229 protein-coding genes, 1 tRNA gene and 1 pseudogene (1 of these 231 only partly in view) are annotated in these 221763 nt (G+C 60.0%); 106 read left to right on the forward strand and 125 right to left on the reverse strand.

Features of this window, described 5'->3' with window-relative positions; all coding sequences use genetic code 11:
• Both ACR0KX_RS08805 and ACR0KX_RS08810 read left to right on the forward strand, forming a co-directional pair.
• A protein-coding gene (locus ACR0KX_RS08805) for a cupin domain-containing protein (protein WP_170621935.1) crosses the window boundary here: on the forward strand, positions 1–150 show its 3' end. The gene continues 270 nt to the left of window position 1, outside the view; the window shows 150 of its 420 coding nt (coding positions 271–420); its start codon lies off the left edge, out of view; the stop codon is at positions 148–150.
• Positions 151–153: 3 nt separating this feature from the next.
• Positions 154–1044, forward strand: a complete 891-nt coding sequence (locus ACR0KX_RS08810) for a fatty acid desaturase (RefSeq protein ID WP_170621936.1) — start codon at positions 154–156, stop codon at positions 1042–1044.
• A gap of 68 nt (positions 1045–1112) precedes the next feature.
• Here ACR0KX_RS08810 and ACR0KX_RS08815 read toward each other — a convergent pair whose 3' ends face one another.
• From ACR0KX_RS08815 to ACR0KX_RS08825, 3 genes are all read right to left on the reverse strand, one after another.
• Positions 1113–1574: a hypothetical protein gene (locus ACR0KX_RS08815; protein ID WP_170621937.1), complete on the reverse strand. Its 462-nt coding sequence runs from the start codon at positions 1572–1574 to the stop codon at positions 1113–1115.
• Positions 1575–1584: 10 nt separating this feature from the next.
• The gene (locus ACR0KX_RS08820; protein ID WP_480708308.1) at positions 1585–1875 is read right to left on the reverse strand and encodes a hypothetical protein; all 291 of its coding nucleotides are present in this window, start codon (positions 1873–1875) and stop codon (positions 1585–1587) included.
• An 80-nt stretch (positions 1876–1955) separates the two neighbouring features.
• On the reverse strand, positions 1956–3029 hold the full coding sequence (locus tag ACR0KX_RS08825; protein WP_480708310.1) for an anhydro-N-acetylmuramic acid kinase: 1074 nt from the start codon (positions 3027–3029) through the stop codon (positions 1956–1958).
• 252 nt (positions 3030–3281) lie between these two features.
• On the opposite strand from ACR0KX_RS08825, the gene ACR0KX_RS08830 reads away from it, so the two are divergent.
• From ACR0KX_RS08830 to ACR0KX_RS08840, 3 genes are all read left to right on the forward strand, one after another.
• Positions 3282–4574, forward strand: a complete 1293-nt coding sequence (locus ACR0KX_RS08830) for an MFS transporter (protein ID WP_170621939.1) — start codon at positions 3282–3284, stop codon at positions 4572–4574.
• 87 nt (positions 4575–4661) lie between these two features.
• On the forward strand, positions 4662–5915 hold the full coding sequence (tyrS, locus tag ACR0KX_RS08835; RefSeq protein ID WP_170621940.1) for a tyrosine--tRNA ligase: 1254 nt from the start codon (positions 4662–4664) through the stop codon (positions 5913–5915).
• A 117-nt stretch (positions 5916–6032) separates the two neighbouring features.
• The gene (locus tag ACR0KX_RS08840; protein ID WP_170621941.1) at positions 6033–6797 is read left to right on the forward strand and encodes a DNA/RNA non-specific endonuclease; all 765 of its coding nucleotides are present in this window, start codon (positions 6033–6035) and stop codon (positions 6795–6797) included.
• 109 nt (positions 6798–6906) lie between these two features.
• On the opposite strand, the gene ACR0KX_RS08845 is transcribed toward ACR0KX_RS08840, so the two are convergent.
• Positions 6907–7644: a hypothetical protein gene (locus tag ACR0KX_RS08845; RefSeq protein ID WP_170621942.1), complete on the reverse strand. Its 738-nt coding sequence runs from the start codon at positions 7642–7644 to the stop codon at positions 6907–6909.
• 281 nt (positions 7645–7925) lie between these two features.
• Here ACR0KX_RS08845 and ACR0KX_RS08850 point away from each other — a divergent pair, with 281 nt between their 5' ends.
• Both ACR0KX_RS08850 and ACR0KX_RS08855 read left to right on the forward strand, forming a co-directional pair.
• A complete protein-coding gene (locus ACR0KX_RS08850) occupies positions 7926–8681 on the forward strand; it encodes an SDR family NAD(P)-dependent oxidoreductase (RefSeq protein WP_170450092.1) in 756 nt (251 codons plus the stop codon).
• Between the two features lie 9 nt (positions 8682–8690).
• The gene (locus tag ACR0KX_RS08855; protein ID WP_170450090.1) at positions 8691–9245 is read left to right on the forward strand and encodes a sugar O-acetyltransferase; all 555 of its coding nucleotides are present in this window, start codon (positions 8691–8693) and stop codon (positions 9243–9245) included.
• Here ACR0KX_RS08855 and ACR0KX_RS08860 read toward each other — a convergent pair.
• Complete coding sequence (locus tag ACR0KX_RS08860) at positions 9226–9564, reverse strand: winged helix-turn-helix transcriptional regulator (protein WP_170450088.1); 339 nt, start codon at positions 9562–9564, stop codon at positions 9226–9228. The two genes, ACR0KX_RS08855 and ACR0KX_RS08860, sit on opposite strands and share 20 nt — an antisense overlap.
• Positions 9565–9688: 124 nt before the next feature.
• On the opposite strand from ACR0KX_RS08860, the gene ACR0KX_RS08865 reads away from it, so the two are divergent.
• Positions 9689–9976, forward strand: a complete 288-nt coding sequence (locus ACR0KX_RS08865) for a putative quinol monooxygenase (RefSeq protein ID WP_170450086.1) — start codon at positions 9689–9691, stop codon at positions 9974–9976.
• Between the two features lie 90 nt (positions 9977–10066).
• Here the strand turns inward: ACR0KX_RS08865 and ACR0KX_RS08870 are convergent, their stop codons facing one another.
• The 3 genes from ACR0KX_RS08870 to ACR0KX_RS08880 all read right to left on the reverse strand — a co-directional run bounded on the left by ACR0KX_RS08870 (position 10067) and on the right by ACR0KX_RS08880 (position 13260).
• Positions 10067–11875, reverse strand: a complete 1809-nt coding sequence (locus tag ACR0KX_RS08870; RefSeq protein WP_480708313.1) for an ABC-F family ATP-binding cassette domain-containing protein — start codon at positions 11873–11875, stop codon at positions 10067–10069.
• A 67-nt stretch (positions 11876–11942) separates the two neighbouring features.
• Entirely contained in the window at positions 11943–12683 is a 741-nt protein-coding gene (locus tag ACR0KX_RS08875; RefSeq protein WP_170621943.1) for a GNAT family N-acyltransferase, read from the reverse strand.
• A 100-nt stretch (positions 12684–12783) separates the two neighbouring features.
• A complete protein-coding gene (locus ACR0KX_RS08880) occupies positions 12784–13260 on the reverse strand; it encodes an outer membrane protein assembly factor BamE domain-containing protein (RefSeq protein WP_170450082.1) in 477 nt (158 codons plus the stop codon).
• An 85-nt stretch (positions 13261–13345) separates the two neighbouring features.
• Between ACR0KX_RS08880 and ACR0KX_RS08885 the strand changes: the two genes are divergently transcribed.
• The 8 genes from ACR0KX_RS08885 (at position 13346) to ACR0KX_RS08920 (ending at position 18665) form a co-directional block, all read left to right on the forward strand.
• Positions 13346–13882 carry a DUF177 domain-containing protein gene (locus ACR0KX_RS08885; RefSeq protein ID WP_170621944.1) on the forward strand — a complete coding sequence of 179 codons (537 nt, stop codon included), beginning with the start codon at positions 13346–13348 and terminating at the stop codon, positions 13880–13882.
• 205 nt (positions 13883–14087) lie between these two features.
• Positions 14088–14294, forward strand: a complete 207-nt coding sequence (gene rpmF, locus ACR0KX_RS08890) for a 50S ribosomal protein L32 (RefSeq protein WP_008756996.1) — start codon at positions 14088–14090, stop codon at positions 14292–14294.
• 24 nt (positions 14295–14318) lie between these two features.
• Positions 14319–15407, forward strand: a complete 1089-nt coding sequence (gene plsX, locus ACR0KX_RS08895; protein ID WP_170621945.1) for a phosphate acyltransferase PlsX — start codon at positions 14319–14321, stop codon at positions 15405–15407.
• Positions 15408–15428: 21 nt separating this feature from the next.
• A complete protein-coding gene (locus tag ACR0KX_RS08900) occupies positions 15429–16400 on the forward strand; it encodes a beta-ketoacyl-ACP synthase III (RefSeq protein WP_170621946.1) in 972 nt (323 codons plus the stop codon).
• A 97-nt stretch (positions 16401–16497) separates the two neighbouring features.
• Complete coding sequence (gene ihfA / locus ACR0KX_RS08905; RefSeq protein ID WP_008755922.1) at positions 16498–16800, forward strand: integration host factor subunit alpha; 303 nt, start codon at positions 16498–16500, stop codon at positions 16798–16800.
• Positions 16801–16818: 18 nt separating this feature from the next.
• Complete coding sequence (locus ACR0KX_RS08910) at positions 16819–17385, forward strand: MerR family transcriptional regulator (protein ID WP_170621947.1); 567 nt, start codon at positions 16819–16821, stop codon at positions 17383–17385.
• 62 nt (positions 17386–17447) lie between these two features.
• A tRNA-Pro gene (locus tag ACR0KX_RS08915) sits at positions 17448–17524 on the forward strand.
• 61 nt (positions 17525–17585) lie between these two features.
• Positions 17586–18665, forward strand: coding sequence for a 2'-deoxycytidine 5'-triphosphate deaminase (locus tag ACR0KX_RS08920; protein WP_170621948.1), 1080 nt, complete (start codon positions 17586–17588; stop codon positions 18663–18665).
• A 3-nt stretch (positions 18666–18668) separates the two neighbouring features.
• Here the strand turns inward: ACR0KX_RS08920 and ACR0KX_RS08925 are convergent, their stop codons facing one another.
• From ACR0KX_RS08925 to argS, 6 genes are all read right to left on the reverse strand, one after another.
• Entirely contained in the window at positions 18669–18887 is a 219-nt protein-coding gene (locus tag ACR0KX_RS08925) for a hypothetical protein (protein ID WP_170450070.1), read from the reverse strand.
• A gap of 64 nt (positions 18888–18951) precedes the next feature.
• Positions 18952–19602: an SMC-Scp complex subunit ScpB gene (gene scpB, locus ACR0KX_RS08930; protein WP_170519178.1), complete on the reverse strand. Its 651-nt coding sequence runs from the start codon at positions 19600–19602 to the stop codon at positions 18952–18954.
• Complete coding sequence (locus ACR0KX_RS08935) at positions 19595–20389, reverse strand: segregation and condensation protein A (RefSeq protein ID WP_170450066.1); 795 nt, start codon at positions 20387–20389, stop codon at positions 19595–19597. The genes scpB and ACR0KX_RS08935 overlap by 8 nt, the downstream gene beginning before the upstream one ends.
• The gene (gene nagZ / locus ACR0KX_RS08940; protein ID WP_170621949.1) at positions 20379–21386 is read right to left on the reverse strand and encodes a beta-N-acetylhexosaminidase; all 1008 of its coding nucleotides are present in this window, start codon (positions 21384–21386) and stop codon (positions 20379–20381) included. Before nagZ ends, ACR0KX_RS08935 begins: the two co-directional genes overlap by 11 nt.
• Complete coding sequence (locus ACR0KX_RS08945) at positions 21383–22414, reverse strand: SPOR domain-containing protein (protein WP_170621950.1); 1032 nt, start codon at positions 22412–22414, stop codon at positions 21383–21385. The genes nagZ and ACR0KX_RS08945 overlap by 4 nt, the downstream gene beginning before the upstream one ends.
• 87 nt (positions 22415–22501) lie before the next feature.
• Entirely contained in the window at positions 22502–24247 is a 1746-nt protein-coding gene (argS, locus tag ACR0KX_RS08950) for an arginine--tRNA ligase (RefSeq protein WP_170621951.1), read from the reverse strand.
• 133 nt (positions 24248–24380) lie between these two features.
• Here argS and ACR0KX_RS08955 point away from each other — a divergent pair, with 133 nt between their 5' ends.
• Positions 24381–24932 (forward strand): molybdopterin-binding protein, encoded by a 552-nt coding sequence (locus ACR0KX_RS08955; RefSeq protein WP_170450060.1) that lies wholly within the window; start codon positions 24381–24383, stop codon positions 24930–24932.
• Here the strand turns inward: ACR0KX_RS08955 and ACR0KX_RS08960 are convergent, their stop codons facing one another.
• Complete coding sequence (locus ACR0KX_RS08960) at positions 24933–26075, reverse strand: deoxyguanosinetriphosphate triphosphohydrolase (RefSeq protein ID WP_170621952.1); 1143 nt, start codon at positions 26073–26075, stop codon at positions 24933–24935. It abuts the gene before it with no gap.
• Between the two features lie 76 nt (positions 26076–26151).
• Here ACR0KX_RS08960 and ACR0KX_RS08965 point away from each other — a divergent pair, with 76 nt between their 5' ends.
• A complete protein-coding gene (locus tag ACR0KX_RS08965) occupies positions 26152–26475 on the forward strand; it encodes a HesB/IscA family protein (protein WP_170450056.1) in 324 nt (107 codons plus the stop codon).
• Positions 26476–26657: 182 nt separating this feature from the next.
• Positions 26658–27437 (forward strand): exodeoxyribonuclease III, encoded by a 780-nt coding sequence (xth, locus tag ACR0KX_RS08970; RefSeq protein WP_170450054.1) that lies wholly within the window; start codon positions 26658–26660, stop codon positions 27435–27437.
• A gap of 4 nt (positions 27438–27441) precedes the next feature.
• Here the strand turns inward: xth and ACR0KX_RS08975 are convergent, their stop codons facing one another.
• Together ACR0KX_RS08975 and dksA are read right to left on the reverse strand one after the other, a co-directional pair.
• Positions 27442–28593 carry an FAD-dependent oxidoreductase gene (locus tag ACR0KX_RS08975; protein ID WP_170621953.1) on the reverse strand — a complete coding sequence of 384 codons (1152 nt, stop codon included), beginning with the start codon at positions 28591–28593 and terminating at the stop codon, positions 27442–27444.
• A gap of 71 nt (positions 28594–28664) precedes the next feature.
• On the reverse strand, positions 28665–29087 hold the full coding sequence (gene dksA / locus ACR0KX_RS08980; RefSeq protein WP_170450050.1) for an RNA polymerase-binding protein DksA: 423 nt from the start codon (positions 29085–29087) through the stop codon (positions 28665–28667).
• A 379-nt stretch (positions 29088–29466) separates the two neighbouring features.
• On the opposite strand from dksA, the gene ACR0KX_RS08985 reads away from it, so the two are divergent.
• From ACR0KX_RS08985 to ACR0KX_RS09005, 5 genes and pseudogenes are all read left to right on the forward strand, one after another.
• Positions 29467–30312 carry an AAA family ATPase gene (locus tag ACR0KX_RS08985; protein ID WP_170450048.1) on the forward strand — a complete coding sequence of 282 codons (846 nt, stop codon included), beginning with the start codon at positions 29467–29469 and terminating at the stop codon, positions 30310–30312.
• An 88-nt stretch (positions 30313–30400) separates the two neighbouring features.
• Positions 30401–30859: pseudogene (locus ACR0KX_RS08990) on the forward strand (N-acetyltransferase family protein); the annotation flags it as partial.
• Positions 30856–32223 carry a DUF2927 domain-containing protein gene (locus ACR0KX_RS08995; RefSeq protein WP_170621955.1) on the forward strand — a complete coding sequence of 456 codons (1368 nt, stop codon included), beginning with the start codon at positions 30856–30858 and terminating at the stop codon, positions 32221–32223. The pseudogene ACR0KX_RS08990 and the gene ACR0KX_RS08995, both read left to right, overlap by 4 nt.
• A gap of 7 nt (positions 32224–32230) precedes the next feature.
• Positions 32231–32401, forward strand: coding sequence for a hypothetical protein (locus ACR0KX_RS09000; protein WP_170519210.1), 171 nt, complete (start codon positions 32231–32233; stop codon positions 32399–32401).
• A 3-nt stretch (positions 32402–32404) separates the two neighbouring features.
• Positions 32405–33589 carry a vWA domain-containing protein gene (locus tag ACR0KX_RS09005; protein ID WP_170621956.1) on the forward strand — a complete coding sequence of 395 codons (1185 nt, stop codon included), beginning with the start codon at positions 32405–32407 and terminating at the stop codon, positions 33587–33589.
• A 69-nt stretch (positions 33590–33658) separates the two neighbouring features.
• Here ACR0KX_RS09005 and ACR0KX_RS09010 read toward each other — a convergent pair whose 3' ends face one another.
• Both ACR0KX_RS09010 and ACR0KX_RS09015 read right to left on the reverse strand, forming a co-directional pair.
• Positions 33659–34102 carry a YqfO family protein gene (locus tag ACR0KX_RS09010; RefSeq protein WP_170450038.1) on the reverse strand — a complete coding sequence of 148 codons (444 nt, stop codon included), beginning with the start codon at positions 34100–34102 and terminating at the stop codon, positions 33659–33661.
• 82 nt (positions 34103–34184) lie between these two features.
• Positions 34185–34901 (reverse strand): ArsR/SmtB family transcription factor, encoded by a 717-nt coding sequence (locus ACR0KX_RS09015; RefSeq protein ID WP_480626127.1) that lies wholly within the window; start codon positions 34899–34901, stop codon positions 34185–34187.
• 181 nt (positions 34902–35082) lie between these two features.
• On the opposite strand from ACR0KX_RS09015, the gene ACR0KX_RS09020 reads away from it, so the two are divergent.
• The gene (locus tag ACR0KX_RS09020) at positions 35083–35769 is read left to right on the forward strand and encodes a M48 family metallopeptidase (protein WP_170621957.1); all 687 of its coding nucleotides are present in this window, start codon (positions 35083–35085) and stop codon (positions 35767–35769) included.
• A gap of 106 nt (positions 35770–35875) precedes the next feature.
• Here the strand turns inward: ACR0KX_RS09020 and ACR0KX_RS09025 are convergent, their stop codons facing one another.
• Genes ACR0KX_RS09025 through ACR0KX_RS09045 form a run of 5 tightly spaced genes read right to left on the reverse strand, consistent with a single transcriptional unit; the run spans position 35876 to position 41144 of the window.
• Positions 35876–36418 carry an RSP_2648 family PIN domain-containing protein gene (locus ACR0KX_RS09025; RefSeq protein ID WP_170450033.1) on the reverse strand — a complete coding sequence of 181 codons (543 nt, stop codon included), beginning with the start codon at positions 36416–36418 and terminating at the stop codon, positions 35876–35878.
• Positions 36415–37617, reverse strand: coding sequence for an RSP_2647 family RNA methyltransferase (locus ACR0KX_RS09030; protein WP_170450030.1), 1203 nt, complete (start codon positions 37615–37617; stop codon positions 36415–36417). The genes ACR0KX_RS09025 and ACR0KX_RS09030 overlap by 4 nt, the downstream gene beginning before the upstream one ends.
• 39 nt (positions 37618–37656) lie before the next feature.
• A complete protein-coding gene (locus ACR0KX_RS09035; protein WP_170450028.1) occupies positions 37657–37929 on the reverse strand; it encodes a hypothetical protein in 273 nt (90 codons plus the stop codon).
• A complete protein-coding gene (locus tag ACR0KX_RS09040; protein WP_170621958.1) occupies positions 37913–40708 on the reverse strand; it encodes a [protein-PII] uridylyltransferase family protein in 2796 nt (931 codons plus the stop codon). The genes ACR0KX_RS09035 and ACR0KX_RS09040 overlap by 17 nt, the downstream gene beginning before the upstream one ends.
• Positions 40709–40757: 49 nt before the next feature.
• A complete protein-coding gene (locus tag ACR0KX_RS09045) occupies positions 40758–41144 on the reverse strand; it encodes a nuclear transport factor 2 family protein (RefSeq protein ID WP_170621959.1) in 387 nt (128 codons plus the stop codon).
• A gap of 143 nt (positions 41145–41287) precedes the next feature.
• On the opposite strand from ACR0KX_RS09045, the gene ACR0KX_RS09050 reads away from it, so the two are divergent.
• The 4 genes from ACR0KX_RS09050 to ACR0KX_RS09065 all read left to right on the forward strand — a co-directional run bounded on the left by ACR0KX_RS09050 (position 41288) and on the right by ACR0KX_RS09065 (position 43504).
• On the forward strand, positions 41288–41710 hold the full coding sequence (locus ACR0KX_RS09050; protein WP_170450023.1) for a DUF2852 domain-containing protein: 423 nt from the start codon (positions 41288–41290) through the stop codon (positions 41708–41710).
• A gap of 66 nt (positions 41711–41776) precedes the next feature.
• Positions 41777–42208 carry an RDD family protein gene (locus tag ACR0KX_RS09055; RefSeq protein WP_170450020.1) on the forward strand — a complete coding sequence of 144 codons (432 nt, stop codon included), beginning with the start codon at positions 41777–41779 and terminating at the stop codon, positions 42206–42208.
• A 75-nt stretch (positions 42209–42283) separates the two neighbouring features.
• Positions 42284–43108: an arginyltransferase gene (locus tag ACR0KX_RS09060; protein ID WP_170621960.1), complete on the forward strand. Its 825-nt coding sequence runs from the start codon at positions 42284–42286 to the stop codon at positions 43106–43108.
• Positions 43109–43114: 6 nt separating this feature from the next.
• The gene (locus ACR0KX_RS09065) at positions 43115–43504 is read left to right on the forward strand and encodes a VOC family protein (protein WP_170450016.1); all 390 of its coding nucleotides are present in this window, start codon (positions 43115–43117) and stop codon (positions 43502–43504) included.
• A gap of 136 nt (positions 43505–43640) precedes the next feature.
• Here the strand turns inward: ACR0KX_RS09065 and ACR0KX_RS09070 are convergent, their stop codons facing one another.
• From ACR0KX_RS09070 to ACR0KX_RS09080, 3 genes are all read right to left on the reverse strand, one after another.
• Positions 43641–45995, reverse strand: a complete 2355-nt coding sequence (locus tag ACR0KX_RS09070; protein ID WP_480708320.1) for a TRAP transporter large permease — start codon at positions 45993–45995, stop codon at positions 43641–43643.
• A gap of 17 nt (positions 45996–46012) precedes the next feature.
• A complete protein-coding gene (locus tag ACR0KX_RS09075; RefSeq protein WP_170450012.1) occupies positions 46013–46939 on the reverse strand; it encodes a TRAP transporter small permease subunit in 927 nt (308 codons plus the stop codon).
• A gap of 120 nt (positions 46940–47059) precedes the next feature.
• Positions 47060–48142, reverse strand: a complete 1083-nt coding sequence (locus ACR0KX_RS09080) for a TRAP transporter substrate-binding protein DctP (RefSeq protein WP_170450010.1) — start codon at positions 48140–48142, stop codon at positions 47060–47062.
• Between the two features lie 247 nt (positions 48143–48389).
• On the opposite strand from ACR0KX_RS09080, the gene ACR0KX_RS09085 reads away from it, so the two are divergent.
• Together ACR0KX_RS09085 and ACR0KX_RS09090 are read left to right on the forward strand one after the other, a co-directional pair.
• Complete coding sequence (locus ACR0KX_RS09085) at positions 48390–49823, forward strand: cache domain-containing protein (protein ID WP_170450008.1); 1434 nt, start codon at positions 48390–48392, stop codon at positions 49821–49823.
• Positions 49820–50458, forward strand: coding sequence for a response regulator transcription factor (locus ACR0KX_RS09090; protein ID WP_170450005.1), 639 nt, complete (start codon positions 49820–49822; stop codon positions 50456–50458). The genes ACR0KX_RS09085 and ACR0KX_RS09090 overlap by 4 nt, the downstream gene beginning before the upstream one ends.
• Before the next feature lie 79 nt (positions 50459–50537).
• Here ACR0KX_RS09090 and ACR0KX_RS09095 read toward each other — a convergent pair whose 3' ends face one another.
• Complete coding sequence (locus ACR0KX_RS09095; protein WP_170621961.1) at positions 50538–50921, reverse strand: bleomycin resistance protein; 384 nt, start codon at positions 50919–50921, stop codon at positions 50538–50540.
• 45 nt (positions 50922–50966) lie between these two features.
• The gene (locus ACR0KX_RS09100; RefSeq protein WP_480708398.1) at positions 50967–51812 is read right to left on the reverse strand and encodes a HalD/BesD family halogenase; all 846 of its coding nucleotides are present in this window, start codon (positions 51810–51812) and stop codon (positions 50967–50969) included.
• A gap of 422 nt (positions 51813–52234) precedes the next feature.
• Between ACR0KX_RS09100 and ACR0KX_RS09105 the strand changes: the two genes are divergently transcribed.
• The 5 genes from ACR0KX_RS09105 (at position 52235) to ACR0KX_RS09125 (ending at position 57355) form a co-directional block, all read left to right on the forward strand.
• Positions 52235–53986, forward strand: coding sequence for an acetolactate synthase 3 large subunit (locus ACR0KX_RS09105; RefSeq protein ID WP_170519251.1), 1752 nt, complete (start codon positions 52235–52237; stop codon positions 53984–53986).
• A 4-nt stretch (positions 53987–53990) separates the two neighbouring features.
• On the forward strand, positions 53991–55136 hold the full coding sequence (locus tag ACR0KX_RS09110) for an AAA family ATPase (protein ID WP_170621964.1): 1146 nt from the start codon (positions 53991–53993) through the stop codon (positions 55134–55136).
• Positions 55133–55744 (forward strand): hypothetical protein, encoded by a 612-nt coding sequence (locus ACR0KX_RS09115; protein ID WP_170621965.1) that lies wholly within the window; start codon positions 55133–55135, stop codon positions 55742–55744. The genes ACR0KX_RS09110 and ACR0KX_RS09115 overlap by 4 nt, the downstream gene beginning before the upstream one ends.
• 4 nt (positions 55745–55748) lie before the next feature.
• Complete coding sequence (gene ilvN, locus ACR0KX_RS09120; protein ID WP_170449999.1) at positions 55749–56309, forward strand: acetolactate synthase small subunit; 561 nt, start codon at positions 55749–55751, stop codon at positions 56307–56309.
• A 317-nt stretch (positions 56310–56626) separates the two neighbouring features.
• Entirely contained in the window at positions 56627–57355 is a 729-nt protein-coding gene (locus tag ACR0KX_RS09125; protein WP_480580769.1) for a helix-turn-helix domain-containing protein, read from the forward strand.
• On the opposite strand, the gene ACR0KX_RS09130 is transcribed toward ACR0KX_RS09125, so the two are convergent.
• The 3 genes from ACR0KX_RS09130 to prfB all read right to left on the reverse strand — a co-directional run bounded on the left by ACR0KX_RS09130 (position 57348) and on the right by prfB (position 60870).
• Positions 57348–58133 (reverse strand): DUF2189 domain-containing protein, encoded by a 786-nt coding sequence (locus ACR0KX_RS09130; RefSeq protein WP_170449997.1) that lies wholly within the window; start codon positions 58131–58133, stop codon positions 57348–57350. The genes ACR0KX_RS09125 and ACR0KX_RS09130 overlap by 8 nt on opposite strands.
• 26 nt (positions 58134–58159) lie before the next feature.
• Entirely contained in the window at positions 58160–59560 is a 1401-nt protein-coding gene (locus tag ACR0KX_RS09135; RefSeq protein ID WP_170621966.1) for an amidase, read from the reverse strand.
• A gap of 185 nt (positions 59561–59745) precedes the next feature.
• Positions 59746–60870, reverse strand: coding sequence for a peptide chain release factor 2 (gene prfB, locus ACR0KX_RS09140; protein WP_170449992.1), 1125 nt, complete (start codon positions 60868–60870; stop codon positions 59746–59748).
• Positions 60871–60947: 77 nt separating this feature from the next.
• On the opposite strand from prfB, the gene ACR0KX_RS09145 reads away from it, so the two are divergent.
• A complete protein-coding gene (locus ACR0KX_RS09145; protein WP_170621967.1) occupies positions 60948–61781 on the forward strand; it encodes an aminoglycoside phosphotransferase family protein in 834 nt (277 codons plus the stop codon).
• Here the strand turns inward: ACR0KX_RS09145 and ACR0KX_RS09150 are convergent.
• The 3 genes from ACR0KX_RS09150 to ACR0KX_RS09160 form a co-directional block, all read right to left on the reverse strand.
• Positions 61775–64264 carry a PBP1A family penicillin-binding protein gene (locus tag ACR0KX_RS09150; protein ID WP_170449988.1) on the reverse strand — a complete coding sequence of 830 codons (2490 nt, stop codon included), beginning with the start codon at positions 64262–64264 and terminating at the stop codon, positions 61775–61777. The genes ACR0KX_RS09145 and ACR0KX_RS09150 overlap by 7 nt on opposite strands.
• 94 nt (positions 64265–64358) lie before the next feature.
• Positions 64359–65579 carry an N-acetylmuramoyl-L-alanine amidase gene (locus ACR0KX_RS09155; protein WP_170449986.1) on the reverse strand — a complete coding sequence of 407 codons (1221 nt, stop codon included), beginning with the start codon at positions 65577–65579 and terminating at the stop codon, positions 64359–64361.
• Between the two features lie 66 nt (positions 65580–65645).
• Positions 65646–66809: an aminotransferase class I/II-fold pyridoxal phosphate-dependent enzyme gene (locus tag ACR0KX_RS09160; protein WP_170621968.1), complete on the reverse strand. Its 1164-nt coding sequence runs from the start codon at positions 66807–66809 to the stop codon at positions 65646–65648.
• Here ACR0KX_RS09160 and ACR0KX_RS09165 point away from each other — a divergent pair.
• Together ACR0KX_RS09165 and ACR0KX_RS09170 are read left to right on the forward strand one after the other, a co-directional pair.
• The gene (locus ACR0KX_RS09165) at positions 66808–68190 is read left to right on the forward strand and encodes a M48 family metalloprotease (protein ID WP_170621969.1); all 1383 of its coding nucleotides are present in this window, start codon (positions 66808–66810) and stop codon (positions 68188–68190) included. The two genes, ACR0KX_RS09160 and ACR0KX_RS09165, sit on opposite strands and share 2 nt — an antisense overlap.
• Entirely contained in the window at positions 68187–68945 is a 759-nt protein-coding gene (locus ACR0KX_RS09170; RefSeq protein WP_170449980.1) for a DsbA family protein, read from the forward strand. Before ACR0KX_RS09165 ends, ACR0KX_RS09170 begins: the two co-directional genes overlap by 4 nt.
• A 57-nt stretch (positions 68946–69002) precedes the next feature.
• Here ACR0KX_RS09170 and ACR0KX_RS09175 read toward each other — a convergent pair whose 3' ends face one another.
• From ACR0KX_RS09175 to hemA, 5 genes are all read right to left on the reverse strand, one after another.
• Positions 69003–69569, reverse strand: coding sequence for a hypothetical protein (locus ACR0KX_RS09175; RefSeq protein ID WP_480708325.1), 567 nt, complete (start codon positions 69567–69569; stop codon positions 69003–69005).
• 159 nt (positions 69570–69728) lie between these two features.
• Positions 69729–70580, reverse strand: coding sequence for an SDR family NAD(P)-dependent oxidoreductase (locus tag ACR0KX_RS09180; protein ID WP_480708327.1), 852 nt, complete (start codon positions 70578–70580; stop codon positions 69729–69731).
• A gap of 28 nt (positions 70581–70608) precedes the next feature.
• Entirely contained in the window at positions 70609–71730 is a 1122-nt protein-coding gene (gene ispG / locus ACR0KX_RS09185) for a flavodoxin-dependent (E)-4-hydroxy-3-methylbut-2-enyl-diphosphate synthase (protein ID WP_170449976.1), read from the reverse strand.
• A gap of 71 nt (positions 71731–71801) precedes the next feature.
• Positions 71802–73010 (reverse strand): helix-turn-helix domain-containing protein, encoded by a 1209-nt coding sequence (locus ACR0KX_RS09190; protein WP_170449974.1) that lies wholly within the window; start codon positions 73008–73010, stop codon positions 71802–71804.
• Between the two features lie 128 nt (positions 73011–73138).
• Complete coding sequence (gene hemA, locus ACR0KX_RS09195) at positions 73139–74362, reverse strand: 5-aminolevulinate synthase (RefSeq protein WP_170449972.1); 1224 nt, start codon at positions 74360–74362, stop codon at positions 73139–73141.
• 333 nt (positions 74363–74695) lie between these two features.
• Between hemA and ACR0KX_RS09200 the strand changes: the two genes are divergently transcribed.
• The gene (locus tag ACR0KX_RS09200; RefSeq protein ID WP_170621973.1) at positions 74696–76081 is read left to right on the forward strand and encodes a dipeptidase; all 1386 of its coding nucleotides are present in this window, start codon (positions 74696–74698) and stop codon (positions 76079–76081) included.
• Between the two features lie 134 nt (positions 76082–76215).
• Here the strand turns inward: ACR0KX_RS09200 and lpdA are convergent, their stop codons facing one another.
• A complete protein-coding gene (gene lpdA, locus ACR0KX_RS09205; protein ID WP_170621974.1) occupies positions 76216–77610 on the reverse strand; it encodes a dihydrolipoyl dehydrogenase in 1395 nt (464 codons plus the stop codon).
• A gap of 216 nt (positions 77611–77826) precedes the next feature.
• Between lpdA and ACR0KX_RS09210 the strand changes: the two genes are divergently transcribed.
• Positions 77827–78261: a hypothetical protein gene (locus ACR0KX_RS09210; RefSeq protein WP_480708329.1), complete on the forward strand. Its 435-nt coding sequence runs from the start codon at positions 77827–77829 to the stop codon at positions 78259–78261.
• Here ACR0KX_RS09210 and ACR0KX_RS09215 read toward each other — a convergent pair.
• The 4 genes from ACR0KX_RS09215 to ACR0KX_RS09230 form a co-directional block, all read right to left on the reverse strand.
• Positions 78258–78833, reverse strand: a complete 576-nt coding sequence (locus tag ACR0KX_RS09215; RefSeq protein ID WP_170449964.1) for a DUF924 family protein — start codon at positions 78831–78833, stop codon at positions 78258–78260. The genes ACR0KX_RS09210 and ACR0KX_RS09215 overlap by 4 nt on opposite strands.
• A 109-nt stretch (positions 78834–78942) precedes the next feature.
• Positions 78943–80214, reverse strand: coding sequence for an MFS transporter (locus tag ACR0KX_RS09220; protein WP_480708331.1), 1272 nt, complete (start codon positions 80212–80214; stop codon positions 78943–78945).
• A gap of 113 nt (positions 80215–80327) precedes the next feature.
• Entirely contained in the window at positions 80328–81374 is a 1047-nt protein-coding gene (gene queA, locus ACR0KX_RS09225) for a tRNA preQ1(34) S-adenosylmethionine ribosyltransferase-isomerase QueA (RefSeq protein ID WP_480708333.1), read from the reverse strand.
• A 45-nt stretch (positions 81375–81419) separates the two neighbouring features.
• A complete protein-coding gene (locus ACR0KX_RS09230) occupies positions 81420–84803 on the reverse strand; it encodes a YhdP family protein (RefSeq protein ID WP_480708335.1) in 3384 nt (1127 codons plus the stop codon).
• Between the two features lie 68 nt (positions 84804–84871).
• Here ACR0KX_RS09230 and ACR0KX_RS09235 point away from each other — a divergent pair, with 68 nt between their 5' ends.
• From ACR0KX_RS09235 to ACR0KX_RS09265, 7 genes are all read left to right on the forward strand, one after another.
• Positions 84872–85333, forward strand: coding sequence for a peroxiredoxin (locus ACR0KX_RS09235; RefSeq protein WP_170519309.1), 462 nt, complete (start codon positions 84872–84874; stop codon positions 85331–85333).
• An 87-nt stretch (positions 85334–85420) separates the two neighbouring features.
• Positions 85421–86239, forward strand: a complete 819-nt coding sequence (locus tag ACR0KX_RS09240) for a ferritin-like domain-containing protein (RefSeq protein ID WP_170622295.1) — start codon at positions 85421–85423, stop codon at positions 86237–86239.
• Positions 86240–86414: 175 nt separating this feature from the next.
• A complete protein-coding gene (locus ACR0KX_RS09245) occupies positions 86415–87746 on the forward strand; it encodes a DUF5930 domain-containing protein (RefSeq protein ID WP_170449955.1) in 1332 nt (443 codons plus the stop codon).
• A complete protein-coding gene (locus tag ACR0KX_RS09250) occupies positions 87736–88236 on the forward strand; it encodes a polymer-forming cytoskeletal protein (RefSeq protein WP_170519312.1) in 501 nt (166 codons plus the stop codon). The genes ACR0KX_RS09245 and ACR0KX_RS09250 overlap by 11 nt, the downstream gene beginning before the upstream one ends.
• A gap of 119 nt (positions 88237–88355) precedes the next feature.
• Positions 88356–89165: a M90 family metallopeptidase gene (locus tag ACR0KX_RS09255; RefSeq protein ID WP_480708338.1), complete on the forward strand. Its 810-nt coding sequence runs from the start codon at positions 88356–88358 to the stop codon at positions 89163–89165.
• A gap of 113 nt (positions 89166–89278) precedes the next feature.
• Positions 89279–89968, forward strand: a complete 690-nt coding sequence (gene aqpZ / locus ACR0KX_RS09260; RefSeq protein WP_170621979.1) for an aquaporin Z — start codon at positions 89279–89281, stop codon at positions 89966–89968.
• Between the two features lie 147 nt (positions 89969–90115).
• Positions 90116–91405 carry a hypothetical protein gene (locus ACR0KX_RS09265; protein ID WP_480708340.1) on the forward strand — a complete coding sequence of 430 codons (1290 nt, stop codon included), beginning with the start codon at positions 90116–90118 and terminating at the stop codon, positions 91403–91405.
• 46 nt (positions 91406–91451) lie between these two features.
• On the opposite strand, the gene ACR0KX_RS09270 is transcribed toward ACR0KX_RS09265, so the two are convergent.
• Entirely contained in the window at positions 91452–92009 is a 558-nt protein-coding gene (locus ACR0KX_RS09270; RefSeq protein WP_170519324.1) for a peptidylprolyl isomerase, read from the reverse strand.
• Positions 92002–92508 carry a peptidylprolyl isomerase gene (locus ACR0KX_RS09275; protein WP_170449943.1) on the reverse strand — a complete coding sequence of 169 codons (507 nt, stop codon included), beginning with the start codon at positions 92506–92508 and terminating at the stop codon, positions 92002–92004. Before ACR0KX_RS09275 ends, ACR0KX_RS09270 begins: the two co-directional genes overlap by 8 nt.
• Before the next feature lie 136 nt (positions 92509–92644).
• Between ACR0KX_RS09275 and ACR0KX_RS09280 the strand changes: the two genes are divergently transcribed.
• The 7 genes from ACR0KX_RS09280 to ACR0KX_RS09310 all read left to right on the forward strand — a co-directional run bounded on the left by ACR0KX_RS09280 (position 92645) and on the right by ACR0KX_RS09310 (position 99005).
• Positions 92645–93835: a phosphoglycerate kinase gene (locus tag ACR0KX_RS09280; RefSeq protein ID WP_170621981.1), complete on the forward strand. Its 1191-nt coding sequence runs from the start codon at positions 92645–92647 to the stop codon at positions 93833–93835.
• Between the two features lie 148 nt (positions 93836–93983).
• The gene (locus ACR0KX_RS09285) at positions 93984–94283 is read left to right on the forward strand and encodes a septum formation initiator family protein (RefSeq protein ID WP_170449939.1); all 300 of its coding nucleotides are present in this window, start codon (positions 93984–93986) and stop codon (positions 94281–94283) included.
• A gap of 169 nt (positions 94284–94452) precedes the next feature.
• Positions 94453–95442, forward strand: coding sequence for a pyruvate dehydrogenase (acetyl-transferring) E1 component subunit alpha (gene pdhA / locus ACR0KX_RS09290; RefSeq protein ID WP_170449937.1), 990 nt, complete (start codon positions 94453–94455; stop codon positions 95440–95442).
• 15 nt (positions 95443–95457) lie between these two features.
• Entirely contained in the window at positions 95458–96813 is a 1356-nt protein-coding gene (locus tag ACR0KX_RS09295; protein WP_170621982.1) for a pyruvate dehydrogenase complex E1 component subunit beta, read from the forward strand.
• Between the two features lie 3 nt (positions 96814–96816).
• Positions 96817–97302: a hypothetical protein gene (locus ACR0KX_RS09300; protein ID WP_170449933.1), complete on the forward strand. Its 486-nt coding sequence runs from the start codon at positions 96817–96819 to the stop codon at positions 97300–97302.
• 14 nt (positions 97303–97316) lie between these two features.
• Positions 97317–98615 (forward strand): pyruvate dehydrogenase complex dihydrolipoamide acetyltransferase, encoded by a 1299-nt coding sequence (locus tag ACR0KX_RS09305; protein WP_480708343.1) that lies wholly within the window; start codon positions 97317–97319, stop codon positions 98613–98615.
• Positions 98616–98762: 147 nt separating this feature from the next.
• On the forward strand, positions 98763–99005 hold the full coding sequence (locus ACR0KX_RS09310) for a hypothetical protein (RefSeq protein WP_480708345.1): 243 nt from the start codon (positions 98763–98765) through the stop codon (positions 99003–99005).
• A 3-nt stretch (positions 99006–99008) separates the two neighbouring features.
• Here ACR0KX_RS09310 and cysE read toward each other — a convergent pair whose 3' ends face one another.
• Complete coding sequence (gene cysE / locus ACR0KX_RS09315; RefSeq protein ID WP_170519339.1) at positions 99009–99818, reverse strand: serine O-acetyltransferase; 810 nt, start codon at positions 99816–99818, stop codon at positions 99009–99011.
• Between the two features lie 84 nt (positions 99819–99902).
• Between cysE and ACR0KX_RS09320 the strand changes: the two genes are divergently transcribed.
• On the forward strand, positions 99903–100241 hold the full coding sequence (locus ACR0KX_RS09320) for a TraR/DksA C4-type zinc finger protein (protein WP_170519810.1): 339 nt from the start codon (positions 99903–99905) through the stop codon (positions 100239–100241).
• Here ACR0KX_RS09320 and ACR0KX_RS09325 read toward each other — a convergent pair.
• The 16 genes from ACR0KX_RS09325 to ACR0KX_RS09400 all read right to left on the reverse strand — a co-directional run bounded on the left by ACR0KX_RS09325 (position 100222) and on the right by ACR0KX_RS09400 (position 112731).
• Complete coding sequence (locus tag ACR0KX_RS09325; RefSeq protein WP_170519343.1) at positions 100222–100518, reverse strand: DUF7742 family protein; 297 nt, start codon at positions 100516–100518, stop codon at positions 100222–100224. The genes ACR0KX_RS09320 and ACR0KX_RS09325 overlap by 20 nt on opposite strands.
• A gap of 9 nt (positions 100519–100527) precedes the next feature.
• The gene (locus tag ACR0KX_RS09330; RefSeq protein WP_480708347.1) at positions 100528–104475 is read right to left on the reverse strand and encodes a baseplate multidomain protein megatron; all 3948 of its coding nucleotides are present in this window, start codon (positions 104473–104475) and stop codon (positions 100528–100530) included.
• Entirely contained in the window at positions 104475–104921 is a 447-nt protein-coding gene (locus tag ACR0KX_RS09335) for an NlpC/P60 family protein (RefSeq protein ID WP_170449919.1), read from the reverse strand. The genes ACR0KX_RS09330 and ACR0KX_RS09335 overlap by 1 nt, the downstream gene beginning before the upstream one ends.
• Positions 104918–105805 carry a baseplate hub domain-containing protein gene (locus ACR0KX_RS09340; RefSeq protein WP_170449917.1) on the reverse strand — a complete coding sequence of 296 codons (888 nt, stop codon included), beginning with the start codon at positions 105803–105805 and terminating at the stop codon, positions 104918–104920. Before ACR0KX_RS09340 ends, ACR0KX_RS09335 begins: the two co-directional genes overlap by 4 nt.
• Positions 105805–106437, reverse strand: coding sequence for a DUF2460 domain-containing protein (locus ACR0KX_RS09345; protein ID WP_170449915.1), 633 nt, complete (start codon positions 106435–106437; stop codon positions 105805–105807). The genes ACR0KX_RS09340 and ACR0KX_RS09345 overlap by 1 nt, the downstream gene beginning before the upstream one ends.
• 15 nt (positions 106438–106452) lie before the next feature.
• On the reverse strand, positions 106453–107115 hold the full coding sequence (locus tag ACR0KX_RS09350) for a phage tail tape measure protein (protein WP_170449913.1): 663 nt from the start codon (positions 107113–107115) through the stop codon (positions 106453–106455).
• Positions 107102–107311, reverse strand: coding sequence for a rcc01693 family protein (locus ACR0KX_RS09355; RefSeq protein WP_170449911.1), 210 nt, complete (start codon positions 107309–107311; stop codon positions 107102–107104). The genes ACR0KX_RS09350 and ACR0KX_RS09355 overlap by 14 nt, the downstream gene beginning before the upstream one ends.
• The gene (locus ACR0KX_RS09360) at positions 107308–107628 is read right to left on the reverse strand and encodes a gene transfer agent family protein (protein WP_170449909.1); all 321 of its coding nucleotides are present in this window, start codon (positions 107626–107628) and stop codon (positions 107308–107310) included. Before ACR0KX_RS09360 ends, ACR0KX_RS09355 begins: the two co-directional genes overlap by 4 nt.
• On the reverse strand, positions 107628–108041 hold the full coding sequence (locus ACR0KX_RS09365; protein ID WP_170449906.1) for a phage major tail protein, TP901-1 family: 414 nt from the start codon (positions 108039–108041) through the stop codon (positions 107628–107630). Before ACR0KX_RS09365 ends, ACR0KX_RS09360 begins: the two co-directional genes overlap by 1 nt.
• Positions 108042–108061: 20 nt before the next feature.
• A complete protein-coding gene (locus tag ACR0KX_RS09370) occupies positions 108062–108475 on the reverse strand; it encodes a DUF3168 domain-containing protein (RefSeq protein WP_170449904.1) in 414 nt (137 codons plus the stop codon).
• Entirely contained in the window at positions 108472–108810 is a 339-nt protein-coding gene (locus ACR0KX_RS09375) for a phage head closure protein (protein WP_170449902.1), read from the reverse strand. Before ACR0KX_RS09375 ends, ACR0KX_RS09370 begins: the two co-directional genes overlap by 4 nt.
• Positions 108807–109406, reverse strand: a complete 600-nt coding sequence (locus tag ACR0KX_RS09380; protein ID WP_170621986.1) for a head-tail connector protein — start codon at positions 109404–109406, stop codon at positions 108807–108809. The genes ACR0KX_RS09375 and ACR0KX_RS09380 overlap by 4 nt, the downstream gene beginning before the upstream one ends.
• Positions 109407–109579: 173 nt before the next feature.
• Entirely contained in the window at positions 109580–110758 is a 1179-nt protein-coding gene (locus tag ACR0KX_RS09385; protein ID WP_170621987.1) for a phage major capsid protein, read from the reverse strand.
• Between the two features lie 29 nt (positions 110759–110787).
• Complete coding sequence (locus ACR0KX_RS09390; RefSeq protein WP_480626156.1) at positions 110788–111333, reverse strand: HK97 family phage prohead protease; 546 nt, start codon at positions 111331–111333, stop codon at positions 110788–110790.
• Positions 111334–111359: 26 nt separating this feature from the next.
• On the reverse strand, positions 111360–111578 hold the full coding sequence (locus tag ACR0KX_RS09395; protein WP_170449893.1) for a GTA head formation protein, RCAP_rcc01685 family: 219 nt from the start codon (positions 111576–111578) through the stop codon (positions 111360–111362).
• Complete coding sequence (locus ACR0KX_RS09400; RefSeq protein ID WP_170621989.1) at positions 111571–112731, reverse strand: phage portal protein; 1161 nt, start codon at positions 112729–112731, stop codon at positions 111571–111573. The genes ACR0KX_RS09395 and ACR0KX_RS09400 overlap by 8 nt, the downstream gene beginning before the upstream one ends.
• 262 nt (positions 112732–112993) lie before the next feature.
• Here ACR0KX_RS09400 and ACR0KX_RS09405 point away from each other — a divergent pair, with 262 nt between their 5' ends.
• On the forward strand, positions 112994–113581 hold the full coding sequence (locus tag ACR0KX_RS09405; RefSeq protein WP_170449889.1) for a hypothetical protein: 588 nt from the start codon (positions 112994–112996) through the stop codon (positions 113579–113581).
• 132 nt (positions 113582–113713) lie between these two features.
• Here the strand turns inward: ACR0KX_RS09405 and ACR0KX_RS09410 are convergent, their stop codons facing one another.
• From ACR0KX_RS09410 to ACR0KX_RS09420, 3 genes are all read right to left on the reverse strand, one after another.
• Positions 113714–115084 (reverse strand): DNA-packaging protein, encoded by a 1371-nt coding sequence (locus ACR0KX_RS09410; protein WP_480708351.1) that lies wholly within the window; start codon positions 115082–115084, stop codon positions 113714–113716.
• Positions 114993–115337: an aldehyde dehydrogenase family protein gene (locus tag ACR0KX_RS09415; protein WP_170621991.1), complete on the reverse strand. Its 345-nt coding sequence runs from the start codon at positions 115335–115337 to the stop codon at positions 114993–114995. The genes ACR0KX_RS09410 and ACR0KX_RS09415 overlap by 92 nt, the downstream gene beginning before the upstream one ends.
• A 212-nt stretch (positions 115338–115549) precedes the next feature.
• On the reverse strand, positions 115550–116428 hold the full coding sequence (locus ACR0KX_RS09420) for a DMT family transporter (RefSeq protein ID WP_480708353.1): 879 nt from the start codon (positions 116426–116428) through the stop codon (positions 115550–115552).
• 421 nt (positions 116429–116849) lie between these two features.
• On the opposite strand from ACR0KX_RS09420, the gene ACR0KX_RS09425 reads away from it, so the two are divergent.
• Positions 116850–118112 (forward strand): DEAD/DEAH box helicase, encoded by a 1263-nt coding sequence (locus ACR0KX_RS09425; protein WP_170621993.1) that lies wholly within the window; start codon positions 116850–116852, stop codon positions 118110–118112.
• 56 nt (positions 118113–118168) lie between these two features.
• Here ACR0KX_RS09425 and mltG read toward each other — a convergent pair whose 3' ends face one another.
• The 7 genes from mltG to fabD all read right to left on the reverse strand — a co-directional run bounded on the left by mltG (position 118169) and on the right by fabD (position 124511).
• On the reverse strand, positions 118169–119326 hold the full coding sequence (gene mltG / locus ACR0KX_RS09430) for an endolytic transglycosylase MltG (RefSeq protein WP_170449881.1): 1158 nt from the start codon (positions 119324–119326) through the stop codon (positions 118169–118171).
• On the reverse strand, positions 119327–120592 hold the full coding sequence (gene fabF, locus ACR0KX_RS09435; RefSeq protein WP_170449879.1) for a beta-ketoacyl-ACP synthase II: 1266 nt from the start codon (positions 120590–120592) through the stop codon (positions 119327–119329).
• A gap of 211 nt (positions 120593–120803) precedes the next feature.
• Positions 120804–121547: a 1-(5-phosphoribosyl)-5-[(5-phosphoribosylamino)methylideneamino] imidazole-4-carboxamide isomerase gene (locus ACR0KX_RS09440; RefSeq protein ID WP_170449877.1), complete on the reverse strand. Its 744-nt coding sequence runs from the start codon at positions 121545–121547 to the stop codon at positions 120804–120806.
• A 122-nt stretch (positions 121548–121669) separates the two neighbouring features.
• The gene (locus tag ACR0KX_RS09445) at positions 121670–122209 is read right to left on the reverse strand and encodes a GNAT family N-acetyltransferase (RefSeq protein WP_170449876.1); all 540 of its coding nucleotides are present in this window, start codon (positions 122207–122209) and stop codon (positions 121670–121672) included.
• A 139-nt stretch (positions 122210–122348) separates the two neighbouring features.
• Entirely contained in the window at positions 122349–122582 is a 234-nt protein-coding gene (locus ACR0KX_RS09450; protein ID WP_008756330.1) for an acyl carrier protein, read from the reverse strand.
• 210 nt (positions 122583–122792) lie between these two features.
• Complete coding sequence (gene fabG / locus ACR0KX_RS09455; protein ID WP_170449874.1) at positions 122793–123530, reverse strand: 3-oxoacyl-[acyl-carrier-protein] reductase; 738 nt, start codon at positions 123528–123530, stop codon at positions 122793–122795.
• Between the two features lie 42 nt (positions 123531–123572).
• On the reverse strand, positions 123573–124511 hold the full coding sequence (gene fabD, locus ACR0KX_RS09460; protein ID WP_170621994.1) for an ACP S-malonyltransferase: 939 nt from the start codon (positions 124509–124511) through the stop codon (positions 123573–123575).
• A gap of 166 nt (positions 124512–124677) precedes the next feature.
• On the opposite strand from fabD, the gene ACR0KX_RS09465 reads away from it, so the two are divergent.
• Positions 124678–125907: a cytochrome b/b6 domain-containing protein gene (locus tag ACR0KX_RS09465; protein ID WP_170621995.1), complete on the forward strand. Its 1230-nt coding sequence runs from the start codon at positions 124678–124680 to the stop codon at positions 125905–125907.
• Positions 125908–125966: 59 nt separating this feature from the next.
• Here the strand turns inward: ACR0KX_RS09465 and ACR0KX_RS09470 are convergent, their stop codons facing one another.
• Together ACR0KX_RS09470 and ACR0KX_RS09475 are read right to left on the reverse strand one after the other, a co-directional pair.
• A complete protein-coding gene (locus tag ACR0KX_RS09470; protein WP_170449867.1) occupies positions 125967–126539 on the reverse strand; it encodes a YceI family protein in 573 nt (190 codons plus the stop codon).
• Between the two features lie 125 nt (positions 126540–126664).
• Entirely contained in the window at positions 126665–127183 is a 519-nt protein-coding gene (locus ACR0KX_RS09475; RefSeq protein ID WP_170449865.1) for a hypothetical protein, read from the reverse strand.
• Positions 127184–127468: 285 nt separating this feature from the next.
• On the opposite strand from ACR0KX_RS09475, the gene rpsF reads away from it, so the two are divergent.
• The 6 genes from rpsF (at position 127469) to ACR0KX_RS09505 (ending at position 131250) form a co-directional block, all read left to right on the forward strand.
• Positions 127469–127822 carry a 30S ribosomal protein S6 gene (rpsF, locus tag ACR0KX_RS09480; RefSeq protein WP_170449863.1) on the forward strand — a complete coding sequence of 118 codons (354 nt, stop codon included), beginning with the start codon at positions 127469–127471 and terminating at the stop codon, positions 127820–127822.
• A 28-nt stretch (positions 127823–127850) separates the two neighbouring features.
• Positions 127851–128078, forward strand: coding sequence for a 30S ribosomal protein S18 (rpsR, locus tag ACR0KX_RS09485; protein ID WP_005608650.1), 228 nt, complete (start codon positions 127851–127853; stop codon positions 128076–128078).
• A 12-nt stretch (positions 128079–128090) separates the two neighbouring features.
• On the forward strand, positions 128091–128711 hold the full coding sequence (rplI, locus tag ACR0KX_RS09490; RefSeq protein WP_170449861.1) for a 50S ribosomal protein L9: 621 nt from the start codon (positions 128091–128093) through the stop codon (positions 128709–128711).
• Between the two features lie 150 nt (positions 128712–128861).
• Complete coding sequence (locus ACR0KX_RS09495) at positions 128862–129347, forward strand: lytic transglycosylase domain-containing protein (RefSeq protein ID WP_170449859.1); 486 nt, start codon at positions 128862–128864, stop codon at positions 129345–129347.
• Positions 129348–129586: 239 nt separating this feature from the next.
• Positions 129587–130288: a LuxR family transcriptional regulator gene (locus tag ACR0KX_RS09500; RefSeq protein WP_170449857.1), complete on the forward strand. Its 702-nt coding sequence runs from the start codon at positions 129587–129589 to the stop codon at positions 130286–130288.
• A 107-nt stretch (positions 130289–130395) separates the two neighbouring features.
• Positions 130396–131250 (forward strand): acyl-homoserine-lactone synthase, encoded by an 855-nt coding sequence (locus ACR0KX_RS09505; RefSeq protein WP_170449855.1) that lies wholly within the window; start codon positions 130396–130398, stop codon positions 131248–131250.
• 94 nt (positions 131251–131344) lie between these two features.
• Here ACR0KX_RS09505 and tig read toward each other — a convergent pair whose 3' ends face one another.
• The 3 genes from tig to ACR0KX_RS09520 all read right to left on the reverse strand — a co-directional run bounded on the left by tig (position 131345) and on the right by ACR0KX_RS09520 (position 135890).
• Positions 131345–132676: a trigger factor gene (tig, locus tag ACR0KX_RS09510; RefSeq protein ID WP_170621996.1), complete on the reverse strand. Its 1332-nt coding sequence runs from the start codon at positions 132674–132676 to the stop codon at positions 131345–131347.
• Positions 132677–132861: 185 nt separating this feature from the next.
• Positions 132862–133986 carry a porin gene (locus ACR0KX_RS09515; protein WP_170449853.1) on the reverse strand — a complete coding sequence of 375 codons (1125 nt, stop codon included), beginning with the start codon at positions 133984–133986 and terminating at the stop codon, positions 132862–132864.
• A 308-nt stretch (positions 133987–134294) separates the two neighbouring features.
• A complete protein-coding gene (locus tag ACR0KX_RS09520; RefSeq protein ID WP_170621997.1) occupies positions 134295–135890 on the reverse strand; it encodes an NAD(P)H-hydrate dehydratase in 1596 nt (531 codons plus the stop codon).
• Positions 135891–136059: 169 nt separating this feature from the next.
• Here ACR0KX_RS09520 and ACR0KX_RS09525 point away from each other — a divergent pair, with 169 nt between their 5' ends.
• The 5 genes from ACR0KX_RS09525 (at position 136060) to ACR0KX_RS09545 (ending at position 140545) form a co-directional block, all read left to right on the forward strand.
• Positions 136060–136398, forward strand: a complete 339-nt coding sequence (locus ACR0KX_RS09525; protein ID WP_170325301.1) for a P-II family nitrogen regulator — start codon at positions 136060–136062, stop codon at positions 136396–136398.
• A gap of 36 nt (positions 136399–136434) precedes the next feature.
• Positions 136435–137841, forward strand: coding sequence for a type I glutamate--ammonia ligase (glnA, locus tag ACR0KX_RS09530; RefSeq protein WP_170449848.1), 1407 nt, complete (start codon positions 136435–136437; stop codon positions 137839–137841).
• A gap of 101 nt (positions 137842–137942) precedes the next feature.
• A complete protein-coding gene (locus ACR0KX_RS09535) occupies positions 137943–138587 on the forward strand; it encodes an MSMEG_1061 family FMN-dependent PPOX-type flavoprotein (protein WP_170449846.1) in 645 nt (214 codons plus the stop codon).
• A 63-nt stretch (positions 138588–138650) separates the two neighbouring features.
• The gene (locus ACR0KX_RS09540; RefSeq protein WP_170621998.1) at positions 138651–139442 is read left to right on the forward strand and encodes a lytic murein transglycosylase; all 792 of its coding nucleotides are present in this window, start codon (positions 138651–138653) and stop codon (positions 139440–139442) included.
• A gap of 200 nt (positions 139443–139642) precedes the next feature.
• Positions 139643–140545, forward strand: a complete 903-nt coding sequence (locus ACR0KX_RS09545; RefSeq protein ID WP_480708358.1) for a hypothetical protein — start codon at positions 139643–139645, stop codon at positions 140543–140545.
• Positions 140546–140580: 35 nt separating this feature from the next.
• Here the strand turns inward: ACR0KX_RS09545 and ACR0KX_RS09550 are convergent, their stop codons facing one another.
• Positions 140581–141324, reverse strand: a complete 744-nt coding sequence (locus ACR0KX_RS09550; protein ID WP_170519442.1) for a heme-dependent oxidative N-demethylase family protein — start codon at positions 141322–141324, stop codon at positions 140581–140583.
• A gap of 123 nt (positions 141325–141447) precedes the next feature.
• On the opposite strand from ACR0KX_RS09550, the gene dddP reads away from it, so the two are divergent.
• Complete coding sequence (gene dddP / locus ACR0KX_RS09555; RefSeq protein WP_170621999.1) at positions 141448–142791, forward strand: dimethylsulfonioproprionate lyase DddP; 1344 nt, start codon at positions 141448–141450, stop codon at positions 142789–142791.
• Positions 142792–142799: 8 nt separating this feature from the next.
• On the opposite strand, the gene ACR0KX_RS09560 is transcribed toward dddP, so the two are convergent.
• On the reverse strand, positions 142800–142994 hold the full coding sequence (locus ACR0KX_RS09560; RefSeq protein WP_170519447.1) for a hypothetical protein: 195 nt from the start codon (positions 142992–142994) through the stop codon (positions 142800–142802).
• A gap of 269 nt (positions 142995–143263) precedes the next feature.
• Here ACR0KX_RS09560 and ACR0KX_RS09565 point away from each other — a divergent pair, with 269 nt between their 5' ends.
• On the forward strand, positions 143264–144481 hold the full coding sequence (locus tag ACR0KX_RS09565; protein WP_170519452.1) for a bifunctional alpha/beta hydrolase/OsmC family protein: 1218 nt from the start codon (positions 143264–143266) through the stop codon (positions 144479–144481).
• A 50-nt stretch (positions 144482–144531) separates the two neighbouring features.
• Positions 144532–145341: a glycosyl transferase gene (locus tag ACR0KX_RS09570; protein WP_170622298.1), complete on the forward strand. Its 810-nt coding sequence runs from the start codon at positions 144532–144534 to the stop codon at positions 145339–145341.
• A gap of 41 nt (positions 145342–145382) precedes the next feature.
• Here the strand turns inward: ACR0KX_RS09570 and ACR0KX_RS09575 are convergent, their stop codons facing one another.
• The 3 genes from ACR0KX_RS09575 to ACR0KX_RS09585 form a co-directional block, all read right to left on the reverse strand.
• The gene (locus ACR0KX_RS09575) at positions 145383–145748 is read right to left on the reverse strand and encodes a UbiA prenyltransferase family protein (RefSeq protein ID WP_170449832.1); all 366 of its coding nucleotides are present in this window, start codon (positions 145746–145748) and stop codon (positions 145383–145385) included.
• Positions 145749–145759: 11 nt separating this feature from the next.
• A complete protein-coding gene (locus tag ACR0KX_RS09580) occupies positions 145760–146320 on the reverse strand; it encodes a hypothetical protein (RefSeq protein ID WP_170449830.1) in 561 nt (186 codons plus the stop codon).
• 107 nt (positions 146321–146427) lie between these two features.
• Positions 146428–146769: a hypothetical protein gene (locus tag ACR0KX_RS09585; RefSeq protein WP_170622001.1), complete on the reverse strand. Its 342-nt coding sequence runs from the start codon at positions 146767–146769 to the stop codon at positions 146428–146430.
• A gap of 89 nt (positions 146770–146858) precedes the next feature.
• On the opposite strand from ACR0KX_RS09585, the gene purB reads away from it, so the two are divergent.
• The 5 genes from purB (at position 146859) to ACR0KX_RS09610 (ending at position 151251) form a co-directional block, all read left to right on the forward strand.
• Positions 146859–148163: an adenylosuccinate lyase gene (gene purB / locus ACR0KX_RS09590; RefSeq protein ID WP_170449825.1), complete on the forward strand. Its 1305-nt coding sequence runs from the start codon at positions 146859–146861 to the stop codon at positions 148161–148163.
• Between the two features lie 113 nt (positions 148164–148276).
• Entirely contained in the window at positions 148277–148429 is a 153-nt protein-coding gene (locus ACR0KX_RS09595) for a hypothetical protein (protein WP_170449824.1), read from the forward strand.
• 104 nt (positions 148430–148533) lie between these two features.
• Positions 148534–149073, forward strand: a complete 540-nt coding sequence (locus ACR0KX_RS09600) for a tetratricopeptide repeat protein (protein ID WP_170449822.1) — start codon at positions 148534–148536, stop codon at positions 149071–149073.
• Between the two features lie 94 nt (positions 149074–149167).
• Positions 149168–150232, forward strand: a complete 1065-nt coding sequence (locus ACR0KX_RS09605; RefSeq protein ID WP_480708399.1) for a flagellar motor switch protein FliG — start codon at positions 149168–149170, stop codon at positions 150230–150232.
• Between the two features lie 95 nt (positions 150233–150327).
• On the forward strand, positions 150328–151251 hold the full coding sequence (locus ACR0KX_RS09610) for a lysophospholipid acyltransferase family protein (RefSeq protein ID WP_480708361.1): 924 nt from the start codon (positions 150328–150330) through the stop codon (positions 151249–151251).
• Here ACR0KX_RS09610 and ACR0KX_RS09615 read toward each other — a convergent pair whose 3' ends face one another.
• A complete protein-coding gene (locus tag ACR0KX_RS09615) occupies positions 151252–151953 on the reverse strand; it encodes a DUF1223 domain-containing protein (RefSeq protein WP_170449816.1) in 702 nt (233 codons plus the stop codon). It abuts the gene before it with no gap.
• Between the two features lie 247 nt (positions 151954–152200).
• On the opposite strand from ACR0KX_RS09615, the gene acnA reads away from it, so the two are divergent.
• Both acnA and ACR0KX_RS09625 read left to right on the forward strand, forming a co-directional pair.
• Positions 152201–154891, forward strand: a complete 2691-nt coding sequence (acnA, locus tag ACR0KX_RS09620; RefSeq protein WP_480708362.1) for an aconitate hydratase AcnA — start codon at positions 152201–152203, stop codon at positions 154889–154891.
• A gap of 145 nt (positions 154892–155036) precedes the next feature.
• On the forward strand, positions 155037–155738 hold the full coding sequence (locus tag ACR0KX_RS09625) for an SDR family oxidoreductase (protein WP_170449812.1): 702 nt from the start codon (positions 155037–155039) through the stop codon (positions 155736–155738).
• 9 nt (positions 155739–155747) lie between these two features.
• On the opposite strand, the gene ACR0KX_RS09630 is transcribed toward ACR0KX_RS09625, so the two are convergent.
• From ACR0KX_RS09630 to yajC, 10 genes are all read right to left on the reverse strand, one after another.
• Positions 155748–156287 carry a DsbE family thiol:disulfide interchange protein gene (locus ACR0KX_RS09630; protein ID WP_170622006.1) on the reverse strand — a complete coding sequence of 180 codons (540 nt, stop codon included), beginning with the start codon at positions 156285–156287 and terminating at the stop codon, positions 155748–155750.
• A complete protein-coding gene (gene ccmD / locus ACR0KX_RS09635) occupies positions 156280–156438 on the reverse strand; it encodes a heme exporter protein CcmD (RefSeq protein WP_170449808.1) in 159 nt (52 codons plus the stop codon). Before ccmD ends, ACR0KX_RS09630 begins: the two co-directional genes overlap by 8 nt.
• Positions 156435–157208, reverse strand: a complete 774-nt coding sequence (locus ACR0KX_RS09640; RefSeq protein ID WP_170449806.1) for a heme ABC transporter permease — start codon at positions 157206–157208, stop codon at positions 156435–156437. The genes ccmD and ACR0KX_RS09640 overlap by 4 nt, the downstream gene beginning before the upstream one ends.
• 61 nt (positions 157209–157269) lie before the next feature.
• Complete coding sequence (gene ccmB / locus ACR0KX_RS09645; RefSeq protein WP_170449804.1) at positions 157270–157926, reverse strand: heme exporter protein CcmB; 657 nt, start codon at positions 157924–157926, stop codon at positions 157270–157272.
• On the reverse strand, positions 157923–158537 hold the full coding sequence (gene ccmA, locus ACR0KX_RS09650) for a heme ABC exporter ATP-binding protein CcmA (RefSeq protein WP_170449802.1): 615 nt from the start codon (positions 158535–158537) through the stop codon (positions 157923–157925). Before ccmA ends, ccmB begins: the two co-directional genes overlap by 4 nt.
• 182 nt (positions 158538–158719) lie before the next feature.
• Positions 158720–159073 carry an Mth938-like domain-containing protein gene (locus tag ACR0KX_RS09655; RefSeq protein ID WP_480708363.1) on the reverse strand — a complete coding sequence of 118 codons (354 nt, stop codon included), beginning with the start codon at positions 159071–159073 and terminating at the stop codon, positions 158720–158722.
• A 9-nt stretch (positions 159074–159082) separates the two neighbouring features.
• Positions 159083–159829 (reverse strand): TSUP family transporter, encoded by a 747-nt coding sequence (locus tag ACR0KX_RS09660; RefSeq protein WP_480708364.1) that lies wholly within the window; start codon positions 159827–159829, stop codon positions 159083–159085.
• Positions 159822–160790, reverse strand: coding sequence for a protein translocase subunit SecF (gene secF, locus ACR0KX_RS09665; protein WP_170449797.1), 969 nt, complete (start codon positions 160788–160790; stop codon positions 159822–159824). Before secF ends, ACR0KX_RS09660 begins: the two co-directional genes overlap by 8 nt.
• A gap of 1 nt (position 160791) precedes the next feature.
• The gene (gene secD / locus ACR0KX_RS09670; RefSeq protein ID WP_170519499.1) at positions 160792–162453 is read right to left on the reverse strand and encodes a protein translocase subunit SecD; all 1662 of its coding nucleotides are present in this window, start codon (positions 162451–162453) and stop codon (positions 160792–160794) included.
• 33 nt (positions 162454–162486) lie between these two features.
• Positions 162487–162774, reverse strand: coding sequence for a preprotein translocase subunit YajC (gene yajC / locus ACR0KX_RS09675; protein WP_480626174.1), 288 nt, complete (start codon positions 162772–162774; stop codon positions 162487–162489).
• 201 nt (positions 162775–162975) lie between these two features.
• On the opposite strand from yajC, the gene ACR0KX_RS09680 reads away from it, so the two are divergent.
• Together ACR0KX_RS09680 and serS are read left to right on the forward strand one after the other, a co-directional pair.
• A complete protein-coding gene (locus ACR0KX_RS09680) occupies positions 162976–164634 on the forward strand; it encodes a mechanosensitive ion channel family protein (protein WP_480708365.1) in 1659 nt (552 codons plus the stop codon).
• Between the two features lie 86 nt (positions 164635–164720).
• On the forward strand, positions 164721–166013 hold the full coding sequence (gene serS, locus ACR0KX_RS09685; RefSeq protein ID WP_480708366.1) for a serine--tRNA ligase: 1293 nt from the start codon (positions 164721–164723) through the stop codon (positions 166011–166013).
• 51 nt (positions 166014–166064) lie between these two features.
• On the opposite strand, the gene ACR0KX_RS09690 is transcribed toward serS, so the two are convergent.
• Positions 166065–166649 (reverse strand): helix-hairpin-helix domain-containing protein, encoded by a 585-nt coding sequence (locus ACR0KX_RS09690; protein WP_480708367.1) that lies wholly within the window; start codon positions 166647–166649, stop codon positions 166065–166067.
• Between the two features lie 86 nt (positions 166650–166735).
• Entirely contained in the window at positions 166736–167722 is a 987-nt protein-coding gene (locus tag ACR0KX_RS09695; RefSeq protein ID WP_170622012.1) for a fatty acid desaturase, read from the reverse strand.
• Positions 167723–168189: 467 nt separating this feature from the next.
• Between ACR0KX_RS09695 and ACR0KX_RS09700 the strand changes: the two genes are divergently transcribed.
• The 3 genes from ACR0KX_RS09700 to ACR0KX_RS09710 are packed head-to-tail and all read left to right on the forward strand — an operon-like array spanning position 168190 to position 169533.
• Positions 168190–168582, forward strand: a complete 393-nt coding sequence (locus tag ACR0KX_RS09700; protein WP_170622013.1) for a hypothetical protein — start codon at positions 168190–168192, stop codon at positions 168580–168582.
• The gene (locus ACR0KX_RS09705; protein ID WP_480708368.1) at positions 168579–169088 is read left to right on the forward strand and encodes a hypothetical protein; all 510 of its coding nucleotides are present in this window, start codon (positions 168579–168581) and stop codon (positions 169086–169088) included. The genes ACR0KX_RS09700 and ACR0KX_RS09705 overlap by 4 nt, the downstream gene beginning before the upstream one ends.
• Positions 169081–169533 (forward strand): hypothetical protein, encoded by a 453-nt coding sequence (locus tag ACR0KX_RS09710; RefSeq protein ID WP_170622014.1) that lies wholly within the window; start codon positions 169081–169083, stop codon positions 169531–169533. Before ACR0KX_RS09705 ends, ACR0KX_RS09710 begins: the two co-directional genes overlap by 8 nt.
• Before the next feature lie 22 nt (positions 169534–169555).
• Here the strand turns inward: ACR0KX_RS09710 and der are convergent, their stop codons facing one another.
• Genes der through ACR0KX_RS09725 form a run of 3 tightly spaced genes read right to left on the reverse strand, consistent with a single transcriptional unit; the run spans position 169556 to position 173101 of the window.
• The gene (gene der / locus ACR0KX_RS09715) at positions 169556–171019 is read right to left on the reverse strand and encodes a ribosome biogenesis GTPase Der (protein ID WP_170622015.1); all 1464 of its coding nucleotides are present in this window, start codon (positions 171017–171019) and stop codon (positions 169556–169558) included.
• Between the two features lie 48 nt (positions 171020–171067).
• A complete protein-coding gene (locus ACR0KX_RS09720; RefSeq protein ID WP_170519510.1) occupies positions 171068–172390 on the reverse strand; it encodes a PQQ-binding-like beta-propeller repeat protein in 1323 nt (440 codons plus the stop codon).
• 39 nt (positions 172391–172429) lie between these two features.
• Complete coding sequence (locus ACR0KX_RS09725) at positions 172430–173101, reverse strand: hypothetical protein (protein ID WP_170519513.1); 672 nt, start codon at positions 173099–173101, stop codon at positions 172430–172432.
• Positions 173102–173325: 224 nt separating this feature from the next.
• Between ACR0KX_RS09725 and ACR0KX_RS09730 the strand changes: the two genes are divergently transcribed.
• Entirely contained in the window at positions 173326–174558 is a 1233-nt protein-coding gene (locus ACR0KX_RS09730) for an efflux RND transporter periplasmic adaptor subunit (protein ID WP_170519516.1), read from the forward strand.
• A complete protein-coding gene (locus ACR0KX_RS09735; protein WP_170449775.1) occupies positions 174555–178334 on the forward strand; it encodes an efflux RND transporter permease subunit in 3780 nt (1259 codons plus the stop codon). The genes ACR0KX_RS09730 and ACR0KX_RS09735 overlap by 4 nt, the downstream gene beginning before the upstream one ends.
• Before the next feature lie 58 nt (positions 178335–178392).
• Here ACR0KX_RS09735 and ACR0KX_RS09740 read toward each other — a convergent pair whose 3' ends face one another.
• From ACR0KX_RS09740 to ACR0KX_RS09750, 3 genes are all read right to left on the reverse strand, one after another.
• Positions 178393–178716 (reverse strand): hypothetical protein, encoded by a 324-nt coding sequence (locus tag ACR0KX_RS09740; protein ID WP_170519523.1) that lies wholly within the window; start codon positions 178714–178716, stop codon positions 178393–178395.
• 108 nt (positions 178717–178824) lie between these two features.
• Entirely contained in the window at positions 178825–180630 is a 1806-nt protein-coding gene (locus ACR0KX_RS09745) for an ABCB family ABC transporter ATP-binding protein/permease (RefSeq protein ID WP_170519526.1), read from the reverse strand.
• 76 nt (positions 180631–180706) lie between these two features.
• Positions 180707–182074 carry a LysM peptidoglycan-binding domain-containing protein gene (locus ACR0KX_RS09750; RefSeq protein ID WP_480708369.1) on the reverse strand — a complete coding sequence of 456 codons (1368 nt, stop codon included), beginning with the start codon at positions 182072–182074 and terminating at the stop codon, positions 180707–180709.
• A 127-nt stretch (positions 182075–182201) separates the two neighbouring features.
• Here ACR0KX_RS09750 and ACR0KX_RS09755 point away from each other — a divergent pair, with 127 nt between their 5' ends.
• Positions 182202–182753, forward strand: a complete 552-nt coding sequence (locus tag ACR0KX_RS09755; RefSeq protein ID WP_480626182.1) for an LOG family protein — start codon at positions 182202–182204, stop codon at positions 182751–182753.
• A gap of 30 nt (positions 182754–182783) precedes the next feature.
• Here the strand turns inward: ACR0KX_RS09755 and ACR0KX_RS09760 are convergent, their stop codons facing one another.
• The 3 genes from ACR0KX_RS09760 to ACR0KX_RS09770 all read right to left on the reverse strand — a co-directional run bounded on the left by ACR0KX_RS09760 (position 182784) and on the right by ACR0KX_RS09770 (position 184929).
• Positions 182784–183245 carry a host attachment family protein gene (locus tag ACR0KX_RS09760; protein WP_480626183.1) on the reverse strand — a complete coding sequence of 154 codons (462 nt, stop codon included), beginning with the start codon at positions 183243–183245 and terminating at the stop codon, positions 182784–182786.
• Between the two features lie 199 nt (positions 183246–183444).
• On the reverse strand, positions 183445–184326 hold the full coding sequence (locus ACR0KX_RS09765; RefSeq protein ID WP_480708370.1) for a metallophosphoesterase: 882 nt from the start codon (positions 184324–184326) through the stop codon (positions 183445–183447).
• A 3-nt stretch (positions 184327–184329) separates the two neighbouring features.
• Complete coding sequence (locus tag ACR0KX_RS09770) at positions 184330–184929, reverse strand: superoxide dismutase (RefSeq protein ID WP_113789565.1); 600 nt, start codon at positions 184927–184929, stop codon at positions 184330–184332.
• Positions 184930–185029: 100 nt separating this feature from the next.
• Between ACR0KX_RS09770 and ACR0KX_RS09775 the strand changes: the two genes are divergently transcribed.
• Complete coding sequence (locus ACR0KX_RS09775; RefSeq protein ID WP_170622019.1) at positions 185030–185797, forward strand: FkbM family methyltransferase; 768 nt, start codon at positions 185030–185032, stop codon at positions 185795–185797.
• 110 nt (positions 185798–185907) lie between these two features.
• On the opposite strand, the gene ACR0KX_RS09780 is transcribed toward ACR0KX_RS09775, so the two are convergent.
• From ACR0KX_RS09780 to ACR0KX_RS09795, 4 genes are all read right to left on the reverse strand, one after another.
• Positions 185908–186474, reverse strand: a complete 567-nt coding sequence (locus tag ACR0KX_RS09780) for a sarcosine oxidase subunit gamma family protein (RefSeq protein WP_170622020.1) — start codon at positions 186472–186474, stop codon at positions 185908–185910.
• On the reverse strand, positions 186467–189481 hold the full coding sequence (locus tag ACR0KX_RS09785; protein WP_170622021.1) for a sarcosine oxidase subunit alpha family protein: 3015 nt from the start codon (positions 189479–189481) through the stop codon (positions 186467–186469). Before ACR0KX_RS09785 ends, ACR0KX_RS09780 begins: the two co-directional genes overlap by 8 nt.
• A gap of 67 nt (positions 189482–189548) precedes the next feature.
• Positions 189549–189878: a sarcosine oxidase subunit delta gene (locus ACR0KX_RS09790; protein ID WP_170449744.1), complete on the reverse strand. Its 330-nt coding sequence runs from the start codon at positions 189876–189878 to the stop codon at positions 189549–189551.
• A 75-nt stretch (positions 189879–189953) separates the two neighbouring features.
• Entirely contained in the window at positions 189954–191198 is a 1245-nt protein-coding gene (locus ACR0KX_RS09795; RefSeq protein ID WP_170449741.1) for a sarcosine oxidase subunit beta family protein, read from the reverse strand.
• A 176-nt stretch (positions 191199–191374) separates the two neighbouring features.
• Here ACR0KX_RS09795 and ccmI point away from each other — a divergent pair, with 176 nt between their 5' ends.
• The 3 genes from ccmI to ACR0KX_RS09810 are packed head-to-tail and all read left to right on the forward strand — an operon-like array spanning position 191375 to position 193307.
• Positions 191375–192595 carry a c-type cytochrome biogenesis protein CcmI gene (gene ccmI / locus ACR0KX_RS09800; RefSeq protein WP_170622022.1) on the forward strand — a complete coding sequence of 407 codons (1221 nt, stop codon included), beginning with the start codon at positions 191375–191377 and terminating at the stop codon, positions 192593–192595.
• Positions 192592–193056 (forward strand): Holliday junction resolvase RuvX, encoded by a 465-nt coding sequence (ruvX, locus tag ACR0KX_RS09805; protein WP_170449736.1) that lies wholly within the window; start codon positions 192592–192594, stop codon positions 193054–193056. The genes ccmI and ruvX overlap by 4 nt, the downstream gene beginning before the upstream one ends.
• A gap of 17 nt (positions 193057–193073) precedes the next feature.
• Positions 193074–193307, forward strand: a complete 234-nt coding sequence (locus ACR0KX_RS09810) for a DUF1289 domain-containing protein (protein ID WP_170449733.1) — start codon at positions 193074–193076, stop codon at positions 193305–193307.
• A gap of 4 nt (positions 193308–193311) precedes the next feature.
• On the opposite strand, the gene ACR0KX_RS09815 is transcribed toward ACR0KX_RS09810, so the two are convergent.
• The 7 genes from ACR0KX_RS09815 to ACR0KX_RS09845 form a co-directional block, all read right to left on the reverse strand.
• On the reverse strand, positions 193312–193488 hold the full coding sequence (locus tag ACR0KX_RS09815; protein WP_170622023.1) for a hypothetical protein: 177 nt from the start codon (positions 193486–193488) through the stop codon (positions 193312–193314).
• Between the two features lie 349 nt (positions 193489–193837).
• Positions 193838–194566, reverse strand: a complete 729-nt coding sequence (locus tag ACR0KX_RS09820; protein ID WP_480708371.1) for a SpoIIAA family protein — start codon at positions 194564–194566, stop codon at positions 193838–193840.
• A gap of 36 nt (positions 194567–194602) precedes the next feature.
• A complete protein-coding gene (locus ACR0KX_RS09825; protein ID WP_480708372.1) occupies positions 194603–195388 on the reverse strand; it encodes a hypothetical protein in 786 nt (261 codons plus the stop codon).
• A complete protein-coding gene (locus ACR0KX_RS09830) occupies positions 195382–196206 on the reverse strand; it encodes a sulfite exporter TauE/SafE family protein (RefSeq protein ID WP_480708373.1) in 825 nt (274 codons plus the stop codon). Before ACR0KX_RS09830 ends, ACR0KX_RS09825 begins: the two co-directional genes overlap by 7 nt.
• Positions 196207–196245: 39 nt before the next feature.
• A complete protein-coding gene (gene dusA, locus ACR0KX_RS09835; RefSeq protein ID WP_170622299.1) occupies positions 196246–197277 on the reverse strand; it encodes a tRNA dihydrouridine(20/20a) synthase DusA in 1032 nt (343 codons plus the stop codon).
• Positions 197278–197437: 160 nt separating this feature from the next.
• The gene (locus ACR0KX_RS09840; RefSeq protein ID WP_170449715.1) at positions 197438–198277 is read right to left on the reverse strand and encodes a hypothetical protein; all 840 of its coding nucleotides are present in this window, start codon (positions 198275–198277) and stop codon (positions 197438–197440) included.
• 185 nt (positions 198278–198462) lie between these two features.
• A complete protein-coding gene (locus ACR0KX_RS09845; protein WP_170449712.1) occupies positions 198463–199071 on the reverse strand; it encodes a TetR/AcrR family transcriptional regulator in 609 nt (202 codons plus the stop codon).
• A gap of 137 nt (positions 199072–199208) precedes the next feature.
• Here ACR0KX_RS09845 and ACR0KX_RS09850 point away from each other — a divergent pair, with 137 nt between their 5' ends.
• The 7 genes from ACR0KX_RS09850 (at position 199209) to ACR0KX_RS09880 (ending at position 208096) form a co-directional block, all read left to right on the forward strand.
• Complete coding sequence (locus tag ACR0KX_RS09850; protein WP_170449709.1) at positions 199209–199673, forward strand: (2Fe-2S)-binding protein; 465 nt, start codon at positions 199209–199211, stop codon at positions 199671–199673.
• A gap of 2 nt (positions 199674–199675) precedes the next feature.
• A complete protein-coding gene (locus tag ACR0KX_RS09855) occupies positions 199676–201862 on the forward strand; it encodes a xanthine dehydrogenase family protein molybdopterin-binding subunit (RefSeq protein ID WP_480708374.1) in 2187 nt (728 codons plus the stop codon).
• A 137-nt stretch (positions 201863–201999) separates the two neighbouring features.
• The gene (locus tag ACR0KX_RS09860) at positions 202000–203319 is read left to right on the forward strand and encodes a glutamine synthetase family protein (RefSeq protein WP_170622028.1); all 1320 of its coding nucleotides are present in this window, start codon (positions 202000–202002) and stop codon (positions 203317–203319) included.
• Between the two features lie 58 nt (positions 203320–203377).
• A complete protein-coding gene (locus ACR0KX_RS09865) occupies positions 203378–204058 on the forward strand; it encodes a type 1 glutamine amidotransferase (protein ID WP_170622029.1) in 681 nt (226 codons plus the stop codon).
• On the forward strand, positions 204058–205416 hold the full coding sequence (locus ACR0KX_RS09870) for a glutamine synthetase family protein (RefSeq protein WP_170449702.1): 1359 nt from the start codon (positions 204058–204060) through the stop codon (positions 205414–205416). The genes ACR0KX_RS09865 and ACR0KX_RS09870 overlap by 1 nt, the downstream gene beginning before the upstream one ends.
• 45 nt (positions 205417–205461) lie before the next feature.
• Positions 205462–206766: an NAD(P)/FAD-dependent oxidoreductase gene (locus ACR0KX_RS09875; protein WP_170622030.1), complete on the forward strand. Its 1305-nt coding sequence runs from the start codon at positions 205462–205464 to the stop codon at positions 206764–206766.
• A gap of 115 nt (positions 206767–206881) precedes the next feature.
• On the forward strand, positions 206882–208096 hold the full coding sequence (locus ACR0KX_RS09880) for an aminotransferase class I/II-fold pyridoxal phosphate-dependent enzyme (protein ID WP_170622031.1): 1215 nt from the start codon (positions 206882–206884) through the stop codon (positions 208094–208096).
• A gap of 49 nt (positions 208097–208145) precedes the next feature.
• Here the strand turns inward: ACR0KX_RS09880 and phaR are convergent, their stop codons facing one another.
• From phaR to ACR0KX_RS09895, 3 genes are all read right to left on the reverse strand, one after another.
• Positions 208146–208697, reverse strand: coding sequence for a polyhydroxyalkanoate synthesis repressor PhaR (gene phaR, locus ACR0KX_RS09885; RefSeq protein ID WP_170449693.1), 552 nt, complete (start codon positions 208695–208697; stop codon positions 208146–208148).
• A gap of 134 nt (positions 208698–208831) precedes the next feature.
• Positions 208832–209278: a phasin family protein gene (locus tag ACR0KX_RS09890; protein WP_170622032.1), complete on the reverse strand. Its 447-nt coding sequence runs from the start codon at positions 209276–209278 to the stop codon at positions 208832–208834.
• A 129-nt stretch (positions 209279–209407) separates the two neighbouring features.
• Positions 209408–211210, reverse strand: coding sequence for a PHA/PHB synthase family protein (locus ACR0KX_RS09895; protein WP_480708375.1), 1803 nt, complete (start codon positions 211208–211210; stop codon positions 209408–209410).
• Positions 211211–211322: 112 nt separating this feature from the next.
• Here ACR0KX_RS09895 and phaZ point away from each other — a divergent pair, with 112 nt between their 5' ends.
• Positions 211323–212594: a polyhydroxyalkanoate depolymerase gene (phaZ, locus tag ACR0KX_RS09900; protein ID WP_170449685.1), complete on the forward strand. Its 1272-nt coding sequence runs from the start codon at positions 211323–211325 to the stop codon at positions 212592–212594.
• A gap of 5 nt (positions 212595–212599) precedes the next feature.
• Positions 212600–213184, forward strand: a complete 585-nt coding sequence (locus tag ACR0KX_RS09905; protein WP_170449683.1) for a DUF6151 family protein — start codon at positions 212600–212602, stop codon at positions 213182–213184.
• On the opposite strand, the gene ACR0KX_RS09910 is transcribed toward ACR0KX_RS09905, so the two are convergent.
• From ACR0KX_RS09910 to ACR0KX_RS09925, 4 genes are all read right to left on the reverse strand, one after another.
• Entirely contained in the window at positions 213175–213891 is a 717-nt protein-coding gene (locus ACR0KX_RS09910) for an alpha/beta fold hydrolase (protein ID WP_170449679.1), read from the reverse strand. The genes ACR0KX_RS09905 and ACR0KX_RS09910 overlap by 10 nt on opposite strands.
• Before the next feature lie 84 nt (positions 213892–213975).
• Entirely contained in the window at positions 213976–214590 is a 615-nt protein-coding gene (locus tag ACR0KX_RS09915; RefSeq protein ID WP_170452995.1) for a hypothetical protein, read from the reverse strand.
• A 49-nt stretch (positions 214591–214639) separates the two neighbouring features.
• Positions 214640–215632 carry an alpha/beta fold hydrolase gene (locus tag ACR0KX_RS09920; RefSeq protein WP_170622036.1) on the reverse strand — a complete coding sequence of 331 codons (993 nt, stop codon included), beginning with the start codon at positions 215630–215632 and terminating at the stop codon, positions 214640–214642.
• The gene (locus ACR0KX_RS09925; RefSeq protein WP_170449657.1) at positions 215632–216381 is read right to left on the reverse strand and encodes an alpha/beta fold hydrolase; all 750 of its coding nucleotides are present in this window, start codon (positions 216379–216381) and stop codon (positions 215632–215634) included. Before ACR0KX_RS09925 ends, ACR0KX_RS09920 begins: the two co-directional genes overlap by 1 nt.
• 218 nt (positions 216382–216599) lie before the next feature.
• Between ACR0KX_RS09925 and thrS the strand changes: the two genes are divergently transcribed.
• The 5 genes from thrS to ACR0KX_RS09950 all read left to right on the forward strand — a co-directional run bounded on the left by thrS (position 216600) and on the right by ACR0KX_RS09950 (position 221285).
• Positions 216600–218558, forward strand: coding sequence for a threonine--tRNA ligase (gene thrS, locus ACR0KX_RS09930; RefSeq protein ID WP_170449653.1), 1959 nt, complete (start codon positions 216600–216602; stop codon positions 218556–218558).
• 221 nt (positions 218559–218779) lie between these two features.
• Positions 218780–219082: a BufA1 family periplasmic bufferin-type metallophore gene (locus tag ACR0KX_RS09935; protein ID WP_170449650.1), complete on the forward strand. Its 303-nt coding sequence runs from the start codon at positions 218780–218782 to the stop codon at positions 219080–219082.
• A gap of 72 nt (positions 219083–219154) precedes the next feature.
• A complete protein-coding gene (gene bufB / locus ACR0KX_RS09940) occupies positions 219155–220012 on the forward strand; it encodes an MNIO family bufferin maturase (protein WP_170449647.1) in 858 nt (285 codons plus the stop codon).
• Entirely contained in the window at positions 220009–220770 is a 762-nt protein-coding gene (locus ACR0KX_RS09945) for an HvfC/BufC family peptide modification chaperone (RefSeq protein WP_170622037.1), read from the forward strand. The genes bufB and ACR0KX_RS09945 overlap by 4 nt, the downstream gene beginning before the upstream one ends.
• Positions 220767–221285: a DoxX family protein gene (locus ACR0KX_RS09950; RefSeq protein WP_170622038.1), complete on the forward strand. Its 519-nt coding sequence runs from the start codon at positions 220767–220769 to the stop codon at positions 221283–221285. Before ACR0KX_RS09945 ends, ACR0KX_RS09950 begins: the two co-directional genes overlap by 4 nt.
• A 101-nt stretch (positions 221286–221386) precedes the next feature.
• On the opposite strand, the gene ACR0KX_RS09955 is transcribed toward ACR0KX_RS09950, so the two are convergent.
• On the reverse strand, positions 221387–221755 hold the full coding sequence (locus tag ACR0KX_RS09955; RefSeq protein WP_170449639.1) for a hypothetical protein: 369 nt from the start codon (positions 221753–221755) through the stop codon (positions 221387–221389).
• Between the last annotated feature and the right edge of the window lie 8 nt (positions 221756–221763).

Consider the following 221763-nt stretch of genomic DNA (forward strand, 5'->3'; position numbering starts at 1 on the left):
GGCGCCCCGCAACTGATCGTGCCCGAAGGCCACTGGCAAGCGGCGCGCAGCACCGGCGATTACACGCTGGTCAGTTGCACCGTCTCGCCGGGGTTCGAGTTCGATGGCTTCGATCTGGCCCCACCCGGTTTTGACATTCCGAGGGCATAATCCATGGACCACCGCGCCCTCATCGCCTCAATTCCGGCCGAGACCAAGGACAAGCTGCAACGCCGGTCCGACGCGGCAGGATTGAAACATCTGGCGGTCTATTTCGCGCTTTTGGCCTTATGCAGCATTGCGATCATCGCGCAAATCCCGCTCTGGCCGGTCCTTATGGTCCCGCAAGGCGTCCTGCTGGTCTTTCTGTTCACGCTCAGCCACGAATGCACCCACAAGACACCGTTCAAAACCGGATGGGTCAACGATACGGTCGGCCACTTGGTCTCGGTACCGATCGCTCTGCCCTTCACATGGTTCCGGTATTTCCACCTGGCGCACCACAAATGGACAAACCACCCGGACAAAGACCCCGAACTTGGCGGAAAACCGCGCCCTGACAGCTGGCGCAGTCTTGCACTCTACCTCAGCGGCGTACCCTATTGGTCCAGCATGGGCAAAGTGCTTGCTCAAAACGCCTTCGGACAGATCGACGCCCCCTACCTGCCCACGCGCCAGCATCCTGCGATCCGAACCGAAGCCCGCATTTTGTTCGTGCTCTACGCACTGGCCCTGCTCAGCCTGCTTTTCTCCCCGCTCCTGCTCTGGCTTTGGATCATCCCCGTCCTGATTGCCCAACCCGCGCTGCGCCTGTACCTTCTGGCCGAGCACGGCCTCTGCCCACCGGTCGCCAATATGCTGGAAAACTCGCGCACCACCTTCACCAACCGGATCATACGGTTTCTGGCCTGGAACATGCCTTTCCACGCCGAACATCACGCCTTTCCAAACGTGCCCTTCCACCAGCTACCCGCATTCCATGACTGGACCCGGACCCACCTGAAATCCACATCCAACGGCTACACAGACTTCACCAAAGATTACGCCCGCACGCTCAACTCCTAGGATCCGTTCTTCATTTGGCCAAAAATACCTCGGGGGAGTCGCGCCTGCGCGACGGGGGCAGCGCCCCCCTATTTCTCAGCCCGACTTTTGATCAGCATATTGATCAATGGCACCAAAACCGCCGTCAGAGACCCCAGTGGATTCGCCCCAATGCCTTTGACCGCACGCACCACGTCGCGTGCCTCGGTCGCCATATCCTCAAGCTCGTCCTCGATATCCGCAATTGCCATATCACGCAGCTCAACGGCTGGTGCGACCTCATCTTCGGCATTGCTGCGCCGTGCAATCAGCACAAGCAGCCCGGCCAGTACAAGATTGCCAAAGGACAGCAGCGCGGCGGCGGCGGCGGGCGACATCGTGCTTCGAAGCGCAAAGAACAGCGCGACGTTCAACAGCACCAGCGCTGACATGGCAGCAATCCCCGCCAATACCATCAGAATGGTCTGCTGCTGCATAACGGCCAGACGACGGCGCGCGATCAGGCGTTCGGTTCGGTAGATCGTGACCAGATTTCTGCTCAGCCTGCTCATAACGTTGCTCCTACCCCTGTACCCGCCCAACCACGTAGCCCAGCGAAAACGCAATCAGCAGGGCGGTGATCGGATAGTCCTTCTGCAGGCGGCCGAATTCCTCGACCACATCTTCTCCCAAAGACTGCGCTTTGCTCAGATCAATCCCGTGCTCTTCCAGCAGCTTTCGAATCTCATCCGAGGTTTTGACGGGCTCGGTCTGATCCCCGGGGGTCGAAGCCGCCCCGCCCTTCGCCTCCAACTCGGCATTGCGGCTGCGTAGCGCTTCCAACTCGGATTCAAGCTCGGCTTTGGTTGCCATACTCTCTGGCCCTCATTGCATGGGTGTCGCGCAACCGTCGCACAATGAGTTGTTTTTTTGAACTGTTTTCCGGTTCCGCCTCACCCGGCCCGATTCATCGAGACCGAACTGACGACACCGCCCCCCACCAAAGCCTGAACACCGGTCGTGCCGGGGCACGAGGTCGGCAGCCCGCGCGCCACACGTACGGCGAGATAGGCGAAAGCCTGTGCTTCCAGCATGTCACCGTCCAGACCCACGGCCTCGACCGGTTCGACCGGGCAATCGAGCGAGACCCGCAGCATCTCCATCAACACCGGGTTGCGCCGCCCGCCACCAGTGACCAGAACGCGGGACGGAGGTTTCAGACAATACCCGATCCCCTGCGCAACCCCTGCCGCGCACATTCCCGTCAGGGTCGCCACCGCATCCGCGTCGCTGAGTTCCTGAACCAGCCCGATCATCTCGGCAAAATCGTTCCGGTCTAAAGACTTCGGTGGCATCTTGGTAAAGAACGGCTCGGCCAGAAACAGTTCCAGCGCGCCCATCTCAACGGTGCCCTCGCGCGCAACCGCGCCATCCCGGTCCATCGGTTGACCCAAACGCGCCTGCATCAAATCATCCACCGGCGCATTCGCCGGCCCGGTGTCAAACGCCAGCAGGGCGCCGGGTTGTTCGGGCCCGTCAAAGCTTGGGTCCACATAGGTCAGGTTCCCGACCCCCCCAAGATTGAGGAAACACAGGGGCGCATCAGCCCCAATCCATTTGGCGCAGGCAAAGTGAAAGAACGGGGCCAGCGGCGCGCCCTCCCCCCCCATGGCCACATCGTCGCTGCGGAAATCCCAGACCACAGGCACGCCCAGCGCCTGCGCCAGACCTTTGCCATCGCCAACCTGCAACGTGCCACGCCCGCGCGGCTCATGCGCAAGGGTCTGACCGTGCACGCCGATCAGGTCGATATTGTCGAACTCCGACAACGCTTCGGCATGGGCGATGGTCACCAGTTCAGCCGCCGCATCGACATCTGGCCCGTGCCAATGTCCTAGCGCCGCGCGCAGGATCTGACGCTCTTCTTCGGAATAGGCGCGGTATCCGCTTTCACCGAAGCCATAGATGCGGTGTCCATCGGTTTCCACCACCGCCGCGTCCACCCCATCCATCGAAGTGCCGGACATTGTGCCAAGGGCTCGGATCGGCTTGTTTGTCTTAATGGCCGGGCGCACCTGTCATTCTCCTGCTCGTTCTTTTTCTACCCTTGCGGGTTCGACACTGCCCGCCATTCCCGGGCCAAAGCAAGACGAATAGAAACAGAAGCCGCGTTTTTGGGCAGGCGCGACCGCAGGCCCACACTCGGCCCGACCGAACCCGTTGCGCAATTCCTGCTTCTGCGCCAGCATTGCAGGGCATCTTCGAATAACGGGGCGGGAATGACCGAGGCGCAAACGCCAAAAGACGCAAAAGCAGTTGAGAGCCGGAACTACCAGTTGATCTTCTGGTCCGGCGCGCTGGCTACGATTGGCGGGCAATTGGTGAACCCGCGTCTGGTGCTGCCGTTCCTGTACCTGGCCCTTGGGGCACCAACCTTTGTGGCGGGCCTGCTGCTGCCTTTCGTGACAGGGGCGCGGTTGATTGCGGAAATCTTCGTCTCGCCTTTCGTCAACCACGTGACGCGCGCAAAACTTGCCGTCTATGTGCCCAACATCCTGACGGGGGCCATTCTGGCAGTTGTCGCCCTGTTCGCCACTAACCTGACACAGGTGATGGTGGTTTTGCTGTTCCTGCTGACCGCCATCATCATGGGCCTGTGTCAGGGCATCAACAGCCTTGGCACCAGCCAGATATATGGCACCTCAGTCCCCGAGTCCAAACGCAACCGGATGGTGTTTGCGCAGGCGACCATATCCGGGGTGCTGGCCATCATCGTGGTTTGGGTGACCAAGGATCTGCTGGCTTCGGATCAGCCGATGCAGCGGCATATCGTGGTGATGTGGTGCGGCGTGGTCGCCATGTTTGCAGCCGGGATCAGCTTTGCCGGGGTGCGACTGTTCGAGGAAGAGATCAAGCGCCCGCCGAAACGCGTCGAGAAACCGAAACCCCTGGCCGAACTTGCAACAGGCTTCAGGACCGGAATGGCCTACCCATGGTACCGCAAGTTCCTGTTGGCCCGTGTTCTGTTCATCTCGGTCGAGCTAGCGATGCCGTTTTACACAATTCACGCGGCCACCTACCATATCGGCACCGAACACTCGCTCAGCTATTTTGTGATCGGTGCCAGTGCAGGGATCGTGATCGGATCCATTCTGTGGGGGTGGCTCAGCGGTCGGGTTTCGGTAAAGCATGTGATGTGGCTGGGCTGTCTGACCTCGGCGCTTTCGGCAATCATGGCGCTGGTGTTCACCATGACCGGCCATGCCGGCAATGTGTGGATCTATGCCGCAGTCATCCTGCTTCTGTCCCTTGGCGGCAACGGAGTGATCTATGGGCGCTACCTCTACGTGATCGAGATGACGCAGGAACAAGAGCGGTCCTATCTGGTCGCTTTGGGCGATGTGACAGCCGGTCTGGTCGGCATTGCCTTTGCCGCCGTTCTGGGGGCTGTTGCGCATCTGCACGACCCGGTGACGCCGATCATCGCGCTGGCAATTTTGAACGTGGTCGCGATGCTATATGCCTTTCGACTGCCTGCCACCGGAACCAGTGCTGAGACTGCCGCACACTAGGCCGCCAATTCTTGCAAAATGGTGCCTTTCCCTTACCCATCCTGCCGCCTATACAGTGCCCCGCAATAGTAACCCCGAGGGCACGATATGACCTACCACCCCAAATCGGATTTCATCGCCACGATGATCGAGCGCGGCTTTCTCGCCGACTGCACCGATTATCAGGGCCTTGATGAGGCGCTGATCAGTGGGTGCAAACCGGCTTATATCGGCTTTGATGCAACGGCCAAGTCGTTGCATGTGGGCAGCCTGATCCAGATCATGATGCTGCGCTGGTTCCAGAAGACCGGCCACCAGCCGATCACCCTGATGGGCGGCGGCACCACCAAGGTGGGCGATCCGTCGTTTCGTGCGGACGAACGCCCCCTGCTGGGGCCCGAGCAGATCAATGAGAACATCGCGGGCATCAAAAAGGTATTCTCCGCCTATATCGACTATGACAGCGATGCCGAGAACAAGGCGCTGATGCTGAACAATGCCGAGTGGCTGGATGGCCTGAACTACCTTGATTTCCTGCGCGATATCGGGCGGCATTTCTCGGTCAATCGGATGCTGAGCTTTGAATCGGTGAAATCGCGGCTGGATCGCGAGCAGTCGCTCAGCTTCCTCGAATTCAACTACATGATCCTGCAGGCCTATGACTTCCTTGAACTGAACCGCCGTTACGGCTGTGTTCTGCAAATGGGTGGCTCGGACCAGTGGGGCAACATCGTCAACGGGATCGACCTGACCCGCAGGGTGCTGGATCACGAGATTTACGGCCTGACCTCGCCCCTGCTGACCACCAGCGACGGCAAGAAAATGGGCAAATCCCAGGACGGTGCAGTCTGGCTGAACGCTGACATGCGCTCGCCTTATGAATTCTGGCAGTTCTGGCGCAACACCACCGACGCGGACGTGGGGCGGTTCCTGAAGCTCTACACCGAAATGCCGGTGGATGAGTGTGATCGGCTGGGCGCGCTGCAAGGGTCCGAGATCAATGAGGCCAAAATCCGCCTCGCCAACGAAGTGACCACGCTTGCCCACGGTGCACAGGCCGCGGCAACCGCCGAAGCAACTGCGCGGGAAGTGTTCGAAAAAGGCGGCGTGGGCGACGACCTGCCGACCCTGACCCTCAGCGCCGCTGAGCTGGGCGACGGCATGTCCATTGTGCAGTTGATCGTCAAATCCGGTCTGGCCAAATCCGGCAAAGAGGCCAAGCGCCTGATTGCCGAAAACGGGGCCAAATTGGACGACGCGCCGCTGACAGATGCGGGGCTGATGATCGATGCGGGTACCTTGTCCTCACCCATCAAACTAAGCGCGGGCAAGAAACGGCACGCGCTGGTGCAACTGGGCTAAACCGATTGACCCCGAGCGCAGAACGGTGCGCTCGGGCCTACTGTGAACTCGGTTTCTTTGCCGTGACGCATTCTGTGCTAACCTGTTCGGGGTATTGGTTTCGCAGATTGTTGTGTCATGGTTGTTCAGAATATTTTCAAATCCACCAAAAGAAGCGATGTTGTCTTCGAAGGCGAGAAATTCTCGACCGGAGCGGATGAAGTCACCTGTGTTTTGACGACAGACAGTTTGAAGCTGAAAGGCAGCCCGCCCGCTTCGGGTCACTGCAACATCGTCGAACGCTTTAACTCTCGCTGGGACGTCAAGGATTTGATTGACCTATCGGCGGTTCAAAAGGCGCTTGCGAACAAGACGACACTGCAGAAGCTGGCCAAAGCCAAATCGGTCGAAAAAATCCTAGAACTACTGGCGCTTAGCGAAATTCATATGTTGGCCGACTATTCCGAGCTGCAGGCCCAGACCTATGTCAAAGGTCATATCCTCAGCGAAAAACTGGGCGGCCCGGGAACCAACGTGAACCTGACGCCGATGTCGGCAAGTTCAAATTCAACTTACTACAGCAAGTTCGAATCCAAGCTGATCAAATTGCTTGAGGATGTGAAAAAGGAAGAAAAAGTCACCGGCTACCGCGTGCGGGTTCGGTTTCACGCAAAATGCAAGGGCGCGATGAAGCCGTGGTGGGGTAGCGGTGCGTCCAAAGAGACCGCGCGAATGCTAAGCAAGCTACCAAAGACCCTGCAGGCCAGCTGGCGGTTTGACAGTTTCTTCCGAGACGGCAAGCCGACCGAACGTATCCCCAGGACAAAACTCCCCCCTTCGGTTGTCAAGAAGATGCCAGTTGCAGCCGGGATAAGACCGTTCAGCATACCGTTGGATCTTTGATCGACTGGTCTTTTTTGTGAATTGACGATGACCGGGCGCTAGGGATGATTTGGCGCCAACAAAAACTCGGCCACCCGAAAGTGGCCGATGATTGTTCAAGCGTGCCGGGTCACTTTTTGCCTTTGCCGCCGCCTTTGCCGTCGCCGCCTTTGCCGTGTCCGGAACCGTTGCCCTGGCCATTATTGTTACCGTTATTGCCGGTACCTGGTCCGGAACCGTTGTTGTTTCCGCCGCCGTTACCGGGGTTGCCTGCATTCCCATTGCCGTTTCCGGGGCCGTCGCCGCCTTTGCCGCCGCCCTTGCCGCCACCTTTACCGTCGCCGCCCTTGCCGCCACCTTTGCCACCGCCTTTGCCGGGGCCTTCACCGCCACCGTTTCCAGGGTTGTCACCGCCGCCATTGCCGGGGTTGTCACCTCCACCATTGCCGGGGTTATCGCCGCCACCGTCGCCGGGACCGTCACCACCACCGTCGCCAGGGCCGTCGTTTCCACCGTTGCCGCCACCATTACCCGGGCCCTGACCTCCGCCGCCGGTATTGCCGCCATCGTTTCCACCACCCGTCGGGCCCTGAGCGACCCGATCCGAACTGCGGTCTTCGCCCCGTGTGCTGCCTGCGTCCGAAATCGACGCCGTCGGCAGATCCGTCAGCAATGCCGCCAAACCGGGGCACATCGCGCCGGTGTTCTGCAACGTGGTCTCGAAATCCGCGCGCCGCTGTAGCTGCTTCAGAAAGCTCGGCGTGACCTGCGTGCAGTCACACAGCGCAGCATAATCGCCGCTATTCGCCGCCGTCCGCGCGGTTCGCCAATCGCAAACCTCGGGCGCGGCCGCGGCGCTGCTGGCCATCAAAACTCCAACAAATGGTGCAATCGCAAACGCACCCAATTTGTGCTTCGTACTCGTTAACATGTCGGTACCTCCTGACATAGAAACACCTGACCATGTCAGGCTATTCGATCACGAGATGGAGACGTCTCGTGAGGTCCGGATGAACGCTGGCTGAAGATTTGTTAACCTCGCGTCACCCACGTCGGATGCAAATGACGCTTGGTCTTTGGCCAAACATCTGGACACACCCGACCCAAGCCGCTTATTGAACATACGTTCATAAATCTGGGAGGCATCCGATGAACCTGTCGAACACAGCCGCACTCGTCACCGGAGGCGCGTCGGGTCTTGGCGAGGCCACTGCCCGCCATTTCGCGCAACACGGTGCGCAAGTCACGATTCTGGACCGGGATGAAGACCGCGGCGCGCAGGTGGCCAATGAAATCGGCGGCCATTTTGCACAAACCGATGTCACCGACGAAGGCTCGGTCGCGGCTGCTGTTGCCACCGCAGCAAGCAAAATGGGTCGGATCACCGCCACGGTGAACTGTGCCGGGATCGCCTACGGGATCAAAACCGTGGGCCGCGATGGCCCGCACCCGCTGGACGCCTTTCAGCGCACCATCGACATCAATCTGGTCGGCACCTTCAACGTGTCGCGACTGGCAGCCGTTGAGATGGCCAAAAACGAACCAGAGCCGGATGGCGCGCGCGGCGTGATCATCAACACCGCTTCAATTGCCGCATTCGACGGCCAAAAGGGCCAGGCGGCCTATGCGGCGTCAAAAGGCGGCGTGGTGGGTATGACCTTACCCATGGCGCGCGATCTGGCCTCGACCGGTATCCGCGTGATGGCCATCGCTCCGGGCATTTTCATGACGCCGATGCTGGCGGGCCTGCCCGAAGAGGTGCAGCAGCAACTGGCTGCTGACGTTCCGAACCCCGCTCGCCTGGGGGATCCCAATGAATACGCCCGCCTTGCCGGTTTCATTGTCGAGATGGGCTATCTGAACGGCGAAGTCATCCGCATCGACGGAGCGCTGCGTATGCGCTAGGTCTGTCGAATGACCGAGCGTGAAAAGATGCAGGCCGGGCAGTGGTATTGCTGCCTGGACCCCGAGTTGGACGCGTTGCGGGCGCAAGCCCGCCGCGCAGTTCACGCGCACAACACTTGCCCGCCAGACGATCGCGGCGCGCTGGCTCCTGAATTGCAAACGCTGTTCGCGGACCTTGGGTCCGAGTGTTATCTCGAAGCACCGTTTCACTGCGCTTACGGGATGAACATCCACCTTGGACACCGGGTCTATTTCAACGCCGGATGCGTGATTCTGGACACCGCGCCGGTTCGGATCGGTGACGACACGATGTTCGGCCCCCATGTTCAGATCTATTGCGCCCAGCACGCCAAAGACCCAACCGAGCGCGCCCAGGGTCTGGAAATCGGCTTACCCGTGACCATTGGCCGGAATGTCTGGTTCGGCGGCGGTGCCATTCTGATGCCCGGCATTACCATTGGCGACAACGCAACCATCGGCGCGGGCAGCGTCGTCACCAAAGACGTGGCAGCCAGAGAAACCGTGGTCGGCAACCCCGCCCGGCCTATTCACCCCCTCCGATAACCCTGTTCTGACCCCAATCCGCCAAAGCCGCGATCACAGGGCGCAGCGCTTGCCCCTTTTCAGTCAGGCTGTACTCCACTCGGGGCGGCACCTCGGCAAATACCTTTCGATGCACGATTCCATCTGCCTCAAGCTCGCGCAATTGCTTGGTCAGGCTGCGCTGGGTCACCGTACCCAGCGCACGGGACAAGGCGTTAAAGCGCATGGTGCCGCCAAGAAGATGATAGATTACCAGCCCTTTCCATTTTCCCGATATCTGCTCCAACCCGGCCTCAACCGGGCAGCCTGCACTGCAGTCATATCTTTCAAATCGATCCACCGCCGCCTCCTGCCTTTGACAGTATACAAAAGGTACCTACCTGCATAAATAGTGCGTACTTGCGTGTTTTGTATACGTGTCACATATCCCGGGTCATCGCAACTGAACCCTGTAAGGAGACATCATGGCCCTGACCATTCTCGCTCAAATCACGGCCCATCCGGGTAAGGAAGACCTTGTCCGCGCCGAGCTTGAAAAGCTGATCCCAATCACCCGTGTCGAAGACGGATGCATTCAATACGACCTGCATGTGGACACAACCAATCCCGGTGTTTTCGCGTTTTATGAGAATTGGGAAAGCCGTGACCTGTGGCAAACGCATATGAACGCGCCCCATCTCGCGGCGTATATGGAGGCTACCGAAGGGGCCGTGGCCGAGTTTACGCTGAACGAAATGACACGGATCGGTTGATCCCATCCACGGCAAAGCCGGAGCAGTCGCCAGGCTCCGGTTTTGTGAAACTTTTTCAATGTGGCCTTTTGAGCGTCGAAGAGTCTGCGTTTACCCGGCCTCGGCCTTCTCTTCCAGAATCAGCCACTCTTCCTCAGCCGCCGACAGCTTTTCCTGCCGTTCAACCAGCGCCTCAGACGCCTTCTGGAACTTGACCGGCTCACGCGTGAACAGGTCGGGGTCAGACATCAACTCTTCCAGCTTACCGATCTCGGCCTCAAGGCGCGCGATCTCGGCGGGCAGTTTCTCCAACCGGTGTTTTTCCGAGAAGGACAGGCCCGATTTCGGCTTCGCCTCCTGCTTGACCTTCGGCTTGGAGGGCTTTGGTTTTTCTTCCTTTTTCCCAGCAACCTCTCCGCGCTGAGCGATATAGTCCGACCAGCCCCCGGCATAGACCGTGGCGCGCCCATTGCCTTCCATCGCGATGGTGGTTGTGGCAACCCGGTCCAGAAAATCCCGGTCGTGGCTGACCAGCAGGACGGTACCGTCATAGTCGTCCAGCAATTCCTGCAACAGGTCCAGCGTTTCCACATCCAGATCGTTGGTCGGTTCGTCCAGCACCAGCAGGTTTGACGATTTCGCCATCAGTTTGGCCAGCAGCAACCGCGCCTTTTCGCCACCCGACAGGGATTTGACGGCGGCCCGCGCCTGCGCGTCGTCGAACAGAAACTCCTTGAGATAACCCACCACATGCTTGGGCTGCCCACCCACCATGACCTGATCGGCCTTGCCCGACACCCGCATTTCGGGGTCGCCGGTCAGACTGTCCCACAGGGTCATCTCTGGGTCCAGCTGCGCGCGGGTCTGGTCGAACACCGCAATATCCAGATTGGTGCCCAAAGCGACCGCGCCGGCATCCGGCTCCACTTGCCCCAAGAGCATCTTCAACAACGTGGTCTTGCCCACCCCATTGGGTCCGACAAAGGCCACGCGATCCCCACGCTGCACCAGCAGGTCGAAATTCCGCACGATCTGCGTGTCGCCGAACCCCTTGGCCAGCCCTTTGGCTTCGATCACCTTGCGGCCCGATTTCGGCCCGGCCTCCAGCGTCATCGCGGCCGAGCCCTGACGTTTGATCTGCGCCGCCTTCTCGGCCCGCAGCGCCTGCAACGCCCGCACCCGGCCCTGATTGCGCTTGCGGCGGGCGCTGATGCCCTCGACGGCCCATTTCGCCTCGGACTTGATCAGGCGGTTAAGCTTGTGGCGTTGCTGATCTTCCTCTTCCCAAACCTTGTCGCGCCAGGCCTCGAACGCATCAAACCCCTGCTCTTGCCGCCGTACTGCACCGCGATCAATCCACAGCGTCGCCCGAGTCAACGCCCGCAAAAACGCGCGGTCGTGCGAGATCAGCACAAAAGCGGCCCGCGTCGCGCCCAACTCGCGCTCAAGCCACGCGATGGCTTCGATATCAAGGTGGTTGGTCGGCTCGTCCAGTAGCATCAGGTCCGGCGCTTCGGCCATCAGCTTGGCCAATGCCGCCCGCCGCCGCTCGCCGCCCGAGGCAGTCTCAACGGGGCGCGTGGGGTCGAATTTCAGCCCTTCACCCGCACGCTCGACCTTATACAGCTCTCCGGGTTCCAACCCGCTGGCGGCATAGTCGCCCAGCGTGGCGAACCCCTCCATTCCGGGGTCCTGTTCCATATACCCAACGGACTTTCCGGGTGGCACGACGATCTCGCCCTGATCTGCCTCGACCAGTCCCGCCATCACTTTCATCAGCGTGGATTTACCCGACCCGTTCCGCCCCACAAGCGCCACGCGGTCGCCCGGCTGAACCACCAGATCAAGCTCGGAAAATACCGGATCGCCCCCGAAGGTCAGGGAAATGCCGGACATCTGCAACAAAGGAATTCTCGCCATGCCCGCCAGCTAAACCGGCTGGGCTGGCGCGTCAACGCCCCTGCTTCTTCTCGTCAAAAATACGGATTCACCCGGCCACCGCTCGCAGCAAACGTTTCCGTGCCGGGGGAATCGCCCCAATCTCAAGCCCGGTGAACACGTGCAGAGTGTTCATATGCCGGTCCACCACCGCATGATCGCTGACCCAGCCGCCCATCAGCAGGTATGTCCGCAGCAACGGCGGCATCCGCAGCATTGCCTGTTTCGCATCCGGCATGCGCCGCAAACGCGCGGCAAAGCGAAAGACATCCGGGGCCTTTACGCGCGGCAACCAGCGTTTCGGGGCCAGATGGCGGTGTTTGAGCATGGCAAAGGAATCCAGATATTGCTCGGTCTCGATCCCGGCGAAGGACGAGCAGCCAAACAGCATCTCGATCCGGTTTTGATCGACAAACGCGGTCATCGCCCCCCAGGCCACGCGCAGGATGTCCGGGTCAGTCCAATCGGGGTGAATGCAGAAACGGCCCATCTCGACCATACGCCCGCCGAACCCTTCCAGACTGGACAGGTCATAGAACTGCGCCGAATAGCTATGCGCGATCTCGGACCCGCTCCCCATGGTCAACATCCGGAAACAGCACACAAGCTGCCCACCGGCCTGCATATCCTCGACCAGCACATGGGAACACACCGCATCAAACGCGTCCGCGTCGGTTTGTTCCGTCGCAAAGGCCAGCGTCCGCAGCGACTGCGCCGCCGCTACGTCCCGTTCAGACTGCGCCAACCGGGCCCGATAGCGCCCTTTGTTCAACAAAACGGCTGTTGCCATGGTCGCATCCTCCGAGGTTGCTGACCGGAGATCCAAGTTACCGCCCCGATATCATAAGACATGTGACCGTCCTGTGAACCTCGCAAGACGATCCCGTGACTTAGTTCGACGCGCCCGGAATGTTGGCCGGGTTGAAGTTGCCGATATTGCCCAGCAGCTGACGCAGGAAGCCGGTGTTCTCGACACTGGATTCGGTCACGCGGCGTTCCAGCGGGATGACGACCCCATCCTCCAGGCCAAAGCGTTCGACATTGCTGACCACCCCGCGCTGATCGAAGCTGATGGCAACCACCTCGCGCGAAACGACCTCGGGCCGTTTGGGGCCATAGTGGCGGATTCGGGACCGGACATAGTAATAGCCGGAATCGCGCACCACGCCCGAGGCACCGGGCGCGCCAACTGCCTCGGCCACACTTTCGCGTGTATCCGTGCCCACCTTGATCTCGGCCAGATCCTCGGCCGGAGGCACATAGCCGTGATTCCTGAAGATCGGAGTGCAGGCGGTGATCACAGCCAGACAGGCCACCAACGCAAGCGAACGCATCGCCGATTTCGACCTGTTTCCAATCATCAACATACGCACCCTCTTGCCTTGGCCTCTTGCGGCTTCTATCCGATTACAGAAACCGCTGCCACGGTTCAACACATAGAAAGGCTCACGAATGAGCGACGTTACTGCATTGCGGGTGGCCGACCTGCCACAAAACGCCCCCACCCGGTTCGAATTGCGCCCGGGAAAGGACGTGTTGGAGGCTATTGGCCGGGATCTGGGCCTGCTCGGCCTGCGCAAGCTCAGCTTTGTCGGAGATCTGCGCGCAGCAGGAAAACGCGACTGGGCGTTGTCCGGCAAGCTGGGGGCGACTGTGATTCAGCCCTGTGTGGTGACGCTTGAACCCGTGACCACCCGGATCGACATCCCAGTTTCGCGCCTATTTGTGGCCGACTGGACCGACCCTGACGAGCCCGAGTTCGAAATCCCCGAAGATGACGAGACCGAGCCATTGGGCGCTGAGATCGACCCCGCAGCCGTGATGGTCGAGGCGCTTTCGCTGGCCCTGCCCCAATACCCACGCAAGGACGGGGCCGAACTGGGTCAGGCCGACTATACCGAACCGGGCAAACAGGCGATGACGGATGAGGATGTCAAACCCTTCGCAGGGCTGGCGGAATTGCGCGATGCCCTGAAAAAAGACGAGTGACAGAGGTCTGATTTCCTGTCATAGCAGGCGGTCAGAAAAATCACTTGAACATGACGAGAATCGCAGTATTTTCGCGCGCTCATCGGATTTTGGGTTGGACATTTCGGGGCTGGTCCCCTAAACGCGCGTCAAACCACGATAAACGAAATATGAAACCACGGTCGGCGGCGAATCTGCTGACCCTCAGTAGACAAAGGTTGAGACCATGGCCGTCCAACAGAACAAAGTTTCCAAGTCGCGTCGCAACAACCGCCGCGCACACGACGCTCTGGTTGCTGCAAACCCGAACGAATGCCCGAACTGTGGCGAGCTGAAGCGCCCGCACCACGTTTGCGCATCCTGCGGCCACTATGACGATCGCGAAGTCGTCGCGCAGGCCGACGAAATCGACCTGGACGAAGACGCAGCCTAAGCCTGATTGAGCGCAGGCCAAGGCATGACTGAACAACCCACGCACGCCGAACGGATCACCATCTCGGTTGACGCTATGGGGGGGGACGAAGGTCCCGCAGTTGTTGTTGCAGGCCTCGCGGAATCGGCCAAAAAGAACCCCAATATCGGGTTTCTTCTGCACGGTCCGGAAGACATGCTGCGCAAGCTCGTGGCAAAACGGCGCGTCCTTGATGGGCGCGTCGCTTTTCGTGATTGCCCCGACGTGGTCACGATGGAAGACAAGCCCAGCCAGGTTGTGCGCAGCGGCAAGCAGACCTCGATGTGGTCCACGCTTGAGGCCGTCCGTCAGGGCGAGGCGCATGGCGCGGTGTCCTGCGGCAATACCGGCGCGCTGATGGCTTTGTCGATGATGCGCCTGCGCAAACTGCCCGGTGTGAACCGCCCGGCGATTGCGATTCTGTGGCCTTCGCGCAACCCGCAGGGGTTCAACGTGATGCTGGATGTCGGTGCGGATGTGCGCGCCGACGCCAAGGATCTGCTGCAATACGCCCTGATGGGCGCATCTTATGCCCGTAACGGCATGGCCCTGCACCGTCCCCGGATCGGGCTGCTGAATGTGGGCACCGAAGAACACAAGGGCCGCGCCGAGTTGAAAGAGGCGCATGCCATGATCGCCGATTTCGCCGAGCCTGCGAATTTCGATTTCGTGGGTTTTGTCGAAGGCAGCGACATTCCTGGCGACAAGGCAGATGTCATTGTAACCGATGGGTTTACCGGCAACGTCGCGATCAAGACCGGGGAAGGCACCGCCAGCCTGATTGGCGACCTGCTGCGGCAGGCGTTCAAATACACGCCACTGTCCCGGCTGGCCTCGATCCTTGCCATCACCTCGCTGAACCGTTTGAAAAAGCGGATCGACCCGCGACGTGTAAATGGCGGTGTGTTCCTTGGGCTGAACGGCACGGTGGTCAAATCCCATGGCAGCGCTGACCCGACCGGAGTGTCAGCGGCGGTCAAACTGGCCTTCACTTTGGCCGAGTCGGGTTTTGCCGAAAAATTGGCGGCACGGGTTGCATCGACGGCCCAGCTTGCACAAGATGCCGCGCAATCTGCGCCGCAGACGGAAAAATAACAAAAAAGGCAGTACCCCAGCATGGCAGGCCGCTCAGTTGTTGTAGGTGTCGGGCATTATTTGCCAGAACGCGTTGTTCCGAATTCCGAGTTCGAAAAGACACTCGACACCACCGATGAATGGATCCGGACCCGGTCCGGGATCGAACGTCGCCATTTTGCAGCCGAGGGCGAGACCACTTCGGATCTGGCCACCAACGCCGCCCAGGCGGCCCTTGCGGATGCCGGGCTTGAGGCGGACGATATCGACGCCATCGTCCTGGCCACCTCGACCGCTGACCTGACCTTCCCTTCCGCCGCGACGATGGTTCAGGCGCGGCTGGGCATGACCAAGGGGTTTGCCTTTGACGTACAAGCCGTTTGCGCCGGGTTTGTCTTTGCCCTCAGCAACGCCAACGCGCTGATTCTGTCGGGTCAGGCCAAACGCGTTCTGGTCATCGGGGCCGAGACGTTTTCGCGAATCATGGACTGGACCGACCGCTCGACCTGCGTGCTGTTTGGCGATGGCGCTGGGGCATTGGTGCTTGAGCATCAGGAAGGCCACGGCACCTCAGATGACCGGGGCATTCTGGCAACCGATCTGAATTCGGACGGGCGCTATCGGGAGTTGCTGTACGTGGATGGTGGCGTATCGACGCAATCCACCGGCTATCTGCGCATGCAAGGCAATCAGGTCTTCCGTCACGCTGTTGAAAAGCTGACCAAAACGGCCGAAACCGCCCTGTCGAGCGCTGGCCTGTCCAACGAGGATGTCGACTGGATCGTGCCGCATCAGGCCAATATCCGCATCATTCAAGGCACCGCCAAGAAAATGGGCCTGCCGATGGAAAACGTGGTCGTAACCGTGCAGGACCACGGAAACACCTCGGCCGCCTCGATCCCGCTGGCCCTGTCGGTGGGCAAACAGCGCGGGCAAATCAAGCCCGGCGATCTGTTGGTGACCGAAGCCATCGGCGGCGGCTTGGCCTGGGGCGCGGTTGTCCTGCGCTGGTAACAAGCGCATTCCAGCTTACACACCCGCCTGCAATTCATTGATATTGACAGCGAATTTGCGTGGACCCTATGCTTTGATATCAACAGGGGAAAAAGGTATGGGCGACAAAACACTGACCCGAATGGATCTGAGCGAGGCCGTCTTTCGTGAGGTGGGCCTTTCACGCAACGAAAGCGCACAGCTGGTCGAAAGCGTTCTGAACCACATGTCTGACGCTTTGGTGCGCGGCGAGCAGGTGAAAATCTCGTCTTTTGGTACGTTCAGCGTTCGCGACAAAACCGCCCGTATCGGTCGCAACCCCAAAACCGGCGAAGAGGTTCCGATTCAGCCGCGCCGCGTGCTGACCTTCCGCCCGTCGCATCTGATGAAAGATCGCGTCGCTGCCGGGAATCGCAAGTAACCCGAGGGCCGCACGGACATGAGCAAATCTCCCGACGCGTTTCGCACAATCTCTGAGGTTGCGGACTGGCTCGGTGTTCAGGCCCATGTTCTGCGGTTTTGGGAAAGCCGGTTTACCCAGGTCAAACCTGTCAAACGGGCCGGAGGACGGCGGTACTACCGCCCCAATGATATGCGCCTGCTGGGCGGTATCAAAAAGCTGCTGCATGAAGATGGCATAACGATCAAAGGCGTGCAGCGCATTCTGCGCGAACAGGGCATCGCGCATGTGGCGTCGCTGTCGCCAGAGCTGGACGATGTCGCAGCGTCTGAAAACGCCGGTGATGATACTGTCGTACCCTTCACCTCCGCCCCTGCCCCAGCGTCGGAACAGATTCATATGGATTTGGGCGAACCGCAGGCGGCGCGGCCAGACGTCGCACCCGCGCAGGAACCCGAACTGGACGCGGCCCCACTGATGGGGGGAATCGCCTCACTGGCCTGGAACCGGTCCGAGTTTGATGAGGAACTTCTGGGCCGAATCGCGCCGCTGGCGAAAGACCTGCGCAAATGGCTGGATCGGGTCGAAACCCAAGCGGCGGGATAGGACAAAAAGGCAGTGTTTTCCTCTTGCCCCTGCCGGGAAATTCTTTATGAACACCTCAACGTCGGGCTATGGCGCAGCCTGGTAGCGCGTCCGTCTGGGGGACGGAAGGTCGCAGGTTCGAGTCCTGCTAGCCCGACCAAATCACACCGACGTTTATGGCAGACAGGCCAGATCCCGCTCTGGCATCAGGGGGGATCGGAATGACAGGTGTATGTCCAAATCAACAGATCGAAGCGATGATCACGCGCGGCGAGGTCACCGCGAGCCCGGATGTGATCCCTGCACAGGTGCAACCGGCCAGTCTTGATCTGCGTTTGGGAACAGTGGCTTACCGGGTACGCGCGTCGTTTCTGGCCGGTGAAGGGCGCTCAGTCGCCGACCGGCTGGCCGAGTTCGAGATGCACCGCATCGACATCACCGACGGGGCCGTTCTGGAAAAAGGCTGCGTTTATCTGGTGCCGCTGATGGAATCGCTGGCCCTGCCCGACAGCATCACGGCCGTGGCCAACGCCAAAAGCTCGACCGGGCGTCTTGACCTGCTGACACGTACCATCACCGATGGCGGGACCGAGTTTGACCGGGTTCCTGCAGGCTATACCGGACCGCTATACGCCGAGATTTGCCCGCGATCATTCTCGGTGCTTGTCCGTCCGGGGATGCGCCTGAACCAGATCCGGTTCCGTCAGGGACAGGCCGTTTTGACCGACGCGGAACTGATGACGCTGCACGGGGAATCGCCTTTGGTCGATGGGCCTGCGGTGATTCAGGACGGGCTGGGGTTCTCGGTCGATCTGCAATTGCCCGACAGTGATCTGGTGGGATACCGCGCCAAGCCCCACACCGGGGTGATCGATCTGGACTGGATCGGCGAATATGACCCGCAGGAATACTGGGAAGAGGTGCGCACCACAGACGGTCGCATCATCCTCGACCCCGGCGCGTTCTACATTCTGGTCAGCCGCGAGGCGGTGCATATTCCGCCCATGTATGCCGCCGAAATGGCCCCCTATCTGGCCATGGTCGGAGAGTTTCGCGTGCATTACGCGGGCTTCTTCGACCCCGGATTTGGCCACGCTGCCGCAGGCGGTGCCGGGTCGCGCGGAGTGCTGGAGGTGCGCTGCCACGAGGCCCCGTTTGTGCTGGAACACGGGCAGGTTGTCGGGCGGCTGGTTTATGAGAAAATGGCCGAGATGCCGACGCAACTATACGGTGCGGGCATTGCGTCGAACTATCAGGGTCAGGGCCTGAAACTGTCCAAACATTTCAAGGCCGTAGGGTAGTTCTCAGAATTTCATGAACCGGCGCATCTGCCGCGTCATCCGCTGGGCCTGTCTCAGGTTCTTTGCGTGATTTGCCGTGTTGGGGCGTTTCTGCGGACCCGGTGCTGCATCGGGCTTTTGACCTTTGCGGGCGGCCATATCAAACCCTTTGTCCACGCCCTTGTTGACAAGACGGCGCATGACCTGTCGCACGATCATGTCGATGATCCGATTGGCATTCATTGCTCAACTCCGTTTCTCAAACCACAAGATAGGCATCCTGTGCGGCAACAAAAGGGCGGCGCGATCACTCTTCCTCGAACAGCTCGCTTTGATCCTCATTCTCAGCGTCGTCCTGCGCCTCCCCCAACGGGATTGTGCCCGGCGGCGGACGGTTTTCCAGCAACCCTGCGGCGCGCAGTTCTTTCAGCCCCGGCAGGTCGCGAGCGTTTTCCAGCCCGAAGTGATCCAGAAACTGCGGCGTCACCACGAACGTCACCGGGCGGCCCGGCGTCATCCGGCGGCGGCCCAGCCTGATCCACTCCATCTCAAGCAACTGGTCGATGGTCCCGCGAGAGACCGAGACTCCCCGGATTTCCTCGATCTCGGCGCGTGTGCAGGGCTGGTGATAGGCCACAATCGCCAACGTCTCGATAGCCGCGCGGCTTAGCTTGCGGGTCTCGACCGTTTCCTTCTGCATCAGAAAACCAAGATCGGCGGCGGTTCGGATCGCCCATGCGTCGCCGACGCGTACAACGCACACACCGCGCCCTTCATAGCGTTTCTGAAGTAATTCAACCGCTTGCCCCGCATTGCTGCCATGAGGCATCCGCGCTTCGAGGTCGGCAATGGTGACCGGCTCGGCGCTGGCAAACAGCACCGCTTCGACCATGCGTTCCTGCTCGGCCAACGGGGGCGCTTCGAACAGGGTACCGGTCTCTTCGGGGGTGTCAGTCACGTGTTTCGGTCCTCTTGCGCAATTGGATCGGGGCAAAGGTGTCGCTTTGCTTGATCTCCATATGTCCTTCTTTCACCAGCTCCAGCGAGGCCGCAAAGGTCGCCGCCGTGGCTGATCTGCGCCGCACCGGGTCGGCGTCCCAGCCTTGGGGCAGATAGGTCTCCATATCCGTCCACGTCCCCGCAAACCCGATCAGCGGACGCATCCGTTCCAATGCCTGCTCCATCGTGAAGACGGCGTCGCGGTCCATCACAAAGGGGCGGAATTCGTCGCGGGTGCGGATACGCGCATAGCCCTGCATCAGGTCCAGCAGCGTGGCGGAATAGGTCACGGTGCGGATGCGGGTCACATCCTCGCCCTGCCCGCGCTTGAAGAAATCGCGCCCCAACTGGTCGCGCGCCATCAGACGCGCGGCGGCGTCGCGCATGGCTTGCAGACGTTCCAACTGGAACGCCAGATGCGCCGCCAGTTCCTCGCCCGACGGCCCTTCGTCATCCGGGTCCGGCGGCAGCAGCAAGCGGGATTTCAGAAAGGCCAACCAAGCGGCCATCACCAGATAATCGGCGGCCAGTTCGATCCGCAGCGCCCGCGCCTTTTCAACAAAGGCCAGATATTGCTGCGCCAGCGCAAGAACCGAGATTTTTCGCAGATCGACCTTTTGCGTGCGCGACAAGGTCAGCAGCACATCCAGCGGGCCTTCGAACCCGTCAACGTCAACAATCAGCGCCTCGGCGGCCAGCCGATCGGCGACCGAGACCGGGTCTTCGCTGAAAAGGTTATCGTTCATATACCTGCCCGCCCATTAGGGCAGATAGTTCCGCCTCGGCGGCCTCAATGTCAAGTTCCGCAGGGGTTTTGCGCATGGTCAGGGCGCGCTCTGCGCGGGTCTGCGCCGCCTGCGTCATCTGGCCCGCAGCTTCCAGCACCTCGGCCCGTTCGGCAAAGCTGCCATTGCAGTGCAGAACAACGTCACAGCCCGCCTGTAGCGCCTGCCGCGACAGGTCCGCGACAGAACCGCTGAGCGCTTTCATCGAGATGTCGTCGGTCATGATCAGCCCTTCAAACCCGATAACCTCGCGGATCACGCGCATCATCGGGGCCGAGATCGTGGCCGGGGTCTGGTCAATCTGTTCGAACACCAGATGGGCCGTCATCCCCATAGGCAGATCGTTCAACGCGCGGAAGGGCGCAAAATCAGTTTCGGTGAGTTCATCCAGCGACAGATCAACGCGCGGCAGATCGAAATGGGTGTCCAGCGTCGCCCGACCATGGCCCGGCATGTGCTTGACCACGGGCAGAACCCCGCCATCCAGATGCGCCTGAGCCACGGCGCGCCCGATCTGACCAATCGTGCCCGCATCCTCGCCATAACAGCGATTGCGCAGAAAGGCATGGGTTTCCGCCCGTGCGGTATCCACCATTGGGGCGCAGTTGCTGTCGATCCCAAGCTCGAACAATTCATGCGCAATCAGGCGATAGCGCAGATACATGGCCCGTTCCGCCTGATCCCCTGCCCGTTCGGCGTGATCCAGTGGCGGCATCCATTCGCGCGCCAGTGGCGCGCGCAGGCGCTGCACGCGCCCGCCTTCCTGATCGATTGTGATAGGACAGTTGCGCCCGACGGATTCGCGGAAATCATCGCAGAGCGCGCGCACCTGATCGGCGCTTTCGATATTCCGGGCAAACAGAATGAACCCGAACGGGTTCATCTCGCGGAACAAGGCCCTTTCATCATCGGTCAGCCGCAAACCTTCGGCATCGGTGATTACGGCCCCGAAACTCACCTGACGGCCACCGGGATGCAGTCAGCCCCTTGCGCCACCAGCGCGGCGCAGAATTGACGCGAGTCGCTCAGGTCTTCAAATCCCAGCACGCGCAGGCGATAAAACGTGCGCCCACCGCTTGAGGTTCGCTGAATAACACGCTGTTTACCATTCATATATTCGCCAAATCGACCATCCAGACGAGACCATTCCGCCTTGGCCACATCAGCGCTTTCGAACGCCCCAAGCTGCGCCAAACGGGTGCCCTTGCTCAGCGTGTCGGGGTCAACATCCAAACCAGCCGCAGCCTTCACGGCGGCATTGATCGCATCCTCCGAGGCAGCAGCGGCCGAAACACGGCGCGCGGGCCGCGTGTTGGGGCGAAGCGAGCGGCGTACGCCCGGCAGTTCCGCAATCGCCGGATCAGGCAGAGATGCGGCCAGATCGGCGGGGTCAATGGCGGGTTCTTCTTCGGGCGTCGCCAGCGCGGCAACCTGCACACCGGGTTCCGCCTCTTGCTGGTTCCGCGCGGCCTCGCCCGCCAGTTCAGCGACCAGCGCGTCAACCGCGTTCTGCCGCAGTTCTGCCGCCTCCTGGTTCGAAATCGGCTCTTCCATCACATGCAGCGCCTGAGTTGGCATCAACTCTCCGGCGGGCAGGTCTTCGTCGGTCAGCGAGACCGGGCGTGGGGCAAGGATCAGGCGATCCGCAGGTGCCGCAGCCGAGCCTTCGGCAGCGACGGCATTGACGGCAAGCCCCTGATGGTCGGCAGGCTGGCCACCCGGATTTTCGGGTTGAATACGCATCGGCCCTTCGGCGGCGCGCACGACCGGGACGCCACTGACATCCCGCATGACCAACTTGTAGCTCCAGATACCGACACCGGCGACCAGCGCCAGAGAGGCCACCGCCCCCAGCACATTCACCGCTTTGCCCAGCCCGAAAGAGCCACGCGGCGCATCGTCAGCGTGCGCATCCTGTGCATGCGGTTGATTCGTGTAATGCATATGCTCGGGGCCTTGCTGCCCCGAGTAATCGTAACTCGCCATGTCCGCCTCACTGCCCGTTTGCGCCTTAAAAACACGGCGCGCGGGTCATTTCTTGCCTACCTCAGACCGGCGTTTCGGGCGATTTTGTTACCGCATCTCCTGCGCCGGAGTGACGCCAAGAATACCCAAGCCCGCTGAAATCACAACAGAAACAGCCCGCGCCAAGGCGATTTTCGACTGGCTTGTGGCAACATCGCCATCCTGGATGAAGCGCAATTGGGTTTCATCATTGCCTTTGTTCCACAATGCATGGAAATCCCCTGCGAGTTCATACAGATAGAAGGCAACCCTGTGCGGCTCATTGGTGCGCGCCGCGATTTCCACCAAGCGCGGCCATTCGGCCAGCTTCTTCGCCACAGTCAGTTCCGAGGCGTGATCGTTCTTGCTGAGGTCAGCACCTGTAAGCGTCGCATCATCGGCGGCAATCCCGGCCTCGGCGGCGCGACGCAGCACGCTCATGACCCGCGCATGGGCGTATTGCACGTAGAACACGGGGTTCTCGCGGCTTTGCTCCAGCACCTTGTCGAAATCGAAATCCAGAGGCGCGTCGTTCTTGCGCGTCAGCATCACGAAACGGGTCACATCCGGGCCAACCTGATCGACCACATCGCGCAGCGTGACAAAGTTCCCGGCCCGCTTGGACATCTTGAACGGCTCGCCATTCTTCCACAGCTTCACCAACTGCGTCAGCTTGATATCCAGCGGCACCTTGCCATCGGACAGCGCCGAAACAGCCGCCTTCATCCGTTTGACATAGCCACCATGGTCAGCACCAAACACGTCGATCAGCGCGTCAAAACCACGGCTCACCTTGTCATAGTGATAGGCGATATCGGGGGCGAAATAGGTCCAGCTGCCGTCCGATTTCTTGACCGGGCGGTCCACGTCATCACCATGCTCGGTGGATTTGAACAGGGTCTGCTCGCGCGGTTCCCAATCCTCGGGCTTCTTGCCTTTGGGCGGCTCCAACACGCCTTCATAGATCAAGCCCTTGTCGGTCAGCGACGCCAGCGCAGCCTCAATCCGGCCTGTGCCATAGAGGGATTTCTCCGAGAAGAACACGTCCATCTCAACGCCCAGCGCCTTCAGATCGGCGCGGATCAGGTCCATCATCGCGTCGGTCGAGAACTCGCGCAGGTCCTCCAGCCATTCGCTTTCCGGCTTGTCGATCAGACTGTCGCCATATTTCTCTTTCAGCGCCTCACCGATCGGGATCAGGTAGTCACCGGGATAAAGACCTTCGGCAATCTCGGGGCTGAGGCCATTGGCCTCGCGATACCGTTCATAGGCCGAGCGTGCCAGCACATCCACCTGCGCGCCGCCATCGTTGATGTAATACTCGCGGGTCACGTCATGACCCGAATAGGCCAAGAGGCTTGCCAAGGCATCGCCGAACACCGCGCCCCGCGTATGGCCCACATGCAACGGGCCGGTGGGGTTGGCCGAGACATACTCAACATTGACCTTCTGCCCCTGCCCCATGGTCGAGCGGCCATAGTCGGTGCCCTGCTCCAGCACCGCCGCCAGTACGCCCTGCCAGACGGTCGGCGCAAGCCGCAGGTTCAGAAAGCCCGGCCCGGCCACCTCGGCGCTGGTGATCCGCCCGTCCTCGGCCAGTTTCCCGGCCAGCACATCAGCAATGTCGCGCGGCTTCATCTTGGCCGGTTTCGCCAGCACCATCGCCGCGTTGGTCGCCATGTCGCCATGCGCCGCGTCGCGCGGAGGTTCGACCGCCACGTTGTCAAAGCTCAGCCCCTCGGGCAGCGCGCCTTCGGACTGCATCTGCGCCAGCGCGTCCAGTACCAGGGCACGGATCTCGGAAAACAGGTTCATTACGGATGTCCTTTTGCTTGCCGGGCGGTTTACCACGCACCACGCCAAGGTCAATGGACGCCTAAAGTTTGCGCTTGGTTTACCGTCAAAGCCCGCTAGTGTCGGCAGAAATCCACGAACCGGAGATCCGACAATGCGCCTTGCCCTGCCGTTGAGCCTGATGCTGACCACCGCCCTGCCGCTCTGGGCCGATATACCCGCGCCGCAGGGCCATGTGCTGCTGACACTGGGCGGAGCCGTGACCGAGACCAACCTGCCCGCCCGCGGCGAGAATGACGGCGGGTTGTTGGGTTATCTTGAGGTCCAGCACGACGGCGCGGCTGGTTTCGATGCTGTGATGCTGGACGGGCTCGAACAGGTCGAGATCACCATAGCCTACGGCCCCGAAGGCAATCAGCGCGACATCGCATTCTCCGGCCCGCGCCTGTCAGATGTGATGACCATGGCCGGGGCCGAGGGGAAGACGGCAAAGCCGATGGCGTTGGACGGTTATCAGGCCGAAATCCCGTGGGACAGCATCTCAGCACATCAACCGATTGTTGCCACGCACGCCGATAGCAACCCGATGGGCATCGGTGGCTATGGCCCGACCATGATCGTCTTCCCGCCCACCGACGACCCCGATCTGGCGCAGGAACAGGCCAGTCAGCAGGTCTGGGCACTGGCCTATATCGGGATCGAGTGATCAGCCTCCGGTCAGCCGCGCATGATCCTGCAGGGCGAACCGGTCCGTCATGCCCGCGATGTAATCCGATACTATCCGGGCCAAAGCCGTCTCATCACCGGCCGCTTCGATATCGTCATGCCAATGACCCGGCATCTGTTTCGGGTCATTCAGATAAATCGGGAACAGTTCCTCGACCACTTTGCTGACCTTGGCCCGCACTTCCATCACCGAAGGCGCGCGGTACATTCGCGTGAAAAGGAAGGCGCGAATTTCTTTCAGCTGAGCCCAGAGATCACCCGAGAACTGGATGACCGGATACCCGAGGTGCCGGATGTCTTCGACAGACCCCGCCCCCGAAGCCGCGATCAGATCGCCCGAGGTGTCAATGACGTCCGAGACCATGACGCCAAATACCCGCCGCAACGCTTCATGCCGACGGCGGTAAGGGTCGAGGCCTGGGTATTTGGCGTCCACCTCGGCAAAACACGCGCCGACAATCGGCAGGTTCTGAATGTCTGCATCCGTGAACAGGCCCGCCCGCAACCCGTCGAACAAATCATGATTGTTATACGCGATATCATCTGAAAGCGCCGCCACCTGCGCCTCGGCGCTGGCATGGGTGTGCAGTTCAAGGTCAAACCCCTGATTGCACTCGGCCAGTGCCCAGGGCAGTTCGCCGACCACCGGGCCATTATGCTTGGCGATCCCTTCCAGACATTCCCATGTCAGATTGCAGCCATCAAACTCGGCATAGTGACGTTCCAGCTTGGTCACGATCCGAATGGCCTGCGCATTGTGATCAAACCCGCCATAGGGCGCCATCAGCGCGTGCAAGGCGTCCTCGCCTGTATGCCCGAACGGCGTGTGTCCCAGATCATGAGCCAAAGCCACGGCCTCGGTCAGTTCGGGGTTCAGCCCCAACGCCCCGGCAATGGTACGCGCCACCTGAGCGACTTCGATGGAATGGGTCAGACGGGTGCGATAGCTGTCGCCTTCATGCTCGACAAACACCTGCGTCTTGTGTTTGAGCCGCCGAAACGCGCTGGCATGAATAATCCGGTCGCGATCACGCTGAAAGCATGACCGGAAACTGCTCTCCTCCTCCGGCACCAGCCGCCCCCGCGCGCGGGCTGGGTCCGAGGCAAAACCCGCTCTTTCCAAAGGTCTTGTCCTTGTCGCCTGTCCTGAGGTTTCATATATTGTACCCGGCTTAGGAAATAAACCTTTGGAGATTGGCATGAATCTGCCCCCAACAGTCACGGAACGCGCCTTTGATCGCCTCGCCGAGATCGGCGCAGCGGATCAGGGTCAAGCCCTGCGCGTCGCGGTGGAAGGCGGCGGATGTTCCGGTTTTCAATACGAAATCGCACTGGATAAACCTCAGGACGACGATCTGGTTCTTGAGGGCAAGGGCCAAAAGGTCATCGTGGATTCCGTTTCCCTGCCGTTTCTTGAAAATGCCGTCATCGACTTCACCCAGGAACTGATCGGCGCGCGGTTTGTGATCGAGAACCCCAACGCCACCTCCTCCTGCGGCTGCGGCACCTCTTTTTCCATGTAGCGCAGGTGGGGGCCAGCCCCCACACCCCCGGGATATTTGTAGCCAGATGAAGCAGGGATCCGTCTCTTCATCTGGCCATAAATATCCCGGAGCGCGAGGCAGAGCCTCGCAAACCCGCCATCCGCCTTGCCGTTGGGCCGGTTCTGCGCGATAGGTTGCCCTGAGGCATCGGAGGAGCGCGCATGAAAATCGCCACGTTCAATATCAACGGCATCAAGGCGCGGGCCGAGGCCCTGCCCCGGTGGCTGGATGATGCGCAGCCCGATGTCGTTCTGCTGCAAGAGATCAAATCGGTGGACGAGAACTTTCCACGCGAGTTGTTCGAAGAGCGTGGTTACAATGTCGAAACCCATGGCCAGAAGAGTTTCAACGGGGTTGCAATCCTGTCGAAACTGCCGCTTGAGGATGTTTCGCGCGGATTGCCCGGAGATGACGAAGATGAGCAGGCGCGCTGGATCGAGGCAACCGTTGTTGGAAAGCAGGCCTTACGGATTTGCGGGCTGTACCTGCCCAATGGCAACCCGGCTCCGGGCCCCAAATACGACTATAAGCTTGCCTGGATGGAACGCCTATATGCGCGCGCCAAGGACTTGATGGCCAGTGAAGAACCCGCGCTGATGGCCGGGGACTACAACATCATTCCGCAGCCCGACGACGCCAAACGCCCCGATGCGTGGCGCGAGGATGCTCTGTTTCGCCCCGAGAGCCGCGCGGCGTTTCGCAAGATCCTGAATCTTGGGTTTACCGAGGCGTTTCGCGCCCGCACCCAAGGCCCCGGGCACTACTCGTTTTGGGATTACCAAGCGGGGGCCTGGAACAGGAATGACGGCATCCGGATCGACCATTTTCTACTGACGCCGCAAGCCGCCGACCTGATGCGCGACTGCCGGATTGATGCCGAGGTCCGTGGGCATGAAAAGCCGTCGGATCACGTTCCGGTCTGGGTGGATCTGGAGATCTGACAGATCAGGCGGTCACGTCGTGGCTGTAAATCCATTCGTACCGGCGCGTCAGATGCGGCCCCAGGGCTGAAAGCGCCAGCTGCGCGGCAAACCGCATGGGGCCTTGCAGGTGAAAGTTGCGGGCGTTTGCGGCAGCTGTGGCGACGACACGCTGGGCGCGAGGGATGCGTGTTGCCTCATAGGCCGCAAGGGCGCGGGCCACGCCCGATTGGTCCGTGAAGGACCGCGCCAATACCCAGGCGTCTTCCAGTGCCAGACAGGCCCCCTGCGCCATGAAAGGCAAGGTTGGGTGCGCGCCGTCCCCAAGCAAGGCAACACGCCCGTTTTGCCATGTCTGGGCGACGGGCCGCAGGAACAGCGCCCAGACATGCGCTTCCTTCACCTCGGCCAAAATATCGCGCACGGGGCCACCGAAGTCAGCGAACCGGGCGCGCAGATCATCTGGATCGCCCTGCTTGCGCCAGCCTTCTTCCTGCCAGTCAGACCGCTCTTCTACTGCCACGATATTCATGAGTTTCTGGTCGCGCAGAGGGTAAGTCACCACATGGCGGCGTGGACCCATTGTAAGGGTTGCGCGCGGCTCTGCTTCGGCACCACTCCACGGGAGCGTCGCGCGCCAGGCGACCTGATGGGTGAAACTGGGCATCTCGGGCCCGTTCAAGTCGGGCCGGATGGCGCTTCGCCCGCCATCGGCGGCTATGGCACATTCGGCGCGGAGGCGTTCCCCGTTAGCCAACACAATCTCGGCTTCTGCGGGGTGCTTGTGCACCTGGGTCACGCGCGCATTTAATCGTATGTCCACGCCCGCCTTTTTGGCCGCGTCATGCAGCAGATCCAGAAGATCGGCGCGGTGGTAGTAATAGGTCGCCCCCGCCGTCGGGCCCGGAACGCGGCTGATCACACGCCCTTTGCGATAGTCGCACAACACCGTGCCGTAAGATCGCTGCCCCAGTTCGGGGATGTCCGAGACCACGTTCAGGGCGTGCAGAACGCGCATCCCGTTTGCGCTGATCTGCAGGCCCGCCCCGACCTCGGTCAAGGCGGGGGCCTGTTCCAGCACTGTCACTTGCGCCCCGCGTTGGCGCAAAGCCAGCGCTGCGGCCAGCCCGCCGATGCCGCCGCCGATGACACAGAATCTAAGTCCGTCGATATTCATGCCCTTGGCTTAACGCAAAAACGCCGAGGCGACAGGCCCCGGCGTTTGTGTTCTTGTGGATTCCGCAGCGATCAATCGTCGCGGTGAACCTTCTCGCGCCGCTCGTGGCGTTCCTGCGCCTCTAGCGTCATGGTTGCAATCGGACGCGCATCCAGACGTTTCAGCGAGATCGGATCGCCTGTCTTTTCGCAATACCCGTATTCGCCTTCGTCGATCCGGCGCAGGGCCGAGTCGATCTTGGCCACCAGCTTGCGCTGACGATCCCGGGTGCGCAGTTCCAGCGCACGGTCGGTTTCCTCGCTTGCGCGATCGGCGACATCGGGAATGTTTCGGGTGTTGTCTTGCAGCCCTTCGATCGTGTCGCGGCTGCCTGCGAGTAATTCTGTCTTCCAATCCAGCAGCTTGCGCCGAAAATACTCAAGCTGCCGATCATTCATGAAAGGTTCATCTTCGGCCGGGCGGTAATCGTCCGGCAGAAAAACTTCCTGCTTCATATTTGCTCCCTCGGTATGGCCTGAAACGTCGGTAGCGGTAGTATCACCTGACATTTGGCACCCCCTTCTGCGCAGCGTTTATCCGACGGGCACACGATTGTCACTACACAAACGTAGGACCAGCGCGCCGGGTCGCTAGGCTGTCTAAATATGAGACTTGAAACAACAAAACGTTGTTTTTCAGTGGTCATACGCAGGTTTTTTTGAGGCAAGTTTCAACCGGCGGCACAACGGGGGACCTGCGAATCACGTAAAAGGGTTTGGAGTCGTTGCGATTTTCCGCTGAATCGACGCAGCGACCCGGGTTGTCAAAAACCCCACCCCTCTGTAACCCGGAACCCAGATCGCCCGCATCCGCGCGCTACCACATGAGGGGCCCATGACCGCACGTTTCCAAGGCACAGCCGAATATGTTGCCACAGACGACCTGAATATCGCCGTGAACGCCGCCGTCACGCTGGAACGCCCCCTGTTGGTCAAGGGGGAACCCGGCACCGGCAAAACCGAGCTGGCCAAACAGGTGGCTGGTGCGTTGGGTCTGAAAATGATCGAGTGGAATGTGAAATCCACCACCCGTGCGCAGCAGGGCCTTTATGAATACGACGCCGTCAGCCGGTTGCGCGACAGTCAGCTGGGTGAAGAGCGCGTGCATGACGTCGCGAACTATATCCGCAAGGGTAAACTGTGGCAGGCGTTCGAGGCGGACGAAAAGGTCGTTCTGCTGATCGACGAAATCGACAAGGCCGATATCGAGTTTCCAAACGACCTGCTGCAGGAACTCGATAAGATGGAGTTCCATGTCTACGAGACCGGCGAGACCATCCGGGCCCAGAACCGCCCCATCGTCATCATCACTTCGAACAACGAAAAGGAACTGCCCGACGCCTTCCTGCGCCGCTGTTTCTTCCACTATATCCGCTTCCCGGACGAGGCCACAATGCGCCGCATTGTCGAGGTGCATCACCCCGGCATCAAGGATGCACTGCTGACCACCGCCCTGACGCAGTTCTACGAAATCCGCGAGACGCAGGGGCTGAAGAAAAAGCCCTCGACCTCGGAAGTGCTGGACTGGCTCAAGCTGCTCTTGGCCGAGGATCTGACCGCCGAGGATCTGAAACGCGATGGGGCCAATGCCCTGCCCAAGCTGCACGGGGCGCTGCTGAAGAACGAGCAGGACGTGCATCTGTTCGAGCGTCTGGCCTTTATGGCGCGCAGCAAGCGCTAAATTGCCTTTGAACAGGCTGTGAACGCGGCTTGCCTTGCGACGGGGTGGATGTCAGCATCGAAAGACCTAAGGTTATCTCAGGAACAGGACGCATCGCTTGGCCAACGCACCGAAAATTCGCCCCCTCACGGCTGAGGACAGGGATCAATGGGCCGAGATGTGGCACGCCTATCTGGCGTTCTATGAAACCTCCGTCCCGGATGAGGTCTACCACACCACGTTTGAGCGCCTGTTAGGCGATGATCCGCAGGATTTCTCGTGCTTTGTCGCTGAACAGGATGGCAGGCTTGTCGGCCTGACGCATTATCTGTTCCACCGCCACGCTTGGAAGGTTGAAAAGGTGTGCTATCTGCAGGACCTGTTTGCCTGGCCCGAAGCACGCGGTACCGGAGTCGGGCGCGCCCTGATCCAGGCGGTGTATGACGAGGCTGACCGACAAGGCGCGCCGTCGGTCTACTGGCTGACGCAGGATTTCAACCACACGGCACGAAAGCTATATGACCGGATCGGCACGCTGACGCCCTTTATCAGGTACAATCGCTCATGATGCGTTGGGGCGCGCTTGCTGCGGCACTGGTGCTTTCCGCCTGCGCATCCGTCGAACGGATCGAGCTGCCGGACAGCGTGAAAGTTGTCGAACGGTCACTGCCCCCGGCCAAGACGTTTTCAACGGCGCGCCCTACCCCTCCGGCGCGATCGAACACCAACATCGCTTCGGATTTTGTCGATCTGCATTTCGCACTGGAAGGCGGTACAAAACTGCCGGTGTTCACACGGTTCGAGACACCGGTCACGGTCCGTCTGACCGGCAGGCCCACGCCCAGTATGCAGCGTGATCTGACCAGCCTTCTGTCGCGGCTGCAACGCGAAGCCCGGATCGATATTCGCCAGATCACCGAGGGTCAGGCCAACATCACTATCGAGGCCGTCAGCCAGCGCGACATTCACCGCATCCTGCCAAACGCGGCCTGTTTCGTGGTGCCCAACTCCTCCAGCCTGGAAGAATACCGCCGCGACCGGCGCAAGATCAAAAGCAGCTGGACCGAGCTGCGCCAGCGCGAGCGATTGGGGATTTTTATCCCCTACGATGTCAGCCCTCAGGAAATGCGCGATTGCCTGCATGAAGAACTGGCACAGGCGCTGGGGCCGTTGAACGACCTGTATCACCTGCCGGATTCGGTGTTCAACGACGACAATATCCACACCGTTCTGACCGGGTTCGACATGCTGATCCTGCGGGCGGCCTATGCGCCCGAGCTGCGCACCGGCATGACCCGCGAACAGGTCGAGGCGGTGATCCCGGGTGTGCTGAGCCGTCTGAACCCGCGCGGCGATCGGCTGGCAGTGCAGCCATTGACCGAAACACCGCGCGAATGGATCGACGCAATCAACAAATCCCTCGGCCCCGGCCCCGGATCCCCCCGGCAAATGCGTGCCGCCCAACGGGCCGCCGAAATCGGTCGGCAACTGGGATGGACCGACCATCGCCGCGCCTATCCGCATTACCTGATGGGCCGCATGGTCCAGTTCCGCGATCCGGCAGCGGCGTTGCAACAATATCAGATCGCCATGCAGTTCCTGAACGCCACACCGGGAACCGAGGTGCACCGCGCCCACGTCACAACCCAGACCGCCGCCTTTGCCCTGGCACAGGATCGCGGGCCGGACGTGCTGCCGCAGCTGGACAGCGCCATTGATGTGATGACCCGTGCCGAAAATGCCTCACTCCTCGCGACGTTGCTACTGCTGAAATCCGAGGCGTTGAAGCAGGCCGGACAGATGCAGCAGGCACGCGCCGTCAGGGTGGACAGTCTGGGGTGGGCGCGATACGGGTTTGGCTCGGATCTGGTGGTGCAGTCGCTGGTGGAAAGCGGCGCGGCTGGACGTTTGGACAACAATACAAGCGGATGACAAACGAATGCTCGTAGTACTGGGAATGGCTGTTTTGGGTGCAATCCTGGGCGTTTTGAGCGCACGCAAGCGCAACGGCAACGCTGCGGATATGGCGCAATACGCGGCAGGCTATGGCATTGCCTTTGCCCTGGTGGGCCTGATCCTGTCGCTGATCCTTGTGCGGTTTGTGGGGTAGCCCATGTTCCTGCCCTTCTTCGAAAACCTTCGCAAAGCAGGCATCCCCGTATCCCTGCGCGAATATCTGACCTTTCTGGAAGGCATGAAGAAGGGTCTGGCCACCTATGATGTCGAGGCGTTCTACTACCTCGCCCGTGTCTCGATGGTGAAGGACGAGCGCAACATCGACAAGTTCGACCGCGCCTTTGCCGCCAGTTTCGAAGGGCTGGGCGAGATCAGCTTTGATCAGGTGCTGGATGCCGTCGACATCCCCGCCGACTGGCTGGCCAAAATGGCCGAGAAACATCTGAGCGATGAGGAAATGGCCGAGATCGAGGCGCTTGGCGGGTTCGACAAGCTGATGGAGACGCTGCGCGAGCGTTTGCAGGAACAGCAAGGCCGCCATCAGGGCGGCAACAAGTGGATCGGCACCGCCGGGGCCTCTCCGTTCGGGGCTTACGGCTATAACCCCGAAGGCGTGCGCATCGGCCAGAAGGAAAGCCGCCATCAGCGTGCCGTGAAAGTCTGGGACAAGCGTGAATTCAGAAACTTGGACGACACAGTTGAACTGGGCACCCGCAACATCAAGGTCGCCCTGAAACGCCTGCGCCGTTGGGCACGCGAGGGCGCGGTTGAAGAACTGGACCTGGACGGCACCATCCGCGCCACGGCTGAACACGGCTATCTGGACGTCAAAACCCGGCCCGAGCGCCATAATGCTGTCAAGGTGCTGCTGTTTCTGGACGTCGGCGGTTCAATGGACCCGCATATCAAGGTGGTTGAGGAATTGTTTTCAGCCGCGCGGACCGAATTCAAGCATCTGGAATACTACTACTTCCACAATTGCCTGTACGAAGGCGTCTGGCGCGACAACCGCCGCCGCTGGGATCAACAGACCCCAACCCATGAGGTTCTGCGCACCTACGGCCCCGACTACAAGTGCATCTTCGTCGGCGACGCCTCGATGAGTCCCTACGAAATCGCCTATCCCGGCGGTGCCAACGAACACTGGAACCAGGAGGCCGGTCAGGTCTGGCTGGAGCGCGCACGGGAACAGTGGAGTTCCAACCTGTGGATCAACCCGGTGCCCGAGAAGTACTGGGAATACACCCATTCCATCGGCATGGTCCGCGAGATTTTCGAGAACCGGATGGTACCCATGACGCTGGCCGGGCTGGAACAGGGCATGCGGGACCTGACGCGGTAGCTGCGCTGCCCGCTTTAAGCCCTGTTCGACCGACTTTACGCTTTGAAAGAACGGCGGCTTTTGCAACCGCTACCGGTGTTCTTCGGGCACCCAGTCTTCGGCATCGCTGTTCCAAAACCTGTTGGGATTGTCTTCGTCTACGCCGCGAATGTGAAGCGTCCGGAGATACTGGCCCACGTACACAACCGGTTCTTCGTAGGGGTGAGATGCATAAATGGCCTTCAGAACGTGCACGGATTTGGCTTCCTCACCGCCTAAGAAAAACGAGACTTCCACGCAGGGCACTTCGACTGCCTTCTCAGTAGCAGCATTGCGACCGCTCCCCAGTGACCTGAACTGCTGGGTTCCCAACGTGGTCTTGTATGTCACGGAATCATAATCTCCGTATTTCAGCCTGTCCTCGATCAGAACCGCATCCACGATCCTTTGTGCATGTGTATCGGGTACCTGAACAATAATCCGCAGCCCCTCTTCGGATACGAATCTATCATTGTCGAACGTGGGTAGTGCCATTGTTGCCTCCAACTGATGTGCAGTCGGAATAACCGGGATCGGTGTCACCGGCAGAAAAGACAGTTCGTTAACGACCGAAGTATCAGACTGGATTGAAGAGATCGATATCCGGTTGGGTTATACCGAACTGGCGCTTAAGCGCATTCCACCCTTCATCGGTGATGTTCAAAGCTCGACTGCCAGTGCGGCGCTCCAACCACCCTGCTTCCAGAAATCTATTCATGATCCCAGTTGCCAGCGGGCCCGAAATGTGATGCCGCCTCTCCGTCCAGTCGAGGCAGAGCTTCGCCGGAGGCTTGCCCGTACCACCGATTGGACTCTGGATGCCGATATCATCGAGGAAGCTTCGATAGCGCGGACCGGCTGAGAGAGTGTCATTGTGTACTTTCAGCACATTGAGCGCGATCAAGCGATCTGTCATCAAAACACCCATCCTGCCCGCGATGTGGTTGTAGCAACTGCGTGACAGAAGAGTGTCCGTGCCAAGCTGACCGGGACGCGACAAATGCTCGGTGGGAGAAAGCTGGGCCAGCCCTTCCAGAATTGCGGCGACTTCTGCATTGGCGATCCGGTGATAGATATGTCTTCCGCTACGTAGTGAAGCGGTCAGGCCTGCATGTTCGAGCTGCTTTAGATGACCACTTGCCGTCTGCGGGCTGACGCGTGCCGCACAGGCCAACTCCTTGTTGGTGAAAGCGCGGCCATCCATCAACTCGCAAAGAATTCGCGATCGGCTGGGATCGGCCAAAGCTGCGCCAATAATATCCAGTCTTGGTTCGACGGTCATACTGGCCAGCATATACGCACCCTTCAAACACAGCCAGAGCGAACGCTTCGATGGTGGCCGAAGTAAGAAGCTGTTTTGGCAGATCGGGTATTGGCGCAAAGGCAGCAAAATAACCGTTTATCCGCTTCGTTGCGCACAGCAGAATCTAAACTTTTTGTTTGCCCCCAAAGCCTCACGCTACCATATCTACCCCATGTTGCGTTTCACCCCGATCCTTCTCGCCATTGCTTATGGCCTTGTGATGTACCGGATTTCCGTCTGGCGCACCCATCGTGAGTTGGACCAGAAGTCGACCGAGCTGGCTGATCCGGCGTTGAAGCGGATGACCGATCGGCTGGCCGCCGCTTTGGATATCGCGCGGGTGCCGGTTTATATTTATGAGATTGATCCGGTGAACGGTCTGGCCGCGCCGGATGGGCGGATTTTCATCACGCGCGGGTTTTATCGCAAGTTCCGGAACGGTGAGGTCTCGGCCGAGGAAATGGCCAGCGTGATTGCGCATGAGCTGGGGCATGTGGCCTTGGGTCATGCGCGGCGTCGGATGATCGATTTCTCGGGACAGAACGCCTTGCGCACGGCGCTGATCCTGGTGCTGAACCGGTTCATTCCGTTTGTCGGCGCGATGATCGCCAATGCGCTGACCTCACTGCTGGCCTCGCGCCTGTCGCGGCAGGATGAGTATGAGGCTGACGAATACGCCGCTGCTTTGCTGACCAAGGCCGGGATCGGGATCAAGCCGCAGAAATCCCTGTTTCACAAGCTGGAAGATCTGACGCAGCAGAGGGCTGGAATGGTGCCTGCCTGGCTCATGAGCCATCCGAAGACGGGTGAGCGGATTGCGGCGTTGGAGGCGCTTGAGCAGCGTTGGGCGGGTGGCTGAAGGGGGCGTAGCGAGAGGCCAGCCTCGCCGCCATTGGCGCTCGAACCAATGGCGCACCAATGGCGGCTCTCCGAGATATTTTCAGCCAGATGAAGTGGGATCCCGCCTATTGAGTGAGTGCTTTGCCCAGACGCGGCAGGCGGGCTTTTTTCATCAGCGCGCGCAAGGTCCATTGGTCGCCGGACAGGCGGTTGGCTTCGGCCAGGATTTGGGTGGCGGTATTGGTCATGCCGTCGGGGTCGGTTTGCCAGAAGCTGTGAAGCAGAGTGTCGGGGTCGCGGCGGCCAAGCCCCTCTTCCGCAAGGATGTTTTTGGGAAAATCCTTGGCGTTGACCGTGGCGATAAGGTCGGCTGAGGCGTCAATGGCAGTTGCCAGAACGTGGATATCTGCCGGGTCAGGCAGCCACAGACGTTGTTCAAGCCCCGTTGCGGGCGCGCGTTCGGCCTGCGGCCATTGCGCCTGAGCCAGGGCGATTTCGGCGCGGGCCTGGGCCTCGCCCTCGGGGCCGAGTTTGCGGGCGGCGCGGGCCCATTCCTCTAGGATGCGGGCCGACCAGATCGGGGTGAAATGGCCGAGTTTGGCGGCACCCAGCAGCATCTCTCGCATCACCGTGGGGTAGATGACGCAGGTGTCCAGAACCGCCTTCACAGCCGGTAGAACACGGCTTTGAGGTAACCGCTTTCGGCCAGTTGCGGCAGTTGCGGGTGGTCGGGGCCTGCGAAACCTGTGTGGATCAGTTGCGCTTGGCGTCCGGCCCGGCCGATCCCGCGCGATGAGGCGTCGCGGAAGCGTCCAAGATCGGCGGCGTGTGAGCAGGAGCAGAGGCCCAGATAGCCACCGGGCTTGACCAGCGGCGCGGCCAGACGCGCGATGCGCTCATAGGCGCGCAGCCCCGCATCCAGTGCCTGTTTCGAAGGTGCGAAAGCGGGCGGGTCGCAGATGACAACGTCGAATTGCGCGCCCTCCTCGCCCAGTTGGGTCAGCACGTCGAAAGCGTCGCCCTGGCGGGTCCGGAAACGACCCGAGCAGCCGGTAGCCTCGGCCCCTTTGCTTGCCAACTCCAAAGCGGCGGCAGAGCCATCGACGCAGGTAGCCTGCGCGGCCCCTCCGGCCAGCATGGCGAGGCCAAAGCCGCCCACATGGCTGAACACATCCAGCACCTGTGCGCCGGGATGAACCAGTCGGGCAGCAAAGGCATGGTTCGGGCGCTGATCGTAGAACAGGCCGGTTTTCTGGCCGCCGGTCAGGTCGGCCATATAAGTTGCGCCATTCATCGGCACCGGCAGTGGCACTTGGGGTGCTGAGCCGCGCAGGGTTTGGTTCATGTCATCCAACCCCTCAAGCCCGCGGGTGCGGCCTGAGGCGTTTTTGAGGACGGTCGTCACTCCGGTCACCTTGACCAGCGCCTCGGTCAGTGTCTCCAGATGTGCCTCGGCCCAGGCGGCGTTGGGCTGGATCACACAGGCATCGCCGAAGCGGTCGATGATCACACCGGGAAAGCCGTCGGCCTCGGCATGGATCAGGCGGTAGTATGGCGCATCGAACAGACGCTCGCGCATGTCAAGCGCGCGGCGCAGGCGGGTTTCGAACCAATCCGCGTTCAACTCGGCGTCGAGGTCGCGGTCCAGCACACGGCACATGATTTTGGACTCGGGGTTGACGGCCACCAAGGCAATTGGCGCGCGTTTGTCATCTTCGAGCAGGGCCAGCGCCCCGGCGGGGATTTTTCGGGTGCGGCGGTCGGTGACGATGTCATTGGCGTAGACCCACGGGAACCCGTGGCGCAGACCGCGCGCGTTGGCTTTGGGTTTCAGGCGGATACGGGGGCGGTCGTCGGTTTGGGTCATGATCGCCTCATAGTCGCGAACAGAGCGAAGGAAAAGCCCTTAGCGCGGGCGCGAGCGCCAGCCGCCACGTCGTTTCGGGGCCTGAGCGGATTGCAACCCCTCGGCCAGCACCTGTGTCATCGGGTGATCTGCCTCCTGCGCGGCATAGGCGGCGTGCAAGGTGGCCAGCGCCTGTTTCTGATCCAACCCCTCCGGCAAGCTCAGCGCCCAGTCGAGGAAAATGCTGCGGCATTCCGGCAGGGCGATACCTTCGATGTTGTACGCCTCGCGGATCAGGCCCTTGGGGTCGTTGGGATCAGTGCTGCGCGCCATCTTCGCCCTCTTTGATTACGCTGCCGATGATCGCGGCGGCGGATGTGTAACTGTCTTGCAGCGCGGATTGCAGCGCATCGACCTGATCGAACCCTGTGGCCCGGCAGAGGAAAGCGGTTCCGCCCTCGCCAATGTCATCCGCTTCGATCACCTTGCCCGAAAGCAGCCGCGCCGCGCATTGCACCGACCAGCATAGATCGTAACTGTCCTTGAGCGTTTGTGCCTGCGCGACATCCAGCAAACCGGCAGCGACTGCACCGTCGAGGCCCGAGCGGACATCCCGCTCCGCGATGCCCGCCAGCAATGCGCCGGTCTCCGCCATCAACTCGATATCCATCATCCGACCGGGGCCGTTTTTGGCATCCCAAACGCCAGCAGGTGCTTTTGCGGCGGCCAGACGGGTGCGCATCTCGGCCACTTCATGCAGCACCCTGTCGGCCTCACGCTGGTGCGACAGGAATTCGGCCCGAAAGGTTTCAATATCATTTGCCAGACCGGCGTCGCCCGCGACCACATGGGCGCGCGTCAGGGCGAGGTGTTCCCAGACCCATGCCTCTTCCTGCTGATAATGGGTGAAGCTGGCCCAGCTGGTGGCGACCGGCCCCTGATTGCCCGAGGGGCGCAGGCGCATATCGACCTCGTAGAGGCGGCCCTGAGACATTGGGGCCGACAGTGCCGTGATCAGCGCCTGCGTGAAGCGGGCATAGTATGTGCGTGTCGCCAGCGGACGCGGGCCATCGGACATATCCTGATCCAGCGGATCGTAGATCACGATCATGTCCAGATCGGATTGTGAATTGATCCGCCCTGCCCCCAGCGACCCCATGCCCAGAACCGCCGCACCGCGGCCCGGTGCAGGCCCGTGTTTGCGGGCGAAATTGTCGGCCACATGAGGCAAGATCGCCGCGATGACCGCCTGCGCCAGATCGGCGTATTGGCGACCGGCTTGCGCGCCGTCGATCAACCCACGCAAGTGGTGCACACCGACACGGAAATGCCACTCCTTGCACCAGCGCCGCGCCAGATCAAGCTGGGTCTCGTAATCTGCCTCGTCCTCCAGCGCCTGCGCAAGTTCCGCCTGCAACGCCGCTTGCCCCGGCCAGTCGGCAAAGAAACTGCCACCGATCACGGCATCGAACACAGACGCATTGCGCGACAGGTGCGAGGCCAACGCATGAGACGTGCCCACAATGTCGATCAGCAGATCAATCAGTTGGGGGTTGGCCTCGAACAGGGAAAACAGCTGCACGCCAGCAGGCAGACCGGCCAGAAACCCGTCCAGCGCCAACAGCGCCTCCTCGGGCTTGGCCGTCTTGGCGAGGCGCGACAAAAGCTCAGGCCGGAGCCGGTCAAAGATCCGCCTGCCCCGTTGTGAGCGCAGCGCCGGATAGGTCGCCCATCGGGCCAGAATGCTCTTGTCAAACGTGACCTCTTGTTCCGGTGTCGGAGACGCCCCGGGTCCGGGGGCAAAGAACCCTTCGGTCAGCTCATGCACTTCGCTCAGGTGGCGGGTCAGGTCAGCGGTCAGGTCCGCGCTGGTGGTCCCCATCAGGCAGGCGACGCGTTCGATCCCGTCCGCGGATTTCGGCACCTTATGGGTCTGGGCGTCATGGATCATCTGGATGCGATGTTCGACCTCGCGATGGGCGCGATAGTGATCGGTCAGCTTTTCAGCAACGTCTTCCGGCACCCAGCCTTTTGCAGCCAAGGCTGCCAGTCCGGGCACTGTCCCCCGCACGCGAAGATCCGGATCGCGTCCCCCGGCGATCAACTGGCGGGTCTGGGTGAAGAACTCGATCTCGCGTATCCCGCCCTGCCCCAGTTTCATGTCGTGGCCCGGGATCGAGAGGCTGCCGCCCGTCCGCTTGTTCTCGCGAATGCGCAGGCGCATGTCGTGGGCGTCCTGAATGGCGGCGAAATCCAGATGCCGACGCCAGACAAAGGGGCGCAGCGTTTCCAGAAACCGCTGCCCGGCTGCAATGTCGCCCGCGCAGGCGCGCGCCTTGATATAGGCTGCACGCTCCCACGTGCGGCCCAAGCTTTCGTAGTACCGCTCGGCTGCTTCCATCGCCATGCAGACCGGAGTCACCGCCGGATCGGGCCGCAACCGCAAATCGGTACGGAACACATAACCATCGGCGGTCTTGTCGCTAAGCGTGGCACAGAAATTGCGGGTGGCCCGCACCATCCCCTGCCGGGCTTCGTAGAAGTCATCCGGATCAAACCGCGTCTCGTCAAACAACACGATCAGATCGATGTCCGAGCTGTAATTCAGTTCATGCGCACCCATCTTGCCCATCGCCAGAATGACCATACCGGCGGCGGTTTCGACGTCATCTTCGGTCATGCCGGGCAGTTTGTTGCGGCGGATCAGGGTGGCAATCTCGGCCTTGGCCGCCACATCCGCCGCCAAAGCTCCGAAATCGGTCAGCGCAGCGGTCACCTTTTCCAACGGCCATGCGCCCGCGATGTCGGCCAAAGCGGTCAGCACTGCCATGCGGCGCTTGGCAAGTCTCAGGCCCGGTTTAAGCTGGTCAGGCGCAAGCGCACGAGCCGTTGCCATAACCTCTTCCAGCGCCTCATCCGGATGGTGCAGCGCGTTTGGCAACCACTCTCTTTCTTGCTCGATCAGACCTTTCAGATAGGGGCTTGATCCAGCCGTCCCGGCGATCAGATCGCCTTGCTCAGCACTCAGATCCGGGATCAAAGCGCGCGTTTCATCCCCCAGCGAGGGATCAAACGCACGCGGCAGACGATTGATGGACAGGCTATTATTCATACCCGGACCCTGCGCATCGCCGCAGGGCAAGGTCAATGGGGCAAACGCATCACAGGTCCTGAACCGGAGTGTCCTGGCTAAAGCTGTTGACCCAAACCCCATGCCGACGCTCCCATAGGGAGGAAATCAGCATCGCGCCCCATTCGGTGGCGTCAGGGCGCAGGTAATCCGCCCTATAGGACAACAGCACAACGTCAGGCGTCAGAACCCGCAGCTTTTCCTGGCTCAGCTTGAACTCGGCCATTGTCGGTGCATCTGCGAACTGACCCACATGGTCGTCGCGATTGGCAAAGCCAGAGGGATAAACACCCAGAAAATCAGCGCTCAGCAGTGCCCGGTCGGCGCTGGCATCACCATTGACCAATGCGGCCCAGACCTGCGTTTCAAGCTTCAGAATATCAGCAAGCGAAGGGGCGGTTTCGATTTCTACAGTCATGCCTGCACCCTGCGCGCGAAGCCCTCTGCCGTCAACCGATCCACAAAATGTAAATCTTTTTCACATCGACCCCTTGCAACCGGTCAGAACCTCCCCATCTAGACAATGTGAAAGGAATTTACATCAAACCCTGGAGAGACCACATGACCGCATTGTCCGAACCCGCCGCCCCTGCAAACCCGGGATGGCTTCACCGCACCGAGGCCTGGATGGACGACAAAGGCAAAGGCGCCTGGATCGCCGCCATGGTCCTTGGTTTCATCTTCTTCTGGCCCTTGGGCCTGGCCCTTCTGGCCTATATGATCTGGAGCAAACGCATGTTCAGCAAGTCCTGCAGCCGCCGCAAATCCTGGCACAGCCATATGAGCGCCATGAAACCTTCCGGCAACAGCGCGTTCGACGCCTACAAGGCAGACACTCTGGCACGGCTGGAACGCGAACAGCAGGATTTCGAGGCCTTCCTGCATCGCCTGCGTGAAGCCAAGGACAAGGCCGAGTTCGACCAGTTCATGGATGAACGCGCCCGCGAGAACACCGAAGACGAAGGCAAAGGCGAACCTGCCTAAAGCCCCTTGCCCTGTCCCGAATTTTCGGGACAGGGTGACACGACCTTATCTCTGAGACAGTTATACATGACCCACCTGCCCGATCCTGATCGCCAGCCCGAATTTTACCGATCCGTCGCGACCAAACGCTTTGTCGCGTGGCTGTTCGACATCGCCTTTATCTCACTGCTGTGCATCGTGCCCGTCTTCCTGACATTTGGCGCGGGGCTGTTCTTCCTGCCGCTGATTTATGCAGTCATCAGCTTTGTCTACCGAGTGATCACCATTTCGAACGGCTCGGCCACTCTGGGCATGCGCTTCATGGGGATCGAGCTGCGCGATTCCTTCGGCGAGCGTATGGATATGGGCAAAGCCGTGGCCCATACCGCCGGATACTTCATCAGCATGGCGTTTTTCGTGGTCCAGATCATCTCGATCATCATGATGCTGACCAGCGCCCGTTGTCAGGGCCTTACCGATGCCTTCCTGGGCACAGTCATGATCAATCAGAGGGCCTGAACAGCCTTCGCGTGAATCACTTGGCGGCATCAAAAACCGTTGCTATCATCCGGTCCGAGGCTACATGGGACCTTCATGCGACACACGCTGCCAATTGCGCCACAATTCTATGTGACGGCCCCCCAGCCCTGCCCTTATCTTGAGGGCAGGATGGAACGTAAGCTTTTTACCGCCCTGCAAGGCGAAGGCGCAGACCAGCTGAACAATTCCCTGTCACAACAAGGATTTCGCCGGTCGCAGAACGTGCTCTATCGCCCGTCCTGCACAGATTGCGCGGCCTGCCTGTCGGCCCGGATCGACGTTGCCGCCTTTCACCCGACCAAAAGCCAGAAACGCGCGGCAAAACGCAACTCTTACCTGCAACGCCGCGCTACATCGCCCTGGGCCACGGACGAACAATACGAACTGTTCCGCCGCTACCTCGACACTCGCCACGCCGATGGGGGCATGGCCGATATGGACGTCTTCGAATTCGCCGCGATGATCGAGGAAACCCCGATCCGCAGCCGCGTTGTGGAATATGCCGACCCCGAAACCGGCAACCTGATTGCCGTCAGCCTGACCGATGTGCTCGATGACGGGCTGAGCATGGTCTATTCCTTCTATGATCCGCTGCAGCCTCAGAACTCTCTGGGCACCTACATGATACTCGACCATATCGAAATCGCGCGCGAGGCCGGCCTGCCCTATATCTACCTGGGTTACTGGGTGCCCGGCAGTCCGAAAATGGGGTACAAGGCCAAGTTCTCAGGGCTCGAAGCCTATGTGCAGGGGCAATGGCAGAAGATCCGGAACCCCGACACCTTTTCGGACGAGTCTCATCACCCTCTGTCCTCGGCACCCATTGCCGAACAGGTGGCGAATATCCAACTGCCAGACCGCCACCCCACCAAAGGCTGACCCAACATGAAACAAACCCTGCACGCCGTCACCCTTGTGGTGCCGGAGTATGATGCTGCAATCGAATTCTACACTGAAACGCTGGACTTCGCCCTGACACAGGATATCGACCTCGGCGGCGGTAAACGCTGGGTCCTTGTCACACCTCCCGGCTCTGACGGTGCCTCCCTGCTGCTGGCCAAAGCCGACGGCCCGGATCAAAGCGCCGCCATCGGCAACCAAACGGGCGGCCGGGTCGGTTTCTTCCTGCAAACCGATGACTTCGAACGCGACCACACGAACATGCAAGGCAAAGGCGTCACCTTCGAAGAAGAGCCGCGCCATGAACCCTATGGCTCGGTCGCCGTCTGGCGCGACCCGTTCGGCAATCGCTGGGACCTGATCCAGTTCACCTGATCCATTCTTCATCTGGCCAAAAATATCTCGGGGTTGAATTGGCCGCAGGCCAAGAAGGGGCTGGCCCCTTAACGCCAAACAAACAAGCAAAAGGGGGCCAGCAGGCCCCCTTTTTCAATTTGATCACCCAATCAGATCAATTCGGGATCAAATCCGGCACAATAGTCACAATCGCCGGGAAGGACCACAGGATCGCAATCCCCACCACCTGAATGATCACAAACGGCACCACGCCACGATAGATATGGCCCGTCGTCACCTCTTTCGGCGCAACCCCGCGCAGGTAGAATAGCGCGAACCCGAACGGCGGCGTCAGGAACGAGGTCTGCAGGTTCACCGCCACCATGATCGTCACCCATTTCGGATCAAACGACCCGCCATAGATCACCGGGCCCACGATGGGGATCACGATGTAGATGATCTCAAGGAAATCCAGCACAAAACCCAGAATGAACAGCACAAGCATCACGATCAGGAAGACCGTGAACTCGTTGTCAAAGCTCTTGAGGAATTGCTGGATATAGTGTTCGCCCCCGAAGGAAATCACCACAAGGTTCAGCAACTGCGAGCCGATCAGGATCGTGAACACCATCGAGGTTACTTTGGCCGTTTCCCGCACCACCGGGCTCAGAACCCCGCTCGAGAACAAGACCCAGCAGCCAAAGATCAGACCAAACAGAGCATAAAGGTATGCCGCATAAGCCAGAATAAACGCGATCCAGGTTTCGACCGGCACATTCCCCTGAGAGATGCGCAGATCGAAATTCACGCCCATCAGCAGGCAGATGATCACTGCAAAGGTTGACCAGATGATCACGCTGCCTGACCGCTCCTGATCCTGCAGCTTGCGATAGGCTGCCAGCATGATCGCACCACCCGCCCCCAGCGCCGCAGCGGGTGTGGGGTTTGTGATACCGCCCAGGATCGAACCCAGCACGGCGATGATCAGAACCAGCGGTGGGAACACCACCCGGATCAGATCGTTTGTCGCACAGCGTGCGGCGGCCTCTCTGCACCCGTAAATCGCGATGGCAAAGGGTATGGCAAGCAGAACAAAGGTCAGCCCGGATGAGGTCGTCGGTGCGATAAACATAATATCGACCAGCAACATCAACAGCAGGCCAATCGCCCCCACGATCAAAGGCTGCGGCGAACGCGACGGGGCGATGCCCCGACCCAGAACCAGGGTCAGCGCCAGCAGAACAACGACGATCGCGACACCCGTGCCGATAGGCGCGGCGCTGGCGATCTTGGCCTCGCGCGCGGTGGCCAGTTCCTCTTCGCTCAGGCGTTCGGCGTTGGCGATGCCACCGGCGGCGTCGATCTCTTCCTGCTCGGCCACCGCCTGATCCCAGGCCGCTTGACCGTGCAGGTCGATCATCGACGCTTTACACTCTTCGGACACGTTCGTGCGCAGTGATGCGCCCTGCCCCACATCCGAGAAGGCCGAGACCGAGATATTCTGGCTGCCGATCACCCCGGCGCTGCCCAACAGGATCGCACCAATAATAATCGCAGCGGGCGCACCCAGCAACCATGTCAGACCTTCGGACCGCGTGATCGCCTCGCCCGAGCCGCCGGTCAGTTCTACTGCGGGGGCCTTGTCGGGGTTCAGCAGCGCGTAGCCAAAAGCATAAAGCGCATAGAGCAAGGCCAGCATGATCCCGGGCAGCAGCGCCGCCTGGAACAGGGTTCCGACCGAGACCACCGCAGGCTCGCCCAGATAGGTCAGCGCATCGGTACACCCGGCCTCAACCGCGCGGGTTTCCTGCGCGGTCGAATAAAGATCACCCGCCAGAGTCCCCAGAAGAACGATCACAATCGAGGGCGGAATAATCTGCCCCAGCGTCCCCGAGGCCGCGATGACACCGGTTGCCAATTCGGGCGAGTAGTTATTCCGCAACATGGTCGGCAGGGCCAGCAAGCCCATGGTCACCACGGTCGCTCCGACAATACCGGTCGAGGCGGCCAGAAACGCACCCACAACCACGATAGACACCGCCAGACCACCCGGCAACGGGCCGAACACACGGGCCATTGTGGTCAGCAGATCGTTTGCGATCTTCGAGCGTTCCAGTGTGATGCCCATCAGAACGAACATCAGCACGGCCAGCAGCGTCTCAATCGACTGACCGGCCAGAACACGTTCGTTCATGCGGTTCACGATGAAGGACACGTTGCGATCCAGCGCGGTTTCCCAGCCTGCAGGGAAAACCGGTTCTCCTATCCTCGGCAAGTCAGGGTATCGGAACACCGAGACCGAATCCGGTTTCACCCCCGTTGCGACCAGATCGCGGTACATTTGCGAGCTGGTATCGATTGCCTGATGGATCAGCAGCCCGGCGCTGTCCAGCGCGGCGATGATACCGAATGAGATAACCCCGGCCCCGCCGATGGCAAAGGCCACCGGGAACCCGGACAGGATACCTCCGAAGAGGCAGAAGAATACGATAATGAGGCCGATCTCGACGCCATCAAGTCCGAATAGCATTGTCTTGGTCTCCGTCCTTAATGTGCGCCTTCATAGGCTTCTTCACCCTCGCCAAGGCTGTCCTTGTCGAGGTATTTTCCGGCGCTTTCCGGGCCTTCCACGTATTCAAGATACGACCGCCACAGGAACGCGACCGCGTGCAGGAACACCATGCCCGCAAATAGAACGAGCAGGATTTTGAACAGGAAGTAGCCGTTGAACCCGTTGGGACTGAACCCGATGGTTTCCACGTTCCAGCGCAGGGCGCGTGACTTGGCCACGAGGCGATCCAGCGTGTCACTGGCCGATGGTTTCGGCACGATCAGGTGCCGCCACATGAAGTACCAGCCATACATCCATGTCAGCACTGCCATCGGCATCATGAACAGCACCGCGCCACACATATCGACCACGCGCTTGGCCCGGTGGCTGATACCCGCATAGATCAGGTCAACCCGCACATGCCCGCCCTGAACGAATGTATAGGTGCAGCACAGGCAAACGACCATGGCGTTATAAAGTTTAAGTTCTTCCGCGAACCAACTGATATCCTGACTAAAAGGGATACCCAGACCAAAAGACATATCGGGCCGCGCAAACACCCGTTGCATGAAGACGATTACGATCTGCTGGATCACCATCAGCAAACCCGCCCAGGCAAAGAAGCGCCCGGTTGTGTTCGCAAACCCTTCGAGGCCGCGCACCATGCCCCACATGAAGTTTCGGTAGTAGAGGCCAATGGCCGTCAGCACCAGAAACAGGGTGAAGACCACAAAGAAGAACTCGACCGAGCCGCCGTAATAGACAAAGCGCATGATCGCTTCTTTGTCGGACCAGTTCAGCCACAGCTGCGGATGCGTGACCGCATATCCGAAATTATAGAAGGCTTCGGCAATGTTCTGAATGAACCAGATCAGTCCATTCCACAGGGCGCCGAAAAACGAGATACCGTTATCGTCCTGCATGTTGTCCCCGGGTCGCGTCAGTTGCATCGCTGATTATAGCGGCATGATGGGTCCGCGCATATGCAACAGGAAAGGTTTCCCCACGCAGGCGGGGAAACCGTTTAGTCTGATGACTGGCGTTTAGCCGCGAACGCGGTCGCGCTGCGAGGTATAGACACCCGACGACAGGTTGTTCCACGCCGACGATGCTGCCATCGACTCCATGGCGCTGTCGTGGATTCGCTTGAACAGCTCGTCGCCCATGTTTTCGTCCAGAACCTCTTGGCTGGCCTGACCGAAGGCGTCCCAAACGGCATCCGGGAATTCCATGACCTTAACGCCGCCCGACTGCAGACGCTGCAGGGCTGCACCGTTATTGGCCAGGAACTGCGCCAGGTTCCACTGGTGCGCTTCGGCGGCTGCGATCTCGATGATCTTCTGTTGCGCCGGTGTCAGTTCGTCGAACACGTCGCGGTTGGTAGCCAGCGACAGACCCGCGCCCGGCTCGTGGAAGCCTGCGGTGTAGTAGGTCTTGGTGATTTCCTGGAAACCGGCCTTTTCGTCGGCCCACGGACCGATCCACTCGGTCCCGTCAATCGCGCCCGAGGACAGCGCCTGATACACTTCCGAACCCGGAATGTTCTGAACCGATGCACCCAGCTTGCCCAGCGCCTGTCCACCCAGACCCGGCATACGGAATTTCAGACCCTGGAAGTCTTCGGGGCCGTTGATCTCTTTCGAGTACCAGCCACCTGCCTGCGCGCCGGTGTTGCCAGCCAGGAAGGATTTCAGGCCGAAGATCGAGCCCAGCTCGTCATGCAGCTCCATGCCGCCATCGTGATAGTACCAGTTCACCAGTTCCTGCGCGGTCATGCCGAACGGAACAGCGGTGAAGAAGGCATAACCCGGATGCTGGCCCACAAAGTAGTAGTCCGCCGCGTGGTACATATCGGCCTGACCCGACGAAACGGCGTCAAACACTTCAAACGCGCCAACCAGCTCGCCCGCAGCTTTGATTTCAACGTTCAGGCTGCCGTCCGACATCGCGTTGATGCTGTCGGCGCAGCGCTGTGCGCTGTCGAACACGCCCGCAAGGCCACGGCCCCACGAGGTTACCATGGTCAGGGTCCGCTGACCCTGCGCATAGGCCGGAGCCGCCAGTGCCGTTGCCGCAGCAGCCGATCCGCCCAGAGCGGATTTTTTCAGAAATGAACGACGATCCATATAAGTGTTCCTCCCCTTTATAGTCGTAACCCGGACAGTTCCGGGCCTGTCGCATTCAATAGGCCGGAGCGTAATGCCGAAGATGTGAAAGGGAATACCTACTACTGCGTAGAAAACCGGATTTCTGACCCTTTTTCGCGGGTTAATCCCTGTGAAACTCCAGCCCAATCGTGTCTTTTCAGCCCTTTTAAGCCCGAATTGTTCAATCTTTTTGCATTTTTGCCGCCGCTTGCGTATCGATTCGACCATGCAAAGACTTAGAAATCTGGTTTCGCTGACCTATGCGCAGAAACTGTCTTTGGTTGCGGCCATCCCTCTGGTCGTTGCCGTTGCCGCGATTGCCATACTGGTCGCCTATCAGGCCCGTGCCACCGCCGAGCGCGAGATCCAAGCGCTGGAGCGCAGCCTGATCCAGGCCAAGAAGGAAGAGTTGAAGAATTACGTCACCCAGGCACGCAACGGGTTTGCCTATATCTACGGTCGCGCCGAACCGGATGATGATGTCGCCAAAACCCTAGTCACTCAGATCCTGTCCGCCATGATCTACGGGCAGGACGGGTTCTTTTTCGTCTACGATTACGATGGCACCAATCTGGTCAGCCCGCGCCAGACCCAATTCATCAACCGCAATTGGGAAGGGCTGACCGACAGTGACGGCACCCCGATTGTCGACGAATTCATCACTCTGGCCCGTCAGGGGGCCGGTTGGCACAGCTTCATGTGGCAAAAGCCCTCGACCGGGGAAGAGGCGCAGATGATCGCCTACGTGGTGGGCTTGCAGGATTGGCGTTGGGCTGTGGGCACCGGCGTCTTCATCGACGATATCGTGGCCACCGTCGCCAATGCCCGCGCCGAGGTCGAGGCGCGGGTTCAGCGCACCTTCATGTATATCGGCGGCATCGTTCTGGCTGCTGTGCTGATCGTCTTTGCCTCGGGCATGCTTCTGAATATCCGCGAGCGGCGGTTGGCCGATGCCAAGCTGAAGGAACTGACTCAGCGCGTCTTTGATGCGCAGGAAGAAGAACGTGGCCGGGTGGCGCGTGAATTGCATGACGGTATCAGCCAGATCCTCGTCGGCGTGCGCTACGCTTTGGACAATGCCCGCCGCCGCCTGTCGCGCGGCGATGATGCGGGCGCTCAGGACCCGCTGGACAAGGGCATCGATCACCTCGGGACTGCCATTACCGAGGTCCGGCGCATCAGCCGCGACCTGCGCCCCGGCGTGCTGGACGATTTGGGCCTCGGCCCTGCATTGAAGGCCCTGACCGATGATTTCCGCGACCGCACCGGAATCGAGACCGAGTTCTCGACCGTCGTGTTCCGCAACCGGCTGGACCATGACAGCAAGATCGCCCTCTACCGTATTGCGCAAGAGGCGCTGACCAATATCGAACGCCACGCGGATGCAACCCGTGTTACAATCGATCTGCGTGGCCACAAGAAGGGCGCGACCATGCGCATCACCGATAACGGGCGCGGGTTGCGGACGGAACCGGGCCAGATCACCACCGGGATCGGGCTGCGCAATATGCAGGAACGCATCGAACAGCTTGACGGATCGCTGCGTATTCTGTCATCACGCGGCCCGCGCGGGGGCACGGCGATCGAGGCCAGCCTGCCGCTCAGCCGCCTGCTGCCGCCGCAGGAAGACGCAACCCCGAACCGAAAGGCCGGTACATGACAATCCGAGTTCTCATCGTCGACGATCACCCGATGGTGGCCGAAGGCATCCAGTCGATCCTGGAAAGCTATGATGAGATCGAGGTGGTCGGCACATTGGGCAGCGGTCAGGCGGCGGTGGATCAGGCGGTCGGGCTGGCCCCCGACGTGATCCTGATGGATCTGAACATGCCCGGCCTTGGCGGCCTGAGCGCGACCGAGATCATCCTCGAACGCCTGCCCGAAACGCGCATCCTGATCCTGTCGATGCATGACAGCCCCGAATATATCTCGACCGCACTCAGCCACGGGGCCAAGGGGTATATCCTCAAAGACGTCCCCACCGATGAGATCAAACAGGCCATCGACGCCGTGATGCAGGGTCAGCAATACCTGTGCACCGGCGCAAGCGGATCGCTGAAACCCAAGGGCGACAGCACGCGCGAGGCATTGACGGGCCGCGAACAGACCATTCTGCTGGAACTGGCGCAGGGCAAATCGAACAAAGAGGTCGCGCTGGCGCTGGATATCTCGGTCCGCACCGTTGAAACCCACCGCAAGAACATCAAACGCAAGCTGGGCATCTCGTCTACGGCAGGCCTGACCCGTTATGCTCTGGAACACGGTGTCTTGCAGGGCACCGGCGTCGGCTACTGACGCAGCCGCAGCGCGGCACGCGCTGCCTGGCCCAACCAGAGGAGATGCGCCGCAGGCGCTGCGACGATGGGCGGGAGGGTTACTCCCTTGGCCGAATATCCTCACCAAAGAAGATCAGCGTTCCGTCCTCATCGATGACGTGGAATTCCCGTTGCAAATACGGCTGGTCAAATGGTGGACGCACACGCCCCTCGGGCAGATCGCTTAGCCCGTCTTTCAGGCTTTCATACAGCGCGTCAATGTCCTGAACGTCGATATAATAAGACTGATTGTCCCCCAAGGGTTTGCCATCTTCGCGCGGCGGGCATTCCAACAGCCGAATGGCAATCGGGCCGTTCTTCAAAAAGGCGTAATTGTCCTGCCTGAAGTTGCATTCAAATCCCAGCCGCGTGCAGTAGAACGCGATCTGCGCGTCCAGTGACGCGCACAGAACAAATGGCGTGAGTTGCAGGATGTTGGACATTCCGGCCTCCGCAAGAAACAGCACCATCCTACACGCTGGGCCGTATCAATCCAGCAGTTGATCTTTGCGCGTCCCTTCCCGTTCGTAATGGTGCGGCAGAACGCGGCCGTATAGCTGTTGCGTCCGCTCGATCCCGCCGCACATCCCCTCGGCCTCGACAAAGGAAAAAATCCCGACATAGCGACGCCGCGCCCCGGAAACCGGCGCAACACGGTGCAGTGAATACCGCCCCTTGAATATCTGCAGGTCGCCCGGTTGAAGTTCCAGCTGACAGACACGGGACATATCGCCATCCAGAACCGAGGCCACCGCATTGAAATTCTCATCCTCTGCGGTGCGCAGGTTCGGCGCATACTCAAACGCCCCGCCCTGTTCCCCGTTCTGAATGGCAAGAGTGACGGTGAAATTGTTGGTGTCGAAATGCCAGGGAAAGCCCTGCCCCTCTTCCACCACATTGATAATCACATCCGCCAGCGGGTCGTCATAGCGAAAGAACCTGTCCTCGGGCTCATCCAATGCGGCGCGTATGAACGGCAGGAAGCCGTCAAACTCGTAAATCCGGCGCAGAGGGCTGGATTTCGGGAAGTTGTCAGCCGGGACAAACGCGTTTGACCGATCATAAAAGCGCCGGATCGGGTGGCCGATGCCAAACCGGGGGTCGTCTTTGGTGAAATAGGCGTTGGTGCGATTGAACGAGCGATGCGCCTGCGGCGCGACGGCGTCCGCCTCCTGCACCAGCAGATTTAGCCCGTCCTGATGCACGAACCCCGGCAAAACGGCGCATCCATCCTGCTCTAACTCGCGCTGAATGTCGCCGATCATCCGGTCATAGGCATGAGACCCCGGACAGTCTATCGGATAGCGCCCCAAATCCACCAGATCGTGCAGCATGATGAGCCTCGCAGTTGGTTCCGTCCCCCACAGCGTGGCGCAGACACAACCGCCAATCATGCCCGTTTCGGACATTCCGTTGACGCATTCCGACCAGTTCAAATTCCGTTCAACCGGCGGTTTTCCACCACAAATTGCCGGAAGTTCCCAGCATGCGGCAATCTGCGCAACAAAATGTCGCAAAATCAGGTCTTCAGGATAGAAAATTGGTGCAATTGCCTGTTGACGCCCCTGCGCGCCGACCATAATGTCCCTGCACGCAAAGAAGGAGCCTCTGGCGATGAGAACGCTAGTCGTAATCGTAGGAACCAAGCGCATGGGCCGGTAACGGTAAACCATAATCGAACCCATGCGCCTCCGAAAAAATCGGGGGCTTTTTTTATGCGAAACGCAAGACACATGTCGCGAACGGAGCAAAGCAGATGACACGTGAGATGACCGGCGCAAAGATGGTGGTTCAGGCCCTCAAGGATCAGGGCGTGGACACGGTATTCGGATACCCCGGCGGCGCCGTGCTACCGATCTATGATGAGATCTTTCTGCAAAACGACATTCGCCACATTCTGGTACGCCACGAACAGGGCGCGGTGCACGCCGCCGAAGGCTATGCGCGCTCGACCGGAAAGCCGGGCGTTGCGCTGGTGACATCCGGTCCCGGCGCGACCAACGCGGTGACCGGTCTGACCGACGCGCTGCTGGATTCGATCCCGATTGTGGTTCTGACCGGACAGGTTCCGACCTTCATGATCGGTTCGGACGCGTTTCAAGAGGCCGACACCGTCGGCATCACCCGCCCCTGCACCAAGCATAACTGGCTGGTGAAGGATACGGATTCCCTGTCCGCAACCATTCACGAAGCCTTTCACGTCGCCAAATCCGGCCGTCCCGGCCCGGTGTTGATCGACATCCCGAAGGACGTGCAGTTTGCAAGCGGTGAATACAACGCGCCGAAGCCGTCAACATCGCATTACCAGCCGGTTCTGAAAGGCGATCTGGAAGAGATCACCGAACTGGTTGCCGCAATGGAAACTGCCAAGAAGCCGGTTTTCTACACAGGCGGCGGCGTCATCAATTCCGGCCCCGCGGCCAGCCAATTGCTGCGCGAGCTGGTGGACGCGACCGGCTTCCCCATCACCTCGACCCTTATGGGTCTTGGGGCGTATCCGGCGTCGGGCGAAAACTGGCTGGGTATGCTGGGCATGCACGGGCTGTACGAAGCCAACATGGCGATGCATGACTGCGATCTGATGATCAATATCGGCGCGCGGTTCGATGACCGGATCACCGGGCGCATCGATGCGTTCTCGCCCAATTCGAAGAAAGCGCATGTCGATATCGATCCGTCCTCGATCAACAAGGTGATCCGCGTGGACATCCCGATTGTTGGCGACGTGGCCCATGTGTTGGAAGACATCCTGAAGGTCTGGAAGTCGCGCGGGCGCAAAACCGATGCGGCCTCGGTCAAGCAATGGCAGGCTCAGATCTCGGATTGGCGCAAGGTGAATTGCCTGGCTTTCACTGCCAGCGAAAAGACCATCAAACCGCAGCACGCGCTGCAGCGGCTGGAAGAGTTGACCAAGAAACACGACCGCTACATCACCACCGAAGTGGGCCAGCACCAGATGTGGGCCGCGCAGTACCTCGGGTTCGAAGATCCGAACCGCTGGATGACATCCGGTGGTCTGGGCACGATGGGCTATGGCTTCCCGGCCTCGATCGGTGTGCAGATGGCGCACCCAGATGCGTTGGTGATCAACGTGGCGGGTGAGGCGTCGTGGCTGATGAACATGCAGGAAATGGGCACCGCCGTTCAATACCGCCTGCCGGTCAAGCAGTTCATCCTGAACAATGAACGTCTGGGCATGGTCCGCCAGTGGCAGGAACTGCTGCATGGCGAACGCTATTCACATTCCTGGTCCGAGGCCCTGCCCGATTTCGTCAAACTCGCCGAGGCGTTTGGGGCGAAAGGCATCCTGTGTTCCGACCCTGCCGATCTGGACGATGCGATCATGGAGATGATCACCTATGACGGCCCGGTGATCTTCGACTGCCTGGTCGAAAAGCACGAAAACTGCTTCCCCATGATCCCGTCGGGCAAGGCCCATAACGAAATGCTGCTAGGCGAGGCCGAGACACAGGGCGTGATCGACTCCAAAGGCTCGGTTTTGGTATGAACTTATGAGAATTGACTCCTTTGAACTGAAGAACTGGAGAAACTTCAAATCCGCTTATTTGAAGCTTGAGACCGACACTGTTTATCTGGTCGGCTCAAACGCCGCTGGCAAATCCAATCTTCTTGACGCACTTAGGTTTATTCGGGACATATCAAAACCGATTGGCGGAGGGCTTCAGACAGCTCTGAGTGGTCGTGGCGGTTTTTCTAAAGTCCGCTGTCTTCATTCTCGAGGCACCAAGTCCGGAGGCGGAACTGATCTTGGCCTTAAACTCTCGCTCTCAGATGGCGACACAAGGTGGTCCTATGATCTAGCGATCAACTTTCCAAAAAGAGGAAGTCGCGAAGTACCCCTTATCGTTCATGAAATTGTCACCAAGAACGATATGAAAGTCTTGGAGAGGCCGCTGGATGCTGAGCGTGATGATCCAGAACAACTTGCGGTTACTTATCTGGAGCAAGCGGCCCAAAACGCACGTTTTCGGGAAATACCGAATTTCTTCTCCGAAATCACTTACGTTCACCTTGTGCCACAATTGGTGAAGTTTGGCGAACAAATCGCTGGACACTTGCTGCCAGATGACCCTTTTGGTCAGGCGTTTATGAAACGAATAGCTGACACCAACACTCGGACACGTGTTGCTCGGCTAAATCGCATATCGAACGCTCTCAAAGACATCGTCCCTGGCATTGACGGTCTTTCGTTTGAAAAAGACGGAGAAGGTCGCCCTCATTTGGAAATGCGTTACCAGACGTTTCGCCCACATGCTGCTAGGCAGCTGGAAGATCAGATGTCCGACGGCACCCTTCGCCTCATTGCTCTGCTATGGTTGTTGCAGGAAAAACGGACAGCGCCTTTACTTCTAGAGGAGCCCGAGCTCAGTCTAAACGAGGAAATCGTTAGGAAGCTACACACCATCTTTGCCAGAATAAGCAGCAAAACCAGCCAGATATTTGTCACAACACATAGTTATGCGTTGCTGTCCAACGAAGGCATACCCGGTGAAGGAATTCTGCGCGTTGAACCTAGCAATGAAGGCTCAAAGGTCTCTCCTCCGTCAAATGTTGAATTGGAAGCGATTCGCAATGGTGTGCCTGCAAGTGACGTAGTTCTCAATCGACCTTTGCGACAGCTATCTTTCGACATATGACGAAGCAGAAATACATCGCATTCAGCGGCGAAGATCAATTGAGCGAAGAATTGGCAAAAGCTTGCGTTAACCAATGCTTACCTGAGTACCAATTCATGAGTTGGCGACCAAGGCAGGGTGGCGCTTCGGGCGTGTTGAAGAACTTCGCCTCGTACGTAAGAACTGCCCAAGGGGTGCCAATATTTGTGTGTCTGGACCAAGATCAGAAGGAATGTCCCCCATCCTTTCGGCAGGAACTACTGAAAAAAAATAACTTATCGGATCTGCCTGACAAAATGATACTTAGCATCGCTACTCGAGAAGCCGAAGCATGGCTAATGGCAGACAGTATCAGATTGTCTCAGTTTCTCGATGTCAGCGTCAACAGCTTTCCGCAATACCCCGAGAATACTCTGGACCCTAAAGCCGAACTGCTGAAGATTGCAAAGAACAGTTCGAAGTACGCAGATGCGCTGTGCCCTATCGATGGCCTTGGTTCTAAAGTGGGACCAGAATACAACGAAGTGCTATGTGAGTTTGTCAAAAGATACTGGCGCCCTTCGATCGCTCAGAAAAACTGCCCCTCCTTGGCGAGAGCATTATCTCGCCTAGCCAATTTAAACAGGTGAAGACATGTCTGCCCTACATATCAAAAAAGGCTCCACCCGCCACTCGGCCTATAACCTACGGCCCACCTTCTCGGACGTTCAGGAACGCCACACAATCGCGGTTCTGGTCGAGAACGAACCCGGTGTTCTGGCCCGCGTGATCGGCTTGTTCTCGGGCCGTGGTTACAACATCGAAAGCCTGACCGTGGCCGAGGTGGATCACACCGGCCACCTGAGCCGGATCACCATTGTCACCGCCGGAACCCCGCAGGTGATCGAGCAGATCAAGGCACAGCTTGGCCGCATCGTGCCGGTCCATGACGTGCATGACCTGACGGTCGAGGGCCCCTCGGTCGAGCGTGAACTGGCCATCATCAAGGTGGTGGGCGAAGGCGACAAACGGGTCGAGGCGCTGCGGCTGGCTGATATCTTCCGCGCCAATGTGGTCGACAGCACGCTCAATTCGTTCATCTTCGAGATCACCGGTGCGCCGGACAAGATCGACGCCTTTGCCGATCTGATGCGTCCGCTGGGATTGATCGAGATTGCCCGCACTGGCGTCGCCGCCTTGCTGCGCGGCGACTAAAAAACCAACGCCCTGCCCCGGTTCACTGGTTGAAACCGGGGCAAGGACAGGCCTGACGTGCCAATATGCTGCCCCTGACAGCCTCTGATTGAGTTTATGTGCGTTAATTTTGTCATAACGCCGCCCTCTCTCGGATAAACATCAAACAAATTGGAATAAAGCCTATTGCCTTTGGCTTACGGCGCGTTAGCCTCGTGGCCGCAACGCGACGTGGGGATACGTTGCTTGGGGTCATCTTTACGATTGCTGATATGCGTACGGTTATCCGGACGCCGCTATCATGTTTTTGCAGGGAATTGGTAACGCCGGGGACAGACATGACCGACGACATTCGCAGCCCTGCTGAGCTTCGGGCCATGTTCGGTTCGAATCTCAGACAGCTTGCGCGACAGCATCCGTCTGTCTCGGCTCTGTGTCGGAAACTGGGAATCAACCGGACCCAGTTCAACCGCTATCTGGCAGGCGAAAGTTTTCCCCGCCCCGACGTTCTGGATCGCATCTGCCGGTTCTTCGACATTGATGCCCGAATTGTTCTGGAACCGCTGAACGACATCCCCAAGTCCGAGGGCCACCCGGCCAGTTCTGTCCTGACCCAGTTTCTTGGCTCTGGGTCCGAACCCAGCGCCGCGACCCCCTTTCCGTCTGGCTTTTACGCAGTTGTCGAAAGCCAGCCCCTTACGCCGCAAGTGTCGATGCTGTACGCAACCCGATTGCCGCAATGCACGTTGGTCCGCGGATACACACCGCGCGGCCTGATGCCCGGCGCACCGCCAAAAGCCCGCGAGATTCAGGGCATCGCCGCCAGTTCCGGGGATCACGTCTCGATCCTGACATCCCAACGCGGCGGGGCAAACAGCAAGATTTACGTCATCACCCCCGATGCAGATCACTGGCGCGGCACGGTGATCCGGCCGTCTACGGCGCAGGAGCCCAAACCGGTCATGTTGCAGCATCTTGGCCAGAACGCCGGTGCCGTGTTCCACACGGCCCGGCAATCCATGAAATCCAGCACGTTGTCCGCGCCGGGTGGGCTGGCTGTCAGCTAGCGATCTCGGCCTTGTCGGCTTGCGCGATTTCTCGATACAGGTGCCAGCTTGCGTGCCCCAACAGTGGCAGGACAATCAGCAGGCCCAGAAACCACGGAATCATGGCGACAAATGTCAGCACGGCAATGAACGCCCCCCATGCAAGCATCACGGCCTTATTTTCGGAAACATACGTAAAGCTGGCAATCATGGCGGTGACAAAATCCAGCTCGCGATCCAGCAGCATCGGAATCGACAGAACGGAAATCATGTAAAGAAGCGTCGCAAACACAGCGCCAACAACGGTGCCGACGGCCAGCATCGTCAATCCGTTCAGCGTCAGAAATACCTCGATCGACGTGGACACGTTCGTCATGGTCGACAGCCCCATGAACAGGGCAAAGATCATGTGACCCAGAAAGAACCAGAACAGAAACACCACCACAATAATGGCGCAGATCGAAGGCAGTTGACGGCGGCTTTGCTGTATCACCACCCCGAAAATCGCCTTCATATCAAGTGGTTCACCCCGTTCCAACCGGTGCGAGACCTCATACAGCCCAACCGCTGCAAAAGGTCCAAGCAACGGAAAACTGATGGCAGCCAGAACCAGCCAAAAGGTTGTGCCTGTTTGCACCGTCACCCAGGCCATCGCCCACCCGGCCAGAACATAGAACCCGGCAAATATCAGACCAAACACCGGCGCGCGGCGATAATCGGCCCAGGCCTGTCGCAAAGCGCTGCGCAACATCGCGGTGTTGACCGCTTGCATCTGTGGAACTCCAAAAGGCTTCTCCATCTCGTTTCCTCCCTCCCTGCCCGGCGCTATGGCATTGCCGGTCTTCTTTTTGGCCAATCGGTTGCGGCGTGATAAGCCGCGCCCAGCGACAACAACCGCGCGTCCGACCCGCGCGGCCCGAACAGTTGCAAGCCCATCGGCAACCCCTGCGCCCCAAACCCGGCCGGAACCGCCAGACAGGGCAAGCCAATCAGGCTGACCGGCACCGTCACGTGCATCCAGCGGTGATAAGTGTCCATTGCACGCCCGGCAATCTCGGTCGGATACGGTGTCTCAACCGCAAAGGGCCAGACCTGCGCGGCAGGCAGGATCAGCGCGTCATAGCTTTGAAATACCTCCGCCGCCGTCCGGAACCATTCGGACCGCACCACACTCGCCTGATGAACCTGCATGGCGGTCAGCGCCAGGCCCCGTTCCAACTCCCACAGCGCGCTGTCCTTCAAGGCCGAGCGTTGCCCGGACAAGGGCTCCAGACCCGTAGCAACCGACCAGGATCGCAGGGTGATCCAACTGTCCCACATCCGTTCGGCATCAAAGGGCGGCGGCACGGGCTCGACCTCAGCCCCCAGGTCTTCAAAGACCCGCGTGGCCACTTGGCAGAGGTCCAGAACCCCCTCCTCCATCGGAAACGCCCCGTCCCAATCGCCCAGCCACCCAATCCGAATACCGCTCAGATCGGCGGGTCTCACTGGTGAGACCGTTGCGCTTGAAGCAGCCAGAGGCAGGCGCGGATCAGGGCCTGAGATCACATCCAACAACAGGCCCAGATCCTCCGGGCTTCGCGCCATCGGACCCAAAGTCGACAACTGATGCAAAAACCCATCGCCAACCGGGTCCGACGGCACCCGCCCCCAGCTGGGCCGAAAGCCATACACATTGTTCCACGCTGCCGGGTTGCGCAAACTGCCCATCATGTCCGAACCATCTGCCAGCGCCACCATCCCCGTCGCCAAGGCCACCGCCGCCCCGCCCGAAGACCCGCCGCAGGTGCGCGCGGCGTCATATGGGTTCCGCGTCGCCCCATAGACCGGATTGAACGTATGCGAGCCCAACCCGAATTCCGGTGTATTGGTCTTGCCAATCAGGATCGCCCCCGCCGCCCGCATCCGCGCCGCGATCAGATCATCCGTGTCAGGCACAAACCCATCGAACAAAGGCGACCCCTGCGATGAGACAACACCCGCCACGTTGACCAAATCCTTCACTGCGATCGGCACCCCGTGCAACGGCCCGCAAATGGGCCCTTCATCCATCGCCTGCGCCTCGGCCAACAGCGCATCTTCGTCCCGCAAGGCGACAATGGCATTCACCACGCCATTCACCTGCCCGATCCGCTCCAGCGTCGCGCGCATCACCTCGACCGCTGTCACCCGCCTGTGCGACAGGTCAGAAATCAGCGTCCGCGCAGAATGGTCTGAGAGGTTCATATGGGCTCCGGCAGCAATGCAACTCACGTCACAATCAGCCTAGTCGGGCCGCAAGATCAATAAAACCCACTGTTTAAATACATCTTTCCCGGGTCAGCCTGCGCCGCCTGGATCCCCTTCATCTGGCTAAAAATATCTCGGGGGAGTCGCGGCTTGCCGCGGCGGGGGCAGAGCCCCCGACCCACTTAGTCGCCCTGCGCTTCGGACCGGCTTTTGCCTGCTACGTTCAATGCAAGTGTCGCCGCCATGAACCCGTCCAGATCCCCGTCCAACACACCTTTGGTGTCCGAGGTCTCATGGTTCGTCCGCAGGTCTTTCACCATCTGATACGGCTGCAAGACGTAAGACCGGATCTGGTTGCCCCAACCGGCATCGCCCTTCGCCTCATGCGCCGCATTGATGTCGGCATTCCGGCGGTCCAGCTCTTGTTGATACAGCCGCGATTTCAGCGCCTTCATGGCAATGTCGCGGTTCTGGTGCTGCGATTTCTCGGAACTCGTCACAACAATCCCGGTCGGAACGTGCGTGATCCGCACCGCCGAGTCGGTGGTGTTCACGTGCTGACCACCCGCACCCGAGGACCGATACGTATCAATCCGAATATCGGCTGGGTTCACCTCGATCTCGATATTGTCGTCCACCACCGGATAAACCCAGACCGAGCTGAACGAGGTATGCCGCTTTGCCGCCGAGTCATAAGGCGAAATCCGCACCAGCCGGTGCACGCCGCTTTCCGATTTCAGCCAGCCATAAGCATTGTGGCCGGAAATCTTGTAGGCAGCAGATTTGATCCCCGCCTCTTCGCCCGCCGTCTCGGACTGCAACTCGACCGTATAGCCCTTCTTCTCGGCCCAGCGCACATACATCCGCGCCAGCATCGACGCCCAGTCGCAGCTTTCCGTACCACCCGCGCCCGAGTTGATCTCGAGGAAGGTGTCGTTGCTGTCGGCCTCACCATCCAGCAGCGCCTCAAGTTCTTTCTTGGCCGCCTTGGCTCCAAGCGCCTTGATGGCCGCTTCGGCGTCCTGAACAACCTCTTCGTCCTCTTCCATCTCGCCCAGTTCGATCAGCTCGATATTGTCGTTCAGATCGGTTTTTATCGTCTCATAGGTCTCGATGGCATCGACCAGCATCTGACGCTCGCGCATCAGTTTCTGCGCGTTTTCAGGGCTGTCCCACAGGTTGGGATCCTCGACGCGCGCGTTGAATTCCTCAAGTCGGTGCGGTGCGGTTTCATAGTCCATGCGCTGCGCCAACAGCTCCAGCGACTTTTCGATTTCCGCCACGATATTCTGGGTTTCGGCGCGCATGGTCTTGTCCCAACTTGCTCAATCAGGCCTGCGTGATAGCAAGAGGTGAAGGCCACCACAAGACAGGCGAGAGGTGAATGCAGGCCCCACCGCAAGAGATTCTGGATCACTGGCGATTGACGATGGTCAGGCCCGTCGCCGAAACCGGTGCCGCGCGGGTGTGGAAGGTGCGCGATGCGAGCGGCGCGGATGTCGCGCTGAAACTCTATCTCCGCGCCGATCGGGGCAACGAAGCCTGTGGGGCCGATCTGTTGAGCGCGTGGCAAGACCGGGGTGCCGTTACAATCCTGCGAGAAACCGAAACGGCGATTTTGATGGAATGGCTCGAGGGCCCAACCCTCGGCGACATAGCCCGGCAAGGCGTGGTGATTGAGGCTCTGAACGCGCTGGCAGAAACTGCCACAAGGTTACACGCATCGCCACAACCAACACTGCAAGGGCTGCGCCCGCTTGCCGACGTCATGACACCCCTCTTTCAATACAGGTTCGCCCCGGGATGCCCAACGCCCCTGACGCAGGACATGACGCGCGCCATCGCTCTGGCCAAGCATCTGTTGGAAACCCAACCAACATCCCAGCCGCTGCATGGCGACCTGCACCCGGACAACGTCATCCTGACAGACAGCGGCCCACGTGTGTTTGATGCCAAAGGGTATCTGGGCGATCCCGCATTTGAACTGGCAAATGCAATCCGTCACCCGAAAGGAATGCCGGATTTGGTGCGCCAGTCAAAGCAGATCGAACGCTGCCTGACGCTCTATGCCGATGCTCTTGGTGTTTCGCGCGAACGGCTTGCCCAATGGGCGGCAGCCAAATGCGCCATGTCGATCTTCTGGAGGTCAAACGGCCTCGTCACAAGGGATGACGAGGCCGATCTTTTGCACTCATTTCTCAGGGCTGCGGATCAGTAAAGCCCGCCCGTCGTCACGTCGCCTTGCGTGGCCTTTGGCCCAACCGTGACCGTCTGACCGGTCGAGGTCTGCACCTGAACGCCTGCGCGCTGTACCTCTTCGAACAGCGGCAGGTCCGAGCCGATGGCAAAGCCACCGTCATAAATCCGGTCGATGAAGCCATCGACGCCATCCCGGAAATACTCGGCCACCACATAGTCGCCCGTTGCATCCGCAGGCAGGCGCGCACCGCTAAAGCGGTCGATCTTGATGAAATGACCACCTTCGGGCACTTCGAACGGGCCGCCACCATATTTCTCAACGGCCTTTTCCATGAAGCTCTGGAAGACCGGGCCGCACATGGTGCCGCCATAGGCCCCCCGGCCCATCGGGCGCGGACGGTCATAACCAATATAGCAACCGGCTACGATGTTCGAGGTGAAGCCAATGAACCAAGCGTCCTTCGACTCGTTGGTCGTTCCGGTTTTGCCCGCCGTTGGAACCGGCAGGTTCACATAGCGCGACGCAGTGCCACGATCCACAACGCCCTTCATCATCGAGGTCAGCTGATACGCGGTGATCGCATCCATGACCTGAGAGCGGTTGGTCTCGATGGTCGGCGACTCGTCTGGCTCCAGCCAGCTTGAGTTGCAATCCAGACATTGCCGGTCGTCATGGCGGTAGATCGTCTTGCCGAAGCGGTCCTGAATACGGTCGACCAGAGTGGGCTCGACCCGTTCACCGCCATTGGCGAACATCGCGTAGGCGGCGACCATTTTGTACAGCGTGGTTTCCTCGGACCCCAAGGAGTTGGCCAGAAACGCGCCCATCCGGTCATAGACCCCAAACCGTTCCGCATATCCGGCGACAACGGGCATCGTGACCTCTTGCGCCAGACGAATGGTCATCAGGTTCCGAGATTGCTCGATCCCCGTGCGCAGCGGCGTGGGACCATAGAATTTGTTCGACGAGTTCTTGGGCCGCCACAGGCCCTGCGGCGTGTTCACCTCGATCGGGGCATCCACAACGATGGTTGCCGGGCTGTAGCCACTGTCCAGCGCGGCAGCATAAACGAAGGGCTTAAAGGACGATCCCGGCTGACGCTGCGCCTGTGTGGCGCGGTTGAACACCGTATCCTGATACGAGAACCCGCCCTGCATCGCTAGAACACGGCCCGAGTTCACATCCATCGCGACAAAACCGCCCTGCACTTCGGGCACCTGACGGGCGGACCATTGGCCCTCTTCCCCGGCCATGACAAGGATCACGTCGCCGCGTTTGAAATTGTCGAAGAAGTTGCCCTGCATCCATTTGATGTCAGATCGCGGGATTGTGCCATCGGACGGGCCATCCTCGATCCCGACCGTCAACTGCTGTTCGGCCACGTCCATCACAACCGCCGGGTACCATTGGGTCGGCAGCACCACGTCGCGGGGGATTTCCATCAGCGCAAGCGCCTGACGCCACTGCGCCTCGTCCGCCAATTGTTCTTCTGGGATCACCTCGCCGGTTCCGCGCCATTTGCCGCGCGACAGGTCGTATTTCTGCAACGCTTCACGCAACGCGCGGGCGGCTTCGACCTGCATCTCTTCGTCAACCGAGGCGCGGACGGTGAAGCCGCCGGTAAAGAATTCACCCTCACCAAAATCCTCGCTTAGCTGACGGCGAATTTCATCGGTGAAATAATCACGCGGTGGCAAGGCGGTACGGAAGCTTTCGAAATCTCCGTTTTGAACCGAGCGCAGAGGCATTTCGACCTCGACCTCATAGGTCGCCTGATCGATATAGCCGTTCTGGTTCATCTCGCGCAGCACATAGTTGCGACGGGCCAGCAGGCGTTCCTTTTGGCGAACCGGATGGTAGTCAGACGGTGCCTTGGGCATGGCGGCCAGCATCGCGGCCTCATGCGGGGCCAGTTCCTGCAGGGTCTTGTTGAAATAAGTCTGCGCCGCAGCGGTCACGCCGTAGGAGTTCTGGCCCAGAAAGATCTCGTTCATGTAGAGTTCGAGGATCTGTTCCTTGTCCAACGTATCCTCGAGCCGGGTGGCGAGGATGATTTCCTTGATCTTGCGCTCGGCCCGACGGTCGCCAGACAGCAGGAAGTTCTTCATCACCTGCTGCGTGATGGTCGAGGCCCCGCGGACGGTCTCACCCTTGGTCCGAACCGCCTCAACCCCTGCCGCGATGATTCCGCGCGGGTCATAGCCCTGGTGGCTGTAAAAGTTCTTATCTTCCGCCGAAATAAAGGCCTGTTTCACCAGATCGGGAATTTCCTCGGACGGGGTGAACAAACGACGTTCCTGCGCGAACTCGTCGATCAACTGGCCTTCACCCGAGTAAATCCGGCTGATCGTCGGGGGCTTGTATTGGGCCAATGATTCATGGCTGGGCAGATCGCGGCCATACATCCAGAATACCGCGCCGATCACCAGCGCGGTCATGAAAATACCCAAAGTCACGAGGCTGAAGATCGCCCCGAAAATCGAAAGAATGAACCGGATCACGTTACTGCCTTTTTCTCGCGCTGCCGCCTATATAGGGACGCACCGCCCAAGGGTCAAAACCACGAGCGCATTCTAGCCGCTTTGCGCCCTCAGGTCACTGTCCAATCAGGGATCGTCTGATCACATCCTGCTGCCGCCAGTCTTCCAACCCCTGATAAATCCCCAGCGCCATCTGGGCGCGCCATTCGGGATTTTTGATGTTTTTCAGGTCTCTGGGGCTGGACAGAAATCCAAGCTCGACCAGAACCGAGGGGATGTCGGCTGCCTTGAGCACCGAGAAGGAGGCAGATCGCAAGGGTTTGCTGTTCATCGGCCCACCCTGCTGCGCCATGCCGTTCGCAACCGCCCGCGCCAGCGCATCCGTGCGCGGCTGGGTTTCCTGCCGCGCCAGATCTAGCAAAACGTCAGTGACTTGATCATCCGCCCCGCTCAGATCGACGCCGGACAGCAGATCCCCCCGATCATGCCGTTCGGCCAGTTTCAGACTGGCCATGTCCGAGGCCTCTTCCGACAGGGTATAGACCACCGCGCCATGGGCCTGCCCTTCGGACAGTGAATCCGCGTGCAGTGAGACAAACAGATCCACACCCGCCTGATGCGCCAGAGCGATGCGGCGTTCCAGCGACACGAAATGATCGCCGGTTCGCGTCAAATAAACCTCGTAACCGCCTGATCGCAAAAGCAGCTCGCGCAGTTCGCGGGCAAAGGTCAGCATCATGGTTTTCTCATCGATCCCGCCAACCTCGGCCCCCGGATCGATACCACCATGGCCCGGGTCCAGCATCACGCGCAGCGGTCGATCTGCATTTGGCGGGACCACTTTGGCGGTCACAGCCGGTTCCGGCAAATCCCAACCGGGATTGTGCGGCACGCCAGCCGAGGCATTGAAGGCGTCAAAATCGACCCCCTTCAGGTTCAGCGACAGCACCGCCGTCCCCGCATTTTGGTCGATTTTCATCTCGGCAGTGTCCACGGCCATCGGCGCACCCAGATCCAGCACCAAACGTGACCAACCGGGCACATAAGCCCCGAATTGCACGCCGCTGATCCGGTCCGATTGCAGGAAATCGTCACGGTTCAGGCCGCGCCAGTCGACTTCCTGAAAGTCCATGACCATGCGGTAGGGATCGCGCAGGGTAAAGATGCGGTACGGCACCCCCTGGCTAAGGCCCAGATCGACGCGGACACCCGTGCGCCCCGTATCCTCGATGCGGCTTTGATCTGGCTGAATACGCGCCAGCGCATTGAAATCCTGCGCAAACGCAGCACTGGCGAGCGCCCAGATCAGGGCGATGCAAAAGAAAATCCTGCTCATAGCCTCAAGTTTTCCCGAGATCGTTTGGCTGGCAGACTATACCACGCGGGGCCTTTTGTGAACGGGTCAGACCTGCTGGACCAGCGCGCCGCGTTCGGACATGAATCTGCGCAGCCGCGACAGGCCGTCTTCGATATCGGCAGTGGCCCGAGCATAGGAAAACCGCAGGGTCTTGTGACCGCGCGCGGGGTCGAAATCCAGCCCCGGGGTGACCGCGACGCCGGCCTTGTCCAGAATTTCCGCCGCCAAGGCGCGGCTGTCGTCGGTCAGGTCCGAGACGTCAGCATAGACATAAAACGCCCCGTCCGGCGGGGCGATATTGGTGAAACCGGCCTTGGGCAGCCCGTCCAGCATCAGCGCGCGGTTCTGGCGGTAGACGTCCAGATTGGCCTGCAACTCATCGTCACAATCCATTGCGGCCAGCGCGGCCACCTGACTGGCATGGGGCGCACAGATGAACATGTTCTGAGCGATCCGCTCGACCACCCTCACCTGATCTTCGGGAACCACCACCCAGCCGACCCGCCAGCCGGTCATCGAGAAATACTTGGAGAAGGAATTGATCACATAGCACTCATCCGTCAGTTCCAGCGCGGTGACGGCTTTGGCCTCATATTCCAGCCCGTGATAGATTTCGTCGCTGATGAATGAGGCGCCCTGTCCCTGCGCCGCGTCGATCAGCGCACCCATAGCCGCGTGATCCAGCATGGTGCCGGTTGGATTGGCCGGGGACGCGACCATGAGACCTTGCAGATCCAGCCCGGCAAAATCGCTGGGCACCGGTTGCAGCCGATTTTCGGGCGCAGTCGGCAGATCGACAGGGACCAAGCCAAGGGCCTTCAGGATCTGCCGATAAGACGGATAACCCGGCGCGCCAATGCCTACGCGGTCGCCACTGTCAAAGAGCGCGGTAAAAGCCAGCAGAAACCCGCCGGATGAGCCGGGCGTGATCACCACACGTTCGGGGTTCAGATCGACATTGTACCATTCGCCATACATCCGCGCGATCCGCTGCCGCAGCGCCGGCAGGCCCAAAGCCACCGTATAGCCCAGTGGCCCTTGCTGCATCGCCTCGGCCAAAGCTTCGGTCGCGCCTTTGGGGGCACCGGTTCCGGGCTGGCCGACCTCCATGTGGATGATGTGGCGTCCGGCCTCTTCCGCTTTGCGTGCGGCCTCCATCACATCCATCACAATAAACGGATCGACCCCGGACCGGGTTGAGTTTCTCATGCCCATCTCCCATGTTGCAGCCATGGCTTTTGAACGCGTATCCCGGCTGGCGTCAATCCCGGCCCTGATACTGGCGGCTGTCGTTTGGCTGACGGCCGCAGCGCAAAGCCATGCCCAAAGCCTGATCCGCGACCCCGATATCGAATACGGGCTGCGAGAGCTGGCCTTTCCGGTGCTGCGCGCCGCCGGTCTGAACACCAACCGGGTGCGAATTCTGGTGGTCAATGACAGTACCTTCAACGCCTTTGTCATCGACTACAACGCCATCTACCTGAATTACGGTCTGATTCTGGGTGTCGACAGCCCCGAAATGCTGCAGGCGGTGATCGCACACGAGGCCGCGCACATCGCCAACGGGCACCTCGCCCGTCGTGCCGAGAACCTGCGGGCGGCAAACCGCAATGCGGGCCTGGGCACCGCCTTGGCCCTGATCGCCGCCGTCGCTGGCGGTGGGGAAGCCGCAGCCGGGATTGCCGCTGGTGTACAGGGCTCGGCCTTGCGCAGTTTTCTGGGCCATACGCGGGCCGAAGAAGCCTCGGCCGACCGAAGCGCCGCCAGTTACCTGCGATGGGCCGGGATATCGCCCAGCGGCATGGTGACGCTGCATCGCAAATTCGCCGGCCAGGAATTGCTGAGCCTGACCAATCAGGACCCGTACATGCGGTCCCACCCCACCAGCCGCGAACGTCTGCGCGCAGCCGAAGCGTTTCTGGAAGAATTCGGTGACAAGGCCGAGCCCAACGCCAATGCCGACTACTGGTTTGCGCGGGTCAAGGGCAAGCTTTCGGCCTTTCTGCGCTCACCCACATGGACCTTGCGCCGCGCCAAAGAGGAAACCGACCGCGACATTCGCATGATGCGCGAGGCGTCGGCCCATCACCAAAACCGCAACCTCGCCCGCGCCCGCGCAGCCATTGACGAAGCGCTGGCCATTCGCCCGGACGATCCGTTCTACTACGAGCTCAAGGGGCAAATCCTGTTGGAAAACAGACAATTGTCCGAGGCTGTTCAAGCTTATGGGCAAGCGGTCGAGATGGCTCCGAATGATTCATTGATTCTAGCCGGATACGGGCGCGCATTGCTGGCGCAAGGCAAGACTAACGAGGCTTTGGGCGTGCTTGAAAAAGCGCGGGCGCGTGATTTTCGAAACGCCCGCCTGATGCGCGACCTGGGCCTCGCCTATTCGCAGGTTGGAAATAACGGGATGGCGGCGACCGTCACCGCGGAACGATATGCCCTGCAAGGCCGGTTGGCCGATGCGGGGATCCACGCAAGGCGCGCCGTCGGGCAATTGCCCGAGGGCTCTCCGGGTTGGCAAAGGGCACAGGATGTGTTGATTGCCTCGGAACGCGCAAAGAAATCAAAAAGGAACAGGAAATGATCCTCAGACATGCAGCACCCGCCCTTCTGGGGCTTTCCCTGATCACAGGCCCGGCGCAGGCGCTGGACTTGAACGCGATGACCGAGACCGAGCGCGCCGAATTTGGCGCCCAGGTCCGTGAGTACCTTCTGGAAAACCCCGAGGTCATTCTGGAAGCGATCAACATTCTGGAACAGCGCAACGCCGCCGCCGAAGCCGCCGCGGACAAGGAACTGGTCGCGGCCAACTCGGATGAGTTGTTCAATGACGGTTTCAGCTGGGTCGGCGGCAACCCGGACGGAGATATCACTCTGGTCGAGTTCATGGACTATCGCTGCGGCTATTGCCGTCGCGCGGTGCCCGAAGTGGCGCAGTTGCTGGAAGCCGATGGCAACATCCGGCTGGTGATCAAAGAGTTCCCGATCCTTGGCGACGCCTCGGTCCTGTCCTCGCGCTTTGCCGTGGCCACCAAACATGTGGCCGGCGCTGATGCGTATAAACAGGTCCACGACGCCCTGCTTGAATTCAGCGGCGAGCCGTCCGAAGTGACCCTGCGCCGTATCTCGGACGGTCTGGGGCTGGACAGCGACGCGATCATCGCCGCAATGAATAGCGATCAGGTCACCGAAGAAATCCAGCACACCCGCGCCCTGGCGCAGCGGATGCAAATCTCGGGCACGCCGTCCTTCGTTCTGGGCACCGAAATGCTTCGCGGCTTCCTGCCTGCCGATCAGATGCAACAGATCGCGGATGGTGTGCGCGCGGATCGGGGCTGAACGAACCGTCTGGAGGCGGGCATCCCGCCTCCTCCGGTACAAGTTCGTGGCACCCACTCAATAGGGAAATGGTGCGTCGCACGTCAGCCAGACCACCCACCGGTTCGTACCATCGGAACGGAACTGTGCAGCCGGCACAGCGGTGCCCTTCACGCTGGCGGGGATAACATCGCGCCCCTGCTTGCGGCTTTCGGCCAGCACAGCCTGGATGTCCTGAGGGTTCGAGATGCGCCGCACCCCATTGTTCGGAGCAATCGGACCGGATCGGCAGTAAGTTGAACGTGCAACCTGCTGCGCCACAGCCATTGCCGCTTTCGCGTCGCTGCCGTCTCGTAAGGATACCGCGACGCGCGCGGCCAAATTCGGATCAGCCAGAACCAGCGGTTTGTCTTTTGGCGGCTTTCCCTGCCCGCCCGGAGATAAGGTCACGATGATGCTTGAAACTGTGACACGGTCAGTACCGGGCGCAAGGTCCGCAGACAGGTAGCGCAATTGGGTTTGGGCAACCGTTGCTGGGATCGGAATATTCACATCCCGTGGATACCGGTCCAGCTCACCCGGACCGTTGCTACACGCGCCCAGAACGAGGCAGAGGACTGCAGTAACGCAGGAAATAAATTTCATGAAAAACGCCTTTGAACTGCTCGATTTCAGGACAGTCTTTAAAGGCAATTCAGGCGAAAAAATGTCGTCGTGGAAAAATACCTAGGACGACGTCAGGCACACCGCAGGAAAGATGTAAGGGCCACTCTTCGGCCTTTACTTTCGCGTCCAGTTCTGCGGTCAATTCTTTTTGCCGGTTTTTTCAAACTCGGCGAATTTCTCCGCATAATCCGGGTGCCAGCGTGACAAAGCCGGGCGGTTTTCGGTCAGGTCGACCGTATTCCACTCGATCCGGCGGTTGTCGCGGGTGCTGTCCACGTCATTGTCCGGGCAAAGAATGTAGAACTCACCTTCTGACATACGGCTTATGAAATGATCCACCGTCTGCTCGCTGGTCCAGGCGGCATCGGGTTTTTCCGGAAGGAACGCCGCGATCATGCCGGTATATGTGAAACCGGGAACGAACAGATGCACCGAGATCGGGGCCTCGGCCTGCCGCAATTCATGCGCCAATTGTTCGCTGAGAACGCGCACAGCCGCCTTACTGACATTGTAGCCCGGATTGCCGGGCGGCGTGGTAATACCCTGCTTCGAGCCGGTATTGATCACGACGGCGGGGCGGCCGGCCTCGATCATGCGCGGAACAAAGGCCTGTACCCCGCGCAGAACACCCAGAAAGTTAACCTCAAGCAGTTTCAGCCAGTTTTCCATCTCGGACCATGCTTTGGTCGGCAGGCTGATACCGGCATTGTTCATCAATACGGCGACCGGCCCCGTGGCAAAAGCTTTGTCGGCCAGCGCATCGATGTCTTCCTGCTTAGTGACATCAGTCGGAACAGCAAACACCTGGGCTCCGTCCGCAGCATGGCTACGAACCTCAGCCACGGCCTCATCCAGCGGCTCACCGGGCAGGTCGGCCAGAATGACGCTAAGGCCTGCCTGCGCGAACCGGATGGCCGATACGCGGCCCACACCGCTGGCCGCCCCTGTGACGACGGCCACACCGCCCTGTTCAATTGCCTTGAGATACATGCCAATCCTCCCTTTGTGGGACAGAAGGCTACTCCGCCGCCTCTGCCGCTGCATCCAGTTCGGCGGCTTTCTTCTCTACCTCTTCCACGATGTGATCGATCATCTGATCGTTCGACATCTTGTGGCTGGCCTTGCCCGCCAGATAGACCATGCCGGACCCTGCCCCGCCGCCGGTAAAGCCGACATCGGTCATCAGCGCCTCACCCGGACCATTTACGACGCAGCCGATGATCGACAAGGACATCGGTGTTTTAATGTGCTCCAGCCGGTGTTCCAACGCCTCGACCGTTTTGATCACGTCAAACCCCTGCCGTGCGCAGGAGGGGCATGAGATGATGTTGACGCCGCGATGGCGCAGGCCCAGAGATTTGAGGATTTCAAAGCCGACCTTGACCTCTTCCACCGGATCGGCGGACAGGCTGACGCGGATCGTGTCGCCGATGCCCATCCACAGAAGATTGCCCAGACCGATGGCGGATTTGATGGTGCCGCTGACCAGCCCACCGGCCTCGGTGATACCCAGATGGATCGGAGCATCCGTGGCCTCGGCAATGCCCTGATAGGCGGCTGCCGACAGGAACACGTCGCTGGCCTTCACGCTGATCTTGAACTCGTGGAAGTCGTTGTCTTGCAGGATACGGATATGCTCCAACCCGCTTTCGACCATCGCCTCGGGGCATGGTTCGCCGTATTTCTCAAGCAGATGCTTTTCCAAGGACCCCGCATTCACGCCAATGCGGATCGAGCAATTGTGGTCGCGGGCGGCTTTGATCACCTCTTTGACGCGCTTTTCATCCCCGATATTGCCCGGATTGATCCGCAGACAGGCGGCACCCGCCTCGGCGGCTTCGATGCCTCGGCGGTAGTGAAAATGAATGTCGGCCACAATCGGCACCGGGCTTTCGCGCACGATCTCTTTCAGCGCTTTCGCGGATGCCTCATCCGGGACCGACACGCGAACGATATCCGCACCAGCCTCGGCCGCCGCCTGCACCTGCGCAACCGTCGCAGCCACATCCGTGGTCAGGGTGTTGGTCATGGTCTGCACGGCGATGGGCGCATCACCACCAACCGGCACATTGCCGACCATGATCTGACGGGATTTGCGGCGATAAATGTCGCGCCAAGGGCGTACATGATTAAGAGACATGAGAACCTGTCCGCGTCTAGCTGGGTTGCGACATTAGATAGTCCGCGAACCGGGGTACCGCAATGGCTAGATCACTCGGACGGTTGTTCCGCGACTTCGGTCTGCAGCTCGGCCACGAATTGTTTCAGGGCGCTGTTCTGCTCGGCCTCAAGATCGGCTTCGGCATAAACCTCGGACACCGCATCCTTGGACAGGACAACGCCTTTCGCCACGGTGCCCGGTGCACCGGCGGGGCCGTAATGCTTGCCGTTCATCGAGAAATAGACCGAACCCGAAGCGCCTGCACGCAGCTGCGGCGGTTCTTCGGTCAGCGGCACTTCGAACACATTGCCCTGCTCGACCGTGCCCAGAGTACCTTCGAAGATCACGCTGCCATCGGCGGCCGTGACGCGCATCCAGGCCGGATCGACGGCCACGATCTTCAGCGTGGTGTCGATCTGTTCAACAACCTGCGGCAAGGCCGGGCGTTCCACGGTATGGATGTCGGCCACCACAACCTCGGGCAGTTCAGGCGGGCGGAACGTGCCCACATCACGCGGATCGAGCGTTGAGATCGGTGCATCGCGCGCCACCAGAACCGGCACATCCAAGGCCTGCGGGCGGTACAGACGATCCAGCGCCTCGACACTGGGTGCTTCTGCTGTTTCGACCTCAGGCGAGGCGCTGCGGGCGGCATCCAGCGGATCAAGATCAGACAGAACGACGGGGGCCTGTTCAACCGGGCTGACCTGCACCTGCTGGATCCGGTTCAGAACGGACCAGCCGCCATAGCCGATACCACCGATCAGCGCCAACAGCACCAGCGACGATCCGATGGCGCGCGGTTCTATCTGACTGACCAGAGATTCCTTGCCCGGAATGTAGGGTGTGTTGGGCGAAATGAAGGGGTCGCGCCCCATCGGTCCGCGCGCGGGCAAATCGCCCGAGGGTTTGCGCACAACAGACGCCTGAGCGGACATTCCATGCGCCACCTCGAACCCGCTTTCTGCGCAGAAGGTGGCGAAGGTTTCGTCGGGGTCCATACCCAGATAACGGGCATAGGAACGCACATATCCGGCGATGAAGCCGGGTGTGTCAAATGCGTCGGGGTCGGCGTTTTCAATGGCAGCGATGTAGTTGGCTTTGATCCGAAGCTCGCGCTGAACGTCCAGAAGCGATTTGCCCATGGTGGCACGCTCGCCGCGCATTCGATCACCAAGCCGAACCTCGTAATCGTCAAACCCTTTGGGTCTGACGTCTACACCTTCCTCGGCTTCGCGCTGTGATCTGCGCCCAATCATCCTGCTGCCCCATTCTGCCTGTCACGCGTTTCGCGCTAACGGCGAATCGCCCCCATAACGATTCGTCCGTCACTTTTGTTAGCGTAAGCTTAACACGTGGCAAATAAGTTGCACACTTTGGCGTGAGGTTATCCGGCAAGTTCGGCGCGATTTAGCGCACAATGTGACCAAAGTTCGTCCATGGCCTGCACCAGACGGTTCAATTCGCCCGGTCCATGCACCGGAGACGGGGTAAACCGCAAACGCTCGGTCCCGCGCGGGACGGTCGGGAAATTGATCGGTTGCACATAGATGCCATAATCCTCAAGCAACCGGTCGCTGAGGATTTTGGTGTGCACAGGGTCCCCGACGATGACCGGGACGATATGGCTGCCGTGGTCGATCAGCGGCAGGCCCAGCCCTTTCAGGCGCAGCTTCAGGATACTGGCCTGAGTTTGGTGCTGTTCGCGCAGCTCAGGGGCCGTTTTCAGATGCGCCACCGAGGCAGCCGCCCCTGCCGCAACCGCAGGCGGCAAAGACGTGGTAAAGATGAAGCCCGGCGCGTAAGAGCGCACGGCGTCACACATCTTCTCGCTGGCCGCAATATAGCCGCCCATGACACCATAGGCTTTGGCCAGCGTGCCATTGATAATGTCGATACGATGGGCCAGACGATCACGCTCGGTCACGCCACCGCCGCGCGGGCCGTACATGCCAACTGCGTGGACCTCGTCGATATAAGTCAGGGCGCCGAATTCATCGGCCAGGTCGCAGATCTCTTCAATCGGGCCGAAATCGCCATCCATGGAATAGACCGACTCAAAAGCGATCAGCTTGGGCGCATTGGGATCATCCGCTTCCAGCAGTTCGCGCAGATGGGCGACGTCATTGTGGCGGAAGATGCGCTTGGCCCCGCCATTGCGGCGCACGCCTTCGATCATCGAGGCATGGTTCAGCGCATCGGAATAGATAATCAAACCGGGGAACAGTTTGGGCAGAGTGGAAAGCGTCGCGTCGTTAGCGATGTATGCGCTGGTGAACAGCAGGGCCGATTCCTTGCCGTGCAGATCGGCAAGTTCGGCCTCAAGCCGTTTGTGATAGACCGTGGTTCCCGAGATATTGCGCGTCCCGCCCGAGCCTGCACCAGCCGCATCCACAGCCTCATGCATCGCCTCCAGAACAACCGGGTGCTGACCCATGCCCAGATAGTCATTGCCGCACCACACAGTGATGTTCTGCGTTGACCCATCAGGACGAGTGCGAACCGCATGCGGGAAATGCCCGTTCCGACGTTCGATATCGATAAAGGTCCGGTAACGTCCTTCGTCATGCAGCCTGGCAATCGCTGTATCGAGCTGAGCAGTATAGTCCACCGGACCCTCCTAATTCACCCAAGGTGATACACCCACCCTAAGCGCGTATTCCACCACCTGTCACAGCCTAAAGCGTTCCGGCGGTTTTTCGTTCCCTCGTGCTACCTGACTACAGGCGAACGGAAGAACCTAACTTTGACCTGCATCAAATATAAACTTCATTCGGGTCGAGCAAGTATAGTTACGCCCCCCAGACGCGAGGAAACGACGCAGGCCCCGTGTCTTAGCCCGCCCGGTTTCCAATGATAGCACAAATTCCACCTCAACGCCTCTGGACGGCAGCGGCTACGCTGGTAGGTTCGCCACAATCCAAAATCACGCAGGAGCCCTGTTATGTCGCTAGACGCCGTGCTGAGCCGGATCGATTCCGATCTGCAAACTTCGATCGACCGGTTGATGGAGCTGTTGCGCATCCCGTCCATCTCGACCGACCCCGCCTTCAAAGAGCAAGTGGATCAGGCCGCCGACTGGCTTGTGGCCGATCTGCAAAGCATCGGTATCAAGGCCGAAAAACGCGAAACCCCGGGGCATCCCATGGTTGTCGGACATGTGGGCGAGGATTTGGACGGTCCGCATGTGCTGTTCTACGGCCACTACGATGTGCAACCGGTTGATCCCCTGAACCTGTGGAACCGCGATCCTTTCGATCCGGCCATCGAAGACACCGAACACGGCCCGGTCATTCGGGGACGAGGGTCGTCGGATGACAAAGGTCAGTTGATGACCTTTGTCGAAGCCTGCCGCGCCTGGAAAGCCGTGCACGGCACCCTGCCCTGCCGCATCACCTTCTTTTTCGAAGGCGAGGAAGAATCGGGTTCGCCCTCGCTGGTGCCCTTTCTTGAGGCCAACAAAGAAGAATTGCAGGCCGATCTGGCATTGGTTTGTGACACCTCGATGGTGTCACGCGGCGTGCCCTCGATTTCATCGCAACTGCGCGGGATGCTGAAGGACGAATTCACCATCATCGGCCCACGCATCGACCTGCATTCCGGCCATTACGGCGGCCCGGGGCTGAACCCCCTGCGCGAATTGTCCAAGATCATCGCCTCGTTTTACGACGATGAAACCGGACGCGTCGCGGTCGAGGGGTTCTACGAAGGCGTGCACGAGGTTCCTGCCGAGCAGCTGCGCCAGTGGGAAAACTGCGGCTTTGACGAAGCCGACTATCTGAACTCGGTAGGCTACAGCCAGCCCCATGGGGAAAAAGGCTACTCGACCCTCGAACAGCAATGGGCGCGCCCGACGCTTGAGGTCAACGGCCTTTGGGGCGGGTACAACGGCGCAGGGTCCAAAACGGTGATCCCGTCCGAGGCGCATTGCAAGATCACCTGCCGCCTTGTTGGCGACATGGACCCGGACGCCCTGCGCAAGAAAATCCGCAAACATGTCGCAGACCGCCTGTCGCCGGACGCCAAAGTCACGTGGGAAAACGACCTTGAAGGCTCACCCGCTTCGGTCATGAACCTGGACCGCCCCGAATTCGAAGCCGCGCGCGGTGCGCTGTCGCATGAATGGGACCGCGAGGCCGTCTTTACCGGAATGGGCGGATCGATTCCGGTTGTCGGTTACTTCAATACTGTGCTCGGGCTGGATTCGATGCTGGTCGGCTATGCAAATGACGACGACGCCATTCACTCACCCAACGAGAAATACGACGTCAAAAGCTTCCACAAAGGTATCCGCTCCTGGGCCCGCATTCTGGACGCTTTGAATAAGTAAGAGTCTTTTGCGAGGCTCTGCCTCGCGCTCCGAGGTATTTGGGAACAGAAGAAGTACGGATCCCCTGCTACTTCTGTTTGAAAATACCTCGGGGGAGTCGCGGCTTGCCGCGGCGGGGGCAGAGCCCCCTTTCCTTACATATGGATCACACGCCCGTAGGCATCCAGCACGGCTTCGTGCATCATCTCGGACAGTGTTGGGTGTGGGAAGACAGTGTTCATCAGATCTTCTTCGGTTGTTTCCAACTGTCGACCAACCACGTAACCCTGGATCAGTTCGGTCACTTCCGCGCCGATCATGTGGGCACCCAGAAGCTCTCCGGTCTTGGCGTCAAAGACGGTTTTGATTAGGCCCTCGGGCTCTCCCAACGCGATGGCCTTGCCGTTTCCGATGAAGGGGAAGCGGCCGACTTTGATGTCATAGCCCAGTTCTTTGGCCTTGGCTTCGCTGTAGCCGACCGAAGCAACCTGCGGCTGGCAATAGGTGCAGCCCGCGATGCTTTCGGGTTTGACCGGATGTGCGTGTTTGCCCGCGATAAGGTCCGCGACCATGACGCCCTCGTGGCTTGCCTTATGCGCCAGCCAAGGCGCGCCGGCGATGTCGCCGATGGCATAGAGACCCTCGACCCCCGTGCGGCAATATTCGTCTGTGATCACATGGGTCCGGTCGATTTTGACGCCCAGAGCCTCTAGCCCCAGGTTCTCGACATTGCCCACGATACCAACGGCAGAGATCACGGTGTCGAAATCGTGTTTCTCGACCTTGCCCTTGACCTCGATATGCGCTGTGACCTTGCCCTTGGCGCGATCCAGCTGCTTGACCATCGCTTTTTCCATGATGGTCATGCCTTGCTTGGTGAAGGCTTTCTTGGCGAAGGCGCTGATTTCGGCGTCCTCGACAGGCAGAACCCGGTCCATCACCTCGACCACGGTCGTGTCTGCGCCAAGCGTATTGTAGAAGCTGGCGAATTCGATGCCGATGGCGCCGGACCCGATGACCAGCAGTTTCTTCGGCATCCGGGGCGGTTGCAGCGCGTGTTTGTAGGTCCAGACCAGATCGCCGTCAGCCTCGAGCCCCGGCAGTTCGCGCGCCCGTGCGCCGGTGGCCAGCACGATGTTCTTGGCCGTCAGTTCTTCGGTGCCTTTGTCCGTCTTGACGGTCACTTTGCCCTTGGCGGGGATCGTGGCCTCGCCCATGATCACGGACACTTTGTTTTTCTTCAGCAAGTGCCCGATGCCGCCGGAAAGCTGCCCTGCAACACCGCGCGACCGTTTGACAACCGCATCCAGATCGTAGCCGATCTTGTCCGCTTTCAAGCCGAAATCCTTGGCCCGCTCCATCAGATGGAACACTTCGGACGAGCGCAGCAGCGCCTTGGTCGGGATACAACCCCAGTTCAGGCAGATACCGCCCAGATGTTCACGCTCGACCACAACGGTTTTCAGCCCCAGCTGCGCCGCGCGGATGGCAGCAACATAGCCTCCGGGGCCTGCCCCGATTACGATCAGATCAAAAGATTGTGCTGCCATGTGTCCCTCTCGGCGCAGGTCAGATGAAATTTAGTTTACCATTAAACTATTTTTCAGAACGCATCAACACACCCGACCCGCGACAAAAGCGACGCAGGGTAAACAGTGGCAGAATTGCGCTGTTTTCAGCCTATACCCGCGCCATCCCAAAGGCTAGAAAAGAACAGCCGACAGTGGCGCCGCTTTCCTAATCACAAGTCATTCGAAAGGCTTACCATGGCCAAAACTCTGAAAGATCTATTTCTTGCCCTGCTCAACGCAACATTGATTCTGGTGGCGCTGTGCCTGTTTCTGGGATGGAAGCTGGCCTCGAGCGTCGAGAATGTCACAACCGATTTCGCCGAAACACTGCAGGTTGTGACGCCTCTGCGGGACGAAGCACAAGGTATCCGGGGGGAACTGGCGGCTTTGCGCAGCGAGCTTGCGGCCCTGCCGACCGATGGCAGCGTTATCGACACCGCCACGTCGCGCCGGATTAAGTCGGCGCTGAACCGGCTGAACGCGATCGAGGACAAGCTGCAAACAACTCAGGCCCGGTTCTCTGACCTGGCAGAGCAACCGGACGTGTTGATCGAAAAAGCCATTCAGACCTCGGGCGACGTTGTCGCCGACCGGGTCCTTGCCATCAGAGGATGCGTCCCCGAGACTTAACTCGCCGCCTGAAGCTCGCGCACTGTTGTGCCGTAGCCGCCCATGTTGACATATGCTGTCTCATGTTCGGTCGAGTGGCGCGACAGTGCCTCGTTCCGATAGGGGAACCGGCCGAATTTGCGGATCACCTCACGATGGGCCCGAGCATGTAACAGATTGCCCGGGTTGCTGCTGAGGTTCTGGCACATCAGGCGCACACAGCGTTCCTGATCGCACAGGTTTTCCGAATGCATCATGGGCAGATAAAAGAACTGCCGGGCCGGTTCATCGATCCTCATATCCCAACCCTTGTCCACCGCACATTTGGCGGCGGTAAGCGCCGCCTTGTCCGTTGCAAAGGCTTTTGCGCTGCCTCGGAACATGTTGCGTGGAAACTGGTCGGTCAGGATGATGTAGGCCAACACCCCGCTGGGATAGGTCAGCCAAAGAGAGAATGTCCCTTCGGTTGCGGCCTCCCATGTTGTCTGGAAACGGTCCCGGATTTCCGCGTCCAACGCGTCATCCTGTAGATACCAACCTTTGGGACCAACTTCATCTAACCAATAACTCAATACGTCTTCAGGCCCTACCATTGCCCTAAACTCCAACTTGTGCCCTCCCCAGGGACGTAACGTCATTTAAGGCTGTTTTACAGAATTGTAACAGTAAAATATTGCAACATTAGCGACATATTTACGTGTCTTAAGCGACTTCCTGCGTATCCTGTTCAGCTTCGGCGGCCTCGATGGCCACCTCTTGTGCCACTTCAAGCGCAACCGGCGACGCGGTGGGATAAAGCGGGGACATGGTGCCGGTTTCGTCGACAGGCACAGTCGGGCGCTGCGTCGTCCGGTAGAGCGCATAGACTGCGGTCATGAACAACAGGGCGGCGATAAACAGGAAGAAGCCCTGCGGCCCGAAAATGGCATCACCCATCAGCCAGCCGGTGATCAGCGGACCTGCAATTGCGCCCAGACCGTTGATGAAGATCAGCCCGCCCGAGGCCGCCGCCATGTCCTCATGCTCCAGAAAGTCGTTGGCGTGGGCAATCAGCAGCGAATAGAGCGGGTTGGACATGCCGCCGATCAGGAAGGCAGCGCCCAGCAGAACCGGGAATGCCAGACCAAAGATCATTCCAACCACAGCACCGATGCCGCCGCCAGCCGAAACAAGCATGATCAGAACGCGGCGATCCATCCGGTCCGAGAACCAGCCCAGCGGATATTGCAGAACCACTGCCCCAATATAGAACGCGGCCACGAAAGATGAGATTTCGACCAATGTCAGCCCGGCGCGTGCGCCATAGACTGGTGCCATGCCGAACTGGGCCGAGAATACACCGCCCAGCAGGAACATGCCGACGCAGCCCAGCGGCGATTTCCCCATCAACTCGCGCAGGGTCATCGGTTTTGTTCTATCGAAGGCCGGTGTGGGGGAAATCGACAACAGAATGGGCGCAAACGAGACCGAAACCAGGATCGAGGCGATGACGAATGTCTCATAGCCCGCCGGATCGCCCAGCAAAACAAGCCCTTGCGCGCTGATGATCCCGGTCATCTGGACGATCATATACAGCGACAGCGCCTGACCACGGTTTTCATTGCTGGCGGCGTTGTTCAGCCAGCTTTCGGCAGTGACATACACACCCGAGAAACAGAACCCGATCACGACGCGGCCCAGAACCCAGGCAATCGGGTCGGTCAGCATCGGATACATGATCATCACGGCCGAGATGAATGAGGCCAGCGCGGCAAAGACCCGGACGTGCCCGACCCTGCGGATCATCTCGGGCGTCAGGCGCGATCCGCCGAGGAACCCAAGGAAATACGCCGACATCACAAAGGACATCTGAAGGGTCGAGAACCCCTCGATCTCGCCACGAACGCCCAGGATGGTGCCCTGCAGGCCGTTGCCGATCATCAAAAGACCCATTCCGAGCAACAGCGCCCACGCGCTGGACAGGACCTGAAACATTGGGGCCTCCGATGAAATGCCATTTTAAACTTGGATTCGTTGGTGCGATCAAAAAACGCTCTGGTCGCGCTTGTCTACGACTTTCCTGTCGTTTGCGGCCCGAAACGCGTCTTTCACGGGATCAAAAGCGACGAGTCACCATATGAGAAGAAGCGATATTTCTGTGCAATGGCATGGGCATACACCTCGCGCATCCGGTCCTGGCCCATCAGGGCTGACACCAGCATCAACAGGGTGGATTTTGGCAGGTGGAAGTTGGTCATCAGCGCGTCGGTGACGTGGAATTGGAAACCGGGGTAGATAAAAATATCGGTCTCGCCTTCCCATGCCTGGATCTCACCACCCCGCGAGGCGCTTTCAATCAGGCGCAGCGCGGTGGTGCCTACGGGGATGACACGCCCGCCTGCGGCTTTGGTGGCACGAATCTCGGCGGCGGCGGCGGCGCTGACCCTGCCCCATTCGGCATGCATCTTGTGGGTGGTCACGTCTTCGACCTTCACCGGCAGGAAAGTGCCCGCGCCGACATGCAGGGTCACATGGCTGAATTCGATACCGCGTTCCTTCAGCGCCTGCATCAGCGGTTCGTCGAAATGCAGCGATGCCGTCGGTGCGGCAACCGCGCCTGAATTCCGCGCCCAGATGGTTTGGTAATCGGTCTTGTCCTGCTCGTCCGCCGGGCGTTTGGCGGCGATATAGGGCGGCAGGGGCATTGCACCGGCCTGTTCCAGCGCGGTGTCGAAATCCTCGCCAGTCTGGTTGAACCGCAGATAGGCTTGCCCGTCTTCCACGCGAGCCAATGTTGCGGTCAGATCGTCCGAGAAGACGATCTCTTCCCCCGGTTTGACCTTTTTCAACGGCTTGATCAATGCCGCCCAGCTGCCATCGGCTTGCGGGTCCAGCAAGGTGGACTCAATCGCGGCCGACACAGGGCCCTGCGCGCTGTCACGATGACGCCTGCCGCTGAGCCTTGCCGGGATCACCCGCGTATCGTTCAGCACCAGCCGATCACCGGGTTGCAGCCAGTCGGGCAGGTCGAACACATGGCTGTCCGCAACCGCATCCCCCCGCGCCACCAGCAGACGCGCCGAGGATCGCGGATTGGCGGGCCGCGTTGCAATCAGGTCTTCGGGCAGGTGGAAATCAAAATCGCTGAGTTTCATGGCCGCGCCATACAAGGCCAAAACAGATTCGGCCATATCCCCGGATCAGTTGTCCCGTGGCGGTGACCCGTAGGTACGTTTCACCTCGTCGGGTTTCTGAGGCCGGGAATTTGGCCCATCGGACACCTTGGGTGCCGGTGGGCGCAGCAGATCGCGCAAGAACAAGGGTGCCAGCCCTGACAGCGGGTTCACCGATACTTTCGGCGCGCTCAGCGGTCCGGTCAGCCTGTAGTTAAAGCCGATCACGCCTTCGCCTTTGCGCGTCAGAACACTGCCAATTGCATTCACCAGATAGATCGGAGAGATCGCGCCGCGCAGGTCCAACATGCCGTTGACAGTATCAATTGTGCCATCAAACGACAGGCCCATGGACGGGCCAACGGCACTGCCGCTTAGCACCTTGATATCCGTTGGTGTCAACCGCATGCGGCTGTCGATGGATGAAAAGAAGATGCCTTGCCCCGCCATCTCATCCAGCAGGCCAACAAGGCTGATGGCGTTCAACAGGGCCGCCATGGCGGGCGCGTCGGTAATGCGAGTGTTCACGATCTTGACGATCACATCATAACTGCCGGGGGCCGCCACCGGCTCAAGCTGCAGGTCCAGATCGCCGCCACGCGCCTGCGTCAGCACCCCCGCTGATCGCAGCACCGCCCCCGCGTCCTTTGACGTCAGGCTGACCGCACTGCGGTTGCCGCGCGGTGTCACCTGCCCCCGAACTGCGGCTCCGCCGTTGACAGCAGCCGTGAAACCGCCGGTGACACCGCCCGTGGTCTGGAAGTTCCCCTTGAAACCGGTCAGCGCCACGGTCTCGGTCACTTGCAGCCGATCCAGCGTTACATCCAGCTTTGGCCCCGGACCGCCACCGCCCGAACCTCCGCCCTCGCCAAAGGTTGCATCGCCCATATTCATGACACCGCCCAGAACGCGAATATCCGGCACCGCCCCGCCCCGGCTGATCAGTTCCGCCGGAACGGCCAGCCAATTGCCCAGATCGAACGAGCTAAAGCGGACGCGGTCAAATTCACCGTCTTCGCGGAACGAGATTGAGGCATTGGTACGCAATCCCGCCGCATCTACACGCAGGGAGTCGACGCTCAGCTGGTCGCCCAACGTGACGTCGGCAATCAAAGTACCGGTGCTGTTCGCGCCTTTGCGCCAACCCAGTTCGGGGATGGCAAGCACGACCCCGGACAGATCCGATGTCGCCAACAGCTTGGGCGGCTCGCCTGCACCGATACCCAGACTGATGTCCGCCGTGCCCTGCCCGGTCAGCATACCGTCCGGCAGGGCCGCGTTGATCTCTTGCATCAGTCGGGGGGACAGTTCGATCTGGCCCGTCAGCTCGCTGCGCTGCGCGGTTTTTCCGTCGATCGGCTGGCGCCACGCGGCCTGAATCGGAACGTCGCCGAAATTGCCCTGACCAGCGATCTCAACTCCGGTCTGATCTCCGCTTAGATCCAGCAGATCGGCGCTGACGGAAAATCCGGGGACAAGCCTGTCGCTGCTGAGATTCCCCAGATCGCCGTCAAAGTGGAACTGCGTGTCCTGAAACTGAAGCTCTTTCTTCATCGGCAGTGACAAAGTACCCGCCAGCGCGACGGTCCCATCCGCCAGATCAACCGGCAGTCCGGCCTTGCTGAGCAGTGACAACGGCGGCCGGTCCAGCAAAGACAATGCCGCCGTGACACTGCCCGACGCCTTGATCCGTGCAATCGCCGGCGAGGATTTCTTGATGCTTGTATCCGGAATGATGAAAGACGTCCCAGAGGCATCCACCTCACCGCCCGCATCCGCAATCACAATCCCGCGCTGCGCCGTCGCGGTGAAGCGACGATCAATCAGGCTGGCCTGCCCTTGCGCGTTTTCGATTGGCGGCAGGGTTTTGACAAAGCGGATCGTTGCATCCTCGAACCCGAAATCCAGATAGAGGTCCGGCTTGGACCCGGGCCGCAGACGCAGCGCAAAATCCATATCCGACAGCAGGCCCTGATACAGGTTCTTTGTCACCCACTCCCGCGGTTTGGGGGCCAGACGTTCGGGCCAGTAGCTTAGCACCTCATCCGAGGTCATGCGATCCAGATGCGCGTCCAGATCAACCGACCACCCGTCAGGCAGGCCGACAAGATCACCGGATGCGCGCACCCGGTGATCCCCATCTTCGATGGTCATCTGACCAAGACGCAGATGAAACGGCGCGAAGGTCATCTTGAAATCCAGATCGGCCTGCCGCAGCTTCAGCGCCTCGGGGAATAGGTCTGCCGGGTTGGCGTCAATGCCGGTCAGGCGCAACTGCGCGTCGAGGCTGTCGAGGGTGCCGTTTTCCACCCCTTGCAGAAACGCCTTCCCTTCCGCCTGAACCGAACCCCAGGCGGACACCACCGAAACCTCGTTGAAATCAATCTGATGCCCGACGGGGTTGTAGGTGAAATAGGTGCGGGCCGAGTCGAAGGGAACAGGCCGCGTCTCGGGGTTGGGTTGTACCGCCCCGGCCCCAAGATTGAGCGTGGCAAACAGCGGCCCAACCGCGCCTTCGCCGTCAATACTGCCGCGCAGCGCGCCGGAGATTGGCGTTCGAAGCACCTGCAACCACGCCAACGCCGGGCTTTGGCCATAGACATCCTCGGCCGGCAGATCGGTGATTGAAACACCGAACCGCGCCTCGGGTGTGCCCAGAACGCTGGTATAGTTCGCCTCGATCCCGCTGACATAATCGCGCCCCGACAGAACCGAGAAGCCCGTCGCCAGCCGCATCTCATTGTCGTTACGTGTCAGTTGGATGTGGCCACCATCCAGCACCCAGGACCGCCCCAGCCGCAGATCGCGGTAATCCAGTGTGATCGCGTCCAGCTGCACCGAGGTCAGCGCCGACAACATGGGCGACAGGAACACCTCGTCCGAGGATTCGATCAACTGCGCCAGGTTTGGTGCCTCCTGCACAGGAGAGCTGTCGGTGCCCACCGTCAGGGTCAGCGCCCCATCCATCCCTCGGGTCAGTGCGATCTGGGCGCCGCTCAGCATGATGCGTTTGGGGCGTACGTTGCCGCGCAGCAACGGGCGCATGGCCAGGCTGGCCCGCATATCCGACACCTGTGCGATCTGCTGGCCCGCCGCATCGCTGATGCTGACATCGGTCAGGCGCAGGCGGGGTCGCCACCCTTCGTGGATGATAAAACTGACATCTCCGAACCGGATTTGCAGACCGCCCAAGGTCTGTTCCAGCCGCGCCTCGACCCGGTCGCGCACCCATGCCGGGGCGTGCATACGTTGGCCGATCATCATGAACCCGACCACCAATGCCAGCACCACAAGCAGAATGGTGCCCCGCATCGCCCAAAGACCTGCCGTCCGTCGGCGCGAGCGGCGGCGTGGGGTGCGTTCCGGCGGATCGCCCCCTTGCTGTTCCTGCTGCGCCAATTTGCCGTTCACGCCTTTTAACCCGCTGGTATCGCCCTATGATCTCGGGCAGCCTTTAAAAACCTTTAGCGGAGTTTCCAATGCCCGACATTTCAGACATGGCCCCCGATTTCACCCTGCCGCGCGACGGCGGTGGCGAGGTGAGCCTTTCGGACCTGCGCGGCAGTACCGTCGTTCTGTTCTTCTATCCTCGGGATGATACGCCGGGCTGCACCAAGGAATCCATCGGTTTCTCGGAACAACTTCAGGCCTTTGCGGATGCGGGCGCTCAAGTTTTCGGCATCTCGCGCGACAGCGTGGCCAAGCATGACAAGTTCGTCGCCAAACACGGGCTGACCACGCCGCTGCTGTCCGACGAGAACTCGACCGTGTGCGAGGATTATGGCGTCTGGGTCGAGAAGAACATGTATGGGCGCAAATCGATGGGGATCGAGCGGTCTACCTTCATCATCGACGGCGAAGGTCGCATCGCGCAGATCTGGCGCAAGGTCAAAGTGCCCGGCCATGTCGAGGCCGTGTTGGAGGCCGTGAAGGCGATGTAAGTCCCTCGACCCCGGCGGCCATCCGGTTTATGTCGCAGCCTTGCAATCAACAGGCGGAGCGCACCCGTGCCCAAAACACTGACCCAGATGGCCACCGAGGTTCTGACCACAGCGGACGGGCGGGCGAAAACCGCCCTGTCCGAACGCCATGCCGCCGCCTGGTTTGCCGCCCGCAAGGGTGAGGGCGAGCCGATTGAGATCGGCACCGCAACGCCACCGCTGCAACCCTCACGCCCCGACAAACCCGAATTGCTGTCGCCCCGCGAGGTTCCAAAGCGCAAACCGGGGACCGAGGCCGGGCGGATCGCCCTGTTGCATGCGGTTGCCCATATCGAGCTGAACGCCGTCGACCTCCATTGGGACATCATCGCGCGCTTTGGCCATGTTCCCATGCCCATCGGCTTTTACGACGATTGGGTCAAATGCGCCGAAGAAGAGTCGCGCCATTTCGAGATGGTTTGTGATTGTCTGGAACAGATGGGCAGCCATTACGGCGCCCTGCCCGCCCATGCAGGCATGTGGCGCGCTGCCGAAGACACCGCCGAGGACCTGATGGGGCGTCTGGCCGTAGTGCCCATGGTGCTTGAAGCGCGCGGGTTGGACGTGACGCCGGGCATGATCGACATCTTCCGCAAGGCCAAAGCCGAACAGGCCATCGCGGCGTTAGAGCTGATCTATGCCGAAGAGGTGGGCCATGTCGCCTACGGCTCGAAATGGTTTCATTTCCTCTGCGGGCGCGAGAATGCCGACCCCAAGGACGTGTTCCACCAGTTGGTCCGACGCTATTTCCACGGCGCCTTGAAACCGCCCTTTAACGAGGAAAAACGCGCCGAGGCCGGGTTGCCGCCCGATTTCTACTGGCCGCTGACCGAAGACCTGCCCTTGCCGGGCGCTGTCTCAAAGTGATCCTTGCCGGTTAATTTCGGCAAAATCCCGCCGATCACGTGGGGTAAAATTGCGAGGTTTGTGGCAAATTGGTCAACAAACTTGCCGCATGGCCACGACCCGTTTATGCAATCGCCCCAAGGGACGGCTACTGCACCACGACCGGTCCCGATCTTGGGGATGAGAGGTAAGACGCGTGCGAACACGTCTGGCAATTAAGTTTCACTCGTGGCTTGAACGCCGCTTCCCGGAACGCCGGGTTTTTCTGAAATCTGATCAAGACACGCGGTTCATCCGGCTTAGCTCGGAAACGCAGGTAGCTGCTGTTGCCGGTGTGGCCGTGATGGTGGGCTGGACGACGGTTGCCACCGCGATCCTGCTGATGGACAGCATCGGATCCGGCAATTTTCGCGAGCAGGCAAAACGCGATCAGGCGACTTATCAGGAACGTCTGAACATTCTGTCTACCGAACGCGATTCCCGCGCGCAGGAAGCACTGGCCGCGCATGAACGGTTCAATGCGGCGCTCGAGCAGATCTCGGCCATGCAGTCCGAATTGCTGGCCTCGGAAAACCGCAGGCGCGAGTTGGAAACCGGGATCGAAGTCATCCAGACCACTTTGCGCGCGACCATGAAACAGCGCGAAGAGGTTCGAACCGAGCTGGCCAACCTGCAACAGGGTGCTGACGGATCAGACATGTATATGGCGGCGGTCGCCAACCCCGCGCAGATGGAATTCATGACCGAGGCACTGGCGCGCACGGCGGAGGAACGCGATCAGATCGCCACCGATGCGCAGGATGCCCTGGATCAGCGCGACGAGCTGGAGCTGGAAATCCAGCTGATGCAGGAACGCAGCGACGAGATCTTCCGCCAGTTGGAAGAGGCCATGGTAATCTCGGTCGAGCCGCTGGACAAAATGTTCCGTCAGGCAGGCATGCCCACAGATCGTATCATCGAAGAGGTCCGGCGCGGATATAGCGGTATGGGCGGTCCGCTGACACCTTTATCCTTCAGCAGCCGCGGCACTGAAGAAGAGCTGACGGCTGACGAAATCCGGGCCAACAAACTGCTGCAACAGATGGATCAGCTGAACCTGTACCGTCTGGCTGCGGAAAAAGCGCCCTTTGCCAATCCGGTCCATTCCGCCGTGCGTTTCACCAGCGGCTTCGGTACCCGCCGCGATCCCAAAAGCGGCGGTCGGCGGATGCATAATGGCGTTGATTTTGCCGGGCCTCAGGGCACCGACATCTTTGCAACCGCTGATGGAGTGGTCACCCACGCAGGCTGGCAATCCGGATTTGGCCGCCTTGTGAAGATCAAGCATGCCTTCGGGATTGAGACACTTTACGCTCATAACACCAAGATCAACGTAAAGGTTGGCCAAAGGGTCTCGCGCGGGGATCATATTGCTGATATGGGTAGCACCGGACGGTCCACCGGCACGCATTTGCACTATGAGGTGCGCGTGAACGGAAAACCCGTGAACCCAATGACTTACATCAAGGCTGCGAGAAATGTTTTCTAAGAGCAAAATCAACGAGCCCGCATCCAAGGATTCTGAGGCGGCGAAACCTGCTGCTCCGGCGACTCCGGCGGCCCCTGCACCATCCGAGCCCAAGGCCAGCACCGCGCCCAAGCCCAAGCCACCCGCGTCGGTTCTGTCCTCGGACCTGCACATCACCGGTAACATCAAGACAACCGGTGACATTCAGGTTGAAGGCACCGTCGAAGGCGACATCCGTGCGCATCTGCTGACCATCGGCGAAACCGCCACCATCAAGGGTGAAGTCACCGCCGACGACGTTGTGGTCAATGGCCGTATCGTCGGCCGCGTGCGTGGCCTGAAGGTCCGCCTGACCTCGACCGCACGGGTTGAAGGCGACATCATCCACAAGACCATCGCCATCGAAAGCGGCGCGCATTTCGAAGGCTCGGTCCAGCGTCAGGACGATCCGCTGAACCCGGGTCGCAGCGCGAAATCCGGTGGCAACCCTGCGGCGGAAGTCAAGCAGTAAGCCATTCGCTGTATAGAATTCGAAAACGCCGCAGGACTTTCCTGCGGCGTTTTTCTTTTGGGACTGCGCCGGGCCGTTTTGCGTTTCCCGTCAGGCGGGAACTGGCTTAGGCTCGGGCCATGTTCATGTTTCTAAGCGTTGTTGCCCTGATCGCTGCTGTCGTTGCCTACTACCTGTGGTCGCGCAGACAGGCGCGCGCGCAATTGCTGGCAACGCCGCTAACTGCCTCTCAGCGCCAGACCATTGAGACGATGGTGCCAATTGTCGAACGCCTGCCGCCTGAGCTACGCGCCAAGCTTGAAGGCAAGATGAACCTGTTTCAGAACCAGGTCAGCTTCTATGGCTGTGACGGGCTTGAAGTCACCGACGAGATGCGGCTGTCGATTTCTGCTCAGGCCTGCCTGCTGGTCGTGAACACCGATATGTGGTTCGACAACCTGACCACCATTCTGATCTATCCGAACGCCTTTAAATCCCGCCAGCAAAGGCGCAGCGGTTATGTCGTAACCGAGAAAGAGATCGTGCGCACCGGGGAAAGCTGGAACCGGGGGCCGGTGATCCTGTCCTGGGCTCATAGCCGGCAAGGCGCGTTGAACGACCATGACGGGCATAACGTCGTCTTTCACGAGTTCGCACATCAGATCGACGACCTGTCAGGCGGCACGGATGGCGTGCCGGTTCTAAACCGAGGACAAGGCTATGCCGACTGGGAACGCGTCTTTGTATCCGCCTATGACGCCCATGTCCGCGCCGTCGAAACCGGACACCCCACCGTCATCGACCCATACGGTGCCGCAGGCCATGAAGAGTTCTTTGCCGTCTCGGTCGAGGTTTTCTTCGAACGGCCGAAGGCGCTGAAATCCAGCAATCCAGACGTCTATGACCAACTGTCTCAACTGTTTCAGCTGGACCCGGTCAGCTGGAATTAGCCAAACCTGCCGCGTTTGACGAAAGCCGGAAAAAACTCCCCTTTCTCAAAAAAATTAACAAATGGCATTTCCTGAATTAGACTAAAAACCATTGGTTTAACGGAGGAGTTTCCATGTCATCCAAATTGATGGCCGAGTTTATCGGCACATTCTGGCTGGTGCTGGGCGGTTGCGGCAGTGCGGTTCTGGCCGCAGGTGTTGCCGATGTCGGGATCGGCTGGCTGGGCGTGTCCTTTGCCTTTGGCCTGACGGTTCTGACCATGGCCTATACGGTCGGTCCGATCTCGGGCGGGCATTTCAACCCGGCTGTCAGCCTTGGCCTGATGATCGGCGGGCGGTTCGACGCCAAGGATCTGATCCCCTATTGGATCGCTCAGGTCGCCGGGGCCATTGTTGCAGCCGTTGTACTTTATGTGATTGTCAGCGGCGCGCCCGGGTTTGAGGGTGTCGGCGGATTCGCCTCGAACGGATATGGCGAGGCGTCGCCGGAAGGTTATTCGATGATGTCTGCGCTGGTGATCGAGATCGTGATGACCGCGTTCTTCCTGCTGATCATCCTTGGCGCAACGTCCGACAAAGCGCCTGCTGGCTTTGCGCCCATCGCCATTGGTCTGGGCCTGACCCTGATCCACCTGATCTCGATCCCGGTGACCAACACGTCGGTCAACCCGGCGCGGTCGACCGGGGTTGCCCTGTTTGCCGATGGCCCTGCCCTTGCACAGCTTTGGTTGTTCTGGGTCGCGCCACTGATCGGCGGAGCCATTGGCGCCCTGATCTGGAAGGCAATGGCGTCCGACGACTGAACCCCTTCACGGCGCGGCCAAAAGGGTCGCGCCGGTTGACCTGCGGCAAGACACAGGTCTGCGCAGAATTCTTGTACCCGGAACTGGCTGGTTGAATTTCGCCCAAAAGCGGCGAAAACTCCGCCTTATGTGTATGAGAGATTTTTCATGACCTCCGGAACCGGTTTCAAACGCCCTGCCTCGGCTATTCCGGTGACGCCCGGATGGATTGCGATGCTTGGCATTCCGATCCTGCATTACCTCTGGCCTGACATGCCGGGTGTGTCTGACCGGGATCAGACGGTTTTGTTTGCCCTGACGATCTTTGCGCTGATGGCTGCGGCTGAATTCGCCATTTGCAAGCTGCACCGGATGCCCGGCAGCGGGCTGGTCTACAAACCACAGAACTTCCGTGACCCCGCCTATATTCGGGCCTACCAGATCAAGCTGGTGGGATTGGCAACCAGCGCCGCGCTACTGGCCTTGGTCTATTGGTCCGCCGACCTGTACCACGGCGACTGGTACTGGCCCTTCTTTTCCCTGCTTGCCGACTATTGGTGGCTGATCCTGACCGTCGTTCTAAGCGTCGTCACATCCGTCCATTTCATGATGCGCCATCCCCGCGACGGGATGTGGCATCTGGGCCGGGTTGTCCTGACGCTTGGGCAAGAGTCGCTGCACGCGCGCGGTCTCAAGGTCTATCTGCTGGGCCTGTTGGTCAAAGGCTTCTTTCTGCCACTGATGTTCTGCTATCTGGTCTATGACTGGAGCTTTTTTCAGTCGCGATCGCTATGGGAGGCCACAAGCTTTCCCGAGGTCTATGAATACCTCTACCGGTTTTCCTTCTTCCTTGACCTGACCATCGTGGTGATCGGATACGCAACGGCCACGCGACTGTTGATGTCCCATATCCGGTGGACGGAAACGACCGTCAGCGGCTGGCTGGTCTGCGTGCTGTGTTATTCGCCCTTCTGGCAGGTGCTGTCGCGCGAATACTTCAATTATGTGCAGGACGGGTTCGCCTGGGGCGCGTGGCTGTGGGATTACCCGGTCATCTATACGATCTGGGGCTGTACGATCCTGTTCTGCCTGTTCATCTACACTCTGGCCTCAGCACGAATGGGGCTGCGGTTTTCAAACCTCACCTATCGCGGTCTGGCCTGCGATTTCCCGTATAACATCACCAAACACCCCGCCTATATCAGCAAGAACCTCAGCTGGTGGATGGTATCGATCCCGTTCATCGCGGTGGATTTCTGGACCGGAGTGGCCAATTGCGTGGCGCTGTTGGGCATCAACGTCATCTATTTCCTGCGCGCCTGGCATGAGGAACGGTGCTTGTCTCAGGCACCGTCGTACCGGGCCTATCAGCGGCATGTGAATGAATACGGGATGCTGGCGCGGATCCGGCAGGTGGTTCTGCCGACCCCGCCGCGCACTTCGGAAAAGGTGCACTGATCCGATACGGGTACCCCGGCGCAGTCATCCGCGCCGGAGTACAGGTTTATTCGGTGACCGTGACGGTTTTCATGACGTCAGGCTGGCCTGTGACCGCCCCGGTCTGAGAGTGGCCGCGTTTGATCGCGTCGACCACCTCCATCCCTTCGGTGACCTGACCGACGACGGTGTACTGACCATCCAGAAACGGGCCCGGATCGAACATGATGAAAAACTGCGAGTTCGCGCTGTCCGGATCGTTTGACCGCGCCATGCCAACGATACCGCGATCAAAGGTGCGGTCCGAAAACTCGGCAGGCAGATCAGGACGGTCCGAGCCGCCACGACCGGCATAGCGCATATCAAAGGACGCGTCCGACTGGTCGCCGTACTGAACATCCCCGGTCTGGGCCATGAATCCGTCGATCACGCGGTGGAACACGACACCGTCATATTGGCCTTCGCTGGCCAGGGCGGTGATCTGTTCGACATGCTGGGGCGCCAGATCTTCGAACAGGTCGATGGTGATGGTGCCGTTGGCCCCTTCTCCTTCGACCTCGATCTGAAGCCCCGTGGCCAGCGCCGGGCTGGCCAGCAGGGCAAAAGCGGCGGCCAGCTTACGCATCTGCGGCCACTTTCACGCTGATCATGCGATCGGGGCTTGCAGGCGGCTCGCCACGAGTGATGGCGTCCACATGCTCCATACCTTCGATGACGCGGCCATAAACGGTGTATTGACCGTTCAGGAAGTGGTTGTCCTTGAAGTTGATGAAGAATTGCGAGTTGGCCGAGTCTGGGTTCTGCGAGCGCGCCGCGCCCAGCGTCCCGCGATCATGCGGCAGTTTCGAGAATTCCGCCGGAACGTTCGGCAGCGACGATCCACCGGTGCCCGCCATGCGCAGATTGAACCCGTCTTCCATGTCGCCATGCTGCACGTCGCCGGTTTGCGCCATGAAGCCGTCGATCACACGGTGGAAGGCCACGTTGTCATACTCGCCCCCACGGGCCAGTTCCTTCATCCGCGCGCTGTGCTGCGGGGCCACATCGGGCAGCAGCTCGATCACGACATTGCCGTCTTTCAGCTCGATGATGATGGTGTTTTCGGGATCCTTGATTTCGGCCATCTGGCCCTCCTGTCGTTTTGTCTTGCGCAAATACCTATGCGCCGGGCGCGTGAATGCCAAGTGACGCATTGACCTGAGGGCAAAATGAAGGAAAAGAACCGCCTAAACCGGTATCAAACTCACGAAGGATTGCACGATGGGCTGGAAAACGCTGGACGACATGGACCTGAACGGCAAACGCGTCTTGGTGCGCGTGGACATCAACGTGCCCGTCGTGGACGGCGTTGTCACCGACGCCACGCGCATCGAACGGATCGTGCCCACCGTCCGCGACATTCTGGCCGCCGGCGGTAAACCGATCCTGCTGGCGCATTTCGGGCGTCCGGGCGGTGAGCGGCGCGAGAACCTGTCGCTAAAGCAGCTGGTCCCGACATTGGAAAGCGCCTTTGGCACCCCGGTCCTGTTTGCCGCCGATTGCGTCGGCGCCGAGGCTGAACTGGCCGCAGATGCGCTGCAACCGGGCCAGGTCCTGCTGTTGGAAAACACCCGCTTTCATGCAGCCGAAACCAAGAATGACGCCGATCTGGCCGCAGGTATGGCCAAGCTGGGCGACGTCTATTGCAACGACGCGTTTTCAGCCGCGCACCGCGCCCACAGCTCGACCGAGGCGCTGGCCCGCCTTCTGCCCGCCTGCGCAGGCCGTTTGATGCAAGCTGAGCTACAGGCTCTGGAGGGTGCTCTGAGTGCCCCAAAACGCCCCGTGACCGCCGTTGTGGGCGGCGCGAAAGTGTCGACCAAGTTGGAACTGCTGGGCAATCTGATCGACAAGGTGGATTACCTGGTGATCGGCGGTGGCATGGCGAACACCTTCCTTGTCGCCAAGGGGATCAGCGTCGGCAAATCGCTGGCCGAGCGTGAGATGAAGGACACCGCTGCCGAGATCTTGGCCAAGGCCGAAACCTCGGGCTGCACTATTGTCCTGCCCACCGATATCGTTGTGGCCGAGAACTTTGCGGCAAATGCCCCGCATCAGGTGCTGCCCGCCGATCACTGCCCTGACGAGGGTATGATCCTTGACGCAGGCCCAGAAAGCGTCGCCGCGATCTCGGAGATTTTCGCAAAAAGCCAGACGCTGATCTGGAACGGCCCGCTGGGCGCGTTCGAACTGGAACCGTTTGACGCGGCCACAAATGCCGCCGCGCTGAAAGCCGCGGCGCTGACACGGTCGGGCCAATTGGTCTCGGTCGCGGGTGGCGGTGACACGGTTGCGGCGCTGAATGCCTCGGGCGCTGCGCATGATTTCTCGTACATCTCGACAGCGGGCGGCGCGTTCCTTGAGTGGATGGAAGGCAAAACCCTGCCCGGCGTCGCAGCGCTGGAACAGTGACGCAGGCCTGCGCGGCGAGACATTCTGACTCAGGCTGACATTTTTGCGAATCAGGGGATTCACATCGCGAATCGCCTGTGACATAGTGCTGACAGAGGTTCGAAAAGGACCCGTTATTGAGGCAAGTTTTCATACGGCGGTAAACAGAGTGTCCCGTTCCAATCGCCCCGGTTTGGGCTCAGTTGCTTTCTTCTCGGTGGCTTTCATGCTGGGTGTCTATTTCACCTTTGCCGCCGTGCAGGGTGACTATGGCCTGTTCCGACGGGTCGAGATTGCAGCGGAACGGGACGCTCTGTCGCGCGATCTGGCCAATTTGGATGCGGAGATCACCGAAATGGAAAACCTGACCCGCAGGCTATCGGATACCTATCTGGATCTGGACCTTCTGGATCAGCAGGCCCGCTCGGTTCTGGGCATGATCCGCGCCGATGAGATCGTGATCCGGTAAACCGCCCCACACCCGCTGCCCCATATTTTTTCGAAAACCTATCATCACGTGCCAGCCGGAATCCGCGTCTGGCGACGCTGCGTCACATTTGCACTCGCCAGACCGTCGCAAATGCTCTAAAAGATAGTTTAACGCTAAACTATCTGTCCGAAAGGGGGAGATCGCCACGATGGCTGCGCGAAAAACCACAAAGAAACCAAATGTTTCTGCGGAAGAGCTTAAAACCTACTACCGCGAAATGCTGCTGATCCGCCGATTCGAAGAAAAGGCTGGCCAGCTTTATGGCATGGGTCTGATCGGCGGGTTCTGCCACCTTTATATCGGTCAGGAAGCGGTGGTTGTCGGCCTCGAGGCGGCGGCACAGGACGGTGACAAACGCATCACCTCGTACCGCGATCACGGCCATATGCTGGCCTGCGGCATGGATCCGGGTGGTGTGATGGCCGAACTGACCGGGCGCGAAGGCGGCTTGTCCAAGGGCAAAGGCGGCTCGATGCACATGTTCTCGAAAGAGAAGCATTTCTATGGCGGCCACGGCATCGTCGGCGCGCAGGTTCCGCTTGGGGCCGGTCTGGCCTTTGCGGACAAGTACAAAGAAAACGGCGGCGTCACCTTCACCTATTTCGGGGACGGTGCGGCAAACCAGGGACAGGTCTATGAGACCTTCAACATGGCCGCCCTGTGGGACCTGCCTGTGGTTTTCGTGATCGAGAACAACCAATACGCCATGGGTACCGCTCAGGCGCGGTCGACCTCGACCAAGGACATCTACCACCGGGGCGAGGCGTTCGGCATTCCCGGCGAGATCGTGAACGGCATGGATGTGCTGGCCGTCAAGGAAGCCGGTGAAAAAGCCGTGGCCCACTGCCGTTCGGGCAAAGGTCCTTACATCCTTGAGGTCAAGACCTATCGCTATCGCGGCCACTCGATGTCCGACCCGGCCAAGTACCGGACCCGGGAAGAGGTTCAAAAGGTGCGCGAACAAAGCGACCCGATCGAGCATGTGCGTGAGCTGCTGCTGTCCGGCAAACACGCTTCCGAGGATGACCTGAAAGCGATCGACAAGGAAATCAAAGAGATCGTTAATCAGGCCGCCGAATTCTCGAAAGAAAGCCCCGAGCCTTCCGTAGAAGAGCTCTGGACCGATATTTACGCCTGAGAGGACGTCTAAGACATGGCAACCGAAATTCTCATGCCCGCCCTTTCGCCCACGATGGAAGAGGGCACGCTGGCCAAATGGCTGGTCAAGGAAGGCGACACCGTATCCTCGGGCGACATCATGGCCGAGATTGAAACCGACAAGGCGACGATGGAGTTCGAAGCAGTCGATGAAGGTATCGTCGGCAAAATCCTGATCGCCGAAGGCACCGAAGGGGTCAAGGTAAACACCCCCATCGCGATCCTTGTTGAGGAAGGCGAAGACGCCTCCGCCCTGCCCGCGGCTGCGCCCGCAGCCGCAGCGGTGGCCGAGGCCGCCCCTGTGGCGGTTGAGGCCCCCGCTCCTGCCCCGGTGGTCGATCTGTCCCCCGACTGGCCCGCCGATGCCGAAATGAAGTCCGAAACCGTGCGCGAAGCCCTTCGGGACGCCATGGCCGAGGAAATGCGCAACGACCAGGACGTCTTCCTGATGGGCGAGGAAGTCGCCGAGTATCAGGGCGCGTACAAAATCTCCCAGGGCCTTCTGGACGAATTCGGCTCCAAACGCGTGATCGACACCCCGATCACCGAACATGGCTTTGCCGGTATCGCGGTCGGTTCGGCCTTTGGTGGTCTGAAACCGATTGTCGAGTTCATGACCTTCAACTTCGCCATGCAGGCGATTGACCAGATCATCAACTCTGCCGCCAAGACGCTGTATATGTCCGGTGGTCAGATGGGCTGCCCCATCGTGTTCCGAGGGCCCAACGGTGCCGCCGCCCGCGTGGCCGCGCAGCACTCTCAGGACTACGCGGCATGGTACATGCAGATCCCCGGCCTGAAAGTCGTCATGCCTTATTCCGCAGCTGACGCCAAAGGCCTGCTGAAATCGGCGATCCGCGACCCCAACCCGGTGATCTTCCTTGAAAACGAAATCCTCTACGGCCGGTCCTTCGACATGCCGCAAGTGGATGACCTGACCATCCCACTGGGCAAGGCGCGCATCTGGCGCGAGGGCTCGGACGTGACCATCGTCAGCTTTGGCATCGGCATGCAATACGCGCTGGAAGCCGCCGACAAGCTGGCCGAAGACGGCATCAGCGCCGAAGTGATCGACCTGCGCACCATCCGCCCGATGGACACCGGCGCGATCATCAACTCGGTGATGAAAACCAACCGTCTGGTCACGGTCGAAGAAGGCTGGCCGCAAGGCTCGGTCGGCAGTTACATCAGCTCGGTGGTGATGCAGGAAGCGTTCGATTACCTCGACGCACCGGTCATCAACTGCACCGGCAAGGATGTTCCGATGCCTTATGCGGCGAACCTTGAAAAGCTGGCGCTGGTGACCACGGATGAGGTTATCGCGGCGGTCAAACAAGTGACCTACCGATAGGCAATGACCCCCGGGAACGTACATAATCCTGCGGGCGTGGACTGGCTTTTCGAAAGCCTCGTCTCGGCGCGCAAGGACAATAACCGTAACCTTCTTTATGTTTGTGCGGCGTTCCTGTTGGTCTCCTTTGTCAGCATCGCGTTCAATCTGGATGCCTTCGACCAGCTTCAGTTCGATCTGCTGTCGGTCGAAGGCAGTCTGACAAGCGCCTGGCCGATCCGGGCCATGCTGTGTGTCGCCTGTGTCGTGTCCTATGCCTCGGTCATTTACATCGTGCTCGAACAGCAGCGCCTGCAGCTGGGCATGGACTATCTGGCCGCCATCGAACACAGCGACGCAGCCGCCCTGGGCCAGTTCACCGAATGGCTTGAACAGAACCATCCGCGCGTCTCAAAGGCGCGCTCTGTGGTCGTGGGGGTGTTCGTCACCTTCTGCGCGGCCATTCTCCTGATCGATATCGCAACGCTGATCTACTCATTTTCGAAGTAAGAGGACATGAAGACATGCCCACCGAAATTCTGATGCCCGCCCTTTCGCCCACGATGGAGGAAGGCACGCTTGCCAAATGGCTGGTCAAAGAGGGCGACACAGTCTCTTCCGGCGACCTGCTGGCCGAGATCGAAACCGACAAGGCCACGATGGAGTTCGAGGCCGTTGACGAAGGCACTATCGGCAAGATCCTGATCGCCGAGGGTACCGAAGGCGTCAAGGTCAATACTGCCATTGCGATCCTGCTTGAAGATGGCGAAAGCGCTGACGATATCGCGGCCACATCTGCCAAGGCTCCTGAGGCGGCCCCAGCCGCCGCGGGTAACGAGGCTGCCGCGCCAGCGGCATCCGAGGCGCCCGCCCCTGCCCCGGCGGCCCCGGTCAAGGCAGATGGTGGACGGATCTTTGCCTCACCGCTGGCCCGTCGCATTGCCGCGCAAAAAGGTCTTGATCTGGCGCAGATCGCCGGGTCCGGTCCGCATGGTCGTATCGTCAAGGCGGACGTCGAAGGCGCAACCGCAACGGCCCTTGCCGCTGCCCCGGCACCCGCCGCAGCGGCTCCGGCGGCTGCTGCCCCGGCTGGCCCATCGGCAGACGCTGTCGCCCGGATGTACGAAGGGCGCGAGTACGAAGAAATCAAACTCGACGGGATGCGCAAAACCATCGCCGCGCGCCTGTCCGAGGCCAAGCAGACCATCCCGCATTTCTACCTGCGCCGCGACATCAAGCTGGACGCCCTGCTCAAATTCCGCAGCCAGTTGAACAAGCAGTTGGAAGGCCGTGGCGTGAAGCTGAGCGTCAATGACTTCATCATCAAGGCCGTCGCCAACGCGCTGCAACAGGTTCCGGCCTGCAATGCGGTCTGGGCAGGCGACCGCGTGCTGCAATTGAAACCCTCGGACGTGGCTGTCGCTGTCGCCATCGAAGGCGGGTTGTTCACTCCGGTCCTGCAGGATGCCGACACCAAATCACTCTCGGCCCTTTCGACCGAGATGAAAGATCTTGCTGGTCGCGCGCGCGAGCGCAAGCTGGCCCCGCACGAATATCAGGGTGGCACGTTTGCGGTCTCGAACCTGGGCATGTTCGGCATCGACAATTTCGACGCCATCGTGAACCCGCCGCATGCCGGTATTCTGGCCGTCGGTTCGGGGGTCAAGAAGCCTGTTGTTGGTGATGACGGAGAACTGGCAGTCGCCACCGTCATGTCCGTCACCATGTCGGTCGATCACCGCGTTATCGACGGCGCGCTTGGGGCGGAACTGCTGCAGGCCATCGTCGACAATCTGGAAAACCCAATGGTCATGCTGGCCTGAACGAATTTCTCCCGCCGGGTCCAAACCCGGCGGGAATTTTTACGATCACCGCCATGATGTGAGCGGGCGTGATCGCCCGGGCAATTGCCCAACACCCGATCCCATACCACCTTGGATGCATAGACAACCCAGATGCACAGGTGCGCCATGGCTTTCGGAACTACCACAAAAACCCTGTTACTGGTCGCTTTGACAGCGACCGCGCTGCCCGCTGCGGCCATCGCCAAGCCCAACAGCTATCCGGGTGAGAATTCAAAGTTCAAATCCAGCGACCCCGCCGTGATCGCCCAGCAAAAAGCCGAGCAGAAACAGCGCTTTGAAGAGCGGAAAAAACGGCGTCAGGAAAGAAGGCTCAAGCGGTTGAACCGAAAGAAGAACCGCTTGAACTGATCCTTACTGGTCCTTGCCCAGCATGTGATCCATCGAGATCGAGGGCTGATCGCATCCGGCCTCGCCCACGATCTTGGCGGGAATACCGGCCACGGTTTTACACGATGGCACGGGTTGCAGAACCACGGACCCGGCCGCGATACGGCTGCAATGGCCGACCTCGATATTGCCCAGAACCTTGGCTCCGGCACCGATCAGAACACCGTTCCCGATCTTGGGATGGCGCTGTTCCTCTTCCTTGCCGGTCCCGCCCAACGTCACCGAATGCAGCATCGAGACATTGTCGCCCACAACCGCCGTTTCGCCGATCACGATGGAATGGGCGTGGTCGATCATGATGCCCTTGCCGATCTTGGCAGCCGGGTGAATGTCGATCCCGAAAATCTCGGACGAGCGCATCTGGAAGAAATAGGCCAGATCGTGCCGGCCCTTGGTCCACAGCCAATGTGCAACCCGGTAGGCCTGCATAGCCTGATAGCCCTTGAAATACAGAATCGGCTGCAACAGGCGGTGGCACGCCGGATCGCGTTCATAGACAGCCATCAAATCGGCCCGCGCCGCTTCGACCAGGCTTGGATCGTCGGCATAGGCCTCATCCACGATCTCGCGCAGGACCATCATCGACATCTCGTTCGAGCACAACTTGGCCGAAACCCGATAGGATAAAGCCCGGTCAAGGCTGCGATGGTGCAGGATACAGGCATGCACCAGCCCGCCCATCAGCGGCTCTTGCTCCACCGCTTCGGTGGCTTCCGAGGTGATGCGATCCCAAACCGGGTCGACTTGTGTCACATGGCTGCGCTTTTTGAACATAGCTTTTGATCCTTTGCTGCGCCTAGAATGCCATTTAGTGGCAAAAACACCAAACGCAAACCCGTGAACTGCATCGCAACGAAAATGAATGAGTCCCAGCGCCGTTATTTCGAGACACAAATTCGCGAGCGATTGGCCAAATTGGCGGCACTTTCTGCCTCGGGGCAGCAGGCACAGGCTGTGGTGGAATTGGATCAGCAAGCGGTCGGACGGCTCAGCCGCATGGATGCGCTGCAAAATCAGGCCATGGCCAAGGCGCAGCAGGCCAACCGGGATATTGAAGCCCACCGCCTGAACGTCGCCTTGCAACGCCTTGAGGACGGTGAATACGGCTATTGCGAGGATTGTGGCGAGCGGATTCCCGATGGCCGCCTGAAGCTGGATCTGGCGGCCAGTAAATGCGTCAGCTGTGCGTCCGGCTGATGTGAAAACGGATCAACTGTCGCAGAACCATCTCAAAACACTGACAATATTGCACGTCGTCAAACCCCGGCTCATCCGCCAGAACCCGTGTACGCGCCGTGGCCATCAACGAACCATTGCCATAGAGCGGATGCAGACGTCCGGTTTTCTGAACATGGGCGTCGGCCAGTTCCGCCTCGGCAATCATCTGCACGCACAGGCGCGTGCGGCTGGGATGCGGCGCGGCCAACAAGGCCCGCGCCGCCGAACTGAGATCGCCGTGAAGAACCGGGCGCATGGCGGCGATTTACCCAACCGCCACGCGCGCCGATGCGCCCGGTCCGAATATGGCCGAGACCTGCGCGATCTCGATCTCGAACGGTCCGGTCACGCCATCCGCCATTCGCATCGCCGTTGAATAGGTCCAGCGGGGCTGGGTCGTGAGGTCTTCGCGAATGACCGCGCCGCCCGAGTGGACCCGAACGAGATAAGACTCGGTCTCTTCGCCCAGCGGAACATCCAGACCAGACCAATCATCACCGTCCAGACGGGTGCGCCGGACCCATGTCGCCTGATGACCGGCGGAGGTCTGACGCACCGCCAGATGCGCGGGGGAATAGGGCCGCAACCCGTTGCCGTCGAAGGCGTGAATCAGGTGCTCATAAGCCGGATCATCATAGCCGCGCGTTGCCGGTCCGATGCGATAGTGCTTGTCCACACGCCGCTCGGTCCGCAGCAGGTTGATCTGCGAGACGCTGTCATTCAGCAGCACAAAGAGTGAGCCATCGGGCCATGCGTCCGGCATCAAGGCATCCGTCCCCAACTGCCCCCGCAAACGCCCGGACAAGGCATAGACACCGGGGCTTTCGAGATGGGCGCTTGAGAACTGGAAAATCTCCCAGTTGCCGGGCGTTCCATCCCCGATGGCCGCCAGATTGAGACCGTTCAGCAAAGACTCGCGCGGTTGGGATTCCAACTGGCCGTCAATCAACCGGACCCGCAGTAGCGGGCCGTTATCCCAGACCCCGGCACTCGCGCGCCGCAGGGGCGTTTCGGTCAGGCCAATCGTCGCCGGGGCAGTGATCACGTCGCTTAACGTATAGCCCTGATCATTGGTCGAGCTGTAGACGGCAGCATTTCCCGGCCATGGGTCCGCTGCAACAGCCAGATACGGGGCATGCGGCACCTCGGCCCCTGTGATCAGCGGCAGGTCCATGAAGACCGGCAAAACGGGCACCGGTGCAAGATAGGGCCGGACGGTCGGGGGTTCGTCTTCGATGTCCGACAGCTTGTAGACACCGTGTTCGATGCGCACCGCGTCGGCCAGTTGCAAACCGGCGCTTTCCAGCCGATCGATCCGGTACCGCGCACCGGTGTCGTCGTCAGACAACCGCACCACGTCCCCTGCCCCCAGATGCATCATGGAGGGCGGCAGCGCGAAACGCGCCGAGTCACGAGACACCCGCGCCTCGCTCAACCACCGCTCAGCGGTTTGCCGCCCCTCGCCGCGCGTCATCGACAAGGGCATTTCGTTGATCGCGACAGAATGAGTTTTGTCGTCGGGCAAAATTGCCTCTTCCGCCACAATATCGTGGTCAGAGTCGGATTGGACAAAGCGCAGACGGACCCGACCGGTCATCTCGGCCTCGGCCTCGCGGCGGTATTCGACTGTGCCGTCAAGATCGGTGCTGATCGCCAGGTGATCCGGGTCCAAATCAATGGCACCAAAACCGTCCCGCATCTGGAACCGCAACACGCCATCCCGCTCGATTGCGTCAAACCCATAGCGCAGCATCAGCGGTTGCAGAGCCGAGCGCGCGTTGGTGACATCCTCGATCACATAGCCGCGCACCACGCCGTACAGGCCGCTGACGTCAATATCGGTGACACCCGCGCCATGGCAGATCTCGGTCACGACCGAGGCCAGCGTCCGCGCACCGGACCGGCCATTCAGCCAATGACCACGGGCATAGTTCGCCCCGTCGCTCCATTTTCCGCGCCGGTTCGGAAAGGCCGGGAACGGTCGCGCATCCCACGCCCAGACATAGGCATTCGACAGATCCACCATGGGCTTGCCATAGACGGGTGACTTCGGGTTGACCTGAGGATCGGTCCAATAGGTCAGCATCGCTGTCAGATACTGAACCTGAATGAAATCGTCGCGCATCCCGTTCGAGTAGGCCGGAAGCCGGGATTCCGAGGATTTGGGGTCCAGAAACTTGTTCGGCTGGTTCGTGCCCTTGTCAATGGCGGCGCAGCCCAATTCCGTGAACCAGATCGGTTTCGACCCCGGCACCCAATCGGTCGGGTTTGCCTGCCTCACACCATCAATCCGGTCGTGATGCGTGTTCGACCACCAGTTGCGCAAATCCTTGTACCGCCAGATCCACGGCTCATCATGCTCGCCATCCTCGATCGGAGTGCGAATTTGCGCCACGTCCTCTTCCGGCGAGGCATAGTACCAATCATACCCCTCGCCGCCTTCGATATTGCTGCGAAGGTAGTCCAGATCGTAGATCGACGGTGCGCCTGCGGCGGCATCCAGATGATCCTCACCGTCGCGCCAGTCGGACAGGGGCATGTAGTTGTCGATGCCGACAAAATCGATGTCATCATCTGCCCATAAGGGATCGAGGTGGAACAGGCGATCACTGGTGCCGGGTGGCTGATAGCCGAAATACTCACTCCAATCCGCCGCATAGCCGATTTTCGTGTTTGGACCCAAAATCTTGCGCACCTCGGATGCCAGCGCGCGCAGCTGCGCCACCGCCGGGAACCCGTCGGCACCGCGGATCTGAGTCAGGCCCCGCATCTCGGACGCAATGCAGAAGGAATCGACCCCGCCCGCGGCCTTGCACAACGCCGCATAATGCAGAATGAAGCGGCGAAGGCCCCATTCCTGCGGACCGGTATAGGTGACAACGCCGTCGCCAACCACAAAATCGCTGGCGCGTGCCGTCCCGAAGAACTGCGCCACCTGCACATCCGCCGAGATGGTTTGATCCGGCGATCCGGTACGTCCCGGCGCGATATTCAAGGTGATGCGCCCGCGCCATGGCAGGTGCGGCTGGTTGGCGTTATCAGACCAGGGGTCAGGCAAACCGTTGCCCTTCAACTGCTCCATCAGAATGAACGGATAGAACATGACCCGCTTGCCGCGCTGTTTCAGGTGCCGGATCGCCTCGACCACAGAAGCATCCGCCGGGGTTCCGCCATAAACCGGGCGATTGTCGTCATGCGCTACGATCTGAGCGTAACTGCGCCGGACGCCCGAGACACGCCATGGCATCCCCTGTCCATCCGCATCCCGACGCTCGACCTTTGGCCGAATTTCGCAGGACGCGCAGCGCAGATCATCCCCGAACCACGAAACGATAAGCGAGGCGGCGTCGCATCCCGGCAGTTCCCGTCCCAACGCCCGCGTGGACGACACCAGATCGGTCCGACCTGATGCCGAGCTGACATTGGCCGGTGCGTTCTTGCCGTAGCCCAGCGCATAGTTCACTTGCTGACTGGCCAGCGCATATTCACCCGTGCCGGGCATCAGCGCGACGCCCTGCACCAGTTGGGGAAGCGAGGTTTCATAGTCTGGCATGTCGCTCTGTGAGGGACGCACAACTTCGAAAGAGAATTGCGGGACGCGGTTGCCGAACGCGGCAAGCTGAAAATCCTCGATCACCACATAAGCCGTACCGCGATAGGCCGGAACATTTCCCGCGCCCTCAATCGCCTCGATCAGCGGGTCCGGCAACTGATTTGCCGTACCGCGATAGATGCGCATGTTCAGGCTGTTGTGCTCCAGCTCTTCCCCATCGGCCCAGATACGCCCGACATCGGCAATCGTACCGACGCCAACGGCAATCGCCAGCGAGATCGAGTAGCTGTAGGTGACGGTCGTAACCTCGGGGGCTTTGGGCTTGCCTTTGCCACCCCCGCCGCCTTCGGTGGTTTCACTGCGGGTTTCCAGAAAGTCCGATGCCCAGATCACCTGCCCGCCGACCCGCATCCGGCCAAACACGGTCGAAACCGGGGCACCCTCGCCTGTCTCGGTCAGGCGAAACCGGTCCATGCGGCCGGTTTCCACCACTTCACTGCCGCCGCCCATGACGGATTGGCTCAGAAATCTCTGATCAATCACACGTCCCAGTGTGGCCCCGACGGCGCGGCCAATGATGGCAGTCGAAAGGCCCGCAACCGTACCACCGATTGAGCCGCCCAGCGCAGCCCCGGCTGCGGATAATAGAATAGTCGCCATCAGCGGTCCTCCAACGGGAATTCAAAACAAGCGACCACGCGGCGACGCCACGGATCGCTGAGTGCGTTTTCCACAACGCCATATCCGGAATAGGCATGAATGAATCGCGGGACCGCGCCGATGCCGGTCACAATCCCAAGATGCTTGGCAACGCCAGCGTCACGCATGCGGAACAACACCACATCCGCCGGGGCCAGATCCGCGATTGGCTTTTCGGTCAGATGACGCTGCGCCGCCGCCCACATCCGTTCCTCGCCCTGAGGTTCGGACCAATCCATGCTGTAGATCGGCACCTCTTCGGGCTCCTGCCCGATTTGCGCCCGCCACACACCGCGCAAAAGCCCCAGGCAATCCGTGCCCGCCCCCTTGGTCGAGGCCTGATGGACGTATGGCGTACCAAGCCAATCGCGCGCCTCGTCCACGATATCCTGTCTGTTGGGCTTCACCGCCTGCTTCCCCCTTTGTTCGGATTGCTTTTCTTGGGCACAGCCATCATCCAGTCTTCGCCCGGAAGATCAGGGAACCCTTGGAAATTCAGCAGGTTGTTGAACTTCAACCGGCAGGTGCGCATGCGTTTGTCACATCCGGCGGTCAGACGGACGCGGTCGCCCAAGGCAAGCCCGCCGCCAATGCTGGACCACATGGTGATCTCTCGCCCACCGGCAGTTTTCTGATCCGTCTTGATCGAGGACCAAAGCCCACTGGCAGATCCGGACAGCACGTCCAGACGCCCGCGCTTGAACCACCCGGACGCAAAGGCCGCTCCACCCGCCAGTCGGATCTGAGTGCCCCCGTCGAACCCGACGATATCCGCTTCAACCCAGAAACCTTCAACTTCTGTATTGAACCGGCAGGACCGGTCGCCAAGGACGGCGGTGCAGGGCTTTTGATACACCCGCCCCACGGGCCGGTTCAGCAAATCCGTCAGCCCGCGCAATTCGGCATGAAAAGCACCACCAGCGCGCCGCAACTCACCAATTGAACCGCGAAACTGCAAAATCCGCTGGTCCGGATTGGCCCAATTGACCAGCCAGGCCCGTACCTGAGCGCCATCGAACCGACCGGCTTCAATGTCCTCCTCGCGCACAGCTGCATCGGACAACGCACCCATCGCTTCGGTATTGTCGATTGACAGGCCGGTGGCCTGCTCGATGGCGGCGGCGGTCAAGCCGGTGCTGGCCTTGAAGGTCAGACCCTCGAAGGTCAGCGCCAAATCGTGATCGGTGAACCCGTATTCCTGCCCATCCGTGCGCGTTATCGCCCAGCAGCGGCAAACCGTGGTCAGCCCGCTTTGCAGATGACCATGCAGTCCCTGAACATCTCCGGCCATCAGACACGCACCTCGACCACGGGAACATTCGGGACGTCACCGGCCTGAAAGCTGGCCACGCTGGTCTGGATCTTGTCAGTGTCGAACCGGACCGGCACGTCAAACTCGTACCCTGCCGTGATCTCGACCCCTTCGGGTGGCGGATCAGAAAAGGTCACTAAGCCGGTGTTCAGATCGACCTCAAAATCCACGCCCTCGCGCACGGCGTCCTGATCCAGCCCCAGCACAACTGTGCCCAGAACCGGCTTGGTGATCGGACGCATATAGCTGACGCCGCCGGATGTATAGGTCTTGACCAGTTGAAACGCGGCGCGCACCCCGTCGCCCAGTGCGATGACCTGATCATCCATCGCAACATCTGCCGAGGCCACGCCGGACTTGAAATCAGACCAGTCCTTCCAGCGGAAGCCGAACATCTGCCCCTGTCGCGCCTCGAAGAAGGAAATCAGCGTCTCGATATCGTCCAGTGAGCGCATGCCCAGCCCCGCATCATAGCGACGGCGCGAATGCGCCCAGGGTGTGTTGCGCTCTTCGAACCCGTTGGCCAGCGTCACGATATCGGTGCGCCTTTCTGGCCCGCCGACCGAGCCAAAGCTCAGGCTGGCCGGAAATCTGACCTCGTGAAAATTCATGATCTGCTCCCGGAATTATCTGTTGCGATTGCCGCGCCCCAGGGCCCGGCTCATCTGTGCCGCGATCTGGCCCTGGCTGCGGCGGAACCCCTGAACGTCAGGTGTTGTGATGTTCATGACGACATTGACCGCGCGCCCACCGCCCGAGGTGCGCACGCCCAGCTTGCCATCCGGCCCGCGGGCCAAGGGCATGATCGCCTCGGGGCCCGCCTCACCCATCAGCCCCGTGCCGCCCCGCATCGGGAAGGTGGTCGGGCCGCTGATCACGCCGCCATTGGCAAAGGGCATCACGCGCCCCTGACTGAAGCTGCCGCCATCGGCAAAGGGCAGAACCCCTTGCACCACGCTGCCGACTGTGTTGGCCAGCAACCCGCCAAAGTGATCCGTCACCGGCTTGATCGCTGCCGCATAGGCCGTCTGGATCAGCGAGTTCTTCAACACGTCCAGCGCATCCGACAGGTTCATCCCGTCCAGCACAACGCCGTCAAAGGCCTTGCGCAACCCGCTGGACATGCCGCGTTCCAGCGTGGCGACATCCTTGCCGGTTTCTTCAAAAGCTGCGCTGATGCGCTTCATCTGCCCGTCAAACGCCGCTGCCATGCTGGCCGCATCACTCAGCGAGTCGCCCAGTGCCTCGCCCCGTTCCTGCAGGTCGTCAAACCCGTCACGATCCGTCATCACGCTCTCCTAGTTGCTTGTCCGGGTAGGCCGCCAACAGCGCGTCCAGTCCGGCGCGGTTCATCGCGGGAATCCCGGCGCCTTGCCCCAGCATCAGCCGCAGCTCGGCAGGGGTCAGACGCCAGAACTGTTCCGGCGTCAGGCGCAAGCCGACGAAACCGGCCCGCATCAGAACAGGCCAGTCGAACCCGCTCATGCGCCACCCGGCACCATGAAGGCCCGCGCCAGTAGTTCTGCCGCCGCTTTTGCGCCTGCCATGGGGCCGCCTGTGATCTCGGCATGCATCACATCGGCCCGCGCCACATCGGCCCCACCGCCGCGCAATCCGGCCACGATCAGCGCCAGCACATCACTGCTGGAATAGGCCCCACCTTCGAACCGCTGCACCAGATCGACCAGCGACCCGGCCTGCAGTTCCTGCTCCAACTCCGCCAAGGCACCCAAAGTCAGTTTGAGCACCCGCCGCTCCCCATCGATGGTCAATGCCACCTCGCCCGTCCACGGATTGGCCATCAGAGCGCCGTGAAGCTCAGCGCACCGGCGCTTGCCAGGCTCATCTCATAGGTCGCCTCGCCATTGTGCGAGCCTGCGTATTCGATGCCGGTCACCTGAAACGGGCCTTCGACAATGCCGAAATCGGGAATGATCACCTGAAAGCCCGGCGTCTCACCATCAAAGAACAACTGCCGCGCGCGCTCATCCGTGCCTTCGTCCCGAAACACGCCCGAGCCCGAGATCGAGGCCGACTTAACCCCCGCCCCCGACAGCAACTCACGCCAGCCGCCCTGGCTTTCCAGCGTTGTCACATCCACACTTTCCGCGTTGAAACTGATCCGCGTGGCGCGCAGGCCCGCGATGGTCTCGAACAGGCCCGTGCCGTTCATATCCACTTTGACCAACAGGTCTTTTCCGTTCTGGGCAGCCATGTGCTCTCTCCGTTGATTGCTTAGTCGTCTTCCACGCGGGCGCGGAATCTCAGGTCGATCTGGCGGATCGCGCCGCCTGTTCCGGTGCGCCGGGCGCGGGCACGTTCGAACCACAGCCCAACCAGACGCCCCCGATCCAGGGTCAGGTCCGCGCCTTCCAGCGCATCGCACACTGCCCCGGCCAGCATCTTGGCCGCGCTGAAACCAGCCGCCTCGGACACCACGGAAACCGTGAACCGATGCAATGCACCCGCGCCGGATTTGTCCGAGGCTTCCCGGACCTCCTCCGGGCCTAGCGTCACGTAGGTCTCGGGCACGGTTCCGATGGGCACCGCGTCATAGATCGCGCCACCGGATTGGGCGCTGACATCGGCGTCGTTCGAAAGCTGTTGAAACACCGCCGCCTGCAAAGCAGCTGAAACGCCGTAACTCATGCCGCCACCTCTTCATCTGCGAAACAGGTCAGATACCGGCCCTGTGGGTCCCGATCCGCGACCGCGCGGATCACAAAGCGGCGCGCGCCTTCCACGAAACGCTGATCCGGCGAAGGCCGCATCGAGGACCCCTCGGGCGCGCCGCGCACGACAATGCGATAGCCAACGCGCGACACCGGCACCCCGGCGATGGATCGCTCGGACCCGCTGCGCGCTGTTATCTCGGCCCATACTGTGCCTAGCGCCTCCCAGGTCTCGGCAAAGCCACCCGCACCGTCGGCCACGCGTATGGGGGCCTCAAGCACCAGCTTGCGGTTCAGATGCGGAGCGCTCATTGGGTCACCCCTGCGCCAAAGCGTACAATCCGGTAGCGCTGGATCAGGCTGGTGACGCCAAAGGGCATGCAGCCCGCGCCAAGCGCTGTTTCATCGCGATATTCGTAGTAATGGGCAGCAAGCAGCAGCACCGCCTGCCCCAGATCGGCGGGCAATCCGCCCCAATCCACCGACAGCCCGGCGGTGAAATCAATCTTCACACTGCCCCCGGTCGGGACCTTGGGCAAAGCAGTCGCCACAGGCCGCAGCCGGGGGCGCTGACTGTCGCGCTCCAGCCGATAAGCACCGTCATCGGCAACGCTGTCCACGCCAGCCGCGTCGGTAACCGTGACCACATCAATCGCCGAGACCGGGGCAGCCGGCAAAACCTCGCCAGACCGATCGCGCCAGCCGTTCAGGCTCCAGGAAAAAGCGCGTTCAATCAGAACCTTGCCCGTGCGCGCCTCAATCGCCGCAATCGCTGCCCGCAGAAAACCCTTCAGCACCTCGTCCTGCACATTGTCCTCGGCAAAGCCTGTGCCCAGCCGCAGATGCGCCTTGAACTGATCCACCGGCAGCGCCGCATCCGCGATGGCGGTTTCTTCGATCAACATCATCCATTCACTCCGCAATCTCGGCCCCCTCCGGGGGTCGTCACTTCAGGAAATTGGCGGGCACGCGCCGCCCCACGTTGCTCGGACGGAGGGGAGCAGCTAGACAACGCGGGGGATCTCACCCCGGCCCGCGCCCGCCGCCCGAGGGGCCAATGGCCCCCCGGATCCGTCACCGCTTAGGCAGTGCCGAATTTCAGCAGCTTGATCGCAGCAAAATCGCTCACGTCACCGCCGACGCGCTTGGTCGCGTAAAACAGGACATGCGGCTTGGCGCTGAACGGGTCGCGCAGCACGCGCAGATCGGGGCGTTCGGCGATGGTGTAGCCCGCCTGGAAATCGCCAAAGGCAATGGCAAAGCTGTCGGACGCCGCATCCGGCATATCCTCGGCAATCAGCACCGGATAGCCCATCAGACGCGCAGGCTCACCAGAGGCCAGACCGTCCGACCACAGGAAGCGGCCATCGCTGTCCTTCAGCTTGCGGATCTGACCGGCGGTTTTCGAGTTCATGACGAAGGTGCCATTGACCCGGTACTGCGCGCCCAGCGCGTAGACCACATCGACAATCGCATCCGCATCAACGCCGCCATCGATGCCGGTGGCCACATAGCCCAGGCTTCCCCACGACCAGGTGTCATTCGCCACCGCACGGTGGATCATCAGGCCCTTGGGCTTGTCGATCCCATCCCCGTTGATAAAGGCTGCGGCCTCGGCACGGGCGAACTTGTCCGCGATGCGACCGGCCAACCAGCCTTCGACGTCAAACGCGCTGTCATCCAGCAGACGTTGCGAGGCCTTGGGCAGCGCACTCAGCTCGTGCAGCGGGATCGAGATACGGTCAATCACCGGCGTCGAGGTCTCTGCCGTAGTCGACGCCTCATCCACCCAGCCCGCGCCCACATCGGTATGGTCGATCAGCACGTCGAACGAGTTCGCCTCGACATTCACCACCGACGCAATCGAACGGATCGAAGCGGTCGAGTTCAGCACCGACTTGACCGTCTCAGCGGTTTGCGGATCGACCAGATAGCCGCCATCGCTGTTGACCGCGGTGGACAGCGATTTCGCTTCCATCTCGAGCCCGCGCAGCCCGTCATCCTCGCCGGACCGCACATAAGCGTCGAACGCCTTCTGATGCGGTGCGCCGTCTTCGATCGAGGCCGCAAGATGCGGACGCGCCGCGATGGTTGATTTACGATCCAGCATGGTCAGTCGCTCTTCTGTCTGTTGCAGTTTGGTTTTAACTTCGGCCTTGAGGCCCTTGAATTCATTCACGAAGCCAGCCATCGCCTGCTTCACCTCCTGAACCAGGGGCGCACCCTCTCCGGTCAAGGCCGGGGTCTCGGTCTTGCTCATCAGCACTTCCTTATTGGGGGGTTGCGGCGCTAGATCCGCGCCAGCTCCTGCCGGGCATCTCGGAACACCTCGGCAATACTGCGCCAGGTGAACGCGGTTTCGGGGTCTGCCCCTTTCGCCGCCACCCGCGCACTGGGCAGCATCGGGAAGGTCACCAAAGACACCTCCCACAGCTCCAGTTCGGTCAGGACCCGCTGGCCCTTGTCATTCTTCACGGCCCGCTTGGTGCGATAGCCAATCGACAGTCCGTCCATGGCACCGGCGCGGATCAGTTCCGCTGCCTCGCGGCCCTTCTGCGTCGCCTCCAGCAGACGTCCCTTGACCCAAAGGCCCCGGTCATCCTCGCGCACCTCGTCCCAGACGCCGATGGGCTGGGCCGGGTCGTGCTGCCACAGCATCTTGACCCGCTGACCCGCCTCGGCCAGCCCGGCCAGCGAGCTTCGATACGCCCCGCGCTGCACCACATCGCTGCCCTGATCGACCTGCCCGAACAGGCTGGCATAGCCTTCAATCACCGCATCATCCGAGACGGACAGACCGTCCCCAAACCGCGCGAATTTATGTTCCAAATCCATGAACTTCTCCATGTAACTCACTGACTTTATGGCGCCGCCACAAGGAATGACTGAAACGCCTGCGCCAGGATCACCGCCGCCACGCCATAGACCGTCAGCCACAACCGCCGCTCCAGCCGTTCCATCATCTCTTCGATCTGATCCAGTCGCCGACAGAGGTGAGCGTGCTGGATCTCGGCCACCCGCTCATGCGCGGCCAGACGCAGGCCCGGCGCGCATTCGAACGGGGGATACCCCTCAGCCATCGGCACGCTCCGGCAGCCCCAGCAAAGCGCGCTTCTCGGCATCGCTCAGGAAATCGGCCCCGTTGACCCGCGCCCATTGCGCATCGCGTTCCGCCGACAATGCGGGCACCTGATCCAGATCGGGCTTCAACACCAACTCCTCGCCGGTAAAGCCCGCCAGCCAGTCCGACACCGCCGCCGCCACCCGCGTCACCAGGGGCAACACGGTCAGGCGATAAAACGCCCGGTTGGCCTCCTGATAGTTCGAATAGGTCGCGTCGCCCTGAATCCCCAGCAGCATCGGCGGGACCCCAAAGGCCAGCGCGATCTCGCGGGCGGCGGCTTCCTTGGTCTTTTGAAACTCCATATCCGAGGGCGAGAAACCCATCGGTTTCCAATCCAGCCCCCCTTCCAGAACCATCGGCCGCCCGGCATTCCGCGCCCCGCGATAGTTCTGCTCGATCTCGTCCGACAGACGACGGAACTGATCCTCGGCCATCACCCCATGGCCATCGCCCTTCCACACCAGCGCCCCCGAAGGCCGCGCCGCATTGTCCAAAAGCGATTTCGACCACCGCGACGCGCTGTTATGCACATCAATCGCCATCGCCGCCGCCTGCATCGGCGAAAACCCATAGTGATCATCCTGAGGGTGGAACGATTTGATATGACAGATATTTTCCGCCGCGAACCGATGCTTCTTGCCACCGACCGCGTAATCATACGCCTTAGGCCAGCCATCCGCCCCCGGCACCACGCTCATCCGATCCGAGCGCAACACATGTAGCTCTACCGGCAAGCCTTCCTCGGCCTGTACAGCCTCAACATAAGCATTGCCCGACAGCAGCAACTGCCCGAACAGGGCCTCCATCAACTCCGCCCGTCCCTGCGCCGCATTCGGACGGCGCATCAGCGACAGGATCGGATGAGTATCAAACCGCTGCGCCTGATCCTGCAACACCAAAGGCAGAGCCGCCGCCGCCTCGGCAATAAGCTTGACCGAGCGAAACCCCACCGGGTTCCCCGAAAACCCAGTCCGCGTCAGCGACACCGCGTCCCGAGGGCTCCACGCCACGCGCCCGCCCGTCTGCCACGCCACCACAGGTCCCGCCGCGCTCGCCTTCGCCTCGGGTGCCTCGCCAGCCGATCCACGACGCAAGAAATCGAATACCATCTGTGCTCCTTTCTGCCGCCGCTCTGCCCGGCTTGTTGAAAGGAGTTATGACGGAAAGAAGTTTAGGGCTTGGGAATGGGGCGTACGGCGGTTGGGCAACGGCCCTAAAGCTCCTTTGCTGCAATCAAACTAAACAAAGGTGTAGCGGCGAATGGTTGTGGCTCCACAAAATACCAAGACAAATGCCCCCGTCTTGCTTTCATCTTAATGCTATGCAGAGTATGAGCGCTGAGATTAAGTGATTGCTTACCTCTGCCGATAAGTGCGTGAGGTTTCTTCGAAGCACGTATTTGGGGTTGTAAATTTGCGTCTACTTCTTATTCCACTTCTTGCTGCAGGGTTAGTTGCATTCAGCTCTGCAACCAAAAGTCGTGCGAGTGAATCGCTTTCCGTTAGTACATTTGCCGCGCCACAGCACTTCGTTTCTTACCTTCTCCAGCATGATCGAGGTGTTGGGAAATTTGATCGGAATCTGACTTGGGTCAATCCAGACGACTCCGATGTCTTAGTGATTTTTCTTTCGGACTCTAAGGATGGTAAATTTATCCCTGCGGTTCTGCAAACGCCCCTGATTAAAGTTATGTCGGTGGTCGATACTCATCTATACAGATTATCCGAGGACAACTTCGGCAGCTCTATAAAGTCTGACGTTTTTGTGTTTTCAGTAAATTTGCTGAAACTCAAAATGGATATGACTGGCACTTCCCCAGAGGACTTGGAGAATTCGGAGTATCTGTCGTGTTTTTCCGCGGGGCTGGTGAACTCGTTCTATGAACTTGGACATTTAGTAGCGGATTACTCAAAGATCGGGGACATTTGCGATGTGATGATTATCAAGGAAAACCGCTAAACTGGAATGTGCGCATCCCAAGATGTCCCCATCAAGAACAGTCTTTCCAGGCAAAGAAGAAGACGAGTTGATTACGGGTATTACAGGGACAATGCGATCTGTGGGCTTCTGTAACTTAACCAAATAGGAGCCTCACAAACTCCGCACCCTCGGCCACCGAAACGCTCCCGCTGGTCCCACAACCAACTCATGCAGTGCCCAGACCAGCGCGTCGACTCGGTCGGGCGAACCCTGCCCCTCGAACCCGCGCGCGGTCATCTGGCACATCTGCTCCTCCAGCGCGTCCAGCCCGGCCACGTGGCTCACCCGCCCCTGCTCGTACAACGCGGCCACAGGCTCGGCCCGCGCGACCTTGCCGCGGGAGGCCCGCACTGCGCGATAAGGGACCAGAGGATCCACCTGCCGCACCACCTCTTCCACCAGCTGCCCGCCCTGATTGACCTCGGCCACCAGACGTTCGGCCCCGAACTCATCCATTGCGTCAATCGCCGCCTGCGCCCAGCCCGCCGGGCCAACGCCCTGCACCGTCCGGTCGGCCAGCACATAGGCGCGCCAGTCCCCGGGCGGCCCCTGCACCTGCGCGCCAACCACCACGATCCCGCAAGCATCTGCGCCTGAACCGGATGTCACCGCCGGGTCCAGCGCCACAACGATCCGATCCAAATCGGGCACCTGCGCACAGCGCGCCGCCTCTAGCATCGAGCCCGTCCACAGCGCCCCCTCCGCGTCAGACAGCAGCACACCATCCAACTCCTGCCGCCCTAGCCGCGTACCCGCATAACGGGCGCGTACCTCGTCCAGAAATGACTCCGCCAGATTGGCCCGGTTCGCCTCAGTCGGCGCGTGGGTCTGGACCGTGGACGGAGAGGCCAGTAATTCCTTCAAAACCTTCACATTCCTTGGTGTCGTGGTCACACAGACCCGAGGCCGATCCCCCAAACGCAAAGCAAATTGCAGCATATCCCAGGTCTCGCCCGCCTTTTTCCATTTGGCCAACTCATCCACCCAGGCCGCATCGAATTGCGGGCCGCGCAGCCCCTCGGGATCATGCGCGGAAAACGCCTGCGCCTCGGCCCCATTGGGCCAGATCAGTTTGCGCTCGGACGCCTTCCACACAGGCCGACGATCCGGTGGCGAGCATTGCAATATCCCACTGTCGCCAAAGATCATCACGTCGCGCACCTGATCGAAGGTCTCGCCAACCAACGCCACGCGACTGGCCTCGCCACGATCCAACGGCTTGGCCCCCTCGACCACCCGTCGCACCCATTCAGACCCGGCGCGCGTCTTGCCCGCGCCACGCCCGCCCATGATCACCCAGGATCGCCAGTCCCCCTCGGGCGGCAACTGATGCGGCAGCGCCCAGAACTCGAACAGGAAAGGGAGGGCACACAGCCCCCCCTCCCCGATCTCACTCAGAAATCTCTCCCGCACCGCAGCATCGGCGGAGGCGAGCCAACCTGCACCCGATTTCAAATCGAGCGCGCTCAAGGTCGAGCGCATAGCCCCCTTGGGCAATTCCGGCTTGTCTGTGATGTTGTTCGACAAAGTTTGCCTCCACTTTCTGGCACGTTCGGATCAGCCCCTCCAGCTGACCGAGTTGCCGTGCTGAACCAGCAAGATCTGCATCCTCCCCGGCTCCGATCTGCCTGCGCAGTTCTTCCGCTGCCTGGCGCAGATCGCGAATGGATCGCTCAAGCGACTGCAACAAGTCAGCCGTCTGGGAAATCCGCTCTTCCGGGGTAATCAAAGTCATGTTTGCCTGTGACCTCATGCGTGAGTTTTCTCCGCACGAGAGAAACGAAAAACGGCCACCGGGTCGCCCCGGGGCCGTTGCCCACCTCTTCTAGCATGGCACAATCGATATAGAAAAAAGTGCGCGAAGTCAATGCTTTACGCAACACACGCGCAACACGCACCGTGCGGCCTGTTTACACTTCGCCGTCAATCTCCTGACGATTTCAGGCCTTACCCCCGCGCGATTTCCAACAATGCCGCGCTGACGATCAGGGTCGCGCCGATGAATTCGCGCAGCCCAAAAGGTTCGCCCGAGAACACGGCAGCGGAAATCAGGCCAACGACAATCTCGCTCATCAAAAGCAAACCGACCCGCGCAGGCGTTAACAGCGTTGCGGGCCAAATTGTCAGAAAAATCATCGGCAGCGTGTATAGGACCGACAGCAGCGCAATCGGAAGCACCCGGACAATAACGTCGCTCTGCTCGCTCAACGCGCCCGCGCTGAAGGCCAGACTGGCCACTGACAGCAACAATGCCCCGGTGATGAACGCAAAGACCTGCCCCGGAACAGAAATACCTGACGCCCGGTACAGCCCAAGTGTTCCCACAGCCCAGGCCATTCCTGACAGAAGGGCCGCCCAATCCCCGACATTGCTGGGCCACGGGATGATCTGCTCGCCCCCGAGGACGATGACCATACCGCCAAGCCCACAGGCAAGCCCCAACAGCCGGATCAGGGTCAGCCGCTCGCCCAGAAAGACAAGGCCGACAATCGTTCCCCATACTGGTGTGAGGTAGAACAGCAGGATCGCGCGCACGACATCGGTATAGATCAGGCTGATCGTGAACAGGCCAAAAGCTGCACCAGTGAACACGCCACTGAACATCAGGTCCTGCCAGCGAAGCAACAAGTCCCGCCTGTCGCGCCACAAAAAGGGTGCCAGACCAACAAGAGCAGCCGAATACATAACGATGCCGGGCCAAGCGCCGCTTAGTCCCTGATCAACGAAAAAGCGGACCGGGATCCAATACAGCCCCCACATCATGCCGCCAAACACAAGGGCGACACTTGCGACCTTCAGGTTAGAGCCGTGCAAGTTTCTTGACATCATCTGTGATACTCGGTGCCGATCATTTCCGGTTGCGGCACAACCCGCTCAAATTGCAGCGGCCTGGACCACAAAATCGATGCCGCAAACCGCCCAGGAACACCAGCAGATTCTCTACCACGAGGCGCTTGGGGTTTACCCAATGCAGCTTCAACACCTTGACAAACGCCGCCACAGACTTCATGTGCCCCATCAAAGCGCTGACGCGTGAGCATTGGCGGGCTTCTTCCGCCCCACAGCGCCCTACAGACACTTCTCCAGTTCCCCTTCACGCAGGGTTCTTGATGCGATGGCCGGATGGCACAGGGTTCGCCTGTGAGTCCCGAGGCCGCGCAAAACCCCTGCCGGTTGCGCGGTTGCCGCGTGACACGTTTCAAATGCGCCCCGGCCAGTTCGGCCCGGGGTGGAAAAAGGATAGACATTGTTCGACTTTGACATGCTGGGCCTTGCGCCAGCTTTGAATGACGCGCTGAAACGTGCGAATTTTTCGCAGCCGACCCCGATCCAGAACCAGGCCATTCCGTTGGCCCTGAACGGGCATGACATTCTGGGGCTCGCCCAGACGGGCACCGGTAAAACCTTGGCCTTTGGCCTACCGCTGATCGATCACCTGCTGGCCCAGCCGGGCAAGCCCGATCCCAAAACCGCCAAGGCCCTGATCCTTGCCCCCACCCGCGAGCTGGTGAACCAGATCGCCGACAGCCTGCGCACCCTGACCCAAAAGACAAAGCTGCGCGTGGCCACTGTTGTGGGCGGACAGTCCATCAACAAGCAGATCATGTTCCTGTCCCGTGGCACCGACATTCTGGTCGCCACCCCCGGACGTCTGATCGATTTGATGGAGCGCGGCGCGGTTGACCTTGGCGCCGTTCGCCATCTGGTGCTGGACGAGGCAGACCAGATGCTCGACCTCGGCTTCATCCACGCGCTGCGCAAGATCGCGCCCGCGCTGGGGACGCCGCGCCAGACTATGCTGTTCTCGGCCACAATGCCCAAGCAGATGGAAGAGCTTAGCCGCGCGTACCTGACCAACCCGCAGCGCGTACAGGTCTCGCCTCCGGGCAAGGCGGCGGACAAGATCACCCAGTCGGTGCATTTTGTCAGCAAACCGGGAAAGCCCAACAAATTGCGAGAAATTCTGTCACAGGACATGGACGCCCTGACGCTTGTCTTCTCGCGCACGAAACACGGGGCCGAGAAGCTGATGAAAGGGCTAGTCGCCGATGGCTATAACGCCGCGTCGATCCATGGCAACAAAAGCCAGGGCCAGCGTGACCGCGCCATCAAGGCCTTCCGCGCCGGAGAGATCAACGTATTGGTCGCAACGGACGTGGCCGCACGTGGGATCGACATTCCGGGCGTCGCCTATGTGATCAACTACGATCTGCCCGAGGTGCCCGACAACTACGTCCACCGCATCGGCCGCACCGCCCGCGCCGGGCGTGAAGGCGAAGCCATCGCGTTCTGCTCAGCGGAGGAGGTCGATCTGCTGCGCCAGATTCAGAAGCTGATGAAAATCGACATTCCCGTGGCCAGCGGAGAAATGCCCGAAGCCGTGCAGGCCGAACGCCCCGCGCGCGGTCAGAACAATCGCCGCCGTGGATTCCGACCCAAGCCCGCCAATGGCGGCTCAAAGCCGTCGCAATCCAAGCGCAGGCGGCCCCGTCGCAAACCCGCAGCTTGACCCAACAAAAAACAGCGCCCGAACCGGCGCTGTTTTTTTTCTTTCAAACTCAGAGCTTAGTTGCCCGAATTCCGTTCGGCCTCAATCTCGCGCCATTTGGCGACATTGCGGTTATGCTCCTGCAGGGTCTCGGCAAAAGCGTGACCACCGGTGCCATCCGCGACAAAGAAAATGTAATTCGTGCTGTCTGGGGTAACCGCCGCTTGCAGGCTGGCCTGACCGGGGTTGGCAATCGGAGTCGGCGGCAGACCATCGATCTGATAGGTGTTCCACGGCGTCGGGCGGTTCAACTCGCTGCGCCGCAATCCCCGGCCCAACGTGCCCTGCCCCTTGGTGACGCCATAAATAACGGTCGGGTCTGTTTGCAGCCGCATACCCTGGTTCAGACGGTTCACAAACACGCTCGCCACCTGACCACGTTCTTCCGGGACACCGGTTTCTTTCTCGATGATCGACGCAAGGATCAGCATTTCCTCGGGGCTTTGCAGCGGCAGACCATCCTGACGGCTTTCCCAAGCTGCATTGATGCGCAACTGCTGAGTTTCCTGCATCGCCTGAAGGATTTCGTTCCGGTCCTGCCCGGCGACGACATCATAGCTGTCCGGCGCCAGCGATCCTTCGGCGGGAATTTCTGTCACCTCACCGCTCAGCGCTTCAAACCCCTTCAGCGCCTCAACCACCTGCCACGAGGTCACGCCCTCGGCCAGCGACACACGATAGCGGGTATCCGCTTCGTTGCGCTTCTCCGTATAGGCTTCGGGCGTTTCGTCTTCTGCGGCATCGAATGACGCGATCTCGTCGAAGTCCAGCGTCGCCGGGTTCAACTCGCGTACACGGGTCTGGGCACGGGTCACGCCGATCCGATACTCAATCTCGGACCCGCAGGTGCTGGCCCCGCTGCTGGTGATTTCGTCAATGATCTGCTCCATCGACGCGCCTTCGCGCACCAGAAAGCTGCCCGCCTTCAACTGCTGCGCCCGGTCGGTGTAATCCGCAGCCATCCGAAAGATCGTGGCGCTGGTGATCGCGCCCTGATCCTCTAGATCGCGGCTGACGCGGGTCATGTTCGACCCGCTTGCCACTTGCAGGCAAATCGCGGTGTCCAGCGGGCCTTCGGCCTTGTACTGGGATTGGCCCCAAAGGATCAGACCGCCCATCAGGAACAGGCCGACCACCAGAATGGTCAGCGCGTTCGATGCCAGGGCACGCAACATTTAACTGACCTTTCCGAAGATCACGCTGGCATTGGTTCCGCCAAACCCGAACGAGTTCGACAGGGCCACGTTAATCTCACGCTCGCGCTTGGTATTCGGGGCCAGATCGATCGGCGTTTCAACCGCCGGATTGTCCAGATTGATCGTCGGCGGTGCAACCTGATCGCGGATCGCCAGGATCGAGAAGATCGCCTCAATCGCACCCGCAGCCCCAAGCAGGTGACCGGTGGCCGACTTAGTCGAGGTCATCGTGGCGCTGCTGGCATGATCGCCCAGCAGACGCTCCACTGCGCCCAGCTCAATCGTATCCGCCATGGTCGAGGTACCGTGGGCGTTGATATAGTCCAGATCCTTCGGCTCCAGCCCGGCACTGCGCAGCGCGGCCTTCATCGAACGTTCGGCCCCGTCTCCATCCTCGGACGGTGCGGTGATGTGATAGGCGTCACCGGACATGCCATAGCCCAGAACCTCGGCATAAATCTTCGCACCGCGCGCCTTGGCGTGCTCATAGTCCTCCAGGACCACAATGCCTGCGCCTTCGCCCATGACAAAACCGTCACGATCAACGTCATAGGGACGGCTGGCTTTCTTCGGATCATCGGCATATTTGGTCGACAGCGCCTTGCACGCGTTGAATCCTGCAATCCCAATCTCGCAGATGCAGCCTTCGCCGCCACCGGCGATCATCACATCCGCGTCGCCCGACCGGATGATCCGGCTGGCATCGCCAATGGCGTGGGCACCGGTCGAACAGGCCGTCACCACCGAATGGTTGGGCCCCTTGAAACCGAACCGGATCGAAACCTGACCAGACGCCAGGTTGATCAGCGCGCCGGGAATAAAGAACGGCGATACGCGGCGTGGGCCTTTGTCGCGGATCAGGTTTGCAGTTTCCGCAATCGATCCCAGGCCACCAATGCCCGACCCGATCAGAACGCCGGTCCGCAGACGATCCTCTTCATCCTCGGGCGTCCAGCCCGCATCCTTGCACGCCATCTCGGCCGCCGCGATGGAATACAGGATAAAGTCCTCGATCTTGCGCTGCTCTTTCGGCGGCATCCAGTCGTCGGGGTTGAACGTCCCGTTGGTTCCGTCCCCGCGTGGCACTTCGCAGGCATAGGTCGTGGTGACCCCGCTTGCCTCGGCATCGAACAGTGTGATCGGGCCAGCGCCGGACTCTCCGTCCAGCAGACGTGACCAGGTTTCTTCGACCCCGCTGGCCAAAGGAGTGACCAATCCCAGACCGGTTACGACGACTCTGCGCATGAAGTGCCTCTTGCCTGCTTCCTGTTATGAGAACCGCTCATACCCCGCCCCGGGGTACGGGGGCAAGAGCAAGGGCGCATTCCTTACCGACATCATATTGCCAATTCCGGTCACATCTTGCCGGGCAGCCGGGTTTCGCCACCCCGCTGGAACAAAAAAAACCGCCCTCTCCCGGATGTGGAAAAGGGCGGAACAGATTTCCCGGCCAGTCCTATTGGAACTGCGCTACCGGTTCATGGGCAGCCGTCGCAACCTCAAGCGCCTCTGACAGATCCAGCGTTTTGCGGAACAATGCGCGCGCGAACATCGCACCCGAAATGTTGGGAATATAGGCCAGCCGCGAAATATCATCGGCCGAACGCACCACGCCGTTGGCAACGATAGGCGTGCGCGAATGCTGCGCCAGGCCGGAAATCAGCCCAAGCTGGGCTTCGACATCTTCCATGTCGCTGTCAATATCCGTCACCACGATGGCCGCAAAAGGCGTGCCTTCGAACGCGTCGATAAATGCCTCGGGTGTAAAGGCGCTCTGGCTGCGCCAACCTTCGGTCATCACGTAGCCCTGCCAGACATCCACAGCCAACACGATCTGATCGGGGTACAGCTTGGCCAGTTCCTTCACCAGTTGCGGATCACGCGCCGCCAATGTCCCGATCACAATACGGCCCGCGCCTTTGTCGATCCAATGCTCGACATGTTCGCGGCTGCGCATACCGCCGCCCAGCTGTACCGGGATTTCAGCGCTGCGGATGATCTCTTCGACCAGCCCCGCGTTGGTGTCGCGCCCTTCGATCGCGTCGAAATCGGTCAGATGCATCCATTCAGCACCGACGGCAGCCCAGCTGCGCGCTGTTTCAACCGGGTCCACATGCCAGATCATTGCATCGTCCAGGCGACCCTTGTCCAGGGTGACGCACCGCCCGTTCTGCAATTCCATCGTGGGGTAAATCCGCATGAGCATTCTCCTCCGCTCAATCGTTCTGGAAATCCAGAATAGCATACATGCGATGGATCGGCCCAATTTACCGGGATCGGCAAAGTCTGGTCAATTTGCGGCATAAGTTGCCTTCGGCGGAGTTACGCCCGCGCCGGTGGTCCGTTGCGACGCAGCAAGTGGACCGGAGTGCCCTTGTACTCGGCCTCGCGCGTCAGCACATAGCCCAGCTTTTTCGCCAGTTTCTGCGAGGTCGCGTTGCCGGCATTCACCATGGCAACCAACGGCCCCGGCATGATCCGGTCGAACCAGTCATGGGCGGCCTGCGCGGCCTCATACCCCAGTCCCTGCCCTTGGGCTTCGGTGGCGAGGACCCAACCGGCTTCGGGGAAAGCGTCGAACTCTTCACCCATCCCGCGATCGGCGTAGAAGAACCCGGCCTGACCTATCAATTTGCGATTCGATTGTTGCAGAACGCCCCACTGCCCGAACCCAGCCATCTGCCAGTGGCCCGCATTGCGCAGGAACGAATCCCAGGCTTCACCGCGCGAACGGGGCTGGCCGCCGATATGCTGAACCACGCAAGGGTCGCGCCAGATTTCGGCAAAGCGCTCAAAATCCTCGGGCCGCATCGCACACAGCGTCAGCCGTGCCGTATTGATCATCGGTGTGGATCTTATCATCGCCTGCCCACTTGGAATAACGCCTCAGTGGAAACAGTGCTAAGCGAACAGGCGTCACGCAAGCCTGAAAATCGGGCCGACAATAAAAAACGGCGCCCCCGTTGCCCGGAAGCGCCGCTTTTGATCAGAAATGAAACGCTTAGGACGCTTCGCTGATGAATTTGACCGCGTCGCCGAAGGTCTGGATGGTCTCGGCTGCGTCATCAGGAATTTCGATGCCGAACTCTTCTTCGAAGGCCATGACCAGTTCGACGGTGTCCAGGCTGTCTGCGCCCAGATCGTCGATGAAGGAGGCGTTTTCCGCAACCTTGTCTTCTTCAACACCCAGGTGCTCAACAACGATCTTTTTAACGCGATCTGCGACGTCGCTCATGTCTATTCCTCATTCCTATTCAGGGCGGTTTGCCCGGTTCTGCCCTTGCCCGCACGGGTTGGCTTTGATTTGCCCGTTCCGGGCGGTTTGGGTCCCGGCTCACCGGGAAAGTAGAAGGCCGACCTGAACGACCGGCCCCTGCATAGATGCGCCGCCTATAACATAGTCCGCGCACAAGGCAAACGCTTTCGCGCCTGTCCTGTTATGCGCTCACAACATGGCCATACCGCCATTCACATGCAAGGTGCTTCCGGTAACATAGCCCGCTTCGGGGCTGGCAAGATACAGAACGGCGGCCGCAATTTCCTCGGGGTCGCCCATACGACCCGCCGGAACCTTGAGCAACAGACCCTTTTTCTGTTCCTCGGTCAGCTTCTCGGTCATGGCCGTGGTAATGAAACCCGGAGCCACAGCGTTCACGGTGATGCCGCGCGTGGCAACTTCGTGGGCCAAAGCCTTGGAAAAGCCGATCATTCCGGCTTTCGAGGCCGCATAGTTCGCCTGCCCCGGATTGCCGATCGCAGCCACCACGGACGAGACATTCACGATCCGACCCCAACGCGCCTTCATCATGCCCCGGATCACGCCTTTGCACAGTTTCATGGTCGAGGTCATGTTCACGTCAATGACGCTCTGCCATTCTTCATCGGACATGCGCATGAACAGATTGTCACGCGTGATGCCGGCGTTGTTGACCAGAATGTCGACTGATCCCATCGCCTCGGCTGCCTGTTTCGGTAGTGCCTCGACGGCCTCTGTGTCACTCAGGTTGCAGGGCAGCACATGCGCCCGCTCTCCCAGTTCATCGGCCAAAGCCTGCAGTGGCTCAACCCGCGTACCCGAAAGGCCCACATTGGCACCAGCGCCATGCAGAGCGCGGGCAATATCGCCCCCGATCCCGCCCGAAGCGCCAGTAACCAGCGCATTCTTACCCGTCAAATCAAACATACTGTTTCCCTCGTGAGGCGCCTCGAACGGCGCGTTCTATGCTTACGACTCGGCCGCGACGGCCTTTAGGACATCTTCTGGCGTTCCAACCGCTTTGCCAGCGATGGCCCGGTCAATCTTGCGGATCATGCCGGACAGGGCTTTGCCCGCGCCAATCTCCCATGTCTCGGTCACGCCCTGCGCCGCCATGTACTGCACGCTTTCGCGCCACCGAACCGAGCCCGTCACCTGCTCGACCAGCAACTGCCGGATCAGGTCCGGGTCGCTCACGGCCTCGGCGCGCACATTGGCGACGACCGGAACCGTCGGGGCCTTGATTTCGACTGCGGCCAAGGCGTCTGCCATTACATCTGCAGCAGGCTGCATCAGCGCACAGTGAAATGGAGCACTTACCGGCAACAAAATCGCCCGCTTTGCGCCTTTTTCCTTGGCAATCTCGGCAGCGCGTTCCACGGCTGCCTTGGCGCCGGATACGACAACCTGCGTTGGATCGTTGTCATTTGCCGCCTGACACACCTCGCCCTGCGCGGCTTCTTCAGCGACGGCGCGCACCGCTTCAAGGTCCAGACCAAGAACAGCGGCCATTGCACCTTCACCCACCGGAACCGCGCTTTGCATCGCCTGACCGCGCTTGCGCAACAGGCGGGCGGTATCGGCCACCGACAAAGCACCCGCCGCCGCCAGTGCGGAATATTCACCCAGCGAATGCCCGGCCACATAGGCCGCATCAGTTACAGACACACCTTCGGCCTCCAGCGCACGCATCGCCGCCATAGAAGTGGCCATCAGCGCGGGCTGCGCGTTCTGAGTCAGCGTCAGTTCTTCGATCTCGCCGTCCCAGATCAGGCTGCTTAGCTTTTCGCTCAGCGCCTCGTCGACCTCATCAAAAACGGCTTGGGCCGCCGGGTAGGCCTCGGCCAGTGCTTTACCCATTCCGATGGTCTGGGCGCCCTGCCCCGGAAAAACGAACGCGCGTGTCATTGCAACCTCATGGATGACGTTAGGTTGCGGCGGGGTGTAAACTGACATGGGACGCGGCACAAGTAGGGTGCATTGCGGCACCTTGAATGTGCGCAGTCTCGTACTTGTGTCATTGCGCGTGCGCTTTAGGTTGGGGGCAGCCTACCCATACCGGAGCGTTTGTTCGATGCCCTCAAGCAATACCTTTTCCAGCTATGGCAGCGTCGCCAAGGCTTTTCACTGGCTGACGGCTTTGCTGATCTTCACGGCCCTGCCACTGGGCTGGTACGCCAACCAGTTGGCCCACGCGATCTATGACCCTAACATCCCGACATCCGAAGAGGATATTGCCAACGCGGCCCGCCTGTTCTCGCTGCACAAGACCGTTGGCGTGACGGTGTTCTTTGTCGCGCTGGCCCGCATTCTGTGGACATTGTCTCAAACCAAACCGGGATTGCTGAACGCTGAAAACAAGCCCGAGGCTTTTGCCGCCGAAACCGTGCATTGGATGCTTTACGCCTCATTGGTTCTGGTACCGCTGACCGGCTGGCTTCACCACGCCGCCGCCGAGGGCTTTGCCCCGATCCTGTGGCCTTTCGGCCAAAACCTGCCGTTTGTTCCAAAATCGCCATACGTGGCCGAGGTGACCGCCGGGCTGCACTGGCTGTTCATCTGGGTTTTGGGCGGGTCGCTGGCTCTGCACATCATGGGTGCCCTGAAACACCACGTTGTCGATAAGGACAGCACCCTGCGTCGTATGCTGCCCGGTCAGGCGGACGCACCCGAACCGCCAGCACAACACCACTCGGCCCTGCCAGCATTCGCTGCCTTGATCGTCTGGTTGGGGGTTCTGGGCTTTGGCTGGACCAACGGCACATTTGATGACCACTCCAAAGCGGCAACCGACACGGCCGAGCTTGAAGACGTGCAATCTGAATGGGAGGTCGAGGATGGCACCTTGTCGATCACCATCTCTCAGCTGGGCAGCCCTGTGACCGGGACCTTTGGCGACTGGACAGCCGCGATTGCCTTCGAAGACCCAGCCGAACCGGGATTGGCAGGCTCGGTTGATGTGACGATTGCCATCGGATCGCTCAGCCTGGGTACAGTGAGCGATCAGGCGATGGGTGCGGATTTCTTTGACAGCGCGCAATTCCCGACCGCCACCTTCAAGGCTGATTTGTTCAAGACCGAAACAGGCTATGAGGCCCGGGGGCCTCTGACGATCCGCGACAAATCCCTGGACGTTGTTCTGCCTTTCGCCCTGGAGCTGCAGGATGATCAGGCAACCATGTCAGGCGAGTTGCAGTTGAACCGGATGGATTTCGACGTTGGCACATCTCAACCGACAGAGGACTCGCTGGGCTTTAACGTCACAGTCTCGGTCGAGTTGACTGCCGAGCGGGACGAAGAGTGACAAAAAAACCGCCGGGTCGTCTGACCCGGCGGTTTCCTGTCGTAACGATCAAGCTTCGCTTATTCGGCTTTCTGCGCTTCAACCGAAATCTGAACCTGTACCTCGTCGCTGACGAACGGGGCGAACTGGCCCAGATCAAACTCGCTACGGGTCAGGGTTGTGGTCGCATTGAAACCGGCCCAGGGCTTGTTGGCCATCGGGTGCTGGTCGACCTTGTTCAGTTTGGCATCCAGAACGACCGACTTGGTCACACCGTTCATGGTCAGATCGCCGGTAATATTGGCCGTGTCGTCTCCTGTAACTTCGATCCCGGTCGAGGTGAAGGTGATCAGATCGCCTTCGGACGCACCAAAGAAGTCCTCGGTCATAAAGTGATCTTCACGCGCTTCCCAGCCGGTGAACATCGACATCACAGGCATCGAGACGGACACGCTGGATGCGGCAGGGTCTTCCTGATCGAACATGATCTCGCCTTCAAAGCCCGAGAACATGCCAGTGGTTGTCGAGAATCCCAGGTGGTCATAGCTGAAAATGACTTGGCTGTGGCTTGGATCCAGAACGTATTTCTCGGCGCTGGCGAAGGCAGTGGTCGCCGTCATGGCCAGGGCAGCAGCAAGCAGGGTGGATTTCATAACAGTCTCCGCTTTTTTGTGAATGCAAACCGTTTGGGTTGCTCAAAACAAAAATGTGCCGCCCAAGGGCGGCACACAAGTATTTTTGATTCACAAACTCTGTTCCTTTTTGAACAGAATAAAACTCAGGCGAAAATTGTTACGCTTTGGCTCAGTTGGCCCTTCAGCGCTCGGCTGACATCCGCCGATTGCAACGGCAGTTTCATCAGCAGGCTGCCGTCGACGTCATACAATTGGACTTCATCATCCTCGAAACGGGCACCGCCAAGGCTTTCATAGCTGCGACGCAGAACCGTCTGGGGACGGCCGTTCTCATTCTTTTGCAAAATGCGGACTTCACGGCGGATCGGGTCGAAATAGGCATCCGGGCGTGAATCCATCACTTCGATGGTCAACAGGCTGACACCGACGATCAGGAACAGCATCGACGCGACCATCTTGATCGGCCAGACCTCGGCCCCGATCACCGACCCCGGCATCAGCCACATCGAAAAGGCCGACACGATCAGGAAGGCTCCGACGATGCGGGCCAGAACGATCCGGGCTTTCCAGTTCACTTTGAATGCAATCTTGACCGGCACGGAATGTTCAAAGCCCGCGCCCTGCGCCTGCTTGCCAAGTGTGTTCGTGTTCGTCGCGGTCATAACATCATCACCCTGTATAAGGTTACCGTCTTAGATTTGGCTGTCCGGATGTGTTCCGGCTTGCTTAACAACTTTGAGCCGAAAAGCGTCAGGAATTGGGCGCAGCAAAGGAAATTGGACGACTTCACCATGGCAGTCCCGGCAGGCCTTGCCCCGGACGGGGAAACGTGTATACGGGGCCATCCTTCGCACGACACATGAATCGCGCAGCCTCTCGTGGCAGGGTCGCGAAGGATCACAATGGCCCCGCCTATGAAATGCGCCTTGATATAAACAGGAGTGAACATGCCACTGTATGAGCATGTAATGATCGCGCGTCAGGACCTGTCCAACGCGCAGGCCGAAGGCCTGATCGAACACTTTGGCACCGTGCTGGCCGACAACGGCGGCAACCTCGTGGATAGCGAGTACTGGGGTGTCAAGACGATGGCCTACAAGATCAACAAGAACCGCAAAGGCCACTATGCCTTCCTGAAGACCGATGCCCCCTCGGGTGCGGTTCAGGAAATGGAACGCCTGATGCGCCTGCATGACGACGTCATGCGCGTTCTGACCATCAAGGTCGACGGTCACGAAGACGGCCCGTCGGTTCAGATGCAGAAGCGTGACGAACGTGGCGACCGCCGCGAGCGTCGTTGATCAACGCCTGAGAAAAGGACACTAAACCATGGCCGCAAAACCATTTTTCCGCCGCCGCAAGGTCTGCCCGTTCTCGGGTGAGAACGCGCCGAAGATCGACTATAAAGACACCCGTCTGCTGCAGCGCTACATCTCTGAGCGTGGCAAGATCGTTCCTTCGCGCATCACCGCCGTTTCGGCGAAAAAGCAGCGTGAACTGGCCCGTGCTATCAAGCGCGCCCGCTTTCTCGCCCTGCTGCCCTACGCCGTGAAGTAAGGAGAGACTGACATGCAAGTTATCCTTCTGGAACGCGTTGCGAAACTGGGTCAGATGGGCGACGTCGTTGACGTCAAGCCCGGCTACGCCCGCAACTTCCTGCTGCCCCAGGGCAAAGCCCTGAGCGCATCGGACGCCAACATCGCGTCGTTCGAAGCCCAGAAAGCGCAGCTGGAAGCACGCAACCTGGAAACCAAGAAAGAAGCTGAAGCCCTGGCTGAAAAGCTGGACGGTCAGCAGTTCATTGTGATTCGCTCGGCATCGGATGCTGGCGCTCTGTACGGCTCGGTCACCCCGCGTGACGCCGCAGATGCCGCAACCGAAGCAGGTTTCACCGTCGACAAGAAACAGGTCATCCTGATCGCTCCGATCAAGGAACTGGGCCTGCACTCGGTCGCCGTTCGCCTGCACCCCGAGGTTGAAGTCGAGATCAAGATGAACGTTGCCCGCTCAGAAGAAGAAGCCGAACTGCAGGCATCGGGCAAATCGATTCAGGAACTGGCCGCTGAAGAAGAAGCTGCCGCTGAATTCGAAATCGCCGAACTGTTCGACGACATCGGCTCGGCCGCTTCGGACGACGACGATCTGGTGGCCGAAGACGCCCCTGCCCAAGAAGACGAAGCAAAAGCCTGATCTGGCCAAGCTGACCTTACAGAAAGGGCCACGCCATCCGCGCGGCCCTTTTTCTTGCCCGAGCCAGCAAAATTCAGCCCAATTTCACAGCTAATCTTGCGGCGTCGACTGCGATCCATATCATCGCGCACCGGAACCTGGAGAATTTAGATGGCAGTTTTCCCCCGCCGCAGCATCATCGCCTTCCTCGCAATGGCCACCCTTGCCGCCTGTAGCGGCGCCGAAGTATCCCGAGGTGACGCGGAACCGTTCGATCCGCCGCTCTACCCCAACGAGACCCCGGAACTGCGCGCGTCGATCAACAAATGGGCAGATCACTACGAGTTGCCGCGTGAGTTGGTGCACAAGCTGGCGATCCGCGAAAGCACGCACAGACCCTGGGCTGTGAACCGCCCTTATTACGGCCTGCTCCAGATCCTGCCTGCCACGGCGCGCTCGATGGGATATAAGGGCAACGCGCAAGGTCTGCTGGACGCTGACACCAATCTTGAGTTTGCGGGAAAATATCTGCGCGGTGCATGGCTGCTTTCCGATGGCGATCAGCAACGCGCCATCTTTTTATATGCAAAAGGGTACTATCCCGAAGCCAAGGCACGCGGTATGCTGGTTGAGACAGGATTACGACCCGCGCCGTGATCTGGGGCGGTCAATCGGAATGATCTTCTGTTAGCAGTTGCGTTCCGATAGTGACAAAAATGTTCTAATACGTCACCAGCAGCGTCGAAAAGCACAGACATTTCGCACGTCGCCTTGTCATGTTTTCAAAAGTATGTTGTGCTGGCTGCCGTGAGGTAAGTTGGGTTCCACTCTAAGTTTACTGCCGGTCTGACGACACCATCAGACTTGTGGTATGGGCCGCAGTTGGTAGGCGCCGCATGGAAATTTTCGATCTGAGCACTCTGCCGGATGCAGAAACTCGGTATACCGAGTTTCTTAAGCAGATTTGCGACAAGCATGAAATGGACCATGCCGCCTATGCTGGCATGAATCCTGCGGCTGGTACCGTGGCCGGATTTGTGACCTACGACGACGCCTGGAACGAACACTATCAGAACCAGGGTCTGATCATGATCGACCCCACAATCCACATGGCCCGCCGCAGCATCGCCCCCGTGGATTGGAGCCGTCTTGAACGCAGCCCGGAATTTCAGCGCGTTTTCAGGGACGCCCATGATTTTGGCATTCCGAATCAAGGCGTTACCATTCCTGTCCGTGGACCTTACGGCGATATTGGATTGCTCAGCGCGACCCGAAATTGCAGCAAGGAAGAATGGCGTAAACTGTACACCCATGTCATCAGCGACCTGCAATCGATGGCCGTTCACATTCACGACCATGTCGTGACCTCAGATGAACTGACCGGTGCGCTGTACCACCCTACCCTGTCCACGCGCGAGGCCGAGATCCTGCAATGGGTCGCGGCAGGCAAGTCGCAGCAGGATATCGGCGACATCCTGTCCATCTCGCACCGCACCGTCGAGGTGCATCTGCGATCAAGCCGCGAAAAGCTGAGCGCGTTGACCACGCCGCAAGCCGTCGGCCGGGCCATCGCAATTGGGCTTATTACCCCAGGTTAAACACAAATTTCCCCAAATTCCGTCAAAATACGGGAAACCCCCAATAGAAAAACCCCCTCAAAACGGTAACTTCTAGTTTACCGAACAACCACTCGAAGGGGGAAAAAATGATCATCGTGGTAGATGGGCTGAACAGACACCTGTTCGGCGAAGTTCTCGACGAAATGTTTGAACTGCGCGCACGCGTATTCGGCGGACGTCTTGGATGGGACGTTAATATCGAAGACGGGAAAGAGATCGACGAATTCGATCACCTGGATCCTGCATACGTAATCGGACTCGACGACGGGGGGAATGTCGTCGCAGCCGTGCGTGCCCTGCAGACCACCGGACCTCACATGCTTTCCGATGTCTTCTCGGCCATTCTTGATGGCGAGGCACCGCTGCGCAGCGCGACGATGTGGGAATCCACGCGCTTTTGCGTCGACACGCAGCGTCTCAAACGCGGCAAGGACAAAAACTCGGTGTCTTATGCCACCTGTGAACTGATGATTGGCTCGCTGGAATATGCCAAGAACGCAGGTATCCAGGACATCATCACCGTAATCGATCCGGTTATGGATCGCGTTCTGCAGCGGTCGAACTGTGCGCCTTACGACTATGTCGGCAAAACTGTCCCGATGGGCAAAGTATCTGCACTGGCCGCGCTGTTGGATTGCACCGATGAACGCATTCAGGGCGTCCGCGACTTCGCTGGCATCGAAGGCGACGTCTTCCTGGACGAGGAAGAGGCTCTGGCCCTGTTCAACTCGAAGAAAGCTGTTGAGCCCAATCCGGCCAACCGCGATCACAAACCGCTCACTGACCTCGAAAAATACTTTGTCGAACAGATGAGCGCAGCGCGCACCGAAGCGGAACGGCAAGATGTTCTGAAGCTGATCGAAGCGCTGACCGACACCTTCACACCAGAGCAGAAGACCGCTCTGCTACAGACCCCCCGTGCTTTTGCTCATGAGGCCTGACCCCCTCACCTCATAGTACAAAGCCACCCATGCGGAGTCGCCAATTTCAGGCGGCTCCGCTTTACTTTTGGCCCCCGAAAAGGGGGGAAGAGGATTATTCCTCTTCCAGTGCCTCAACGGCTTTTTGCAGGTCGTCCTTGCTGACTTCTTTGTCTGCAACGGTGGCCAGTTCGAAAACGTAGTCGACAACCTTGTCTTCAAAGATCGGCGCGCGCAGTTGCTGCTGCATCTGGGCGTTTTGCTGCACGAACTCAAAGAACTGGCGTTCCTGACCCGGGTACTGACGCGCCTGGTTCATGATCGCCTGAGTCATCTCGGCATCGGTCACTTCAACTTCAGCCTTCTGGCCCAGCTCGGCCAGCAGCAGGCCCAGACGCACGCGGCGCTCGGCCAGTTTGTTGTGCTCGTCGGTGGGTTCGATCTCATCGTGATCGTGGCCTTCGACCTCGGGGTTTTCCTCGTGCCACAGCTGGTGGGCGATCTGCTTGGCCTCAGCCTCTACCAGCGACGGCGGCAGGTCAAAGGACACCTTCTCGTCCAGCGCGTCCAGCAGGGCGCGCTTCATCACAGCGCGTGACGCACCAGCGTATTCGGCCTCCAGACGCTCGGAAATCTGACCTTTCAGAGCCTCCAGATCCTCGGCGCCGAATTTCTTGGCCAGCTCATCATTGACCTCAGCGGCAACCGGTTCGTTCACCTCTTTGACGGTGCAGGTGAAAACAGCGTCTTTACCGGCCAGATGCTCGGCACCGTATTCTTCGGGGAAGGTGACGTTGACGTCTTTTTCTTCCTCGGCTTTCACACCAACCAGCTGCTCTTCAAAGCCGGGGATGAAGCTGTTCGAGCCCAGCACCAGCGGGTAGTCTTCCGCCGAGCCGCCTTCGAACTCTTCGCCGTCAACCTTGCCGACGAAATCGAACACGATCTGGTCACCGTCCTTGGCTTTCGAACCCTTGCGGCGCGCTTTGAAATCCTGTGCAGTTTCGGCCAGGTTGTTCAGCGCCTCTTCCACGGCTGCGTCATCGGCTTTGACAACCAGCTTCTCCAGTTCGACCGATTTCAGGTCAACCTCGGGGATTTCCGGCAGCGCTTCGTAGGACATTGCGACCTCGACGTCGTCGCCTTCTTTCCAGTCCTCATTGGTCATCTTGACCTCGGGCTGCAGCGCAGGGCGGTCGCCGCTGTCTTCAAAGTGCTTGTTCATCGCACCGTCGATGGTTTCCTGCATCGCTTCGCCCAGCAGGCGCTGGCCAAATTGCTTCTTCAGCAGCGCCATCGGCACCTTGCCTTTGCGGAAGCCCTTCATCTCAACTTCGGGCTGCGCCTCGGTCAGCTTCTCGTTGACCTTGTCGTCCAGCTCGGCTGCTGTGACGGTGATGTTGTAGCCGCGTTTCAGACCTTCGTTCAGCGTCTCGGTAACCTGCATTATGGTAGTCCCCATAGGATTCGGGGCGCGCAAAACGGCGCGCCGGGCAAATTTGACGCCTTCTATTTGCCCAGCCGCCCGCGTGCAAGGGGGCAAAGGCCGGATCACCCCGGATTTACCGCTTCTCAGTATAAAAAACGCCCCGGATTGGACCGGGGCATTTGTTCAGGAAATCGTCCGGGTTATCAGAACCGCCAGCGCGCGCCCAGAACCCAGGCCTCGTTGTTGTCGAACGAGGTGCCGTCGTCAAAGTCGTGGTTGCGGTATTTCAGGTAGGCATCGGTGTTGATTGCGTCGATCTTCTGCACCACCGCGATGCCCCACGCCTTGGTGCTGGACCCGTCCGAGTCAAAATCCGAACCGTCAAAATAGTCGATCCCGACGCCGGTTTTGCCCCATGGCACCCAGTTCCCTTCATAGGCGATTTTGCCGTACCAGTAATTGGGATCGGACGCGCCATCCGCGTCGTCGTCGCGCGTACCTGCTGCAACGGTAAAGCTGAACCCGCTGGGCAACAGAACCGAGGCCGAGCCGATCGTGTCTTTGCGCTCACCCGAGTTATCGTCGCGGTCGCGCACGGCATAGGCCAGACCGGCCGCAAATTCGACCCCGCCCGCAAAGGTGTTTTCGTAGGACAGGCCAATGTCGTAGTAGTCGTCGTCATCGCTGCTGGACAGGATGTTCTGACCATAGGCGATCCCGGCAGAAAACCCGTTGACGGTCGGCGTGTCATAACGAATGCGACCCCGGCGCGAACCGTCCAGGTTGCTGCTGGAGTCGCCAACGGTGATATCGCTCAGCATGCCGTCAGTTCCGCGGTAGAAGAAGCCCGCGTTCTCGTCGTTGGTGAACGAATAAAGCGCTGTGCCGACATAGGACAAATCCACTTCGGCTGCACCATCGGACACCATGCTGCCCTGCCCGGCCGAGAATTTACCCCAATCGCCCTTCAATGCGAAATCGACATGGCGCAGATCTTCGCGCGTCCAGCCATCGCCATTGGTGCCGAACTGATCCGCCGAGGCTGATCCGGGCAGACCCAGGCCGGTTTCAAAGCGAAAGGTAAACTCGTTGCTGCCAAAGGGCTGCAGCAAGCGCAGGCCAACGCGGCTGTTCGACAGATCGTTGTCCAAAAGCCGGGTCTCGGTCTCTTCGCCATCGTCGACCGAAATAATGGCCGGGTTCAGCTGGCCATAAAGCTCGACATAGCCGCCGCTATTGTTTTCATATTTCAATTCAGCCGCAGCCGGAATTGCCGTTGATGCGGCAAGGACTGCAACAACCGATGTGGATTTAAAGTTCAGGGTCATTTCACTCACCATGAAAAATTCAGGTTTCAGGTACTGCTCAGATGTTTACGGAACGTGAGCGTTCCAGTGCGCCGCAATCGGTCCCGCGCGAGCATTGCTTTTTCGCAACAGCAGAAACTCGCAAAATTTGATATTTGTTAATGTTTATAAAGGCTTGAACATTCACACACTAGATCTCGCCAAGCACCACAAGTGAATTGTGACGCCGAGCCATGCGTCTGGCAAACACTCGCTATGCATCTGCGCCGGTCTTGACGGCGGATTTCCGCCGAGACGCGCCCCGCTGAGCCATTCCCCGCCCAATATACTTATATATTTAATTGCCTAAATACGTATGGAAGCTGCTCGGGCAGATCTTCTGCGATCAGCCCAGGGCCGAAATGGCGCGCGCATTCGACGTGCAGCCAGGCCGCGCTCTCGGCGGCCTGCATGGCTGAAACCCCTCGTGCCATCAGCCCTGTGATGAACCCGGCCAGCACATCCCCCGACCCGGCCGTCGCCAACCACGGGGCGGAACGGTCGTAGTGCGCCGCGTTGATCGAGCACTGGCCATTTGGATCGGCAATCACCGTGTCCGGCCCTTTGAACAGAACAACACACCCGGCTCGTTTCGCGGCCTCGCGCGTGGCATCCACCTTGGAATAAGCCGGGCCTTTCAAGGGCACCGCAGTTAGTTTCTCAGAAATATCCGGGAAAAGCCGCGCAAACTCTCCGCCATGTGGGGTCAGCACGCAGTTTGCGTGCAGCAGTCCGAACAGCGCGTCTGGGTCGTTCGCAAAGGCCGTCAGCGCATCGGCATCCAGAACCGTCGCTCGCCGCACTGCCAACGCAACCGGCACCAATTGCAGCGCACGCTTCACTCCCAGCCCCGGGCCAAGGCAAACAGTATTCAGCCGCTCATCCTGCAACACCTCGGCCAACCCATCCGCACCCTCAACGCGCTGCAACATGATGGCCGTCACCTGCGCCGCAACCTCTATCTGGGCCGAGGGCGGCACCCCAATCGTCACCAACCCGGCACCGATCCGTAAGGCCCCCCGCGCCGCCAACCGCGCCGCGCCCGTTTTACCGGCACCACCCGATAGGATAAGGGCGTGACCGTACCCATATTTGTGCGCGGAACTGCTCTTGCTGATACGCGATGAAACGCCCTCGATCGTTTTCAGGAACGGCCCTTCGGCGTACCTGTCCCACCCGTCGTCCAATCCAATCGACGTCGTAGCAAGCGTGCCAGTATGCCGTGGACCACCACAAAGCACGTGACCACGCTTGGCCCGATGGAATGAGACCGTCAAATCGGCATCCAGCTGAGCCCCAAGTAGTTTGCCGCTATCCGAACACAGGCCCGAGGGCACATCGACCGCGACAATTCTGCCGCCGCGCGCCTCCCTGAACGCCCTTACAGACTGAAAGGCCTGGGCCAACTTGCCTTCGACAGGCCGCGCAAGCCCGGTTCCAAAAACCGCGTCAATGATCAGGTCCACTGCCGCCATGTCGTCAAAAACGTCGCGAACAGAAAGGTCTTGAACAGCTCCGATTTGCATCCACCGCTCATAATTCACGCGCGCATCGGGCGGCAGCTTCTCTGGATCGCCATATAGAAAAACCTCAACCTCCCAACCCAACTCCCGCAACAACCGCGCCACGACAAACCCGTCGCCCCCGTTGTTCCCCGGTCCACACAGCACAACGGCGCGCAAGGGATCCCCTTCATCTGGCCCCAAATATCCCGGGGAGCTCGAGGGGCTGGCCCCTTGATCCCTCAACTCTGGCCACTCCTCGAAAATCGCGTCGACAACGCCCTGCCCCGCGCGCTCCATCAGCTCCAGACCCGCCACCTGACCGGACTCAATCGCCGCCCGCTCGATCGCCCGCATCTGCGCCGCTGTCAGCAATTGTGCCATCCGAAACCCCTTCGCGATTCAATTCTGATTGCTTTTTGTGCAAAGTGACTAAAATTTCACCTCGCGCCAAATTTCGCCCCGCCCTAAGGCCCACATTTTCGCAATCACATTGCTGAGCGATCTTAGACGTGATCACTGCGGGTCTGACAACCATGCGAGGTGAGCCGGGATGAAAAAGATCGAAGCGATCATCAAGCCGTTCAAACTGGACGAAGTGAAAGAGGCATTGCAGGACGTTGGCGTCCAGGGCCTCAGCGTGATCGAAGTCAAAGGCTTTGGCCGCCAAAAGGGTCACACGGAACTCTACCGGGGTGCCGAATATGTGGTCGATTTTCTGCCCAAGGTGAAGGTCGAAGTGGTTCTGGACGACGATCAGGTCGATGCCGCCATCGAGGCTATCGTCTCGGCCGCCAAGACCGACAAGATCGGCGACGGCAAGATCTTTGTCTCACCCGTTGAACAAGCCATCCGCATCCGCACCGGCGAGACCGGCTCGGAAGCGCTGTAACCCATTACCGAATTCTCAAACCAGAGGAACAATAGAATGAGCAAGGACGCAGTTCTTCAGCTGATCAAAGACGAAGGCGCCGATTACGTCGACGTCCGTTTCACCGACCCGCGCGGCAAGCTTCAGCACGTGACCCTGATGGCTGATCAGGTTGACGAAGACTTCTTGGAAGAAGGCTTCATGTTCGACGGTTCGTCGATTGCGGGCTGGAAGTCGATCGAAGCATCGGACATGAAACTGATGGTCGACACCGACAGCGCCTATGTCGATCCGTTCTATGCAGAAAAAACCATCTGCGTGCACTGCTCGGTCGTCGAGCCCGACACCGGCGAAGCCTATGAGCGTGACCCGCGCGGCACCGCCCAAAAAGCCGAGGCCTACCTGAAAGCGTCCGGCATCGGCGACGCGGCTTTCTTCGGCCCCGAAGCTGAATTCTTCCTGTTTGACGATGTTCGTTTCTCGAACACTATCAACAAGGTATCCTACGAAGTTGATGCCACCGACGCGTCGTGGAACACCGACACCGAATACGAGATGGGCAACATGGGCCATCGTCCGGGCGTCAAGGGTGGCTACTTCCCGGTTAACCCGATCGACGAATCTCAGGACCTGCGTTCGGAAATGCTCAGCACCATGAAGCGCCTGGGCATGAAGGTCGACAAGCACCACCACGAGGTTGCCTCGTGCCAGCACGAGCTGGGCCTGATCTTTGACAGCCTGACCAAACAGGCGGATGAGCTGCAGAAGTACAAATACGTCATCCACAACGTCGCGCACGCCTACGGCAAATCGGCGACCTTCATGCCGAAGCCCATCGCAGGCGACAACGGCACCGGCATGCACGTGAACATGTCGATCTGGAAAGACGGCAAGCCGCTGTTTGCAGGCGACAAATATGCCGACCTGTCGGACGAGGCCTTGTGGTTCATCGGCGGTGTTCTGAAACACGCCAAGACCCTGAACGCCTTCACCAACCCCTCGACCAACAGCTACAAGCGTCTGATCCCGGGCTTTGAAGCTCCTGTTCTGCGCGCTTACTCGGCCCGTAACCGTTCGGGTTGTGTCCGTATTCCGTGGACCGAAAGCCCGAAAGCCAAGCGCGTCGAGGCCCGTTTCCCCGATCCGGCCGCAAACCCCTATCTGGCGTTTGCTGCGCTGCTGATGGCTGGTCTGGACGGCATCAAGAACAAGATCGATCCGGGCGAAGCCATGGACAAGAACCTGTACGATCTGCCCGCCGAGGAACTGGCCGACATCCCGACCGTCTGCGGCAGCTTGCGTGAGGCTCTGGAAGCTCTGGCCGCCGATCACGACTTCCTGCTGCAGGGCGACGTGTTCACCAAAGACCAGATCGACGGCTACATCGCGCTGAAGATGGAAGAGGTCGAAACCTACGAGCATACCCCGCACCCGGTTGAGTACGGCATGTACTACAGCTGCTGATCCGGAACAGGGTTACATCTGCAAGGGCGTCCAAACGGGCGCCCTTGTTTCGTTTGGCATGATCTTTCACACTCGGACGCAAACTGGTCAGGAGAGAGCGCATGTCATCCGATACCCCGTTTGCACAATTCTCGGACATCGTAACCTCGGTCGAAGATCTGGAACGCATCACCGGCGCGCCTCTGCCCCAGATCATCGCCAAGGAATTGTCCGCACTGGATCAGATGTGCCGCGACTTCATCGACAAATCCACCTTCTGCCTGATCGCTTCGGCCAACCCGGATGGGTATCTGGACATCTCACCGCGCGGCGACCCTGAGGGGTTTGTTCAAGTGGTCTCGGACACCCTGATCGCCATCCCGGATCGCCCCGGCAACAAGCGGGTGGACACGTTTCACAACGTTCTGAAAGACCCGCGCGTCAGTGTGATTTTCTTTGTTCCCGGCAAAATGGAAACTCTGCGCATTCGCGGCACGGCGCGAATATGCGCTGACCCCGACCTGCTAAGCGGTATGGCCGTGAACGGGCGGGTGCCGAAACTTGTCCTGCTGATCCATGTCGAAACTGCCTTTGCCCACTGCCCCAAATGCGTCATCCGTGGGAACCTGTGGCAACCCGATCACTGGCCCGATGCCTCGCAACTGCCGAACATGAACGCGATGATGGTCAAACACGCGAAAATCGACAAAACGCCCGAGGAATGGTTCGAAAGCCTGAAAGCCACGGACGAACTGGACCTGTATTAACCGACTTGCCATTTCGCCCTTGGCATTTACGCTTTCACAACCACAGCCAATCGGAGTGCCCCTATGCTGCGCGCGCTTTTTCTGTCGCTTGCCCTGACCAACCCGACCGTCGGACTAACCGCGCCCTGCGGGAATACCAGCGCGGGGTTCGAGGCCTGGAAAGCGGACTTTGCCAAACAGGCGCGCCGGGCCGGAGTGAAAAGGAAGGGCTTGCAAGCGCTGGCTCAGACGCAATACGCCACCCGCACCATTGCGGCCGACCGAAACCAGAAGAGTTTCAAATACTCGCTGGATAAATTCATGCGTGTGCGCGGCGCGGATACAATTGTTGCGCAGGGGCGCAAACGCAAAGCCAGAAACCCGGATTTCTACGCCGCATTGGAACGCCAATACGGCGTGCCATCCGGAATTCTGCTGGCCATCCACGGTATGGAAACCGGCTTTGGCAGCTTCATGGGCGACAGTCAGGTTGTTTCCGCAATCACAACATTAGCCTATGATTGCCGCAGATCGGATTTCTTTATCCCCCATGCCATTGGGGCGCTTAAACTGGTCGATCAGGGCAGCATCACCATGGCGACAAAAGGGGCAAAACATGGCGAACTGGGCCATACGCAATTCCTGCCCGGCAACGCCCTGGAATACGGTGTCGATGCCACCGGCGACCGACGTGTGGACTTTTACAACCTGACGGATGCAATGGCCTCGACCGCGAATTTCCTTCGCAAAAAAGGATGGAAACCGGGGCGTGGGTATCAGCCGGGACAGCCGAATTTCGCAGTCATTCAACAATGGAATGCGGCATCGGTCTATCAGCAATCCATCGCCATCATGGCCGCGCGAATCGATGGTTAGGCCCGACACTCCGTCACCACGCCCTACACGCAATTCGGCCACAAAATTGCCATAGTGGCCACCAAAACGCCTTGGATTCAGGGTTTCCAAAGCGTAATCAATCCTCGGAAATTTCGATTTTTTTCCATTTTGGTCAAATTCTGTCCAAAAACCGTTGATAGTTTGTCGGCTTAGACAATAAGCGGCAAAGGAACATTCCAGTGGCTCGGAAGCACAGCTACCATGGCGGCCTGCAATTCGATGGCGACACAGACGGCGCGATCGAGCGGTTTGGCACAATTGTCGCCACGACGCTTGAGGATTACGGCCATTTGGTCGAACGCAAAGCGCTGTTGTCACGGACTGAGGCAAGCGTTGTCTCAAGCCAGTATATGGTGCGCCTGACGCTGGATACCGAAGCGGCGGATACCGACACACGTTACGAACGTATGGATCGCGCGGCTGGCCTGCGGACGCTCGCCCGGCCCGTTGTGTCCAACCCTCAGAACCGGTTGGTCCTGACGGTTACTCCGGTGTCGCCGCTGCTGGACGATCTCGAGATCTCGGAACTTATGCTGGTCGTCATTCTGTATCGCATGGTCGATATCTGCTCGACCCGGCGGGTGGAATGGCTGTCACCGCACACGGTATTGACCGTCGAACAGTTCATGAGCGCCTTTGACACGCTGGCCCCCAGCAAACCCAGAAACCGAAAACAGATCTTTCAATCTGTGACCGGTCAGTTTGCAGGTCTGGACATCCCAGAACCGCAAGATCCTATCGAAGCAGCCAAACCTGCGGCCCGTCCGATCCAGCTGTCAGACGAACAACTGCTCAGCATCGCGTTTCGCACGGACGAACCCCAAACCCCAACAGAAACCCCGCCCAGCGATCCCGCTGAGGAAGACGAGCGGCCAAGCGACATTCTGCGGCTCAGCAGCTGGTGCATGACAGGCGTGATCGCCAGTGTCTCCACCCCGATTGCGCTGTCCATGGCGGCGGTTAACCTGATCCGGGGTGAGGATTTCAGACTGAACACTCAGGTTCTGGTCTTCACCTTTGCCATTGTCGCCCTGAATGCCAGCAACGCCTTTGCCGACGTTGCCACCGCTTTGGGCATGTAACCGAATTACAAGAACCCTCCTTGGAGGCCCCGCCGTTAGGCGGGGTTTTCCATTTCTGCCAGGCTGTGCGCGGCCAGAACATAGGTGTGGATCGAGAAAACGACCGCGCCAGTCTTGGGCAGACGCATCAAAGTCTGACGCTCGCTCCGCAGGTATGAGGTGGTCCCCGCTTTTGGTTTTTCCCGCGGTTCGCTGGCACTGCGGGGTTGAAAAAGCTCCGGGTCCTCGTACCACAGCGCATTGAAGCGCCAAAGCGGGCGATCAGGTTGAATCCCATCGAACAATCGCTGCACGCGCCGGGCGATATTGTCGTCGTAGCTGGCGACCGGCACATGAATATCCATCAGCGGGCGCATGAATTTCTCACTCAAACGCCAACTGGCCGGAAAACACAGGATCGCGCCTGTCAGAACATGCTGATCGGCTTGCTTTTGCAGGATACAGAAATCCTCTTGAACCAGATGGCACAGCGTATCCAGTGGCTGGGTCCTGTCGATGTCAACCGACACGCCGTCAGGCCGCAGCACGCTGTCCGTAGCATCAGGATAGACCTGCGCCAGAACCAGTTCCAAAAGCTCTTGCGCCGCAGGTTCGGCACCTTGGTCCAGTGCCAGCACCTGATCGCGCCGTTCTTTCAACAGGGTCGCCCGATGGATCATCTGCGCGGCAAAGGCGTCATCCTGATGCAGCCACGCATCCTGCGACGCAGGCTGCACACCGGGCAGCGCACGGGCTTTGCGCGGATCATACGGGATTTTTTCCTGCAAAATGATAGTCATGAGACCCAGCTACCACCGAATCCATGCAATGTCGGTCAAAAAACGACCCGCAGACGGTCGCAATCTTCTGCGACGACGGTTCAGGGCCTCAACACACTCGACCCCATGTCAGGGAGGCGTGACGTGAATCAACACTACCGGGATACCCGCAAAATCGATCCGACCCGAGGGGAAACACTGGGCGACGGAACACCCAACGACAACAACCGGATCGAGATCGGACCGACCCAACTGGCCTTTGACGAATGGGCTGCGGCCGGGTTGAAACTACCAAACCTTGAACGGATGCGCGAATTCCGCTGGAAGCGCCTGACGCAGGCGATTGTCGATCGCGGATACGGCGGCTTGTTGATCTTTGACCCGCTGAACATCCGCTACGCCACTGACAGCACCAACATGCAGCTGTGGAACACCCACAACCCGTTCCGGGCTGTGCTGCTATGCGCCGACGGGTATATGGTGATCTGGGACTATAAGAACTCACCCTTCCTGTCGACGTTCAACCCGTTGGTGCGCGAACAGCGCTCGGGCGCGGATCTGTTCTATTTCGACCGGGGCGACAAGGTGGATATCGCGGCGGACGTGTTCTCGAACGAGGTGCGCGTGCTGATCGACGAACATGGCGGCGGAAACAAGCGTCTGGCGGTCGACAAGATCATGTTGCACGGGCTGCGCGCGCTTGAGGCGCAGGGGTTCGAGATCATGGAAGGCGAGGAACTGACCGAAAAGACCCGCGCCATCAAAGGCCCGGACGAGATTCTGGCCATGCGCTGCGCCAGCCATGCCTGCGAGACTGCCGTGGCTGAGATGGAAAAATTCGCCCGTGCCAATGTCGGCGACGGCAAAACCTCGGAAGATGACATCTGGGCCGTTCTGCATGCCGAAAACATCCGGCGCGGGGGTGAGTGGATCGAAACCCGCCTTTTGGCCTCGGGCCAGCGCACCAACCCATGGTTTCAGGAATGTGGCCCCCGTGTTACGCAGCAGAATGAAATCATTGCCTTCGACACGGACCTGATCGGCTCATACGGGATTTGCATCGATATTTCACGCACATGGTGGATCGGCGACCAGAAACCGCGCGCCGATATGATCTATGCCATGCAGCACGCGCATGAACACATCATGACCAATATGGAAATGCTGAAACCCGGGGTGATGATCCCTGAACTGACGGCCAACTCTCACAGGTTGGACGACAAGTTTCAGGCGCAGAAATACGGCTGCCTGATGCATGGCGTGGGATTGTGCGACGAATGGCCATTGGTCGCTTATCCCGACAAGGCGGTTGCCGGGGCCTATGACTATCCATTGGAACCCGGCATGGTGCTATGTGTCGAAGCCGCCGTTGGCGAAGTGGGCGGAGATTTCTCGATCAAGCTGGAAGATCAGGTGCTCATAACCGAGGACGGCTATGAGAACCTGACCAAATACCCGTTTGATGGGCGGCTTATGGGGTCAGAGTGAGGATGCCCTCACTCTGACCAATATGAACGACGCACATTGCCGTGCCAGTCTTCAACCGGCTGCGTCAATTGCGGGTCGCTTGCGAATTCGCTTAAGGGCCAGGACTGTCCCAGCGCAAAACCCAATGCGCCAACCAGAACAAGAGTAACCAATGTGCCTGCCCCGATACCGGGCGACTGCGGGGTTGCTGTAATATGTGCCATGCTTTCCTCCGGCGATGGTGTGGATACCGTGAAGATGGGGGAGGCAGTTGAATTATGAAAATGAATATTTAATCGGCATAACATCACTAATCGTGATGTTATGGTCATTCAATTGGACGCCGCAACACCGCTTACCTGCGCAAGTGCACAGGTCCTGTGCACCTGTCCGCCAAGTCCTCACCTTACCGTTACGCCTTTGACATATCCCTTGAGACTGGCTTTGCTTCACCACAGTATTGCAGGCATCCCCCCAAACCGAAGGAGCCGAAATGCCCACGGAACGCATCACTTTTGCCGGACATGACGGCGGTCAACTTGCAGCACGACTGGACCTGCCCGACGGTCCGGTGCTGGCAACCGCCCTGTTCGCGCATTGCTTTACCTGTTCCAAGGACATTCCAGCCGCGCGCCGCATCTCGGCCCGGCTGGCGGCAATGGGCATCGCGGTCTTGCGGTTCGACTTTACGGGTCTGGGCCACTCGGAAGGCGAATTTGCAAACACCACCTTCACCTCGAATGTCGAAGACCTGATTGCGGCGGCTCAGTATCTTGCGGGCCGGAACATGGCCCCTGCCCTGTTGATCGGTCACTCGCTCGGCGGTGCTGCGGTTTTGCGGGCCCGTGCGGGCATCCCTTCGGTCAAGGCGGTTGTGACGCTTGGGGCACCGGCCGATCCCAGCCACGTCTCGCACCATTTTGAAGATGCCCTGCCGCAGATCCAGCAGGACGGCAGCGCCGAGGTCTCGCTGGGCGGGCGTCCGTTCCGCATTGGCAAGGCCTTTGTCGATGATATTGCCGAAGCAGCACTGACCCCATCGGTTGCTGATCTGAAAGCCGCATTGCTGATCCTGCACGCGCCGATGGATGAAACGGTCAGCATCGACAATGCCAGCACGATCTTTCTTGCGGCCAAACACCCCAAAAGCTTTGTCACCCTTGACGATGCCGATCACCTAATCACCCGCGCTGCAGATGCCGAATATGCGGCCGATGTGATCGCAGCTTGGGTGTCGCGCTATGTTTCGCTATGCCCGCCTGCCCCACCGCCGGGCGCGCCCGAAGGCGTCATTCGAGTGACCGAGTCGGACCCCAATGGTTTCTTGCAGGACATTCAATCGGGGCCGCGCCATCACGTCGTGGCGGACGAGCCGGTGTCATATGGCGGCACGGATCGTGGCATGTCGCCTTACGGGTTTGTCTCCTCGGGTCTTGGGGCGTGTACCTCGATGACCATTCGCATGTATGCGCGACGCAAACGTTGGCCGCTGACCGGCATCACCGTCGATGTCTGCCACGACAAGGTCCACGCGCAGGATGCGGGGCTGGCGAACGAGGGCAAGATTGATCAGTTCAAGCGCAAGATACGGCTGGAAGGTCCCCTGACCCCCGACCAACGCGCGCGCCTTCTGGAGATTGCGGATAAATGCCCCGTGCACCGCACGCTGGAAGGCTCGTCCGTTGTGACCACGATCCTGCTGGACGCGTGACCTGAAATCCTGTCACGGAACTGTTTCGCGTGGCTGCTACCCACGCGGCCATGGAAAAACAGATCGTGTGCATAAACTGGGGCACGCTCTACGGTGCCCCCTATATCAACCGCCTTTATCGGATGGTCTGTGCCAGAACGACGCCGCCTTTCCGGTTTGTAGCCTTCACGGATTCGCGCGACGGTGTCGATCCCGGTGTCGAATGCTATGACCTGCCCGAGATGCCCGGCTTCATGCCGCAACGAACCATTGGCCAATGGCCGAAATCCAGACTGTGGGCCGCAGAGCTGGCCGATCTGACGGGTCCATTCCTGTTTCTGGATCTGGACGTCGCGATCACCGGCTCGCTGGATCCGTTCTTCGAGTTCGGCGACCCGGACGACGTCATTCTTGCACGCAACGTGGCCAAACCCCTCAGCCGTCTGGGGCAGACGTCGATCTACCGTATGCCGGTCGGTGCGCTTGCCCCGCTGCAGGATATCTTTGCCGCCGACCCTCAGGGCGTGGCGGATACGTATCGGTTTGAACAGCATTTTGTGACAAAGAACGCGCCAAACGGGATAAGGTTCTGGCCGCCCGGCTGGGTTCGCCATTTCCGGATCGAGTGTATTCCCAAGTTCCCGCTGAACTACTTTCTGGACACACGCGCACCCAAGGACGCGCGCGTCGTGATCTTTGCCGGATCGCTCAACCCGCCCGATGCGATCAAAGGCCAGTACCATGCCGAGGTTCCGCACCTGCCGCCCGGCCAACACATCTGGCGCGCGCTCAGATCAAAGCACAAGCTTCGGGGAATCCGCCAGTTTGTTCGACCAGCAACCTGGGTCGAGCGGATTTGGGATCAGGCAGAACAAAGCTAAGCCCGGCCCGGCTGTGTGCCGGGCACGGAACAGATGCCCAATCAGCGTCTCCGCGGCGCAGGCCGATGGATCGGAGGCCGCGCCGCAGGCGGTCTTGCAACCGGAGGACGCGGACGCGACGGCGGCTTGGCAATCGGCGGCTTCGGACGCGCAGGTGGCTTGCCCGCCGGGGGCTTCGGTCGATTGGGCGGCTTGCCGTCCGGCGGTCTGGGCCGGTCCGGTCGGTTCACGTCGATATCGACATCGACGTCGTGGTAATAATCATTCCACAGCATCGAGTCGTAAAACGGGTCGTACCCGTACCCATAGCCCACGCCGACACTTACGCCATCGCAGCCTGACAGGGTCAGACCTGCGACCCCCAAGCCCAGCGCGAGCACGGAACGTTTGATCAGTTTGCGTGTCATACCAACCTCCGTCATTGCAGCGACCGGAACGACGCGAAAACGGCGTTCAGATCATCCACATAAGCCGGGTCAGCCCCATCGCGCAGGATCGCCACCACGACGGCCACCCGGTTTCGCGGCAGGTCGATCAGGGTCGCCGTGAAATTGACCCCGCGACCATCGCGGTTGCCGGTGCCACGGTAGACACGAGCGGGCAACCCCCCGATACGGGTATCGCTGGTGCTGGTGACGGTTGGATCTTTGACAAGGAACTTGTCGATATCTTCGAGATATCGCTCCCCGTCCTGAATATCTTCAACTCCGGCTGGCGATACGAAGCCCATCCAGACCGTGTCGTCAGTAACCGGTCGAATGGCCATCACGCGCGCAACGGCGCGGGCATCCCCTAACTCGGTGTCTTCAATGTCACGCGGCCCGCCGGTGCGCAGGGCCCAGAAATCCGGTACTGAAAACCGAAACAAGGCCCGACCCGCATCGGTATAGGTCACAGGCGTCTCGGCCCGGACAGGTGCAGCCCCTGCCGCCCATAGGGCCGCGCAAGCAGCAAGTGTTGACGCTAGAAAAATACGCATATCTCAATAACCTGATGGTTTCGCTGCCATCAGATTGAACCGGGCGCGCTTGCTTTGTCCAGTACTGCCTTGCCCAACAACGGAAAATCCGCGCGGGAAGCGTTGGGTCAGTTCCCCCGCTTAACAAGCACGCCATCTGTTGTGTTGCCGGCGTCATCGACAAAGCGGATTGTCTGACCCTTTTGCTGAACATCATAACACGCCCACAGATCCGATGGCGGCCAGAGCGAGCAATACTGATCCCCTCGCACAGCCCAGCGCCCCTCACTTGGGCCGCCCGCGAAATATTGGGTCAGCATCGAGGGCTCAAAGGTCTGCCAGACGCCATCCCCGTAATCCAGCTTCTGTTCAGTCAGCGTCGCCAGAATTCCTTCGCCGGACAGGGTCTGAAACTCTTCAGCCGCCAGAAAGCCGGGCCAGATTGCTAAAATCAGGGCAAACCGTCTCATATCCGCACTCACACCTTGTTCATTAGATGGTGCGGGTTTAAACCCCGCCGCATCGCCTCCTGCCCAAACACAATAAGGTGCCGCTGCTTATGATTCCACGTTATTCCCGCCCCGATATGGTCGCCATCTGGTCGCCCGAAAGCAAGTTCCGCATCTGGTACGAGATCGAGGCCCATGCCTGCGACGCCATGGCCGATCTGGGCGTGATCCCGCGTGAGAATGCCGAGGCCGTGTGGAAAGCCAAGGACGTGGAATTCGACGTCGCCCGCATCGACGAGATCGAGGCCGTCACCAAGCACGACGTCATCGCCTTCCTGACCCATCTGGCCGAGCATGTTGGCAGTGAAGAAGCCCGCTTTGTGCATCAGGGCATGACCAGTTCCGACGTGCTGGACACCTGCCTGAATGTGCAGCTGACCCGCGCCGCCGATCTGCTGATCGCCGATCTCGAAGGTCTGCTGGCCGCCCTGAAACGCCGCGCCATCGAACACAAGAACACCGTCCGCATTGGCCGCAGCCACGGCATCCACGCCGAGCCGACCACCATGGGCCTGACCTTTGCCCGTTTCTACGCCGAAATGGACCGCAACCTGTCCCGCATGCGCGATGCCCGCGCCGAGATTGCCACCGGCGCGATCAGCGGCGCGGTCGGCACCTTCGCCAACATTGACCCGCGCGTGGAAGAACATGTTTGCGACCAGCTGGGTCTGGTGCCCGAACCGATCAGCACGCAGGTTATCCCCCGTGACCGTCACGCAGCGTTCTTTGCCACCCTCGGCGTGATCGCCAGCAGCATCGAAAACATCGCCATCGAAATCCGCCACATGCAGCGGACCGAGGTGCTGGAAGGGGCCGAGTTCTTCTCGATGGGGCAGAAAGGTTCCTCGGCCATGCCGCACAAGAAAAACCCGGTTCTGACCGAGAACCTGACCGGTCTGGCCCGCATGGTGCGCGCGGCTGTGATCCCGGCGATGGAAAACGTGGCGCTGTGGCACGAGCGTGATATCTCGCATTCCTCCGTCGAACGCATGATCGGGCCCGACGCCACAATCACGCTGGACTTTGCCCTGGCCCGTCTGACCGGCGTGATCGACAAGATGCTGATCTTCCCCGAGAACATGCTGGAGAACATGAACAAGTTCCCCGGTCTGGTGATGAGCCAACGCGTTCTGCTGGCCCTGACCCAAGCCGGTGTCAGCCGCGAGGACGCCTATGCCATGGTGCAGCGCAACGCGTTGAAAGTCTGGGAACACCGGACCGATTTCAAGCAAGAGCTGCTGGCAGATGCCGACGTCACCGCCGCGCTGAGCCCCGAAGAGATCGAAGAGAAATTCGACCTTGGCTATCACACCAAGCATGTCGACACGATTTTCGAGCGTGTTTTTGGCGAATAAATCATCGTAAGCCATGAAACAGCCCGGTCTGCCACAGCAGCAGGCCGGGCTTTTTTGCGATTCAGCAAGAATCGGTTACTCTTCACGGAACATCTCTGCAAAAGGAACTGATCATGATCCGAACCGTTCTTTGCTCGATCGCCCTTGTCTGCTTTGCCTCGGCCAGCCTTGCCTGCACCGGCCATTCCAAGCAGACCCAATCCTGCGCCGATGGCGCCGTTTGGGATCAGGAATCGCAAAGCTGCACAAAAATCATAAACAGCTAAGAGTTTTCTTTCCTGTTTGTGAATAAATGCGACCCGTCCGGTGTTAGCTTTTTTGAAGATCGCACTATGATTTCAATTAGCAGACCCGAGAACGGAGTTAAATTATGCGCCTAGTCCTAGCATCCGCGATTGCATTTCAGGCATTTGCCTTTGCCCCCATTGTTCATGCCGCAGGTGGCGACAGCAGCCCGCCGAAACCGACAAACACGACGAAGAAATGCCTGTTTGGCCGTGTGTATGACGAGGCTGCGGGCCGCTGTGTGAAGCCGAACAAAACCAATTTCACCCAAGATCAGTTGTATGACGCGGTGCGCGAGCTGGCCTATGACGGGCAGTATGAACATGCGCAGGACATTCTGCGCGTGATGGATCAAGGCGATGACCGTGTTCTGACCTATTGGGGCTTTACCTACCGCAAGATGGGCGAACTGGCGCTGGCCAATGCGTTCTATCAGGATGCGATCACTGCAAACCCCGACAACATTTTGGCGCGCAGCTATATGGGTCAGGGCTTTGTCTCGGAAGGCCGCACCGATCTGGCCATCGAACAATGGCGCGAGATCAAGGCCCGTGGTGGCGAAGGCACCTGGGCCGAAGCCTCGTTGCGCGACGCAATCCGCACCGGGCTGACATATAGCTACTAGGCTTCAGCCTTTCTTTACCCGATTCCCGCTAATCTGCCTGTGGACTTGATTTTGGCTCGGCAGGCAGATGCAGGATACGAACGCGCTGATACAAATGGCACCGGGGGCGGCCGCCCCCGCCGGTGACGGTAACGACGCCCCAAGGGTTGTTCCCCGATCGCTCAGCTCTCTACAAAAGGCCGCGGTTGTTGTGCGGCTTTTGTTGAATGAAGGCGCGGATATACCGCTGGAAGACCTGCCTGACGATTTGCAGGAAAAGCTGACCCATCAATTGGGTCAGATGGGGTTGGTGGATCGCGTTACACTGGATGCCGTCGCGCGTGAATTTGGTGATGCGCTGGACAATATCGGACTGTCCTTCCCGCATGGTCTGGCCGGTGCTTTGGACGCGATCAACGGCAAGATCGCGCCCGCCACGGCGGCCCGGTTGCGCAAAGTGGCTGGCGTGCGCCAGATCGGTGATCCGTGGCAAAGGTTGCGCGAAATTCCAACCGAAGACCTTGCCCAAATGGCACAAGCCGAAAGCACCGAGATTGCGGCGGTCATGGTCTCCAAGCTCGATACAGCGCAGGCGGCGCAATTGCTGGGTCATTTACCCGGACCTGTGGCCCGACGGATCACCTATGCCATCTCTAAAACCGCCAATGTCACCCCCGAAGCGGTCGAACGGATTGGCTGGTCGCTGGCCTCGCAACTGGATCAACGTCCGGCCCAGGCATTCAGCGACGGGCCCGGCGCGCGGGTCGGGGCGATTCTCAACCAATCGGCGGCCTCGACCCGCGACGGGTTGCTGACCGCGCTGGACGAAGAGGATGCAGATTTCGCCAGCGTCGTACGCCAGTCCATTTTCACCTTCGCCCATATCACAACCCGTATCGCAGCCCGCGACATTCCGGCCATCCTGCGCGAGGTGGATCAACCCGTCCTGATCACCGCCCTGGCGGGTGCTGCGGCGGATGACGACAAGGCGTCGGTGGAATATGTGCTTTCGAACATCTCATCCCGCATGGCCGATAACCTGCGCGAAGAAATGGGCGAACGCGGCCGCGTCAAACAAGCCGAAGCCGAGGAGGCGATGACACAGATCGTCGGTGCCATTCGCAATCTGGTGGATGCAGGCACGCTCACCCTGGTCGAAGCCGAGGAAGAGGACGCGTAGATTGGGTCGCCAAGGACCCATGAGGGTGCTTGAGGTTGCCAGCCCCGGTCTGTATGTCTGATCGGGAAACGCGCAATATGCGGTGAGACGCCTTCATGCCTGTCGAAAAGTCAGAGCTCAGCCAGACTGAGCTTGCAAAATACTATGTCGCCAATCTGTTCCTGAAGGGGGTCATCGGCACCATGCGCCTGCTGCCGTATGAACGGCGCATCGCGACCATGGGTGCCATCGTGCGCGGCCTTGCCCCGGTGGTTGGATTTCGCAGACGCGTGCGCCGCAACCTGAACCTGACCTGCCCGAACCTGTCCGAGGCCGAGATTCGCAAGATCTCGGGCGATGTGTCGGACAATGCCGGGCGAGCCATCATGGAGCATTTTTCGCCCGATGGTTTCATGGCGCGTCAGAAGACCGCCAAAATCAGTGGTGCCGGAATCGCAGCGCTTGATGCCGCCATTGCCGAAGGCCGTCCGGTGATGATGATCACCGCTCATTTCGGGCATTATCTGGCGGCGCGCGTCGCGCTTCAGGCCCGGTGCGGCAAGCCCATCGGATGCCTTTATCGTCGAATGGCAAACCCCTATTTCAACGACGATTACGTCAAAGCCTTCTACAAAACCGGCTCACCCATGTTCGAGCAGGGTCGGCGCGGCATGGTGGAAATGGTGCGGTCGCTGAAAAGTGGTGGCATTATCGCGATCGTATCAGACCTGCATGTTCAGGGCGGCGAACAGCTGCAATTCTTCGGCAAACCCGCGATCACCTCAGTTCTGAACGCCGAACTTGCGATGAAATACAAAGCGGTCCTGATCCCGGTTTACGCGGTGCGTCAACCCAACGGAATCGACTTTGAAATCGTTCTGCATGAACCAGTTCCGCACACCGATCCCAAGGAAATGACGCAGTTCACCAATAACGATCTGGAAAAGATGGTTCGTCAGCACATGGGCCAATGGTTCTGGATCCATCGCCGGTGGAAACACTGGAACGGGCTGGGCGTCAGCCCCGAGGAAATGCCCTGATCACCTGACCTTGGCGGCGGCAACAATGGGCCCGTGCCCGGCTTGCTGCACGAGCACGACCGCAGGCAGGTCTGACACCAGTTCCGCCGTGTAGCTTTGCGACGAAACACCGTCCCACTGCCCGGCGATCTGCCAGGATTCGACCACATTGGCATAATCCAGTTCATGCCCCGCCAACTCACCCCGGCGGATCGAGGCATGGCGCATCGGCGAATATTGGACCACTCGGACGTCATAGACCTGCCCCGCGGGCAGCTCGACCGGTGAGACCTCAACAGTCACGGCACCGCCATCCCGCTGCGCCTGAACCGAAGCTTGCGGGGCCGCCGTCAGATGCGCATTGATCAGTTGATCGAGCTGGCGGGCTTGTGCCCCGACCACGTCCTGCTGTCCGTTTACCACCATCTGCGGTGTGTAGATCATCGTCCGTCCGCCCTGCCGTGCATAGGCGCGCTGCCGGTCAGTGTGGCTGGGGTCGGCATATTCGTCTTTCCAACCGATATAGTCCCAGTAATCCACATGCAGGGCCAGACCGATCACATCGTCGCGTTTGGCCAGTTCGTGCATGATGTCGTCGGCCGGCGGGCAGGACGAACAGCCTTGCGAGGTAAACAGCTCGATCACCACCGGATCGCTTTTGGCCACAACGGGGACAAGCGCAAAAAGGGAAAATGCAGTGGCAATGGCGGCAGTTCGGATCATGTCTGGCCTCGGGCTAACAGCTTTATTCTCTGGATTCGATAAGGTGTGGTAATGGTTTAAACCCTTTGCTCATCACCCTCCAATCAAGGTTTCTTGAGACCGGTTGCAAGGATTTCCACCAAAATGTGTGCAATGGTATACAAAAAATGCACTTAACGAGCCGATCCTTCTTGAACCGGTGGCCCGAGTGATGCAGATAAAATGCAGCGACCCTGAATTCCAAGTTGTTTGAGAGGGAGGCCAACAGATGCCCATCAAAGTCGGACAGGACACCGCCAAAACGCGCCGCAGCCTGAGCGTGAATGGCAAATCCATCTCGTATTATTCGATCCCCGCGGCGCAAGAGGCCGGGCTGGGTGATTTTTCAAGGCTTCCCGCCGCGCTGAAAGTCGTGTTGGAAAACATGCTGCGGTTCGAGGATGACGGCTTTTCCGTCTCGGTCGAGGACATCAAGGCCTTCGGCGAATGGGGCGCGAATGGCGGCAAGAACCCGCGTGAGATCGCCTACCGCCCTGCCCGCGTGCTGATGCAGGATTTCACCGGCGTTCCGGCGGTGGTCGATCTGGCAGCGATGCGCGATGGTATCAAGGGGCTGGGCGGCGATGCGCAAAAGATCAACCCGCTGAACCCGGTCGATCTGGTCATCGACCACTCGGTCATGATTGACGAGTTCGGCAACCCCCGCGCCTTCCAGATGAATGTGGATCGCGAATATGAGCGCAATATGGAACGCTATCAGTTCCTGAAATGGGGTCAGAACGCGTTTAACAATTTCCGCGTCGTGCCTCCCGGCACCGGCATCTGTCATCAGGTGAACCTGGAATATCTGGCCCAGACCGTCTGGACCGATGCCGACCAGAACGGGGATGAGGTCGCCTATCCCGACACGCTGGTCGGCACCGACAGCCATACCACCATGGTCAACGGCATGGCCGTTCTGGGCTGGGGCGTTGGCGGGATCGAGGCCGAGGCCGCGATGCTGGGTCAGCCGATCTCGATGCTGATCCCCGAGGTTGTGGGCTTTGAGCTGACCGGCGCGATGGTCGAAGGCACCACCGGCACCGATCTGGTGCTGAAGGTCGTGGAAATGCTGCGCGAGAAAGGCGTCGTGGGCAAATTCGTCGAATTCTACGGCAGCGGTCTGGATCGCCTGCCGCTGGCCGACCGTGCCACCATCGCCAATATGGCACCGGAATACGGCGCGACCTGTGGCTTCTTCCCCATCGACGGCGAAACCCTGCGCTACATGCGCAATACGGGCCGCGACGAGGACCGGATCGCGCTGGTCGAAGCCTATGCCAAGGAAAACGGATTCTGGCGCGGGGCGGACTATGCGCCGATCTATACCGACACCCTGTCACTGGACATGGGCACTATTGTCCCGGCGATTTCCGGCCCGAAACGGCCGCAGGATTATGTCGCGCTGACCGACGCCAAGGCCGCCTTTGCACACGAGATGGCCGAGACCTTCAAGCGCCCCATGGGCAAAGAGGTCCCCGTCAAAGGCGAAGACTACACGATGGAATCGGGCAAGGTCGTGATCGCCTCGATCACTTCCTGCACCAACACGTCGAACCCTTATGTGATGATCGGCGCAGGTCTGGTGGCGCGAAAAGCCGCCGCGCTGGGTTTGAACCGCAAGCCGTGGGTCAAGACCTCGCTGGCACCGGGATCGCAGGTTGTGTCCGCCTATCTTGAGGCCGCTGGCCTGCAGGATGATCTGGACAAGATCGGCTTTAACCTTGTTGGCTATGGCTGTACCACCTGTATCGGCAACTCGGGTCCGATCCAGAAAGAACTGTCCGAAGCAATTGCCGAGGGCGATCTGGTCGCCACCTCGGTTCTGTCGGGCAACCGCAACTTCGAAGGTCGTATCAGCCCGGACGTGCGCGCCAACTATCTGGCCTCGCCGCCGCTGGTTGTGGTTTACGCGCTGGCGGGCACACTGGATATCGACCTGACCTCGGAGCCGATCGGTCAGGACAAGGATGGCAATGACGTCTTCATGAAAGATATCTGGCCCAGCCAAAGCGAAATCGCCGAGCTGGTCGAGGCAACCGTGACCCGCGAGGCGTTCCAGACCAAATATGCGGACGTGTTCAAGGGCGACGAGAAATGGCAAAGCGTCGAGGTTCCGCAACAGGAAACCTATGACTGGCCACCGAGCTCGACCTACATCCAGAACCCGCCCTATTTTCAGGGCATGGGCCCCGAGCCGGGCACGATCTCGAACATTGAAGGTGCCAAGGTTCTGCTGATCCTGGGCGACATGATCACCACCGACCACATCTCGCCCGCCGGATCGTTTGCGACGACCACACCGGCTGGCAAATACCTGACCGACCGCCAGGTTCAGCCGCGCGAGTTCAACTCATACGGGTCCCGCCGTGGCAACCATGAGGTCATGATGCGCGGCACCTTCGCCAATATCCGCGTCAAGAATGAGATGCTGGACGGCGTCGAGGGCGGCTACACCGTCGGGCCGGATGGCGCGCAGACCTCGATCTATGATGCATCGATGGCCTATCAGGAACGGGGCGTCCCGCTGGTTGTGTTCGGCGGCGAGCAATATGGCGCGGGCTCGTCCCGTGACTGGGCCGCGAAGGGCACCGCGTTGCTGGGCGTCAAGGCGGTGATCGCCGAGAGCTTTGAGCGTATCCACCGCTCGAACCTTGTGGGCATGGGTGTGATCCCGCTGGAATTCACAGGCGGCGACACGCGCAAGTCGCTGGGTCTGAAGGGGGATGAAACCGTCTCGATCCACGGATTGGACACAGTCGAGCCGCTGCAAGAGGTGCCCTGCACTATCGTTTATGGGTATGGATCCGAGAAGACCATCACTCTGAAATGCCGGATCGATACCGCGCCCGAGATTGAATATATCGAAAACGGCGGCGTGCTGCAGTATGTGCTGCGGAATCTGGCAAAGGCGGGGTAAAGCTGCGCCTTTGGACTTGATCAGAAAGGACGCCTTCGGGCGTCCTTTTTTTTTGCGAGGCTCTGCCTCGCGCTCCGAGGTATTTTTGAACAGAAGAAGTTGAATTGGCGCAAGAGACCGGGTTTGCTGCGCCGGGGAGGTCGCGATGAACAAGGTGGCATTGATAACCGGAGGCGCGCGCGGCATTGGGCGCGCGATTGTCGAGGAGTTGAGCCGCGACCATCACATCGCATTCACGTGGTTTTCGACCGAGCCGACGCATACGCTTTTGAGTGACGGGACTCTGTCCATTCGATCCGACCTGACTGAGGATGGGCAGCCGGAGGCCGTGATTCAGCAGATCATCGACAAGTTTGGCCGGCTGGACGTGATCGTAAACAACGCGGGGGCGGTGAAATCGACCCCAAAAGAGGTGTTCAATCGCGACGACCACCGCGCCATTCTGGATTTGAACCTGCTTGTGCCCGCAGCCTTGTTGACTGCCGCGTTGCCGCATCTGAAACCGGGTGCGGCGATTGTCAGCATATCTTCGATGAACGCCGTTTTGCCGCCGAAAGACGCGGTAACCTATGGGGCAAGCAAGGCTGCACTGAACCTATGGACCCGCGGCATGGCGAAAGAGCTTGGGCCCGAAGGTATCCGGGTGAACGCAGTCGCACCGGGGGCCATCAACATCCCCGAGGCCCCGCGGCCCGATGATCTGACAGCCCTGTTTGTGAAAGACACAGCCATTGGGCGCGTCGGACGACCGCAAGACATTGCAAAGGCCGTTCGGTTCCTCGCATCGGATGACGCTGCATTCATCACCGGTGAGACCTTGGCGGTTACCGGGGGCTACAGGCTTTAGGCAAAGGGGTTATCCGCCCGCCGCCTTTTCCAAAGCAGGGCGGATTGTGCTTTCGATCACGCGCTGAGTGATCGGCCCGGCAAAGCGCAGAATGACCATACCCTCACCGTCAATCACATAGGTTTCCGGCACGCCGTATAGGCCCCAATCCAGCGCCATGCGTCCCTGCTCGTCGCGGCCGATGGCTTCGTATGGATCACCCAACTCGGTCAGGAAACCCTCGGCATTGTCCAACTTGTCCTTGTAGTTGATGCCATAGACCGGGATGCCTTCGTCCGACAGCGCCTCAAGATTCGGGTGCTCGGCCCGGCATGGGGCGCACCAGCTGGCCCAATAGTTGACCAGCTTGACCTCACCATCCCTTAGGGTCGTGTCGTCGAACAGGGCCTTGCCGGGAAACTCGGTCAGCACGACCGGGGGCGCAGGCTGCCCCTCGCGCGCAGAGGGCAGCGCGTTTGGATCCTCGCGGAACATGCCGATCCCGGCCAGAACCGCGAAAGCCCCGAAAATCAGGGGCGGCGCGAGCATCAGGGGCGAGATTTTAGCCATTCCGAGTTACCCTTTGTTCGATCTTTTCCATCTCGGCCCGCACCTTGCGTCCGCGCAGAATGCTGAAGACAACCAGTGCGACCAGCAGTGCAATCGAGGCTGCGTAAGACGACAGGACCGCGTCCGCGTATTTTCCAAGATCAGGGATCATCCGCCCACCCTTTCCCGTGCAAGCAATGCCTTGATCCGCCGTGCCCGGATTTCCGTGCCGGTGCGATACAGCACCAGCGCGATGAACAGCAACACAAAGCCGATGATGCACGCCAGCAGCGGATAGAAGAAGATATTGCTGACCTTCTCTTCGGTATCGGTGCCGGTGACAGCACCCGCCCGCATGACGGACGCGCCCTGATGCAGGCCCTGATTCCAGAAGTTCACCGCATAGCGGCTGAGGATCGCAAAGACCGACCCCACCAGACACAGGACCGAGGTCAGGTCGGCAGCGGTATCGGGGTCCTCGATCGCCTCCCATAACGCCACATATCCAAGGTAGAACAGGAACAGGATCAGGAACGATGTCAGGCGCGGATCCCAGGCCCACCATGTCCCCCACATCGGCTGGCCCCAGATCGCCCCGGTTGCCAGCGCGATCAGTGTCATGACGATGCCGATCGGGGCGGCGGCCCGCGCGGCCAGAGCACTGACATGGTGGCGGCGCACCAGCCAGACCAGCGAGGTCACCAGCATCATCAACCAGCAATTGATCGCCATCAGCGCCGACGGGACGTGCAGGTAGATGATCTTGACGGTCGATCCCTGCTTGTAATCGTCCGGCGTGAAGAAAAAGCCCCAGACCAGCCCGACCACGATAAACACTGCCGATGTGATCCAGAAAAACGGCAGGACACGTTCACTGGTGGCAAGGAACTTGCGCGGGTTGGCATATTCCCAGAGGGCGTTGGCTTTGGCTGCGATTGTCATGGCCGTTATTTAGTCTGAATCGGAGGTTTTCTCAATTGACCTCGGTCAAAGATGTGGCGCTTCACCGCAGATTGATCCGCAGCACCGCTGCGCTGGCAAAGGGCAGCAGGGCGATGGTTGCTGCGGTGATCCCGGCAAGCATCAGAAGCGGTGTCTGTGTTTCCATCCCGATGGCACCACGGCGGGCGACCTCAGCGCCGAAAATCAGGGTTGGGACGTAAAGCGGCAGGACCAGAAGGGACAGCAGCAACCCGCCCCGTTTCAGGCCGACGGTTAGCGCTGCGCCGAAGGTGCCAATAACGCTCATGGCCGGGGTGCCGAGCAGCAGCGAGATCACCAGCCAGAAAAAGCCCGGCACCGGCAGGTTCAACAGCACACCCAGAAAGGGTGCAGCAAGGACCAGCGGCAGGCCGGTGGTGATCCAATGGGCCAGCGCCTTGATCGAGACAACCGCTTCAAGCGGTAGTGGCGCGGTGGCCAGCAAGTCCAGCGAGCCGTCTTCCCAATCCAGCGCCAACAGGCGGTCAAGCGACAGCAGGCAGGCCAGAAGCGCACCGAGCCACAGGACACCTGGCGCGATCGTAGACAGCAGCGACGATTGCGGGCCGACCGCAAAGGGCACCAGAACCGTTACGATCAGGAAGAAGGCCAGCCCCAGACCAAAGCCGCCGCCCGCCCGGAAGGCCAGTTTCAGATCACGCAGCAACAGGGCGATCACAGGAAACCTCCGTCAAAGTCTTCGATGGGGGCGGGTTTGGCTTTGTTGGGGCCTACGTCCAGGACCTCGCCATCAAGGCCCAGATCGATATGGGTGGCGATCAGGGCCGAGCCACCCTGCCCCAGATGCGCGCGCACCGCATCTGCGAACATCTGCACGGCGTTTTTGTCCAGCGAAACGGTTGGTTCGTCCAGCATCCAGATCGGCCGCCCCGTGACCAGCATCCGCGCCAGCCCCAATCGCCGCTTTTGTCCGGCGGACAGGTTGCCAGCGTGACGGTCCGAAAGCTCATTCAGCGCGAAGGCGTCCAAGGCGGACTGGATCTGCTGCGTCCCAAAAACCGAGGCCCAGAAGCTGAGGTTTTCAGTCACTGTCAACGTTGGTTTCAACCCGTCGGAATGCGAGGCGTACGCGATCTGATCTTCGGCACCGTCTATCTGACCGGTCAACGGGGGCTGCAACCCGGCCAGCGTGCGCAACAGGGTTGTCTTGCCGATCCCGTTCGGCCCGCGCAGGATCAGGGCCTGACCGGGATGGAGCGTAAAGCTCAGCCCCTCCAGTACTGGAATGCCGCCTCGGGTGATGGTCAGATCGGTTACGGTTAACGTCATGTGACCCGCTTATCCGATTGGGGACGCAGGCAAAAGGCGGGATTTGCCGCAGGGTGGCGATGTCGGCGCATATTGGTGATTGCGGGAGCGAGAGGCCAGCCTCGCCGCCATTGGCGCTCGAACCAATGGCGCACTAATGGCGGCTCTCCGGGATATTTTTGGCCAGATGAAGGGGGATCCGGTTACACGGGGATCAGGGCCAGCGCGATGCGGCGACCTTCTGACAGCAGGACGTTATAGGTGCGGCAAGCAGCTGGGGAGTTCATGATCTCGATCCCGATACCCGCATTTACCAATGCGTGGCGCAGGTCTGTGGGGATGTGGGTCAGTTCGGCTCCGGTGCCGATCAACAGTACATCTACGGCGTCCGAAAGGTTAAGCAGGGGTTCGGAGTCGGCGTACCCCTCCCACGATTGGGTTCCAGTTGCGCCAGTCAAGACGCCTCCGTTATGGACCTGCCCTCCGATACGAAAAAAGCCCGGTCCGTAGCCGTCGATGGGTTGGGCGTTGGAATAGGTGATCTCATTCAATCGCATGGGTGGTATCTATCCCCAAAGTGGCAGGCCGGACAAGGCCGCCAGCGCAATCGCCAGATAGGCGGCGGCACGGTAGAGGTGCTCGCGGTCGGGTCGGAACAGCCAGCCCCCCAGCCAGTTGCCCAACAGGTTTGGCACGGCCAGCGCAAACCCCAGCCCCGCGGCGGCCAGCGTTACCTGCCCCATGCCGGTGAGATAGCCCAACAGCAGGAAGTCAAAGGCAAACAGGAAAAGCAGGATGGTTGCCCGGATTACTTCCACAGGCAGCGGGCGCGACATGTAGAACAGGATAACGGCTGGTCCGGGCAACCCCGCAACGCCGCCCAGAAATCCAGCGGCACCGCCGATACCTGTGACCATCGCGCGGCCGACACGGCCGTGATAGCGCAGGCCCAGGATCAGAATGGCGAGCATGATCAGGGCAAGGCCGCTGACCGCGTAGCGAAACACTTCGGGGTCGACTTGCGTTAGTACCCACAGGCCGACCGGCAGAATCGCGGCGCAACCGATCACCAAACGTGCCAGATCGCCCTTGTTCACCGCGCCCCAAGCCCGGCGCAGGTTCGGCAAGGGGCCGAAGATATCCATGATGGTCAGACCGATCAGAGCCCCGAAGGGGCCCAGATAAGGCGTGGCGATGGGCAGGAAGACCAAAGCGGTTCCGAATCCCGAAAAGCCGCGCACGACCCCGCCCAGAAACGCTGCAAAAAAGATAACGGCCAGACCCTGCGGGGACTGGCCGAAAACCTCAGGCATCTATGTTGGCAAACTGGTTGCCGGCGGTGTTGGATGGCTTGGACCAGTCACGCTTGACCCCCAGCCACAGCAGGATGGTCGAGGCCACAAAGACCGACGAATAGGTCCCCACGATCACGCCCCAGATCATCGCAAACACAAACCCCCGGATCACGTCGCCGCCCAAAACATAAAGCGAGATCAGCGCCAGCAAGGTTGTGACCGAGGTCATCACTGTCCGACTGAGCGTTTCGTTGATCGAGATGTTCAGAACTTCCTTGAGGTCTTTCTTCTTGTACTTCCGCAGGTTCTCCCTCACCCGGTCGAACACAACCACGGTGTCGTTCAGAGAGTAGCCAACGATGGTCAACAGGGCTGCTATAATGGCCAGGTCGAAGCGGATTTGCAGTTCCGAGAAGATGCCGATGGTCAGGATCACGTCATGCACAAGTGCGGCCACCGCCCCCAACGCAAACTGCCATTCGAACCGCAACCAGATATAGACAAGCACGGCACCGATGGCCAAAGCCACGGCGATGACCGCCGTCTGGATCAGTTCGCCGGACACTTTCGGGCCGACCGATTCAACCGAGACAAATTGGATGTCGGGGATCACAGTTTGCAACGCGCTTTCAACCGCTGTGATTGTCGAAGCTTCAACCGCTTCGGCATCGGCCTGCGCCTGAATGCGGATCATGGCGACGTTTTCGTCCGGCCCGAATGTCGGGTCAAAAATCTCGGTGATCGTGACATCGCCCAATTCCAGCGGCGCGATGGCGTCGCGGTAGGTGCCCACGTCAATCGGCTGAGCGCTTTCGGTGCGGATCGTGGTGCCGCCCCGGAAATCGATGCCGAAATTCAGACCTTGCAACAGGAATGAAACAAAGGCGATCACCATCATCAAGCCCGAGATGCCCAGCCAGACTTTCCACCGGCTGAAGAAATCGAACGAGGTTTCCTGGGGTACGAGTTTCAGTCTCATGTCAAACCTCGATCATTTTCGGACGGCGGCGTTCGAACCACATGACCACCATCAGGCGCGTCACGAAGATCGCAGTGAAGACCGAGGTGATGATACCCAGCCCAAGCGTAATAGCGAAGCCCCGCACCGGACCGCTGCCCATGGCAAACAGGATGGTCGCAGTGATGAATGTGGTGACGTTGGCGTCCAGAATGGCCGACAGCGCCTTTTCATAGCCAAGCTCGATGGCGCGGGCCGGGCCTTTGGCGGATTTCAGTTCCTCGCGGATGCGTTCAAAGATCAGAACGTTGGCATCCACCGCCATACCCACGGTCAACACGATCCCGGCGATGCCCGGCAGCGTCAGAGTGGCCCCGATCAAGGACAGCAAGCCGAACAGCAGACCGACGTTGATGATCAGAGCGATGTTGGCAAAGATACCGAACAGCCCGTAGCTGAGCGCCATGAAGACCAGCACCGCGGCGAAGGCCACGATTGTGGCGACTTTACCGGCGTCGATGCTGTCTTGGCCCAGTTCAGGGCCGATGGTGCGTTCTTCCAGAAAGATCAGCTCGGCGGGCAAGGCCCCTGCCCGCAGCAGGATGGCCAGATTGGTGCTTTCCTCGACCGAGAAGTTGCCGGTGATGATCCCCGACCCGCCCGGAATGTGGCTTTGGATGACCGGGGCCGAGATCACCTCGTCATCCAACACGATGGCAAAGGGCGCGCCGATATTGTCGCGCGTGTAGTCACCAAATTTGCGCGCACCTGATGTGTTGAAACGGAAGCTGACCGCCGGACGACCATTCTGATCGAAGGATGGCTGCGCGTCCACCAGTTCCTCACCCGTCACGACCGGGGCGGATTCGATGATGTAGTAAACACCGCTTTCGTCGATTGAGGGCACGACTTCCTGACCAATACCAGCAACCGCATCCGGGTCGGTGCCGCGATTGACCACAGGGTTGAAGGTCAGCTGCGCCGTCGTTCCGATGATGTCTTTCAACTCTCCGGCGCTGCCGATCCCCGGCACCTGGATCAGGATACGGTCCGCGCCCTGGCGCTGAATGGTGGGTTCGCGGGTTCCGACCTCGTCAATCCGGCGGCGGACAATCTCAAGCGATTGGCGCACGGTGCGGTCGTCTGAGGCCAGTTTTTCAGCCTCGGACAGTTGCACGACAATCGTATCCCCGTCGGCGAAGGCTTCGATGTCGGTCGCGCCGACCCCGGTCAGGGTTTGCACCTGACGGGCAAGACCGCGCACAACCTCTAGCGCGCGGGGCATCCCCTCGGGCTGGCTGATGCGGACGCGAATCTGATCGGGGGCCGAGTCCTGACGGCGGATGGTTCCAACTGTCGCCCGCTCGTCCCGCAGGGCGTCGCGGATTTCCGGCCACATGCCCTCCATCCGGGATTCGTAGACATCCTCGACCTTAACCTCGGCCAGCAGATGGGCACCGCCGCGCAGATCAAGGCCCAGATTGACCAGAGACGAAGGCAGCCAGTTGGGCCATTGTTCGGCTTGCGCCTGATTTTCGGGGGTGTTTGCGCCCAGCTCAATCGCGGCTTTGGCGTCGTTGGATTGTTCGACCCGCGTGTAAAACGCATTTGGCAGGGCAAGGATCAGGCCGGTCACGCAGACCAGCCAGATCAGAACCCGCTTCCAGGTATCAATTTGCAGCATTACCCTGCCTTTTCAAGGAATTGTCAGGCGAAGTTACTTCGCAGGTTCGGTCTTGTTCAGAACCTGGGCGATGGTCGATTTGATCACGCGCACCTTCACACCTTCGGCGATCTCGACCTCGATCTCGTTCTCGCCTTCCTTGACCTTGGACACTTTGCCAATCAGACCACCCTGTGTGACGACCTGATCGCCCCGGCGCACGGCCTCGACCATGGCCTGATGTTCCTTCATCTTCTTTTGCTGCGGACGGATCAGCAGGAAATACATGATCGCGAAGATCAGGATCAGCGGGAGAAACTGGGCGATTGCGCCACCTTCCATGGGATATTCCTTTTGCTTTGTGTTGCGGCACCGTTCCGCAAATTTGGCGGGAACCTATGCGCTGATATGTCTGTTTGCAAGCAAAGGCGGCGGTGTGACCCACCTGAACGCGACCCTGTCACCGCAAGAACAGTCAAAGCGTTGCAGATATGTCCTAGGAACATGGCCCAAACCGGGTATAGTCCGGGGTAAGGGGGACATATGGCACGGCAATTCAAGCCCTTCCTTTTGTTACGTTATTTCCTGGCCGCTTTGGCGGTGATCCTGTGGTTTGACGGTCCTGTCCGGGCACAGGACGCACCTGCGGAAGCGACCGCGCCTGAAACGGCTGAATCAGAGGCCTTTATGGCCCCGGTCATTGTGGACGGGGACGTCCTGTTTCAGGTCCGCGGCTCAAGCGCCCTGCCCGCGCCCGAACGGGCCGAGGGTGTTCAGAACAAGATCATCGAAATCGCCGAAGCCTCGGACGCGACCGAGGTCGCAATCAGCTTTGAAGAAACCGACTTTGGCACCTGGATTCTGGCAGATGGTGAAAGGGTCTCAATCGTCACCGAAGCCGATGCCGAATTGGATCAGATGGAGCTGAGCGTTGTCAGCGTTCTGCACGGCAATGCGATCAAGCAATCCATCGAAGCCTACCGCTCGAACAGAACGGATCAGGCGCGCGTGTCGGGCGCGATCGAAGCTGCGGCCTGGACCTTGGGCTTTATTGTCTTTGTCGTCGCCATCCTGTGGCTGCATCGCAGGATCCGACGGCGCACCCTGAAATTCGTCAAACGCCACCTGAAGGACGTTGAAACCGCCACCGCCAAAAGCGTTCAGGCCGAGGCAATTGCTGCCCTGGTACGCTATGGGCTGAATTTTGTCCTGCTGGTGATCTTTTTTCTGGGCTTTTACTACTATCTGTCCTTCGTCCTGCTTGCCTTTGCCGAAACCCGCTATTTCGCGCAGTTGCTTCTGACCTACCTGACGGAACCCGTCCTTCTGATCTTCAAGGGCATCCTCAGCTATATCCCGAATATGATCATGCTTGGCCTGATCACCTGGGTAACGATGTATATTATCAAGGGCATGCGGGTGTTCTTTGACGCGGTCGAAGCGGGCTCGTTCGAGTTGGGGGATTTCGAAAAGCACTGGATCAACCCAACCTTCAACATCGCTCGGGTGGTTGTGATCCTGATCGCGCTGGTCTTTGCTGTGCCCTATATCCCGGGCTCGGATTCCGCGGCGTTTCAGGGGCTGACCATTCTGGTGGGTGCGATGCTGTCGCTTGGCGCAAACTCGGTCGTGTCGAATATGCTGGCGGGGCTGTTTGTGATCTATCGCCGCTCGACCTCGATCGGGGATCGAATTCAGATCGGGGATCACATTGGTGACGTGGTGCAGATCAAGCTGATGGAGACACATCTGAAATCCATCAAGAATGAGCTGATCTCGATCCCCAACGCGCAGCTGATGAATTCGGATGTGGTGAATTTCTCGAAGAAAACCGACGGCAGCGGTCTGTTGCTGCACACCACTGTCGGCATCGGGTACGAGGAACCGCCCGAAAAGGTCGAGGCGATGCTGATCGAAGCCGCCCATCGCACCAAGGGGATCAAGGCCAAGCCTGAACCCTTTGTATTGTGGACCGCGCTGGCCGATTACGCGATCAATTATCAGATCAATGGGTACACCACACGCGGCAGTATTATCCCCAAAATCCGGTCAGACCTGCACCGCAACATCGTGGCTGTGTTTAACGAGAACAATGTGCAGATCATGACCCCGTCCTACATGGCCGACCCGCCCGAGCCGAAGATCCCAGCCGGGGATTGGGATGGTCATCTGGCGCATCACGAAGAGACGCCAGACAGTTAAGCGCAATTTGGTTAACCAGCGCTACACCCTTCCAGCCATATGGTGCATAAGCAGCTTTAGTGATTCACGCATTAAGGATCTGAGACATGCACGACATCCGCGCCATTCGCGAAAACCCTGCCGCCTTCGACGCCGCTCTTGCGCGCCGTGGGGACGCGCCGGTGTCGTCAGACCTGCTGCGCCTGGACGAAAGCCGCCGCGCCAAGATTCTGGCGGCTGAGACGGCGCAGGCCGAACAGAACAAAGCCAGCAAAGAGGTCGGTGCCGCCAAGGGGCGCGGAGATGAGGCGGAATTCGAACGCCTGCGCACTCTGGTCGCCGAAAAAAAGGCCGAGATTGCGCGGATGCAGACCGAAGCCAAGGATCTGGACGCGCTGCTGACCGATCAACTGGCCCGCATCGCCAACCTGCCTGCCGAGGATGTACCCCAAGGCGCGGACGAAAATGATAATGTCGAGGTGAACCGCTGGGGCACGCCGCGTGCGTTCGATTTCGCTCCGAAAGAACATTTCGATATTCCCGCAGTCGCCGCCGCAATGGATTTCGAGACCGCCGCCAAGACCAGCGGCAGCCGGTTTGTGAACCTGTCAAAAGGTGTTGCGCGTATCCACCGCGCCTTGGCCCAGTTCATGCTGGACACCCATATCGACAAGAACGGCCTGACCGAGATGCAGACCCCCGTTCTAGTCCGGGACGAGGCGATGTATGGCACCGACAAACTGCCGAAATTCGGCGATGACAGCTATCAGACCACCAATGGCTGGTGGCTGATTCCGACCTCTGAGGTCACACTGACCTATTCGGTATCCGGGGATATTCTGGACGAGGCCGCCCTGCCCATCCGCATGACCGCCCACACCGTCTGCTTCCGGTCCGAGGCTGGCAGCGCCGGTAAGGACACTGCCGGTATGCTGCGGCAGCACCAGTTTGAAAAGGTCGAGATGGTCTCGATCACTCATCCGGATAAATCGGACGAGGAACAAAAACGGATGCTGCGCTGCGCCGAGGACCTGTTGGAACAGTTGGGCATCCCCTACCGCACCGTTGTCCTGTGCACCGGTGATATGGGATTTGGCGCGCGCCGCACCTTTGACATCGAGGCATGGCTGCCCGGTCAGGATACCTATCGCGAGATCAGCTCGGTCTCGACCACCGGCGATTTTCAGGCGCGTCGCATGAATGCCCGTTTCCGCCCCGAAGCGGGTGGCAAACCGGAATATGTCCACAGCCTGAACGGCTCGGGGCTGGCCGTGGGGCGCTGCCTGATCGCCGTGCTGGAGAACGGGCAGAACGCAGATGGCACTGTGACCCTGCCCGAGGTTCTGGCCCCCTATCTGGGCGGCAAGCGGACCCTGCAAACAGACGGTACGCTGGGATAAGAAAACCGGTGCTTCGACAAGCGCCGGTCTTTCCAAAAGGGCGAGGAAGGCTTACTTCTTCGCCTTTTTCTTATCCTTCTTCTTATCTTTCTTTTTGCTGTCCTTCTTGCCAGCGTCTTTTTTCTTGTCGTCCTTCTTGGACTTCTTGTCCTTCTTCGACTTGGCCTTCACCTTGTCCTTGGCTTTCGAGAACGCGGCCTCCATCTCGGCACGTTTCTTGGCGGCCTTTTCAGCCTTTGCTTTTGCCTTGGCCTTCTTCTTGGCCTTCGCCTCGGCGGCTTCGGCCGCAGCCTTTTCAGCCGCAGCTTTCTTCGCGGCCTCTTCCGCGCGTTTTTCGGCGGCTGCTGCGGCGACTGTCTTGCGGGCCGCGGGGCGTCGCGCCGCAGCTTTGCGCGGCGTCGCCCGACGTGCCGCTGGCGCGCGCTTGGCGGCAGGCTTAGCGGCGGCGGGTTTCGCAGCGACGGCCTCTTTCGCGGCAGCAATCAGCACAGCGGCCCGAGCCAGACCTATTCTGGGGACCTTGACCAGATCTTCGGGCTTGGCTTTCGCCACGGCCTCGGCCGTTTTGAAACCGTTTGCGAACAAGGCTGTGGCAAGCGCCGCCCCCACGCCTTTAACATCGGTCAATGCGGTCATTATGGGTCCTTTCTCTGTCTCCCTGCACACCCGTATATACACAGGATATACAATCCTTCAAGTCGTGATGCCGCCCCGCCACGCTCTCAACTGCCGTGGGCAAGCTTGGCGTCTTGCCCCTGCTTTGGAAACGGCACCAAACGCTTTGCGTCCTCGTCCCAAAGCTTCAGGTTCAGCGCGGCCACAGCCTCAGGGAACTTGATCCGGCGAGGGGTGTATTCGGGCGGCAGGTTATAGTGACACGCCCGCAACCGGTACGAGGGGATGCGCGCGTTGAAATGATGGATGTCGTGCAACGTAATACAGGCGACCGCATTGTCGAACCACCAGCCGAAATCCAGCGCCGACGACCCTTGCAAGGCCGCCAACTGAGGGTCCAGATCGGGCCGACGATCCCAATAGGTATCCTCAAAGTTGTGCTGCAGATAGACAAGGAACACGCCCAGCATCCCCCCGAGCAGTGAGAAGACCAGCCAGACCAGAATGCCCGTTGTACCGGCAATCAACCACAGTAGCCCCAGGAACACGACGATGGAAAGGTTGTGCAGCACAACCCCCTTCACTCCGAACCGAACGGTGTTCTTGGGCCAGCGATAGCGGATGAAATAAGTAAACAACGCCCCAACCGGCACGAGGATGAACGGGTTGCGATAAAGTCTGTAGAACAGGCGCTTTTTCCAATCCGCCTCGTTCCATTCCCGCAGGGTCATCGTATGGATCTCGCCGGTTTCGCGGTGTTCCAGATTGCCAATTCCGGCGTGGTGCAGGTTGTGGTTCTGCTTCATCACCTCGAACGGAGCGAAGGTGAAAGGCGACAGGCCGTGCCCGGCCCATTCGTTCTGTTGCCGTGTCTCAAACAGCGAATGATGCCCGCAATCATGTTGCAGCACGTAAAGACGCACTGCCGAAAAGGCAAAAACAATCCCCGCCGGGACCATGATGTACCAGCGATCCACGTATGTGATCGCCAGCGCCAGCGATGCGAAATACACCGCGAAGGTCCCAAAATAGCTCAACGCTGCCAGTTTGTTGTCCTGAACCGCGTATTGTCTTGTGTATTCCCTAAGATCCATCCAGCCCGCTCCCCACGATGGCCCGACAAAAATTAACCCAAAAATATGTGCGGAATGTCCGCGTACAAGCAGCGCACACGAAACAAATGCACGCAACTGAATGCTAGCGCGGGGAAAAGGCGCTGTCACGCCCCGAGGCTAAAAACGCTGAAAATTGGCGCAGTTACGCGCCTTTGATCCGATCTGCCTCGCAGATAGCACGCAATCTATGGTCCCACAGAACCGTCTGGGCCGCCTAGGTTCAACACCAGTAGTGTGCTTTTCTTCTTGAGGTATTCTTCGATTCAGCCCCAAAAGTTGACGCAAAGGAAACTTTTACTCAGTATAGGGTATCATTTTATTAGGCTAATTGATTGTCGAATTCGAGAACCATACTGCGCCCTGTTTTGCGGCTCCCTTCTTTTGCCTTCTTTCTGCTTACGGCATGTTCGTTCAACGAGCTCGGAACATCATCCTCGACCGTGACGATGACAACCACTGCGGTCGTGTACGAAATACGCGGCAAGGGGCTGCATGTTGCCACGCTGCAAGGCAATACAGTATTCGCCCTTGGCAGCTATCATGAAGTCCTTGTGTTTTCGAAGGATTGCGCGAGCGACCCATCCGGCCAGGCAGCTCGCCAAGCGCTCATCGCTAAACGGGAATTGGCAGCATCAGTTACTGACACGGTGGGGCTCGAACTTGCGTTTGGCCGCCGTTGGACTGGCTTGACCTTGGGTCGCCATCAGGCCGCTGTCATGGTGGACGTTCCGAACGACCAAGAATTTGCGCGCAGTCTATCCCTGAACCTCAGTGACCTGTCCTCGACCAGACTCGAGATATTGGACGACACCCCATGCAAGGAGGAGATGCCAACATGAAAAGACTACTTCCAGTTTTAGGGTTATTCGGCCTATGCGGCTGCGGCGACCAGCTATATGTCGCCCATGACACGGTGGTGGGCGTCAACGCCAACGTCAGCGCCAATCGGCAACAAGGGCAGCTTGTCATAGGCTTTGACCGTGACTTTGCTGCACTAGTACCAGTGATGGAACCGGGCGGGAAAGACTCTAAAGGCAAAATTCGGGAAACCCGCGAGGCTATGTCAGTTTTTGGCTGCACCAGCATGACAACAAGCAGCATCTTTCTGACCGGTTATTCCGACGTCATTTCGACAGGCCAGGCGGCTGAAAAACTGGCGAAATCGCTTGGAACCACAGGCAAAAAAGAAGGCGCTGAGAAACTACTCGCCTGTGCCGACGACAAAAACAAAGACAACGGCAACGGCAACGGCAACGGCAACGGCAACGGCAACGGCAACGGCAACGGCAACGGCAACGGTAACGGCAACGGAAATCCCCCAGACGGAGGAAATGACAATGGATAAAATCCCCAAAATGCCAAACGTTCTTGTCGCTATAGCTTTCTTCGGCTCAGGCCTTGCTGGCTGCACCGAAATTCAGGATCGCGCACTGGTTTACGGCGAACGCAGCGGTGTGAACATTGCGTTGCGCTCGGACCCGGCCAAAGCACTGCCTGTCGAGGTCAACGCAGGCGTACAACGCCGGGTGACAACTTTGGTGCCTCCGCAACAAAGGAATGGCGATGGCAGACCAATTGACGAAGCAGTCAACATGATCTCTAGTTTTGACCTGAAATACGACAATGCGGATGCGAGCCAAGGCCTCTTTGGTGGCAAAACACGCATCGCATCAATCTTCACCACCGGAGCGGCGGCGGAAGCGCTGGCCACCCAGATCGATGAAGGCGGCACGCCTGATGGGCTTGCAGATGCAATTGAAGCGAACCGCGAGTTTGTCAATAAGAACTAGACATTCAGTGGCGTGGCTCAACTCATCCACGCCCCTTGAGATGTTTGGCCAAAGCACCCGCATTTTTCTTGCGTCGCCCCTTGTAGGGGTTCTTGTCGCCCTGCCCCCTCAGGGTCAGGCGGATCGGTGTGCCGGGCATGTCAAAATCTTCGCGCAGACCGTTGACCAGATAGCGGGTATAGCTGGCGGGCATCTTGTCGGGATGCGAGCACATGACCACGAAACCCGGCGGGCGGGTCTTGGCCTGAGTCATGTAGCGCAGCTTGATCCGGCGGCCCTGCGGGGCTGGCGGTGGGTGCTGTTCCAGCATTGCGGTCAGCCAGCGGTTCAGCGCAGCGGTCGGCACGCGCCGGTTCCAGATGTCGTGGGCGCGCAGGATTGCGGCGCGCAGACGCTCAAGCCCCCGGCCCGTTTTGGCAGAGACCGTGATCAAAGGCGCGCCGCGCAGTTGCGGCAGCAGGCGTTCGAAGGACTCTTTCAGCTCGCGCAGTTTTTCCTGCTTGTCGTCTTCGATGTCCCATTTGTTGACAGCGACAACCACGGCACGGCCTTCGCGTTCGGCCAGATCGGCGATGCGCAGGTCCTGTTGTTCAAACGGAATCGCAGCATCCAGCAGAACAACAACAACCTCAGCGAATTTCACGGCGCGCAGCCCGTCAGAGACCGAGAGCTTTTCCAGCTTCTCTTGCACCTTGGCCTTTTTGCGCATGCCCGCGGTGTCGAAGATCCGCATCGGGGTGCTGTCGCCATCAGGGTCGGCCCAGTCGATGCGCAGGCTGATGGCATCACGTGTAATCCCGGCCTCGGGGCCGGTCAGCAGGCGGTCTTCGCCGATGATCTTGTTGATCAGCGTGGATTTACCGGCATTCGGACGTCCAACCACCGCAACCTGCAGCGGCTTGGCGGCGGTGATCAGAGGCGTTTCACCTTCGCCATCCTCATCCAACTCGATATCGGTTTCGGGGGTATCGTCCTCGGCCTTGTCCTCAGCCGCGTCCGCCAGCGGCATCAGTTGCGCGTAGAGGTCCGTCATCCCTTCGCCATGCTCACCCGACAGGCGTACGGGTTCGCCGAGGCCCAGATTGTAGGCCTCAAGCACACCGGCATCCGCCGCGGACCCTTCGGCCTTGTTGGCCGCCAGAATCACGTGTTTCGAACGTTTGCGCAGAATCTCGGCAAACATCTCATCCGTTGGGGTCAGACCGGTCCGCGCGTCGATCATGAACAGGCAGACATCGGCCATGTCCACCGCACGCTCGGTCAGGCGGCGCATCCGGCCCTGCAGGCTGTCATCGGTTGCATCCTCAAGCCCCGCCGTGTCGATCACGGTAAAACGCAGATCGCCCAGCCGCCCTTCGCCCTCGCGCAGGTCGCGCGTCACGCCGGGCTGGTCGTCGACCAAGGCCAGACGTTTGCCCACAAGGCGGTTGAACAGGGTGGATTTGCCCACATTCGGGCGCCCCACGATGGCGAGGGTCAGCGACATGTTCTCAACTTTCAAGACTCAAGAAGCGCCCTTTAGCGCATCTGAACGTCAACGGAAAGCGTGTAGATCGCCCTTGGTCGAAACGACATACAGCGTCTGCCCCGCCACAACTGGTGAGGTGGTGGCCCCGCCCGGAACCTCGACCTGGTAAATCTGCGATCCGTCAACCGGATTGAAGAAGCGCACATAGCCATCGTTTGAGGACACGACAAGACGTCCACCCGCCAGAATCGGGCCGTAATGGGCCACAATCGGTCCGCGCCGTCCGGGACGGTCTTTGACAAAGCCCGGCAGGTCCTGTGCCCAGATGATCGAACCATCAGCAGCGTTCAGGCGCACCAACTGGCTGCGGTCGCTGATCAGGAAGATGCTGTTGCCCGCAGGCCAGACCGTATCCACCGCGCCTTCATCGGCGGTCCAGCGACGTTCGCCCGAACCCGCGTCAAAGGCGACGGTGCGCCCGGAATGGTTGCCGATATAGATCGTGTTGCCCGCAACCATCGGCCCGCCGGTCACGTCGATGATCTGCGCTGCGGCCCGTCCCCGGCGCCCGCCGGCAACCGACGCGTTCCAGCGGCGGATACCGCCCCGCCGGAAGGTGGCGGCAATATCACCGGAACCAAAGGCAAAAACAGCAAGGTCCGAGGCCAGAACCGGGGCCGGAGCGCCCAGAACGTTGCCGACGCTCGGCGTGCCTTCGATCTGCCAGGCAATCCGGCCGTCTTTGGTGTCGATGGTCCAGCCGGTTTCGTCCCCTGCGACCAGATACAGCAGCCCGTTCGCAACCAGGGGCGATCCGCTGCCTGTAGCGTTCAGGCGTTTCTGCCAACGGATCGCTCCGGTTCGTGCATCCATCGCGGTCAGGCGGCCAAAGCCAGAGGAGACGTACAGAACACCGTCGGCATAGGCCATGCCGCCGCCGGTCGCGTCCACATCACCGTCATTTCTGGGGATCAGGTTGGTCTCCCACACAACCTGCCCTTGCGGCGAAACAGCTGTCACGGTCGCAACCGCGTCCAGAGTGTAAATCAACCCTCCGGCCACGACAGGTTCGGCGGTGATGCGCTGTTTGCGCGAGTCGCCCTTGCCGATCGGGGCCGACCAGATCCGCTGCGGTGTTCCGCGCAGGGCTGCGTTGGTGGTGCGGAAAGCCGGGGTTCCGGCACTCTGCGACCAACTGGAGTTGGCCGTTTGCGCTGGCAGGCTGATCGGCTGAGACCCGCGCGTTTCCACAACCTCGGTGTCCGAGGCAGGCCGGATGTCTTCGCGAGCGCCGGGCAGAATGGACTCGGGCTCTTCACAGGCGGCCAGGGCAGTAAGGGCAATTGCCGCAGCCGGCAATCCCATACGGGAAAATAGTCGTGTTACCATGTCAATCCGAACTCGCCTGTCCTTTATTATACCGCCAGCTTAGCCCTGTTGTGCCACCAACGGGTCCGGCTCGCCCCCCAGGGCGACAATCAACTGCGCAGCGCGTTGCTGCAAATCTACGCCCACCTCGGCATCCTGCCGCAATGCCTGCAAACGGGTCAGCGCCGCGTCAACCTCACCCTCGGAAATATCGATCAGGGCCAGTTGCTCTTCGGCCAGCAGGCGCAGCGGTGCGCCCGGCGCGGCCAGAGCCTCGAACTGCAAGCGGCGATCTGCGGCAGGCAACGTATCCGCTTGCAGCAACAGTGCCTTGAAACTTGCAATCGCCCGGTAAATTTCCGGCAAATCGCCCTGAACGGCAATTGCGTTCAGGCTGGCAACAGCGTCCTGTTCGGATCCGGCATCCAATTGCGCGGCGGACAGCAGCATGCTCAGAACGGCATCACCGCCCGGCGATTGTGGCTGAACTGCCTGCAATTCGGTCGCCCGCGCAGCAGAATCGTTTTCCTCAAGCGCAGCAAAGATTTCGTCGCCCAGTTTTTGCGCCTGAGCCGTATCGCGGGACTTGCGAACCTCGTTGAAAGCGGCCCCGCCGACGACCAGTATGACGGCAACAACACCGACCCAGCCCCATCGGCGCAACAGCAGATACATGCGGTCACGGCGTACCTCTTCTGTGACCTCATCAATGAAACTGTCGGTGTCGCTCATCCCTGCCCCCGGGCTGTGTCTTCTGCTTTCGTGCGCCATGTCATACCCCGGCACCACGGCCAAGCCAAGGCCCGGATTGTGCACAATACCGTAGCGGCAGTCCGCTCTTGCGCAAAAAAGTGAACCGAACTATTCAGTTTAGCGTAGAAAATATACATGTCCGCCCCCATTTTCAGACATGTATGTCAGGTCCGCCTGACGTGAAATTCTGGGAGAAGTACCTTATGCGGTTGATTTCGTTCATCAACGCCCTTTTGGTCATTGTTGCACTGTATTTTCTTGTGTTCGAGCGTGACGCGCTGTTTGCGTTTGCCGGACGGGGTGACGCCGAGGACTCTTCCACAACCGAGGTCGAAACAACCCAGGTTGCAACCGTTGACGAGGCAACTATTCGCGTTGTCGCGCTGCGCTCGGAAGCGCGCGAGATCGACAGCGCCGTGGTGCTGCGTGGTGAAACCCAGGCCAACCGGCAGGTCGAGGTTCTGGCCGAAACAACCTCGACCGTCGTTTCGGAACCCAAGCGTCGGGGTACATTTGTAGAGACCGGCGATCTGCTGTGCGAGCTTGATCCGGGCACCCGCCCTGCCAGCCTGGCGGAAGCCATGGCCGGAAAACTGGAAGCCGAAAGCCGCATTCCTGAGGCCGAAGCGCGGCTGGAAGAAGCGCACGCGCTTGTGGCCGAGGCGCAGATCAATCTTACTGCCGCCCAGAAACTGTCAGAAACCGGGTTCGGGTCCGAGACCCGGCGCATTTCCAGCGAAGCCGCGATGAGCACCGCCGAAGCCGGCATCAAATCCGCCGAAGCCGGGCTGGAAGCCACCCGCGCCGGGATCGAAGCTGCCACAGCCGAGGTCGAAGCCGCACGGCGTGAGATCAACCGCCTGACCATCGAAGCCCCGTTTCAGGGCCTGCTGGAAAGCGACACGGCAGAGCTTGGCAGCCTGATGCAGCCCGGTTCGCTATGCGCCACGGTCATCCAGCTTGACCCCATCAAGCTGGTCGGCTTTGTGCCGGAGACCGAGGTCAACCGCGTGCAGGTCGGTGCAGAAGCCTCGGCGCAACTGGTTACCGGGCGACAGGTTGAAGGGCGCGTGACATTCCTAAGCCGGTCGGCGGATGAGACCACCCGTACCTTCGAGGTTGAGATCACCGTACCGAACCCCGATCTGACCATCCGCGACGGGCAGACCGCAACGATCCGCATTGCAGCCGAAGGGGCCAAGGCGCATCTGCTGCCGCAATCGGCGTTGACGCTGAACAATGAAGGCCAGTTGGGCGTGCGCACCATTGGCGCGGGCGATGTGGTCGATTTCATGCCGGTCCGCGTATTGCGGGATACCGCCGATGGCGTCTGGATTGGCGGATTGCCGGAAAAAACTGATATAATCGTTGTCGGACAAGAATTCGTGACCCGGGGCGTCACCGTCGCCCCGACCTATCAGGAAGCGTCACAATGACAGGTATTGTTGCTTGGGCCGCTGATCGGGCCCGAATGGTTCTGGCCTTTATCGCCATCTCGCTGGTCATCGGCGGATTTGCCTATGTCAGCCTGCCAAAAGAAGGCGAGCCGGATATCGAAATCCCGGCGCTGTTTGTATCGGTCCAGTTTCCGGGCATCTCGGCTGAGGATTCCGAAAACCTGCTTGTCAAACCGATGGAGACCGAGCTTGCGGACCTTGACGGTCTGAAAGAAATGACGGCAACCGCCGCCGAAAGCTATGCCGGTGTCGCGCTGGAATTCGACTTTGGTTGGGACAAGACGGCGATCATGGCCGATGTACGCGATGCCATGAACAGCGCGCAGGCCGAGTTCCCCGAAGGGGCCGAGCAATATTCGCTGCACGAGATCAACTTTTCCGAATTCCCCATCGTCATCGTCAACCTGACCGGGGCCGTGCCCGAACGCACAATGGCCCGCGTAGCCAAGGACTTGCAGGATGAGCTTGAGGCACTGGATTCGGTGCTGGAGGCCGGTATTGCGGGCAATCGCGACGAATTGCTTGAGGTCGTCATCGACCCCCTGCGGCTTGAAGCCTACAACGTCACAGCAGCCGAACTGATCAATGTCGTGCAAAACAACAACCAGCTGATCGCAGCGGGTGAAGTTGAAACGGCGCAAGGCACATTCTCGGTCAAGATCCCCTCGTCCTTCAAAACCGCGCAGGATGTCTATGGGCTGCCGGTCAAGGTCAACGGTGACCGGGTGATCACGCTGGGTGAACTGGCCGAGATCAATTACACCTTCGAAGACCGCGAAGGCACGGCACGGTTCGATAATGTGCCGACCGTCGCGTTACAGGTGGTCAAGCGGAAAGGGTTCAACCTGATCGACACGGTCGAACAGGTCAAAGCAACCGTTGCCGAGGCGCAAAGCAAATGGCCGCCAGAACTGCAAGCCGCCGTGGATGTCGGCACGTCGAACGACCAAAGCCGCATCGTGGGATCGATGGTCAGCCAGTTGGAAGGCTCGGTCCTGACAGCGATTGCGCTGGTGATGATCGTTGTGCTGGCCTCACTGGGGTCACGCGCCGCGTTGCTGGTGGGTTTCGCCATTCCCACGTCGTTCCTTCTGTGTTTCGCGTTCCTGGCGGTTATGGGCGTCAGTATTTCGAACATTGTGATGTTCGGTCTGATCCTGGCGGTTGGTATGCTGGTGGATGGTGCGATTGTGGTGGTCGAATATGCCGACAAGCGCATCAAGGAAGGCGTCGGCCCGATGCACGCCTATGTCGAGGCGGCGCAGCGGATGTTCTGGCCCATCGTCTCATCCACTGCGACAACGCTGTGTGCTTTCCTTCCAATGCTGTTCTGGCCCGGCGTACCGGGTGAGTTCATGGGGATGCTGCCCGTCACCCTGATCTTCGTTCTGTCCGCCTCGCTGATCGTTGCGCTGATCTACCTGCCGGTCATGGGCGGCGTGTCCGGCCGCCTGAGCCGTGTCTTTGACCGCTGCTCGAATTGGCTGCGGGCCCGCACGCCGTGGTGGCTGCGTGCGGTGTTGGTGGCCCCTTCGTTCTACCTTGTGTTCCTGGGCGCAATGCAGGTGTTGAACCCGAACTACCTTGTGCCGGGTGGTGGTTCCTTCATCGGCGCTGTCATGATGATCTTTGGCGCGTTCGCCGGATCGGTCACGCTGGGTGCGGCCAAGATCGAACGCAAGCCGGACACCAAGATTCATACCGCGAAAGAGCACACGCCATTCGGCTATTTCATCAAGTTCCTCGTCGGCAACCCGATCATGCCGATTGTGTCCATCGCCGCCGTCGGGTTTGCAGTGATGACCGTGATGACGATCTTTGGCGAAAACAACCGCGGCGTTGAGTTCTTCGTCGAAAGCGAGCCCGAGCAGGCCACCGCCTTCGTAAGGGCGCGGGGCAACCTGTCGCTGGCGGAAAAAGACGCCATGGTTCTGGCCGCCGAACAGGTAATCGCGGCCCATCCTGCGGTAATCAACGTCTTTTCCTTCGCCGGTGAAGGCGGGTTGGACCAGAACAACGGCGGTGCACAGGACCCGGCGGATACCGTCGGGCGCGTTCAGTTCGAGATCATCCCATGGGAAGACCGCCCGAACATCTCGGAACCCATTCTGGGTGGGTTGTTTGATCGCCACTTTGTCGCCCCTGAATATGACGGCGACTATGTGCTGGACGAGCTGAATACCCAACTGGCCGAACTGCCCGGCTTCGTGGTCGAGATTCTGCCGCTGGAACAAGGGCCGGCCTCGGCCAAGCCCGTGCATCTGCGGATCAAGGGTGATGGTTGGGACAGTCTGACAAGCGCCACTCTGGCCGCGCGTGAGGCGTTCGATACCATGCCCGGCCTGATCAAGATCGAAGACACTCTGCCCCTGCCCGGCATCGACTGGCAGATCGACGTGGATGTCGCCAAGGCGGGTCGGTTCGGGGCCGATGTGGCAACTGTTGGGGCCATGGTGCAACTGGTCACGCGCGGTATCCTGCTGGGTGAGATGCGCCCCGACTCCACGGATGAAGAGATCGAGATCCGCGTCCGCCTGCCCGAGGAAGACCGCGTTTTGTCCACGCTGGACACCTTGAAAGTCCGCACGCCTGACGGGCTGGTGCCGCTGTCGAACTTCGTGTCGCGTCAACCCGTGGCGAAGCTGGCCGAGATCAACCGCATCGATCAGGAGCGTTACTATGACGTCAAGGCCGATGTTGAACCCGGTCTGAGCAAGGTGGTGACGGATGGCCCCGATGGCACAGACAAACGTCTGGCCGTTCTGCGCGCGCTTGAGGATGGTGCCGCGCCTTCGGCCTCGACCCTGACAACGCCGGACGGCAAGCAGTTCGACCTTGTTCAATTGACCGGTGCAGGCAGCGTCGATGAGCTGCGCGGCGTGATCGACGCAGGTGACGCCCGCATCAGCCTGATCAATCCAAACGAACGTATTGCTGTTCTGACCGAGTGGCTGCAAACCGACCCGTTCGATCCCGCAATCAGCTGGGAATGGACCGGCGATCAGGAAGAACAGGCCGAAAGCCAGGCCTTCCTGTCCAGCGCGTTTCTGGCCGCTTTGGGACTGATGTTCGTGATCCTGTTGGCGCAGTTCAACAGCTTCTACAACTCGGTTCTGGTGCTGTTGGCGGTGGTGTTGTCCACGACCGGCGTCCTGATCGGGATGCTGGTGATGGAGCAGCCCTTCTCGATCATCATGACCGGCACCGGGATCGTTGCGCTGGCAGGCATCGTGGTGAACAACAACATCGTTCTGATCGACACCTATCAGGAATACAGCCGCTATATGCCCCGGATCGATGCCATCGTGCGCACGGCCGAGGCCCGGATCCGTCCGGTTCTGCTGACCACGCTGACCACAATGGCCGGTCTGACACCGATGATGTTTGGCCTGTCGCTGGATTTCGTCAATGGCGGCTACACCATCGACAGCCCCACCGCGCTGTGGTGGAAGCAACTGGCGACCGCCGTGGTGTTTGGTCTGGGTATCGCGACCGTGCTGACCCTGATCGTGACGCCATCCTTCCTGGCGCTACGCGTCTGGGTGACAACCTACGCGGTTTGGCTGGGCAAGCTTCTGGCACGGGTGTCCGCAGGCCGTTCCAGCAGGATCGCGCAGGACATGGCAATTGGCCGGACCGCGCGCGCCATGCAATCGACCGAGATTGTGTGGGACGATCAGCCTCTGCCCAATCGGGTCGAACCCGAGGATCGCCCCGACACCCCGCCCGGCGCACCGCTGAAAGCCGCAGAATAAAGCAAAAGGGCGAACCGCAATGGTTCGCCCTTTTCAATAGTCCGGTCCGTGGTCCCGATTATTCGGTGAACGTGTATTCACCCAGATCACACAAATCCAGGCCGAAATCTTCGTAGGTACCGCCGTCATCGAAGACGCCGCGTATGTCATAAACGCAGGTGCTCAGGCCGTCGGCGATCAGAACCTCGACCTCGTAACCCGATGCCAGATACCCGTCGACTAACAGGTCTTCTTCCCATTCATCGGACGAGCTTGTTGAAACGTTGAATTCAACCAGATCCGAGCTGGTTTCGTTAACCAGCAGGAAGTTAAGATCTTCGGCTTTGGCCGCTGTGCTCGACACTAAAAGCGCAGCGGTCAGCGCCGCCGTAAACTTGTTCATTGGTATATCCTTTGTTGAACCTCGCCGCAGCATTTCGCTGCGCCAGCCCTGAATTTCATCCCAGGAGAGAAAGGTCAATTCAAAGCTCAACCGAATTGAGCGAAAGCCTCAGGCAGCCTGACTGTCGGATTGCTGTCGGCTCCACAGTTGCGCATAGCGCCCTTCGCGGGCCAGCAATTCGTCATGGGTGCCCTGCTCGATGATCTCACCGGCCTCGAGCACGACGATGCGGTCGGCCTCGGCTATTGTGCTCAGCCGGTGGGCGATGGTGATCACTGTGCGCCCTTCACCCGCGCGGGCCAGCGCATCCTTGATGTCCTGCTCGGTATCCGTATCAAGGGCCGAGGTCGCCTCATCCAGCAACAGGATCGGCGGGTTCTTCAGCAGCGTGCGGGCGATCCCAACGCGCTGCTTTTCACCGCCGGACAGTTTCAGCCCCCGCTCGCCCACTTTGGTGTCATAGCCTTCGGGCAAGGAGGCAATGAAGTCGTGAATCTGTGCCGCCCGCGCGACCGCTTCAACATCTTCCTGCGTCGCGCCATCCCGGCCATAGGCGATGTTGTAGCGGATGGTGTCGTTGAACAGAACCGTGTCCTGCGGCACAACGCCGATAGAGCCGTGCAAGCTGGCTTGGGTCACGTCCCGCACGTCCTGCCCGTCGATTTTCAGGGCCCCTCCGGTGACGTCATAGAAACGGAACAGGAGGCGTCCGATGGTGGATTTCCCGGACCCGGTCGCCCCAACGATGGCCACCGTCTTCCCTGCCGGAACGGTCAGAGACACGCCTTTCAGGATTTCACGGTCCGGGTCATAGCCAAAGCGCACATCCTGCAACGTCACCTCACCGCCATTGACGTTCAGCTTGGGCGCATCGGGCTTGTCTTTGACCTCGGCGGGTTGTTCCAACAAGTCGAACATCTGCCCCATATCGACCAGAGCCTGCCGGATTTCACGATAGACAGTGCCCAAAAAGTTCAGCGGCACGGTAATCTGGATCATGTAGGCGTTCACCATCACGAAATCGCCTACGGTCAGCGACCCGTTCTGCACCCCGACAGCCGCCAGAACCATAACCCCGATCAGACCACAGGTGATCAGGAAGGACTGCCCGAAATTCAGGAACGCCAGCGAATAGGCAGTTTTCAACGCAGCCCCGGCATAGGCCTTCATCGATACGTCGTAGCGTTCGGTCTCGCGCGTTTCCGCGTTGAAATATTTGACGGTTTCAAAGTTCAGAAGGCTGTCGATGGCGCGTTGGTTGGCTTCGGTGTCCTGATCATTCATCTCGCGCCGTAGCTTCACGCGCCATTCGGTGACGACAAAAGTAAAGCAGATATAAAGCGCGATGGTGACCGCCACGACCACCAGATACCAAATGTCGAACAGCCACATCAGGATGACGGCGATCAAGAGCAGTTCCAGGATCAGGGGCCCGATCGAAAACAGCAGGAATCGCAGAAGGAAATCGACGCCTTTGACCCCACGCTCGATAATGCGGCTCAGGCCGCCGGTGCGGCGGGTGACGTGATAGCGCATCGATAACTGGTGGATATGCCCGAAGGTCTCAAGCGCAAGGGCACGCAGGGCACGTTGACCCACCGGGGCAAAGGACGCATCGCGCAATTGCTGAAACCCAACCGTCATCATGCGCGCAACGCCATAAGCGACGGTCAACCCGACCGCGCCCAGCGCAACGGGCGGAACCCCTTCCCCCGCCAGCGCATCAACGGCCCCTTTATACAGGATCGGTGTATAGACCGCGATCAGCTTGGCCAGCACCAGCATCGACATCGCAATGACGACCCGGCGCTTCACCCAAGGCTCATTATCCGGCCACAGGTAAGGCGTAACCTTGCGGATCGTGCGCCAGCCCGACTTTCGTTCGTCGATCTCGGCCAATTCCTCAGATGTCATTGGGACCGTCCGTCTCATCACGTACCTTGTCTGCGGTCAGAGATATACTCTGGCCCCAAAAGGGCCAGAGGTTTCTTTATTCAGGGATCGTGAAAACCTGCCCCGGATAGATCAGGTCCGGGTCCCGGATCAGGTCGCGGTTGGCATCAAACAACCGGACATACAGAATGCCATCACCAAAACGCTCGCGCGAAATGGCCCATAGCGTGTCGCCCTTTTGCACAGTGACCGAGCGGATCGGGGCCGCCTGTTCCGCAACCTCTTCCGAAGCCGTCGCCTCGGCTGCTTGCAGAACTTCCACCGGCTCGCGTTTGAAGGGCGTTTCCACCCGGCTGATGACGGTGCCATCGGTGGCAACCTCATCCACCCGCAAGGTGTAGACGCCCGGATCGATCCCTTCCAACTCGCCCCGCCAATTGCCGTCATCGGCAGGTGTCAGATCCGCAACCAGACGGTTGTTCAGGTAAAGGCGAACGGCAGAGCCTTCGCCAACACGACCTGTCAGTTCGACCTCACCGGTGTCGGAATAGCCAATCGTATCCAACTCGACCTGTTGCGGTTCGCTGGCAGACGCGGATGGAGACTGAACCAACTCAACCCCCTCTTCGCCCGAGCGTAGAACGGCAATCTGTTGATCCTCAGCTTCATCCTCGACGGGGGCGGCTTCGGCAACCTGCGTGTCTTCAGCAGGCTGTTCCGGTTGTGCCGGGGCTTCGCCGCTGTCCGTTTCCGTTGTCGTCACTGGCGCTTCCTCGGGTTCTGGCACCGGATCGGCGCTGGCCACCTGTTCGTCTTCAACCGGTTTCGGCAGCGCCGCAATCAGGTAGTCATCCGACTGCGCAGTTTGCTGGCCGTCCGAGGTTTGCAGCACCAGACCTTGCGCATCATCGCTGAACGGGATCGACACGAACTCGGCAAACTGCCCGCTGCTGTCCACGGTGAAGCTGTGAAGGGGTTCTCCGTCCAGCAGTACCTGAATCTCGCTGCCGGGGGCCGCTTCGCCGGACAGCAGAGCATTGCCGTCTTTTTCAACGAAAATCTGATCTAGGACAGGAGCGGCGATTGCAGGGGCCTCGGCCACCTCTTCGGTGGTTTCCGCCTCGGGCTCTGCTTGGGTTGGCTCGTCGGTCGCGGTATCGGCAACTTCTGGCGTGGGCTGTTCGGCGGGCTCTTCCGTGGCGGCTTCGGCCTCATCCGACGCAACCTCGGCGGTGTCCTTCGCTGGGGCTTCGGCTGCTTGCTCAGTCTCTGCTTCTTCAGTCGGTTGCTCGGTCTCGTCCGCCGGCACCGCAGCCGTTTGTTCCTGAGGGACGTCTTCCGGTGCCGGGGCCGAGGTGAATACCCCGGACAGATACAGTCCACCGGCCCCCAGAATTGCGATGATACCGGCAACCACCCCCCATACGAAGTTGCCCGAGCTTCCGTTTCCCGACTTGGCGTCCATTCTTTTCCTTTCGCTCCGCAGCGCGAAGGCATTCATTCCTAATGCGTTCCGGCGGACAGTTGAGCCAATTTATCAATCCCGCTATCACGGGTCAAAACCCCTGACACAACCCCGGAGCCCCCATTCGATGTCCCAGAAATCTGTCTGTGTGTATTGCGGGTCACGCAATGGCGCAAAACCGGCCTATTCCGATACGGCCCGAACGTTTGGCACCTTGCTGGCAAAGGAAGGCTGGCGGCTTGTTTACGGTGCCGGAGATGTTGGCCTGATGGGCGAAGTCGCCCGCGCCGCACAGGACGCAGGCGGCGAGACCTTTGGCGTCATCCCGGTACATCTGGTGCAGCGCGAGGTTGGCAAAACCGACCTGACCCATTTCGTGATCACCGAAACGATGCACGAGCGCAAGAAAGTCATGATCATGAATGCCGACGCAGTCGTTGTTCTGCCCGGTGGCCCCGGGTCATTGGATGAGCTGTTCGAGGCGCTGACATGGCGGCAGTTGGGTCTGCATGACAAGCCCATCGTGGTGGTGAATGTCGATGGCTATTGGGATGCCCTGCATACGCTGCTGGATCAGGTCATGGGTCAGGGCTTTGCCGACGCATCGCTGGCCGATTTCATCACATGGGCCGACAGCGCCGGGGCCGCCATGGACGCTTTGCGCGACAAACTGGCTTAGTGTGGGCGGCTGTTGCCGCCCTTGGCGCCCTTACGCCAGCCGCGGCGCGGGCTTCAGGCGTTGCCGCAAAACCCGCTCGACCTTGTGCAGCGGATGGTTGGTCAGCGTCTTATCGACCTCGGCCACGACCTTGGCCAGCACGTCGCTGTGCAAACGCCGCCGCAACAGCCCCAGCACATGGGGGCTGGCGACCAGAACCAGACGTTTATACGCGCCCTTCAACCCCTTGCGGTTCAGCAGGTTTGCCAGATCCTGCACGAAAAGGGACTTGGCATGGGTTTTCCAGGACACCTCCTCCATCGCCGATTTCTGATTGGGACCACCGTCATTTCGACGCCCTGCACGATCTGAAGGCTTTGCAGGCAGCGTATCTGGTTCTTCGACCGAAACAACAACCAGATTGGGGTCTTCGGCATCGGTGATGTTCTCCATGAACAGCGCCTTTTCCCCGTCTGCAATAATAACCCAGGTTCCTTGTGCAAGTGCGACCATCGTGTTCTCCCGTAGCGATGTCAGGTGGCATCCCTCATCCGTCAGTCATAGCGTCTGCCCACAGCCTCGTAGGTGTGGCGGTTGCCGTCCGTTTTGTTGTTGGCGGGCTTCTCCTTCCGCTCACCTTAGGTAAGCATTGGCAGGTGGGGTACAATCCCGTCTCAGGATGAAACTTTGTTCATCGGCGGGATTTTTCTGATCAGGCCGACAGCTCGATCACGGTGATCTCGGGCGTTACGCCAAAGCGCACCGGCAACATGGAACAGCCAATGCCACCCGACACAACCAGATCGCGCCCATCTTCGTGCACATGGCCATACGCATAGCGATTGCCAAACCGCGATGGCACGACCGGAGACCACCCGAACAGCCGCACCTGCCCTCCATGAGTGTGACCGCACAACGTCAATGCAACACGGCTTGGCACCTTGGGAAAAATGTCGGGCTCATGTGCCAACAGAATTGCCGGGGCGTCCGGCGGGATCTGCTCTAGCGTTCCGGGCAGATCATCCACCCCGGTATAAACACCTCGGCTATGGCGAATGGCGATCTGATCCCCAAGGCCCGCCAACCAGACACCGTTTGGCAAGGCTACCGCCTTGTTTTCCAACACCGGAATACCGTTGCGCTCTAGCTCGACAGCGGTTTCGACCGGCCCGCGCCCCCGGTCTTGCGCGGCTTTGTCCTGCCACCAATCGTGGTTGCCCAATATCGCGTAAACACCTAGCGGAGCCGACAATGCCCCCAAAACCGTGGCCGTCTCACGCACCGGAACATCCTTGGTCACATAGCTATGCCCGGCCGTCAGATCGCCCAAAACCACGATCAGATCGGCACCCAGCGCATTTGTGCGCGCCACGATCTTCTTTAGCCGAGACAGCGGCGTCGTCGGCTCTGCCATATGCAGGTCGGTCAGGACCGCGACCTTGATCGGGCGGTTCTGCGGCCAATCCGAGCGCTTCACCCGCCACCGACGCACACGCAAGCGCAGCGCCGGTTCGATGAAAAACCCGTAAAACGCAGCAAAAAGGCCTGCCAGCGTCACCGCCAGCAGGCCCTTTATGAACCCTCGTCGGGTCAAGGTTTACATCCGCGATGCAACGTTTTCCCAGTTTACCAGATTATCGAGGAAGTTCGACAGGTAAGCCGGGCGCTTGTTGCGGAAATCGATGTAGTAGCTGTGCTCCCATACGTCACAGCCCAAAAGAGCGGTCTGACCAAAGCACAGCGGGTTCACGCCGTTTTCAGTCTTGGTCACGGCCAGCGAGCCGTCCGCGTTCTTGACCAGCCACGCCCAGCCCGAGCCGAACTGACCGGCACCTGCGGCGCTGAATTGCGACTTGAACTCGTCAACCGAGCCGAAGCTTTCGGTCAGAGCCTTCTCCAGCTCACCGGGCATGGCATTGCCGCCGGGGCCCATCATCTCCCAGAACTGGTTGTGGTTCCACAGCTGGCTGATGTTGTTGAAGATTCCGTTCTGCGCCACGGCGTTTGCGTCGTAGGTGCCAACGATGATCTCTTCCAGCGACTTGCCGTCCCACTCGGTCCCGGCGATCAGCTTGTTGCCGTTGTCGACATAGGCCTTGTGGTGCAGGTCGTGGTGATATTCCAGTGTTTCCGCGGACATACCCTTGGCTGCCAGCGCGTCATGTGCATAAGGAAGATCAGGAAGTTCAAAAGCCATGTCGGCCCCCTGTTAAAATGTAAGTTGCGGTTCCCAAGGTTAAATGCTTTGGCAGCAGCCGCAGGTCAAGAGCCGAGACAAGAAAACCCGGAGGTCCGCGATGCTGACACAGGCGCGCAAGATGTTCTACCGCGCCCGCGGATACTATGCGGGCACCCTGAACGGAGAACCGTTCCGCCTGGACCCCTACCATTCGAAATTCTGGCGCAAAGCCTCGGCGGGCGACTGGGAGCCCGAAACCTTTGCGGTTCTGGACCAATATCTGTCGCCTGATCGTGACTATCTGGATATCGGGGCGTGGATCGGCCCCACCGTTCTCTACGCCGCGCGCTGCGCCCGCCATGTCTGGTGTTTCGAACCCGATCCCGTGGCCTACCGCCATCTGGTCTGGAATCTGCACCTGAACGACATCCGAAACGTGTCGGCCTTCAGCATCGCCCTGTCGGATGGGTTCGGGGTGACGCGCATGGCATCCGCCCATGGCGAGGCGGGCGATTCAACATCGTCGCTGCTGCATGACGGCAGCCACGGTACGGATGCAATGACGATCGGCTGGGATCAGTTCGCAACCGCCGTCGATCTGTCTGAGGTTGCTTTGGTAAAAATGGATATCGAAGGCGCCGAATACCCGGTCCTGCCCTCATTGACCCCGTGGTTACAGGCCACGAACCCCGCCCTGCTGCTTTCGACCCACGCGCCCTATCTCGACGCAGAAAACCGGGCGCCCGCGATGAAACAACTGGCTGACGCACTGGCCTTCTACGGCCAATGTCGGGACCCGCTCACCGGCGAAACCGGCGCATCGATCCTCACCGGAAACCGCGCCCTGACCCAGTTCCCCACTTTCCTGTTCAGCACGAACCCCTGACCCCGTGGGCCACCGGTCCGCCCTTCATCTGGCCAAAAATATCCTGGGGGTGAGGCCGAAGGCCGAGGGGGCAAAGCCCCCTCACCCAGCTCTCAACACCGGCACCGGGTTTAGTAAACGCCAACCTCGCTGCCCGGCTGCGCCGCAACCTTCAGCAGGTTGAACGCATAATCGGCAGCAGACCGGAAGCACACAACCCGGAACGTTTCGGCGTCGTCCATCCAGAACGCGCCGGCCACCTGCGCCAGGCGCGAGCGGCGGATTTGGCCGGGCTGAAAAGCCTCGGGTGACAGATCGACCGGGGACAGTTTGCCCAGAACCTCGCGCGCGGACGCGCCCGAAATGCGGAACACCGCCCGCGCGTCCGAGACGTTGACCGCAAGGGCATGTGTGCCGCCAAGCGCGTTGTTCATCGCCGCCAGCTTGGCCTCGACCTCGGCATAGGGAACCAGCACCAGCAGCTCGTCGGTGGACATCCAGCAGACGCCGGTATCGCCATCGACCAGAGCCTCACGCTGAGCGGGCATTTTCTGCCCGGTGGCGTCCTTGACGGCCTTGGCCAGCACCTTGTCCGACAGGTCGCCGCGCAGGGTGATCATGCCCTGCAGGCCGGTTTCCTCGACCCTGGCGATGCCGTCATAGCTGGCGTGGTTCAGTGCGCTGATGGGTTCAGACATTCTGCTTCTCCCCGTCCTTGTCGAAGAAGATCGGGTCCACGATCTTGGCTTTGTAGATTTTGTCATCCGTGCCCGGGAACTCGACAATCTCGCCCATCCTGTCGGGGCCGTGCTTGATCAGGCCCATGGCGATGCCTTTGCCCAGATTGGCCGAGTAATAAGTCGAGGTCACGCGCCCGATCATATTGCGCTGACCATTGGCGTTGACGCCCTCGCCGACTGCGTAAGCTCCGTCCGGGATCACAGAACCATCCACAGTCTCGAGCCCTACCAGTTTCCAGCGCTCGGGATCGGCCATATGGGTCCGCGAGTGGGCGCGTTTGCCGAGGTAGTCCTCTTTCTTTTTCGACAGCGCCCAGTGCAGCCCCAGATCCTGCGGGATCACGGTGCCGTCGGTCTCGTCGCCGATCATGATAAAGCCCTTCTCGGCCCGCAGGATGTGCAGACATTCGGTGCCGTACGGCATCACACCGAATTCTTTGCCAGCCTCCATCAGCGCGTCCCAAAACGCCTGTCCCTGCGACGCAGGCACGGCGATCTCATAGGACAGCTCACCCGAGAACGAGATGCGGTAAGCGCGGCAATCGAAGTCACCGATTTTTCCGTCGCGCCATTCCATGAAGGGCAGCGCCTCTTTCGACACATCCATCCCGCCCAGTTTCTCAAGCACCTTGCGGGCATTGGGGCCAACCACGGCGACCTGAGCGTATTGCTCGGTCACATTGGCGACATAGACTTTCCAGTCCCACCATTCGGTCTGCAACCACTCTTCCATATGGCCATGGATGCGCTCGGCCCCGCCGGTGGTGGTGTGGCACAGCCATGTATCCTCATCGATGCGGGCGACAACGCCGTCGTCGATCAGGAACCCGTTTTCCGAGCACATCAGACCATAGCGGCATTTGCCGATCTTCAGCGTGGACATCATGTTGGTATACATCATGTCGAGGAACTTGCCCGCATCCGGGCCTTTGACGATCAACTTGCCCAGAGTCGAGGCGTCCAGCAGGCCGAGGTTGTCGCGGGTGTTCTTCACCTCGCGGTTCACCGCGTCATGCACGGATTCACCGGGACGCACATAGGCATAGGTCCGGCGCCACTGGCCGACCGGCTCCCAATCAGCGCCGTTCTTGTCGTGCCAGTTGTGCATCGGCGTCTGACGGATCGGCTGGAACACCTCTCCGCGCGCTTCACCGCCAATCGACGCCAGAGAGATCGGCGTGTAGGGCGGACGGAACGTGGTGGTGCCGACCTTCGGAATCTCTGATTCCAGCGCATCAGCAAGGATCGCCAGACCGTTGATATTACTCAGTTTACCCTGATCGGTCGCCATGCCCAGCGTGGTGTAACGCTTGGTATGTTCGACACTTTCGTAGCCTTCGCGCGCGGCCAGCTGAACGTCCGAGACTTTGACGTCGTTCTGGAAATCCAGCCACGACTTGGCGCGCAGCTGGATCTCGGCATTGGCGGGCATTAGCCACACGGCCTCCATCGGGGCCTCAGCGATGGTTTCGCCAACGGGTGCTTTGGTGCGCTTGGGCTTTTGACCGACTGCTTTGGCCGCGGCCTTACCAGCCGCATCCGCGTCGGCCAGAACATCCGCCAAAGCCAGCGGCCCGTTCGAGGACCCGGCGGCCAGAACAAACCCTTCGCCATTTGCACCTAGAGGCGGGCGCGACGGGTCGGGGCGGAAATGGGCGTGCGTCTCATCCCAGATCAGCTTACCGCCGCAATGCGACCACATATGCACAACCGGAGACCAACCGCCCGACATGGCAACCGCGTCGCATTCGACCTCTTCCCGCGCGCCGCCGACGCCCTCTTGATTACAGATGGCAACTTTCTTGACGCGCTTGCCGCCCTTGACCTTGGCGATGGCCTTGCCTGGATCGACACGGATGCCAAGCTGGCGCGCCTCTTCCGCAAGCGGCCCGGCGGTGGCGCGGGCGTCGACCACGCGGATCACATCCACTCCGGCCTGTTTCAGGGTAATAGCCGTGCGATAGGCGTCATCGTTGTTGGTGGCGACGATCACCTTCTCGCCCGGGGTCACGCCCCAGTTCACGACGTAGTCGCGCATGGCCGAGGCCAGCATCACGCCCGGCACATCGTTGCCCGCAAAGGACAGCGGGCGCTCGATGGCTCCGGTCGCTGTCACAACCTGTTTGGCGCGAATACGCCACAGGCGATGGCGCGGGCCTTGCGCGCCCGGGTTGTGGTCGGTCAGACGCTCGTATCCCAGCACGTAGCCGTGGTCATAGACCCCCGCACCCATGCAGCGAGACCGCATGGTGACGTTGTCCATTGCTTCGAGTTCGGAAACCAATTGTTCCACGAACTTATCCACAGGTTCTCCGTCTACCAACCCGCCATCAACCGGAGCGCGACCGCCCCAATGCGCGGTCTGCTCGATCAGCATGACCTTTGCACCGGACTGCGCCGCCGCCTTGGCGGCCTGAAGACCCGCAACACCGCCGCCGATCACCAGGACATCGGTGAAGGCATAGAAGTGCTCATAAGTGTCCGCATCGCGGCTGTCCTTGTCGGGGGCTTTGCCCAGACCGGCGGACTGACGGATGAACGGTTCATACACATGCTTCCAGAACGGTTTCGGATGGATGAACATCTTGTAGTAGAAACCGGCGGGCAGGAACCGCGACAGGTGGGTGTTGATCGCGCCCACGTCGAATTCCAGATTCGGCCAATGGTTCTGCGACGCTGCGGTCAGCCCGTTGAACAGCTCGGTCGTGGTGGCGCGCTGGTTCGGCTCGAACCGATTACCCTGCCCCAGTCCGACCAGCGCGTTCGGCTCTTCCGCGCCGCTGGCGACCACGCCGCGCGGGCGGTGGTATTTGAACGACCGGCCCATCATCATCTGATCATTGGCCAGCAGGGCAGAGGCAAGCGTGTCGCCCTCATACCCCTGCATCGAGGTGCCGTTGAAGGTGAAGGTAACCTTTTTCGACCGATCAATCAGACGGCCTTGTTTTGCGAGACGGGTGCTCATTGTGCGGACCTTTCGCAGGTGGAGGCGTCAGGGCCTCCGGCGGGAGTATTTTGGAAAAGATGAAGCATCAGGAGAACTCTCTCCACGTCCAGCCGGGCCGTTTGGCGGCGATGGCGTCCTTGATCTCTTGCGGCGGCTCAGAGGTCTGGGCGGTGTAGGTGCCGAACACCTCGAGCGTTTGGGTGCAGCGCGCGGCGTGGAACCACTTGCCGCAGCCATTGGCGTGGCGCCAGCGTTCGAGGTGAACGCCCTTGGGGTTTTCACGCATGAACAGGTAGTCGTGGAACTCGTCATCCGACGAGCCCGGGCCATAGCGCTTCAGATGCGCCTCGCCACCGGCGGCCAGTTCGGTTTCTTCGGCGTCAACGCCACAATAGGGGCAATTCAGGATCAGCATGTGGTCATCCTTTTGGCGGTCAGTCGGCGCGCGGGCCGATCAGAATTCTGTTCTTTGGCACCTTCGGGCAGCCCCTTAGTGCGCCACCCCGGCGGCGACGCTTTCGTCGATGAAGCGGCCCTCTTTGAAGCGGTCCAGCGAGAATGCCTCGGTCAGTGGCGAATGCCCCGTGGCCATCAGCTGTGCCATGCCCCAGCCCGAGCCCGGAATGGCCTTGAAGCCGCCGGTGCCCCATCCGCAGTTGATGAAGCAATTGCCCAGAGGTGTTGACGACAGGATGGGCGAGCGATCCCCGGTCATATCCACGATCCCGCCCCATTGGCGCAGCATCTTCAGGCGCGAGATCATCGGGAAGGTCTCGACCAGTGCCCGTACCGTTTCCTCGATGTGGTGGAAGCTGCCGCGCTGGGTGTAGTTGTTGAACCCGTCGGTGCCACCGCCAATCACCATCTCGCCCTTGTCGGACTGCGACATATAACCGTGCACGGTGTTGGCCATCACGACCACATCCATGCAGGGTTTGATCGGCTCTGACACCAGCGCCTGCAGGGCAATCGCCTCCAAAGGCAGACGGAAGCCCGCCATCTCGGCCAGTTGACCGGAATGGCCTGCCACTACGATCCCCAGCTTGTCACAGTCGATCGAGCCTTTGGTGGTGTCGACGCCGACAACGCGACCATTTTCGGACCGAACGCCTTTGACTTCGCATTGCTGGATGATGTCCATCCCCATCGCCGAACAGGCGCGGGCATAGCCCCAGGCCACCGCATCATGGCGCGCGGTGCCGCCGCGTTCCTGCCACAGCGCCCCCAGTACCGGATAGCGCGGACCGTCGATATTGATGATCGGGACCAGTTCTTTGACGCGCTCGGGGCCGATCCACTCGGTCTTGACGCCTTGCAGCGCGTTTGCGTGGGCGGTGCGCTGATAGCCGCGAATTTCGTGCTGAGTCTGGGCCAGCATCATCACGCCGCGCGGGCTGAACATGACGTTGTAGTTCAGGTCCTGGCTCAGGTCTTCATAGAGGCTGCGCGCCTTTTCGTAGATCGCGGCCGATGGGTCCTGCAGATAGTTCGACCGGATGATGGTCGTATTCCGACCGGTGTTGCCACCACCCAGCCAGCCCTTTTCGATCACGGCGACGTTCTGGATGCCGTAGTTCTTGCCAAGGTAATAGGCCGTCGCCAGACCATGCCCCCCCGCACCGACGATGATCACGTCATAGCGTTTCTTGGGCTGGGGGGACCGCCAAGCGCGTTCCCATCCTGTGTGATAGCGCAACGCTTCGCGCGCCACAGCAAAGGCTGAATAGTGTTTCATAAGCGAATCCATCCGGTTCGGTGATTGTGCGAAGATATGCCGTGTTGGCCGACTCTACCCCTGCCGGGCAACGCCACAATATAGCACTATTGCGACATGTCGCCCTTTCGCGGCCATTTGTCCCTTTTGTCGGGCGTCTGACAGGTCTAAGTCAAAGCAGCTATTTCGGAGGGACCATGACGTTCTGGGTTCTGCTACTGATCATTGCGCTGTTGATCGCGGCGTTCCTGAGCTACAGCCTGCTGCGTGGCCGTCGCGGCGCCGAGCCTGCGGCGGCCTATGATTTGCGGGTCTATCGGGAACAACTGGCCAGCGTTGACCGCGATCTGGCGCGCGGTGTCATTGGTGAAGCGGATGCCGAACGGGTCCGCACCGAAATCTCGCGCCGCATTCTGGCAGCAGATGCGCAGATGGCCAAAGAGGTCGCAGGTGCCGGACCGTCGGGCGTTGTATCCGCGATCACAATTGCGTGTCTGACCGTGGTTCTGGCGGGCGGCGGGTTGTGGATGTATCAGCGGATCGGCGCGGTTGGTCTGCCAGATATGCCCCTGACCGACCGCATCGAACTGGCCGAGGAGGTGCGTGCAAACCGCCCACCGCAAGCCGCTGCCGAGGAGTTGGCGACACCACCGCCACCGCGCGAGTTGGATGAAAGTTACGCCAACCTTCTCAACCAGTTGCGCGAAACAGTTGAAGCACGGCCCGAAGATCTGCAGGGGCATATGCTGTTGGCTCAGCACGAAACCAACGCTGGCAACTTCAAGGCTGGATACCAGGCGCAGCAGCGGGTGATCGAGCTGTCCGGAGACACCGCAACCGCCGATGCCTATGCGGATTTCGCCGAGATGATGATTCTGGCGGCCAACGGATATGTCTCGCCCGAGGCCGAGCAGGCACTGTCGCAAGCGCTGGATCGCGATCCACGGCACGGGCCGGCCCGGTACTATCTGGGCCAGATGTTGGCGCAGGTCGGACGCCCGGACATCGCTTATCGAATGTGGATCGAAACCCTGCGCGACGCCCCCCAGGGCGCGCCCTGGGCCGAGGCGATCAGGGTTCAACTGGATGAACTTGCCTTCCGAGCAGGTGTTTTCAACGCGCCGGACATTGCACCGGCCCCCGGACCCAGCCAAGAGGATATAGCCGCCGCAGCCGAGCTGACGCCGGAAGAACGGCGGGAGATGATTCAGGGCATGGTCGACCAGCTTTCAGACCGGTTGGCGACCGAAGGCGGCTCGCCCGAGGAATGGGCCCGTCTGATTGCAGCACTTGGGGTTCTGGGCCAAGGCCAGCGGGCCATAGATATCCACAAGGAAGCGAAAGTGGTGTTTGCCGATAACGCGGATGCGTTGCAGATGCTGGACGCGGCCGCCCTGCAGGCCGGGATCGCGCAATGATCCACGACGCGTTCGAAGACTTCGCAGCCGCCCTGCCCCCGATGACCGCGCTGATGGGGCTGGACCTTGGGGAAAAGACCATCGGCGTCGCGGTCTCGGACCGGATGCGCGGCGTGGCCAGCCCGCTGGAAACCGTGCGACGCAAGAAGTTCACTCTGGATTCCGCCCGTTTGCTTGAGATCATCGCAGATCGCGAGATTGGCGGCGTCATTCTGGGCCTGCCTAAGAACATGGACGGGACTGAGGGTCCAAGGTGCCAATCCACCCGCGCCTTTGCCCGCAATCTGTCGCGCCTGACCGACGTCTCCATCGGGTTCTGGGACGAACGGCTCAGCACGGTTGCGGCAGAAAAGGCACTGCTCGAGGCGGATACGACACGAAAACGTCGCGGACAGGTTATCGACCACGTCGCAGCCGGTTATATCCTGCAAGGAGCGCTGGACAGGCTGCGCTTTCTATAACTGGTCGGAGACCGCTGATGACGAATATGGTTTGGAAACGGAACGAGGTTGAAAGCCCGTGTGTCCAGATCTGTGTCGTACACCCGACCGAAAGGATCTGCACCGGCTGCTACCGCACCATCGACGAGATCACCCGGTGGTCCAAGATGGACAGCAGCGAACGCGCCGAGATCATGGAAGACCTGCCCGCCCGCAAGCCACGCCTGGCAAAACGTCGCGGCGGTCGGGCGGCCCGGTTGAACGGTTCCTAAACCCCTAGTTCGTTTTGACGCGCCGGTCCTCGTCCTTGGCATCGGTCGCGCTGTGAATCGGTTCCCGACCGCGCAATTCTTCTGCAAACAGATTGATGATCTCGGACTGGCTTGTCCGAGGCTGGTCGGAGATCGGGCCTTGTTGATCGTCACGGGCCAAATCACCCGGCAAAGGCAGCACAACTCCGTTTCCGGAAAAGATTTTATTTAAGACAGTCCTGAACGTCATTTCGAGCATCCTGTAGTGAATTAAATAATCGATGTCGCCGCGGGTCGCGTCCGAGCTCCGAGGGTCGGCTCAAGAACGTAGCTGAATGTGAGTGGCAACCCGCGGCAACGAGGCTGAGCTAATCAATGCAAACTTCATTTTTACGGGGAAAACACTCATATTTTCCTCGTTTTTGAGGTTGAAAACACTAAACCCCACAAATTCCAACAAATTCCCTTACGTCACAAAATGACGATATCTGGGGCCCAAAAGGCCATTTTTCGGGTGCTGGGCCCGTTTTCGAATCAAATGTGGTCAGAAATCAGCCCGCAGACAGCCAGGATTTGGCGTTTTCGATCTCTTCCGAGGGGAAGAATTGCGTGCGCGTGCCAAGGACGTGACTGGCGACGCGTTGCGCCATCTGCTGCCATGCCTTGTTGCCGACAATCGCCGCGCGATCCAGCATCCGGATATGGCCGCTGGCCAGACGAAAATGCGCAGCCAATGCCGACAGCCCCTGCCACCCGTCAAATTCGCGCAGGTCAATAAGCAGCCGGAACCCCTCGCGATCCTGCAAAAGCAGGTCCAGATCGCGGCCGGCCTTGGCGTATTCTTCGGGGTCCAGCTTTCCAAGAAGGCTCAGTTGCACGCAGGATCCACCCAGATCGGTGACATGGATCGATCCCAGCGATTCCCGCATCCAGCGCCGTGCCGCCTCGAGCTCGGCCAATTCGAATACATGCAAAGGGCATGGCAGGATCGGGGCGGCCAGCCGGACACTGGTCTGAACCCACCCCCGATCGGCCACCACGCCAATCCGGTCAAAGCCGCGCCAATGGCTCAGGCCCAGCTTGGTGTCCGACCACGCGGCCCCCAGGTCATACCCTTTGAATTCGGGCTGCACGATGGCCAGCAGGCCGACCGTATCATGTTCGGCCAATGCGGCCTCGATCGCGGGAACAAGGGTTTCAGAGTAGTCGGTGCTGGTGACCTGACCGGACAGTTCAACTTCGATCAATGCGCCGTCAGAATTTCTATGAACTGTAATCATGACCCTAATTCTCCACCAAAAATCAATGGGCGGAGACTACGGAGATTCGATCCATTCGGCCACTCCCCCCGTGAACTCGGGGCGGAAATAGGCGATCATTCGACCATCAGGGCCAGCGGTGGCGCTGTCGCCCCATGGTGCAACCCCGTGCAGGCAATGGCGATGCAGCAGATACGCCTCGCCCGGTTTGGCGGGTAAAGCGATCCGGAGACAGGTTTCGAACACCTCTCGCCGCGCGGCCTGATAGGCGTCGGTGATATCGACCTTGTGCAGACCGTCCCTTGGATGCCCGGCCAAAGCGTCCCGGAACATGTCGCCCAGCAGCTTATGGCTGCCTTCCCACAGCACCATCGGGGCGGCGTCTTCGTTGGCCTCGGTCAGCGGGATACCCAAAATCCATGCGTGAGGCTCATCAACCCGGCGGCGGCGGTCCGGACCCATCGGGCGCAACCCATCCACATGCGCAGCATCCCGGTTTCGGCGATAGCGCGCGGCGGCCTCACTCTCCCCACGCCGGGGACGCGGATAGCCCGGATGGATGACCGAGACCTGCCCCCTATGAAGCGGCAGGTTTCCGTAGTGATCCTGAATGAATGACATCGCAACCCCGGTCAGAGGACCCGATTGCCCGACCCTGCCCTGCGCATCATTGGCCAAGGCATCCACGCCCACAAACCACGTTCCTTCGCAATCCAGCCATTCGGCATAGGCCGGGTCGTCTATGGACTGTCGGGCCACCGGAAGTGCATGAGCGACCCATGCCGCCAGCAAGGGATCATAGGGGAACTTCACCCAGCCCTTTGACCAGAAGTCATCTACCATCCCAGCGCCTTGCGCAGCATATTCAACGCAACAAGTGTCAGGAACACCGCAAAGACCCGCTTCAGGGGCTTCGGGTCCATCGCGTGGGCCAGCTTCACGCCCCATGGCGCGGTGATCATCGTCATGGCCACGACGATTCCGAAGGCCACAAGGTTCACAGCCCCGATCGTCAGCGGCGGTCGGTGCTCGGCCGCGATGCCAAGGAACAGGAAGCCCAGAACCGATGGGACGGCAATAATCACGCCAAACCCCGCCGCGGTTGCGACGGCGCGGTGAATGGGTGTGTTGTAAAGGCTCATCAACGGCACACCAAAGCTGCCGCCGCCGATGCCCATCAGGACGGACAGAAACCCGACCGAGGGCGACAGCGCCGCGCGTTTCACGCCCTTCGGCATCGCATCGCCCAAGCGCCATTCGGATTTGCCAAGGCCCAGATAGGCACCAATCACCATACCCAAAACGCCAAACAGGGCCTGCAGCGCCTCGGTCCGCAGGGCCGACGCCACCAGAACACCGACAATCGCACCGACAGCAATCCCCGGCCCCCAGCCGCGCAGAATGTCCCAGTCCACCGCGCCCTTCTTGTTATGGGCCAGAACAGATCGGATGGACGTCACGATGATGGTCGCCAGAGAGGTGGCAAGACACAGCTGCATCAGTTGCGGACCGCCATAGCCCAGCGTCTGAAAGGCGTAGAAGAACGCGGGCACCAAAACGATGCCGCCGCCAACCCCCAACAGCCCTGCCAGCACCCCGGCAAACGCCCCGATCACAAGCAAAAGACCCAGCATTTGGGCCAGCAACATCGTCTCGGGCATCTTTCCCCCAAAATACCGGCGCGGGCCGGTGTTACTTGTTCAGGCCTCGGCCAAGGGTGCGACGCGGTCCAGCGCTTGCAGCATCACCTCGGGCCCGGCGCCTTCATGCACCGCACCTTCGGACAAGGCCCGCCGCCAAGCTCTGGCCCCCGGACGCCCGGCAAACAGGCCAAGCATATGTCGCGTGATCTGGTGCAAACGCCCACCATTGGCAAGGTGGCGTTCGACATAAGGCACCATTTGTTGAACGACTTCAATCGGGTCTGACGGGGTTCCGCTCTGGTAAATCTGAACATCCGCTTCGGCCAAAACATCCGTGGGCTGATGATAGGCAGCCCGACCAATCATGACCCCATCCAAACCGGCATCCAGATGCGCTCGCGCTTCGTTCAATGAGGTGATCCCGCCATTGATCGAGACATGCATGTCCGGAAATTCACCCTTCATCCGATGCACCAGATCATAGTCAAGAGGCGGGATATCCCGGTTTTCCTTGGGGCTGAGACCCTGCAACCACGCCTTGCGCGCGTGGATCGTGACCCGATCACAGCCCGCAGCCCGGATTTGGGTCAGAAACTCGGGCAGAACCTCCTGCGGGTCCTGATCATCCACTCCGATCCGGCATTTGACCGTGACGTCAACATCCACAGCCTCGCGCATCGCAGCCACACAGTCGGCAACGCGCGCCGGCTCTCGCATCAACACGGCCCCGAAGGTTCCCGATTGCACACGATCCGAGGGGCAGCCGCAATTCAGGTTGATCTCATCATAGCCCGCATCCGCCCCAAGCCGCGCCGCCTGCGCCAGCTCTTCCGGGTCCGAGCCGCCAAGTTGCAGGGCAACCGGGTGTTCCTGCGGGCTGTATTCGAGAAGATGCAGCGCCCCACCCCGAACCAGTGCGGGGGCTGTCACCATCTCGGTATACAGCAGCGTTTCGCGGCTAAGGAGCCGGTGCAGATACCGGCAATGGCGGTCCGTCCAGTCCATCATCGGTGCCACGCTTAAACGCGCTGCTGTTTTTGCTTTGCCAGTCACAGCAAATCTCCGTCTTGGTCCGGGTACAAGTTGCATCCCGCCTGCCGCCGAAACCCGGCTGGTCTGGTCTAGCACTTCTTTGTCTGGAATTACTATCGACCTTTCAGGCCTTCAACGGTGCGTGAACCTGATCTTTCAGCCATAGCGTTGGATGGGTTTCAATTCGGCGCACCCAACTTGCCGCTATTCAAACTGATCACAGAGCTATTGTGATCACCAGGTAGGTAAAAAAGACCAGAAAGCCGACGATTCCCATTGACCGGATAGGCTTCTCTTCGATTGGCAGCGCATATTGCAGCGCGGAAAGGATCGGGCCAGAGCGGGCCAGCAAGCGGATCAGCAGCGTTCCAAGCGCAGCTGCCCAGAGCCAAAAGCTGGTGATGAAAGCTGTAAAAAGAACGGCAAAGCCCAAGGGGCTGTCAATGCCGTCAGCATCAAAACCAAATGCGCCCAAAAACCCATAGAGAAAGACAAAAGCGGTTGTTAGCAGACCAGACGACGTGGCGCCGAAGGCCTGAGTGAACAGCCATATGATTACTAATATGATGACAAAAATGATGAGGGCTGTGAACACCAGATCGAAGAATATTGCCCAGCTTAGCGACATCGATTTTTTTAAACTTTGCTGCAAGACCTTTCTGGTGACGTAAAGCGCCGGATAGTCTCCGATCCCGTTGAAAAGCAATCCCGCCAATAGGAGCATGAATATGTTTGAGGCAGTTATTTCTTCGTCGCCTAATGGTTGTCGACTGTCCGGAAGGAAAAGTCGCATCAGTAAGACTACCGAGAAAAAGAAAACGGCTGAAAGAACAAACGATCTGCTAAGGCATTTCCAGCTCAAGTGCCGTTCCCCGAAGAACTTTTCGAACATCGCCAGAACGGATTGAACGACAGGGCTGTTTCCGGGGGGTGGCTTAAGCAATATCAGCCAGGCGGCCAGATCATCCCTGAACTCTTTCGATATACAGTCGTCACCCTTCCAGAACACGGCGAGTACAGCCAGAATGATGGCTGAGCCCCCCAGAAGTTCGACCAAATCACCCCAAGGCACTAGAAATTTCCTTTGAGCAGATGCAATTTCATCTTACCCGGTGGTGGAAATTTTCCAAACCATCAGGTGCCGGACGCATGCGACGGTCGTCAATCCATTGCTTTTAGACTAAATTCTCAAGGCCTATCGCCGGCACAAATGGTGGACGCGCCCGTCGTTCACGGTGTGTGTCAGGTCTCGATGCCGTAGCGGCTGATCATCATATCGACGCTGTTCTCGATCGTTTCGGCCATTTCAGATTGGCTCAGGACCGAACCGCTGAACAGCATCGGCCAAAAGGCGCGGGCCTTGATCAAGCCGATAAACTCTTTCCCGGCCTGATCGGGGTTGTCGATTTTTAACTGACCGTCTTCCGCCGCATTGCGCAGCATGTCCGAGAACACGGCTGTTTTATCCAGCTTGCCCTGCGCCTCGACCGCAAGGGATGGGTTGCGCAGGGTTTCGCTTATCACCATGCGCGACATCGCAATCACATCCGGCAGCATCAGAATGCGGCCTTCGGCCCAGGCAAGCTCGGTCAGTTGCGCGCGTATATCGCGGCCCTTTTCGTACTTCATCTCGACCACTTCCGCGAACCTGTTTGACAGTTCCACCACGATGGAGCGGAAGAGGTTCTCCTTGCTTTCGAAATACTTATACAGCGTGCGCTTGGACACTTCGGCCTTGGCCGAAATGCGATCCATACTGGCCGCGGCGAACCCTTTTTCCAGAAACTCGGCCACGGCAGCATCGATGATCTGTGCGTATTTGGACGCATTCGGGGCGCTGCATTCGTTCATACCCGAGCTATAGACCCATTGACCGGCGCGGGTCAAACCCTACGTAAACTCACCAGTTTACAGGTCGCGAAAATTATGCCACTTGTAAACGCGCCAGTTTACCGACTCAGGTAATTAGCCAACAGGAGAGTCCCCCTATGACCCTTACTTTGAAACTGAACGGCCAGACCCACACGGTCGACGCCGAACCCGGCACGCCCCTTTTGTGGGTGATCCGTGATGAGCTGAAGCTGACAGGAACCAAATTTGGTTGCGGTGTCGCCTCGTGCGGCGCGTGCACCGTGCATCTGGATGGTGAACCCGTTCGGTCCTGCCAAACCTATGTCGAAGATGTCGAAGGTGCCGAGATCACCACAATCGAAGCCATTGGCGATGACAAAATCGGCGCTGCTGTTCAACAGGCCTGGGTTGAACTTGATGTCGTTCAATGCGGGTATTGCCAATCCGGTCAGGTGATGTCTGCGGTTGGGCTGCTGTCTGAAAACCCCAAGCCGTCAGTTGAAGAAATCGACGACTACATGGCTGGCAACGCCTGCCGCTGCGCCACCTATCAACGCATCCGCGCCGGTATCCAGCGCGCATCCGAAATTCTGGAGGCCTGATCATGACCATCAACACCTCTCGCCGTGGATTTCTGAAAGGCGCTGCTGCCGCTGGTGCCGTGCTTCTGGTTGGTGCCCGACCCGATGGTGCGCTGGCGGCGGCCTCGTCCGAGACCGCGACGTTCAACCCGTTTGTGAAAATCGATGCCGATGGCACTGTGACGGCTATCGTAAAGCACTTTGAAAAAGGTCAGGGCCCTGCAACCGGTCTGCCGACGCTGATCGCCGAGGAAATCGGCCTGACCATGGACCAGATCGAATACGAGTTCGCCCCGTCCGATCCGAATGTCTACAACAACCTTCTGTTCGGCCCGTTCCAGGGCACTGGCGGGTCCACCGCGATGGCGAATTCGTGGATGCAATACCGCCAGGCCGGGGCTGCGGCGCGTGAGATGCTGATCAACGCTGCCGCACAAAGCTGGGGCGTGGATGCGTCGGGCATCACCATTGAGGAAGGCATCGTGAAGGCAGGCGACAAGTCGGCGCCCATCGCTGAATTCGTGGCCGCCGCGTCTCAGTTAGAGGCCCCCGCTGAACCCCGCCTGAAAGACCCGTCCGAGTTCCGGTTGATCGGCAATGACTCCGTTCGTCGCAAGGATTCGGCCATCAAGGGCAACGGTCAGGCGATGTATGCCATGGACGTTCACCTGCCCAATCAGATGGTCGCCATGATCAAGCGCCCAGAATCGAAAGGCAGCATCGCCCTTGGCTTTGACGACAGCGCGTCGAAAGAGGTCAAAGGCTGTATCAACGCCGCCGTGCTGCCCAATCAGGCGGGTGTTGCCGTGTACGCGGAAAATACCTGGGCCGCGATTCAGGCGCGCGATGCGCTTGAGGTCGAGTGGGATTTGTCCGGCGCTGAAACCCGCGACTCGGACCAGATCAAGGCCGAGATCATGGCGGCGCTGGACGCAGCACCCAAGTATAACGTGAACAAGGCTGACGCCGCCGCTGTGGCAGCCGCCATCGACGGGGCGGACAAGGTTGTCGAAAAGACCTTCTACTTCCCGTTGCTGGCCCATGCACCGATGGAGCCGCTGAACTGCACCATCGAGCAAACGGCAAAGGGTGACATCGTCCTGCATGACGGCGCGCAGATGCCGACCGGGCCGCATATGGCCTATCAGCAGATCTTCCAACTGCCGCCCGAGAAGATCCACATCAAAACCATGCTGGCAGGCGGGTCTTTCGGTCGCCGTGCAACCCCGGACGCGGATTATCAGGTCGAGGCTGCGCTGGCCTTTGTCGTCACCGACCGCTCGCGCCCGGTCAAGCTGGTCTGGACGCGCGAGGATGACATTCGCAGCGGGTACTACCGCCCTGCCTTTGGTCACAAGGTTCGTGTGGGTCTGGACGCCGACGGCAACATCGTCGGCTGGCAGCACCAGATAGCAGGTCAATCCGTCATCAAGGGCACTCCGTTCGAGGCGGTTCTGGTGCATGACGGCATCGATCACAGCTCGGTCGAGGGTGTTTCGGACAGTCCTTATTCGATCCCCGGCATGGCGGTGGGTCTGACGGACACGCCGAAGGCAACCACGGTTCTGTGGTGGCGCTCGGTGGGTCATACCCACACCGCTTACACGATGGAAACCATGATGGATCTGGTGGCCGAAGCCGCAGGGCGCGACCCGGTCGAGTTCCGTTTGGCGCATCTGTCCGACACCAGCAACGCGGACCAGCAGCGCAAGGCCGCCGTCTTGAAGCTGGCGACAGAAAAAGCGGGTTGGGGCAACGCGCCAGAGGGTCGGTCCCAAGGGATTGCAGTCCACAAGTCCTTCGGGTCTTACGCGGCTGAAGTGGTCGAGGTTTCGGGCGATCCGGACAGCGGTATCAAGATCGAAAAGGTCACCTGTGCCGTCGATTGCGGTATTGCCGTGAACCCGGATGTTGTGCGCGCCCAGATGGAAGGTGGCATCGGATACGGGATCGGGCACGTCATGCGCGACCAGATCACCCTGACCAGCGGAGCGGTGGATCAGTTCAACTTCCCCGATTACGAGCCGCTGCGGATCGGCGATATTGCCGCGATCGACGTCCATATCGTGCCGTCTGCCGAAGCACCAACTGGCGTGGGTGAACCCGGAACGCCGCCCTCGGCCCCTGCCCTGGCCAACGCTATTCGTGCAATGTCGGGCAACCTGGTGGCCGAGCTTCCGATGGCTGAAAACGGGGTCAGCTTCGCCTGATCCAAAACATGCCGCGCCGGGTCGTCCTGACTCGGCGCGGCACTGTAGTTTTCTGGCCAGAAAAAATTTGATCAAATTTCGTGACAAGCGCACATGCCTTCGATACATCTCGGATAACCCGAGGAACGGAGGCCCTAATGGACCTGAATGCCCTTCACAATTTCCGCGTCGCGGCCTGTGATCTTAACGGGCAGATGCGGGGTAAGCGCGTGCCACCTGCTTATGCGGACAAGCTGTCCAAAGGCGCGGTTCGGATGCCGTTTTCCGCCCTGAATGTCGACCTGTGGGGCGCGGATATCGAAGGCAGCCCGCTGGTGTTTGAAACCGGCGACGCCGACGGCGTATTGTTGCCAACTGAACGCGGCGCGGTTCCGGTCCCGTGGCTGAACGCCGAAACGGCCCTGGTGCCCATGAGCCTTTATGACGATGACGGCACGCCATTTGCAGGCGACCCGCGCCACGCGCTGGGGGCCATCCTGTCGCGCTATGCGCAACGCGGCTGGTCCGTGGTCGCCGCGACCGAGTTGGAATTCACGCTGCTGGACGCCTCAGGCCCTCAGCCCCAGCCACCGATCAACCCGGTGACAGGTCACCGTCTGGCGGATGAGGCGGTGCTGTCCGTCGCCGAAATGGACGCGCTCGAGGCGTTCTTCAATGACCTCTATGACGGTTGCGCGGCAATGGGCATTCCTGCGCAGACCGCCATTTCCGAAAGCGGGATCGGCCAGTTCGAAATCAACCTGAACCATCAGGACGCCATGCGTTGCGCCGATGATACATGGCTTTTCAAGGGTTTGACACGCGGATTGGCGCGCAAACACGGGTTTGCCGCGACCTTCATGTCAAAGCCTTACGCTAATGACGCCGGAAACGGGATGCATGTGCATTTCTCAGTCCTCGATCAGAACGGCCAGAACATCTTTGACGATGGCGGACCCCAGGGCACCGATCTGCTGCGCGCTGCAGTCGCCGGATGCCTTGCCGCCATGCCCGCCAGCACCCTGATTTTTGCGCCGCACGGAAACTCCTACACGCGGCTTGTGCCCAGCGCGCATGCCCCGACGGGGGCAAGCTGGGCCTATGAAAACAGAACCGCAGCCATTCGCATTCCGGGCGGTGCCCCGGCGGCACGGCGGATCGAACACCGTGTGGCCGGGGGCGACATCAACCCTTACCTGATGCTGACCGCTGTCCTTGGCGCGGCGCTGCTGGGGATTGAAGACGGCCTGACGCCCCCCGCCCCGATCACCGGAAACGCATACGAGATTGACGGCTTGCCGCAACTGGCAGACAGTTGGGCGGCAGCCATCGACGCGTTCGAAACGGACCCGCTGATGACGCGCCTGTTCCCGGCCGAACTGATCCGCAACATGGCAATGACCAAGCGGCAGGAAATCGCGCGCTTTGCGGACCGTCCCGAAGATCAGCACTGGCTGAGTTACCTCGAAGCAGTCTGACCCCTTGCCCGCCGAGTGGGACTCGGGTATTTCTGAATTTGATCAAATTTGGTGACCTATGAAAATCGGCATTCTACAGACCGGCCACACCCCTGATGCGCTTCGGGAGACATTTGGGGATTACGATTCACTCTTTCCCGACCTGCTGGACGGGCACGGGCTGGATTTTGAAAGCCACCCCGTCGTTGATGGAATCTTCCCGACCGGTGCAGACGACGCCGAAGGCTGGCTGATCACCGGCTCGCGCCATGGCGCGTATGAGGATCTGCCGTGGATCCCCCGGCTTGAGGCGCTGATCCGCGAAATCCATCAAAGCGGTAAACCGCTTGTGGGCGTGTGTTTCGGCCACCAGATCATCGCGCAGGCCTTGGGTGGAACCGTCCGGAAATTCGATGGCGGCTGGGCCGTGGGGCGCACAGAATATGACTATGACGGCGAAAAAGTCTGGCTGAACGCCTGGCATCAGGATCAGGTTGTCGCGGTGCCGGACGGGGCCGAGGTCACTGGGCACAACGACTTCTGCCAGAACGCGATGCTGCGCTATGGCGATCAGATCTGGACGGTTCAGGCCCACCCCGAGTTCACTAACGACTTCGTTTCGGGCCTGATGCGCACGCGCGGCAAGGGCGTGGTGCCCGATGATCTGATGCAAGCCGCCGCAAACCGGCAAACCGCGCCGGATCATAATGCCCGGATCGCGCAGGTCATGGCAGATTTCCTGAAGAAAGCGAGGGACTGATGGCCGATTGGACAGACGACTTACCGCAGGCCGCGCAGAACTATATCGACGGGCACCGGCTGGACGAAGTGGAATGCATTATCTCGGACCTGCCCGGTATCGCGCGGGGCAAGGCCGTTCCGGCTTCGAAATTTGCCCGCCAATCCTATTTCCACCTGCCCGACAGTATCTTCTACCAGACCATCACGGGCGGCTGGGGTGAGGCTGCGGGCGAGGACGGGTTCATCGAACGGGACATGATCCTGAAACCGGATTTCACGACCGCATCTGCTGCACCCTGGACCGGTGACTGGACCTTGCAAGTGATCCACGACGCCTATGACAGGGACGGAGAGCCCATCCCCTACAGCCCCCGCAACGTGTTGAAACGCGTGGTGCAGATGTATCACGACAAAGGCTGGAAACCTGTCGTCGCGCCCGAGATGGAATTCTTTCTGGTCGCCCGCAATGTCGACCCCGCCCAATCAATCGAGCCGATGATGGGCCGGTCTGGACGTCCGGCAGCGGCCCGGCAGGCCTATTCCATGACCGCCGTGGATGAATTCGGCCCGGTGATCGACGACATCTATGATTTCGCCGAGCATCAGGGGTTCGAGATCGACGGCATCACCCAGGAAGGCGGCGCGGGACAGCTGGAGATCAACCTGCGCCACGGCAATCCGGTCAAGCTGGCCGATGAGGTGTTCTATTTCAAACGCCTGATCCGCGAGGCCGCCCTGCGCCACAATTGTTTCGCCACCTTCATGGCAAAACCGATTGAGGATGAGCCCGGCTCGGCCATGCACATCCATCACTCGATCACGGATATCGAGACCGGTCAGAACATCTTTTCCGGCCCGCAGGGCGGTGAGACGGACGCGTTTTATCACTTTATCGCAGGGCTGCAGAGCCATTTGCCCGCTGGTCTGGCGGTGATGGCGCCTTACGTGAATTCCTATCGCCGCTATGTCAAAGACCACGCCGCGCCGATCAATCTGGAATGGGCGCGAGACAACCGCACCACCGGCATTCGCGTGCCCCTGTCAGGCCCCGAGGCGCGGCGCATCGAGAACCGCATCGCCGGGATGGACTGCAACCCATATCTGGGCATCGCTTTGTCGCTGGCCTGCGGGTATCTGGGGCTGATCCAACAGGAACGCCCCCGCCGTCAGTTCTATGGCGACGCGTATGAAGGCGACGGCGACATCCCCCAGGTCATGGGCAACGCGCTGGATCTGTTCGACGAGGCCACCGAGTTGCATGACATTCTGGGCCCCGAATTTGCCCGCGTCTACGGCATCGTGAAGCGGGCCGAGTATGAGGAGTTCCTGCAGGTGATCTCCCCCTGGGAGCGTGAGCATCTTTTGCTGAACGTCTGAGCCTGTTGAGGCGTTCGGGATATCCGTATTTGGAACGAGAAGAAGATGAATCTGCTCTACTCCAATGACCGCAAGGCCGAGTATCCGGCAAGCTGGTACGCCGCGACCGCCAATCCGTTGGAGCCGTTCCCGGCCTTTGAGGGCGAGGCCCGCGCCGATGTATGTATCGTTGGCGGCGGCTATACAGGGTTGTCGGCCGCTCTGCATCTGGCCGAAGCCGGGATGGATGTGGTGCTGCTTGAGGCGCATCGTGTCGGGTTCGGAGCCTCAGGCCGCAATGGCGGGCAGTTGGGCAGCGCGCAGCGGATGGATCAGGAAGATCTGGAACGGCTGGTCGGGCTGGACGATGCCGCCAAGCTGTGGGATCTGGCCGAAGACGCCAAGGATCTGGTCAAGTCCCTGATCGCCAAGCACAAGATTGACTGCGATCTGAAACCCGGCGTTGCGGGGCTTGGGTTGTCGATTTCGGAACAGAACGACCTGCATGGCCACGCTGCCCATTTGTCGGACCGGTATGGCTATGACCAGATCGAGTTGCTGGACGAAGAGGCGGGGCATGCGCTGTGCCCCTCACCCACCTACAAAGGCGGCTATCTGGACAGGGGCGCAGCGCATCTGCATCCGTTGAACTATGCGCTTGGGCTTGCAAAGGCGGCGCATTCGGTGGGCGCGCGCGTTTTTGAAGGCACCGAGGTTCTGGCGATCGACGAAGGCGACCCTGCCTTGGTCCGCACTCAGCATGGCGCGGTTCGCGCCCGGCACGTCATTCTGGCCTGCAACGGCTATCTTGGTGCGCTGAACCAGAAGGTGGCCGCGCGGGTTATGCCGATCAACAACTTCATCGCCGCGACCGAGCCGTTGGGGGATAACGCCGCGCGCGTTCTTACCCAGGACGTCGCCGTGGCGGATACGAAGTTTGTGGTGAATTACTTCCGCCTCAGCGCGGATGGGCGGTTGTTGTTTGGCGGCGGTGAAAGCTATGGGTATCGGTTTCCGTCCGACATCGCCTCGACGGTGCGCAAACCGATGACCGAGATTTTCCCGCATCTCCGGGACGTCAAAATCGATTTTGCCTGGGGCGGCACGCTTGCGATTACGATGCGCCGGATGCCGTTTCTTGCGCAGGTTGCGCCCAATATTTTGTCAGCCTCCGGCTATTCTGGCCACGGGGTCGGGACTGCGACTCATGCGGGTCAACTGATGGCTCTGGCCATTCAGGGACAGGCCGAAGGGTTTGATACAATGGCCCGCGTGCCTGCCATTTCCTTCCCCGGCGGCCCTGCCCTGCGCAGCCCGCTGTTGGTGCTGGCGATGACCTGGTATGCGATGCGGGACCGACTGGGCATCTGACCCCATTTTCCATTGCGACAGTTTGGTGAAATTTTGCCGATCCGGCGATTGGGGCTTGGCACGGGCTGCGCGCTTGATTTAAATAAACGAAAGTTAGAATTCGGGAAATCCAAATATGACGCTGCCCCCCAACGTCCACGACGCCGAACCCATCCCCGCCGCTGCACGAGATGCCATCGATGCCCTGATGCAATCAGGCGACCTGTTTCGCTATACCGCACCACAGGATGCGCCGGTCGCACTGCTGGAGGCGGAATTTGCCGAACTTCTGGGCTCGAAATACGCTTTGGCGGTTTCGTCCTGCTCGGCGGCTCTGTTTCTGTCGCTGAAGGCGCTGGGCCTGCCCCGCGATGCGCGGGTGCTGATTCCGGGCTTCACATTTGCGGCGGTGCCCTCCTCGGTCGTGCATGCGGATTGCATTCCGGTCCTGTGCGAAGTGGCCGAGAACTATCGCATCGACATGGCTGATTTCGCAGCCAAGCTGGACAATGTGCAGGCCGTCATCATCAGCCATATGCGCGGCCACACCTCGGATATGGACGCGATCATGGAGCTGTGTGACGCGCGCGACATCCCTGTGATCGAAGACGCCGCCCATTCGCTGGGCACCACATGGCACGGTCGCAACATCGGGACCATTGGCAAGATCGGCTGCTTCTCGTTCCAGTCCTACAAGATGATTAATGCAGGCGAAGGCGGGATTCTGATCACCGACGATGCTGATCTGGTGGCCCGTTGCGTGATCATGTCCGGCGCGTATGAGAGCAACTGGAAAAAGCACAAAACCCCGCGCGGGGATAACTCGCCCGAGTTGGAGCAGGCCTTTGCCCGCTGGCAGAACCAGTTGCCGCTGTATAACTTGCGGATGAGCAACCTCAGCGCCGCCGTGATCCGTCCGCAACTGCCGGAACTGGCGCGTCGGGTGAAAGATGGGCTGGCGAACCACGACTATGTGGCCGAGCGCCTGAACGGTTCTCCGTATATCAACGTCCCCGCCCCGTTGGCGCCCGAACGTCGCGCGCCGGATTCGATCCAGTTCAATCTGGTCGGGTTGGATGAGAACGAGATCCGCGCCTTTGCCGCCGCGTCCGACGCGCGCGGCGTCAAGGTTCAGGTTTTTGGTCTGAGCGATAACAACGCCCGCGCCTTCTGGAACTGGCAGTTCCTGCCCGAAACATTCGATCTGCCCCAGACCCGCGACATGCTGATGAAAGCCTGCGATGTGCGCCTTCCCGTCCGCCTGACGCGCGAGGAGTTGGATGTGATCGCCGACATCCTTCTGGCCTCGGTCGGTGAGGTGACGGGCCCGGTTCCGGTGTACGGCACCTGACACAAAAAAGGCCCGCGCGATGCGGGCCTTGCTTTTTCTGATAGTGGTATCAGTTCAACTTGGACAGCTTGTTCTGCAGCTCGGCCAGTTGCTTTTTGATGTCGTCCAGATCTTCCTTGGCCTCAGGCTTTTCTTCTTCCTTGTCCGGTCCGGACCAGCCGCCGGACAGACCACCGGTCATGGCTTTCAAAAACGCCTGCTGCTGCGCCTGCAGCGCGTCGAACCCGGGCATCTGCGACATCGGATTCATAGCGTTCATGTTTTCCATCATCTTGCTTTGGCTTTCGCGCAGCATCTCGAACGAGCTTTGCAGGAACTGAGGCATCATACCCCCGCCCGGCACCATATAGCTGCGCACCAGATCGTTCAGAACATTGACCGGCAGCACATTCTCGCCCCGGCTTTCATGTTCTGCGATGATTTGTAGTAGATATTGACGGGTCAGGTCGTCGCCGGTTTTCAGGTCGATGATCTGAACTTCGCGCCCGTCCCGAATGAACCCCGCAATGTCTTCGAGCGTCACGTAATCGCTGGTCTCAGTGTTATACAGCCGACGGCTGGCGTAGCGCTTGATCAATAGCGGTTTTTCTTGGTCCGACACCTTGTACCCTCCCCAAGGATGATGCGTTGCAGCGCAGGTTATGCGACTGCAGCACAAAAAGAAAGGGCAGGTCAATGGACCTGCCCAACGCGATTGCACCTGTAGGGAGGATAAGGTGCCTGTCGCGGCCGTTCTTACTTGGCGGCGGCTGCTTTCTTTGCAGCAGTCGTCACGTCGTTGGTGGCTTTCTTGACAGCTGCGGTTGCTTCTTCAGCAGCGTCTTTGCCAGCGGCCATCAGCAGCTCGACAGTTTCGGTCTGAACTTTTTTCGCGATTTCTGCGAAAGCGGCCAGGTTTTCAGCTGCAACTTCAGCCGACGCGCTTGCGAAGTCGGTTGCCGCTTTGGCGTAGTCAGCAGGCTCTGCCTTTGCTTTCGACATCTCGCCCAGCTTGGCCAGGGTGTCCTTGGTCCATTTATTCGAGATCTCGGCCGACTTCTCAGCCGCGTCCAGTGCAACGCCCGACAGCTTTTCGTTCAGGGCTGCGGTCGATTTGAAGGCACCTTCCATTGCGGTGGTGTCTACCGGAAATGCGCCCATGACGTCTTTCATGATCGCGGTAAAGTCTTGGGTCTTTGCCATTGTCCTAATCCTTTTTGCCGAACCGGGCCCACCCCGGCTTTCATCAGCTTGAGGACAATATGGTTTCTGCATTGCAGCATTGCAAGTATTTTTTGCTGCAATGCAGAAAATTTTAGTTTCAAAATGAAATCAGGCGTTTGGATTGGCCACAACGTAGGTTCCAGGGGCCGGTGCAAGGGCGGGATGATCCGAATCGCCCGTGTCACGCGCCGGTACCTGCTTGCCGGACCGCTTTTTCAGCCATGCCTCCCACATCGGCCACCAGGACCCTTCGTGGAAATCCGCCTCTTTCAACCAGGTGTCGGAATCCACCTTCATCTCGGGGTTGGTGTAGTGGCCGTATTTCTTCTTGCTGGGCGGATTGACGATGCCCGCAATGTGACCGGATTCCGAAACCACAAATGTCTTCGAGCGTGAGCCCATTTTCTGCACGCCGCGATAGCAGTCTTTCCAGGCGGCAATGTGATCGGTCTCGCACGTGATCGCCATCAGCGGAACGTCGACGTCGCTGACCTTCAGCTTATGGCCCAGCAATTCGATCCCGTCGCCCGCAAACTCGTTCCGCTGGCACAGGCCGCGCAGATAATCGACGGCCATCTTTGCCGGAAGGTTCGCACCGTCCCCGTTCCAATACAGCAGATCGAAGGCCGGGGGCATCTCGCCCATCATGTAGCTGCGAATGGCAGGTCCATAGACCAGATCCCGGGATCGCAGAAAGGACATCGTGCGCGCCATGATCCAGGACCGCAGAACGCCCTCTTTGTTCACTTCTTCCTCGATCCCGTCGATGAAGTCGTTTTGCAGGAACGGGGTGAATTCCCCCTGATCCGAGAAATCGGTCAGGGCCGTGAACAGCGTGGCGGACTTTACCGATTTGTCACCGCGCTGTTTCAACAGGGACAGCGTCAGGCTCAGCGTTGTGCCGGCGATGCAATAGCCGATTGCGTTGACCTGTTTGACCTTGCAGATCTTCTTGGCCTCTTCGATCGCCGTCAGAAAGCCGTCCTGAATGTAATCTTCCATGCCGGTTTCGGCATAGCTTTCATCCGGGTTGACCCAGCTGACGACAAACAGCGTATAGCCCCGTTCCGTGATCCACTTGATCAGGCTGTTCTGCGCCTTCAGGTCCAGGATATAGAACTTGTTGATCCAGGGCGGGAACAGCACCACGGGCGTTTCGTAAACCGTCTCAGTCGTAGGCTTGTACTGGATCAGCTCCATCATGCGGTTGCGATAGACCACTTCGCCCGGTGTGGTGGCCAGATTGCCGCCAACTTCAAACGCGTTCTCGTCGGCCAACTTTACGACCAACTCTCCATCATTGGCCTCCAGATCCGAGACGAGGTTTTCGAGCCCCTGAACCAGCGACTGCCCTTCTGTTTCGACGGCCTTCTGCAAAGCGTCAGGATTTGTCGCCAGAAAATTGGTCGGGGCCATCATGTCGACAATCTGTTGCGAGAAGTACTGCAACCGCCGCTTGTCCTTGTCGCCCAGATCGTCGACCGAGGCGACAGCCTGCGCAATAGCCTGCGCGTTTGTCTGATATTGCTGGCGGATCAGGCGGAAATAAGGATTGGTTTCCCACATCGGGTTCGAGAAACGCTTGTCTCCGGGTGCGTTTTGCTCGTCCTCGACCTCCCCCGTGGCCAGCGCCTGCTGCGCCTCGGCGAAGTTCAGAACCGATTTTCCCCAATATTCGATTTGCTGTTCCAGCAGCTTGGCGGGATTTTGCCACGCCTCGGCCCAGTAGGCTGTTGCTGCTCTTGCGAAAAGCACTTGATTCGGACCATCCAAAGCGGGGGTATGGGTCTTCTTTGTCGCCATAATCTCGATCAGGCGCTTGGACAGCGTCTCGACCTTGTCCATATTTTCTTTAAGGCGTTCAATATGTTCTTCAGTCACGTCAGGCATTTGGTCTTCACTTGTTGTCATTTTAACAATATCCCCCTAACCTCGCTGCTATGCAGAATAACGTCGTGGGTGTCGGGGGGCAAAGCGGCGAATGGTCCACAACTCTTAGCCTTACACGCCGGAGGCAGCTTCCATGCGCTATATGATGACCTACGACCTGATGGAGACCATGCGCAACACGAACCAATGGCTTGGTTCTACCGCCAGCGCGATGGCCTCTTACCCCCTGTTTGCGATGGTTCCGAACCCGGGCTTCAGCTGGATGGCCGCCTGGGGCGAAGTGACCGAGCGGACCTTCCAGCGCATGGTCGTGAAACCTGACTGGGGGATCCGTACTTTCACCTGCGAGGACGGCAAAGATCATCTTGTCGACATTACCACTGTTCTGGAACGCCCTTTTGGCGATCTCATCCATTTCAAGGTAAACGGGCGGGAAAAGCAACAGCGGAAGGTCCTTCTGGTTGCGCCGATGTCCGGTCACTATGCAACATTGCTGCGTTCCACGGTCAAAAGTCTGTTGGTCAATTGTGAGGTCTACATCACCGATTGGCATAACGCGCGTGACATTCCCGTGTCTGCAGGCAAGTTCGATGTCGAGGATTACACCCTCTACCTTGTCGATTTTATGAAAGAGCTGGGGCCCGACACCCATGTCGTCGCTGTTTGCCAGCCCGCGCCGCTGACACTGGCCGCAACAGCCTATCTGGCCGAGCTGGAACCGAAGGCGCAGCCGAGCACTCTGACCCTGATTGGCGGTCCGGTCGATCCGGATGCAACGCCCACCGATGTCACGGATTTCGGCCGCAGGGTGACAATGGGTCAGCTGGAAGAAACCATGATCCAGCGGGTCGGGTTCAAGTACAAAGGCGTCGGTCGCATGGTCTATCCGGGCCTGCTGCAACTGGCGTCGTTCATGTCGATGAATGCCGAGCGACACTCCAAAGCCTTTTCGGACCAGATCCAGCGGGTGATCCGGGATGAGGCCTCGGACCACGACGCGCATAACCGCTTCTACGATGAATATCTGGCCGTCATGGACATGACTGCGGAATTCTATCTGTCCACGGTCGAGCGTGTCTTCAAAAACCGCGAGATTGCGCGCAACGAATTTGTTGTGGCCGGTCACAAGGTCGATATGAGCAAGATCACCGATGTTGCCGTGAAAACCGTCGAAGGCGCAAATGATGACATCTCGGCCCCCGGTCAGTGCATCGCGGCGCTGGACCTGTGCACCGGCCTGCCGGACAGCAAAAAGGCCAGCCATGTCGAGCCCGGCGCAGGCCATTATGGCATCTTTGCGGGGCGCAGCTGGCGCGACAACATTCGCCCGCTTGTGATTGATTTTATGAATGAAAACAGCCGCAAACCACAGCGCCGCGCCGCGAACCGAAACAAGGTCGCGTGATTGATATGGGCGAGAGCGACGCAACCGATCTCGCCTTTTCCTGCCAGTGCGGCAAGCTGACGGGCCGCATCACGCGTGACGGTGCGCGCCTCGCCACGCATGCCGAGTGCTTTTGCCATGATTGCCGCGCGGCCCAGTTGTATTTCGGTCAGCCCGACCCAGCCCCCGGTCCAGTTGAGGTTTTCCAGATCGCCCCCGAAGAGTTTGTGATCGAAACCGGCCATGAACATCTGGCGGCAATGAAACTCAGCCCCAACGGCATGTTGCGCTGGTATGCCAAATGCTGCAACGTGCCGCTTGCGACCACACCACGCGGACCAAAATTCCCATTTGCCGGTGTGATCGCCGCCCGGATCGCCGATAACTCGGCCCTTGGTCCGATCACAACGCGCGGGTTCATTCCCCAGCCCAACGGCAAGCAAAAGCACGAGGGGCTTGGCCCGGCCATCATCGGTTTGGTTCGACGTGTTGCCAAATCCCGTCTGTCCGGCAGTTGGAAGAAAACTCCGTTTTTCGACCCGGCGACAGGCGAACCTGTGGTGCCCCCCAAACTGATCGACAAATCCGAACGCGACGCGCTTTACCCGTAGCGGGGTCTGGACGGCACCTGAAGCCAGCTTTGCATCGCATTGGTCACAACGCCCGGTTCCTCTAACGTCGGCAAGTGCCCTGCATTGTCCAACAGGTGCAAATCTGCGTTCGGGATCATGTCTGCCATAAAGCCGAGTTTGCGCGCAGGGGTCAGCGTGTCATGCTTTCCCCCCAAGACCAGACTGGGCGCTTTGATCCGGCACAGGGTGCTTTGCTGGTCCGGTCGCCTTTGCAAGGCACGCATCTGCCGCACAAAAACCTCGGGGCCCAGATCACCCGCCATCGCAAGCAGATCGTTCAGGATCGGGATCCGTTGCGGACCCGGCGCCAGCGCGTCCGAGCCCACGACCTTGCGCATTACCTCATCCAGACGCCCCGCCTGCGCCCCGATGATCAGGTCTTCGCGTGCAGCCGCGATTTGCGGCGTGTCGGCCTGCGCATCGGTCGAGATCAGACACAGCCGCGACACCCGATCCGGCGCGCGCCGCATGATTTCCAACGCAACCACACCGCCCAGGGCAAGCCCGGCCAGCGCAAACCGATGCGGCAACTGATCCAATAGGCTCGATGCAATTTCTTCGACCCGCTCTCCCAGTGAAATGGGGGCAACAGTCACGGCCCGTTCGCGCGACAGCACGTCGATCTGCGGGCGAAACAGTCGAGCGTCACACATAAAACCAGGTAACAACACCAACGGCTCGATCACGCGGGGCCTCCATCAGTTCGGATATCCGAACCCCTTCGTTTTCCCCCAGAATGAGAGTTTTGCCGCGACCGGGCAAGCGAAACTTCACGGGTAGGTGATGCCGCGAAAACTGGGAAAATCAGCATATCGGGCCTGCCGGGCTGCCAGTGTTTCCTCAGGCTCGGCTCCGGGCCGCAGCAGGCATCCGCGGGGCGCGATATAGCTGTCGATCCGACGCATCGGCGTAGGCCGCCAGACAAGGTTGAAAGCGCAGAGTTTGGGAAAGAACCAGATCTCGGAATAGTCCAGATGATCATGCATCCACCACGCCAGATCGCGCCAATCGCGCCCCTGTTCGTATTGGTCGGCAAACCACGGGATCACAATCGAGGCCCCGGCAATCCGCGCCGCGCCCTCGCCGCGATCCCAGATGTGACATTCCAAAGGGTTGTCATTGCGCGCGCAGTTCAGTTTGTTTTCATTGCCGAATTGGTTCAGCGACGGCGACCGATAGCCGGACCGCACTGCTATTCGGCCAAAGGTTTCCTCTAACGGGTCAAGCAGCGTCTGGCAAAAGGCGCGCCCGGTCTCAATCGCCAGATCCGGGTTGTCGGGGATGTTCTGGCGTTCGTGAAAATTGCCAATCTCGGAATACAGAAAGTCCCGCATGAAGAAATGCCGCGACAGGCGCACACGGCCCAGCGTCTCAAGGCTCCACATACTGGCCGGTTTACGCATCATCGGCTCCGATCGGAAACGGCAAGGGCGGCTATTGAACCCCTAACCCTTTCAGCCAATCCAGAATACCGGCAACCGTCGCGTCTGTTTGCCCGGGTGACATCAAGCGACCGGAAATAACATGGGATGACGGATCATCGCCCGGCCCCATCGTGACCAACTCAACCGTTGCCGGAGCGCCCCAAGCTTCAGCCACCTTATGAGTCCGGTCGGGGCGAACGACCTGATCGTCATCCGAGAACCAGAACAGGGCCGGGACCAGAGCGTCCGAGAAATCGAGCGCATAGACCGTTTCAACCAGAACTGTCATGGGCACCACGGCCTCCCAAGGATAGACCGAAGACCAGTATTTGCTCTTTTCCGGATCCGGGCCGGATACATCGCGTTCCTCCCCCATCAGAATCGGCAACCACTCCCGCGCCCAAGGCAGGCCGGGGATAAAGGCCGCAGGGGTGTTAACGCCGAAGTTGGGCGACACAAACACCATGCCAACAACATCCGCACTCAGCTCGGGATCACGCGCGGCAGCCGCAGCCAGTGTGCCCCCGGTCGAGGTCGACATGACGATCACCTTGTCCCCCACGGCCCGCGCGGCGGCCAACCCCTCTGCCATGTCCTGCATCCACCCCGAGGCGGTTGCATCGCCCATCGCAGACCCATCGCGCCCATGGCCTTGCAGGCGGGTATAGACCAGATTGGCCCCCAGCGCATCGGCAACCCTGTCAGGGACCGGCCGGATTTCCTCGGAACTGGCCGAGAACCCATGCACATACAGTACCGAATAGGGCGTACGCTGTTCCTTGAATCCATCCTGCCAGATCACACGTTTTTCAACACCGGGAACGATGTCGTCAAAAGCGGACTCGGTGCTTTCGAAATAGACCTGAACACCCTCGCCGAACTTTCCTGCATCAAAGCTCGGATGAAGGTTTACCTCTTCCCGCGGTCCGAACCAGTAGATCAGACCACCCACCGCGACCAGTGCCAACAACAGACGCCCCAAAATCCATCCAAAACGCCGCATCAGCCTTCCCCCATCACTTCAAGAACCGTCTGTTCGATCAATCCCAGACAAGGCCCGTCCGAGAATCGATGGTCCGCATCCTTGACCAGCAACAGGCGCAGATCCGGGCTGGTTGCGTGCTCGAGCAGTCGCACAGCCGTTTCTGTGGGCACCGCGGTATCTGCGGTTCCGTGCAGACAGCGCACTGGAAATGGCAGGTCCAGTTGTGATCGCAGCACCAAACGCTGTCGGCCATCTTCGATCATCCTTTTAGTGATGATGTACGGCTCCATGTAATCCGAGGGCAGTTCGACATGACCCAAAGTCTCCAGCGCCGCCTTCTGCTCATCACTAAAGGACGACCAGTAACCATCTTCGGTAAAGTCCGGGGCAGCGGCGATAGTGACCATTCCTGCAATGCGTTCGGGGCAGGCACGCGCCAGCAACAAAGCCTGCCACCCCCCCATGGACGACCCGACAACGATCAGCGGCCCCTCGGTCAGACCCGATACAGCCGCAACAGTGTCCTCATGCCAATCCCCAATGCAGCCATCGGTAAACGCTTCGGAACTCTCTCCGTGCCCCGAATAATCAAACCGCAAAAACGCCTGCCCCCGCGCCTTTGCCCAAGCTTCCAAATGCACGGCCTTGGTGCCTTCCATATCCGATTTCAGCCCACCCAAAAAAACAATGGTCGGCCCCGCGCCTTCGCTTTTGTGATAGGCCAACCGCCGCCCCTGCGCCGTCTCCAGAAAATTCGTTGCTGCCATAAAACCCTCATTCCTTTTGCAGCATCATGCACGCCCTACCCCCAAGTGCAATTCCCGGATCCCTCTTCATCTGGCCAAAAATATCCCGGGGAGCGCGAGGGGCAGCGCCCCTCGCTCCCACACTTGACACAGGCACCTCCACCTGCCACATGAGCCGAACGCAAATAACCCGCAACCGGGCGTTCAGTGGGCGCCAAACCGACGAGGAGAGCCAGACCATGGCCCTGGATTCAAAATCCGTCTCACTCACCTTTCCCGATGGCAATGCACGTTCTTATGACGCAGGCGTCACGCCTGCGCAGGTGGCTGCCGATATCTCGACCTCGCTGGCGAAAAAGGCCATCTCGGCCACGGTGAACGGCCAGCATTGGGACCTGCAATGGCCCATCGAGTCTGATTCCGACATCGCCATTCACACCATGAAGGACGAAGTTCAGGCCAACGAACTGATCCGTCACGACCTGGCCCATATCATGGCGCGCGCGGTGCAGGAAATCTGGCCCGACACCAAGGTCACAATCGGCCCGGTGATTGATAACGGCTGGTACTACGACTTCGACCGCGCCGAACCCTTCACCCCCGAAGACCTCGGCCTGATCGAGAAAAAGATGAAGGAAATCATCAATAAGCGCGACACCGTGACCACCGAGGTCTGGGACCGTCAGCGCGCGATCGATTTCTACACGGCGAATAATGAGCCCTATAAGGTCGAACTGATCGAAGCCATCCCGGGCGACGAACCGCTGCGCATGTACTGGCATGGCGACTGGCAGGACCTGTGCCGCGGCCCGCACCTGCAGCACACCGGACAAGTTCCGGGTGACGCGTTCAAACTGATGTCCATCGCCGGTGCCTACTGGCGCGGCGACAGCAGCCGCCAGATGCTGCAACGCATCTACGGCGTGGCCTTCACCGGCAAGGAAAAGCTCAAAGCGCACCTGCATATGCTGGAAGAGGCCGCCAAGCGTGACCACCGCAAGCTGGGCAAGGAGATGGACCTGTTCCACCTGCAACCCGAAGCGCCGGGCCAGATTTTCTGGCACCCGAACGGCTGGACCATCTACACCATGCTGCAGGACTACATGCGCCGTCAGCAGAAACGCGGCGGCTATGTCGAGGTCAATACCCCACAGGTCGTCGACCGCAAATTGTGGGAGGCCTCGGGCCACTGGGACAAGTATCAGGAAAACATGTTCATCGTCGAAGTCGATGAGGAACATGCCCGCGACAAGGCGGTCAATGCGCTCAAGCCGATGAACTGCCCCTGCCACGTGGAAATCTTCAAGCAGGGTCTGAAATCCTATCGCGATCTGCCGCTGCGCATGGCCGAGTTCGGATCGTGCAATCGGTACGAACCCTCGGGCGCGCTGCACGGCATCATGAGGGTGCGCGGGTTCACGCAGGACGACGCGCATATCTTCTGCACCGAAGAGATGATCGCCGATGAGACCAAACTGTTCCTCAACTTCCTGTCCAACGTCTACAAGGACCTCGGGTTCGAGAACTTCAAGGTCAAGTTCTCGGATCGGCCCGAAGTGCGCGCCGGGACGGATGAGCAGTGGGACAAGGCCGATGAACTGCTGAAAGCCGCCTGTGACGCGGCTGGATGTGCCTATGATCTGAACCCGGGCGAAGGTGCGTTCTATGGACCCAAGCTGGAGTTTGTTCTGACCGACGCCATCGGGCGCGACTGGCAGTGCGGCACCCTGCAGGTGGACTTCATTATCCCCGAACGTCTGGGCGCGACCTATATCGCAGCGGATGGTGAACGGCACACGCCGGTCATGCTGCACCGCGCCTGCCTTGGTTCGTTCGAACGTTTCATCGGTATCCTGATCGAGGAACACGCGGGCAAGCTGCCGTTCTGGCTGGCCCCGCGTCAGGTCGTTGTCGCCTCGATTACCTCGGATGCAGATGACTATGTGATGGACGTGGTCGAAACGCTCAAGGCCGCCGGTGTCCGCGCCGAGGCGGATATCCGCAACGAGAAGATCAACTACAAGGTCCGCGAGCATTCGGTCGGCAAAGTGCCGGTCATTCTGGCCGTCGGGCACCGCGAAGTTGAAGACCGCACCGTCAGTGTCCGCCGCCTTGGCGAAAAACAGACGCAGGTTCAATCCCTTGAGGCTGTAACAATTGAGCTGGGCCAGGCCGCAACCCCGCCCGACCTGCTGTAACATTCGGCACCATATCGCCGGAAATCCGACCCCTCGGAAGGGGTCGGATTGTAACATTTCCTCTTTTCTTTCTTAAAAACAGTATATTAACCTGCAAGGGGCCAATCTGTACCCTGACACGGTTGTGAGACACGGGCTCGTGAGTTTAACTGTAGCCAACTACCCACTACCTTAGTCACTGTCACAAGCAGACATACCCAGTCATCAAGAGGATTTCAGAGATGTCGAACACAGCAAAAACCCTTGTCATCGCCAGCGCAGTCGCAGCCGCCGTATCGGGTGCAGCGACCACAGCAACCGCTCAGGCCAAAGAAAAGTGCTATGGCGTTTCGCTGGCTGGTCAGAATGACTGCGCAGCAGGCCCCGGCACCACCTGCGCGGGCACCTCGACCGTTGATTATCAGGGCAACGCATGGACCTTGGTCGATGCAGGCACCTGTGCCGATATCGAACTGCCCGCACAGGCAGACGGCACCCCGCGCCAAGGCTCGCTGGAAGAGCTGGACCGCGACCTGCCGGCATAAGCTTCGGCCAAACGACTCGTAGGGGGCGGGCAATATCGCCCGCCCTTTTCTTCGCGATGAAGGAGCGTGCAAATGCTGGATGATGCCCTCAGGTCGAACCGCCTGCCCGCTGCGCCGGGTGTCGGATACAAACCGCAGCATTTCGCCCAGATTCTGGACCACGCCCAGCCCGTCGCATGGCTTGAGATTCATGCCGAAAACTACATGGGCGACGGTGGACGCCCGCTGGCGCAACTGCGCCATCTTTCAGAACAATTCCCGATCTCGGTTCACGGCGTCGGCCTTTCCATCGGCGGCGAAGGCCCCTTGGACCCGGATCATCTGGCCCGGCTGAAACATCTGGTCGGCTGGCTGAGCCCGGCCAGCTTCTCAGAGCATTTGGCCTGGTCCACCCATGACAGCCATTTCTTCAACGACCTGCTGCCCCTGCCCTACACGGATGCGACGCTGGCACGGGTCTGCGCGCATATCGATCAGGTGCAGGAGACCGTCGGTCGGCAGATGCTGCTGGAAAATCCCTCCAGCTATCTCGCGTTCGAGGAAAGCACATGGTCGGAACCCGATTTCCTGCGCGAGATCGCCAAACGCACCGGCTGCGGGCTGTTGCTGGACGTGAACAACGTCTTTGTTTCGGCCACCAATCTGGACTTCTCGCCGCAAGACTATATCGACGCCTACCCGCTGGATCAGGTGGGCGAAATTCACCTCGGCGGTCATGACGAGGACGAAGATGACCACGGCCACCCCCTGCTGATCGACAGCCACGGGCGCGAGGTTGTGGATCCGGTCTGGGCGTTGCTGGATTACGTTTTAGAGCAATCCGGTCCCAAACCTCTGCTGGTCGAATGGGATACCGATGTCCCCGATTGGCCGGTTCTGCGGGCCGAGGCCGAACGCGCGCAAGCGGCGCTGGACAGGGTTCCGGCATGACGGTCTCGCAAACGGAGTTTCACGCGGCCTTGCTGGACGCGAAGACCCCGGTGCCGGACGGGCTGACCGATGCCGAGGCGCAACCGGCGGGCCGTCGGTTCAGCGTCTACCGCAACAATGTCGCCGTTTCCCTGACCGAGGCCATGCATCAGGCCTTTCCGGTGATCGCCAAGCTTCTGGGCGCGCAGAACATGGACGGGCTGTCCGGTATCTTTCTGCGGCAACACCCGCCGACCTCGCCCCTGATGATGTTCTATGGCGAGGCGTTTCCCGCATTTCTGGCCGACATGCCACAACTTGCGCATCTGGCCTATCTGCCAGATGTAGCGCGGCTGGAACTGGCACTGCGGCAATCCTACCATGCGGCTGACAGCCAAGCGGCCCCGGCCGATGCGCTGGCGGTCCCGCCCGAGGATGTGATGCAAGCGCGGCTGACGTTCGCGCCGTCGATGCGGATCATCCGCTCGGACTGGCCCATTCACGCGATCTGGCGGTTCAATTCGGAACCGCATGCCCCGAAACCCACCACCGGGGCCGAGGATGTGCTGATCACCCGCCCCGAATTTGATCCGGCCCCACATCTGCTGCCACCGGGCGGCGCAAACTGGATCGGACATATTCAGTCAGGCAACACCATCGGCGAAGCGTTCGAAAAAACCGCTGTGGAAACACCTGACTTTGACCTTGGAACCACTCTGGCACTGCTTCTGCAAGGTGGTGCAATAACCTCTGTGACTATCGAAAGGCTGGCGACATGACTGCCCTGATTTCAATCCACAACAACGTTCTGGGTAAGGTGGACCACGCGTCCGGCTGGCTCACACCGACGCTTGCGCGGCTGATCTTCATCGCGGTTCTGCTGGTCTATTACTGGAATTCGGCCATGCTGAAGATCGACGGGTCGATCTTTTCGCCCTCCAGCGGGGCGTTCGGGCAGATCTTTCCCAAAGCGGCCGAGGCGGTCTTGTGGGACGTCACGCAGATGACCTTCTTCCAGCGCATCGTGATCTTCTTTGGCACCGTGGCCGAATTTGTCCTGCCCGCCCTGCTGCTGGTTGGCCTGTTCACACGCTTGGCCGCGCTGGCCATGATCGGCTTTGTCTGGGTCCAAACCATTGTTGATGTCACCGGCCACGGCGTCAAACTGGGCAGCCTGTTCAACGCTGCGCCCGATCTGATGGATCAGCGTGTGATGTGGACCTTCCTGTTCCTGGTGATCGTCATCCATGGCGCAGGTCCGCTGTCCCTGGACCGCTTGCTGCGCCTGAAATGATCTACAGCGTTTTGCGTTTTATCTGAGACACATTCATCGGAATGCGCGTTCGACCAAAGGGAGAGGCAGCGCATTCCGATTCAAGTTTAACGCAAAGCGCTTCAGAAATGCGCCTTGGGCTCGTCCGGTTTTCCAGCGGCGAGCCCAAGCACCCCGGCCACACCGGCAAACGCAATCGGGAACATGGTGAAGACACCGAACCCGAACGCGTAATACATCCCCGCCGCCGACACCAACAGCAAGACACCCGCCACCAGCGCGCGGGCATGGGCCATTGCCCCACCGACAAGAGCCAGCAGCGGTGCCACGATGGACGCCGTCTGGATCAAAGCGGGATTGTCCACCTGCTCGGCGATGCCATCGATATCGCCGAAATGCTTGATCGCCTCAACATATCCATATCCAAAGAACCCAACAATCATCCCGACCAAACCGGCGATGACACCCAAAATCATTGCGGCGTTTCGCATAAATTATC

This window comes from Ruegeria sp. BG5 (assembly GCF_056538425.1).

Bases quoted from the DNA above. Each gene is read 5' to 3' on its own strand.
- ACR0KX_RS08810 (WP_170621936.1), top strand. From the start codon at position 154: ATGGACCACCGCGCCCTCATCGCCTCAATTCCGGCCGAGACCAAGGAC.
- ACR0KX_RS08815 (WP_170621937.1), bottom strand. From the start codon at position 1,574: ATGAGCAGGCTGAGCAGAAATCTGGTCACGATCTACCGAACCGAACGC.
- ACR0KX_RS08820 (WP_480708308.1), bottom strand. From the start codon at position 1,875: ATGGCAACCAAAGCCGAGCTTGAATCCGAGTTGGAAGCGCTACGCAGC.
- ACR0KX_RS08825 (WP_480708310.1), bottom strand. From the start codon at position 3,029: ATGTCCGGCACTTCGATGGATGGGGTGGACGCGGCGGTGGTGGAAACC.
- ACR0KX_RS08830 (WP_170621939.1), top strand. From the start codon at position 3,282: ATGACCGAGGCGCAAACGCCAAAAGACGCAAAAGCAGTTGAGAGCCGG.
- tyrS (WP_170621940.1), top strand. From the start codon at position 4,662: ATGACCTACCACCCCAAATCGGATTTCATCGCCACGATGATCGAGCGC.
- ACR0KX_RS08840 (WP_170621941.1), top strand. From the start codon at position 6,033: ATGGTTGTTCAGAATATTTTCAAATCCACCAAAAGAAGCGATGTTGTC.
- ACR0KX_RS08845 (WP_170621942.1), bottom strand. From the start codon at position 7,644: ATGGCCAGCAGCGCCGCGGCCGCGCCCGAGGTTTGCGATTGGCGAACC.
- ACR0KX_RS08850 (WP_170450092.1), top strand. From the start codon at position 7,926: ATGAACCTGTCGAACACAGCCGCACTCGTCACCGGAGGCGCGTCGGGT.
- ACR0KX_RS08855 (WP_170450090.1), top strand. From the start codon at position 8,691: ATGACCGAGCGTGAAAAGATGCAGGCCGGGCAGTGGTATTGCTGCCTG.
- ACR0KX_RS08865 (WP_170450086.1), top strand. From the start codon at position 9,689: ATGGCCCTGACCATTCTCGCTCAAATCACGGCCCATCCGGGTAAGGAA.
- ACR0KX_RS08870 (WP_480708313.1), bottom strand. From the start codon at position 11,875: ATGGCGAGAATTCCTTTGTTGCAGATGTCCGGCATTTCCCTGACCTTC.
- ACR0KX_RS08875 (WP_170621943.1), bottom strand. From the start codon at position 12,683: ATGGCAACAGCCGTTTTGTTGAACAAAGGGCGCTATCGGGCCCGGTTG.
- ACR0KX_RS08880 (WP_170450082.1), bottom strand. From the start codon at position 13,260: ATGTTGATGATTGGAAACAGGTCGAAATCGGCGATGCGTTCGCTTGCG.
- ACR0KX_RS08885 (WP_170621944.1), top strand. From the start codon at position 13,346: ATGAGCGACGTTACTGCATTGCGGGTGGCCGACCTGCCACAAAACGCC.
- rpmF (WP_008756996.1), top strand. From the start codon at position 14,088: ATGGCCGTCCAACAGAACAAAGTTTCCAAGTCGCGTCGCAACAACCGC.
- plsX (WP_170621945.1), top strand. From the start codon at position 14,319: ATGACTGAACAACCCACGCACGCCGAACGGATCACCATCTCGGTTGAC.
- ACR0KX_RS08900 (WP_170621946.1), top strand. From the start codon at position 15,429: ATGGCAGGCCGCTCAGTTGTTGTAGGTGTCGGGCATTATTTGCCAGAA.
- ihfA (WP_008755922.1), top strand. From the start codon at position 16,498: ATGGGCGACAAAACACTGACCCGAATGGATCTGAGCGAGGCCGTCTTT.
- ACR0KX_RS08910 (WP_170621947.1), top strand. From the start codon at position 16,819: ATGAGCAAATCTCCCGACGCGTTTCGCACAATCTCTGAGGTTGCGGAC.
- ACR0KX_RS08920 (WP_170621948.1), top strand. From the start codon at position 17,586: ATGACAGGTGTATGTCCAAATCAACAGATCGAAGCGATGATCACGCGC.
- ACR0KX_RS08925 (WP_170450070.1), bottom strand. From the start codon at position 18,887: ATGAATGCCAATCGGATCATCGACATGATCGTGCGACAGGTCATGCGC.
- ACR0KX_RS08935 (WP_170450066.1), bottom strand. From the start codon at position 20,389: ATGAACGATAACCTTTTCAGCGAAGACCCGGTCTCGGTCGCCGATCGG.
- ACR0KX_RS08945 (WP_170621950.1), bottom strand. From the start codon at position 22,414: ATGGCGAGTTACGATTACTCGGGGCAGCAAGGCCCCGAGCATATGCAT.
- argS (WP_170621951.1), bottom strand. From the start codon at position 24,247: ATGAACCTGTTTTCCGAGATCCGTGCCCTGGTACTGGACGCGCTGGCG.
- ACR0KX_RS08955 (WP_170450060.1), top strand. From the start codon at position 24,381: ATGCGCCTTGCCCTGCCGTTGAGCCTGATGCTGACCACCGCCCTGCCG.
- ACR0KX_RS08965 (WP_170450056.1), top strand. From the start codon at position 26,152: ATGAATCTGCCCCCAACAGTCACGGAACGCGCCTTTGATCGCCTCGCC.
- xth (WP_170450054.1), top strand. From the start codon at position 26,658: ATGAAAATCGCCACGTTCAATATCAACGGCATCAAGGCGCGGGCCGAG.
- ACR0KX_RS08975 (WP_170621953.1), bottom strand. From the start codon at position 28,593: ATGAATATCGACGGACTTAGATTCTGTGTCATCGGCGGCGGCATCGGC.
- dksA (WP_170450050.1), bottom strand. From the start codon at position 29,087: ATGAAGCAGGAAGTTTTTCTGCCGGACGATTACCGCCCGGCCGAAGAT.
- ACR0KX_RS08985 (WP_170450048.1), top strand. From the start codon at position 29,467: ATGACCGCACGTTTCCAAGGCACAGCCGAATATGTTGCCACAGACGAC.
- ACR0KX_RS08995 (WP_170621955.1), top strand. From the start codon at position 30,856: ATGATGCGTTGGGGCGCGCTTGCTGCGGCACTGGTGCTTTCCGCCTGC.
- ACR0KX_RS09000 (WP_170519210.1), top strand. From the start codon at position 32,231: ATGCTCGTAGTACTGGGAATGGCTGTTTTGGGTGCAATCCTGGGCGTT.
- ACR0KX_RS09005 (WP_170621956.1), top strand. From the start codon at position 32,405: ATGTTCCTGCCCTTCTTCGAAAACCTTCGCAAAGCAGGCATCCCCGTA.
- ACR0KX_RS09010 (WP_170450038.1), bottom strand. From the start codon at position 34,102: ATGGCACTACCCACGTTCGACAATGATAGATTCGTATCCGAAGAGGGG.
- ACR0KX_RS09015 (WP_480626127.1), bottom strand. From the start codon at position 34,901: ATGCTGGCCAGTATGACCGTCGAACCAAGACTGGATATTATTGGCGCA.
- ACR0KX_RS09020 (WP_170621957.1), top strand. From the start codon at position 35,083: ATGTTGCGTTTCACCCCGATCCTTCTCGCCATTGCTTATGGCCTTGTG.
- ACR0KX_RS09030 (WP_170450030.1), bottom strand. From the start codon at position 37,617: ATGACCCAAACCGACGACCGCCCCCGTATCCGCCTGAAACCCAAAGCC.
- ACR0KX_RS09035 (WP_170450028.1), bottom strand. From the start codon at position 37,929: ATGGCGCGCAGCACTGATCCCAACGACCCCAAGGGCCTGATCCGCGAG.
- ACR0KX_RS09040 (WP_170621958.1), bottom strand. From the start codon at position 40,708: ATGAATAATAGCCTGTCCATCAATCGTCTGCCGCGTGCGTTTGATCCC.
- ACR0KX_RS09045 (WP_170621959.1), bottom strand. From the start codon at position 41,144: ATGACTGTAGAAATCGAAACCGCCCCTTCGCTTGCTGATATTCTGAAG.
- ACR0KX_RS09050 (WP_170450023.1), top strand. From the start codon at position 41,288: ATGACCGCATTGTCCGAACCCGCCGCCCCTGCAAACCCGGGATGGCTT.
- ACR0KX_RS09055 (WP_170450020.1), top strand. From the start codon at position 41,777: ATGACCCACCTGCCCGATCCTGATCGCCAGCCCGAATTTTACCGATCC.
- ACR0KX_RS09060 (WP_170621960.1), top strand. From the start codon at position 42,284: ATGCGACACACGCTGCCAATTGCGCCACAATTCTATGTGACGGCCCCC.
- ACR0KX_RS09065 (WP_170450016.1), top strand. From the start codon at position 43,115: ATGAAACAAACCCTGCACGCCGTCACCCTTGTGGTGCCGGAGTATGAT.
- ACR0KX_RS09070 (WP_480708320.1), bottom strand. From the start codon at position 45,995: ATGCTATTCGGACTTGATGGCGTCGAGATCGGCCTCATTATCGTATTC.
- ACR0KX_RS09075 (WP_170450012.1), bottom strand. From the start codon at position 46,939: ATGCAGGACGATAACGGTATCTCGTTTTTCGGCGCCCTGTGGAATGGA.
- ACR0KX_RS09080 (WP_170450010.1), bottom strand. From the start codon at position 48,142: ATGGATCGTCGTTCATTTCTGAAAAAATCCGCTCTGGGCGGATCGGCT.
- ACR0KX_RS09085 (WP_170450008.1), top strand. From the start codon at position 48,390: ATGCAAAGACTTAGAAATCTGGTTTCGCTGACCTATGCGCAGAAACTG.
- ACR0KX_RS09090 (WP_170450005.1), top strand. From the start codon at position 49,820: ATGACAATCCGAGTTCTCATCGTCGACGATCACCCGATGGTGGCCGAA.
- ACR0KX_RS09095 (WP_170621961.1), bottom strand. From the start codon at position 50,921: ATGTCCAACATCCTGCAACTCACGCCATTTGTTCTGTGCGCGTCACTG.
- ACR0KX_RS09100 (WP_480708398.1), bottom strand. From the start codon at position 51,812: ATGCTGCACGATCTGGTGGATTTGGGGCGCTATCCGATAGACTGTCCG.
- ACR0KX_RS09105 (WP_170519251.1), top strand. From the start codon at position 52,235: ATGACACGTGAGATGACCGGCGCAAAGATGGTGGTTCAGGCCCTCAAG.
- ACR0KX_RS09110 (WP_170621964.1), top strand. From the start codon at position 53,991: ATGAGAATTGACTCCTTTGAACTGAAGAACTGGAGAAACTTCAAATCC.
- ACR0KX_RS09115 (WP_170621965.1), top strand. From the start codon at position 55,133: ATGACGAAGCAGAAATACATCGCATTCAGCGGCGAAGATCAATTGAGC.
- ilvN (WP_170449999.1), top strand. From the start codon at position 55,749: ATGTCTGCCCTACATATCAAAAAAGGCTCCACCCGCCACTCGGCCTAT.
- ACR0KX_RS09125 (WP_480580769.1), top strand. From the start codon at position 56,627: ATGACCGACGACATTCGCAGCCCTGCTGAGCTTCGGGCCATGTTCGGT.
- ACR0KX_RS09130 (WP_170449997.1), bottom strand. From the start codon at position 58,133: ATGGAGAAGCCTTTTGGAGTTCCACAGATGCAAGCGGTCAACACCGCG.
- ACR0KX_RS09135 (WP_170621966.1), bottom strand. From the start codon at position 59,560: ATGAACCTCTCAGACCATTCTGCGCGGACGCTGATTTCTGACCTGTCG.
- prfB (WP_170449992.1), bottom strand. From the start codon at position 60,870: ATGCGCGCCGAAACCCAGAATATCGTGGCGGAAATCGAAAAGTCGCTG.
- ACR0KX_RS09145 (WP_170621967.1), top strand. From the start codon at position 60,948: ATGCAGGCCCCACCGCAAGAGATTCTGGATCACTGGCGATTGACGATG.
- ACR0KX_RS09155 (WP_170449986.1), bottom strand. From the start codon at position 65,579: ATGAGCAGGATTTTCTTTTGCATCGCCCTGATCTGGGCGCTCGCCAGT.
- ACR0KX_RS09165 (WP_170621969.1), top strand. From the start codon at position 66,808: ATGCCCATCTCCCATGTTGCAGCCATGGCTTTTGAACGCGTATCCCGG.
- ACR0KX_RS09160 (WP_170621968.1), bottom strand. From the start codon at position 66,809: ATGAGAAACTCAACCCGGTCCGGGGTCGATCCGTTTATTGTGATGGAT.
- ACR0KX_RS09170 (WP_170449980.1), top strand. From the start codon at position 68,187: ATGATCCTCAGACATGCAGCACCCGCCCTTCTGGGGCTTTCCCTGATC.
- ACR0KX_RS09175 (WP_480708325.1), bottom strand. From the start codon at position 69,569: ATGAAATTTATTTCCTGCGTTACTGCAGTCCTCTGCCTCGTTCTGGGC.
- ACR0KX_RS09180 (WP_480708327.1), bottom strand. From the start codon at position 70,580: ATGTATCTCAAGGCAATTGAACAGGGCGGTGTGGCCGTCGTCACAGGG.
- ispG (WP_170449976.1), bottom strand. From the start codon at position 71,730: ATGTCTCTTAATCATGTACGCCCTTGGCGCGACATTTATCGCCGCAAA.
- ACR0KX_RS09190 (WP_170449974.1), bottom strand. From the start codon at position 73,010: ATGATTGGGCGCAGATCACAGCGCGAAGCCGAGGAAGGTGTAGACGTC.
- ACR0KX_RS09200 (WP_170621973.1), top strand. From the start codon at position 74,696: ATGTCGCTAGACGCCGTGCTGAGCCGGATCGATTCCGATCTGCAAACT.
- lpdA (WP_170621974.1), bottom strand. From the start codon at position 77,610: ATGGCAGCACAATCTTTTGATCTGATCGTAATCGGGGCAGGCCCCGGA.
- ACR0KX_RS09210 (WP_480708329.1), top strand. From the start codon at position 77,827: ATGGCCAAAACTCTGAAAGATCTATTTCTTGCCCTGCTCAACGCAACA.
- ACR0KX_RS09215 (WP_170449964.1), bottom strand. From the start codon at position 78,833: ATGGTAGGGCCTGAAGACGTATTGAGTTATTGGTTAGATGAAGTTGGT.
- ACR0KX_RS09220 (WP_480708331.1), bottom strand. From the start codon at position 80,214: ATGTTTCAGGTCCTGTCCAGCGCGTGGGCGCTGTTGCTCGGAATGGGT.
- queA (WP_480708333.1), bottom strand. From the start codon at position 81,374: ATGAAACTCAGCGATTTTGATTTCCACCTGCCCGAAGACCTGATTGCA.
- ACR0KX_RS09235 (WP_170519309.1), top strand. From the start codon at position 84,872: ATGCCCGACATTTCAGACATGGCCCCCGATTTCACCCTGCCGCGCGAC.
- ACR0KX_RS09240 (WP_170622295.1), top strand. From the start codon at position 85,421: ATGGCCACCGAGGTTCTGACCACAGCGGACGGGCGGGCGAAAACCGCC.
- ACR0KX_RS09250 (WP_170519312.1), top strand. From the start codon at position 87,736: ATGTTTTCTAAGAGCAAAATCAACGAGCCCGCATCCAAGGATTCTGAG.
- ACR0KX_RS09255 (WP_480708338.1), top strand. From the start codon at position 88,356: ATGTTCATGTTTCTAAGCGTTGTTGCCCTGATCGCTGCTGTCGTTGCC.
- aqpZ (WP_170621979.1), top strand. From the start codon at position 89,279: ATGTCATCCAAATTGATGGCCGAGTTTATCGGCACATTCTGGCTGGTG.
- ACR0KX_RS09265 (WP_480708340.1), top strand. From the start codon at position 90,116: ATGACCTCCGGAACCGGTTTCAAACGCCCTGCCTCGGCTATTCCGGTG.
- ACR0KX_RS09270 (WP_170519324.1), bottom strand. From the start codon at position 92,009: ATGCGTAAGCTGGCCGCCGCTTTTGCCCTGCTGGCCAGCCCGGCGCTG.
- ACR0KX_RS09275 (WP_170449943.1), bottom strand. From the start codon at position 92,508: ATGGCCGAAATCAAGGATCCCGAAAACACCATCATCATCGAGCTGAAA.
- ACR0KX_RS09280 (WP_170621981.1), top strand. From the start codon at position 92,645: ATGGGCTGGAAAACGCTGGACGACATGGACCTGAACGGCAAACGCGTC.
- pdhA (WP_170449937.1), top strand. From the start codon at position 94,453: ATGGCTGCGCGAAAAACCACAAAGAAACCAAATGTTTCTGCGGAAGAG.
- ACR0KX_RS09295 (WP_170621982.1), top strand. From the start codon at position 95,458: ATGGCAACCGAAATTCTCATGCCCGCCCTTTCGCCCACGATGGAAGAG.
- ACR0KX_RS09300 (WP_170449933.1), top strand. From the start codon at position 96,817: ATGACCCCCGGGAACGTACATAATCCTGCGGGCGTGGACTGGCTTTTC.
- ACR0KX_RS09305 (WP_480708343.1), top strand. From the start codon at position 97,317: ATGCCCACCGAAATTCTGATGCCCGCCCTTTCGCCCACGATGGAGGAA.
- ACR0KX_RS09310 (WP_480708345.1), top strand. From the start codon at position 98,763: ATGGCTTTCGGAACTACCACAAAAACCCTGTTACTGGTCGCTTTGACA.
- cysE (WP_170519339.1), bottom strand. From the start codon at position 99,818: ATGTTCAAAAAGCGCAGCCATGTGACACAAGTCGACCCGGTTTGGGAT.
- ACR0KX_RS09320 (WP_170519810.1), top strand. From the start codon at position 99,903: ATGAATGAGTCCCAGCGCCGTTATTTCGAGACACAAATTCGCGAGCGA.
- ACR0KX_RS09325 (WP_170519343.1), bottom strand. From the start codon at position 100,518: ATGCGCCCGGTTCTTCACGGCGATCTCAGTTCGGCGGCGCGGGCCTTG.
- ACR0KX_RS09330 (WP_480708347.1), bottom strand. From the start codon at position 104,475: ATGGCGACTATTCTATTATCCGCAGCCGGGGCTGCGCTGGGCGGCTCA.
- ACR0KX_RS09340 (WP_170449917.1), bottom strand. From the start codon at position 105,805: ATGGCCGGAGATGTTCAGGGACTGCATGGTCATCTGCAAAGCGGGCTG.
- ACR0KX_RS09345 (WP_170449915.1), bottom strand. From the start codon at position 106,437: ATGAATTTTCACGAGGTCAGATTTCCGGCCAGCCTGAGCTTTGGCTCG.
- ACR0KX_RS09350 (WP_170449913.1), bottom strand. From the start codon at position 107,115: ATGACGGATCGTGACGGGTTTGACGACCTGCAGGAACGGGGCGAGGCA.
- ACR0KX_RS09355 (WP_170449911.1), bottom strand. From the start codon at position 107,311: ATGAGCGGGTTCGACTGGCCTGTTCTGATGCGGGCCGGTTTCGTCGGC.
- ACR0KX_RS09360 (WP_170449909.1), bottom strand. From the start codon at position 107,628: ATGGCCAATCCGTGGACGGGCGAGGTGGCATTGACCATCGATGGGGAG.
- ACR0KX_RS09365 (WP_170449906.1), bottom strand. From the start codon at position 108,041: ATGGCTGCCCAGAACGGAAAAGACCTGTTGGTCAAAGTGGATATGAAC.
- ACR0KX_RS09370 (WP_170449904.1), bottom strand. From the start codon at position 108,475: ATGAGTTACGGCGTTTCAGCTGCTTTGCAGGCGGCGGTGTTTCAACAG.
- ACR0KX_RS09375 (WP_170449902.1), bottom strand. From the start codon at position 108,810: ATGAGCGCTCCGCATCTGAACCGCAAGCTGGTGCTTGAGGCCCCCATA.
- ACR0KX_RS09380 (WP_170621986.1), bottom strand. From the start codon at position 109,406: ATGATGTTGATCGAAGAAACCGCCATCGCGGATGCGGCGCTGCCGGTG.
- ACR0KX_RS09385 (WP_170621987.1), bottom strand. From the start codon at position 110,758: ATGAGCAAGACCGAGACCCCGGCCTTGACCGGAGAGGGTGCGCCCCTG.
- ACR0KX_RS09390 (WP_480626156.1), bottom strand. From the start codon at position 111,333: ATGGATTTGGAACATAAATTCGCGCGGTTTGGGGACGGTCTGTCCGTC.
- ACR0KX_RS09395 (WP_170449893.1), bottom strand. From the start codon at position 111,578: ATGGCTGAGGGGTATCCCCCGTTCGAATGCGCGCCGGGCCTGCGTCTG.
- ACR0KX_RS09400 (WP_170621989.1), bottom strand. From the start codon at position 112,731: ATGGTATTCGATTTCTTGCGTCGTGGATCGGCTGGCGAGGCACCCGAG.
- ACR0KX_RS09410 (WP_480708351.1), bottom strand. From the start codon at position 115,084: ATGCGCTCGACCTTGAGCGCGCTCGATTTGAAATCGGGTGCAGGTTGG.
- ACR0KX_RS09415 (WP_170621991.1), bottom strand. From the start codon at position 115,337: ATGACTTTGATTACCCCGGAAGAGCGGATTTCCCAGACGGCTGACTTG.
- ACR0KX_RS09420 (WP_480708353.1), bottom strand. From the start codon at position 116,428: ATGTCAAGAAACTTGCACGGCTCTAACCTGAAGGTCGCAAGTGTCGCC.
- mltG (WP_170449881.1), bottom strand. From the start codon at position 119,326: ATGTTGCGTGCCCTGGCATCGAACGCGCTGACCATTCTGGTGGTCGGC.
- fabF (WP_170449879.1), bottom strand. From the start codon at position 120,592: ATGCGCAGAGTCGTCGTAACCGGTCTGGGATTGGTCACTCCTTTGGCC.
- ACR0KX_RS09440 (WP_170449877.1), bottom strand. From the start codon at position 121,547: ATGCGGATTTACCCCACGATGGAATTGCAGAACGGGCGGTGCGTCACC.
- ACR0KX_RS09445 (WP_170449876.1), bottom strand. From the start codon at position 122,209: ATGATAAGATCCACACCGATGATCAATACGGCACGGCTGACGCTGTGT.
- ACR0KX_RS09450 (WP_008756330.1), bottom strand. From the start codon at position 122,582: ATGAGCGACGTCGCAGATCGCGTTAAAAAGATCGTTGTTGAGCACCTG.
- fabG (WP_170449874.1), bottom strand. From the start codon at position 123,530: ATGTTTGATTTGACGGGTAAGAATGCGCTGGTTACTGGCGCTTCGGGC.
- fabD (WP_170621994.1), bottom strand. From the start codon at position 124,511: ATGACACGCGCGTTCGTTTTTCCGGGGCAGGGCGCCCAGACCATCGGA.
- ACR0KX_RS09465 (WP_170621995.1), top strand. From the start codon at position 124,678: ATGCCCTCAAGCAATACCTTTTCCAGCTATGGCAGCGTCGCCAAGGCT.
- ACR0KX_RS09470 (WP_170449867.1), bottom strand. From the start codon at position 126,539: ATGAAATCCACCCTGCTTGCTGCTGCCCTGGCCATGACGGCGACCACT.
- ACR0KX_RS09475 (WP_170449865.1), bottom strand. From the start codon at position 127,183: ATGACCGCGACGAACACGAACACACTTGGCAAGCAGGCGCAGGGCGCG.
- rpsF (WP_170449863.1), top strand. From the start codon at position 127,469: ATGCCACTGTATGAGCATGTAATGATCGCGCGTCAGGACCTGTCCAAC.
- rpsR (WP_005608650.1), top strand. From the start codon at position 127,851: ATGGCCGCAAAACCATTTTTCCGCCGCCGCAAGGTCTGCCCGTTCTCG.
- rplI (WP_170449861.1), top strand. From the start codon at position 128,091: ATGCAAGTTATCCTTCTGGAACGCGTTGCGAAACTGGGTCAGATGGGC.
- ACR0KX_RS09495 (WP_170449859.1), top strand. From the start codon at position 128,862: ATGGCAGTTTTCCCCCGCCGCAGCATCATCGCCTTCCTCGCAATGGCC.
- ACR0KX_RS09500 (WP_170449857.1), top strand. From the start codon at position 129,587: ATGGAAATTTTCGATCTGAGCACTCTGCCGGATGCAGAAACTCGGTAT.
- ACR0KX_RS09505 (WP_170449855.1), top strand. From the start codon at position 130,396: ATGATCATCGTGGTAGATGGGCTGAACAGACACCTGTTCGGCGAAGTT.
- tig (WP_170621996.1), bottom strand. From the start codon at position 132,676: ATGCAGGTTACCGAGACGCTGAACGAAGGTCTGAAACGCGGCTACAAC.
- ACR0KX_RS09515 (WP_170449853.1), bottom strand. From the start codon at position 133,986: ATGACCCTGAACTTTAAATCCACATCGGTTGTTGCAGTCCTTGCCGCA.
- ACR0KX_RS09520 (WP_170621997.1), bottom strand. From the start codon at position 135,890: ATGGCACAATTGCTGACAGCGGCGCAGATGCGGGCGATCGAGCGGGCG.
- ACR0KX_RS09525 (WP_170325301.1), top strand. From the start codon at position 136,060: ATGAAAAAGATCGAAGCGATCATCAAGCCGTTCAAACTGGACGAAGTG.
- glnA (WP_170449848.1), top strand. From the start codon at position 136,435: ATGAGCAAGGACGCAGTTCTTCAGCTGATCAAAGACGAAGGCGCCGAT.
- ACR0KX_RS09535 (WP_170449846.1), top strand. From the start codon at position 137,943: ATGTCATCCGATACCCCGTTTGCACAATTCTCGGACATCGTAACCTCG.
- ACR0KX_RS09540 (WP_170621998.1), top strand. From the start codon at position 138,651: ATGCTGCGCGCGCTTTTTCTGTCGCTTGCCCTGACCAACCCGACCGTC.
- ACR0KX_RS09550 (WP_170519442.1), bottom strand. From the start codon at position 141,324: ATGACTATCATTTTGCAGGAAAAAATCCCGTATGATCCGCGCAAAGCC.
- ACR0KX_RS09560 (WP_170519447.1), bottom strand. From the start codon at position 142,994: ATGGCACATATTACAGCAACCCCGCAGTCGCCCGGTATCGGGGCAGGC.
- ACR0KX_RS09565 (WP_170519452.1), top strand. From the start codon at position 143,264: ATGCCCACGGAACGCATCACTTTTGCCGGACATGACGGCGGTCAACTT.
- ACR0KX_RS09570 (WP_170622298.1), top strand. From the start codon at position 144,532: ATGGAAAAACAGATCGTGTGCATAAACTGGGGCACGCTCTACGGTGCC.
- ACR0KX_RS09575 (WP_170449832.1), bottom strand. From the start codon at position 145,748: ATGACACGCAAACTGATCAAACGTTCCGTGCTCGCGCTGGGCTTGGGG.
- ACR0KX_RS09580 (WP_170449830.1), bottom strand. From the start codon at position 146,320: ATGCGTATTTTTCTAGCGTCAACACTTGCTGCTTGCGCGGCCCTATGG.
- ACR0KX_RS09585 (WP_170622001.1), bottom strand. From the start codon at position 146,769: ATGAGACGGTTTGCCCTGATTTTAGCAATCTGGCCCGGCTTTCTGGCG.
- purB (WP_170449825.1), top strand. From the start codon at position 146,859: ATGATTCCACGTTATTCCCGCCCCGATATGGTCGCCATCTGGTCGCCC.
- ACR0KX_RS09595 (WP_170449824.1), top strand. From the start codon at position 148,277: ATGATCCGAACCGTTCTTTGCTCGATCGCCCTTGTCTGCTTTGCCTCG.
- ACR0KX_RS09600 (WP_170449822.1), top strand. From the start codon at position 148,534: ATGCGCCTAGTCCTAGCATCCGCGATTGCATTTCAGGCATTTGCCTTT.
- ACR0KX_RS09605 (WP_480708399.1), top strand. From the start codon at position 149,168: ATGGCACCGGGGGCGGCCGCCCCCGCCGGTGACGGTAACGACGCCCCA.
- ACR0KX_RS09610 (WP_480708361.1), top strand. From the start codon at position 150,328: ATGCCTGTCGAAAAGTCAGAGCTCAGCCAGACTGAGCTTGCAAAATAC.
- ACR0KX_RS09615 (WP_170449816.1), bottom strand. From the start codon at position 151,953: ATGATCCGAACTGCCGCCATTGCCACTGCATTTTCCCTTTTTGCGCTT.
- acnA (WP_480708362.1), top strand. From the start codon at position 152,201: ATGCCCATCAAAGTCGGACAGGACACCGCCAAAACGCGCCGCAGCCTG.
- ACR0KX_RS09625 (WP_170449812.1), top strand. From the start codon at position 155,037: ATGAACAAGGTGGCATTGATAACCGGAGGCGCGCGCGGCATTGGGCGC.
- ACR0KX_RS09630 (WP_170622006.1), bottom strand. From the start codon at position 156,287: ATGGCTAAAATCTCGCCCCTGATGCTCGCGCCGCCCCTGATTTTCGGG.
- ccmD (WP_170449808.1), bottom strand. From the start codon at position 156,438: ATGATCCCTGATCTTGGAAAATACGCGGACGCGGTCCTGTCGTCTTAC.
- ACR0KX_RS09640 (WP_170449806.1), bottom strand. From the start codon at position 157,208: ATGACAATCGCAGCCAAAGCCAACGCCCTCTGGGAATATGCCAACCCG.
- ccmA (WP_170449802.1), bottom strand. From the start codon at position 158,537: ATGACGTTAACCGTAACCGATCTGACCATCACCCGAGGCGGCATTCCA.
- ACR0KX_RS09655 (WP_480708363.1), bottom strand. From the start codon at position 159,073: ATGCGATTGAATGAGATCACCTATTCCAACGCCCAACCCATCGACGGC.
- ACR0KX_RS09660 (WP_480708364.1), bottom strand. From the start codon at position 159,829: ATGCCTGAGGTTTTCGGCCAGTCCCCGCAGGGTCTGGCCGTTATCTTT.
- secF (WP_170449797.1), bottom strand. From the start codon at position 160,790: ATGAGACTGAAACTCGTACCCCAGGAAACCTCGTTCGATTTCTTCAGC.
- secD (WP_170519499.1), bottom strand. From the start codon at position 162,453: ATGCTGCAAATTGATACCTGGAAGCGGGTTCTGATCTGGCTGGTCTGC.
- yajC (WP_480626174.1), bottom strand. From the start codon at position 162,774: ATGGAAGGTGGCGCAATCGCCCAGTTTCTCCCGCTGATCCTGATCTTC.
- ACR0KX_RS09680 (WP_480708365.1), top strand. From the start codon at position 162,976: ATGGCACGGCAATTCAAGCCCTTCCTTTTGTTACGTTATTTCCTGGCC.
- serS (WP_480708366.1), top strand. From the start codon at position 164,721: ATGCACGACATCCGCGCCATTCGCGAAAACCCTGCCGCCTTCGACGCC.
- ACR0KX_RS09690 (WP_480708367.1), bottom strand. From the start codon at position 166,649: ATGACCGCATTGACCGATGTTAAAGGCGTGGGGGCGGCGCTTGCCACA.
- ACR0KX_RS09695 (WP_170622012.1), bottom strand. From the start codon at position 167,722: ATGGATCTTAGGGAATACACAAGACAATACGCGGTTCAGGACAACAAA.
- ACR0KX_RS09700 (WP_170622013.1), top strand. From the start codon at position 168,190: ATGACAACCACTGCGGTCGTGTACGAAATACGCGGCAAGGGGCTGCAT.
- ACR0KX_RS09705 (WP_480708368.1), top strand. From the start codon at position 168,579: ATGAAAAGACTACTTCCAGTTTTAGGGTTATTCGGCCTATGCGGCTGC.
- ACR0KX_RS09710 (WP_170622014.1), top strand. From the start codon at position 169,081: ATGGATAAAATCCCCAAAATGCCAAACGTTCTTGTCGCTATAGCTTTC.
- der (WP_170622015.1), bottom strand. From the start codon at position 171,019: ATGTCGCTGACCCTCGCCATCGTGGGGCGCCCGAATGTGGGCAAATCC.
- ACR0KX_RS09720 (WP_170519510.1), bottom strand. From the start codon at position 172,390: ATGGTAACACGACTATTTTCCCGTATGGGATTGCCGGCTGCGGCAATT.
- ACR0KX_RS09725 (WP_170519513.1), bottom strand. From the start codon at position 173,101: ATGAGCGACACCGACAGTTTCATTGATGAGGTCACAGAAGAGGTACGC.
- ACR0KX_RS09730 (WP_170519516.1), top strand. From the start codon at position 173,326: ATGCGGTTGATTTCGTTCATCAACGCCCTTTTGGTCATTGTTGCACTG.
- ACR0KX_RS09735 (WP_170449775.1), top strand. From the start codon at position 174,555: ATGACAGGTATTGTTGCTTGGGCCGCTGATCGGGCCCGAATGGTTCTG.
- ACR0KX_RS09740 (WP_170519523.1), bottom strand. From the start codon at position 178,716: ATGAACAAGTTTACGGCGGCGCTGACCGCTGCGCTTTTAGTGTCGAGC.
- ACR0KX_RS09745 (WP_170519526.1), bottom strand. From the start codon at position 180,630: ATGACATCTGAGGAATTGGCCGAGATCGACGAACGAAAGTCGGGCTGG.
- ACR0KX_RS09750 (WP_480708369.1), bottom strand. From the start codon at position 182,074: ATGGACGCCAAGTCGGGAAACGGAAGCTCGGGCAACTTCGTATGGGGG.
- ACR0KX_RS09755 (WP_480626182.1), top strand. From the start codon at position 182,202: ATGTCCCAGAAATCTGTCTGTGTGTATTGCGGGTCACGCAATGGCGCA.
- ACR0KX_RS09760 (WP_480626183.1), bottom strand. From the start codon at position 183,245: ATGGTCGCACTTGCACAAGGAACCTGGGTTATTATTGCAGACGGGGAA.
- ACR0KX_RS09770 (WP_113789565.1), bottom strand. From the start codon at position 184,929: ATGGCTTTTGAACTTCCTGATCTTCCTTATGCACATGACGCGCTGGCA.
- ACR0KX_RS09775 (WP_170622019.1), top strand. From the start codon at position 185,030: ATGCTGACACAGGCGCGCAAGATGTTCTACCGCGCCCGCGGATACTAT.
- ACR0KX_RS09780 (WP_170622020.1), bottom strand. From the start codon at position 186,474: ATGTCTGAACCCATCAGCGCACTGAACCACGCCAGCTATGACGGCATC.
- ACR0KX_RS09785 (WP_170622021.1), bottom strand. From the start codon at position 189,481: ATGAGCACCCGTCTCGCAAAACAAGGCCGTCTGATTGATCGGTCGAAA.
- ACR0KX_RS09790 (WP_170449744.1), bottom strand. From the start codon at position 189,878: ATGCTGATCCTGAATTGCCCCTATTGTGGCGTTGACGCCGAAGAAACC.
- ACR0KX_RS09795 (WP_170449741.1), bottom strand. From the start codon at position 191,198: ATGAAACACTATTCAGCCTTTGCTGTGGCGCGCGAAGCGTTGCGCTAT.
- ccmI (WP_170622022.1), top strand. From the start codon at position 191,375: ATGACGTTCTGGGTTCTGCTACTGATCATTGCGCTGTTGATCGCGGCG.
- ruvX (WP_170449736.1), top strand. From the start codon at position 192,592: ATGATCCACGACGCGTTCGAAGACTTCGCAGCCGCCCTGCCCCCGATG.
- ACR0KX_RS09810 (WP_170449733.1), top strand. From the start codon at position 193,074: ATGACGAATATGGTTTGGAAACGGAACGAGGTTGAAAGCCCGTGTGTC.
- ACR0KX_RS09820 (WP_480708371.1), bottom strand. From the start codon at position 194,566: ATGATTACAGTTCATAGAAATTCTGACGGCGCATTGATCGAAGTTGAA.
- ACR0KX_RS09825 (WP_480708372.1), bottom strand. From the start codon at position 195,388: ATGGTAGATGACTTCTGGTCAAAGGGCTGGGTGAAGTTCCCCTATGAT.
- ACR0KX_RS09830 (WP_480708373.1), bottom strand. From the start codon at position 196,206: ATGCCCGAGACGATGTTGCTGGCCCAAATGCTGGGTCTTTTGCTTGTG.
- dusA (WP_170622299.1), bottom strand. From the start codon at position 197,277: ATGCAACTTGTACCCGGACCAAGACGGAGATTTGCTGTGACTGGCAAA.
- ACR0KX_RS09845 (WP_170449712.1), bottom strand. From the start codon at position 199,071: ATGAACGAATGCAGCGCCCCGAATGCGTCCAAATACGCACAGATCATC.
- ACR0KX_RS09850 (WP_170449709.1), top strand. From the start codon at position 199,209: ATGACCCTTACTTTGAAACTGAACGGCCAGACCCACACGGTCGACGCC.
- ACR0KX_RS09855 (WP_480708374.1), top strand. From the start codon at position 199,676: ATGACCATCAACACCTCTCGCCGTGGATTTCTGAAAGGCGCTGCTGCC.
- ACR0KX_RS09860 (WP_170622028.1), top strand. From the start codon at position 202,000: ATGGACCTGAATGCCCTTCACAATTTCCGCGTCGCGGCCTGTGATCTT.
- ACR0KX_RS09865 (WP_170622029.1), top strand. From the start codon at position 203,378: ATGAAAATCGGCATTCTACAGACCGGCCACACCCCTGATGCGCTTCGG.
- ACR0KX_RS09870 (WP_170449702.1), top strand. From the start codon at position 204,058: ATGGCCGATTGGACAGACGACTTACCGCAGGCCGCGCAGAACTATATC.
- ACR0KX_RS09875 (WP_170622030.1), top strand. From the start codon at position 205,462: ATGAATCTGCTCTACTCCAATGACCGCAAGGCCGAGTATCCGGCAAGC.
- ACR0KX_RS09880 (WP_170622031.1), top strand. From the start codon at position 206,882: ATGACGCTGCCCCCCAACGTCCACGACGCCGAACCCATCCCCGCCGCT.
- ACR0KX_RS09890 (WP_170622032.1), bottom strand. From the start codon at position 209,278: ATGGCAAAGACCCAAGACTTTACCGCGATCATGAAAGACGTCATGGGC.
- ACR0KX_RS09895 (WP_480708375.1), bottom strand. From the start codon at position 211,210: ATGACAACAAGTGAAGACCAAATGCCTGACGTGACTGAAGAACATATT.
- phaZ (WP_170449685.1), top strand. From the start codon at position 211,323: ATGCGCTATATGATGACCTACGACCTGATGGAGACCATGCGCAACACG.
- ACR0KX_RS09905 (WP_170449683.1), top strand. From the start codon at position 212,600: ATGGGCGAGAGCGACGCAACCGATCTCGCCTTTTCCTGCCAGTGCGGC.
- ACR0KX_RS09915 (WP_170452995.1), bottom strand. From the start codon at position 214,590: ATGTGGAGCCTTGAGACGCTGGGCCGTGTGCGCCTGTCGCGGCATTTC.
- ACR0KX_RS09920 (WP_170622036.1), bottom strand. From the start codon at position 215,632: ATGCGGCGTTTTGGATGGATTTTGGGGCGTCTGTTGTTGGCACTGGTC.
- ACR0KX_RS09925 (WP_170449657.1), bottom strand. From the start codon at position 216,381: ATGGCAGCAACGAATTTTCTGGAGACGGCGCAGGGGCGGCGGTTGGCC.
- thrS (WP_170449653.1), top strand. From the start codon at position 216,600: ATGGCCCTGGATTCAAAATCCGTCTCACTCACCTTTCCCGATGGCAAT.
- ACR0KX_RS09935 (WP_170449650.1), top strand. From the start codon at position 218,780: ATGTCGAACACAGCAAAAACCCTTGTCATCGCCAGCGCAGTCGCAGCC.
- bufB (WP_170449647.1), top strand. From the start codon at position 219,155: ATGCTGGATGATGCCCTCAGGTCGAACCGCCTGCCCGCTGCGCCGGGT.
- ACR0KX_RS09945 (WP_170622037.1), top strand. From the start codon at position 220,009: ATGACGGTCTCGCAAACGGAGTTTCACGCGGCCTTGCTGGACGCGAAG.
- ACR0KX_RS09950 (WP_170622038.1), top strand. From the start codon at position 220,767: ATGACTGCCCTGATTTCAATCCACAACAACGTTCTGGGTAAGGTGGAC.
- ACR0KX_RS09955 (WP_170449639.1), bottom strand. From the start codon at position 221,755: ATGCGAAACGCCGCAATGATTTTGGGTGTCATCGCCGGTTTGGTCGGG.